The sequence below is a fragment of the Franzmannia qiaohouensis genome (genome assembly GCF_031451695.1).
Classification (GTDB): domain Bacteria; phylum Pseudomonadota; class Gammaproteobacteria; order Pseudomonadales; family Halomonadaceae; genus Franzmannia; species Franzmannia qiaohouensis.
In genome coordinates, this window is the sequence record NZ_JARWAM010000008.1 from 1 (window position 1) to 223,907 (window position 223,907).

A 223,907-nucleotide genomic window follows, 5' to 3' on the forward strand; every position below is an offset into this window, starting at 1 on the left:
TGGCCATCTTGACGTTGGTGAGGTCGACGTCGGAGTGATCCGGCTTGACGCGGATCTTGACGTTGTAGTCGATGACGCGTTTGACCGCGACGAGGATCTTCATGGGCGGCTCTCCCGGTTCGTGACACTGGCAAGGCCAGGGTGATGGCCTGGCCCAAATGGCCCAAATGGCCCAAATGGCCCAAATGGCCCAAATGGCCCAAATGGCCCAGCCATATATTTTGCTAAGCGAAATATAATTTCATTATACAGGCTAAACGGTAAAAAACCCAACCCGCCAGGTCAAGCCCCTCGGCGGTTACCAGGGGGCCAACACGAACCAGGCGGACAGCAGCGGGATCGACGCGAGCAGGAAGCGGGCATTCCAACGGTAACCGATACGCGTTGACGCCACCCCGGTGAAACGCGACAGGATCAGCATCGACGCGGTCATCGGCGACGACATCAGCGCCAGCGCCCAGCCCACCATCAAGGACGCGCCAATCAGCGCCGGCGACAACCCCTCAATCGCCAGTGAGGGTAGCAGGCCGACCAGCAGCGTCACGGTGACGATCGGGTTGACCCCTACCTGGGCCAGGAGCACGACCATCAGCATCGCCAGCACGGCATTGGCAGAGCCCAGAGGCTCCAGCAGCGCGATCAGCGGCGTCATGCTCTGGACATCCACCAGCGCCACACAAAGGTGCCCCAGGTAGCCGGCAGCCCCCAGCACCACGATCTCGTTGCCGCTGGGTGCCAGCAGCCAGGGCAGCTGCCGATGCAGGCTGGCCGCGGCGGCCGGGATCCCCGCGGCGCCCAGGCGGCGGCGCTGCCACGCCAGCCAGGCCATGGCGCCCAGCGGTGCGCCCAGCAGCGCGGCGATGGGCAAGCGCACGTCCAGGGCCCAGGCGAGGGTGAAGACCAGCGAGACGATCGCCATCAGCAACAGCGAGAACTGCCAAAGCGGCAGCAGCGAAGGCGACGACGACTCTCGCTTGGCGCGGTCGGGATGCGGGCCGGTCAGATGATCCACCCCCCAGCCGACGAAGAAGATGACCAGCGCCGCACCGAGCACGAAGGGGGCCAGGTCGAGCCAGCGCAGCTCGGGCAGGCTCGACAGTACCACCGCCACGCCGATGCCCATGGGCGATATCAAGGGCGCCAACGAGAAGCCGCGCAGCAGCGCCAGCATCATGCGTCGCTGGCGCGCATTCTGCACCCAGGTGCGCCCCTGGGCTGCCTCGAGGGTATTGCTCTTCTCGATCATGCCGGCGAACAGATTGAGTACGCCGATATTGAGGATAATGCCGAACAGCGCCGAGCCGGCGGAGAGGATCGGATAGCGGCGCCCCGGGGGCTGCAGCAGCATCGCCGCACCGCAGCGGCGTACCAGCCGCGAACGGTAGGCCGGCAGCCGCAGCAGACTGAGGGCCACCAGGAAGGTGGCAAAGAACGCGAAGCGCCCCGCCGCCTCGAACAGCAGGCGCCCGGGTGCGGCGGCCAACCACAGCGCCAGCAGCGTCAACAGGGCAGCGACCAGCAGCAGGCCCCGCGCCATGCGTGAAAGCAGCCCTCCCACGCTCAGCAGGTAGATCCCCAGGGCAACAATACCCACGCCCTGCAGCACCAGATGGCCCGTGATCAGATGGCCGAGGGTCGCAAGGGTGACCAGCGCCAGCAGTGAGGAGCGCTGCCGGGCCCATCTCACTCCGGCAAACCCTGCCCATCGACCAGGTCGCGCAGGCGACCCTTGAGAATCTTGCCGCTGGCCGTGGCGGGCAGCGACTCCATCATCACCAGCGTCGAGGGCCGCTTGTAGGGCGACAGTCGTTCGGCGATGAAGGCCCTGAGCGTGGCTTCATCCACGCAAGCCCCCGGCTCGCACTGAATGAAGGCGACGACCTCCTCGTTACCCGCCACCTGTCGCCCCACGACCGCCGAGAGGGTCACATCGGGGTGCTCGTTGATCACCGCCTCGACGTCGGGTGGGTAGATATTGAAACCGGAGCGAATGATCAGCTCCTTGCTGCGTCCGACGATATACAGCTGGCCGTGGTCATCGACACGGGCGATATCGCCGGTATTGAGCCAGCCATCGTCGCTGAGGCAGGCACGGGTCGCCTCGGGTTGCCGGAAGTAGCCTTTCATCACATTGGGGCCACGCACCCAGAGCTCGCCGATGCCGTCATCCCCCGGCGTCTGGTTGCCGCCGGCCTCGAGCGGCGCCAGCCGGTACTCCAGCAGGGGTAGCACCGCGCCCACGGTATTGCTGTCGAAGCGATCGTCGATGCGCGTCTGGCTGATGGTCGGACTGGCCTCGGTGAGGCCGTAGCCGTTGTGCAGCGGCAGGCCGAAAATGGCCTCGACACGCTGCTTGGTATCGCTGTCCAGCGGTGATCCACCGGCGGACATATAGCCAAGCGCCGGCGCGACCAGCGAGGCTCCCTGGCGACGCAGGTATTCCAGGGTCCGCGAGTACATCGCCGGCACGCCCTGGAGCACCGTGATCCGCTCCTTGTCCAGGGCCTCGAGCATGGCCGGCGCGTCGAAGCGCGGCACGCTATACAGGCAGGCACCGTTATACAGCGAGCCCATGCACACCGAGGACAAGCCAAACACGTGCGACATCGGCAGCACCCCATAGACCCGCTGCCCTTGGGTGAGGTGGCGCATGCCGCCGGAGATCGAGGCGATATAGAGAATGCCGCGATGGGTCAGCATCACGCCCTTGGGCGTGCCGGTGGTGCCCGAGGTGTAGATCATCGCCGCCACCTGGTCGGCACCGCTGGGTTCGACACGCTCAGGCGCGGTGTCACGCAGCTCACCGATATGCAGGGCGCCCAGGCGGGGATGCTGATATGGCGCGGCCTTGTGGCGCTGTGCATGCTGCGATGCGTCCAGCGAAGCTTCACTGGTATAGAACACCCGACGCGGGTCGCAGTTGTCGTGGATCTGGTCGATTTCCTGCGCCGACAGCCGCGAATTGACGATCGCCACCCAGGCGTCGAGTTCACTGGCGGCCAATAGCATGACCACCAGCGCGCGGCTGTTTTCGCTGACCAGCATGAGGCGGTCGCCGGGCCGAATGCCCAGCGTACTCATCCACTCGGCGGCCGCGCGGATCTCGTGCCCCAGCTCGGCGTAGCTCCAGCGCACGTCACCATCCACCAGCGCCGGCTGTGTGCCAAGACGCTCGGCGTTGGCCAGCACGCGATGGCTGAGCCGATCGGGCAATTCGGCCATCAGTTCGCTGGCCAGACGACCGAAGATCCGCTCGTCCGGCGCGCGATGAATCACTGACAGGGCCATCAGGACACCTCCCGCACCATGTCCCGGGCTATCACCAGCTGCTGAATCTGGGTGGTGCCTTCATAGATCCTGAACAGGCGCACGTCACGATAGAAGCGCTCGACGGCATATTCGGCCATGTAGCCAGCACCGCCGTGGACCTGGACCGCACGATCCGCGACACGCCCCACCATCTCGGCGCAGAACAGCTTGCAGCACGAGGCCAGCGTCGAGACCTTCTCTCCGGCGTCCTTGCGCTGCGCGGCGTCGAGCACCATGGTGCGGCCGGCGTAGGCTTCGGTCTTGCTGTCGGCCAGCATCGCCTGGATCAGCTGGTGATCGGCTAGCCGAACGCCGAACTGTTTGCGGTCGATGGCATAGTTCAGTGACTCCTCTACCAGGCGCTCCGCTACGCCGACACACACCGCGGAGATATGCAGCCGGCCACGGTCGAGCACCTTCATGGCGGTCTTGAATCCCTGCCCCTCCTTGCCGCCGATGATGTTCTCGGCCGGCACCCGGCAGTCCTCGAAGATGATATCGCAGGTATGGGCGCCCTTCTGGCCCATCTTGTCGTCCGACGGGCCGCGCTTGAGCCCCGGGGTATCACCCTCGACGATAAACGCCGAGATACCGCCGGCGCCTTTGTTGCTGGGGTCGGTGCGGGCCATGACGGTAAACAGGTCGGCCTCGGGGCCGTTGGTGATGTAGCGCTTGGTGCCGTTGAGCACGTAGTGGTCGCCATCGCGAACCGCCGTGGTTCTGAGGCTGGCCGCATCCGAACCCGAGTCGGGCTCGGTCAGGCAGAAGGAGCTCAACAGTTCGCCGGTCGCCAGGCGCGGCACATACTGCGCCTTCTGCTCGGGGGTCCCGTCGATGAGGATACCCTGGGCGCCGATGCCGTTGTTGGTGCCAAACACCGAGCGAAAGGCAGGCGAGGTCTTGCCGATCTCGATGGCCACCAGCGCCTCCTCCTCCATGGTCAGCCCCAGGCCGCCGTACTCCTCGGGAATCGACAGGCCGAACAGCCCCATCTCCTTCATCTCCTGCAGCAGTTCCGGCGGCACCGCATCCTCTTCCGCCAGGCGGACTTCGTTGGGGATAAGGCGCTCGCGCACGAAGCGGGAGATGGTATCGACAAGCTGATTGAGCAGTTCGGGATCGCGAATCATGGCGTGACCTCGGCGGTTGGCGGCGAGTTGTTGGCAGCGGTGAGCGTCACTGCAGGTTTTGCATAGCAGAACGGTTGCCCGCATTGTTGTCAGGCACTGTCACATAGCCTAGGATGACCGTCAATAAACGAAATGATGTTTTGCTATGCAGAACTACTCACGCCATGACGAGGAATCCGCCCATGTCGACAGCTCCCTCATCGTCTTCCGTCAGCGCCCCCCCCTTCCGCGTCCTGGGCATCGTGGGGACCGGTGCCATGGGCCGCGGCATCGCACAGATCGCCGCCCAGGCCGGACTGACCGTCCATCTACACGACCAGCGTGAAGGCGCCGTCGCCGAGGCCCGCGACTTCATCGGCGGCATGTGGAACCGCGCCGTGCACAAGCAGCGCCTGAGCGACGCCGAGGCCGAGCGCTACGCCGCGCGGCTCAAGGAAGCCACGACCCTCTCCGCGCTGGCGGAGTGTGACATCGTCATTGAAGCCATTGTCGAGACCCTGGACGCCAAGCAGTCGCTGTTTTGCGAGCTTGAGTCGCTGCTGAGCGAGGAGACCATACTCGCCACCAACACCTCGTCGCTGTCCGTCACCGCCATCGCCTCGGCCTGCCAACGCCCCGAGCGAGTCATCGGCTTTCACTTCTTCAATCCGGTCCCGCTGATGAAGATCGCCGAAGTGATTCCCGGGCTGAGGACCGATCCCGACGTGGTCGCCCGCGTCGAGGCACTCGGCCAGTCGATGGGCCACTTCACCGCCCGCACCACCGACACCCCCGGCTTCCTGGTCAACCATGCCGGTCGCGCCTACGGCACGGAAGCGCTGAAGGTCCTCGGCGAGTGCGTTACCGACCCTGTCACCATCGACCGCATCCTGGTCGATCAGGGTGGCTTCCGCATGGGGCCGTTCAGCCTGCTCGACCTGACCGGGCTCGACGTGTCGCATGCGGTGATGGAGTCGATCTACCACCAGTACTACGAGGAGCCGCGCTTCCGCCCTTCGCCGCTGACGCGTCAGCGGCTCACCGCCGGCCTGCTGGGCCGCAAGAGCGGCGCAGGCTTCTACCGCTATATCGATGGCAAGCCCGAGGTGGCGGACGAACCGCCGCTACCCCGCGTGGCGCCCTGCCCGGTCTGGATAGGGCCCGACCAGCCGGAGGCTCGCCAAGCCTTGGTCGATCTCGTCCAGGCCGCCGGCTGGCCGCTGGAGAGCGGCGATACGCCGTCGTTGGAAGCGCTCTGCCTGGTCGCGCCGCTGGGCGAGGATGCCACCGCCACCGTCCTGCGGCTCGGCCTACCCGCTGAACGCTGCGTCGCCGTGGACCTGCTGGCCGGCCTCGAGGGGCGGCGCAGCCTGATGACGACCCCGGCGACCCTCCCCGAGGTGCGCGCTGCCGCCATGGCGCTGCTGGGTGACGACGGCACCCCGGTGAGTGCGCTCGAGGATAGCAACGGCTTCGTGCTGCAGAGGGTGGTGGCCTGCATCGTCAACGTGGGCAGCGACATCGCCCAGCAGGGCGTAGCCACCCCCGACACTATCGACCGCGCCGTCGAGCTGGGGCTCGGCTACCCGCGTGGGCCGCTGGCCATGGGTGACCACTACGGCAGCCGGCTGATACTCACGATCCTCGACAACCTGCTCGCTGCCACCGGCGATCCTCGCTACCGCGCCAGCCCCTGGCTGCGTCGCCGCGCCACCCTCGGCCTTGCGCTTACCACCCCCTGAGCCCTATACGGAGACCACTCCCATGCAAGACGCCTACATCTATGACGGCCTGCGCACCCCCTTTGGCCGCCACGGCGGTGGCTTGGCCAACGTGCGCCCCGACGACATGCTGGGCCAGGTGCTCAAGTCCCTGGTGACACGCAACGGCTTTGGCCTCGAGGCCTATGAAGAGGTGCTGGCGGGCTGCACCAACCAGGCCGGCGAGGACTCGCGCAACGTGGCCCGCCATGCCGGACTGGTCGCCGGCCTGCCGGTGGAGGTCGCGGCCCAGACGGTCAACCGCCTGTGTGGCAGCGGCCTGGCCGCCGTGATAGACGCCGCGCGTGCCACGCGCCTCGGCGAGGGCGAGCTGTTCCTGGCCGGCGGCGTGGAGTCCATGTCGCGCGCCCCTTACGTGCTCGGCAAGGCGCAGACGGCGTTCGCCCGCAACCAGCCGATGTATGACACCGTGATTGGTGCACGCTTCCCCAACCCTTGGATCGCCCAGCAATTCGGCAGCCACAGCATGCCCGAGACCGCCGATAACGTGGCCCACGACCTGGCGATCAGCCGCGAGGCCGGCGACGCCTTCGCCGCGCGGTCCCAGGCCCGCTACGCCACGGCGCTCGAGCGCGGCTTCTACGACGACGAGCTGCTCGCCGTCGAGGTGCCCCAGGGCCGCAAGCAGCCTCCGCTGACGGTCGACAGGGACGAGCATCCGCGCCCGGGGACCGATGCCGGTAAACTCGGCAAACTGGGTGCGCTATTCGACGGTGGCGTGGTTACCGCCGGCAACGCCTCGGGGCTGAACGACGGCGCCGCCGCCCTGATCGTGGGCAGCCGGGCCGCCGGTGAGCGCGCGGGCGTCGCCCCGCGGGCAAGAATCGTCGCCAGCGCCCTGGCCGGAGTGCCACCCCGCGTCATGGGCCTGGGGCCGGTACCGGCCAGCCGCAAGGCGCTGGAGCGCGCCGGCCTCAGCCTGGCGCAGATGGACGTGATCGAGATCAATGAGGCGTTTGCCGTCCAGGTACTGGGCTGTGCCAAGCAGCTCGAGCTCGATCCCGACGACAGTCGACTCAACGCCAACGGTGGCGCCATCGCCATCGGCCATCCGCTCGGCGCATCAGGGGCGCGCCTGGCGCTGACCGCCCTGCGCCAACTGGAAGCCAGCGGTGGACGCTACGCGCTAGTGACGATGTGCATCGGCGTCGGCCAGGGCATCGCCTGCGTGCTCGAGCGGCTCGATTGAGGCCCACTGCCCCGCAGCGGCGGACGTCGCTGCGGGGGTATGCGATACTTTGCTGACGCTAGAATTCGGCACAGGGAACCCGCAATGCATAACCCCGCCAATTGGCAAGATGAACCGTCAGCGCCGACCAAGGACCGCAATTTCGTCACCGCCCTGGCTCGCGGCCTAGAACTGCTGCGCGCCTTTGGCACCGGCGAGGAGTATCTAGGCAACGCCGAACTCTCGAGCCGCACCGGCATTCCGCGTCCCACCGTCTCGCGGCTGACCTATACGCTCACCCAGCTCGGTTACCTGAAACACAATACCCGACTCGAGAAGTATCGACTGGGCCCCGGCATTCTTGCCCTGGGCTACCGCTTTCTCGCCAATCAGGGCATTCGAGACATCGCCCGGCCGCATATGCAGCAGCTGGCCGATACCACGGATTGCGCCATCGCGCTGGGCAGCGCGGACCGCCATGCCATGACCTACCTCGAGGTCTGCCAGGGCAAGGGCCCGCTGGTCATGCGGCTCGAGGCAGGGTCGCGGATTCCCATCGCCACCACCGCCATTGGGCGCGCCTGGCTATGCGGACTGCCCCAGCAGCAGCGCGACAGCTTCGTGGAAGAGCTTCGCCAGCAATCCCCCGATCAGTGGTCAGCGCTCTCCAAGAGTCTCGACAAGAGTCTCGACGAGTACCAGCGCTATGGCTTCTGCCTGTCGGAGGGCGAGTGGGAGCGCGACGTCAGCGCCGTGGCGATTCCCCTGGTGCTGGAAGACGGCGCCGAGATCATGGCGCTCAACTGCGGCGGGGCCTCGCTACGTCTGAACCACGATGTCCTGGTCGACAACCTGGGCCCGCGGCTACGCGACGTCGCCGATCGGATCCTGGCCGAGCTTCGCCATCACCCGATGCGTTGAACCCGTCAACCCATACGGCATAGCGGATTGGGGATACTCATTGCCTGCCAAGCTACCAGGCAGGATAGCCAAGGAATCCGGCATGTCAGATTCGCCTCAAGACCCACTCGTGACCAGCCTTGCCGCCTGCGCGCAGGGCGACGGTCAGGCGCTGGAGCGTGTCTATCGCTTGGCCAGCCCGCATCTGTACGCCCAGCTGCTGCGTATTGTAAGAAACGAGAGTGCCGCCCAGGATTGCTTGCAGCAGGTCTTCATTCGCGTCTGGCAGTCTGCCGGGCAGTACGATGCCAGTCGCGCCAAGCCAATGACCTGGCTGAGCACCCTGACCCGCAACATAGGCATCGACTGGCTGCGCCGCCAGCGCCCACAGGAGGCCGACGGCCAGGCCCTGATCGACGAACTGGCCGGGCTGGATGACCCGGCCGCTGACGGCCAGCGCGATCAGGAGAGCAGCCAGCTGCATGAGTGCCTCGAGATACTGCCCGCCAAGCAGCGCCAGGTACTTGAACTGGCTTTCTTCCACGGCTTGACCCACAGCGAGCTGGCTGGCGCCATCACCCAGCCGCTGGGCACGGTCAAGAGTTGGGTACGCCGCGGCCTGGAGAGATTGAAATCATGTCTGACGACTGGGATCTGAGCGACCCCGACGAGCGCCATCTGGCCGCCGGCGAGTATGTGCTGGGCACGCTCGACGCCCAGCAGAAGGCGCGCTTCGAAGCGCTGCTGGCGGTCAGCCACGACCTGCAGAACGACGTGGCGCGCTGGCGCGAGCACCTGCAGCTGTTCAACGACCAGCTCGACCCGCGCCTGCCGCCCGCCGAGGTGTGGCGGCGCATCGCCAGCGCTACCGGTATTGCGCCACGCCCCTGGTGGCAGTCGCTGGGCATATGGCGCACCGCCAGCGGGACCTTTGCCGCGGCAGCACTGGCACTGGGGCTGCTGTGGAGCCAGAGCGATATCACACCGCTGCCCGACGATGGCCAGGCCGTCTACGTGGTACTCGACGAGCAGCGCACGCCGGGCTGGATCATCAGCGCGACGGATAGCGGTGAGCTCTACGTCCAGGCCGTGCAGCCCACCCAGGTTGGCGCCCAGCAGACCGGCGAGCTGTGGCTGATCGCCGACGAGACGCCGATCTCGCTGGGCCTGCTGCCCAGCGAAGGGCGTCATACCCTGGCGCCCAGCGAGGAACTGCGCGAGCTGCTGATGACCGCCGATCTTGCGGTCAGCGTCGAACCGGAGGGCGGTGCCCCCGAGGGCCAACCGACCGGACCGATCATTGACTCCGGTCGCATGACCCCGGTACGCGGCGGCACCTTCACCTTCTAGGCATCGGTGCTGGGCGCCAGCTCGAGGCGTGTCCGTCAGGCCTCGACCTGGGCACGCACCTTGTCGACGATATGGGCGCCGATCGGCAGCGCCGAGGTGGCCGCCGGCGACGGCGCATTGCAGACGTTGACCGTGCGCCGGGTGTTGACGAACAGGAAGTCGTCGATCAGCTTGCCCTCGCGGGACACCGCCTGGGCGCGCACTCCCGAGGGATAGGGCCCCAGGTCGTCGAGGGTCAGGCTCGGGCAGTACTTGCGCACCTCCTCGAGATAACCCTTGCGAAACAGCGAATTCTTCATCTCCACCAGCCCCGGCCGCAGGTTCTTGCCCAGCGCCTTGAGAATGCCGGGGTTGGAGAACATCCTGGCCATGTCGAGCAGCGACACGTCGGACTTGCGATAGCCCTCGCGCTTGAGTGCCAGCACCGCGTTGGGGCCGACCGTGACGCTGCCATCGATCATGCGCGTCAGGTGCACGCCGAGAAACGGCATCGAGGGATCGGGAATCGGGTAGATCAGGTGCTTGACGATGCGGTTGCGGGTGGCCGGCAGTTGGTAGTACTCGCCGCGGAACGGGCAGATGGTGAACCCCGGATTCTTGCCCAGCATGCGCACCAGGCGGTCGGCCATCAGTCCCGAGCAGGACACCAGGTAGCGGCTGACGAAGTCGCCCTGGCGGGTCTTCAGTACCACCTCGTGGGGGCGCTCCTCGATGCCGGTGACCTCGGTGGCGAACTGCAGCTCACCGCCCTGGCGCTCGAACTCGGCGGCCATGGCCCGCGCCACCTCGGCGTAGTCGACGATGCCGCTGGACGGTACCAGGATCGCCCCCTCGCCGACGATATTGGGCTCCCGCTCATGCAACTCATCGGCACTCAGCCAGTGTCGCTCCAGGCCGTTGGCCTCGGTGCGCTCCCACAGCGCCTGCATGCGCTCGAGCTCCAGCGCGTTGGTAGCGACCAGCAGCTTGCCGCAGGTGTCGTAGGCGATTGCGTGCTCATCGCAGAACGCCTTGGTGGCGCGGTTACCGGCCAGGCAGAAGCGCGCCTTGAGACTGCCCGGCGTGTAGTAGACCCCGGCATGGATCACGCCGCTGTTGTGCCCGCTCTGGTGACGCGCCGGCCCCTCCTCCTTGTCGAGCAGCAGCATGCGACGCCCCGGATAGACGCGGTTGAGCTGCATGGCCGTGGAGAGCCCGAGAATCCCGCCGCCGATGATGATGAAATCGTACACGCGCGCCTCACGCTAGGCTGAATGTTGACGTTATTGGATAATATCAGCTTCCAGGCGAATATTTCGCCAGTTCAGCGCGGTTTGAGTATCATCCTGGGCAGTATCGTCACTCAGCCAAGGATCGCCATGCCCTCGACCACGGACAGCCAACCGCGCCAGAACCTCGCCATCAGCGCCTACCAAAGCCTCAAGCGCGATATCACCCGCGGCCAGTTCCGACCCGGTGAAAAGCTGCTGATGAGCACCCTCAAGGAGCGCTACGGCCTTGGGGTGGGCCCGCTGCGCGAAGCGCTCTCGCAGCTTGTGGCGGAGCGTCTGGTGGTCGCCATCAGCCAGCGCGGCTACCGGGTCGCGCCGATGTCACTGGCTGAACTCCACGACCTCTACGACGCTCGCTCGCAGCTCGAGGCCATGCTGCTGCGCCTGGCCATCGAGCGCGGCGACGATGCCTGGGAGGCGGATATCCTGGCCAAGGCCCATACCCTGTCGCGGGTCATGGAGGTCAACGGCCCGGACGAGGTGCTCGACGTCTGGGACAGCCGCCACAAGGCGTTTCACACCGCCATGGTGGCCGGCTGCAACTCCCCGCATTTGCTGCAGGTGCGCGACAGCCTGTTCGACCAGGTCGAGCGCTATCGCCACCTGTGGCTGCGCGAGACGGTGTTCTCGGAAAGCGCGCTGGAGGCCAAGCGCCAGGAGCACGCCGCCCTGGTCGAGGTGGTACTGGCCCGCGATGCCGAGCGCGCCAGCGCGATGATGTGCGAGCACCTGATGACGCCGGTGCCGATCATCACCGACACCATGCGTCGCCAGGGCTTGCTATAACAGCTAACTAGCCAGCTTGAGGCCTATTAGTCCAGCCAAAATCAGCACCAGGCTGAATAGCCGCCAAGGGTTGGCGCTGTCGCCGTAGATCACGATGCCCAGCAGCACCGTGCCTATCGCACCGATTCCTACCCAGATGGCATAGGCGGTGCCCACCGGCAGGCTCTTCATGGCCAATGAGAGAAGATAGAAGCTCGCCGCCATAGTGACCACGGTAAACACGCTGGCCAGTGGCCGGGTGAAGCCGTGGGAGGCCTTGAGCCCCAGCGCCCAGGCGACTTCCAGCAGCCCTGCCGCCAGCAGGTAGATCCAGGCAATATGCATGAACGATGACTCACGTCGGGCGGGGCCGTCCCCGAAACGGCAGGCACGCGCCGAGTCGTCCCGGGCGTGGTAATGCAGTTAGCGAGCCATTCTAGCCACTCGGCAGGATGGGTCAACGCTTCTGAACCAGCGCGCCTAGCGAGGGACGCCGGGGGCAGGTCGAAGAGGAGGTTTCGATGCCATGGATGGCATCGGTAGCGCCCAGGGATGGTTTACAGCGCCTCCTCGTAGGCCTGCCGACGGATCAGTCCCGAGCGGAACCGCTACCTGTCATGGCTCTCGGCACGCGGATTGACCGGGTAGTAGCGCTCGGGCAGGCGTTCGATATGAGTAAAGAAGCGGGTGTCCTTGTAGGGCATCTTCATATAGCCCGATACCCCGAGCCCCTCGATCTGATCGATCGCCGCGAGCATCGTTGCCAGCAGCTCGGCGAAGGTGCGCTCCTGAGTGGGATCGAGCAACCGATAGTAGCTGTGTATCTTGAGGTGGGTGGGCAGCGCCTCGAAGATGATCATGCCGGTATGGCGAATGCCGTTGAGCGCCTCCAGCGCATTGATGATGGTCGCCGGTAGCACCAGCAGCTCCTCAGGGTCCGGGCCATCCTCGAAGTAGGAGTGCACGCGACTCTCGTCCTCGATCTCGGGTACTGCGCTGACCTCATAGGGCAGCGCCATGCCCGGCACGGCACGAAACGGCTCGGCGGGTTCGGCGCGGTCGATATGCAGGGTATCGCGGGCGTTGAACAGGCAGCTCTTGAAAATACCCTGGCGGTAGATGGCCCGGGCCAGCTGGACCATGGCGTTGACCGCGCTGACGAAGGCGTCACGCCGCGACGGGTCGTGGAGATTCAGCGAGGTGTCGATATAGACCCCGTCGCGCTCCCAGCGCACCGCCAGGCCGCCGACAACCGGATAGTGCCCCAGCCGGCTGACCGCCGCCAGGAAGGCCTTCTCGGTGTCGCCCATGCCCTGCATGAACTGCTTGTAGTAGCGATCGAGCTGCACATCGTTGACCTCGGCAGGCGACGCCAGTGCTCCCTCCTCACGCAGAAACGCGCGCCGCGAGCTGTAGACCACGGTATCGATGTCGCGGTCGGCGCGCCGGCTCCACACCGGCACCAAGGGCACCGGCGGCGCGCCTGGCAGGTCGATCAACACGTGGCGCGCCAGGCGCGGCATTTCGCGCAGGAAGTAGTCGCCGGCGCGGCGGCGCAGCGCCGGGTCGTCATCGAGCAGTGCCTCGAGCACCCGGGCGAACTCCCGCGGCAGCCCCAGCGAGGTCGGCGGCATGGCGCGCCAGGCAAAGCGGCACGACTGCCCCGCGGCCAGCGCATACAGCGTGGCCGCCGCGCCCTGCTCATCGAAACGCGGCGACGACAGGGCCCCGTTGAGCTGTTCCTCACCGATGAAATAGACATCGCCCAGCCGCGCATTGGTGTGCTGCAGGTCATCCGCCATCAGCGAGGCGATGCCGCTGGCCAGATGCTGGTGCTGGGCATCGAGCTGAGCGAATACCGACGAGCCCCAGTCGATCAGCGCAACGCGCTCGCTGGCGGCATCGAACACCAGGTTCGAGGGCTTGATATCGCCGTGCACCACCACCCGCGACCCGCTGCGCAAGGCGCGCAGCATATCTGCCAGCTGCGCGGCAATATGCACCACCAGGCGCGGGCTCAGCGGCCCCTCACGCAGCGACACCTCCTCCAGGTTGAGCCCCGGGGCGCGCTCCATGACCAGGATCGACTGCTGGCGCACGCGTTGGAAGGCTACCAGCCGCGGCACCTGGGGATGCGCGACCTGCTCCAGCATGAAGGCCTCCTCTTCGAGGCGCGCCTTGAGGTGTGCCGGCAGCGTGATGCGGTTGAACTTGAACACCAGCCAGGCGCTATCTAGCGCCTGCGGCCGGCCGGCGAAGACGAAGCCGTAGGCGCCTTTGCCGATCAACTCGATGTCGCGATATCCGAGCTGCTCGAGCTGCGAGCGACACATCGCCACCCACTCCTTGAGTTTGCGCGCATCGTCATGGCTGAGCAGATAGATCGACTGCTCTTCGGGAATGTAGAACTGCTGCAGCGGCGCCTGGCTCATCGAGTACGGCCTCAGCCGAGATGCAGCAGCATCGATTCCGGCGCTTCCAGATAGCCCTTCCACGCCTGGCAGAAGCGTGCCATGTCACCGCCGTCGAGTACCCGGTGGTCGCCGGCCCAGGTAACCGTCATGATCGCCCGCGACACCACCGCGCCGTCCGCAGCGAAGCGCGGCAGGTGCTGCACTCGCCCGATGGCGCCGATCGCTACCTGAGGCGCGCTGATGATCGGTGTCGCATAGGTCCCCCCCAGCGCCCCGATGTTGGATAGCGTGATGGTCGCCCCCTTGAGATCGTCGCCGCCCACTCGGCCATCGCGGGCAGCCTGGGTCAAGCGCGCGATCTCGCCGGCCAACGCCATCAGGCTACTGCGCTCGACGTGACGCACCACCGGCACGATCAGGCCCGCGGGACTGTCCACCGCCATGCCGATATGGCAGTGCTGATGAAAGTGCACCTCGTCGCTCTCCGGCCGATAGCCGGCGTTGACGCGAGGATGCTCGCCCAGCGCCAACGCCAGGGACTTCATGAACAGCGCCATCAGCGTCAGCCGCTGGCCTTGGGCATCCGCCGCGGCCTTGAGCCGCTGGTGCAACGCCAGCAGCGCGCTGACATCGATCTCCTCGCCATAGTGGAAGTGCGGAATCGACACCGCCTCGCGCATATGCCGCGCCATGGCCGCACGCAATCCGCTCTGTTGCTCGGCGCGAGCCGCCGTCTCGCTGCTTGCAGCGGGCCGGGACGGCGCAGCTGGCGGCTGAATCGCCTGCAGGTCCTCCTTCAGGACCCGGCCATCCTTGCCGGAGCCCGTCACCTCGCTCAGCGCCACGCCCAGCTCTCGAGCCAGACGCCGCACCGCAGGGCTCGCCGGGGTCCGCTTCGCGGCCGCCGGCAATGGCTCACTCGCCCCAGCACTGGCCGATTCGGGCGACGGCGAGTTCGCCTCCTCGTCAGCCAACGCGCTGGTGCCTTCCGCTTCAGCCTCGGCCACAGGCTCGGCTTCCGCCTGGCCGGCAGGTCGATAGCTGAACAGGGCCGAATGTACCCTGGCGCTCTCGCCCTCGGCGTAGTGCAGCGCGGTGACCCGGCCGCTCTCCGGCGCAGTGATCTCGACCAGCGCCTTGTCGGTCATCACCTCGACCACCGGCTGATCCTCGCGAATCTCATCGCCCTCACCCACCAGCCACTTGACCACTTCACACTCGACGATGCCCTCACCGATATCGGGCAGCTTGAATTCGCTCATCACTCGACTCCCATCCCTAGAAATTGACGCTGGCGCGGATCGCCTCTAGCACCTTGAGGGCATCGGGCAGGTACTCCTTTTCCAGGGTCAGCGGAAACGGCGTATCCAGCCCGGTGACCCGGGCGATGGGCGACTCCAGATACAGGAAGCAGCGCTGCTGAATGGCCGCAGCGATCTCGGCGGCGAAGCCGCCGGTGAGCGGCGCCTCATGGCTGATCACCAGGCGCCCGGTCTTGAACACCGAGTCGGCCACGCAGTCGCGATCCCAGGGCAGGATGCTGCGCAGGTCGATCACCTCGCAGGAGATGCCGTCGCGCTCGGCGAGCTCGGCGGCCTCCTCGATGATCGGCATCTGCGCTCCCCACGCCACCAGGGTGATGTCGGCCCCCTCCTTGACCACCTCGGCCTCGCCCAGCGGCAGCTGGTAGTCGCCCTCGGGCACCTCGCCGCTGGAGGCCCGGTAGAGTCGCTTGGGCTCGAAGAACAGCACCGGGTTGGGGTCGCGGATCGACGCCAGCAGCAGCCCCTTGGCCTGGTGCGGGTTGCGCGGCACGACCACCTTGAGGCCGGGGGTGTGGGCGAAGTAGGCCTCCGGCGACTGCGAATGGTAGTGGCCGCCGGAGATGCCGCCGCCGTAAGGGGTACGAATGGTCAGGCCGCCGACGTTGAACAGATTCCCCGACCGGTAGCGGAACTTGGCACTCTCGTTGACGATCTGGTCGAAGGCGGGATAGATGTAGTCGGCGAACTGGATCTCGGCCACCGCCCTGTGGCCCTGGGCCGCCAGGCCGTTGGCGAAGCCGACGATGCCCTGCTCGACCAGCGGCGTATTGAAACAGCGCGCCTTGCCGTATTTCTCCTGCAGATGGCTGGTGGCGCGGAACACTCCGCCGAAGCTGCCCACGTCCTCGCCGAAGCAGATCACCCGCGAGTCTCTGTCCATGGCCACATCCAGCGCCTGATTGATCGCCTGAAGCATATTCATGTGCGCCATGTTACTGCCCTCCCGTCGCTGGCTCAGCGACGCCGTCGAGCCCGGCCGCGCCGCGCGGATACTCTTCGGGATAGCGGCGCACATGCGCCTCCAGCGCTGCCAGTTGCTCGACCAGGGCCGCTGGCACTTCGTCGTAGACGTCGCTGACCAGGCTGGCCAGCGGCGGTGGTGGCTGGCGCTCGGCGCGCTTCATGGCGGCCAGTACCTCGTCACGCAGCTGCTCCTCGAGCCGGCGCTCCTCGTCGTCGTCCCACCAGCCCTGGCGCTCGAGCCAGTGGCGCATACGCGCCAGCGGGTCCTTCTCACGCCACGCCGCCTCCTCCTTCTGGCTGCGATAGCCGGAGGGATCGTCCGACGATGAGTGCGCCGCCAGGCGGTAGGTCATGGCTTCGATCAGCACCGGCTTGTTGTCTTCGACGGCGAGCCGCCGCGCCTCCAGCGTGGCCTGGTAGACCGCCAGCAGGTCGTTGCCGTCGACGCGTATCACGTGCATGCGGTAGCCAAAGGCTCGCGGGGCAATGCCGTCGGCGGCGAACTGCTCGCAGGTCGGGGTGGAGATGGCGTAGCCGTTGTTGCGACACAGAAAGATCACCGGCACCTGATGCACCGACGCCATATTGAGGGCGGCATGGAAATCCCCCTCGGAGGCAGCCCCTTCGCCGAAGAAGGTGATGGTACAGCGCCCTTCACCATCCAGCTTCTGGCCATAGGCGTAGCCCACTGCCTGGGGAATCTGGGTCGCCAGCGGCGAGGAGATGGTCATGTAGTGGTGCTCGGCGGAGCCGTAGTGGATCGGCATCTGGCGGCCCTTGCCGTAGTCCAGGGCATTGCCGAACAGCTGGTTCATGAACTCGTCGATGGAGAAACCGCGATAGGCCAGCGCGCCCTGCTCGCGGTACTGGGCCATGATCATGTCGTCATCCTGCAGCGCCGCCGTGGCACCGACCACGGTGGCCTCCTCCCCGGTGCACTGCAGGTAGAAACTCAGCCGCCCCTGGCGCTGGGCGGCCAGCATGCGTTCGTCGAGCACCCGCGTGAAACGCATCGCATGGTAGATGCGCAACGCCTTGTCGTGGCTCAGTTCCGGCGCCGCAGCGCCGTCATGCAGCGTGCCGTCCTGGCGCAGCAGCGCAAAGGTCGGAATCTGCCATTCGTCGCCGGTCATGAAGTGCGGGACGTGCGCGGTAGAAGTGTCGCGATTCATGATCCTCTCCCTGGGGTAATGGTCGGAGGAGACGCGTCGCCTTGTGGGCGCGGCCGTTGGGCGGTGCGATCTATGCCCCTGATCTCAAGGTAGCTGCTCGGCGCCATCTCACCCATGTATGGACCAACGCTACCACCAGTTTACGTTAACGTCACCTTGCGCTGCCGCGAAATCACTTCACGCCGTTCTCACTCGCGGCTCAGCGCGCCTGCAGCCGCTCGAACAGGCTATCCACGCACAGTGCCAGCAGTGCGATAAGGAGCGCGCCTTGCAGGATGAACGCCGTGTTGCCGTTGACGATGCCGGCGATGATCGGGTCGCCCAGGGTCCGCGCGCCGATGGTCGAGCCGATCGCTGCGGTGGCGATATTGATGGTCACCGAGGTGCGAATGCCGGCCAGAATCACCGGTCGCGCCAGCGGCAGTTCCACCTGCCACAGGATCTGGCGCCCCGACATGCCCATGCCGCGCGCCGACTCCATCACCCCCGGGGCAATGCCTTGAATCCCGACCAGGGTATTGCGCACGATCGGCAGCAGACCGTAGAGGATCAGAGCAACGATGGTCGGCTGGCTGCCGAAGCCGAGTACCGGCACCGCCAGCGCCAGCACCGCCACCGGCGGAAAGGTCTGGCCGATCGAGGCCAGCTGGCTGACCAGGGGCAGGAAATCACGCCCCCATTGGCGGGTAACCAGGATCGCCGCGCCCATGCCCACTACGATGGCGCACAGCGAGGCCACTCCGACCAGCAGCAGGTGGTTGGCGACCAGGCTGGCGAAGCTGTCACGCTGGTAGATCACCGCACGCGTGTCCGGAGCGATCAGCCGAAACAGCGCCTCCAGCTGCGGCATCAGCAGCATCAGGGTCACCAGCAGCAGCGCCCAGGCCAGCGGCACCCTCAAGCGATGCACCACGCTCATGGGCTGGCGTCCCGCTGGATCACAGCATCCTGCAGCGAGAGGCTGCCGATCACCTGGCCGTCAGGGTCGCTGACCAGCAGGCTGTCGACGCCGTGCCACAGCATCAGCGACAGCGCCTGGCGCAGGCTGTCGTCGGCGGCAACGCTCAGCGTCTCCCCCGCCTGGGCGCCTCGCTGGGCGTCGCTGAACGGGCGCATGCGCTCCGCCACCCGGGTCAGCGCGGCGTGCTTGAGGCCACGATCGCGCCCGCCCAGCAGCGATTCGACGAAGGCGTTGGCCGGCGCCCGCAGCAGTTCGGCGGCGCTGCCCTGCTGGACGATGCGGCCGGCGTCCATGACCACGATACGGTCAGCCAGCTTGAGCGCCTCGTCCATGTCGTGGGTGACGAAGACGATGGTCTTGTGCAGCCGCGCCTGCAGCCGCAGAAGCTCGTCCTGCAGGCTTTCGCGGGTGATCGGGTCGAGCGCCCCGAACGGCTCGTCCATCAGCAGCACCTCAGGATCCGCGGCCAGGGCTCGCGCCACGCCGACCCGCTGCGCCTGGCCGCCGGAGAGCTGGTGAGGGTACTTGCCGGCGAACTCGCCCTCGTCGAGGCCAAGCAGCGCCAGCAGTTCGCTGACGCGCGCGGCGATGCGCGACGTTGGCCAGCGCAGCAGGCGTGGTACCAGGCCGATATTGCGCGCCACCGTCCAGTGGGGAAACAGCCCGGTACTCTGGATGGCGTAGCCGATCCGCCGCCGCAGACGCTGCTCGTCGAAGTCGCGGATCTGCTGGCCGTCGATGCGAATCTGCCCGGCAGTATGTTCGATCAGGCGGTTGATCATGCGCAGGGTGGTCGACTTGCCGCAGCCGGACGTTCCCACCAGCACGCACAGTTCGCCGCGGGGAATGGCAAGCGAGATGGCGTCCACCGCCGTGGCATCGCCAAAGCGCTTGGTGACTGCATCGAGCTCGATCATGGTCGGCGCACTGGTATCTCGTTCAGCCATGGGCGTCTCCCCTTCCCTGAGCGCGGCGCAGCTGCTCGGCCAGGGCGCTGAACGCGCCATCCACCAGCAGTGCGATAAGAATGATCGGCAAGGCCCCCAGCAGCACCAGGTCCATCGCCGCCTGCCCCAGCCCCTGGAAGATGAAGGTGCCCAGCCCGCCGGCGCCGATCAGCGCCGCCACGGCAGCAAGGCCGATGGCCTGCACCGCGGTGATGCGAATCCCCTCCAGCATCACCGGCAGCGCCAGCGGCAACCTCACCTGCCAGAACACCTGCGCGGGGCTCATGCCCATGCCGCGGGCGGCATCGGTGACGTCGGCGGCCACCTCATCGAGGGCCACGAAGGCGTTGCGGGTCATCGGCAGCAGGCTGTAGGCGACCAGGGCGATAAACGCCGGCGCCCAGCCGATGCCGCGGATCCCCAGGTCACCCAGCCAGGTAAAACGCGCGGCGAGATAGGCCAGCGGCGCCAGCAGCAGCCCGAACAGCGCCAGGCTGGGAATCGTCTGCAGTACGCTGAGCACACTGAAGGTCCCTCGGCGCAGCCCCGCCCAGCGCCGCATGGCCAGCGCCAGCGCGGCCGCCAGCAGCAGGCTGATGCCGACCACCGCCGCCACCAGCAGCAGGTGATAGCGCAGCGCGGCATGAAAGGCGGCACTGCGGCCGTGGTACTCACGCATCAGCGCCAGGCTGTCGAGCCCGCCGCTGGCCAAGGCGGCGAACAGCGACAAGGCCAGCACCAGCGTCAGCCCCCAGCGCGGCAGCGGCGCCAGCGTCAGGCGGTTGAGCAGCTCCAGCAGCGCCAGCAGCAGCACGAAAAGTAGCGCCCACAGGCCAGCACCGAGGCCGATCCTGGCCGACGCCATGTCGGGGTCGATCTGCTCGGCCGCAACCGCCACCAGGCCCCACGGCAGCAGCGCCAGGCACAGGCCAACCAGCGCCAGGGCCGTCGCCAATGCACGCCGCGTGGGCCGCCACCCCAGCCAGGCCAGGGCGGCTAGCAGGATCAGCACGCCAGCCAGCGCCAGCGGCCCTCCCAGGGCCCATAGCGTCAGGCCCTCTCCGGGCATGATGCGGTTGGGCTGGACGCTGACCAGCGGCAGGCCGAGCATGACCGCCGCAGCCAGTGCAGTGAGCACCAGCAGCACCGGATTGGGCGCCGCGGCGGGCGGCGCCCCGGTAACATCACTCACGTCGCTCAGATCCCGTCGAGAAACTCGCTGGCGACCTGTCGCGGGTCGGCGCCTTCGACCGCCACGTCGCCGTTGAGGCGCTGCAGGGTCTCCAGGTCCAGGGCCTCGAAGACCGGCGTCAGCAGCGACTCGATCTCCGGATACGCCTCGAGCACGTCCTCGCGGATCAGCGGCGCCGGCTGGTAGACCGGCTGCACCGCCAGGGTATCCTCGAGCACCTTGATATCCAGTGCATTGAGCCCGCCGTCGGTGCCGTAGGCCATGGCGGCATTGACGCCGTTGGTCTGTAGCGCGGCAGCACGCAGGGTGGCGGCGGTGTTGCCCCCCGACAGCACCACCAGTTGGTCGGAGCTCAGCTCGAAGCCGTAGGCGTCCTGAAACGCAGGCAGCGCCGCCTCGGACTCAACGAACTCGGCGCTGGCGGCAAAGATGAACTCGCCGCCATCGGCCAGGTAGTCGGCCAGGTCTTCGAGGGTCTCGAGGCCGTGCTCGCGGGCCACATCGCCGCGCACGCTCATCGCCCAGGTATTGTTGGCGTTGGCGGGCGTCAGCCACACCAGGCCGTTGCGCTCGAGGTCCAGCGCGGCGACTTCGGCATGTGCCGCCTCGGCATCGCGCCACAGGTCGCTGTCGGCCATGTCGAAGAAGAAGGCACCGTTGCCGGTGTATTCCGGGTAGATATCGATCTCGCCGGCGATGATCGCCTCGCGCACGATGCTGGTGCCACCCAGCTGGGTACGATCCTCGACGTCGATACCGGCCCGCTCCAGACTGAGCAGGATCAACTGACCGAGCACGGCGCCTTCGGTATCGATCTTCGACGACACCACCACGGGATCGTCGGCCTGGGCGCTACTCAGGCTCAGCAAGCCGCCGGCCAGCACGGCACTCATCCACGTCAACGTCCTGTTCATCGCAACCGCTCCGGTGTCAAATGGGTGTGGGATCAGTATCAAGGAAGCCAGTCGCATGTGCCAGACGGACGATCAACGCCTCATCGCACGCTACCGCCACCCGCTGGTTCGCGACCTGGCCTGGCTGATCACCGCCCCTGACCTGCTGGCGATGGCGTGGCCGGGGCGACCCACTGGCGAAGAGCTGGGCCTCATCGGCACTGCCCTCACCGAGTACCTCGACGCCCAGCAGCACGACCCGCTGCTGCTGGAAGGGCGCGTCGCCGACAGCGCCAACGGTCGCCTCGGCCACTACCACGAGCGGCTCTGGCAGCATCTGCTCGACAGCGCACCGGGCACGCGACTGATTGCCCATAACTGCCGCATCGAGCGCGACAAGCGCACCCTGGGCGAGCTCGACCTGATCTACCAGCGTCGCTGCGACGGGCGCCTGGTACATCTCGAGGTGGCGATCAAGTTCTACCTGGGCCTGGTGGAGGGCCCCGGCGGCGCCGACAGCCAGTCGCGCTGGATCGGCCCCGGCTGCGTCGACAGCCTGGCGGTCAAGCGACAGCATCTGCACGACCACCAGCTGCCGCTGCTCGATCGGGTCAGCGATACCGACACCCTCGGCCAACTGCTTGGCTCAGCGGCGCTGGTCGAGGACGCCCTGCTCAACGGCATCGAACAGCGCCTGGCGATTCCCGGTGCGCTGTTCTACCCGCTGGCATCTCTTCCGGCAGGCGATGGCTGCGCCCTGGTCGCCCCCCGCGAGGCCACCGCCGACCACCTGCGCGGGCACTGGCTGCATGAATCTCAGTGGGCCGAGTTGCGCCACGGGCTCGACGCCGACACCAGCGGCGCCTGGCTCAGCAAGCCGCACTGGCTGGCCCCGCCGAGCGCATCGCAGCTGCTGCCGCTGGCCGAGCTGGATGCCCATATCCGCGCGCACTTCGCGGCGCGCCCAGCGCCGCTGCCGGTGATGCTGCACGGCGCCACTGGTTGGCAGCGGCTGTTTATCGTCAGCGACGACTGGCCGCGGCGTATCCCGCTGCCGCCTTGAACTCGTCATACAGGCGCATCAGTAGCCGACGTAGTGTCCCACCACCAGCGCCAGCCAGCACATCGCGTAGATCAACAGCAGCACCGGCGTGATCACGCGCAGCCACTGGGCATAGGAGACCTTGCCCAGTGCCAGCATCGCCAGGGTGCCGCCGGAGGTTGGCACGATAAGGTTGGTCAGGCCGTCACCGACCTGAAAGGAGGTAATCATCAGCTGGCGGCTCATACCGATCAGGTCGGCGAGCGGAATCAGGATCGGCATGGTCACCAGCGCCTGGCCCGAGCCCCCCGGCACGAACAGGTTGATCACGCCCTGGATGACGCTCGAGACCACCGCTGCCAGGGCGATCGGCATGCCGCTGACCAGTGTACTCAGCGAATTTACGATGGTGTCGATGACCTGGGCATCGTCGAGGATAACCTGGATCGATGCGGCCAGGCCGATCACCAGCGCCCCCGGCGTCACCGCCGAAGCGCCTTCCATCAGCTGCCTGACCAGGCCATTGGCGCTCAGGCCGTTAATGAACCCGATGATGATCGCCAGAATCAGGAAGATGGCGGCGATTTCGTTGATGTACCAGTCACGGGTGAACACGCCGATCAGCATCGCCACCAGACCGCCGACGAAGATCGCCAGTGTCAGCCAGTTGCGGCCCGTGAGGCGATAGTCGCTGAGCCGCTTGTCGAGTTCCGCAGGCTGCTCGTCGACGAACTCGACGCGAGTCACGTAGCGGCAGATGAACAGTGCCAGGGTCGCCAGACACAGCAGCACCATGGCGGTTCGCAGCCACCAGCCTGAAAAGGTGGGCAGCTCACCGATCCCCTGGGCCACCCCAACGGTATAGGGATTGATCGGCGACAGCGCGAAGCCCACGCCGATCCCGCCGACCGCCATGGTCACGCCCACCAGGCGGCTACAGCCGATGGCGCTGGCGATCAGCACGCCGATCGGGACCAGGGCGATATTGTTCTCGAAGCCCACTGCGACACCGAAGAAGCCGTAGATAAAGGTGCCTGCCACAATAATCAGGTTCTTGTTCTCGGGCTTCTCCTCGACGCCGGCCCGGTGCACCGCGACGCCGATGGCATTCTCCAGTGCCCCGGTGCGCTGCAGTACGTGGAAGAGACCACCGGCAATGAACACGATGAACAGGAACTGCGAGGCCTGGATCAGCCCTTCGGGAATCGCCACGAAGATATCGAAGACGTGCAGCGCCGCCACGTCCGGTAGATACTCGAAGGACCCCGGCACCACCGTGGTCTGGCCGTCGACGGTCTCGCGCTCGAACTCCCCGGCGGGCACCACGAAGGTCATCAGGTAGGCCGCCACCAGGATCATGAAGATCAGCACCATGGGGTCCGGGATGCGCTGGTACCAGGCGGGTTGGCTAGCGTCAGCGGCGCTGTCGTGACGAGGGCTTGGCTGATTCATGCGGGGGCTCCCTGATCGCCGGGCGATCGGTGGTTGTCCTCGGCCAGGGCGGTCACCAAGCGCGCCAGCACCTCCACCGCTACGCCGAGGTCATTGGGCTCGATGGCTTCGTCGGGATGGTGGCTGATGCCCCGCTCGCAGCGCAGGAACAGCATGCCGATGTCGCACAGCGCCTGCATCGCCAGGCCGTCGTGGCCGGCGCCGCTAAACAGGGTGCGCGGCGTCACGCCACTCGCCGCGACCGCGGCCTCGAGTCGACTCACCAGCGCCGGGGCACACTGCACCGCGGCCTGCTCATAGATCAGCCGCTGCTCGAGGCGCAAGTCGAGCTCGGCGAGCGCCGCATCGATACGCGTCAGCAGCGTCTCGCGGGCGGCCAGCCGCGTGGCATCGTCGGGGGAGCGCAGCTCGATGGTGAGATCGGTACGCTGCGGGATCACGTTGACGCCGTTGGGCGAATTGTCGATCTTGCCGACTACGCCAACCAGCGCATCGGTCGCCTTGCACAGCTCATCGACCAGGCCGATCACCCGGGCGGCCCCTACCAGCGCGTCCTGGCGCAGATGCATCGGCACCGTGCCGGCGTGGCCGGCCAGGCCATGGATGCTGAGCTTATGGCGCTCGATGCCGGTGATCGCGCTGACCACACCAATCGGCAGGCCCTCGGCCTCGAGCTGCGGGCCCTGCTCGATATGCACCTCGACGAACCCCAGCACCTCGCCAGGCGCATAGCGGTCGTCGGCGATGCGCTCGGGATCGCAGCCAAAGTCGATCAGCGCCTGGCGCAGGGTCACGCCCTGGTCGTCCTGGGCGTCGAGCATGGACGGTTCAAAGGTCCCGGCGAGCACCTTGGAGCCGAGCAGTGTCGAGCTGAAGCGGGTGCCCTCCTCGTCGCTGAAGGCCACCACGTCGAGGTGGAACGGCAGCGCAACGGCGTGATGCTCCAGGTAGTGGACCAGCGCCAGGGGCAGCAGCACGCCCATGATGCCGTCGTACTTGCCGCCGTGGGGCACGGTGTCCTGGTGGGAGCCGAGGAGCAGCGTGCGTGCCTCGGGGTTGGCACTGGCATAGCGGCCGATCAGGTTGGCGCCATTGTCGCTGCGCAGCGTCATCCCGGCATCACGCATCCAGCCACCCAGCATGTCCAGTGCCTGGCGATGCTCGCGAGTCGCACACAGCCGGGTCACGCCATTGCGGTTCGGGTCATCGGTCTCGCTGACCCGGGCGATCTGCTCCAGCCACTGCCAGGCCAGCGCGCCGGCCTGCTCGTAAGTGAGCGTCATGATGTCGTCCTGGTTGATGCTGACGACACGCCGCCAGCCTATTTATCATGATAAATAGGCTAGTGAATAGATCCAGAGACTGTCAAACCGCGCCCTGAGACGACAACCCCCGACAGACTATATGAGCGATATATTGCACAGAAAAGGCGATACAGCCTTGAGGTGAGCAATATACTGCTCACCTATGTAAAACAAGACGCCCGATCCACCTTGCGGTGAGCCGGGCGTCAGATGGCGATCACGCCAGCATCGAGATACGGCAGACCATTGCGCTCAATCGTCGGCGCTGGCCAGTACCCAGGTGGTGCCCTCACGGGAATCCTTGAGTTCGATCCCCAGGTCTGCCAGCTCATCACGAATGCGATCGGCGGTGGCGAAGTCCTTGGACTGCTTGGCGGCGGCACGCGCTGCGATGCGCGCCTCGATATCGTCGGCGGGCAGCGGCAAGGCGGTATCGCCGCCCTGCAGAAAGCGCGCCGGATCCTGCTGCAGCAGGCCGAGCACGCCGGCCAGCCGCTTGAGCCCCACCGCCAAGCCGGGGGCCGCCGCTGGGGTCTCCTTGCGCGCGCGGTTCAGTTCACGCACCAGGTCGAACAGCGCGGCCAGCGCCACCGGGGTATTGAAGTCGTCATCCATCGCGGCGTTGAAGGCGCGCTGCGCCTCGACCAGCACCTCGCTGTCGGCCTCGTTGACGCCCTCCAGATCCAAGCCATCGAGGGCGGTATAGAACCGCTCCAGCGACTTGCGCGCCTCGGCCAGCGAGTCGGGCGCGTAGTTGATCGGGCTGCGGTAGTGGCTAGCCACCAGCAGGTAGCGCACCACTTCCGGGTCGTGGTGCTCGAGCACCTCGCGAATGGTGAAGAAGTTGCCGAGCGACTTGGACATCTTCTCCTGGTCCACGCGCACCGCCCCGGCATGCATCCAGGTGTTGACGTAGGGCTTGCCGGTGGCCGCCTCCGACTGGGCGATCTCGTTCTCATGGTGGGGGAAGGTCAGATCCGGCCCGCCGCCGTGAATGTCGAAGGTCTCGCCCAGGCAGCAGGTCGACATCGCCGAGCACTCGATGTGCCAGCCGGGACGCCCCTCGCCCCACGGCGACGGCCAGCTCGCCTCGCCCGGCTTGGCCGCCTTCCACAGCACGAAGTCGAGGGGGTCCTCCTTGTGCGCCTCGACCTCGACCCGCGCGCCGGAGCGCATCTCGTCCAGGTCGCGGTTGTTGAGCTTGCCGTAGCCCTCGAACTTGCGCACCCGGTAGTAGACGTCGCCGTTGTCCGCCGCGTAGGCGTAGCCCTTGTCGATCAGCGTCTCGATCATGGCGACGATCTCGTCGATATGGCCGGTGGCGCGGGGCTCGGCGTCCGGACGCAGCACGAAGAGCCGCGCCTCGTCCTCATGCATGGCCGCAATCATGCGCTCGGTGAGCGCGCCGATGCTCTCGCCGTTCTCGTCGGCACGCTTGAGGATCTTGTCGTCGATATCGGTGATGTTGCGCACATAGGTCACCTCAAGTCCACGGTCACGCAGGTAGCGGGTGATCACATCGAAGGCCACCATCACCCGGGCATGCCCCAGGTGGCAGTAGTCGTAGACGGTCATGCCGCATACGTACATGCGCACTCGGCCCGGCTCGATGGGGGTAAAGCGTTCCTTGCGCCGCGTCAGCGTGTTGTAAATCTGCATATCAGCCCTTCTTGTGACCTGGCTCTTGCTTCTGGGCCTCTTGCTTCTGAACCTTGGCCCACGTGTCCTTCAAGCCTACCGTGCGGTTGAATACCCGCTTGCCGTCGGCACAGGCATGACGATCAGCGCAGAAGTAGCCGACCCGCTCGAACTGGAAACGGCTCTCCGGCGCGACCTCGGCAAGGCTCGGCTCGCCGATCGCCTGACACACCTGCAGTGACTCGGGGTTGAGGTGCTCGAGGAAGTCGGCGTCCTTGTCCTTGTCCGGCTGCTCGACCTGGAACAGGTTGTCATAGAGGCGCACCTCCATGGGTACGCCGTGTTCGGCGCTGACCCAGTGGATCACGCCCTTGACCTTGCGCCCCTCGGGGTTCTTGCCCAGGGTGTCGACGTCCACCGAGCAGTGCAGCGCCTCGATCTCGCCGGCGGCGTCCTTGACCACGTCGTCGCAGCGAATCACATAGCTGTTGCGCAGGCGCACTTCCTTGCCCGGCGCCAGGCGGAAGAACTTCTTGGGCGGCTCCTCCATGAAGTCGTCGTGGTCGATATACAGCTCACGGGTCAGCGGGATCTTGCGCACGCCGAGATCGTCGCGGGCTGGATGACCGGGCACGTCATAGACCTCTTCGAAATCCTCCGCCACGTTGGTCAACACCACCTTGAGCGGCTTGAGCACGCACATGGCGCGCGGGGCATTGTCCTCGAGGTCAGAGCGGATCGCATGGGTCAGCATGGCGATATCCACCAGGCCGCCATCGGCGCGGGTCACGCCGATCATCTCGCAGAACTTGCGGATCGAGCCGGGGGTATAGCCGCGCCGGCGCATGCCGGAGATGGTTGGCATGCGCGGGTCGTCCCAGCCGTCGACGATGTTCTCATCCACCAGCAGCTTGAGCTTGCGCTTGGAGGTCAGAGTGTAGTTGAGATTGAGCCGTGCGAACTCGATCTGGCGCGGCACACAGGGCACCGGCAGGTTGGCCAGGAACCACTCGTAGAGCGGACGATGGTCCTCGAATTCCAGGGTGCAGATCGAGTGGGTCACACCCTCCAGCGCATCCGATTGACCGTGGGTAAAGTCATAGGAGGGGTAGATCTTCCACTTGTCGCCGGTCTGGTGGTGGTGGGCATGGCGAATGCGATAGAGGATCGGGTCGCGCAGATTGATATTGGGCGCGGCCATGTCGATCTTGGCGCGCAGTACCTTGGCCCCTTCATCGAATTCGCCGGCGCGCATGCGCTCCAGCAGGTCGAGGTTCTCATCGGCGGAACGCTCGCGATACGGGCTCGGCTTGCCGGGCTCGGTGAGCGTGCCGCGGTACTCGCGGATCTCATCCGGCGAGAGATCGTCGACATACGCCTTGCCCTCGCGGATCAGATGCTGTGCCCAGGCGTAGAGTTGGTCGAAGTAGTCCGAGGCGAAGCGCACCTCACCCGCCCACTGAAAGCCCAGCCACTCGACGTCGGCCTTGATGGCGTCGATGTAGGCCTGCTCTTCCTTGGCCGGGTTGGTGTCGTCGAAGCGCAGATGACAGTCACCACCGAAATGCTCGGCGAGCCCGAAATTCAGACAGATCGACTTGGCGTGCCCGATATGCAGGAAACCGTTGGGCTCCGGAGGAAAGCGGGTGACGATCTTGTCGCCACGACCGCCCTCGATCTCGTCGCGAATCTGGTTGCGAATGAAATTCGGCGCGCTGGTAGTATCGGTGGTCATGGTGTGAGAGCAAACCTCTGGTTGGCGCGATGGCGACCGCCTCGGTCGAAGGAGGGTAACGACCCAGCCCTTGCGACTTCGCGTGTCGATACAAAACGGCTATTATAGCGTGACGCAGCCGCGCTACGCCAAGGCGCACCCTTACAGACCCTCAGGAAGCTCACATGATCGTTCTGCAGACCAATTTCGGTGACATCGTTGTCCGCCTCGAGCACGACAAGGCTCCCAAGACTGCCGCCAATTTCGAACAGTACGTCACCGACGGCCACTACGACGGGACCCTGTTCCATCGGGTCATCGACGGCTTCATGGTTCAGGGCGGCGGCTTCGACACCGACTTCAACCAGAAGCCGACCCGTGACCCGATCGAGAATGAAGCCGATAACGGCCTCAAGAACCTCACCGGCACCCTGGCCATGGCACGCACCCAGGATCCCCACTCCGCCTCGGCACAGTTCTTCATCAACGTTGCCGACAACGACTTCCTCAACCACAGCGGCAAGTCGATCCAGGGCTGGGGCTACTGCGTGTTCGGCGAAGTCGTCGAGGGCATGGAGGTGGTCGAGCGCATCAAGGAGGTGCCGACCACCCGCCGCGGCATGCACGCCGATGTGCCTGCCGAGGACGTGGTCATTCAACGCGCCTACCTCAAGGACGCCTGATCCCGAAGCCAGACTAGAACGCCCGCCGACCCGCGGGCGTTTTATTTCGCCTGACGCCTGTGGAGCCATGCCATGACCACTCTGTTGATCGCCGATCTGCACCTGCATCCCGACGCCCCCGAGGTTACCGAGGGCTTTCTCGCCTACCTGGCAAAGCGCGCCAGCCAGGCCGATGCCCTGTACATTCTCGGCGACCTGTTCGACGCCTGGATCGGCGACGATATCCTCGACACACCGGATCACGACCCGCTGGCCGCCCAGGTCGTCGAGGCACTCAAGGCGCTGAGTGATGGCGGCACCCGACTCTACCTGATGCATGGCAATCGCGACTTCCTGCTCGGCACACGCTTCGCCGACGCCTGCGGCGCCACCCTGCTGCCCGATCCCTACCGTGTCGAGCTCGGCGGCAAGCCGGTGCTGCTGATGCACGGCGACAGCCTGTGTACCCGTGACGAGGCCTACATGGCCTTTCGCGCTCAGGCCCGCGACCCGCAGTGGCAAGCCCAGGTGCTGGCGATGCCGCTGGAGGCGCGGCTCGAACTGGCCAAGAGCCTGCGCCAGCAGTCCGGCGAGGCCAACTCCAACAAGGCCGAGGACATCATGGACGTGACGCCCGAAGAGGTCGACAAGGCACTGCTCGAGCACGACGTCGCGACCCTGATCCACGGCCACACCCACCGCCCCGGCGTGCACGTACTGGAGGTCGACGGCCAGCCCGCGCGGCGCCTGGTACTCGGCGACTGGCAGCCGCAGCGCGGCTGGGAAGTGTGCATCGAGGCGCAGCGCCCACCACATCTGCTCGAGTTTCCACTGTCCGGCGGCTGAGCACATCACTCGGTCAGCGGCTCGACCACCCGGCAAGCCGCCAGCTGCGCGCCAAGCCGCTCAGCGGCCGGCAGGCTGCCGGCCTCACCGATCACCTCCAGCCGTGAATCGCGCCGCCAGGCGCTGTAAGTAAGCTCCGTACAGCCGTCACCGCGATTGAACAGCCGCCAGCCAACCTCGGTATGCCACACCCCCTTGATGCGCAGGCGTCGATCTAGCCCGTCCATCAGCTGCGTCAGGGCATCCAGCGAGAACTGGTCCGCCGGGTGCCAGCGCCAGCCCAAGCTGGCGTGCCCCAGCGCCTCGCCAGCCTCGAAGCACGGCTGCCCGGGCGCCGGCTCGCGGTAGCTGAACTCATCCAGTATCAGCGCCGCCGGCCGCTGACGATGGTCTTCGCCGGGCGCCCTCTCGGGGCTGCTGGTCGTCGGCGCCGTAAGCAGCAGCGACGGCGACAAGCGCCCGTGGGGGGCCTCGTTCACCCAGCGCTTGGGCGGCCACATCGCATCCACGTAGCGCTGGGCTTCGCGGCGCTGGGCCGGGGTACTCAGGTCGACCATGGTCAACGCCACCGCGTCGGCCATCAGCAGCTGATCGCGGAAGGTATCGTGCTCGAGGGCGCGCCGGTCATCCAGGCGACGCGGGTCGAGCAGCGCAATGATCTCATGTACCTCCAGCACCCCGGCGAAGGCCTCGCTGCGCAGCATATCCAGCAGCCCGGCGGGATGTCCCAGCCCCGAAGGCTCGATGATCAGACGATCGGGGCGCTCGCGACGGATCAGATTGACCAGTGCAGCCTGCAGCACGAAGGCCAGCTGGCAGCACAGGCAGCCCCCCGGCAGGCCCTTGACCACGACATCGTCGCGCGACTCGAACATCGCCTGGTCGATACCTACCTGCCCGAACTCGTTGATCACCACGGCCCAGCGCTCATCGGCGGGTTTATGCGCTACCAGATGGCGAATCAGGCTACTCTTGCCGCTGCCCAGGAAGCCAGTCACCACGTGCACCGGTATCGGCTGCTTGTTGTCATCGCTGTGCTGCATGGCCACCTCGAGTCGCAGGCTGTAAATCGTTACTTTATAACATATTTCGGGCAAAAAAAACGCGTGGCCGAAGCCACGCGTTTGCCTATCTGCAGAATGGCATAGGGAAGCGCTGAACACATCGCCGAGCGAGATGAAGCGCAAGGCGCACGGAGCGCAGGAACCGGAGCCTATGGGGTATAGGTGAGGATTCCGAGCACCACGCAACGCAGCGATTCGCTCGCGCAGGCATTTGTTTAGTGTTTCCCTAGAGGCGCTCGATCTCCGCGGTACTACGCAGGTACTCCAGCAGCCCCTGGATCGCCGCCTGCGCGCGTAGGCGCTCGGCCATCTGGGTGACGAAACCGTCGACCTCGGCATCCACCTCACCGCTGGCAACCTCATCAAGGGCAATGATTGCCACCTGGTCGCCGTCGAGCACATGGCCGTAGCGGGCCTCTCCGTCGGGCTGCGGCAAACGGAAGGCGGCTTGGATGACTGCCCGTGGAGCGGCGCCAGACTGGCGACCAGCGGCCTCCACCGCCTGCCAGTCGAGGTCGAGCTCATCGCCGTCACGTAGCGCGGCGATCTGCTCCTCTGCAAGCTCGCGCAGCGCTTCACGGCGCAGATTGGCACTCACCGAGGCCTCGACCCGCTCGCGCACCTCATCGAGCTCAAGCAGCGTGGCGTCACGGTGCTCGGCAACGCGCAGCACCATACGGCGGTCGTCGTCGAGCTCGATCACCTCGCTGTTGAAGCCTTCCACCAGCACGTCATCGCTAAAGGCGGCATCCATGACGCCAGGCTCGGACAACACGCCCTCTGCACCATCACGCGACACCCAGTCGGTGGTATGCAGCTCGAGACCGATATCATCCGCCACACTCTGCAGATCATCAGCGGCAAAGCTGTCATCGATCAACTGCTGGACGCGACGATTGAAGTCATCGGTTACCTCGGACAGCGCCGCATCGCGCTGCAGATCATCGCGCATCGCCTCGAAGCTGGGCATGTCGAGCTCGGTGACCCGAATCAGGTGCAGGCCGTTGCCGCTTTCGACAATATCCGAGGTCTCGCCCTCGCCAAGACTGAAGGCCGCCTCCTCGAAGGCGTCATCGAAGAAGCCCCGGCTGACCGTGCCCAGGTCGCCGCCGGCCTCGCTGGTGGAGGTATCGTCGGAGTACTCCTCGGCAAGCTCGGCGAATTCATCCCCCGCGTCCAGACGCGCCTGGACCTCTTCGAGACGCGCCTCGGCCTCGTCACGGCTGCGTTCGCCGTTGAAGGTCACCATGATATGCGACACGCGCCGCTCGGCGTCACGGCCGCGCTCGGCGTAGGCGTCGCGCAGTTGCTGCTCGTCGAGGTCGTACTCCGCGGCCATCTCTTCACGATCGATGATCACATACTCGATGCGCACCTGCTCGGGGCGCTGGTAGCTGTCGGCGTTCTCGGCGTAGTAGGCCTCGAGCTGCTCCTCGCTGGCCTGCGGCGGCGTCTCGAGATCGGCCTCGCCGAGCAGGTGGTAGCGGAAAGTGCGGGTCTGGCGTTGCAGCTCACCCAGCCGCTCACGCTCACTGTCCAGGGTAAAGTCGCTGAAGGCGAGGCCCTGCTGCAGCTGCTGACGCTGCATGTCGGCCTTCAGCTCTTCGCGAAAGCTGGTCGGCGAATAACCGGCGCTGGCCAGGCGATTGCGGAACAGGTCGGCGTCGAAGCGGCCATTCTGATCCTGAAACTCCGGCAGCGTAACGATCAACCGGTCGAGCTGGCCTTCCGAGAGATACAGCCCCCCATCCTCGGCGTAGCTATCGAGCAGCGCATCGGTGATCAGCTCATCCAGCACCTGGTTGCGCAGCGCCCGCTCCTGCTCCGGCGGCACCTGGCCGCTGCGGATGGCGCGCTGCACGTTCATCTCCACCTGCTGGCGGGTAATGGTCTGGCCGTTGACCTCGGCCACATCGTCGGGGCTACCGGTGAACAGCGTCACCAGCGAGTCGACCCCGAACAGGGCCATGGTCACCACGACGGCACCGATGATGATCTTGGCGCCCCAACTCTTGGAGCGGTCCCGAATACTTTGCAGCATGCTAGCCTCAGCTGAAGAGTGGCACGAAATCCCTGGAGATCGAGTAGCCGCATATTATACCTGCCCGCCGCATGCGGCGACTATCGTCGTCTCACGGTGCGGCGAATAGCGCCCAGTAAAAAGGCGCACCGCTTTCGCGATGCGCCTGGCGGCATTACGGCACGTCGGCGGGGCGTTGGCCCTGCTTAGTTGACCGAATCCTTCAGCGCCTTACCTGCCTTGAAGCTCGGCACCTTGGCGGCACTGATTTCGATCGGCTTGCCGGTCTGGGGATTACGGCCAGTGCGCGCAGCGCGCTCCTTGACGGTAAAGGTCCCGAAACCCACAAGAGAAACGGAATCGCCCTTCTTGAGACTGTCAGTCACGCTATCGACCATAGCGTCAAGCGCACGGCTAGCAGCCGCCTTGGGAATATCTGCAGATGCAGCGATGGCTTCGATCAGCTCGGACTTGTTCACACTTCACCCCTTGACTATTTCGGAAATTGACTTCTAATCGGCGCTATCTTTTATCGGCTTACACGATCACGTCAAAGCGTGATTTATAGCAATGCACGCAAAGATCTGTCAAGCAACTCTTGGCGCCAGCCCCCATCATGACTGGCTTCTGCTTCAGCCATGATGGAAAAAATACCACTAATGCGTACTGATCATTGAGTGCGACGCGCCTTTGTCATCCTGGCGCGGCTCGTCGCTCTTGGCGTCCGGCTTTGCCACTAACGCCTCGTCCAGTACTTCATCAATCCAACGCACTGGCATGATATCCAAGGCGTTCTTGATGTTGTCCGGAACCTCTTTGAGGTCGCGACGGTTCTCTTCAGGTATAAGCACTTTCTTTATACCACCCCGACGGGCAGCCAGCAATTTCTCCTTGAGCCCGCCAATCGGCATGACTTCGCCGCGCAGATTGACCTCGCCGGTCATCGCCAGGTCACAGCGCACCGGTCGTTCAGTGTAGGCCGAGACCATCGCCGTGACCATTGCAATCCCCGCACTCGGACCATCCTTGGGCGTGGCGCCCTCGGGTACGTGGATATGCAGGTCTTCCTTCTCGAAGCGCTCCGGGTCGATGCCCAGCGCCACGGCCCGCGCACGCACCACGGTCTGAGCAGCGCTCACCGACTCCTTCATCACATCGCCCAGCGAGCCGGTCTTGTTGATACGCCCCTTGCCGGGAGTCACTACCGACTCGATGTTGAGCAGCTCGCCACCAACCGAGGTCCAGGCCAGGCCAGTCACGCGACCGACCTGGTTCTCGAGGTCGGCCAGGCCGTAGCTGTAGCGCCGCACGCCGGCATGCTGCTCGACATCCACCGCCGACAGTACCCGTGGTGCCTGGGCTCCCTCCTTGGACTCCGCTTCGAGCCGCTCGCGCAGCACCTTGCGGCACACCTTGGCGATCTGGCGCTCCAGCTCACGCACACCGGCCTCACGCGTGTAGTAGCGGATCAGCTCGAGCAGCGCGTCATCGGCGAGCTCCAGCTCACCCTCCTTGAAGCCGTTCGCCTTGAGCTGCTTGGGCACCAGGTAGCGCCTGGCGATGGCCAGTTTCTCGTCTTCGGTATAGCCCGGCAGCCGGATGATCTCCATGCGGTCGAGCAGTGGCCCGGGAATGTTCATCGAGTTGGCGGTACAGATGAACATGGTCTCGGAGAGGTCGTAGTCGAGCTCCAGGTAGTGGTCGCTGAACTTGTCGTTCTGCTCCGGGTCGAGCACTTCGAGCAGCGCCGAGGCCGGATCGCCGCGATGATCCATGCCGATCTTGTCGACCTCGTCGAGCAGGAACAGCGGATTCTTGACACCCGCCTTGCTCATGCGCTGGACCATCTTGCCCGGCAGCGAGCCGATATAGGTGCGACGGTGGCCGCGAATCTCGGACTCATCGCGCACCCCGCCCAGTGCCAGGCGCACGTACTTACGGTTGGTGGCCCGCGCGATCGACTGCCCCAGCGAGGTCTTGCCGACCCCGGGGGGGCCAACCAGGCACAGCACCGGCCCCTTGAGCTTCTTGACGCGCTTCTGCACGGCGAGATATTCGAGGATCCGCTCCTTGACCTCTTCGAGGCCGTAGTGGTCCTCGTCGAGTACCGCCGCGGCGCGCGCCAGGTCGTGCTTGACCCGGGTACGCTTCTTCCACGGCACCGAGATCAGCCAGTCGAGGTAGGAGCGCACCACGGTCGCCTCGGCGGACGTCGGCGACATCATCTTGAGCTTGCCCAGCTCCTGATTGGCCTTGTCGGCAGCCTCCTTGGGCATGCCGGATTCTTCGATCGCCGTCTCGTACTTCTCGGCCTCGTTAGGCACGTTCTCGAGCTCGCCCATCTCCTTCTGGATGGCCTTCATCTGCTCGTTGAGATAGTACTCGCGCTGCGACTTCTCCATCTGATCCTTGACCCGCGAGCGAATCCGCTTCTCGACCTGCAGCAAGTCGATCTCCGATTCGATCAGCGCCATCAGATGCTCGATACGGTCGCGTACCCGGTCCATCTCAAGCAGCTGCTGCTTGTCGTCGATCTTCAGCGACAGATGCGCGCAGACGGTGTCGACCAGCCGGCTCGGATCCTCGATGCCGGACAGCGAGCTGAGCACCTCGTTGGGCACCTTCTTGGAGAGTTTGACGTACTGCTCGAACTGGTTGAGCAGCACCCGTACCAGCGACTCCTGCTCGCGCTCGGTCAGCGGCACGCTCTCGCGCAGGGTCACGCTGGCCTGGGTATAGCCGGCCTCGGCCACGCTGATAGCGCCGACATCGGCGCGCGAGGCGCCCTCGATCAGCACCTTGACGGTGCCGTCGGGCAGCTTGAGCAGCTGCATGATCTCGGCCACGGTGCCGACCGCAAACAGGTCCTGGGTATCGGGATCATCCTGGCCGGCCTCGCGCTGAGCGACCAGCAGCACGCGCTTGTCGGCCTCCATGGCGGCCTCGAGGGCCTGGATGGATTTCTCGCGCCCCACGAACAGGGGAATCACCATCTGCGGATAGACGACCACATCGCGCAGGGGAAGAAGGGGCAGACTCAGGGTCTGTTCGGCGTTCTGCTGCATCGCAGACGTTCCTCAAAATCGGGTGGTTGGTCTGGTGATGGGGGCACCGCCGGCAGTTTACAAGCGAACGGGGCCATGACTGGCATGGCCCCGTGCACGGTTCAGCGGCGGACTCAACCGTCCTTGCCAGCCACCTTGCTCTCGTCTTGCTGAGAGTAGATCAGCAGTGGCTCGCTATCGCCGGCAATCACCGACTCATCGATCACCACCTTGGTGACGCCCTCCAGCGAGGGAATCTCGTACATGGTATCGAGCAGCACCGACTCGAGAATCGAGCGCAGCCCGCGGGCGCCGGTCTTGCGGGCCATGGCCTTGCCGGCCACGGCGCGCAGGGCGTCCTCGCGGAAGTCCAGCTCCACCCCCTCCATGTCGAACAGCTTGGCGTACTGCTTGACCAGCGAGTTCTTGGGTTCGGTGAGGATCTGGATCAGCGCATCCTCGCTGAGCTCGGTGAGGGTGGCAATCACCGGCAGGCGACCCACGAACTCGGGGATCAAGCCAAACTTGACCAGGTCCTCCGGCTCGACGCCGAGCAGCAGATCGCCAACGCCCTTGCTCTCATCCTTGCTCTTGACGGTGGCATTGAAGCCGATGCCGCCCTTCTCGGCGCGGTCACGAATGACCTTGTCGAGACCGGCGAAGGCGCCGCCAACGATAAACAGGATGTCGCCGGTGTCGACCTGCAGAAACTCCTGCTGCGGATGCTTGCGGCCCCCCTGAGGCGGCACCGAGGCGGTAGTGCCCTCGATCAGCTTGAGCAGCGCCTGCTGCACGCCCTCGCCCGATACGTCACGGGTGATCGAGGGGTTGTCCGACTTGCGCGAGATCTTGTCGATCTCGTCGATGTAGACGATGCCCTTCTGGGCCTTCTCGACATCGTAGTCGCACTTCTGCAGCAGTTTCTGAATGATGTTCTCGACATCCTCGCCGACATACCCCGCCTCGGTCAGCGTGGTGGCATCGGCGATGGTGAAGGGCACATTGAGCAGTCGCGCCAGGGTCTCGGCGAGCAGCGTCTTGCCGCTGCCGGTCGGGCCGATCAGCAGGATGTTCGATTTGCCCAGTTCCACATCGTCGGACTTCACATCGGCCCGCAGCCGCTTGTAGTGATTGTATACCGCCACCGACAGCACCATCTTGGCGCGGTCCTGACCAATCACATAGTCGTCGAGGGTGTGACGAATCTCGCGCGGAGCCGGCAGACGATCTTCGTCGCCCTCTGCGTCGGCCTCGAGGACTTCCTCGCGAATGATGTCGTTACACAGATCGACGCATTCATCGCAGATATAGACGGACGGGCCTGCAATCAGCTTACGGACTTCGTTCTGGTTCTTGCCGCAGAACGAGCAGTAAAGCAGCTTGCCGCTGTCGTCCTTGCCTTTGCCGTCGGCCATTCGCGTACCTCATTACGGACGGCGGCCGGTAAGCCGCCGGAGTTGCCTATCGTGAAATCTCAGTAGCAAATCACGCTATCAGGATGCCGGGCGCTTATCCAGCATGGCATCGATCAGACCATACTCTGTCGCCTGAGCGCCGGTCATGAAGTTATCACGATCGGTGTCCCTGGCAATGGTCTCGATGTCCTGACCGGTATGATCGGCGAGAATCTGGTTGAGCCGGTGGCGGATACTGAGGATCTCCTTGGTGTGGATCTCGATATCCGAGGCCTGGCCCTGGTAACCGCCCAGCGGCTGGTGAATCATCATCCGCGAGTTGGGCAGGCAGAAGCGCTTGCCGGCAGCACCGCCGGCCAGCAGCAGCGCACCCATGCTCGCCGCCTGGCCGATGCATACCGTGGAGATGTCGGGCTTGACGAACTGCATGGTGTCGTAGATCGACATCCCGGCGGTCACCGAGCCACCTGGCGAATTGATGTAGAGCTGAATGTCCTTGTCCGGGTTCTCGGATTCGAGGAACAGCAGCTGCGCTACCACCAGGTTGGCCATGTAGTCTTCCACCGGGCCCACCAGGAAGATCACACGCTCCTTGAGCAGGCGCGAGTAGATGTCGTAGGCCCGCTCGCCGCGTGCACTCTGCTCGACCACCATCGGCACCAGGCCACCGGCGTTTTGAATATCGAACTCGTTGCCCATCTGTGTGATGTCCTTTATCTGCTGTGGTAAGCATCCGGACTGGCCCGGATATCGTCTACCTTACATCATGACGCCAGACCCGGCGGATGCCGGGCCTGTCAACGCTTGGCGGGGGCTCAGCCCTTGGCTTCAGCGTCTTCGTCGTCTTCGCCATCATCAGCGGCCTCGGCCTGCTGCTGAGCAGCCTGCAGCGCCTGCTCGTAGGACATCTCGACATCCTTGACGGTGGCTTGTTCGAGCAGCGAGTCGACCGCCTTCTCTTCGAGGATCGCCGACTTGAGCTGCGTCTTGAGCTGGTCGTTGCCGAGGTAGTACTCGACCACCTGTTGCGGCTCCTGATACTGCTGAGCCAGTTCCTCGACCTTGGCCTTGATCTCGTCGTCGCTCGCTTCGAGCTCGCCGGACTTGATCACCTCGGCCAGCAGCAGGCCAACCTGAACGCGGCTCTTGGCCTGCTCGGCGAATAGCTCGTTGGGCAGCTGGGAGACGTCGAAGTCCTCGCCCAGGCCAAACTGCTGCGCGGCCTGGCGCTTGAGCGCGTCGGTTTCCTGCTGCACCAGCGCCTGCGGCACCGGAATGTCGTTGGCGTTCTTGAGCGCCTCGAGCACTTGCTGCTTGACGCGGTTATCCACCGCTTGCTTGGCCTCGCGGGTCATGTTCTTGTGCACTTCGGCACGGAACTTCTCGACATCCCCCTCCTCGACGCCGAACTGCCGGATGAACTCCTCGTTGACCTCGGCAAGCTGCTGGGCGCTGACCTTATGCACCTTGACCTTGAAGGTCGCCTCCTGACCGGCCAGATTCTCGGCCTGGTAGTCCTCGGGGAAGGTGACCTTGAGCTCGAGCTCGTCGCCCGCCTTGGCCCCCACCAGCTGCTCCTCGAAACCGGGGATGAAGCTGTTGGAGCCCAGCACCAGGTCGTGGTTCTCGGCGCTACCGCCCTCGAAGGGCTCGTCGCCCAGGAAGCCCTGGAAGTCGATGGTGACCTGATCGCCATCTTCGGCGGCGCGCTCGACGCTCTCCCAGGACGCATTCTGCTTGCGCAGGGTCTCGATCATCTGATCGATATCGGCGTCCTTGACCTCGACCACCGGGCGCTCGACCTCGGTACCCTCGATGCCGTTGAGCGCCACCTCGGGATAGATTTCCAGCGTCGCGACGAACTCGAGATCCTTGCCTGACTCGTTGACGGTCGGCTCGATCTGCGGGTAGCCAGCGGGATTGAGGCTCTCCTGGGTGATCGCCTGGACGTAACGCTCACGCATCACCTCACCGACCACCTCATTGCGCACCTGCCCGCCGAAGCGCTTACGCACCACGGCCATCGGCACCTTGCCCTGGCGGAAGCCGTTCAAGCGAACGTTCTTGGCGGTGTCCTTGAGGCGGGCCGCAACGGCCTGATCGACCTCTTCTGCCGGCACCTGAACCTTTACACGGCGTTCGATCTGGGAGGTCGTTTCGACGGAAACTTGCATGAATAGTCCTCTACCGACTGGGCGTTCTGATGAATGCGTTGTCTGTTGAATGCGTGAATGGCTGTTTTGCGCAGCGAGAGCAAAGGGGGTAATTCTATGAACCCCACCAGCCGCTGGCAAGCGCGTCATGTCTCGACAATGGGGGCGATGCGGCTATTTGCAAGGCGTGCAGCCTAACGAAGCCGGTTTTATCACGACGCACACGCCGAAAACCGCCGACGACAACCGACGCAGCGCGATAAGATACGGGAAGAAAGAGAATACCGTGCGGGAGGTAATGGGGTGGATGATGGGGATCGAACCCACGACCACCGGAGCCACAATCCGGGGCTCTACCACTGAGCTACATCCACCACTACCTGATACTGACTTGCTGATGCCTGACAACCAACGACGATCATGCTGACGAATGGGGTGGATGATGGGGATCGAACCCACGACCACCGGAGCCACAATCCGGGGCTCTACCACTGAGCTACATCCACCACTGCGTCACCAACAACCGACCAAGGCTACTCATCGAACCCGCCATGACAGCGCCTCGTTGGCGCGCCCAGCAGGACTCGAACCTGCAACCTACGGCTTAGAAGGCCGTTGCTCTATCCGATTGAGCTATAGGCGCATTCTACGACCTTCAGGCTCGTACCGACAACCCCAGGACAATATTTATTCAATATAATCATAGGGTTGAAATGGTCGGGGTGGAGGGATTCGAACCCCCGACATCCTGCTCCCAAAGCAGGCGCGCTACCAGACTGCGCTACACCCCGGCGACATCTCGCTCGGCTTACCGGCGCCTTTGAGGCCCCGACAATGCGAGGCGTATTCTACTTATGTTTCGCCTCTGGTCAAGCCCTTAGCGCCATCACTGCCGCGCATGGGCGCTTTGACTCCGGCCCGGGTCATGCGAAAATCGCCGCCCACAACGTTTTCAGCCCGCGTCCAGCCGCGGGCGACCACCATGTCCCAGGGGATTTCTCGATGACCGCCCAGTTGATCGATGGTAAGGCGATTGCCGCTCACGTACGCCAACAGGTAGCCCGCCGGGTGGCGGCGCGCCGTGAGGCTGGCGCACGCACGCCCGGGCTTGCCGTGATCCTGGTCGGTGACGATCCCGCCTCCCACGTCTATGTCCGCAACAAGCATCGCGCCTGCGCAGAGGCCGGCGTTCACTCGGTCCAGCACCAGCTGCCTGCCGCCACCACCCAGAGCGACCTCGAGGCGATGATCGACGCACTCAACGCCGACCCCAGCGTCGACGGCATCCTGCTGCAGCTGCCGCTGCCTGAACATCTCGACGCTGGACCGATTCTCGAGCGCATCCTGCCGCACAAGGACGTCGACGGCTTTCACCCCTATAACCTCGGACGTCTGGCCCAGCGTCAGCCGCTGATGCGGCCCTGCACCCCCAAGGGCATCATGACCCTGCTGCAAGAGAGCGGCCTGAAGGTCCGCGGCCTGAATGCCACCGTGGTCGGCGCTTCCAACATCGTCGGCCGGCCGATGGCGCTGGAGCTGATGCTGGCCGGCTGCACCACCACCGTCTGCCACCGCTTCACCCGCGACCTCGAGGAGCACGTTCGCCGCGCCGAACTGCTGGTGGTGGCCGTCGGCAAGCCGGGGCTGGTCAAGGGCGAGTGGGTGCGCGATGACGCCATCGTCATCGACGTTGGCATCAACCGCGAGGACGACGGTCGCCTGATCGGCGACGTCGAGTTTACCCCGGCCGCCGAGCGCGCCAGCCACATCACTCCGGTGCCCGGCGGCGTCGGGCCGATGACCGTCGCCTCGCTGCTCGAGAACACGCTCTACGCCGCCGACATGCACGACGCCATGCAAGGCTGAGCCGAGTCAGGTAGAATGCGCGCCTTCTCAAGGCAATACGCCCCCATTTCCAGCATCACGAGGTCGTCATGAGCGAACAGCAGATGAACGTGGAAAGCTTCAATCTCGACCACACCAAGGTCAAGGCCCCTTACGTGCGCCTGGCCGGGATCAAGGTCGGCGACAACGGCGACCAGATTCACAAGTACGACATGCGCATCTGCCAGCCCAACCAGGCGCACATGGAGATGCCCGCCCTGCACTCCCTCGAACACCTGATGGCCGAACTGTCGCGCAACCATAGCGACAAGGTCGTCGACATCAGTCCGATGGGCTGCCAGACCGGCTTCTACGTCGCACTGATCAACCACGACGACTACGACGACGTGCTCGAGCTGCTGCGCAAGACCCTCGAAGACATCCTGGTCGCCACAGAGGTGCCGGCCTGCAACGAGATGCAGTGCGGCTGGGCAGCCAGCCACAGCCTCGAAGGCGCCCAGCAGATCGCCCGCGAATTCCTCGCCAAGCGTAACGAGTGGACGGATGTGTTCGCATGAAGCGTATCGGCATCATCGGCGCCATGGCCCAGGAGGTCGCCTATCTGGCGAGCCTGCTCGAAGATAGCAAGACCCGTCAGCACGTTGGCTGCACCTTCTACACCGGCCGCATGCACGGCGTCGAGGTGGTGATCCTGCAGTCCGGTATCGGCAAGGTGAACGCCGCCATCGGCACCACTCTACTGCTCGACACCTACCAGCCCGAGGCGATCATCAACACCGGCTCCGCCGGTGGTTTCGGCGAAGGGCTCGAGATCGGCGACGTGGTGGTCTCAAGCGAAGTGCGCCACCATGACGTCGACGCCGTGGTGTTCGGCTATGAGCACGGCCAGGTACCGCAGATGCCCGCCGCCTACCTGCCCGACCAGCGACTGGTCACGGTGGCACGCCAGAGCGTCGAGTCGCTCGGCGAGGTGCGCGTGGTCGAAGGCCTGATCGCCACTGGCGATGTATTCATGGCCTGCCCGGAGCTGGTCACCAAGACCCGCTCGCGGTTTCCCACCATGCTCGCCGCCGAGATGGAAGCCGCCGCCATCGCCCAAACCTGCCATCTCTACGGCTGCCCGTTCGTGGTCATCCGCGCGCTCTCCGATATCGCCGGCGGCGCTGACAACCACGTCAGCTTCGAGCAGTTCCTGGAAACCGCCGCCGACCACTCGGCACGGATGGTCACAGCCATGGTCGCGAGACTCGCCACGCCCAGCCGCACGCCTGCCTGACGCCCGCGAAAGCGAACCACCGATCAGCCGCTAAAGAACCTCCTCGCCCTGCCGATACTATCAATGACAAATAGTAGTCGGCAGGGTAAGAGGCCCCACCATGAGCGACCTGATCAACGATATTAGCCCCGCGACTCGCGGCCTGACCGCCCAGCAGCGCCTCGACAGCATGCTCGTACAGCTCGGTCACAGCCCGCTCCCCACCCCCGAGAGCCAGGCAGAGCGCGGTGCGGCTGCGCTGCCGCCAGCGGGGGATCTCATTGAGCCGGTGCTGCGTATCAACGAAGTGATGCGCCCCTACGGCGTCGAGTTCCACCTCAATGAGTTCGACTCGCGCACCGTGGCGCGGATCGTCGACCGCGACAGCGGCGACGTGATTCGCCAAATTCCCAGCGAAGAAGTGCTGCGCATCGCCGAATCTCTGAGCGAACTGCAGGGTCGTCTGATCAACCTCGAGGTCTAGCAGCCTATCGGGCCATCAGGAACTACGGCACCGCGAGACGGGTCGCATCAATGCATCCACAAAGCCTTTACGAGCGTATAGGCTTGTACAAGATGACCGACCCTCCAGCTCACGGATCGCCGCCATGCTGCCCTTTCGTCGCCTGATTGCCCTACTCTGCCTGCCGCTGCTGGTGACTGGCTGCAGCCGTCATCTTAACGCCCCCGGCCAGCCGCCCACGGCCCTCGACAGCGCCAGCCAGCAGGTCACCCTTCTTGAAGGGCTCACCTACACCCCCGACGCCTGGCCCCAGGCGTTGCAGGCAGATGTCTACCTGCCCGCCGATGACGGCGCGACGCTGCGCCCCGCGGCGCTGGTGGTCCACGGCGGCGGCTGGCAGCGCCGAGATCGCAGCGACATGGCCGGCATCGCCGGGCAGCTGGCCGAGGCCGGTTTCGTGGCGGTCAATATCGAGCATCGCTTTGCGCCGGCGCATCGCTTCCCTGCCCAGCTCCACGACCTGCAGATTGCCATGCGCTGGCTGCACGACCAGGCACCGGACTGGCGCGTCGATACCCAGCGCCTGGTCGGCGTGGGGTTCTCTTCCGGCGCCCACCTGGTAGGGCTCCTCGCCCTCAGCGCCGACCGGGCCGAACTGGCCACGCCCTACGGCGGCGAGCACACCCGGCTGCAGGCGGTACTCGCCGGCGGCATGCCCACCGATCTGTTCAAGTTCGACGATGGCCGGCTGGTGGTGCAGTTCCTCGGCGGCACCCGCGCCGAGGTCCCCGAGCAGTATCGACTGGCCTCACCGGCACGTCAGCTCGGCGACAGCGCCCCGGCGTTCTTCCTGTTCCACGGCACTCAGGACCGCCTGGTGCCGGTCGACCACGCCGCAGACTTTCACCAGGCACTGCTCGAACGCGGCATCCACAGCGAGCTCTACCTGCAGCGGCTGCGCGGCCACCTGACAAGCTTCGTCACCCGCGGCAGCGCCATCGAGGCGGGCATCGACTTCCTCAGCCGCCGGGTCGGCGACTGATCACACCGCCAACCTCGGGTATCATGGCAGCCCGAATCCTTAGAGCCGCAACAGGAACCACGCCATGGCGCAGCCCCCTCGCCCGCTTCTCGTCGTCTACACCGGCGGCACCCTTGGCATGCTGCCCAGCGCCGCGGGCCTGGCCCCCGGGAGTGACATCGGCCGCCGCCTCGACGCCGCCCTGGCCAGCCTGCCGCCGGCACGTCGCGCCGATTTACCGCCCTTCGAGCTGGTCGAGACGCCCCAGCCCATCGACTCCAGCGCCGCCACCCCTGCCACCTGGCAGGCGCTGGCCGAACTGATCGCCGCGCAGCACGGCCGGCAGCGCTATGCGGGTATCGTGGTGCTGCACGGCACCGACACCCTGGCCTGGAGCGCCGCCAGCCTCGCCTACCAGCTTCAGGGCATCGATATACCAGTGGTCGTCAGCGGCGCCATGCTGCCGCTCGAAGCCGAGGGCTCCGACGCCCTGGGCAATTTCGAGGCGGCACTGCGCTTCGCCGCCGAGCAGGGACTCAAGGAGGTCGCGGTGTGCTTTGCCGGCAAGCTGCTGCGCGCCACTCGTACGCGCAAGTGGCACACCCAGGCAGCCGATGCCTTCAGCAGCCCCAACTATCCGCTGCTCGGCGAACTGGTCGACCACCGCCCGGTGCTCTACCCCAGCCGCGGCCTGGCAGAGCAGCAGCGCGGCGCGCCACGCTTCGAGCTGCCCGACTATATTGGTAAGCATGCCAGCAACAGCGTAGTGCGCATCGCGCTGTGGCCCGGCATCGCCGCCTGGCAGGTTGCTGCCTGGCTCGAGCCCAGCGCGGTGCAGGGCGCCCTGCTCGAAGTCTGGGGTGGCGGCAACGCCCCGCAAGACCCTGAGCTGCTTGGCGTACTGGCCCGCGCCAGCGGCGAAGGCAAGCTGCTGGTCGCCCTCAGCCAGTGCCCCCACGGCGGCATCGAGATCGGCCACTACGCCGCCGGCCAGGGCCTTGCCGATGCCGGGGTGCTCTCCGCCGACGCCATGACGCCGGAAGCTGCCTTCACCAAGCTGGTCCACCTGCTGGCCCAGCCGCTCGACGACACCGAGCGCAGGCGACGCTTTCTCACTTCGCTGGCCGGCGAACGTTGAGCGGCAAAGGCCGCTGCGACCCGCTATGGTGTAGGGACATATCGTCCATCAGGGAGACTGCCATGGAACCACCGGTTCACCATTTCAGCGAGCTTTTCGAACAGCTCGGCTTGCCCGCTGACGCCGCCTCCATCGAAGCCTTTATCGAACAACATTCACCGCTGCCGGACGCCCTGCCACTGCCCGACGCTCCCTTCTGGAGCCGCGCCCAGGCCGACTTCCTTCACGAGGCGCTGGAGGACGACGCCGACTGGGCCGAGGTGGTCGACCACCTCGACGCCTCGCTGCGCAAGACCTGAAATCCCCGCACCAGCAACGACGATGCCCGGCCATTTGGCCGGGCATCGTGATGTTATGCCTGGGGAATATGTGAGGATTCCTACCGGGCTGGCGCACCAGCAGCGTGCAACGCAGCGATTCGCTGGTGCGGTCTTTTATTCAGTGTTTACCTAGACCTGCATATTCATCACGTCCTTATAGGCCGTCACCAGGCGATTCCTCACCTGCACGCCCATCTGAAAAGCCACGCTGGCCTTCTGCATATCGACCATCACGTCGTTGAGCGCCACGTCCGGGTCGCCGGACTGGAAAGCGGTGGCTTTGGCGCTGGCGGTCTGCTGCAGCCGGTTGATGCGCTGGATCGAGGCCTGCAGCTCGCTGGCGAAGCCGCCTTGGCCGACCGCCGTGGAGAGGTGCTGGCCCTTGTGCTGGGCGCCGGCGGCCTGGGTCGCCAACGACTGCATCTGCGCCACGGCCGACTGAATCGCGGGTGTACTCATGCGTCTCGACTCACTGGTTGGAGAGCGTGGGGCAAGCCTAGCAAGGCAGGCGCCACCACCAAAGCGGCAATTGGCGAGCAAAACTCCGGCTTTTCTACCCTTTAGCCTTTACCCACCTCCGCATAATGGCGTTCATCAACACGACCGCCTGCCGACACTGGGCGGCGAATCGGACAGCTTGTGGAGCCGGATGGCGCAATGACTTTCGACACCGACGCAGGGCAACGCAGCAGAACTTCAGGAGACACGCTGTGAGCGAGGCCCAGACCAACGCTGGCGCACAGCCGGCCGGCAACCAGCGCAGCGCCGAGGGCGCCGCAACCACAGGGGTGCGCGGCCTGACGACCGCCAAGCTTGCCGAGCAACTGCGAGCCAACCCGCTGGTGCCGCTAATGATCGCCGCGGCGGTGGTGATCGCGATCATCATCGCCCTGCTGCTGTGGGCCAAGAGCCCCGACTACCGCGTGCTTTACAGCAATCTCAGCGAGGCAGACGGCGGCCGCATCATCAACGAACTCGACACCCGCGGCGTCAACTACCGCATGAGCGAAGGCGGCCAGGCGCTACTAGTGCCCAGCGACCAGGTCCACACCCTGCGCCTGCAGCTCGCCGAACAGGGCCTGCCCCAGGGCGGCAACGTCGGTTTCGAGCTGATGGACAACCAGGCCTTCGGGGTCAGCCAGTTCGCCGAGCAGGTCAACTTCCAGCGTGGCATGGAGGGCGAGCTGTCGCGCTCCATCGAATCACTCGGCCCGGTCAACCGGGCGCGCATTCATCTGGCCATGGCCAAGCCGTCGGTCTTCGTCCGCGAGCGCGAGCCGGCCAAGGCCTCGGTGGTGCTCACCCTGCATGGCGGCCGTAGCCTCAGCGAGGGCCAGGTCGATGCCATCGTACACATGGTTTCGAGCAGCGTACCCGAACTCTCCGCCGACGACGTTACCGTGGTCGACCAGGCCGGGCGCCTGCTCTCCCAGCGTGGCGGCACCAGCCGCGACCTCGACGGCACCCAGCTTTCCTATATCGACGAAGTCGAACGCTCCTACCAGCGCCGCATCGAGAACATCCTGTCACCGATCCTGGGCAGCCAGAATGTCCGCGCCCAGGTCGCCGCCCAGATCGACTTCTCCACCCGCGAGGAGACCTCCGAGCGCTATGGACCCAACCAGGCGCCCAACGAAGCCGCGGTACGCAGCTCGCAGTTGAGCACCTCCTACCGCGGCGGCGATGAGCTGGCGATGGGCATTCCCGGCGCCCTCACCAACACCCCGCCGGGCGTCGCCCCCTCGCCGATCAACCAGCCCCTCGATGACGAGGGCAATCCCATCGAGCCGGACGAGCTGGCCGAGGGCGCTGCACCCAGCGACCTGCGCCACGACAACGTGATCAACTACGAAGTCGACCGCAACGTCGAGCATATTCAGCATCGTCGCGGCCAGATCGAGCGCCTCTCGGTGGCAGTGGTGGTCAACTATCGCGAAGAGACCGATGCCGACGGCGACACCCAGCGCGTCGCCTTGAGCGATGCCGAGATCGCCCAGCTCAACCGCCTGGTACGCCAGGCCATGGGCTTCTCCGAAGCACGCGGCGACGCTGTCGAAGTGGTCAACAGCCCCTTCACCCTCGACCAGGAAGAGCTCGACCAGCGCGCCTGGTGGGAATCGCCGGAACTTCAGGCCATGGCCATCAGCGCCGGTCGCTACCTGCTGATCGCCTTCATCGCCCTGCTGCTCTACCTGCTGCTGCTACGTCCGCTGATCAAGCGCTACACCGAGCAGCCGCTGCCTGCGGCCGCCATTCCCGAGCCGGGCTTCCGCGCCACCGTCGGCAACGACGACGAGGACGGCGAGCAAAGCGAGCAAAGCGAGCAGCTCGAGGACGACAGCTACTCACCGCCGCCGCGCAAGAAGCGCAAGTCGTCGGCCTATGAGCAACAGCTCAAGGATGTCCGCGAGATGGCTCAGGAAGACCCGCGCCTGATCGGCATGATCGTGCGCAGCTGGATCCACAAAGACGAGGGCAACAGCTGATGAGCAAGACCGCCCAGATCACCATGAGTGGCGCTCGGCGCAGCGCCATCCTGCTGCTCGCCCTCGACGAGGATAGCGCCGCCGAGGTGTTCAAGTACCTGGCGCCGCGCGAGGTCCAGGAGATCAGCCAGGAGATGGCGACCCTCGACCAGGTCTCCCACGAGGAGATGCGTCAGGTCCTCAACGACTTTCATGACGAGGCCGAGCAGTTCACCGCCATCAACCTGCACTCCAGCGACCATATCCGCTCGGTGCTGACCAAGGCGCTGGGCAGCGAACGCGCTTCGAGCCTGATCGAAGATATCCTCGAGTCCACCAGCACCAGCTCCGGCATCGACTCGCTCAACCTGATGGAAGGTTCGCTGGTCGCCGAAATGATCCGCGACGAACACCCGCAGATCATTGCGACCATCCTGGTGCACCTGGAGCGCCATCAGGCCGCCGATATCCTCGAGCACTTCGACGATAAGCTGCGCAACGACGTGGTGCTGCGTATCGCCACCTTCAGCGGCGTCCAGCCGGCGGCGCTGCAGGAGCTCACCGAAGTGCTCGGCGGCATGCTCGACGGCCAGAATCTCAAGCGCAGCAAGATGGGTGGTGTAAGAACCGCCGCCGAGATTCTCAACCTGATGAATTCCAGTCAGGAAGAGGTGGTCATCGAGACCGTGCGCGCCCACAGCGAAGATCTGGCCCAGAAGATCATCGACGAGATGTTCCTGTTCGAGAACCTGCTCGACCTGGACAATCGCGCCATCCAGCTGGTGCTCAAGGAGATCGATACCAACTCCCTGGTGATCGCGCTCAAGGGCGCCCCGGACGCGCTGATGGAAAAGTTCATGCGCAACATGTCGCAGCGCGCCGCCCAGCTGATGCAGGAGGACATGGAAGCTCGTGGGCCGATCCGCGTCTCCCAGGTCGAGACCGAGCAGAAGAACATCCTGCAAGTGGTGCGGCGCCTGGCAGACGCTGGCGAAATCGTACTGAGCGGTGGAGACGACACCTATGTCTGACGCCTGGCGCGATCTCGACGATCGCCAGGATGACGACTGGCGGCGCTGGCAGATGGATGAGCTGGGTCAGCCACAGCGCGCCCAGCAGGAGCGTGAGCGTAAGCGCCGCGAGGCGATCCGCCAGCAGGCCTTCCAGCGCAATGCCGAGATCGAAGCGCTGCGCGAGAAGGTTCGCGAGGAAGCGCGCCAGGAAGGCTATGCCGCCGGCCAGGCCGAGGGCTACCAGGCCGGCTACGACCAGGGACTCGCCGAAGGCCGCGAAACCGGCGAGCAAGAGCTCAAGCGCCAGGCCCAGAAGACCCTGGCGCCACTCGCCCCACTGGCCCAGCACTTCAGCGAGGCGCTGGCCCGCCTCGACCAGGACATCGCCGACGACCTCGTCGAGCTGGCGCTGACCACCGGCCGCCAGCTGGCCGGCGAGGCCCTCGACGCCCGTCCAGAACAGATCCTCGATATCGTTCGCGAGCTGCTCCACGCCGACCCGGCGCTCAGCGGTCGCCCGCGGCTATGGCTGCACCCCGCCGACCTGAGCCTGGTCAAGGCCCACCTCGGCAACGAATTCGATGCCGCCAACTGGCAGCTGCAGCCCGACGACACCATCAGCCGCGGCGGCTGCCGGGTGACCAGCCCCAGCGGCGAGTTGGATGCGACCTGGGAGCGGCGCTGGGCCACCATCACCGCCATGGTGCGCCAGCGCAAGCCGGGCGACACCCGCGCCAATGGCGACCGCGACAGCGATGCGGCACTCCGCGAAGAGGGCTCCGACAATGGTTGACGCCGTCGCCGATAACCGCCACCAACACCACTGGCAGCAGACGCTGTCGCGAGTCAGCTCGCGTATCGAAACGGTGCCCCACTACCGCAGCAGCGGTCGCATCGTGCGCGCCACCGGCATGGTGCTCGAGGCAGTGGGCCTCAAGGTGGCGCTGGGCAGCGCCTGCAGGATCGAACTCAGCGGCCACGGCGAGACGCAGTACGCCGAGGCCGAGGTGGTGGGCTTCTCCGGCGAGAAACTGTTCCTCATGCCACTCGCCGAGATCAGCGGGCTCTCCCCCGGCGCCCGGGTACTGCCTCTCACCGACGGCGATGGCGGCAGCGCGCGGCGCTTCCCGATCGGCGACTCGCTGCTGGGGCGGGTGGTCGACGGCAACGGCCGCCCGCTTGACGACCAGGGCCCGCTCGACGATGCGCCTTTCGCACCGCTGGCCACGCCACCGCTCAACCCGCTGTCGCGGGCGCCCATCGAAGCGCAGATCGACGTCGGCATTCGCGCCATCAACGCCCTGCTCAGCGTCGGCCGCGGCCAGCGCATGGGCCTGTTTGCCGGCTCCGGCGTCGGTAAGTCGGTGCTGCTGGGCATGATGGCCCGCTACACCCAGGCCGACGTCATCGTCGTCGGTCTGATCGGCGAGCGCGGCCGCGAGGTGCAGGACTTCATCGACAACATCCTCGGCGAAGAGGGCCGCCGCCGCGCCGTGGTGGTCGCCGCCCCCGCCGACACCTCGCCGCTGCAGCGCCTGCAGGGCGCCTCCTACGCCACCCGCCTGGCGGAAGGCTTCCGCGACGCTGGCCGCAACGTACTGCTGATCATGGACTCGCTGACCCGCTACGCCATGGCCCAGCGCGAGATCGCCCTGGCCATCGGCGAACCGCCGGCCACCAAGGGCTACCCGCCGTCGGTATTTGCCAAGCTGCCGGGGCTCGTTGAGCGTGCCGGCAACGCTCGGCGCGGTGGCGGCTCAATCACGGCGTTCTATACCGTGCTCACCGAGGGTGACGACCAGCAGGACCCCATCGCCGACTCGGCGCGGGCGATCCTCGACGGCCATATCGTGCTGTCGCGCACCCTGGCAGAGTCCGGCCACTATCCGGCCATCGACATCGAGGCCTCGATCAGCCGCGCCATGACCGCCATCGTCACCGACGACCAGCAGCGCCAGGCGCAGCAGTTCAAGCAGCTCTTCTCGCGCTTCCAGCGCAATCGCGACCTGATCAGCGTCGGCGCCTACAGCGCCGGCCACGACCCGCAGCTCGACCATGCGGTGCAGATCTACCCGCACCTGGAGCAGTTCCTGCAGCAGCGGATCGATGAGCAGGCCACCGCCGACCAGTCCCGTCAGTCGCTGTCAGCACTCATTGGAGGGGGTAAATGACGCACCAGCAACCGCTCGACACCCTGCTCGACCTGGCCCGCGAGGCCCGCGACAACGCCGGTACGGCGCTGGCCAACGAGCGCCGCACCCAGCAGCACACCGTGGCCCAGCTCGACGCCCTGGGCCGCTACCGGCTGGAGTACGCACAGCGCCTGCAGGACGCCATGCATGCCGGCATCGACCCGGCCACCATGCACAACTATCAGCAGTTCCTGGCCTCGCTTGACGCCGCCATCGTGCGCGCCAGGCAGGCCCTGGGCGATCAAGAGCAGCGCGTGGCTTCGAGTCAGCAGCACTGGCAGCAGGAGCAGCGCAAGCTCTCCTCCTACGACACCCTGGCCAGCCGTCGCGCCGACCAGGTCCGCCAGCAGGCCCAGCGCCATGAACAGCGCGTTAACGATGAACTGAGCACCAATGCCCTGCTGCGCCGCCGGCGCGAGCAGGACGACAGTCACTGACACAACCCCGGCCGCGTCAACCGCGCGGCCGCTTCGCCGGCGAACATCGGCTGGCCCGTACAAGGAGGCACCATGGACATCTCTGCGCTTCTGACCGCCACAGCCGGCACCGGCAAGGCCGCCAACGCCCAGCCCGCAGGCAAGCTCCCCGCCGACGGCGCTTTCGCCAAGCAGCTCAGCCAGGCCGCCAACGCTGCCGGCCTCAGCCAGCTGCTGGAGGCGAGTCATGCCAAGCCTCAGGCCAACGGCGGTGGAGAACTCCCCATCGATCTGGCGGCACTGGCCGAGCGGCTGGTCGAGGATATTGCCAATGACATGGCCGACGACGAGAGCCAGGCCGCAGCGCTGACATTGATCGAGGGCGTGCTCGACGAGGTCAGCGGCGAGGCAATCAGCGAGGCGGCAACAGTCGAATCACCACTGGCCGCCCTCGAGGCGCTGCTCAGCGGCAACGCCCAGGCCAATCGCCCGCTGGCAGGTGCCGTGAACCTGGACGCTGGCGAAGAGTCGGCGCTGCTGGCCGAGGTACGCCAGCGCATGGCACTGATCGACGCCGCCGGCCGACCGCTGGCCGAGCCCGGCCAGGGCAACCCGCCAAGCAGCCAACGACCGGGCGCCGAACTCGCCACTCTGCAGGCGCGCCCCCTCGGCACGGTCGAGGGCGACACGCGCCAATCGCGCGGTGCAAGCAACCCCCTGCTACTCGACCCCGCCGCCGCTCGGGAGGTCCAGCCCGCTGGACGCGAGGCGCTCGCCGAGATCACTCAGCAGGCACTGCGCAGTGCGGCTCAGGCCGCCCCCACGGTGGGCCCCAGCACCACTGCCAGCCCTCAGCCAGCCGTCGGCCTGCCCCAGCCCGGTAGCGAAGCCCCGCTGTTCGCCGCCCTTAATGGCCGCAGCGAGGCACCCAGCGGCGCAAGCGGCGAGGCCAACGGCATCCCAGCACCGCCGGTCGCCAGCGCCCAGGGCACCACCGCCAGCCCGCAACCGCTCGGTCAGCCGCCGGCCAGCGCCGCGCTGAGCGCTCCTGTGGCCAGCCAGCAGTGGCAACAGCAGCTCGGCCAGCAGCTGGTCAACCTAAGCCAGCGCGGCGACCAGCGCGTCGAGCTGCGTCTCAACCCCGCCGAATTGGGACCGCTCTCGGTGAGCCTCAAGCTCGGCGAGAACGGTGCCCAGGCACAGTTCCTCTCGGCCCACGCCCAGGTTCGCGTGGCCCTCGAACAAGCCATCCCGCAGCTGCGCGAGGCCCTCGAGGAGCAGGGTATTTCACTGAGTGAGGCAACGGTCGGCGAGCACGCTGGCGGCGAGATGGCCTTCGCCAACGGCGGCGGTAGTGGCCAGCAAGGCGGTAGCGCATCGGGCGGCGAAGATAATCTGCTGGATGACACCACCGAGGCGCTGCCGGGCAGGCCGCTGGAGCTCGACGGCCGCGTCGATCTTTACGCTTGAGCACGCCGTGCGGCAGTGCGTTGAGTCGTCACCCTCAATGTCTCGCCCGCGGGGCCGATAACGATGTAGCAGGTCAAGGCCTTGCGGATCTGGTAAAGCGCCAAGATACGCCGTTTAGGCCGGCCTTTTCGAACCATGGCGATGGCACGGCTATCGCCATACTGCTTTCTAGAATGCACCCCTCGGGGTCGCCCATCTATCGGTGGCAAAGACAATGGCAAAGAATCGCAGTGCGGGCAGCCGCAAACCTTGGTGGATCATCGGCTTACTGATCATCCTGTTCTCGATGGGCAGCTCGGCGGCCGTGTACTACATGATGGACAGCCGCAGCGGAGAAGGCGGCGCAAGCGCCCAGACCGTAGTCGAAGAGACCCGCGCCCCGGCGCCGATCTTCGTCGACATCAACCCGTTCACGGTCAACCTGCAGAGCCGTCACTACGACCAGCAGCTGCTCTACATCGGGCTGTCGCTACGGGTCGGCAACGAGACCACCCGCGAGCTGATCGAGGAGCACATGCCGCAGGTGCGCAGCCGGCTGCTGATGCTGCTCTCCAGCCAGCAGGCCGAAGATTTGGTCAGCCCCGAGGGCAAGCAGCAGCTCTCGGCCGACATCCTGGCCCTGTTCGACCAGCCGCTGACCAACCCACAGCCGTCACTGATGGTCAACGACGTGCTGTACACCGAATTCATCGTCCAGTGACCGCGACGCTGAACCCTTGAGTCTTCATCGAGAAGTGCAATAGCGCCATGTCCCAAGACGATCTGCTCTCTCAGGAAGAGATCGACGCCCTGCTCAAGGGCGTCAGCGGCGAAGAAGAGGCTGCTCCTAGCGATAGCAAGGGTAGCGACGCGCGTATTCGCCCCTATGACCCGGCCACCCAGCATCGGGTCATACGCGAGCGTCTGCACGCTCTGGACATCATTAACGAGCGGTTCGCGCGGCACTTCCGCATGAGCCTGTTCAACCTGCTGCGGCGCAGTGCCGACATCACCGTCGACACCGTCCGCTACCAAAGCTACAGCGATTTCTCGCGCAATGTGCCGGTGCCCACCAACCTCAATCTGGTGGCACTCAAGCCGCTGCGCGGCTCGGCGCTGGTGGTATTCCCCCCCAGCCTGGTGTTCATGGTGGTCGACAACCTGTTCGGCGGTGACGGGCGTTTTCTCACCAAGTCGGAAGGCCGCGAATTCACCCACACCGAACAGCGCATCATACGCCGCCTGCTCAAGCTCGCCCTGGACGCCTACCAGGAAGCCTGGCGCTCGGTGTACCCGCTGGAGGTGGAGTTCCTGCGTTCCGAGATGCAGGTCAAGTTCGCCAACATCACCAACTCGCCCAACGAGATCGTGGTCAACAGCACCTTCCACCTGGAAGTCGGCAACCTGAACAGCGATTTCCAGATCTGCATGCCCTACTCGATGATCGAGCCGCTGCGCGAGCAGCTCAGCGGCCCGCTCACCGACAGCCACCCCGAAGAGGAGCGGCAGTGGGGCCAGCGCATGGCCGGCGAGATCAAGCGCTCCCACGTCGAACTCATCGCCGACTTCGTCGAGATCCCCAGCAGCATCGGCCGGGTGATGTCGCTCGAAGTTGGCGACGTGCTGCCCATCGAACTCCCGGAGATCGTCACCGCCAGCGTCGACGGCGTGCCGGTGATGCGCTGCGAATACGGTAGCCAACACGGTCAGCGTGCACTGCGCGTTCACAGCCTGATCGAGCATGCTTCGTCATCCAAGTCGGCCAAGGAAACTTTCGTCAAAGGGTCAACGCCGCAAGCCAAGGAATCCGATAATGACTGATCCCAACAAGCCTGATCCCAACAAGCCCGATCAGAGCGCCACAGACGACGATTGGGCCAGCGCCATGGCCGAACAGGGCGATGCGGCGCCCGCCGAGGACGACCCCTGGGCCGAAGCGCTGGCCGAGCAGGCCGAAAGCGAAGCCGAGGAACCCGCCGCAGCCCCGGCCAGCCAGCCGGAAGCCGCCGGTTCCAAGGTCTTCAAGCCCCTCGACAAGGGCCAAGGCAGCGGTGCCGCCCGCGACCTGGAAATGGTCATGGACATCCCGGTCAAGCTCAGCGTCGAGCTCGGCCGCACCCGCATCACCATCAAGCAGCTGCTCGAGCTCGCCCAGGGCTCGGTGATCGAGCTCGAAGGCCTGGCCGGCGAGCCGATGGATATCCTGATCAACGGCTACCTCATCGCCCAGGGCGAAGTGGTGGTAGTGGATGACAAATACGGCATCCGCGTCACCGAGATCATTACCCCCTCCGAGCGCGTGCAGAAACTCAACCGATGAGCGAGCGTGTTTCGACACCCGAGCCCGCCCCGCAGGTCGACACCAGCGGCCTGGCGGCGCTCGAGGGTAGCGTAGGTAGCAGCGACGCCCTGCTTGGCATGGCCGCGCTGGGCAAGACCGCGGCGGCCCTGGCACTGGTGGTAGCGATCATCTTCCTGTGCAGCTATCTGGTCAAGCGCCTGCATCCGCAAGGGCGCGTGCACGGCCAGCACCTCAAGGTGGTCGGCAGCACTGCCGTGGGCAACCGCGAGCGAGTGGTCATCGTCGACGTCGAAGGCACCTGGCTGGTGCTCGGCGTGGGTGGCGGTCAGGTCAGCAAGCTCCACGAATGCGCCGCGCCGGTCGACACTGCACCACCCTCACCGGTGCACCCGGAAGGCGGCAGTTTCGCCACGCGCTTCGCCAGCGCCTTGAAGCAGAACGCCGGCCAGGCCCTGGGCCGCGGCAAGGGCAGCCGGCCGTGACCTCGCTGCAACGCCTTGCACTTGTCTTGCTCATCGCCCTGCTGGCGTGGTGGCTGCCGAGCAGCGCCTTCGCCCAGGCCACCCTCCCCGGTATCACCAGCCAGCCCACCGAGGACGGCGGCCAGCAGTGGTCGATGCATCTGCAGACCCTGCTGCTGCTCAGCTCGATGGCCTTCCTGCCGGCGCTACTGCTGATGATGACCGGCTTCACCCGAATCATCATCGTGCTCAGCCTGCTGCGCACCGCCATGGGCACCCAGTCGGCGCCGCCCAACCAGGTGCTGCTCGGCCTGGCGCTGTTCCTGACCTTCTTCGTGATGTCGCCGGTGTTCGCCCAGGTCTATGAAGATGCCTGGCTGCCGCTCTCCGTCGACGACATGAACTTCGACGAGTTCCTGCTGGTGGCCAGCCAGCCGTTTCGCGAGTTCATGCTGGCCCAGACCCGCGAACCGGACCTGGCACTGTTCGTACGCCTGGCCGACGTCGGCGAAATGCAGGGGCCGGAAGATTTGCCGATGCGCGTGCTGATGCCGGCCTTCGTTACCAGCGAGCTCAAGACCGCCTTCCAGATCGGCTTCACCATCTTTATCCCGTTTCTGATCATCGACCTGGTAGTGGCCAGCGTGCTGATGTCGCTGGGCATGATGATGGTGCCGCCGGCAACCATCTCGCTGCCGTTCAAGCTGATGCTGTTCGTGCTCGTCGACGGCTGGCAGCTGATCATCGGCTCGCTGGCCCAGAGCTTCTATCTATGACCATCGCCACCATCAGCGGGGCGCCCCAGCGCCGCGCAAGGAGTAAACCATGACACCCGAGGTCGTCATGAGCATGGCCTATCAGGGCATGCGGATTACGCTGTTCCTAGCCGCCCCCCTGCTCATTACCGCACTGCTCACGGGCCTTACCGTCAGCCTCTTCCAGGCCGCCACCCAGATCAACGAGATGACGCTGTCGTTCATCCCCAAGATCCTCGGCGTATTCACGGTACTGGTGTTCGCCGGTCCCTGGCTGCTCAAATTGATCACCGACTTCACCCGCGAGCTGTTCACCAACATCCCGCTGATGTTGAGCTGACGACGCCCACCCATGGTCGAGGTCACCTTTGCCCAGCTGCAGACCTGGCTGATGCTGTTTCTGTGGCCCTTCGTGCGCATCACCGCGTTCATGATGGCCGCACCGCTGATGGGCCACTCATCGGTACCCAATCAGGCCAAGATCGGCCTGGCGGTGCTGCTCACGGTAGTCATTGGCCCCAGCCTGCCGGAACTGCCCGATGCACCGCTCATCTCCTGGGCGAGCCTTGGCATCATGGTCGAGCAGATGCTTATCGGCGTCGCCATCGGGCTGACCATGCAAGTGATGTTTGCGGTAGTGCAGGCGGCCGGCGAGTTCATCGGCCTGCAGATGGGCCTGGCCTTCGCCACCTTCTTCGATGCCGGCAGCGGCACCAACACCATGATCCTGTCGCGGGTGCTATACATGATCACCCTGCTGATGTTCCTGGCCTTCAACGGCCACCTGATCGTGATCGAGATCATCGCCTCGACCTTCGTCACCCTGCCGATCGGCATCGGCAGCTTCAACGCCGGCGCCTTCGAGATGCTGGTGCGCTTCGGCGGCACCATCTTCGTCTCAGGCATGCTGTTGGCACTGCCGCTGGTCGGCTCGCTGCTGATCATCAACCTCTCGCTGGGCATCCTCAACCGCTCGGCGCCGCAGCTCACGGTATTCAATATCGGCTTCCCCACCTCGCTGACCGTGGGCATCTTCCTGCTGATGGTGCTGATGACCGACTTCGCCCGCTTCCTGCAGCGGCTTTTCAGTGACAGCCTGGTGTTTCTGCAGCACCTACTCGAGGCGATGGCGCCGCTGAGCTGATATCCGGCTGCAACCTCCAGGCTTAGGCGAGTGCCGCCAGAGCCTTCTCCAACGACGCCTGCTGGCGCTGCTCGTAGAGCGCGATCTCGTCGATGGCCTTGGCCCCCAGCGCCTCCTCGAACTGCGCCTGGTTGGAGTGACTGGCGTATTCATCGCGCACGCCGTCGCCGAGGTTGGACTGGAATATCCCCGCCGCGCTGACCGGCAGGAAGTCTTCGTAGGTCATCGGCGCGGCAGTCAGTGCGTCCTGGGCGATCAACGCTTCCACGTCGTGTTCATCGCCCGCCGTCGCGCCGGGCACGGCACGGTAGTGGAAGAACGCCAGCCCCTCGCGGCGCAGCGCGGCGGGGTCGTCGGGGAAGTCGGCAAACACCTCGCTGAGCTGCACCTGGTGGCTCTGGTTGTCGGTGGCAGTGCCGCCCTCCCGCGAGGCCGTCAGCAGCCGGTCGTAGAGCGCGCGCCCCTTGCGCGTCAGCGCCACGCCGCGCTGCTCGATCTCGCCGAAGCGCGCGGTGTGGTGGCCCTGCTCGTTGCCGGCAAAACGGATCGGCTCCTCCAGCGCCTTGAAGCTGGTCTGGCGCAGCAGGATCGGGCAGGCGCGGCGCGGTGGGCCTTCGATGATCGCCTTGGGGTCGATGCCGGCCGCAGGCATGCGCCGCTGCACTTCGTCGATATCCAGGGTCCGCGGCGTGAGATGGTTGATATGCGGGCCGCGAAAACACACCACGTCGGCGATCAGGCGGTGCTCGTCGCTCAGCGCGCGGTAGGTGGCCAGGTCGACGGTGGCCTCGCGGTGCCAGCGGAAGGTCTCCAGCGCCTCGGCCACGAAGCGCTCGGCCTGCTCGGCATCGAGCCCACCCTGGCGCTCGGCGGTGGCGACCAGCTCCCGCGCGCCGGGGGTGAAGATATCGCGGGCGGCAAGGATCTCGGCGGCGCGCTGGCGCAGCTCGGCGTCCTCGATCAGCTCCAGGCGCAGCAGCGAGGTAAACACGCGGAACGGGTTGCGCTTGAGCGCGGCGTCGTCCACCGGACGAAACGCCGTGGAGTGCACCGGCACCCCGGCCTCGGAGAGGTCGTAGTAGCCCACCGGGTGCATGCCCATCACCGCAAACACTCGGCGCAGCATGGCCAGTTCCGCCGGCGTGCCGACGCGAATCGCACCGTGGCGCTCCACGTCGAGCCGCACCAGCTCGTCGCCGTCGCGCAGTTCGGCGTGCAGCGCGGGGTTTGCCGCCAGCGTCTCGCGGTTGACCGCCTCGACCAGCGCCAGCAGCGTGCCGTACTGCGGCACCTCATGGCGGTACATCTCCGACATCGCCTTGGCAAAGTTGCCGCGAATCTCGTCCGTGGCTATCCAGTTGCTCATCTGGGCCTCCTGTGGCCGACATTACTCAGCATAGCGCTATCAGAACAAGACAAGGCTCGAGGCACAAACGAATAAAACGACGTCATGCATTCCATTTGTTCATGGATAAAAGATAATGTACCGACGTTTTATGCTCCCAATCGTTGATAAAAGAATGCCAGTAAGGAATATCTCAGCATCATGACGCGTCAGCTCCCCTCCACCACCGCCATGCAGTGCTTCGAGGCCGCCGCGCGGCACAAGAGCTTTACTCGTGCCGCCGAGGCGCTGAGCCTGACCCAGAGTGCGGTGAGCAAGCAGGTCGCGCAACTGGAGGCCCACCTGCAGCACAAGCTGTTCCGCCGCGTGCGGCGCAGCCTGGTGCTGACTCCGGAGGGTGCGATCTACCTGAGCGACGTGCGCAAGGTGCTGGCGCAGATCGAGATGTCGACCCGCGCCATCATGACCTATAGCGGCAATAGCGAGGTGCTCAAGGTGGCGACCCTGCCGAGCTTTGGCACGCGCTGGCTGGCCGACCGGCTACCGGGGTTCCTGGCCGCCAACCCGCGCATCAGCCTGGAGTTCCACGATCGCGTCGAGGACTTCGACCTAGAGCAGCAGAATATCGACGTGGCGTTTTTCTACGGCCACGGCAGCTGGCCCGACCTGGAGTGCCACAAGCTTGCCAACGAGGAGATGGTAGCCGTCGCCGCCCCGGTACTGTTGGCCACTCACACGCCGGCCTCGGCCAGCGACCTCGCCGAGCTGCCGCTGCTGCACCTCTCGACCCGCCCCGACGCCTGGCACCAGTGGTTCGCCGAGCAGCATATCGGCACCGACCGCAGCTACCATGGCAGCCGTTTCGAGACCTTCCCGATGCTGGTGCGCACGGCCATGGCCGGCGGTGGCGTGGCCCTGGTGCCACGCTTCACGGTCGACGAGGAGCTCGACAGCGGGCGCCTCGCGGTTGCCGCCCCCCACCGCCTGCGCAGCGCCAGCGCCTACTACCTGGTCTATCCTGAACACCTCGGCGAACTGGCCAAGGTGCGACGCTTCGTCGAGCATATCCTCAGCACCCTGCCGACATAAAAAAACCGCTGCCGAGGCAGCGGTGAAGAGAGCAGCACACACCACTCAGAGACGATCGAACAGCGACATCCCCTGGATGTCGACGAAGGCCTTCTGCGCAGCCTGCAGGCCGACCTGGCGCAGGCTGTATTCGGAGATCGCCTCGGCGTAGTCGAGGTCGATCAGATCGGAGAGGGTCTGCTCATAGTTGAGCATGCGATTACCGCCCACCGAGTCGACCACGTCGATCTCGTTGAGGCGAGCGCCCACCGAGGCGCGCACGGTGAGAACATTGTCGAGACTGTTGTCGAGCTCGCGCATCGAGGTGTTGAGGGTATTGCGCAGCGCGGCTTTCTGCTGGGGCGTCTCGGCGGGCTGCTCGAGCACCGCCAGGGCATTCTCGAAGGTCCTGAACAGATTGGGCTCCATCTGAGTGGCGCGACCCAGAGTAAAGCCATCGCCGTCGGCCGCTGTGCCGTTCAGGGTCAGGCTCAGGCCGCCAAAGCGGATCTGCTCGCCAGCGACGTAGTCAACGTCCTGATAGTCCTCGGCGGGATCGAGTGCCACCCACTGCTGCGTGGCGGTATCAAAGGTTTCCACCGTGTAGGTGGCATCCTCGCCATCCCCGCTGAATTCGATGCGGTACTGCTGCCCATAACCGGGATCTGATGAGTCAACCACTGTGGGGCCAGTGACGATCAAACTACCCTGATTGTCGCCCATCTCGGTAATGTACTTGGCGCCGCTGGGCACGCTGGCAAAAATCTTGTTGCCGTTGTCGGTGACGGGCAACAGCCGCGAGGAGTCGATGCGCTGTTCGCGGACGTTGTTGTCGCCGACATAGCTTACCGAGCCATCCGCCTCACGCACGTAGGGCGGGCTGCTGTCCTGGTAACCGCCGAACAGGTAGCGGCCGTTGCCGTCGGTGGCATTGGCCTGGCCGATCACGGTCTCGTAGATGCCGCGCAGCTCGCTGGCGATAGACTGGCGATCGACGTCGCTGAGGGTATCGCTGGAGGCCTGGATCATCAGCGTCTTGGCGCTGGCGATGGCATCGCTGACGCTGTTGAGGATGCTCTCCTCCTGGGACAGCGAGTTGCGCGCGCTGACCCGGGCATCCATGTGCTGCTGAGTAACCGCCTTGGACTGGGCAACCCCTACCGCCCGCGAGGCGGCCTGGGGGTCATCCGAAGGGTTGACCACCCGCCGCCCGGAGGCGATCTGCTGGCCAACCTTCATGAAATCATTCTGCTGGCGGTTCATGCTCGAGACGCTCTGCTCGAACATGGTCACGGTGCTGACGCGCATTGCGGTTAACTCCTAAACGAATCAGGCACGCAGGCCTAGAATGGTATCCAGCAGCGACGAGCCAATGTCGATGACCCGCGCATTGGCCTGATAGTACTGCTGATAGCGGATCAGGTTGGCGGCCTCTTCATCCAGGTTGACCCCGGACTCGGACTGCTGCACGGCGCGCAGCTGATCGGTCAAGCCCTGCTGGGCGTCGAGATTGACCTGCACGATATTGGTGCGATTGCCCACGTCGCTGACCATGGAGCCGTAGGCCTGGCTGACGCTAGAAGTACCGCCCACCAATGAGACGTCCTGCAGCCCCTGCATGGCCAGCGCATTGCGGTTATTACCGGTGCCGGGAGGCGCAGCGCTCAGCGTCAGGCTGGTTTCCTGTCCTGCGGCAGGAAGTTCGCTGACCGTAAAGCTGACGCCATCAACGGTCAGCGTATCGCCGGCAACGATCGGGTCACCATCATTCATTACCTCACCGTTGCGCAGAACCTCGACACCTGTCCCATCATTAAATGAGAGCACACCATTCTCATCCAGGGTCAGTTCGAAGCCATCGCCATCGATATTCTGCAGTGCCCCGGGGGCTGCGCTCAGCCGACCAATGGCCATATCGCCATCCGTCTCGACAAAGCTCGCCGCAGCGATCTTGTCGAGGTCGCTGATCTGTGTCTCCATGCTGGCGCCGGCGCGGCGCACCGGCTGCACCTCGAAGCGGTCGCCATTCTCGAAGCCGGCGCCGTCGAAGCCGATCACCACGCCACCGAAGCTAAGCTCGTTGGTTCCTGGATCAAAGGCATGGTCGACCACTCGCCCATTGTCCTTGCGTACCACTTCGAAGGCCGGCGCGCCGCCATCCGTGACCCGCACGGTGTAGTCGGTGGCGCGCAGGTCGTCGAGATCACCAAAGCGCGCCTCTGCGATCTCGACAGCGCTGTTGTTGCGCTCGTTACGGTATGCCTGAGGCTGGCCGATACTGAAGAGATCCTCGCCCTGCTCACCGTTGAGGTCCTGGCCCAGGCGATGCTGTTCGTTGAAACCCGCCGCCAGCGATACCGCCAGCTGACCGATCTGGTTCTGGGTCTTGTCGAGGGTCTCGGCACGGAAGGTCATCAGCCCGCCGAGTGTGCCGCCGGTCACCGCACCCTCGTTGAGCTGGGAGACGCTGCCGTTGCCGTCGCGGTAGCCGAGCACCATGCGCTGCGGGTCATTGGCCGACTCGATGGCCTCGAGATCGAACTGGTTGGTGCCCGACACCAGCGGTTGCCCATTGGGCAGCGAGATGTTGTAGGTCTTGCCGTCCTGGATATTGACACGCACATTCATGCGCTTGCTGAGATCGGCAATCGCCTCGTCGCGCTGATTGAGCAGGCTGTTGGGTGCCTGGCCAGTACGCGCGCGAGCCAGGGCGATCTCCTTGTTCAAGCCGGCGATCTGGTCGGTAAGGTTGTTGATCTGGGTGACTTCGTCCCGTATCTGGCCATTGACGCCGCGCTGCATGTCGTCCAGATAACGATCAAAGGAGCGGAACTGGGCGCTCAGGGTATCGGCCGCGCCCAGCACGCCCTGACGGGCGGCGGGGTCGGACGGCGATCCGGCCAGGTCTTCCATGGCCGAGAAGAAGTTCTGCATCAGCGGCGCCAGGCCGGCGTCGCGGTCGGCGAGCAGGTTGTCGATCTGGCTGATCTGACCCTGATAGGCCTTGAGCGCGCTGGACGAGCTGGTCGACGCATTGAGCTGGTCGGCAACGTACTGGTTGAACTGCCGCTGGATGTCGTTGACCTTGACACCGCCCGCCCCGCCGCCTTCACCTAGCAGCGTCAGCTCGCGGTTATAGCCCGGCGTGTAGACGTTGCTGATGTTGTTGCTGGTGGTGTTCAAGGCGTTCTGAGCGGCGTTAAGCCCGCTCAAGCCGATGGAAAAAATGCTCATGATTCCGTTCCCTTAAGCCAATGCTTGTTATATCGGCAGTGCCATGCACATCTTTAATCAAAACCAGCTGTTGCCCGGCGCAAAAATACTGCCGCTGGCAGGCGCCTCGCGACTGGCCAATGTCGGGCCGGCAGTATCGATCGGCCCCAGGGTATTCATGATCGAGACCAGCTTGTCGGCATAGGCCGGGTCAGTAGCGTAGCCACCCTGCTGCAGCGCACGGGCGGCCTGCTGGGCATTGGGTGCCTCGACCACACCGGCGTAGCGCGGGTTGTTGCCGATCAACCCGGCGTAGTCGGTAAAGGCCTCCTCGAAGGAGTCATACACACGGAAGGTGTCGGTGATCCGCGTGCGACGGCCGTCGATGTATTCGTGGGTGGTGATGTCGGTGGTTTCACCCTGCCAGCGGCTGCCGGCCTTGATGCCAAACAGGTTGTGGCTGTTGCCGCCGCGAGCATCGGGAATCTCGTGGCGCCCCCAGCCGGTCTCCAGCGCCGCCTGGGCGAGAATCAGCTCGGCCGGCACGCCGGTGGCCCGGCTGGCTGCCTGGGCCGGTGCGGCCAGCTCGTCGACGAAGGCGCGCACATGATCGGGCTGGCTGCCGCGCGACTCGCTGCGCTCGGCGCGGGCCGGGGCTTGGGCGGGCTCAGCGGCGTCGCGCTGTGTACCACGCTGCAGGTCGAGGGCATCAAGGAAGCTACTCGGAAGCACCGCGCCATCGGCATTGTCAGCGCTTTCAGCAGGCTCTCTGCTGGACATGTTGCCAGCGTTGAGGCCATCGCTGAGCACCCGTGGCGTGCCGCGGGGAATACCGGCAATCAGCGAGTCTATCTCGCTATCGGCTTGCTCCCGCCCGGGCACCATGCCGCGCCCTTCGAGCTGGTTGACCAGCTGCTCGGCCAGACCGATGCCGCGGCCGGAGAGGTGCTGGGCCCACTGCTGGTCAAGTAGCGACTCGTAGAACTCGGTCTGCTGGCTGTGCAGCAGGTCCGAGCGCGGCGTAGCCTCACGCATGCTCTTCATCATCATCTGCACGAACAGCGCTTCGAACTGCTTGGCCGCCTCGTCGAGGCCGGCGTTGGGGTCGCGGCTGGCGGTATGGCGCAGGCGCTGGATGCCCTGCATGTCGAGGGCGAACTGGCCGCCGAGATCATTGCTCATCAGATGATCTCCAGCTCTGCGCGCAGCGACCCGGCGGCCTTGAGCGCCTCGAGGATCGCCATCAGGTCGTTGGGCGTGGCACCCAGGGCGTTGAGCGCGTTGACCACATCGGTGAGATCGGCGCCCTCGACCATCATCAGGGCGCCCTCCTGCTGTTCGATGGCGATGTCGGTATCCGGCACCACCACCGTTTCACCCTCGCCGAACGGCGCCGGCTGGCTGACCTGGAACTGCGTGTCGATGATGATCGACAGGTTGCCATGGGCCACCGCGGCGCGGCGCAGGGTCACCGCGCTGTTAAGCACCACCGAGCCGGTGCGCGAGTTGAGTACCACCTTGGCCGGAGCCTCGTTGGGGGTGACCCGCAAGTTCTCGACCCGTGCCATGAAGTTGACCCGGTCGTTGGGGTCGTTGGGGCCCTGCAGACGGATGGTACGACCGTCCTGGGCCGCCGCCACCGGCCAGCCGAAGTCGTTGTTGATGGCCTGGACCACCTGGCGTGCGGTGCCGAAATCAGACTCCTTGAGTTGCAGGTCGAGCACGCCACCGTTGGCGCCGAGCTGCAGCGGCACTTCGCGCTCGACCATGGCACCACCGCTGATGCGGCCGCCGGCCTGCTGGTTGATCTGCACGCTGCCGCCGCCGGCCTCGGCGCCGGCGCCACTGACCAGCAGGTTGCCCTGGGCGATGGCGTAGGTGTCGCCGTCGGCGCCCTTGAGCGGTGTCATCAGCAGGGTACCGCCGCGCAGGCTGCGCGCGTTGCCCACCGAAGAGACATTGATATCGAGGCGCTGGCCTGGCCGCGAGAACGGCGGCAGGTCGGCGGTGACCATTACCGCGGCGACGTTGCGCAGCTGCATGTTGGTGCCCGGCGGCACGGTAATGCCCAGCTGCGAGAGCATGTTGGTCAGGCTCTGGCCGGTGAACGGCGCCTGCATGGTCTGGTCGCCGGTGCCGTCGAGCCCCACCACCAGGCCGTAGCCGACCAGGGCGTTGTCGCGCACGCCGGCAAAGTCGGCCAGCTCGCGCAGGCGCTCGGCCTGCACCGGGCTTGCTGCCATGCCCAGCACCAGGGCCAGCATCAGAGCTTGCAGAATGCGGCTGCCACGCAGGAACGTCTTCATCGGCTCACGGCTCCGCTAGAAAGGTGAAACATTGAGGAAGAAACGCTGCAGCCAACCCATATGCTGCGCCTCGTTGATATAGCCATCGCCGACATACTCGATCCGCGCATCGGCAACCTGGGTCGAGGGCACGGTGTTCTGACCGGTGATGGTGCGCGGATTGACGACACCCGAGAAGCGAATGAACTCGACGCCCTGGTTGATGGCGATCTGCTTCTCACCGCGCACCCTCAGGTTGCCGTTGTGCATCACTTCGAGCACCGACACGGTGATGGTGCCGGTAAAGGAGTTGTTGGCCTCGGAACCGCCACCACCGGTAAAGTCGCTGTTGCCAGAGACATCGAAACCGTAGTCGGCCAGCTGCTCGAGCACGTCGGGCAGCTCGAGGAACGACAGCCCCGCCGAGCCGCTGCGCCCGGCATTGCTCTGGGCATTCTTGCTGGCACTGACTTCCTCATCGAGGACGATGGTCAGGATGTCGCCGATCATGCGCGGACGACGATCCTCGAACAGCGGATGATTGCCGCGGCTCGGCTGGTAGATCGAGCCGTTGGGCTCGGGTGGCGGCCGGTCGGCAATGTTGACCTGCTCCTGCTCGCCGACCACCGACGGACGCGGCATCTGCGCGCAACCGGTGACAACGACGGCCAGTAGCAGCGCGCCGAGCAGCCGCCAACGGCCGCCTGAGGAAGTGTGCCTGTTCATGCTGTGCTCCGCGTCATGCTTACATCTGGCTCAGGCGGGCCAGCATTTCATCGCTGGTCTGTACCGCCTTGCTGTTGATCTCATAGGCACGCTGGGTCTGGATCATGCTGACCATCTCCTCCACCACGTTGACGTTGGAGGTTTCAACATAGCCCTGCAGCAACCGCCCGGCACCGTTCATGCCCGGCATGGTCTCGTTCATCGGACCAGAGGCCGTGGTCTCGAGGTAGAGATTGCCGCCGATGCTCTCGAGGCCGGTCGGGTTGACGAAGGTCGCCAGGCTTAACTGGCCGACTTCCAGGCTCTGGGTGCTGCCCGGCTGGGTGACCGAGACGATGCCATCCTCGCCGACGGTGACCGACAGCGCATTCTCGGGCAGGATGATAGCCGGCTCCACCGGGTAGCCGTTGGCGGTGACCATCTGGCCGTTCTGGTCGAGCTGGAAGCTGCCGTCGCGGGTGTAGGCGGTGCCGCCGTCAGGCATCAATACCTGGAAGAAGCCCTTGCCGTTGATGGCCAGATCGCGGGAGTTCTCGGTCTGCTCCAGGCCACCCTGGTTGTGCAGGCGCTCAGTGGCCACCGGACGCACCCCGGAGCCGACCTGCATGCCTGACGGCAGCGCGTTCTGGATGTCATTTTGAGCGCCGGGCTGGCGCAGGTTCTGATACAGCAGGTCCTCGAACACTGCCCGCGAGCGCTTGAAGCCGTTGGTGCCGACGTTGGCCAGGTTGTTGGATATGACATCCATCTGCACCTGCTGCGCTTCGAGGCCAGTCTTGGCGGTCCACAGCGATTTGATCATGGGAACATTCCTTGGGTTGTAACCCGGTGAAAAGCCTTAGCCTTGAATGGACAGCAGGTTATTGGCGCGCTGGGCGTTCTCGTCGGCGCTGTCGATCACCTTCATCTGCATGTCGTAGCGACGCTGGGTGTCGATCATCGCCACCATCGACTCGATGGCGCTGACGTTGCTGCCTTCGAGCGCCCCGGAGACCACGCGCACGTCCTCGTTGGCGGCGAGGATCGGCACTTCGCCGTCATCACCCGGCGGCAACCGGAACAGGCCGTCGTCGCCGCGCACCAGGGTCTGCTCTTCCGGGTCGACCAGCTTGAGCTGGCCCACCGGCACCAGCGCATTGGGATCCTCTCCAGGGCCGATGGCGCTGATGGTACCGTCGGCGCCGAGCGACAGCTGCGCCTCCAAGGGCACGATGATCGGACCGTCGGCGCCCATCACCGGGCGCCCGACGCTGGTCAGCATGCCGTTGCCGTCGACCTGCAGGTCGCCGCGGCGGGTATAGGCCTCGCCGCCGTCGTCGGTCTGCACTGCCAGCCAACCGTTACCCTCCACCGCCACGTCGAGCTCGCGCCCGGTGGTGCTCACCGGGCCGTGAGAAAAATCCGAGCCCGGGGTGGTGGCGGCCACCGAGGCGCGCGTGGCCAGCAGGCCATCGCCCTCCACCGGCACCGCGCGCATGGCGTGGAGCTGGGCCCGGAAACCCGCAGTGGCGGCGTTGGACAGGTTGTGATTGACCACCGCCTGCTGGTCGAGGCTCTGCTTGGCGCCGCTCATGGCGGTATAAAGGATGCGATCCATGTTTCACTCTCCCCGAGGCGTCATCAACGCAGGTTGATGGCGGTCTGCAGGATCTCGTCCTGGGTCTTGATGGTCTGGGAGTTGGCCTGGTAGGCGCGCTGGGAGACGATCATGTCAACCAGCTGCTTGGCCATATCGACGTTGGACAGCTCCACAACCCCTGACTCGATGGAACCGAAGATGCCGGTCCCCGGCGCACCCACCAGCTCTTGGCCGGAGGCGTTGGTGGACGTCCAGCTGTTGTCGCCGTTGGGCTGCAGGCCTTCCGGATTGCGGAAGTACGCCAGGGCAATCTGGCCGGCGGGCCGCGACTGCTCGTTGGCGTAGTTCATCATGATGGTGCCGTTGTTCTCGAAGGTAATGCCGACGAGAGCACCGGAAGTGTAGCCATCCTGGGTCAGGGCGCTGGTGGTAGAGTCGTTGCCGAACTGGGTGGAACCGGCCAGGTTGAGTTCGAAGATCAGCGGCTCGGGGTCGTTGCCCAGCGGGGAGTCTGGACCAAAATTGATATTCTGCTGCGGAGCTGAGGCTAAGGTGCCGTTGTTGTTGAAGGCGACCTCGAAGTCATTTGCATCATCATAATAGCCATCCATCACTACTTTGCCGGTCCAGGTATTATTTACCGGAGTGCCGACTGGAAACTCATCTACTTTTTCATAATAAACCGTCACATTACGCGGATTGCCCAGCGAGTCGTAGACGGTAAAGTTATTCGAGTAGTGGTACTCGATATCATCGGTGCCGCCACCGGGTAAGTTAACCTGCGTGGTGCTCAAGCCCTCACCGGAAGTCTCCCGCGAATCCAGGTTGAAGGTGGTACGCACGTTCTCGGTGGCATTGGCCGGCATCTCGTCGGCAGGCACGTTGAGCACCTGCGGCTGACCGCCGACTTGTACATCACCAGCAGCGTTGAGGCCATAGCCCATCAGCTGCGCACCCTGGGCGTTGACCAGGGTGCCGTCGGGCGTCAGGCTCAGCTGGCCGTTGCGCGAGTAGACGATCTCACCGCCCTGCTCATAGCGCAGGAAGCCTTGGCCGCTGATGGCCAGGTCGAGGTTGCGGTTGGTTGACTCGAGGTTACCTTCGTTGAAGTTCTGCACTGTGGCCGAAACCCGCGTGCCCAACCCCACCGAGCCGGCGAACACATCGGCGAACTGGGTGCTGGCGCCCTTGTAACCAACCGTCTGCGAGTTGGCGATATTGTTGCCCAGGGTGCCGAGGCTCGATGATGCCGCGTTCAACCCGCTCAAGGCCTGTGAAAAGCTCATGATCTTTCTCCCTGTGTCACCGTGGTGGTGGCTATTTTTTTACGCTGCATGTCGTGAATGGGGCGCTCAGAGGCGCAGAATCTGACGAATGTCTTCAAGACTGGCCTGTTCGCTGATGCCGCCCAGGTCGAGGCGCGGCGAGCCGTTCTTGTCGGTGGATATGCCACTTACCACGGCATAGTTGAGCGCCTTGGCATCGACGCGGTCCTCACCGGCGGTGGCCTCGAAGGAGATACGGTAGGCGCCCTGAGGTGCCATCTCGCCGCTGTCGAGCTTGCCGTCCCACTCGAACGACTCGACGCCCGACGACACCGCACCGATGTCGAAGCTGCGCACCACCTGCCCGCCGCCGTCGCGGATCGTGGCCTTGACGTTGTCTGCCGACTTGCCGAGCTCGATGCCAAACGGCGTGGCGCCGTCCTTGCCAACCAGGATGCGGTCGCCGGGCACCAGCACGCCCTGGCCGATCAGCCCGGCGGCCTGCAGGGTATGGCCGGCATCGATCTGGCCGGTAATACCCTTGAGGGTAGTGTTGAGCTCCTCGATGCCGCTGACGGTGTTGATCTGCGCCAGCTGCGAGGTCATCTCGGCGTTTTCCATCGGGTTGAGCGGGTCCTGGTTCTGCAGCTGGGTGATCAGCAGGGTCATGAAGTTTTCGCGCAGGTCGTCGGACTGACGCATGCTGCCGGTGCCGGAGGTGCCATTCATGCTGTTGATGACGCTGCTATCGATGATGTTTGACACGATCAGCCCTCCCCGATGGTCAAGGTCTTGAGCATCATCTGCTTGCTGGTGTTCATCACCTCGACGTTGGCCTGGTAGGAGCGCGACGCCGAGATCATGTTGACCATCTCGTGGACCGGCTCGACGTTGGGCATCTGCACATAGCCCTGCTCGTCGGCCAGCGGGTGCTCGGGACGGTACTCCATGCGCAGCGGGCTCTGGTCCTCGACCACTTCGCTGACGCGTACGCCGCCCACGCCGTGGCGGCCCTGGGCCTGGGTCTCGAACATGACCTGCTTGGCGCGGTAGGCCTCGCCGTTGGGGCCGGCAACGCTATCGGCATTGGCCAGGTTGCTGGCGGTGGCGTTCATGCGCTGCGACTGGGCGCTCATCGCCGAACCGGATATATCGAAGACGGAAAACATCGACATGGACTGCTCCTGTTACTCGGGCTGCATGGCCGACTTGAGGCCCTGAATGCGACTGTTGATCATGGTCAGTGCCGCCTGGTAGCGCACCGCGTTATCGGCGAACTGGGTGCGCTCACGGTCCATGTCCACGGTGTTACCATCCAGGCTCGGCTGGTCCGGTACCCGGTAGAGCAGCTCCTGGGTGGCCGGCGCGCTGGCCTGGGCGGGAATGTGCCGGGCCGACGTGGTGGCCAGGGACAGGCCCTGGCCACCGGACCGTCCGCTCTCCATCACCTTGGAAAGCTCGCGGGAAAAATCCATGTCGCGCGCCTTGTAGTTGGGCGTGTCGGCGTTGGCGATATTGGCCGCCAGCACTTCGTGGCGCTCGGCGCGCAGATTGAGGGCTTCCTGATGGAAATTCAGGGCACCCGAGAGTTTGTCGATCATCCGCTGAGCCTCCCTTCTCGATGGCCGTTAGCGGCCCTTGGGGTATTGGGTCAGCGTGGAGAATAGATGAGCCGGTGTCAGGACAAAGGCACAAACAGGGGCCGCTTTACGCGTCATTTTCGGCATTGCGTTTCTGCCAAGCGGCCTAGAATCGTGATCCTCGGTCAACCTCGCCTGCGCGTTGCAGAGGACGTCACCATGCCGCTAGTTCATCTTGTTCGTACTGTTATTGTGCCGCGCCTGGGTCAGGTCTCGCTGCTCGCCGCGCTGTGCCTGGGCCTGCCGACAGTGGCCAGCGCAGACGCCTCGAGTCAGCTGCTGGTAGAGCGCGTGCACGGCTTTCTATACGAACGCAGCCAGTCGCTGGGCAGCGAGGTGCATATCGAAGTGCATCCGCCCTCGGCGCACCTGCCGGCATGCGAGTCGCCGCAACCGTTTATTCCTAATGAACGCGCTCCGTCCCAGGGCCGGATCTCGGTGGGGGTGCGCTGCGGCGATCAGGGCCAGCAGATCCGCTACATGCAGGCCTCGGTGGCGGTAATCGGTGACTATGTGGTGCTGCGCCAGGACATACCCGCCGGCAGCGTGATCACCAGCGACATGCTGGAACTCAGAGAAGCGGAACTGGGTAGCCTGCCGCGCGGCGTGCTCACCGACCTCGATCAGGTCATCGGTCAGGAAAGCGCCCGGGCACTGCGCGCCGGCAGCGCCATTACCTCGCAGCAGCTGCGCGAGGTCACGCTGGTGGAACGCGGCGCCTCGGTACGCATCGAAGCGGTAGGCAACGGTTTTGCGATCAGCCGCGAAGGCCAGGCCCTGGACAGCGGCGGCATGGGTCGAGAGATTCGCGTACGGCTAGCCAATCGCGAGATACTCAACGCCGAAGTCAGCGGCCGCAATCGGCTCAGCGTCGATTTTTAACCTCGGCAGCGATTGTCAAAAATAGTATTCAAGTTCGCTCTCTCCCCGCCGATACTAGGGGAAAGGACTGAACGAGAGAGGCTTCCCGTGAAAATCGATAGCTCCCATCCCCTGGCGCGCCCACAGCAAAGCGAGCCAGGCAATACCAGCAAGACGGCAGCGACCGGCAATGCGCCGGCCAAGCCCGGCAGCCCGGCAGCGGTCACGCACTTGAGCGATACCGGCGCCAGCAGCGGCCAGGATATCGACATGGCCCGCGTCGAGGAGATTCGCCAGGCGATCAGCGACGGCAAGCTCGACATCCGCGCCGAGCGCATCGCCGACGGCCTGATCGACAGCGTACGCGACATGCTCGGCCAAGACAGCGGTTCACCGCGCTCATGAGCCTGGCCGCCCACCTGACCCGCCAGCAGCAGCGCCTCGAGGCGCTGGTGTCGCTGCTCGAGCAAGAGCGTGAAGCGCTCTGCGCCGGACGCGTGGATGGCCAGCAGCTCAACAAGCTAGCGGCCGGCAAGCAGGCCCTGTTCGATGAGCTCGACAGACTTGAGAGCCAACGCCGCAGCGCCCAGCACAAGCTCGGCTACGCCGAAGGGCTGCCCGGCGCCGAGGCCGCGGCCCGCGATGCCGACTGTCTGGACGGTTGGCTCGCGATGCGTGACAGCGCCGAGCGTGCCCGCCACCTGAACACACAGAACGGCGAGCTGATCAGTACGCGCCTCAGCCACAACCAACGCACGCTCAACTTCCTGCACGAGGCCGCTGGCAAAGCGCTCTATGGGCCGGACGGTCAGGCCAAGCGCAAGGGGTTGGCAGGAATCGCCTCACAAGCCTGACGCCAGCCTTGACCTCAACGCAGCGCCTGATTAATAGTCGGTTACATCGACATAACATTCGTCAGGCTGGCACGCTGCCTTCGTGGTATTCGCTGCTCCTGGCCTTGTAGCTAGAGACCAGGATGGAGACCGGCATGCCCCCCTTCGCAGAGCAAGACAGCGCGACTCACAGCGCTGCCCCGGCCGCAGGCCACTCTCCGGACGATACGCTCCTGGTACTCCCCGACGCACTGGCCAAGGTACTGGGTGACAATCGCGCCCTGCCCTCACTGCCGGCGTCGGTGATGCAGATCGTCGCGCTGGCCGATTCGCCGGATGCCAACCTTCAGGAATTCACCGCCGCCATCGAGCGCGATCCGGCCCTGACCCTGCGCATACTGGGGCTGGCCAATAGCGTCTTCCACGCCTACGACGCCCCCGCCGAGACCTGCCAGGAAGCCATCACCAGGCTGGGAATCGATGCCACGCTGTCGGTAGCGCTGGGCTTCGGGCTCGCCAGTCAGCAGCAGTTCCGCTCTCGCGGCCTCGACCTGACCTATTTCTGGCAGCGCGCGCTGATCAGCGCGCTGACAAGCTACACACTCGCCAGGCACCTGGCACTGCCCTCGCCGGGGCGCGCCTTCACCCTTGGCCTGCTGCAGGATATCGGCATGCTGGCCCTCGACGCCTGCCTGAGAAGAGGCTATTCCGCGCTGCTGTCGAGCGCCGATGACCACGTGGCGTTAAGTACTGCCGAGCACAAGGCGTGGGGCTGCGATCATGCGCTGGTCGGCGCCTGGCTGGCCCAGCGCTGGGGCCTGCCCAAGCAGCTGGTCAGCGGCATTGCTGACAGCCATCTACCGCTGGATCAGGTAATGATCGGCCAGCGCTGCGTCAACGCCGCAGGGCCGCTGTCCGAGGCGTGGCTCGCTAGCTCCGACGCGGCTGACAATCGTGCATCAACGGAAGAGATGCCGCTAACCGATATGCTGCGGGGCTTGGTGCCGGCGCTGGGTATCGATGAAGACGCCCTGATAGAGCTACTCTGCGGCCTGCAGGAGACGCTGCCCCCCACCGCAGAACTGATGCATATCAGTTGCCCACCGGAATTCGACGCCACCCGCACCCTGCTCGAGGCCAAGCAGCAGCTGCATGCCCACCATCTCAAGCTCAGCCAGCAGCTGCTCGACCAGCGCCTGGAGATCGAACGCCTGCGGCTGCGCCAGGCCGATCTCACCCAGCGAGTAAGCCATGATCCGCTGACCGGCCTGTTCAATCGCGCCCATCTCGAGGCGCTACTCGAGCAGTATTTTCGCGAAGCACTCGACCAGGGGCACGAACTCAGCCTGGTGTTCATCGACCTCGACTACTTCAAGCAGCTCAACGACCAGCATGGCCACCGCCTCGGTGACGAGGTGCTAAAGGGTTTCGCCAGCCTGTTGCGGGAGCTGCTGAGTCACGACGTGCTTGGGGGACGTTACGGCGGGGAGGAGTTCGTGCTGTTCATGCCCGGCACCGGGACCGAGGCCGCCATGCGCCTGGCCGAGACGCTGCAGCATCGGATGGCGTCACGCACCCTGGCGGTGACCTTCGATCACCAGCACATCCGCGTCAGCGCCTCGATGGGCGTGGTGAGCCTGGCCGACAGCGAGTTCGTCAACGCCGAGGACTTGATCCAGGCCGCCGACCAGGCGATGTATGTCGCCAAGCGCGCCGGCCGTGGCCGCATCGCCCGCTACTGCGACGGCGTAGAGGAAGAACCAATGCAGGACAGCGTCTAGGCGCTCAGCCCTGACGCTCTTCTCCGCGGCGACGCTCCACCGCCCGCCTCACTCCAGCCCCCAGCAACAGCAGCAGCGCCAGTGCCAGCAGCGGCAGTATTACGCCTATGCTCAACGCATCGCCGGTTTCGACCGCTTCCAGGGCGCCGTGAATGGCGCTGGCATACACCGCCCACTTGATGCCCAAACCGATTACCGCGGCAATCACGAAGGTGCGCAGCGGCAGGTGCAGCAGGCCGGCGGCATAGTTGATCACCGAGTGGGGAAATCCAGGCAGCACGCGAAAGGCGCACTGGGTCAAGGCGTCGCTGCGTCGGCTCATGACATACATGATGCGCCGCGTCAGGCCCTTGGGGGTGTAACGCTGACGAAAGGTCGCGGCCAGCCAGTAAGCACCGAGCGCACCACCAACGCTGCCAACGATCAGCATCGGGGTGGCCACCCAGGGCGGATGGAACGGGGCAATCAGCCACAGGCCGATGCTGCCTGGCAGGCCCACTGCCAGGGTCACCGCCATCACCGCCATCACCGCCAGCATGGTCAAGGGGTGGTGCGAGGCCTCATCGGCCCACTGGCGAAAAGCGCTCAAGTCCGGTGACTGCCACACCCACAGCAGTACCGCCATCAGGACCGAAGCGCCGATCGCCACCAGTCGCCAGTGGCCGCGCGCTTCGCGCACCTCGTCGTTCATGTCGCTTTGCATCGAGCCTTCCCAGCCTCTGCAGCCAATTCAAAAGGCTCCAATGGTGCCACGAAACGCCGCCGACATCATGCCTGAAATACCCGGCCCCGCTTGGGACTGATCCGTCGACAGGCCGGCGTCCCTCGCTAAGTGCCACGCTCATTGCTCTGAACCCTACCCCATCGGCGGGGGCGTATCGTCATCCTGCTGGGCAAGCATCGATGAAGCCGGGTTACCCGGTTGAATTCGCTGATCGATGTAGTGCAACACGCCGAGTTGCACGACCAGGATCGACACACACAGCATCAAGCTTTTCCACATGACGGCAGGTTCCAGGTACCGGAGCAGGCGCTCCAACAGCGCTAATATAAGCCCTGCCGAGTAACTGCAACAGCGCTTTTTGCACAGCGCTGCTGCGGTCTATAGACGCGCCTCGACGCGCTCCAGGATCTGCCGGCTGACCCTGTTGACCAGCGGCTTGGCGGCACGATTGACGGCGCGCTCCAGCAGCCGGTTGTTGATGCGATAGTCGATGGTCAGCGACACCTCGGTGCCCTCACCGACCTCGCGCAACCGGTAGCAGCCCTGATTGCGCACGCCGTCCAGCGACTCCCAGGCCAGCCGCTCGGGCGCCTGGCGCTCGGTGATCTCGACGTCGAAGGTCCAGTCCATGCCCACCGCGTGCACATGCCAGCGATAGCGCTGCCCGCCCAGCGGCTCGATGGCCTCAATCAGATCGGAGTAGTCGGCGAAGTCCTCCACCCGCTCGAGCAGGGCGAAGACCCGCTCCGGAGTAGCCGGCAGAATGGCGCTGTGCTCGATGGTGGCCATGACGATCCTTGCAGTAGTGACGACGCTGCCCCGAGAGTACCGGGCCGGCCGGCGTATAGCCAGGCCCCAGCGGCGCGGCTACAATGGCGCCGCTACCGGACCGGACCCCGGACAAATTCTCCGACAAGGGCTGCCCCATGACAACCGATACTCGACCCGCCGTGGTGATCTACTCCGGCGGTATGGATTCCTACACCGTGCTTCACCGCGCCGTGCGCGAAGGCCATCGCGTACACGCGCTCTCCTTCGACTACGGCCAGCGCCACGCCCGCGAGCTGGACGTGGCACGCAGCGTCTGTGAGCAGCTCGCCGTGGCCCATCAGGTGGTCGACATTCGCGCCATCCACGGCCTGATCGACAACTCGGCGCTGACCGATGCCAGTCGTGCGATGCCCGACGGCGACTACGCCGCCGACAACCTGGCCGCCACCGTGGTGCCCAACCGCAACATGGTCCTGCTTTCGCTGGCCATCGCCCAGGCGGTCAATATCGGCGCGCCACGGGTCTACTATGGCGCCCACGGCGGCGACCACGTGCTCTACCCCGACTGCCGCCCCGAGTTCGTCGAGCGCATGAACGCAGTGGCGGCGATCGCCAACTTCGATGCCGTCGAGATCGTCGCGCCCTACCTGCGCCGCGGCAAGGACGAAATCCTTGCCGATGGCCTGGCCATGGGCCTCGACTACGCCGAGACCTGGACCTGCTATCGCGGCGAGGCGCTGGCCTGCGGCACCTGTGGTAGCTGCCGCGAGCGCCTGGCGGCCTTCGCCGCCAACGGCGTTGACGATCCTATTGCCTATGCGCCGCAGCACGACAGCGGGGTGGTGCGCTGATGTATCACGTCAAGGAGGCCTTCTACACCCTTCAGGGCGAAGGGGCTCGTGCCGGGCGAGCCAGCGTATTCTGCCGCTTCAGCGGCTGTAACCTGTGGAGCGGCCGCGAGGCGGATCGAGCCAGCAGCGTATGCACCTTCTGCGATACCGACTTTGTCGGGGTCGATGGCGAGGGTGGCGGTCGCTTCGCCAGCGCCGCGGAACTGGCCGCGCACTTGCAGGCGATGTGGCCGCTGGCCAGTGAAGGGGCTACGCCCTATGTGGTATTTACCGGCGGCGAGCCGCTGCTGCAGCTCGACGCCGCGTTGATCGACGCCCTGCATGCGATTGGTTTCGAGATCGCCGTGGAGACCAACGGCACCCTGGCGCCCCCCGCCGGCATTGACTGGCTGTGCGTAAGCCCCAAGGGCAACAGTCGGCTAGCGGTCACCGCCGGCAACGAGCTCAAGCTGGTCTACCCACAAGCGGAAGCACCGCCGGAGCGCTTCGCCGATCTCGATTTCGCTCACTTCTACCTGCAGCCGATGGACCTGGCGCCGCGCGGTGGCCAAGGCACGACACTGGCGGCGACCCTGGCCTACTGCCTGGCTACACCGCGCTGGCAGCTATCGCTGCAGACCCACAAGATTGCGGGGTTCGCATGACGCTATTCGTGAATCGCCTGACCCAGCTCGACGTTTCGCTGTGGTGCCCGAGCCGCGGATTGATCGGTGCCAGCTGGCATGTCGATGCTGAGCTCGACGGCGCGCTGGGCGAGGACGGCATGCTGTTTGACTTCGGCGAGGTCAAGCCGTGGATCAAGTCGCGACTGGATGCCGGGGCCGACCACACGCTACTGGTGCCGAGCCGCGCGCCGGGCATCAGCGTTGAGGAGTGCCGCGAGGGGCTCTCGATACGCACCCAGCTACCCTACCCCATGGAAGTGCGCGGCCCGCGCCAGGCCTTTACGCTATTGCCCTGGCAGGCCATCGGCGCCGAGCGGCTCGGCGAGCACCTGGCCAAGGAGCTGATGCGACGCCCGCCACCGCGCGTCGAGGCGATCCGCCTGGGGCTGCGTGACGAGGCCATCGATGGCGCCAGCTACACCTACAGCCACGGCCTCAAGCGGCATGCCGGCAACTGCCAGCGGATCGCCCATGGCCACCGCTCGCGCCTAGAGGTGTGGCGCCAGGGCCAACGCGACACCGGACTGGAAGTTCGCTGGGCGAAGTGGCTGGCGGATCGCTACCTGGTCGACGCCGAGGATGTCATCGACGACGGCAACGCCGATACGCTGCGCTGCCGCTACCAGGCGCCCCAGGGCAGGTTCGCCATGAGCCTGCCTCGCGCACGCTGCGCCGTGCTGCCATGCACCACCACCGTCGAGCAGATTGCCGCGTGGCTCGCCGCGAAAATCGCCCGAGAGTGCGGCGAACGCATCCGCGTCAAGGCCTTCGAAGGGATCGACAAGGGCGCCATCGCCGAGGCGGGGCCGTGAGCGAGGCGGGCTGCCGTCCAGGCTGCGGCGCCTGCTGCATCGCGCCCTCGATCAGCTCGCCGATTCCCGGCATGCCCCACGGCAAGCCGGCGGGAGAGCGCTGCGTGCAGCTCGACGCGGACAACCTGTGCCGACTGTTCGGCGATCCACGCCGCCCGGCGATATGCCGAGCCTTCGACTTCGACGCCGAGCTGTGCGGCGAGCGCCGCAGCGAGGCGCTGGTGCGCATCGCTGCATTGGAGCTCAGCACCACCGACGCCTGACCCGCCGCCTAGTTGTCCATGCTGACCGCAACACGCTGATCGAGCAGGTTGCGCCAGCGTACCAGTACCGGCGCATCGCTGTGCGAGACCTCGCTGAGCAGCCGCCGCAAGTCATCTCGCGCCTTGCCGTCGGACGGGTCGATCAGCGTCAGCCACAGCTCCAGTGCGTGCAGCTGCTGGTGCAGGTTCTCGTGGTCGCGGGCCTGGGCCAGCGCCTGCTCGGCCAGCGCCCGCACCGCCTCGCGCGGGTGGCCGAGGTGGTGACGCACCCGCGCCAGCTGCGTGGCAATCTCCGGCAGGTAGAGCGAACCACGCTCCTGGGCCACCAGCAGGCACTGGTCGAGGTAATCCTCGGCGCGAGCGTACTCGCCCAACGCCATGCAGGCGTCGACGTACCACAGCACCGGCCGGGTATAGCGCTCGCGCCCGGTCACCTCGTCGAACTCCTCCATCCCCGTCTGCAGCATCACCAGGCCTTCGGCGTCGCCGGCCAGCGCCCGCTGCCAGCCGATCAGGCTCTGCGACGACACCTGCCACAGATGCAGGTCCGGGGTACCGGTCAGCTCGAAGGCACGCTGAGCGCGCATGCCGGCCAGGTGCACATGTCCCAGCTGGCGATACACCGCCGCCGAAAACAGCAGCGCCATGGCCAGCGAACCGGGGTGCTTGAAGCGTTCGGCGAGGCGGATGGCGGCTTCGGCCTGCTGCTCGGCGCGGCGGTAGTCGCCGCGCAGGCACAGCGCCCAGCCCTGATAGCAGGACGCCGCGACCTGGGGATGATCGGAGAACGGCAGCCACTCGATCATCATCGGCTGGTTGAGCGGGTCGATCTCCTCGAGGTGGTCGTAGGCCTGGCGAATGCGTCCGGCCCAGTATTCGCAGGTCGCCTGGGCGTAGTCGGCGAGGCGCTGGTAACGCACGTCCTCGAGGCGTGCGGCCAGGTCAGAAAGGTTGGACGCCAGTGAAAAGGCGTCGGCATGCGCGTGGCGCTGGCTGCAGCCTACCCACAGCCCCCACTTGACCAGGAAGCGCTGCTCGAGATCGGCCTCCTCGGGGTCTTCATCACTGCTCTCGCTGGCCATCAGCTCACGGGCGCGCACGAAGCTTTCATGGGCAGTCGGCGAACCGTGGCCTTCGAGGGCGAAGGCGGCCTGGCCACGCACGGTCAGCAGGCTGATCTCGCGTTCGCCCTGGTCGTCGACGTGGCGCAGGCTGGCAAGCCCGAAGTCAGCCATCTTCAGCGCGGTACGGTTGGCACTGACCTTGAGCGCCTCGCGAGCAGCCAGCTCGAAGTAGCGCGCGCCGCGAGCGTAGTGGCCGCTGCGGCGCAGATGGGTGGCGAAATCGCCGGGGTGGCGACTGATCCACATCGGGAAGCGCTCCTCGATGAGATTGACCACCTGCAAGTGAATCCGCATGCGCAGGTCGCGGGGACAGGAGAGGTAGGCCGCTTCCTGCAACAGCTGGTGGCTGAACTGGTAGTCGAATTCGCTACCACCATCGCAGGCCTCGATAACCTCGAGGCGACACATCTGCTCCAGCGCCTGCTTGAGCCGCGCCGGCTCCCAGCCGCTGCACTCGACCAGGAAGTCGAGGCGGAACTGACGCCCCAGCACCGCCGCCACATGGGCGATCTCGCGATCCACATCGAGCTGGTCGATGCGGCTGGCAAGCAGGCCAAGCAGCCCCCGCGGCAGCTCGTCGAGCTGCACGCTGCGCCCCTCGCGGCGGTCCATGTCGAGGCGCCGGCAGATCTCCTGAAGATAGAGCGGCACGCCGTCGCAGCGCTCGATGAGCTGATTGCGCAGCCGCGGGCTGAGGTGCAGCCGATAGCGCCGCGCCAGCTGCGACAGCAGCCGCGACGACTGCAGCGCATCGAGGCGACCGAGGGCGATCTGCTGGTCCCAGTGCAGCTTGGCCGGCAGCGGCTCGCGGCCATGATGGCTGGCCACCATCAGCAGTGGGCAGTTGATCGGCAAGCGTGCCTGCAGCCCGGAGAGCACCTTGAACGAGGGCTCGTCCAGCCACTGCAGGTCGTCGATCATCATCACCAGCGCCCGCTCCTGGGTGAGCAGCTCGATCAGCCGTCGCATCAGGCTGACCACCAGCTCCACGGCTTCACCGCTCTGCGCCAGCGCCGATACCTCTTCGGGCTCGCGAACGCCGAGCGCCTCTTCGAGAAGCTGACGCTTGGCATCGTCCAGATTGAGCCCCGGCAGCTGGTCGAGCAGCGTGCCGAACGCCTGAGTGTCGACGTTGTCGCCCAGGTGCCAGTGCAGCAGCTGGCGCGCCACACCGTAGGGCACCTGCACCGAGAGTCGCGTGGTCGGCTGCCAGCACACCGCCGCATCGCGGCTCTGCTCGACCTGGCGAAAGCCGACCAGCAGCGCCGACTTGCCCATCCCCGAGGCGCCGCGTACCAGCACGCTCTGGCGCAGGCCGATCCCCGCCCGGGCCAGGGCGTCGCGCAGCTTGCGCAGTGCCGACTCGCGGCCGATCAGGCTGGGCGGCAGCGCTTCGCGGCCGCCTTCGTTGGTGCCCAGCACCAGGGCGCGCAGGCGAATCTTGCCGTCGCTGGCCAGCAGTCGCGACGACAGCCGCGGCTGCAAGTCCAGCGCCGGCGGCATGTGCTGGCTCGACTCCTGGGAGATCACCAGTTCGCTGCCTTCGGCGGCGCTCATCAGCTCCAGCGACACCTGGGTCACCTGGCCAAGCGGGTCGACCAGATGGCGCTCGGGCAGATACACCACGCGGCCGCTATTGAGACCAGCGGCCAACTCGAAGCTGGGAATCGCCGCGTCGCCGCTCCAGTGGCGCGCGCTCTCCTCGGGCAGCGCACGCCGGCAGTGTTCGTAGAGCGCCACCAGCTCGGCAAGCTGATGGGCCGGGCCGTGGGTGCCAAAGCAGGCCAGGCCGAGGCCGCCGGTGGCGCCGGGTAGCCAGAAGCCTCCCAGGTGGTGGCACTGCTGCTCGAGCCAGCGCATCAGCTCGATCTGCAGCGCCAGGCAGGCACGGGTCTCGGCGCGGTCCTGCCATTCACCCTTGAGGCGCAGGCGGATGGCCATCACCGATAGCTGGCGCTGCTCGATCTCCTCGTCGCGCAGCGGCGAGCTGTCAGCGGCCAGCGCCCGCGAGAAGGCGCCCTGGGGCGAGAGGCGCTGCATCTCGCCCTTGCCATCTGACCAGTGGCGGGCGAGCTGCAGAAAGGCCGGCTCGGGCTGCTGGCCGGAGAGTGCCAGCAGCTGCAGGTAGGCGTTGTACTGCTCATGGGCGGCAGCCGACTGGCCCTGCTCGGCGAGCTGGCGTACCAGTCGCTCGTGGAAGGGGCCGTAGCCGGAGAAGCGGCTGACCAGCGCCCGCAGCAGGTGCTCGGGCACTTCGTCGTGGGACTCGAGCACGGTCTCGGCGTAGGCGATGACACGCTGGCGCCACTCGTTGCGCACGCGCAGCAGCCAGCGCTGGAAATCGGCGCAGGCCGACAGCTGCAGCTCCTCGACCAGGTCGCCGCGGTAGATGTCGAGGATCGACTCGAGGGCGACGATATCGGCCGGGGCGTCGAGCATCTCCTGCAGCTCGTGGAGATCGAACGCCCACTCGTCGGGTAGCTTGAAGGCGATGGTCTGACGCGACACCACCAGCACACGCTCGGCCTGGTCACCCAGCGACTGGCGCAGGCAGTGCAGCGCATGGCGCAGGTTGGTACGCCCCGACGACAGCCCCTGGTCGGGCCACAGCATTTCGGCCAGGGTCGAACGGTTGACCGGCTGGCGATGCAGCAGCAGATAGACCAGCAGGGCCTTGACCTTGTCATAGCTGAACTGGGAAAGGCTGTCCTCGCCGAGCATCAGGGAGAAATGACCGAATAGCGCTAACTGCTCGTTGACAGGTGATTCCCGCATCATGATGGTTCCTGCGTTATTATCTGCTCAGTATCCCGTGCGTCTGTCCGCGCGGCTCATGCGGCGCACGGCAGGCCGCTGTGGAAGCGAAACTCGCTGTCCTTGCGCTCGATCAAGTCGGCTTCACACTCGGCGAAGAAGACGATACGCGCCTCGACCTGGGCATCGCCCCCCTCCTCGGCATAGCGGCGCGCCAGCATCAGATAGTCCTCGAAGTGGCGCCCTTCCGACTTAACCAGACTGCGATAGAACTTGGCAAGTTCAGCGTCGAGGTGCGGAATCAGCCGCGCGAAGCGCTCGCAGCTCCGCGCTTCGATATAGGCCCCGATGATCAGTATATCGACCAGTCGTGCCGGATCTTCAGCGCGCACGTGGCGGCGCAGGCCTTCTGCGTAGCGCGAGGCGCTGAGATGACGATAGGTCACGCCGCGGGTCTCCATGACCTTGATCACCTGTTCGAAGTGCAGCAGCTCCTCGCGGGCCAGCTGTGACATCTTGGTCAGCAGCAGCGGCCGGTCGACGTAGCGATACATCAGGCTCATCGCCGTAGAGGCGGCCTTCTTCTCGCACTGGGCGTGGTCGATCAGCAGCAGGTCCTGATGCTCGAGCGCAGCGGCTATCCAGGCGTCGGGGGTTGGGCAGCGCAGGAAGCTGGTCAGCGACTCGGGCAGCAGCGCCTCGGGTGCGTCTTGCATGGTTGGATTCTCTTGCATGGTGTTGGCCGTTGCTCGGCTGTGGCTGTAGACAATCGACGCCAGGCTATTCTAGGGCTCGGCGTCGCTGCGTGCCTGGGCGGCGGCATTCAGCGCCTGGTTGAGCGCCGCGTAGAGCTCGGCCGGCCCCAGCATTTCGGCGCCGTGGCGCGGCGCTAGGCCGTAACGTGTCATGTCGTTGATGCGCTGGCGCCCGACCCGCAGTAGCTCGATGGCCCGCGACAGCGCCGGCTGCTCGGGGCGAAAGCGAATCCGGTAGCGCACCAGCTGCGCCTCGAGCAGCGCGGCATCGGTGACTTCCAGGTAGCGCTCGGCGACCGCCACGCGCAGCGCGTCGAGCGACTCTATACGCGCCTCTCGCTCGTCACCGGCGTAGCCCAGCCAGTCCCGGATTTCACGATCATGGCGCTGGCAACCGCGGCAGGTGGTATCGCCCACCGTGGTCGAACACAGGCCCACGCAGGGCGACACGATCCGACGACTCATGAGCCTCTCCCGCTGGATCCGTCAGGCAAATTCATGGCGTTGATGGTACCGCGTCGAGCCGCCCGGAGCACCCTCGATCTGGTTGTCGCACGCCCCTCGTACGTCGCGGCGACCAAAGTTGAAGGCCCACCACGCCGCGCTTCCTTAACATTGTCGACAGTTTCACGTATGATCCGCAGCACCCATTCACATGGTTACCGCGAGAACCAGGGCGGCATGCGGACGGCGCCGGGGCTACCGCGCCCGGCACCGGACGACGTCCTGGCATAGACACTTGATGAGGGCCCTATCGTGCTTGAAGCTTATCGCCAACATGTCGAGGAACGTGCCGCCGAGGGCATTCCGCCGAAACCCCTTAACGCCGAGCAGGTCGCAGCGCTGATCGAGCTGCTCAAGACGCCGCCGGCGGGCGAGGAAGAGTTCCTGCTCGAATTGATCACCGACCGCGTGCCGCCGGGTGTCGATGAGGCCGCCTACGTCAAGGCCGCCTTCCTCAGCGCCATCACCAAGGGCGAAGCCAGCTCGCCGCTGATCGACAAGATCCACGCGGTCAAGCTGCTCGGCACCATGCAGGGTGGCTACAACATCGCCACTCTGGTGGAACTGCTCGACAACGACGAGCTGGCCCGCGAATCCGGCGAGCAGCTCAAGCACACCCTGCTGATGTTCGACGCCTTCCACGACGTTGCCGAACGCGCCAAGAACGGCAACGCCGTGGCCAAGGACGTGCTGCAGTCGTGGGCCGACGCCGAATGGTTCCTGGCCAAGCCCAAGCTCGATGAAAAGGTCACCCTGACGGTATTCAAGGTCCCGGGCGAAACCAATACCGACGACCTCTCGCCGGCACAGGACGCCTGGTCGCGTCCCGATATCCCGCTGCATGCCAACGCCATGCTCAAGAACCCGCGCGACGGCATCGAGCCGGAAGTACCCGGCAGCAAGGGGCCGCTGGCCCAGATCGAAGAGGTCAAGGCCAAGGGCTACCCGGTCGCCTACGTCGGTGACGTGGTGGGCACCGGCTCCTCGCGCAAGTCGGCCACCAACTCGGTGCTGTGGTTCTTCGGTAACGACATTCCCTACGTGCCCAACAAGCGCACCGCCGGCTACTGCTTCGGCGGCAAGATCGCGCCGATCTTCTTCAACACCATGGAAGACGCCGGCGCCCTGCCCATCGAGTTCGACGTCACCAAGCTCGAGATGGGCGACGTCATCGACGTCTACCCCTACCAGGGCAAGGTCTGCAAGCACGGCAGCGACGAGGTGCTCTCGACCTTCGGGCTCAAGACCCGCGTGATTCTCGACGAAGTGCGTGCCGGCGGCCGCATTCCGCTGATCATCGGCCGCGGCCTGACCGAGAAGGCGCGCAACGAACTGGGCCTGGCGCCCTCCGACGTGTTCAAGACACCGGAGCAGCCGGTCGACACCGGCCGCGGCTTCACCCTGGCCCAGAAGATGGTCGGCAAGGCCTGCGGCATGGACGGCGTGCGTCCCGGCATGTACTGCGAGCCGAAGATGACCACCGTCGGCTCCCAGGACACCACCGGCCCAATGACCCGCGACGAGCTCAAGGACCTGGCCTGCCTGGGCTTCCAGGCCGACCTGGTGATGCAGTCGTTCTGTCACACCAGCGCCTACCCCAAGCCGGTCGACGTCGAGACCCAGCACACCCTGCCCGACTTCATCATGAACCGCGGTGGCGTCTCGCTGCGCCCCGGCGACGGCATCATTCACAGCTGGCTGAACCGCATGCTGCTGCCCGACACCGTGGGCACCGGCGGCGACTCGCACACGCGCTTCCCGATGGGCATCTCGTTCCCGGCCGGCTCCGGCCTGGTGGCCTTCGCCGCCGCCACCGGCGTCATGCCGCTGGACATGCCGGAGTCGATCCTGGTGCGCTTCAAGGGCAAGCGCCAGCCCGGCGTCACCTTGCGTGACCTGGTGCATGCCATCCCCTACTACGGGATCAAGCATGGCCTGCTGACTGTCGAGAAGTCCGGCAAGAAGAACGCCTTCTCGGGCCGCGTGCTGGAGATCGAAGGCCTCGACGACCTCACCGTCGAGCAGGCCTTCGAACTCTCCGATGCCTCCGCCGAGCGCTCCGCCGCCGGCTGTACCATCACCCTGGGTGAGGAGAGCGTCGCCGAGTACCTGAAGTCCAATATCACCCTGCTGAAATGGATGATCGACAGCGGCTACGGTGACGAGCGCACCATCCGCCGCCGCATCGATGCCATGCAAGAGTGGCTGGCCAACCCCAGCCTGATGCGTGCCGACGCCGACGCCGAATACGCCGAAGTGATCGAGATCGACCTCGAAGAGATCAAGGAACCGATCCTCTGCGCGCCCAATGACCCCGACGACGCCCGCCTGCTCTCCGAGGTGGCCGGCGAGACCATCGACGAGGTCTTCATCGGCTCGTGCATGACCAACATCGGCCACTTCCGCGCCGCCGGCAAGCTGCTCGAGCAGCAGCCGGCCGGCAGCCTCAAGACCAAGCTGTGGCTGGCACCGCCGACCAAGATGGACCAGCACCAGCTCACCGAAGAGGGCTACTACGGCATCTACGGACGCGCCGGTGCACGCATGGAAATGCCGGGCTGCTCGCTGTGCATGGGCAACCAGGCGCGGGTGGCTGCCAAGTCCACCGTGGTGTCTACCTCGACGCGTAACTTCCCCAACCGCCTGGGCGACGGCGCCAACGTCTATCTCGCCTCTGCCGAGCTGGCCGCAGTGGCAGCGGTTGAAGGACGCCTGCCGAGCGTGGAAGAATACCAGCGTTACATGGGACAGTTCGACGCGATGGCATCAGAGATCTATCGTTACATGAACTTCCATGAAATCGAGCAGTACCAAAAGGCTGCCTCGAATGTGATTCCGGTCGCCCAGGAAGCCTGATCGACCGCATCACGCCTATCGTCGCCGATGCTCGCAACATCGATGGCAACGCTGCCTGGCAGCGACGGCCATAGCCGATGACCGAAACGCCCCGCTTCTGCGGGGCGTTTTTTATTGCAACAATCGCTGCCTGCCCTTATAGCTAAGGTTTGCACGAAAAGTCGGCGAGCGAAGGTCAAGCAAGGTATGAGCCATATCATCACGCCGGACATCTGCGACGCTCACCCTGACGTCCAGGTGCTCGAGCCGGTCTTTCTCAACCTGGGCGGCCGCGAGGCATTCTGCGGCCCGCTGAGGACCCTCGCCTGCTTCGAAGACAATGCCCTGCTGATGCAGATGCTCGCCGAGCCCGGCGACGGCGCCGTGCTGATGGTCGATGGCGGCGGTTCACAGCGCTGCGCACTGCTCGGCGACCGCCTCGCCGAGCTGGCGCTGGAAAACGGCTGGGTCGGCGTGGTGATCTACGGCTGCGTGCGCGACGTCGACGTGCTGGCCGAGATGGAGTTCGGGGTCCAGGCGCTGGGCGTGCATCCGCGGCGCGGCTCCGCCAACGGCAGCGGACAGCGCGACCAGCCCATGCATGTGGCGGGCGCCCACCTCGCTCCTGGCCAGTGGCTGTACGCCGACAACAACGGTATCGTGATTGCCGAGACTCGCCTGCCGTTGGAGTAATGGACTGCCATGCTGTCACTGTCACAATTACACGGTGACGTGCTGCGCTCACTGCGTGAGCATTTTCGCCCTCTACTCGCCTACCACCTGTTTTTTACCGTCCTCGCTTCGGCGGTGCTGCTGCCTTCGGTGGCCTGGACCCTGACGTCGCTGCTCGGCCAGTTCGGCCGCCCGGTGATCAGCAATGCCGAGCTGTTCGATATCCTGATCTCGCCGGGAGGCGTGCTATGGCTTCTTGCCGCCATCGGCCTGACCTTCCTGGTGCTCTACCTCCAGCAGGCCGGGATGATCCTGGTCGCGGTACGCCCCCGCGACAACCACTACCGACTGGCCTGGGAAGCGTTCTGGGGCAGCCTGCGCCGTCTACCGGCGCTGGCCGGGCTGGTGGTGGTACAGGTCGGCGCGCAACTGCTGCTGCTGCTGCCACCGGTGCTGGCGATTGGCTGGCTCTACGGCGCCTTCCTCGGCGGCCTCGACCCCTACTACGTCCAGCGCGTACGGCCACCGGCACTGTGGCAGTTCCTGGCGGTCAGCCTGCCGCTGGCGCTGGTCTGGGCAAGCATTGCCGCAACGCTCTACTTCCGCTGGATCCTGGCCCTGCCGCTGGTGGTTCTCGAAACCCTCAGCCCGCTGCGCGCCCTGAAGCGCAGCCATCGCCTGACGCGTGGCCGACGCCGGCCAATTGCCGTCGCGGTGATCCTGCTGCTGGTGGTGATCGTGGCCCTGCCGTTCTTGATCTCGGCGCTGTTCGATCGTGTCTTCACGCCGATGCTGTGGTGGCTGCCCGAGCGCAACGCGGTACTGATACCTGCGATGCTCGCCTATCTCAGCGGCTATGTGCTACTGACGCTGGCGGTAACCTTCATCGGCATCGCCGCCAACAGCCTGCTGTCGGCATGTCTCTATCTGCGCCTGGCACACCGTGAACCGCGCCCGCCTCGGCCCACCGCCGACTCCCATCCCGGCCGCTGGGCCTGGGCCGTAGAGCTGGGGGTAATCGCTTTCGCCATCAGCCAGGCGTGGCTGATCGTCAACAGTTTCGAGCTGCGCGACGAGGTGCTGGTCACTGCACACCGCGGCAGCTCCATGGCCGCCCCAGAGAACACCCTGGCCGCCATCGACCAGGCGATCCTCGATGGCGCCGACTTCATCGAGATCGACGTGCGCCTCACCGGCGACAACCAGGTAGTGCTCTATCACGATCGCACCCTGCAGCGTCTCACCGGCGATTCGCGCCAGCTGCGCGACCTGAGCCTGGAGGAGTTACAGCAGTTCGACGTGGGCAGCTGGTTCGGCGACGCCTATGTCGGCGAGCGAATCCCATCGCTGGATGATGCCCTGGCTCGCACCCGCACCCAGAGCCCGCTGATGATCGATCTCAAGCCCGACCCGGGCCGCGAACTGGATCTGGTCGAGGCGGTACTCGAGAGCCTGGCGCGCGAGAATCTGGCGCGCCAGGAGTGCCGTGATTTGGCGCAGCAACCGCCTCAAGGGTGCGGTAGCGAGGACGTCCATGACGACGTTCTGATCGCCACCATGTCGCCGTCGCTGGTGCGCGAGATCAAGGCTCGCCAACCGCAGCTTCGTGCGACCCTGCTAGCCCAGTTCGTGCTGCCGGGCACCCTCGATCGCACCAGCTTCGATGCCCTGGGGTTGCGCCACAATCGGGTCAGCGATGCCGAGATCCGCGCCGCAAGCTACTTCGGCTACGAGCTGCACACCTGGACGGTCAACGACCGCGCACGCATGTCGCAGCTGATCGACATGGGCGTCGACAATATCATCACCGACCGCCCCGACCTGCTTGCCGAGTTGCTCGAAGACCGTCGCGAGCTCAGCGACGGCGCGCTGCTGCTGGTCAAGCTGAGGAACTGGCTAAGGGGCTGATAGCGCCCAGCGCCGAGCGCCGCGCTGAATGGCTCGGGCTCGGCGCTGCTGGCCAGGTGCTTACTCCCCCATCACCACGCCTTCGCGGCGCGGGTCGGCGCCGCCGTAGAAGCCGCCCTCGACGACCTGTAGCGCCTGCAGGCCGCTGACCAGCTCCCGCTCGCTGGCGTCATGGCCGCGCTGGTTGAGCGCCTCGAGCACCTCGGCGGGAAAGCCCCCCTCTTCGAGGAATACCGGCCCGCCAAGGGTAATGGCGTGAGGCAGGTCGAGCGCTTGCTGGGCGTCCAGCCCCCAGTCGAGCATCGCCACCAGCGCCTTGGCGGTGTAGTGGATGATCGCCGCACCGCCGGGGGAGCCCAGACTTGCCACCAGCGCATCGCTGTCGCGATCGAACACCAGCGTCGGGCTCATGCTCGAACGCGGCCGCTTGTGCGCCTCGACGCGGTTGGCAATCGGGTTGCCGTCAGCGTCTTCCGGCGTGAACGAAAAATCGGTCAACTCATTGTTGAGCAGGTAGCCACCGGGCAGGCCAGTGCCGCCGTCGGCCATGATCCGTGCACCGAAGGCCGACTCGATGGTGGTGGTCATGGCCAGTGCGTTGCCGTGCTCGTCGATGATGCTGATATGGCTGGTACCGTACTCGGGCTGCTCGGGCTGCACCGCCCAGGCGGTGGCGAGCTCGCCAGGCTCGCCCGGCTCGGCGCCGTCGCTACCCAGGCTCTCTTCACCCAGCAGTGCGGCCCGCCCGGCGAGATACTGAGGGTCGAGCATGCTGTTCCAGTCGTAGCCGGGCGCCTCGACGAAATCGGGGTCGGCGATATACTTGCCGCGGTCGGCGAAGGCCAGCCGCGAGGCCTCGAGAAACTGATGCAACCAGTCTACACTCGGCCGGTCATCCTCGAGCGGCGCCTCAATCTCGGGTAGGTGTTCAAGCACGCCGAGAATCTGCATGATGGTCAGATGCCCAGAGGACGGCGGCGGAAAACCGCATACGCGATAGGCCTGCCAGTCGTTGCACAGCGGCGTGCGGGTCTCGGCAGAGTAGCTGGCCAGGTCTTCAAGACTCAGGGTGCCGGGCCGCTCGGCGTGATCCTGAACGCGAGACACCAGGTCCTCGGCGATAGGCCCGGTGTGCAGCGCCTTGCTGCCGTTTTCGGCGAGCGCACGGAAGATCGTGCCTAGCGCCGGGTTCTTCAGCTCATGCCCCTCGGCCAGCGGTTCGCCATCGGGATAGTAGAACGCCCCCGCCAGCGGATCGTCGCGCAGACGCTCCTCGCCGGCCAGGCTGGCGTGCAGCCGTGGGCTGACCGCGAAGCCCTGCTCGGCCAGCGCAATCGCCGGCTCGAACAGCGCCGCCCAGGGCAGTTCACCGTGGCGCTCGTGGGCCAGTTCGAGCATGCGCACGGTCCCCGGCGCACCTACCGAGAGGCCGCTGGCCGCGGCGTCCATGAAGTCGAGCGGCTCACCCTCCTCGTCGAGGAACAGCTCGCCGTCGACGTCGCCAGGTGCCGTTTCACGGCCGTCGTAGGCCTGCACCTCCTCGCCGTCGTAGTGCATCAGGAAGGCTCCACCACCGATACCGCTGGACTGCGGCTCGACCAAGGTCAGTACCATCTGCACCGCAATCGCCGCGTCGACCGCGCTGCCACCGGCCTTGAGCACCTGGTAGCCGGCATCGGTGGCCAGCGGGTTGGCAGCGGCCACGGCGAAGCGCTGGGTCGCCCAGCCGGGCTTCTCCTCGCTGCCGGAACTGACTTCCGGGGCGATCGCCGGGATATCGTAGTCGAAGGCCACCTCGGCCTGGGCTGCGAGGGGCACGCAGAGGGTCACGGCTACCGCCCACGGCAGCAGGCGGCGGCGGGAGGGAACGGTGGGAGTAGGCATGGGACGGGCTCCTTGTCGCAGGCGTTAGGGGGAGACTGACAGCATAGACGAAAAGCGCCCGCTCGACGGGGTCGAGCGGGCGTTAGTAGGGCCATCGCCGTAAGCAGCACCGCTCGGGACTGATCCGGTGGTAGGCCTACGAGGGGGCGCTGTAAACCCGTCCCTGGGCGCTACCTTGCGCCATCCATGGCGCAAACCCCCTCTTCGACCTACCACCAGCGTCCCTCGCTAATAGACACTGCCATAGCTCGGGGTGTTTTCTCGGTTAGCCGAGCGTTTCGCCGGCGAGCATAAACCAGGTTTCGAGCACCGCATCAGGGTTCAGCGAGACCGAGTCGATGCCCTGCTCCATCAGCCACTTGGCGAGATCGGGATGATCCGATGGCCCTTGACCGCAGATGCCAACGTACTTGCCCTGGGCCTTGCAGGCCTGAATCGCCATCGCCAGGAGCTTCTTGACCGCCGGGTTACGCTCGTCGAACAAGTGCGCCACGATCCCCGAGTCGCGATCCAGGCCCAGGGTCAGCTGGGTGAGGTCGTTGGAGCCGATGGAGAAGCCATCGAAGTGGGCGAGGAACTCGTCGGCCAGCAGCGCGTTGGCCGGCAGCTCGCACATCATGATCACCTTGAGGCCGTTGTCGCCGCGGGCCAGGCCGTTGGCGGCGAGCAGGTCGACCACCGCCTTGCCTTCGTCCGGCGTGCGCACGAAGGGCACCATGATCTCGATGTTGTCGAGGCCCATCTCTTCGCGCACCCGCTTGAGCGCCTTGCATTCGAGCTCGAAGCACGGCCGGAAGGCCTCGGAAATGTAGCGCGACGCGCCGCGGAAGCCGAGCATCGGGTTCTCTTCACCGGGCTCGTAGAGCTTGCCGCCGATCAGGTTCTCGTACTCGTTGGACTTGAAGTCCGAGAGCCGCACGATGACCCGTTGCGGATAGAAGGCCGCGGCCAGGGTCGAGATGCCCTCGACCAGCTTGTCGACATAGAAGCTCACCGGGTCGCTGTAACCGGCGGTGCGCAGGTCGATGCTCTGCTGCAGGTCGAGGGGCAGGCGGTCGTAGTCGAGCAGCGCCTTGGGATGCACGCCGATCATGCGGTTGATGATGAACTCCAGGCGCGCCAGGCCGACGCCGGCGTTGGGCAGGCCGGCGAAGCTGAAGGCGCGGTCGGGATTGCCGACGTTCATCATGATCTTGAACGGAATCTCGGGCATGGCATCGACGCTCGAGACCTTGCGGTCGAAGGCCAGTAGCCCCTCGTAGACGTTGCCGGTATCGCCCTCGGCACATGACACCGTGACCTCGCGGCCGTCGCTGAGCACCGCGGTGGCGTCGCCGCAGCCGACCACTGCCGGAATGCCCAGCTCACGGGCAATGATCGCCGCGTGGCAGGTACGCCCGCCGCGGTTGGTGACGATCGCCGAAGCGCGCTTCATGATCGGCTCCCAGTCGGGATCGGTCATGTCGGTGACCAGCACGTCGCCGTCCTTGACCTTGTCCATCTCGTCCGGGGTCAGGATCACCTTGACCGCGCCCTGGCCGATGCGCTGGCCGATGGCCCGGCCGCTGACCAGGGTGCGCCCCTTCTCCTTGAGCTGGAAGCGCTCGAGCTTGCCGCCCTCCTGCTGCGAGACCACGGTTTCGGGGCGCGCCTGAACGATGTAGAGCTTGCCGTCGTCGCCGTCCAGCGCCCACTCGATGTCCATCGGCCGCTGGTAGTGTTGCTCGATGATCACCGCCTGGCGCGCCAGGTCCATGACCTGGGCGTCATTGATGCAGAAACGGCCGCGCTCGGTGAGCGGTACCTCGACGGTCTCCACCGACTTGCCGGCGCTGGTATCGGCGGTATAGATCATCTTGATCAGCTTGGAGCCGAGGTTACGGCGCAGCACTGCCGGCCGGCCGGCGGCCAGGGTCGGCTTGTGGACGTAGAACTCATCCGGATTGACCGCGCCCTGCACCACGGTTTCGCCGAGCCCCCAGGAGGCAGTGACGAACACCGCGTCGCGGAAGCCCGACTCGGTATCGAGGGTGAACATCACCCCGCTGGCACCGGTCTCGGAGCGCACCATCTTCTGCACCCCGGCAGAGAGTGCCACGTTCTCGTGGGCATAGCCGCGGTGGACCCGGTAGGAGATGGCACGATCATTGAACAGCGAGGCAAACACCTCGTGGACGGCGCGCTTGATGTTGTCGAAGCCTTCGATATTGAGGAAGGTCTCCTGCTGGCCGGCGAAGGAGGCATCTGGCAGGTCTTCGGCGGTGGCCGAGCTGCGCACCGCGGCCTTGAGGCTGGGGTGCTTGGCTTCCATCTGCTGGTAGGCGTCGCGCAGCGCCGCCTCGAAGGCCGGCGGCAGCGGTGTGTCGATCACCCACTGGCGGATCTCGGCGCCGACCCGCGCCAGCTCGCCAACGTCGTCGACGTCGAGGCGCGCCAGGGCCTGGTTGATGCGCTCGTTGAGCCCTTCGTGGGCAAGGAATTCGCGATAGGCGTGGGCCGTGGTGGCGAAGCCGCCGGGTACGCTGACGCCGGCCCCGGCCAGGTTGGAGATCATCTCGCCAAGCGAGGCGTTCTTGCCACCAACGCGTTCGACGTCGTGCATGCCCAACTGGTCGAACCACACAATGTACTCTTCCACGAGACCCCCTAGTTCAGGTGCGGAATACCGCTTGTGGCGGTATCGGCGCAAAGCGCGGCGAGGCCGCTAGCGAAGTGTGGCTCACCCTACCAAGCCAGGGCTGTATTCGCCATTGGTCTAACAGCGAAGTCACTGGAGGATTTTTACAACACGCGGGGTTTTGTGTAGTAATCGCTCCACCGCGACCAGACGAGACCACCATGACCCGCACCGCCTTCTTCATTTCCGACGGCACCGGCATCACCGCCGAAAGCCTTGGCCGCAGCCTGCTGGCTCAGTTCGAGAGCGTCGATATCCGCATGCTCACCAAGCCCTATATCGACAGCGTCGACAAGGCCGAGGCGCTGGTCGAGGTGATCAACGCCACCGCCGTGCGCGACGGCGCCCAGCCGATCATCATCGACACCATCGTCGACGCCGACATCCGCGACGTGATCAGCCAGGCCAGCGGCTTCAAGGTCGATATCTTTTCGACCTTCCTCGAGCCGCTGGAGAAAGAGCTGGCCACGCGCTCTACCTATAGCGTCGGCAGTACCCACTCGATCGGCCGCGATGATGCCTACATGAACCGCATCGATTCGGTGCACTTTGCCCTGGACAACGACGACGGCGCGCGCACCCATCAGTACGACAAGGCCGATGTCATACTGGTCGGGGTGTCGCGTTGCGGCAAGACGCCGACCTCGCTCTACCTGGCACTGCAGTTCGGCATCCGGGCCGCCAACTACCCGCTCACCGACGACGACCTCGACGAGGATGGCAGTCTCAAGCTGCCGGCGGCGCTGGCGCCCTTCCGCCACAAGCTGTTCGGCCTGACCATCGACGCCCGTCGGCTGGCGGCGATCCGCAGCGAACGGCGACCCAACAGCCGCTACTGTTCGATGGATCAGTGCATGCAGGAGGTGCAGCAGGCCGAGGGGCTGTTCCGCCAAATGCATGTGCCCTTCATCGACACCACACGCTTTTCCATCGAGGAGATCTCGACGCGCATGATCGCCGAGACCGGCCTCAACCGGCGCCTGTCGCCGCGCTAGCGCCCAGTGCCGGGCGACACATTGCTGGGCGCGGTGCGCTACGCAATGATGCCCTGCTCGCGCAGCAGGTTGATCTGCTCGGCGTTGAGCCCCATCCCGGCGAGCACGCTGTCGCTGTCATCGCCGAGCCCCGGCGGCGCGCGGCGGCTGGTCTGGCCGTCGCCATCGAAGCGCAGCGGATTGCCGACCTGGGGCACGGCGTTGCCGTCTCGCTCGAGGGTGGTGACCATGCCACGATGCAGCACCTGGGGGTCGTGCAGGGCTTCGGAAATGGTGTTGATGGGACCGGCGGGAATGCCGTGCGCCTCGAAGTCGGCGAGCCAGGCGTCCCGCGGCCGGGCCTTCAGGCAGGCCTCGATCAGCGCCACCAGGGTGTCGCGGCTGGCGACCCGCGCGCCGTTGGTGGCGTAGGCCGGGTCGCTGGCCCACTCGGGGTGGCCGAGCAGCGTGGCGAAGCGCGCAAACTGGCTGTCATTGCCCACCGTCAGTACCAGGTGGCCGTCGGCGCAGGCGAAGGCCTGGTAGGGCACGATATTGGGATGGGCATTGCCGTGTCGCTGTGGGTCGCGCCCCGACACCAGGGTGTTGAGGGCCTGGTTGGCAAGGGTCGCCAGCTGCACGTCGAGTAGCGCCACGTCGATATGTCGGCCGACACCGCTGCGCCCGCGCTCGTGGAGTGCCGCAAGCACGCCCACCGCGGCGTAGAGCCCGGTCATCACATCGGTAATCGCCACGCCGGTCTTCATCGGCATGCCCTCGGCGTCGCCGGTGACGCTCATCAAGCCGCCCATGGCCTGGATCATGAAGTCGTAGCCGGCGCGGTGGGCATAGGGGCCGTCCTGGCCGAAGCCGGTGATCGAGCAGCCGATCAGCCCCGGGTTGAGTTCATGGAGGCTGGCGTAGTCGAGGCCATACTTCTTGAGGCCGCCGACCTTGAAATTCTCCAGCAGGATATCGGCACGCGAGGCCAGCTCGCGCACCAGCGCCTGGCCCTCGGGGCGGGTGATATCCACCGCCAGCGACTGCTTGCCGCGGTTGGCGCACAGGAAATACGCCGCCTCCAGCGGGTCGCCGGCGGCGTCTTCCAGCCACGGCGGCCCCCAGCCGCGGGTGTCGTCACCGCTGCCGGGGCGTTCGATCTTGATCACCTGGGCGCCCAGATCGGCCAGCAGCTGGCCGGCCCAGGGGCCGGCCAGCACGCGTGACATATCGAGCACCACGATACCGTCGAGCGGTCCGCTCATCTTGTCTCCTTGATCACTCGGGAAAGGGCTATCGGAGATAGGCAGCACCGCTCGAACGGATCCGGCGACAGGCCTGCAAGGAGGCGCTGTAAACCCATCCCTGGGCGCTACCTTGCGCCCTACTGCGCTCTCGCATCCTGCTCCGCTTGTAGGACCGGTGCTGGCCATCCATGGCCAGCCCGTTCGGAGGAATCCTCCTCACCCATGGCGCAAACCTCCTTTTCGACCTGTCCCCTGCGTCCTTCGCTTAGATGCCGCTATTACCCTGACGGGTCCGGTCGATCAGTTGCTAAAGGCCTGAATACCGGTTTGGGCCCGTCCCAGGATCAGCGCATGAATATCGTGGGTGCCCTCATAGGTGTTGACCGCCTCGAGGTTCATCACATGGCGAATCACGTGGTACTCGTCGGCGATGCCGTTGCCGCCGTGCATGTCCCGCGCCACCCGCGCGATATCCAGCGCCTTGCCGCAGTTGTTGCGCTTGATCAGCGAGATCGCCTCGGGCACCAGCTGGCCGTCGTCGATCATGCGGCCGACGCGCAGCGCGGCCTGCAGGCCCAGGGCGATCTCGGTCTGCATGTCGGCGAGCTTCTTCTGGATCAGCTGGTTGGCGGCCAGCGGGCGGCCGAACTGCTTGCGGTCGAGGGTGTACTGGCGCGCCGCGTGCCAGCACGCCTCGGCGGCGCCCATGGTGCCCCAGGCGATACCATAACGGGCGCGATTGAGGCACGAGAACGGCCCCTTGAGGCCCTTGACGCCGGGCAGGATCTGCTCGTCGGAGACCTCCACGTCCTGCATGGCGATCTGGCCGGTGACCGAGGCGCGCAGGCTGAACTTGCCCTCGATCTTGGGTGCCGAGAGCCCCGCCATACCCTTCTCGAGGATAAAGCCGCGCAGGTCGCCTTCATCGTCCTTGGCCCACACCACGAAGACATCGGCAATCGGCGAGTTGGTGATCCAGCTCTTGGTGCCGTTGAGCTTGTAGCCGCCGTCGATCTTGGTGGCCCGGGTGCTCATGCCGTTGGGGTCGGAGCCGTGGTCGGGCTCGGTGAGGCCGAAGCAGCCGACCCACTCACCGCTGGCCAGCTTGGGCAGGTACTTGTCGCGCTGGACGTCGCTGCCGAAGGCGTGGATGGGGTACATCACCAGGCTCGACTGCACGCTCATGGCGCTACGGTAGCCGGAGTCGACGCGCTCCACTTCGCGGGCAATCAGGCCGTAGCTGACGTAGTTGAGCCCGGCACCGCCGTAGCCCTCCATGGTCGCGCCGAGCAGGCCCAGCTCGCCCATCTCGTTCATGATCTCGCGGTCGAAGCGCTCGTGGCGATTGGCCTCCAGCACCCGCGGCAGCAGCTTGTCCTGGCAGTAGTCATGGGCGGTCTGGTAGACCATGCGCTCGTCTTCGCTGAGCTGGTCGACGAGGCGGAACGGGTCGTCCCAAGTGATCGGGGTAATCTGGCTCATGGTCGGCTCCGGGGTAGCGGTGCAATAATTTCTACATTTTCATAGAATGTAGAATAAAAGCGCCGAGAACGCTACCCCTAATCCGCCCGCTAGCCCTTCTCGCCGAGCGTGGCCAGGGGGTGGTCGTCGCACTGCCAGGCACTGTGCAGCATCGCCGCGACCTCCGCCGCAGGCACGCTCGGCACATCGGCGTGGGACCATTGCGGCTGCTTGTCCTTGTCGATCAGCAGCGCGCGCACGCCCTCGGCCAGGTCGCCCTCCAGGCAGCAGCGCAGCGACAGGCTCAGCTCGTCGCGCAGCGCCTCGGCGAGGCTGGCGCGGCGATGGCGTTCGAGCATGCCCCAGGCGAGTTGCGCGGTCAGCGGGCAGCCGTCGCCGAGGCGGCGACGATTGGCGGCCAGCCAGTCGTCCTGCTGGCGGTCTGCAAGGATCGCCGCGCAGGCCTGGGCGGCATCGGCAGCGCTGGTAAGCCGCTGGATATGGTCGCGCCACGGCCACAGCTGGGCGGGCGGTGCCTGGTCGCGGTCGGCCACCGCTGCGAGGACCGCATGGATGGCGCGGTCATTCAGGGTCGTGACATTGCCGTAGTCGGCGCGGCACAGCGCATCGATCAAGGCCTCGCGACACTCGGCAGGCACCAGCTGGTCGGCCAGGCCGAGGTCGAGGGCGTCGCGGGCGTTGAGCTGCGCCCCGGTAAGCGCCAGGTAGGCACCGATGCCCGGCGGCATGCGGTTGAGAAACCAGCTCGCGCCCACGTCCGGGTAGAGGCCGATACTGATTTCGGGCATCGCCAGCCGTGAGCGCTCGGTGACCAGGCGGTGCCGGGCACCTGCCAGCAGCCCCATGCCACCACCCATGACGATGCCGTCGCCCCACGCCAGCAGCGGCTTGGGATAGGTGTGCAGGCGGTAGTCGAGGGCGTATTCGGCTCGGAAGTAGCGCACCACGTAGTCGCGCGCCGCGTGTGCGTCGCCCTGCAGTGCGCGATACAGCGCGACGATATCGCCGCCGGCGCAGAACGCCCTGTCACCGGCGCCCTCCAGCCATACCGCCACCACGCTGTCGTCTTGCTGCCAGGTCGTCAACTGGGCGTCGAGGGCCTCGATCATGTCCAGCGTCAGGGCATTGAGCGAGCGTTCGGCGTCGAGTGTTGCCACACCGATGCGGTGGCCGTCACGGGTCGGCCAGTGGGTGACACGCAGGGGGGATGGGGTGTTGGACATCGGGCCTCCAGGCAGGATAGCGGATGCCCACAGCATGATCGGCGATTTACGTTAACGTCAACTCACGTTATCCTGAAAACCATGACACCCGACAGCGCCCCCCGCACCTACTCGATCAGCGAGCTCTCGCGCATGTTCGAGGTCACCCCGCGCACCATCCGCTTCTATGAGCAGGAGGGGTTGCTCGAGCCTGAGCGCCGCGGCCAGACGCGCATCTACCACGACAAGGACCGGGTACGCCTCAAGCTGACCCTGCGCGGCAAGCGGCTGGGCTTTTCGCTGGGCGAGATTCGCGAGGTAATCGAGCTCTACGACGCCCTGCCCGACGGCAACGCTCGCCAGCTGCGGCGGCTGCTCGAGCTGCTCGCCGAGAAACGCACCAACCTGCAGCGCCAGGAGGAGGACATCCGCCTGATGCGCAAGGAGCTGGACGACGTCGAGGGGCGCTGCCGCGAGGCGCTGCTGGCGCTACCCGAAAACGCCGAGGGCTGACCCAACGGGCCAGCCCTCGGCGGTTATCGGCGGGGCCACTGGCACCCCTTGCTCAAAGAGTTGCTCATAGACCTTTGGGCGCGAAGATCCCCGGCGCATTGCGCCAGTAGCCCTTGTAGTCCATGCCGAAGCCGAACACGTAGCGGTCGACCACCTCGAGACTGCAGTAGTCGGCGGTCAGCTCAGGCACCGCCTTGCGGTCGTGACGCTTGTCGACCAGCACCGCGGTGGAGATACTCGCCGCACCGGCTTCTTCGCAGTAGCGCAGGATCGCCGCCAGGGTCGCGCCCTCGTCGAGGATATCGTCGACGATCACCACGTGGCGCCCGGCCATGGGAATCTCCGGCGAAACACGCCAGAACAGCTCGCCTCCACGCAGGCCGCCGCGATAGCGGGTGGCATGCAGGTAATCCACCTCGAGGGGGAACCCCAGCCGCGTCAGCAAGTGGCCGGTGGTGATCAGGCCGCCGTTCATCACGCAGTAGAACACCGGCAGCTTGTCGCCCAGGTCGGCGCTGATCTCGTCGGCCATGCGATCGAGGGCGCGCTCGACATCGGCCTGGGAGATCAGGCAGTCGGCGTTGTCCATCACCTCGCGCATGGTGGTGAGTGACTCATGATACAGGGGGTCGAGGTTAGGCATCGTTGTCCTGGGTCGCATTGCTTGAGGGAGAAGCGGCTTCATCGCCGCGCAGCTTGCCCTGCCCGCGGGGCTGATCGGCGCCGGGCTCGGGCGGGCGAGGGGCGGCCGCACTGCCGTCGTCGGCATCATGCTCGCTGGCCTCCAGGGCAATCGCCTGGTTGAGGGTCAGCTCGCGCACCGGCAGCGCCAGCGCGGCATCGTGCTGGTCGAGTATATCGGCGATGCGCAGCAGCACATCCTGCTGGATGTCCTGATGCTCCGCCCAATCGGTGGTCGCAGTATAGACGTGCAGCATCACGTCGAGGGTATGCTCCCCTACCCCGGTAAAATTGACCAGCATCGGCTGGTCATGATCGATATGCTCATGAGTGTCGAGCATCTCGCGAATCGATGCCACCACGTCACGCACCTGGGTCATGTCCTGATAGCGAAGCCCCAGCGTCTGGAAGATCCGCCGGTTGTGCATGCGCGAGGGGTTTTCGACGGTGATGGTGCTAAACGCCGCATTGGGCACGAACAGCAGCCGCGAGTCGAAGGTGCGAATGCGCGTCAGGCGCCAGCCAATGTCCTCGACCACGCCCTCGATCTCGCGGTCCGGCGAACGAATCCAGTCACCGACCTTGAACGGGTCGTCGAGGTGCACCGCCAGGCCGCTGAAGAAGTTGGCCAGCAGGTCACGGGCGGCAAAGCCGACCATGATCCCGCCCAGGCCGCCGAAGGCGAGGATCCCGGACAGCTGCACCCCCAGCTGCTGTAGCGCCAGCAGGCAGACCAGCACCAGCACGATCGCGCCGACCACCTTGCTGATCGCCGAGGCGCTGCTGGCATCGATGGGCTTGGCGGGATGCCCCGGGGGAGGAAACAGCAGCCGCTGTTCGACCTGCTTGACCATGCGCAGCCCGGCCCAGGCCAACATCACCAGCGTGAACAGGCTGCGCCCAGTAAGCGTCTGGCCGTCGGCCCAGCCCGGCTCGAAACGGGCCACCAGAAAGGCCAGCACCGAAAGTAGCGCGAACCCCCAGATCCATACGCGCAGCGGGCGGCGAATGGCCACCACCACGGCGTCGTCCCAGCGGCTGCGGGTGCGCTGCAGCAGCGGCCCCAGGCGCCAGATGACCAGCCAGGCGGTGAGATCCACCAGCAGCGCCACTGCGATGATCAGCAGTGGTGCCAGCAGCCACTGGGGCAGGCCGAGGTGTGCCTTGACCAGGTCTTCAAGGGGGGCCAGCAGCTCGAGCATGTCAGGCGTCGTCGCTGGCGTCGCTCAGGGCCTCGAGCCGCGCATGTACCCGGCGCCAGCGCGACAGTGCCGGCAACGCCTCGAGGTTGGGCCTAGCGCGCCGATAGCGCAGCTTGGCAGGCCGTTTGTTGGCGCGCCCGGCGCAGGCGTCGAGCGCCTCGAGCGCCGCGTCGCGGTCGTTGCACACCAGCACCATGTCGCAGCCCGCGTCCAGGGCCGCCAGCGCCGCCTGGCCAGGGCTACCGGCGACTCGCGCCGCGGCCATCAGCAGGTCGTCGGAGAAGATCGCGCCCTTGAAACCCAGCTCTTCGCGCAACAGGCCAAGCCAGCTGCGCGAGAACCCCGCTGGCTTGTCGTCGAAGGCGCTATAGATGACGTGGGAGGGCATGATCCCATCGAGACGTGAAGCCAGCTCGGCGAAGGGCCGCATGTCATGCTCACGCAGCACCGAGAGCGGCCGGGGGTCCACCGGCAGCTCGTGGTGCGAGTCTGCCACCACGCCGCCGTGGCCGGGAAAGTGCTTGCCGATGGCGACCATCCCGGCATCGTGCAGGCCGCTGATGAAGGCACCGCCGAGCAGGCTGACGACCTGGGGATCGGAAGAGAAACTGCGATCACCGATCAAGATCGAGTCGCCGTCGACGTCGAGCACCGGGGCGAATGAGACGTCGAAGCCGCAGGCAGCCATCTCCATGCCCAGCAGCCAGCCGGCATCCTGACACTGCTGCAGTACGGCCTGGGGATCGTCGTCGTAGCCGGCCGCCAGCTGCGCCATCGACGGCAGGCGGGTGACGCCCTGGCGCAGACGCTGCACACGGCCGCCCTCCTGATCGATGGCCAGCAGCAGGTCGGGGCGCACTCGGCGAATCGCCGCGCACAGCGCTTGAACCTGGACGGCGTCCTCGACATTGCGGGAGAACAGGATCACGCCGCCAACCTCGGGACGCTTGAGCATGTCACCTTCTTCTCGGCTGAGCCGGGGCCCTTCCAGGTCCAGCATCACCGGGCCGATAGGTTGCGTCATGTTCATCTTCCTTGGCAGAGAAGGAGCCGATTCTAGACCAAGCGCCAGGCCGACAACAGGGGATGACCCGACGCCCTTCGCTCAGCACCAGACAAGAGCGGCCGGGGCCGATCAGTCGTGAAGCCACACCGGGGTGCCGGCCGGGGCGAAATCGAACACCTCGAGCAGCGCCGTATCGCGCAGCCGCAGGCAGCCGTGGGAGGCCGGGGTGCCCATCGGCTGATCCGGCGGCGTGCCATGCAGGTAAATATAGCGGCGCTGGGAGTCGACCTGGCCGCCGCGGTTATACCCCGGCTCGAGTCCGCATAGCCACAGGATACGAGTCAGGATCCAGTCGCGTGCAGGATACTCGGCGGCCAGTGTCGCGTCGAACACCTCGCCGGTCGGGCGACGACCGCGAAACACCGCGCCCGGCGGCTGGCCGTCGCCGATCGCCGCGCGCACATAGTGCCAACCGAGCGGCGTCTGACCGCTACCGTCACGCTGGCCGATGCCTGCCGCACCGCTGGAGACCGGATAGTCGGCGACCCGCTGGCGGCCCTGCCAGCACCACAGCCGCTGGGTCGAGAGATCGACCTCCAGCCAGTGGCCTGTCTCCGGGGGCAGCTGCTCGAGGCGCGGGGTAGTCACCATCAGACCGCCGCCGGCAGGCTATCCGGCGCTGCGTCGGGCAGCGGCGCATTCATCGCCGCCACCACCACCGGGCGCAGGCGGCGGATCAGTTCGCGTACGCTGACGTGGTCGCCGTAGTCCTTCTCGGCGATGTCGCGCAGCGCATCCAGTCCCGAGAGGGTGAAGATCACCGTGCCGAGCACGAAGTGCAGCCGCCAGAAGCGCTCGGCTTCGGGCAACTCAGGGGTGGCCTTGCGCACCAGCTCGGAGAAGCGGCTGAACACGCTGCCGTAGTGATCCTGAATATAGCGCCGCAGGTGCCCCTGGGCCTGGCTGTAGGCCAGCCCCAGCAAGCGCATGAAGACCTTAAGGCTGTTACGCTCGGCGGGGACATCGAGCACCGTTTTTGCCATGCTCTCCAGCAGCACTTCTAGCGGTATGACGCGGCCGGCGTACTCCGCCTCGAGCTCATCCAGGGCAGCGTGGAAACGCTCGGTGAAGGGGTCCAGATAGCGCGCAAACACGGCCTGGATCAACGCCTTCTTGGAGCCGAAGTGGTAGTTGACCGCGGCCAGGTTGACCTTGGCCTTGCTGGTAATGTTGCGCAGCGAGGTCTCCGCGAAGCCTCGCTCGGCAAACAGTACCTCTGCGGTGTCGAGTATGCGCGTCACGGTATCGGGTTGTGCCATGTCCCCCCCTGCCGAGTTGGTAAACAGTTGTTTTAAACGTAATTATATTCTACGCAATATGACACTTGGTCACAAACATGGCGTTTTAAACGCTACAACGCTTTTACTGGATACTCAGCCATACTGTATACTTAACCAAACACCGCCACCCACTTGCGGAGGTCACATGACCCGCCCTCTCACCCCACGCCAGCAGAACGTCTACGACTTCATCGTCAAGACCATGTCCGAGCTGGGCTATCCGCCAACCCGCGCCGAGATCGCCAGGGCCCTGGGCTTTCGCTCGCCCAATGCCGCCGAGGAGCATCTGCGCGCACTGAGCAAGAAGGGCGTGATTCGCATGGTTGCCGGCACCTCGCGGGGCATCCGCCTCCCCGCCCAGGAGCAGGACCCTGCGATCGATGCCAGCGCTCAGCCCGGCCTGCCGATCATCGGCGAGGTGGCCGCCGGCAGCCCGATTCTGGCCGCCGCCCACATCGATCGCCACTGTCCGCTGCCGCCGGAGTACTTCACGCCCCGCGCCGACTATCTGCTGCGGGTGCGCGGCCTGTCGATGAAGGACATCGGGATCCTCGAGGGCGACCTGCTCGCCGTGCACCGCACAGAGCGCATTCGCGACGGCCAGATCGTGGTCGCCCGGCTGGAGGACGAAGTCACCGTCAAGCGCTTCAAGCGCCAGGGGCACCAGGTGTGGCTGACCGCCGAGAACGAGGACTTCGCCCCCATCGAGGTCGACCTGCGCCATCAGGAGCTCGAGATCGAAGGCATCGGCGTTGGCGTGATTCGCGGCGGCAACGGCCAGGCGCTGGGCTAAGCCTCAGCCACGTAATGCGCAAGATCCTGCACGCCGACTGCGACTGCTTCTATGCCGCGGTGGAGATGCGCGACCGGCCCGCACTGCGCGAGGTGCCGCTGGCGGTGGGCGGTAGTGCCGAGCGCCGCGGGGTGGTGGCAACCTGCAACTACCCGGCGCGCGCCTTCGGCGTGCGCAGCGCCATGCCCACCGCCAAGGCGCTGCGGCTGTGCCCGGAGCTGGTGGTCCTGCCTCCCGATTTCGAACGCTACCGCGCCGTCTCGCAGCAGATCCAGGCGCTGTTTGCCGAGCTCACCCCGCTGATCGAGCCGCTGTCGCTGGACGAGGCCTACCTCGATGTCAGCGAGGTCGAACGCTTCCGCGGCAGCGCCACCTGGATGGCCAGCTGGCTCAAGGAACAGACCCTGGCTCGCACCGGTATCACCCTGTCGGTGGGCGTGGCGCCGAGCAAGTTCCTGGCCAAGATCGCCAGCGACTGGGACAAGCCCGACGGCCTCACGGTGATCACCCCCGACGCCGTCGAGGATTTCCTGCGTCCGCTGCCGGTAAGCAAGCTGCACGGCGTAGGGCCGGCCACCGCGGCCAAGCTCGAAGGGCTGGGCATTCACACCTGCGACGACCTGCGCCAGCGTTCGCTGGCCACCCTCCTCGAGCGCTTCGGCAAGTTCGGCCGCCACCTCTACCAGCTGGCCCGGGGCATCGATGAGCGCGAGGTTAAGATCAGCCGCGAGCGCAAGTCGGTCAGCGTCGAGACCACCTTCGACCGCGACCTTCCCGACCTCTCCGCCTGTCGCCAGGCGCTGATGCCGCTGTTCGACAAGCTGCAGCAGCGCCTGGCACGCCACGATCACCCGCCCAGCGACAAGCGCTTCGTCAAGGTACGCTTCGACGACTTCAGCCTGACCACCATGGAGGGCATGGGTAACGCCGGTGACCCGCAGGGCTTCCAGCACCTGCTCGAGCAGGCCTGGCAGCGCGGCGCGCGCCCGGTGAGGCTGCTCGGCGTTGGGGTGCGTCTGGTCCCCGAAGACGCCCAGCGCCAGCTGACGCTATTCGACGAAACGTGATCGCCCGTGGCCGCTACTTGGTATCGATATAGCGCCGGGAGTTAAAGGTCGCCACCCACTCGGGATGATAGACCACCAGCACGCTGAGCAGCATGCCGCTGATAAAGGCCTCGGAGGGCATCAGCAGCGGCAGGAAGCGCGCATACTCCGAAGCCAGGAACCACGCCTCGGGGTCGCTTGTGCCGAGGCCGACGATGGCTACCGTGGTCAGCCCGCTGGCCAGGGTGGCAAGCGCCGTGCCGAAGAAACCGCAGACGAACACGAAGACCGGCAGGTTATCGGCCAGCCAGCGATCCACCAGCCGCCAGGCGATGACCATCACCAGCGCCGGCACCACCCCGCTGACCAGCACATTGACCCCCAGCAGCGGCCAGGCCACCCGCCCCAGCAACACCATGCCGAGATTGACCGCCAGGCAGATCAGCAGCGCCAGCGGCGCCTTGAAGATCAGCGTCAGCAGCGCGGTGAATACCAGGTGCAGGGTTAGCCAGTCCACCGCCTGAGCGCGCAGCTGCCACATCAGCAGTACCGCCACCAGCGCCGCCAGCCAGCGGTGCTGCAGGGCGACGTCGGCAAGCAGCGCCCGCCACGGCCGCTGGGCCAGGGCCAGGCACAGCACCGCGCCACTGATCAGCCAGCCGAGCCCCAGCATCCAGGGCATCAGCACTACCTCGGCGAAGGTCATGGCGCACTCCGTGTTCGATCAGGCGAAGACGACCGTCTTGTTGCCATGGATCAGCACCCGGTCTTCGAGGTGCCAGCGCAGCCCGCGGGCCAGCACCGCCTTCTCCACGTCGCGGCCGAAGCGCACCAGGTCATCGGCGGTATGGCAGTGGCTGACACGATGAATGTCCTGTTCGATGATCGGCCCGGCATCGAGCTCTTCGGTAACGTAGTGGCAGGTGGCGCCGATAAGCTTGACGCCGCGCTGGTAGGCCTGGTGGTAAGGCTTGGCACCGGCGAAGGACGGCAGGAAGCTGTGATGGATATTGATCACCCGCCCGGCATAGCGCTGGCACAGTGCCGGCGGCAGAATCTGCATGTAGCGCGCCAGCACCACACTGTCGGCGTCGGCTTGCTCCACCAGTCGCTCCACCTCGGCGAACGCCTGCGGCTTGGTGTCAGGGGTGACCGGCACCCGGTGGTAGGGAATGCCGTGCCATTCGACCAGCGCTCGCAGGTCATCGTGGTTGGAGATCACGCAGGGGATCTCGCAGTCGAGCTCACCGGCCGTCCAGCGATACAGCAGATCGACCAGGCAATGGCTCTCCCGCGACACCATCAGCACCACTCTGGGGCGCCTGGTGGTATCGGTGAGCGCCCAGTCCATCGCAAACTCCGTGGCGATCGGCGTAAACGCCTCGCGCAGCTGCTCGGCGCTCAACCCCACCGAATCGGCGAGGATTTCGTAACGCATGAAGAAGCGGCCGGTAGCCAGGTCGGAGTGCTGGCTGGCTTCGGTGATCGAGCCGCCCTGGCGTGCAATGAAGCCTGACACGCGGGCGACGATCCCGACCTGATCGGGACAGGACACGACCAGACGATAGTAATCGGACATCGGGTAACCATCAGTAGAAAAGAGAAGACGCCATGGAGCCGCCAGGCTCGGCGTTAGTGTAACGAATTCAACGGCATCGGAACACGCGCGTTGTGGGGCCGGCGAGCCTTCCCGTATGATGAAAGCACGCTTTCTCAAGGCCGCAGTCACTCATGCCGCAACCCCGCGTTACCGTTCGCCGCCGTCAGCATCCGCCGCTCAAGCTGCTGCCCCTGGGTGGCTGCGGCGAGATCGGCATGAACCTTACGCTTTACGGCTATCAGGATCACTGGCTGGCGGTGGACTGCGGGATGATGATTCGCCAGGACCTGCCGGACACGCCGCTGCAGGTACCCAACCTGACCACCCTGGCGAGCCTGGAGATCGCCCCCCAGGCGCTGGTCATCACCCACGGCCATGAGGACCATATCGGCGCGGCGGCGTGGCTGTGGCCGCGCTGGGGCTGTCCGATCTACGCCACGCCGCTGGCCGCTGGACTGCTGCGCGCCAAGTTCCACGAACGCGGCCTGGCGAGTGATGCGATAGCGGTGATCGAACCCGGCGAGGCGCTGGACAACGGTCCTTTCAGCCTGCGCTACCTGCCGCTGACCCACTCGATTCCGGAGAGCTGCGCGCTGCTGATCATGACCCCGCACCACAAGATCCTGCACAGCGGCGACTGGAAGCTCGACCCCGAGCCGCTGATCGGATCACCGATGGATCCGGCGCTGTTCCAGTCGCTGGCGCCGGTCGACCTGGTGATCGGCGACTCCACCAATGCCACCCTGCCCGGCCATTCGCGCAGCGAGGGCGACGTCGCCCGGGCACTCGAGCGTACCCTGGCCGACTGCCCCGGACGGGTGATCGTCAGCTGCTTCGCCAGCAACCTGGCGCGGGTGCTGGCGGTGGGTCGTGCGGCAGCTCGCACCGGCCGCCGGGTATGCCTGATGGGACGCTCCATGGAACGCATGGTCGGCGTGGCGCGCGGGCTCGGCTATCTGGATGACCTGCCACCGCTGGTGCCGGTGCGTGATCTCGGCTACCTGCCCCCCGAGGAGGTGCTGGTGATCGCCACCGGCAGCCAGGGCGAGCCGCGCGCTGCGCTGTCGCGACTGGCGCAGAATCGTCATCCCCATTTCGAGCTGGTGGCCGGCGACAGCGTGATCTTCTCGGCCAAGGCGATTCCTGGCAACGAGCGCTTGATCGAGCGCCTGCAGCTCGCCCTGCGTCAGCTCGGCGTCACCCTCTTCGATGAGCATAAGCATCCCGAGCTCCACGCCTCGGGCCATCCGGCCCAGGACGAACTGGCGATCTTCTATGATTGGATCAAGCCACGCCACCTGCTGCCGGTGCACGGCGAGCGGCACCATCAGCAGGCCCACGTAGCGCTCGCCGAGCGGCTCGGCATCGCCGCTCCGCTGATTCCGGTCAACGGCGACCTGATGCGCTTCGACGGCCAGGGCCTGCACCTCGAGAGCCGTCACCCGCAGCCGCCCTGCATCGTCAGCCAGAATGCCGTGACCCCGGCGCCGGGCCTCAACGGCAGCGATGCGTCGCGCCGCGGCAGCCTGTTTCTGGCCATCACCGTGACCCCCGACGGCGACGGCTGGACCCGAATCGGCCGGATGGTGGTCGATGACAGTGCCGCCTCGCATCTCGACGCCGATGATCTGGGGGATTGGCTCGACCATCAGTTGCAGGAGCTCGACGCCGACGACCTTGCCGAACTGCGCCGCCGGCTACAGCCACGGATGATCGACTACCTGGGTGAGCGCATGCGCCATCTGCCGACCGTGCATCTGCAACTGCTGGCCGGCGAACGCTACGAGCACTAGCTCGCCGCCCCCGCCAACCGGGATGCCCCACCCACACATGACAAGGCGAGCCCGGAGGCTCGCCTTGTCATGTGTCGAATTGCCGTTGGCTCGACTTGTCACTCTTTCTTGGCGTTCTTCGGCGGGCGCCCACGACGACGCTTCGGCTGCTCGCCGACCAGATCGTCGAGAGAAAGCCCGGCGTCGTTGATGGCCTCACGAATCTCGGCCAGCTTGCGCTCCTTCATGGCTTCCTCTTGCTGGCGCTGCTTGTCCTCGTCCTGCTTCTGCTCGATCACTTCACCGATAACTTCGGCGAGTTTGTGCAATTGCTCCATGCTCAGCTGACGCGCTGCGGCACGAGCAACGTTCTTATTGCGAGCGATACGCTCCAGAGATTCGGAAGACATCGGCCTCCTCCTTAGTAAAAGTCAGGGAACACATACACGCGATACCTGGCTAAAAAGTATAAGCCGATATTACGTCTTGGCAAGAAAAGAGAGCAGAAAAAACCCGCCACTCTTGAGCAGTAGGGCGGGCATTGGCGGCCGACAAGTATCGCCAGGGTCGCAGAATTGTCTGCTAGCCACCGGTCATATTCATAAAGCGAACTACCTGAACATCACCGTCGGTGGTGAAGTGGTGGCGCTCGGGCTTGAGCGGCATGGCGTCGATAATCGCCGCCTTGAGAGCATCCATATCCCCGGGATGACGGCGCAGTACCGCGCGCAGATCTACCGAGTGCTCATTGCCCAGACACAGCAGCAGGCGCCCTTCTACCGTGACGCGGACACGATTGCATGTCGAACAGAAGTTATGGCTGTGGGGAGAGATGAAGCCGATCCGCGAGTCGCTGTCAGCCATGCGGAAGTAGCGCGACGGCCCAAGGGTGCTCTCGGTAGTAGGCAGCAGCGGATAGCGCGCCTCGATCAGTTCCTGCACTTCGTCACTGGAGCAGAAGGTTTCCGCGCGGGAATGATCCGAGACGTCGCCAAGCGGCATCTCCTCGATAAAGCTGATGTCGAGGGCTTCACGGCGCGCGAACTCGACCAGGTCGACCACTTCATCGTCGTTGCGCCCCTTGAGCACCACGGCATTGAGCTTGATACGCTCGAAGCCTACGTCGCGGGCCGCGCGAATGCCGTCGATCACCTTGTGCAGATCGCCGGTGCGGGTAAGCTGCCGAAATTTTTCGGCATCCAGCGAATCGAGGCTGATATTGAGGCGCTTGAGGCCGCCATCGCGCAGCGCCTGGGCGTGCTTGACCAGGCCCGCACCGTTGGTGGTCATGGCAAAGTCATCGAGCCCCAGGCTGCCAATCTCGTCGACCAGCTGCTCGATACCGCGCCGCACCAGCGGCTCGCCGCCAGTCAACCGGACTTTCTCTACGCCGAGCTCGACGAAGGCCCGCGCCACCATCGACAGTTCTTCCAGGGTCAATACCTGGGCGCGTGGCAGGAAGGTCATCTCCTCGCTCATGCAGTAGACGCAGCGGAAATCGCAGCGGTCTGTCACCGAAATACGCACGTAGCGCACGCGGCGATTGAAGTCATCGATCAACGTCGTCATACAGTCTCCCAACGGCGTGCAGCATGTTTGTCGGTGCTTCGTTCGGCCACCCAGTAGTCGCCGTGACAGGTGTGTTCTTTCTTCCAGAACGGCGCCCGCGTCTTGAGGTAGTCCATGATGAAATCACAGGCCTCGAACGCTGCGCGCCGGTGTGCACTGGCCACCGCCACCAGCACGATAGCGTCCCCCGGTAACAGCTTGCCGACCCGGTGAATCAAGCGCACGCCGTCAAGCGGCCAGCGCTGCTCGGCCTCGGCAACGATCTGCTCCAACGCCGCTTCCGTCATGCCCGGATAGTGCTCGAGGCTCAGCGCCTCGACATCGGGTTTCTCATTGAAGTCGCGCACCAGGCCAGTGAAACAGACCACCGCGCCGATATCGCTACGCCCCTCGCAAAGCGCAAGCTGCTCGGCACCGGGATCGAACGATGCCTGCTGGATTCGAATCATTATCAACCTCCCGTGACGGGGGGAAAGAACGCCACCTCGTCACCTTCGGTCAGCGGCGTATCATCGCCACCCATGACTTGATTGACAGCGCACAGGATGCGCCCCTCTTCGAGTAGTGAGAAGTTGGCATCGCGAGCCTTGAGAGCCTGCTTGAGGGCGGCAACGTCAGGACGTGCCAGCGAGGCAACGGGAATTTCCAGCTCGCTGACACCCAGCCGCTCGCGCAGTTCAGCCAGGCACTTGACCCGCACGCTGCGCGAATCGGCATGCGGCCCGAGACTCACTTCGCCACTGTAGCAGTCATCGGTAACGATCTGGGGGCCGGCGCTGGGCGGCGTCTCACTGCGGCGATAGTCGCCGGACTTGCCGCCGGTCTTGGTCAGCAGACGGATCTCACCGATCAGCATATCCTTGTCTACCGCCTTGCACATGTCATACAGCGTCAAGCAGGCCACCGAGACTGCCGTCAGTGCCTCCATTTCCACCCCGGTGCGGCCGTTCAGGCGGCAGGTCGCAGTGACCTCGACGCAGCTGCGCTGCTCGTCGAGGCGAAAGTCGACGCTGACCTTGGACAGCGCCAGCTGGTGACACAGCGGGATCAGTTCATGGGTGCGCTTGGCCGCCTGTATGCCGGCGATGCGTGCGGTAGCCAGTACGTCGCCCTTGGGCAGGCCGCCCTCGGCCAGCAGCGCGAGCGTCGCTGGGCGCATGCTGATGCTGCCACCCGCCAGCGCCTCACGGCGGCTCTCCTGCTTGTCGGCGACATCCACCATATGGGCCTCGCCGCGGGCGTTGAGATGGGTCAGGCTCATAACGTTGCATGCCTCATATCAGACTGTCGAAGGGTTGCAGGGTCACGGTCTCGCCGCCGGCCACCCCTGCACGCGATGCATCGATCTCGATCAAGCAGTTGGCCGCGCTCATCGAGGACAGAATACCCGAGCCCTGGGCGCCGGTGCTGCGTACCCACAGCTGGCCATCGGCGTCGCAGCGGTAGACCCCGCGCAGGAAGTCGACGCGCTCCAGGCGACTCTTCAGCGGCGCCTCGCTGCGCGCCGTCAGCCGCGGTGGCTGCCAGTCCGGCTCGCCCTGCATGCGCCGTAGCACCGGCTGAACGAACTCGAGAAAGGTCACCATCACCGCCACCGGGTTGCCCGGCAGGCCAAAGAAGGGAATCTGGCGCGCCCCCAGTCGGCCGCAGGCCAGCGGTCGCCCCGGACGAATGGCGATACGCCAGAAACCGAGCTCGCCGAGCTCATTGAGCGCCGCCTTGATCCAGTCGGCCTGGCCCACCGAGACACCGCCGCTGGTAATCAGCATGTCGTGGTCGCGGGCGGCGGCGCCCAGCGCGCCGACCACCTCGTCGCGGCGGTCGGCAAGAATCCCCAGGTCACAGACCTCGGCGCCGAGCCGCGTCAACATGCCGTGCAGCGTATAGCGATTGGCATCATAGATGCCTGCCGCCGGCAGCGGCTGGCCGGGCGCAGTAACTTCATCGCCGGTGGAGAAGATCGCCACCCGCGGCCGCCGATATACCCGGGCCTCGGCCAGCCCCAGCGAGGCCAGCAGACCGAGATGCTGGGGCTGCAGCCGAGTACCGGCCTCCAGCACCCGCTGACCGCAGGCAATGTCCTCACCGGCCTGGCGCACGTTCTGGCCGCGCTGAACGCGCTCGGTGCGGCTGATCTCTACCGCCTGATCACCCACGGCCTCGAGCTGTTCGCTCATGATCACCGTATCCGCACCCGCAGGCAGCGGCGCGCCGGTGGTGATGCGCAGCGCCGTGCCCGCCGCCAGCGGCTGCCCCCAGCGCTGCCCGGCCAGCACTTCGCCGACCACCGGCCAGCGCCGCACCGGGCGCTCGGGCCAGGCTAGCGCGATGCCATCCATCGCTGCATTGGTGTTCTGGGGCACGTCGATAGGCGACACAGGCGACTCGGCCAGCACCCGGCCCAGCAGTGCCTCGAGTGGCAGCCGTTCGCTGTCGAGGGAGGTGGCGAACAGTGCGTCAAGGGCGGTGCGCGCCTCGGCGACGCTGAGCATGCGCTCGCCGAGCTCGAAACACGACAGCGTCATGTCGACACCTCCCGCGGCTGCGCCTGCTGCGGCCAATGCCGCTGCCAGGCAGCGACCCAGTCGCCCAGCCGCTGGTGATCGTCCAGGTCGAGCGCTTCGACGCCGGCCGGCAGGTCCAGCGCATCGGGACTGGCGACCGCCCGTACCCAGGGATCGTCGGGCGCCAGCAGCGGCTTGCCCAGCGCGGCGCGGTGAAGCTCGAGCTTGGGCAGCGGCCAGGCCTTGAAGCCTTCGACCAGTACCAGGTCGGGGGCCAGTGGCGCCAGTTGCGCAAGCAGCTGCGCCAGGTCCGGCTCGGCGGCGTCGGGGGTATTGAACATCAGCGCGGTGCGCGCCCGCGAAGCGATCAGCATCGGTGCCGCACCCGCTTCGCGCAGGCGGTAGCTGTCCTTGCCGGGCTGGTCGATATCGAAGGCGTGATGCGCATGCTTGACCACCGCCACCTTGATCCCGCGGGCCTGCAGCCGTGGCAGCAGAGCCTCGAGCAGGGTGGTCTTGCCGGTACCGCTCCAGGCGGCGATACCCAGCAGTGGTAGCTGCGCGTCGAAGGTCAGCGTCATCGCGGTTCCGTTGGCATGCCATTGCCCAGGCGCTGCTCGAGGGCCTGGCGCTGTTCGGGATTGTTGAGGTTGGCGAAGGCATCGGGGCAGTCGCTGAAGTCGACGTAGCACTCGGCGTGACGGGTGTACCAGCGGTCGATCTTGCGCTCGCCGGCGGCGAGTGCCGTAGCCAGGTCGTCAGCCAGTTCGCGGCGCATCAGTGCCACCACCGGATGGGCACGCTCGCCGTCGTGGGCCACGGCGATGTCGTGCTCGCCGATGCCTTGCCACAGCCGCGGCACCAGATCCATGGGCAGCGCCGGCGTGTCGCAGGGTACGACCACCACCCACGCCTGGCGGGCGGCCAGCAGGCCGCTCCAGATGCCCATCAGCGGCCCTTGGTAGCCCGCTTCGCGGTCGCTCACCACACGGCATCCCAGCGCCTGGTACTCCTCGAGGTGGCGGTTGGCGTTGATCACCACCTCCTCGACGTAGGGCGCCAGGCGCTCGCGCACGTGGACGACCAATGGCCGCCCCAGGAAGGTGCTGAGGCCCTTGTCGCAGCCACCCATGCGCCGGCCCTGGCCGCCGGCAAGAATCACGCCGCTAAGCGGCAGCCGCTGGTTCATGTCACGCCCCTCGTCATTTATCCCACGATCCTGACCAGATTTGACCGATCGGTCAAATCCGATGAGCGGCGTAGGTCTTTAGCTCAAGATTACCCCAAGGGTACCGCCACTGCGACCGTAGCGACACCCATACAGGGCTAAAGTCATAGCCGGATCATCGGCTTATCTTTGCCCGGGCGACGCGCTATCATGCCGTCAAGGATCTTCAACAAGGACAGCGCATGAGTGGTTTCGACGTCGGTGCACGACTCAAGCAGCTGCGGCTGAGGGCCACGCTCTCGCAGCGTGAACTGGCCAAGCGTGCCGGTGTGACCAACAGCACCATTTCGTTGATCGAGCAGAACAGCGTCAGTCCGTCGGTCAGCTCGCTGAAGAAGATACTCGATGCCATGCCGGTCTCTATCAGCGAGTTCTTCGCCGGCGAACAGGCCAGCCACGAACGCGTCTTCTATCGCGCCAGCGAACTCACCGAGATCGGCGACGGCCAGCTGTCGTGGCGACTGGTCGGCGCACGGCGCCCCAACCGCAGCATGTCGATCATCCACGAGCGCTATCCGCCCGGCGCCGATACCGGCGCCGATATGCTCGAGCATGAGGGAGAGGAAGGCGGCGTGGTGGTGGCCGGCACCATCGAGCTCACCGTTGACGGGGAGGCGCGCCTGCTGACCGCCGGCGACGCCTACTACTTCGATTCGCGGCTGCCCCACCGCTTTCGCAACGTCAGCGACGGCGAGTGCGTGATCGTCAGCGCCAACAACCCGCCGTCATTCTCCGACGGCAGCGGCGAACGCCACCACCATTGAGCGATTACTCGCCCTCGCGGGGCGGCGGCAGGATCAGGTTGAGGGCGATCCCCACCACCGCCGCCAGGCTCACGCCCTGCAGGGTGAACTGGCCACCGCCGAACTGCATCCCGCCGATGCCGAACACCAGGATCAGCGACACCACCACCAGGTTGCGCGGCGCGGTCAGCGAGTGACCGGCGCGCACCAGGGTGTTCATGCCGACCACCGCGATGGAACCGAACAGCAGCACCATGATGCCCCCCATCACCGGCCCGGGTATGGTCTGCAGCACGGCGCCGAGCTTGGCGACGAAGGCCAGCAGGATGGCGAAGCAGGCGGCAACGATCATGTAGCGCGGATTGAAGGCGCGGGTCAGGGTCACCGCCCCGGTCACTTCGGAGTAGGTGGTATTGGGCGGGCCACCAAACAGCGCCGCGGTTGAGGTGGCCAGGCCATCGCCAAGCAGGGTACGGTGCAGACCGGGCTTCTCCAGGTAGTTCTTGCGCGTCACCGAGCCGATCGCCACCATGTCGCCGATGTGCTCCACCGCCGGCGCGATGGCCACCGGGATCATGAACAGGATCGCCGCCCAGTGAAAGCTCGGCGCGGTGAAGCTCGGCAGCGCCAGCCAGCTGGCCTCGCGCACCGGCGAAAAGTCGACCACGCCCATCGCCAGCGCCAGCAGGTAGCCGCATACCACCCCGCCCATGATCGGAATCAGACGCAGCAGGCCGCGACCGAACACCGCCAGCACCAGGGTCACCAGCAGGCTGATCATCGACAGTGTGATGGCCTGGCCGTAGCCGATATGCTCGCTGGTCTCGCCGCTGGCCATGTCCACCGCCACCGGTGCCAGCGCCAGGCCGATCACCATGATCACCGGCCCCACCACCACCGCCGGCAGCACGCGATGCAGCCAGTCCGTGCCCTTGACGCGCACCACCTGCGAGATGGCAACGTAGACTAGGCCCGCCGCCATCAGGCCGCCGAGGGTCTCGGAGACGCCGAAGCTGGCTACCGAGCCCTGGATGGGTGCGATAAAGGCAAACGACGAGGCCAGGAATACCGGCACGCTCTGGCGCGTCACGGCGTGGAACACCAGCGTCCCGGCACCGGCAGTGAACAGCGCCACGCTGGGATCGAGGCCGGTCAGCAGCGGTACCAGCACCAGTGCGCCAAACGCCACGAACAGCATCTGGGCGCCGGTCAACAGCGTCTTGGGCAGGCTTGGCGATGGCTCCGCTGCGGCCGTCGTCGAGTCGGTCATGGGTCGTTTCCTCTGCGTCATCAGATTGTTGTGATCAAAAAAACGCCCCTTTGAAAGGGGCGAAATATGGATAGTGGTGGTTATCGGGTGCCGAAGATCTTGTCCCCTGCATCGCCCAGTCCCGGGACGATATAGCCGTTCTCGTCGAGGCGCTCGTCGATGGCCGCGGTGTAGATCTCGACCTCGGGATAGGCCTCCTGCACGCGGCGAATGCCCTCCGGTGCGGCAACCAGCACGATCACCTTCATCAGCGGGCAGCCGCGCGCCTTGAGCATGTCGAGGGTAGCGACCATGGAACCACCGGTGGCCAGCATCGGGTCGATGACGATTGCCAGGCGCTCGTCGAGGTCGTTGGTGAACTTCTCGAAATAGGGCACCGGTTCGAGGGTTTCCTCGTTGCGGTAGAGCCCCACCACGCTGATCCGCGCGCTGGGAATCAGGTCGGTGACGCCATCCAGCATGCCGAGCCCGGCGCGCAGGATCGGCACGATGGTGACCTTCTTGCCCTTGAGCAGCTGCACCGGGATCTTGTCGCCGCTCCAGCCGTCGATCTCCTGGGTCTGCAGCTCGAGGTCCTGGGTCGCCTCGTAGGTCAGCAGCTTGGCCAGTTCGCCGGCCAGTTCACGGAAGCTCTTGGTGCTGATCCCCGCTTCGCGCATCAGGCCGAGCTTGTGCTGTACCAGAGGATGGTCGATGGCGTGAACGCTCATGGCGGAAAGCTCCCTCGTCAGGCTGACGTCTGTTGGATGGACAAATTGCGCGCAATTCTAGCTTGATCGGGCGTTCAGGTTAAGGCCCAGCGGCCTCGGCGACGGCGGGTAGCTGCCAGTCGATGGGCTCACGGCCGTGGGCGGCCAGAAACGCGTTTGCCTGCGAGAAATGCCGCTGGCCAAAGAAACCGCGATGCGCCGACAGCGGCGAAGGATGCGGCGAATGCAGCACCAGGTGGCGCCTGCGATCGACGAAGGCGGCCTTCTTCTGGGCATAACTGCCCCACAGCAGGAAGGCGACGTGGTCGCACTGCTCGTTGACCGCGGCGATGGCGCGGTCGGTAAAGGTTTCCCAGCCGCGACCGCGATGCGAGCCAGCATTGCCCTGCTCCACCGTGAGCACGCTGTTGAGCATCAGTACGCCCTGCCGTGCCCAGTATTCGAGGAAGCCGTGACTGACCGGCGTGGTGCCGAGGTCCTGGGCCAGCTCCTTGTAGATGTTCTGCAGCGAGGGCGGCGTTGGCACCCCGGGGCGCACCGAAAAGCACAGGCCATGGGCTTGATCGGGGCCGTGATAGGGGTCCTGCCCCAGCACCACCACCTTGACCTGCTCGAGCGGGGTCAGCTGAAAGGCACGGAACCAGTGCGCCGAGTGCGGGTAGATGATCTTGCGCGCCGCCTTCTCGGCGGCCAAAAACTCACGCAAGGCTTGCATATAAGGGGCCTGCAGCTCATCCCCCAGCTGCGCCTGCCAGCTCTCGGGAAGCGGTGATTCCGGCATCGTGACTCTCCTGGATGCGGGCACTCAGGGCGTCTGGCCGCGCACCTGATCGACCAGCGGCTCGACGTAGGCAATCCCCATGTCCCAAGGAAACTGGATCCAGCAATCCTGGGCCACCTCGGTGAGGCACTGGTCGACCAGCGGGCGCCCCTCGGGCTTGGCATAGATGGTGACGAAGTGTGCCTTGGGCAGCATCTCGCGCACGGCCCGGGCGGTCTTGCCGGTGTCGACCAGGTCGTCGACCAGCAGCCAGCCGTCACCGTCGTGCTCGACGCCCTTCATGACGTCCAAGCCACCCTGGTCCATGTGGTCGTAGCTCTTGATGCATACGGTGTCGATTAGCCGTACGTTGAGCTCGCGGGCGATCAGCGCGGCGGGAATCAGCCCGCCGCGGGTAATGGCGATGATGCCCTTGAAGTCACGCTCGACGAGTTGATGACACAGCGCCCGCACATCGCGGTGAAGCTGGTCCCAGGAAACGGTGAAGTGCTGCTGATAGCGATTGGCGCTCATGATCGATATACCGGTAAACCACAGGGGGAGGACCTGGTTACTCGTCCTCGGTGAAGGAACAGACCGCGAAGACGCTATAGCCGGCGTCGCGAATCTTCTGCGACCCACCGAGTTCCGGCAGGTCGATGATGGTGGCGGTTTCCACCACCTGGCCGCCGCTGCGTGTGATCAGCTTGGAGGCGGCCAGCATGGTGCCACCGGTGGCGACCAGGTCATCCATGACCAGGATACGGTCGCCCTGCTGAAAGGCGTCGGAGTGCAGTTCGACCTCCGACTTGCCGTACTCCAGGGTATAGGTCTCGCTGATGGTACGGAACGGCAGCTTGCCCTTCTTGCGTACCGGCACGAAGCTGCAGCCCAGCTCGTAGGCCAGCGGCGCGCCGATGATGAAGCCACGCGCGTCGATGGCGGCGATCGCATCCAGATCCATTTCCTGATAGCGATGCACGAAGCTGTCGATCAGCTTGCGGAAGGCCGCACTGTTCTGCAGCAGCGGCGTGATATCGCGGAAGTTGACCCCCGGGTGCGGCCAGTCGGGGACGGTACGAATCACGGATTTGATGTAGTCGCCGTATATGCTCATCGGGGGTCGGGTCCCATCGGGTCAGTCGAGGAAAAGGAATTTGAGGACGAACAGCAGTGCCAGGATGATCACCGCCGGGTTGAGGTCGCGGAAGCGGCCGGACAGCGCCTTGATCGCCACGTAGCTGACGAAGCCCAGGGCGATGCCCTCGGCGATCGAGAAGGTCAGCGGCATGGCCAGGGCAGCGATCAGCACCGGGGCGGCTTCGGTCACGTCGTCCCAGTCGGCATGGGCCAGACTGCCGGCCATCAGCACCGCCACGTAGAGCAGCGCGCCGGCGGTGGCATAGGCCGGAATCGAGCCAGCCAGCGGGGCGAAGAACAGGCTGATCAGGAACAGTCCGGCAACCACCACCGCGGTTAGGCCGGTACGCCCGCCCGAGGCAATGCCGGCCGTGGATTCAATGTAGCTGGTGGTGGTCGAGGTGCCCATCACTGCACCGGCCATGGAGGCACCGCTGTCGGCCATCATGGCACGCCCGATGCGTGGCAGCTTGCCGTCCTTGTCGAGCAGCTTGCCGCGGTGCGCCACCCCGATCAGGGTGCCGGAGGTGTCGAACAGGTCGACGAACAGGAAGGCGAAGATCACGCTGAGCATGGCCACGTCCAGCGCACCGGCAAAGTCCAGCGCCATGAAGGTCGGGGCGATCGACGGCGGCGCCGAGACCAGGCCGCCATACTCGCTGTGGCCGAACAGGATGGCCACCACGGTGACGCCAAGGATACCGATCATCACCGCACCGGTGACCTTGAGATGGGCCAGCGCGGTGATCGCGAAGAAGCCGACCAGGGCATAGATCGCCGACGGCTGGGAGAGGTCGCCCAGCGCCACGTAGGTGGCCGGATTGGAGACCACGATGCCGGCGTTCTTGAGCGCGATCATGGCCAGGAACAGGCCGATGCCGGCAGCAATGCCGAGGCGCAGCGAGAGCGGTATGGCGTTGATGATCCACTCGCGAATCTTGAACACGCTGAGCAGGAAGAAGATGAAGCCGGAGAAGAACACCGCCCCCAGTGCCGCCTCCCAGGTGTAGCCCATGCCCAGCACTACGCCATAGGTAAAGAAGGCGTTGAGGCCCATGCCCGGTGCCTGGGCGATCGGATAGTTGGCCCACAGCCCCATGATCAGACAGCCCACCGCCGCCGCCAGGCAGGTGGCGACGAACACCGCACCGTAATCCATGCCGGCCTCGGAGAGGATGCTGGGGTTGACGAAGATGATATAGGCCATGGTCAGGAAGGTGGTGATCCCGGCAATGACCTCGGTCTTGATGGAGGTATTGTGTTCTGACAGCTTGAAGTGGTTGTCGAGCAGTCGTTTCATGGGTCAGTCCTGCGCGGGGACGCTCAGCGCCCGGGGTGCGAGAAAAGCCGCACATGGTACCCAAAGGCGCCGGCGGATGCGAGGCGCGTATCGAGGGCATGGCGACCTGCGTTGATTGTTGTGATGGCCGGCATCTCTCGCCGCCACCTCCTATCTATAAGCAAGCGCTGCGCCATTGGCTACTGGTGCCACCAACGAAAACTTGACGGAGCGGTCAAAGCAAGCGTTTTAGTGCCCCTCGCGGCTTGCCAGCACCCGCTCGACGGTCTCGACGATGGCCTGGGTCTGCGGATCGATCTCGATATTGACGCGGTCGCCGGGGCGACGCTCGGCGAGAACCGTACGCGCCAGTGTCTCGGGTATCAGGTTGACGCAGAAGCGCACCCGGCCCGGCCCACAGGGCGCCACGCCGCCAATGGTCAAGCTGATGCCGTCGACCCCGATATAGCCCTTGTCGAAGATGAAGCGACCGTACTCTGCGTCGAGCTCGAACCACAGCCGGCGATTGTTGGGCGCTTCGTCCAGCTCGACCAACTCGGCCATGGTGATGACATGGCCGGACATGGCGTGCCCACCGATTTCATCACCGAAACGCGCCGCTCGCTCGATATTGACGCTATCACCCACCTCGAGCGCACCAAGATTGGTCAGCCTGAGGGTTTCGCGCATCAGATCGAAGCTGACCTCCTCGCCATCGATGGCGGTGACTGTCAGGCACACGCCGTTGTGCGCCACCGAGGCACCCAGCGCAAGGCCTTCACGCAGCGCTGCGTCGAGCGCCAGCACGTGGGTGCGAAACTCGGTTTTCTCGATGACCCGGGTGACCGCCGCCGTGCCCTGTACGATGCCTGTGAACATGCTCTCTCCCGCCCCTGGTCGACCCTCGTCCGGCAGTTGCGCCAGACGCTGGAAAACCATCGAGTGTAATGAATCGGCGTGCCGGACGTCCACGCCGCCTGCGACCGGACTGCGATAGTCAAAACCTCTTCATAATGGAAAAAATCAGAAATATTTCCCACACCATTAGCCAGCCACCCTCATCTTGAACTAAGGTCGTTGACATTATCCGAGTGCGACGCCTAGAATTTGCGCCACATATTCAGGCGCCGATTTGACCCCAGATTGCGGGCGCCCTCCTTCCCCCGGGAAGCGAGAAGTGCAGCTAAAAGGGTGTGTCCAGCGTTGATGGCCACCCGCCAGGGTGGCCTTTTTTTCGCCCGCCTGCTGCCCCGCCCGCCAGCGCCGCAACGCGACAGGACCATGATCACACTCTCCAACGTCTCCAAGACCTACGGCCAGGGCGACAGCGCCGTCGAGGCACTCAAGCCGCTCGACCTGCATGTCCCCGAAGGCACTATTTACGGCGTCATCGGCCTCTCAGGGGCCGGCAAGTCGACGCTGATTCGCTGCGTCAACCTGCTCGAGCGGCCCACCAGCGGCAGCGTCAGCGTCGACGGCCAGGAGCTCACCACGCTCAGCGGCGCCATGCTCAACCAGGCCCGCCACCGCATTGGCATGATCTTCCAGCACTTCAACCTGCTCGACTCGCGCACGGTCTTTGCCAATGTCGCCCTGCCCCTGGAGCTGATGGGCGTGCCGCGCCGCGAGATTCGCCAGCGGGTCGCCCCGCTGCTCGAGCTGGTCGGCCTCAGCGACAAGACCGACCAGTATCCGGCGCAGCTCTCCGGCGGCCAGAAGCAGCGCGTGGCGATTGCTCGCGCCCTGGCCAGCAAGCCCAAGGTGCTGCTGTGCGACGAGGCCACCTCGGCCCTCGATCCCCAGACCACCGGCTCGATCCTCGCCCTGTTGCAGGAGATCAATCGCAGCCTGGGCCTGACCATCCTGCTCATCACCCACGAGATGGAAGTGGTCAAGCGGATCTGCCACCGGGTCGGCCTGATCTCGGCCGGCCTGCTGGTCGAAGAAGCCGAAGTAGGCGACTTCTTCACCGCACCGCGTACCCAGCTGGGGCGAGAGTTCATCAACGAATTTCTCAAGCTCGAACCGCCGCGGGCGCTGGTCGAACGCCTCGACGCCGCCTCGGGCGACAACTCGCATCCGGTGGTACGCCTGGCCTTCTCCGGCGACGCCGTGTCGACGCCGCTGATCTCGCGGCTGGCCCGCGATTGCCAGATCGACGTCAGCATCCTGCAGGCCAAGGTCGAGTCGATCCAGGGCCGCACCCTGGGGCTGATGATCGCCGAGCTGATCGGGCCGGCGGACAAGACCCGCGAGGCCATCGACTACCTCGAAACCCATGATCTGCACGTGGAGGTGCTCGGCCATGTCCAGCGCAATGCTTGACCTGATCCTCAAGGCGACCCTCGATACTCTGTATATGGTCGGTGTCTCGAGCCTGATCTCGGCGCTGCTGGGGGTACCGCTCGGGGTGCTGCTATACGTCACCCGCCCCCGGCAGATCCTCGCCCAGCCTCTGCTCAACCGGGTACTGGGGGTGGTCACCAATATCGGCCGCTCGGTGCCCTTCATCATTCTGATGGTGGCGATCATTCCCTTCACGCGGATGATTGCCGGCACGTCGATCGGCACCAATGCCGCCGTGGTACCGCTGACCATCGCCGCGATTCCGTTCGTGGCGCGGCTGGTAGAGGGGGCTCTCAACGAGATCTCGCCAGGCCTGATCGAGGCCGCCCAGTCGATGGGCGCAACACCGCTGCAGATCATCACCAAGGTACTGCTGCCCGAGGCGCTGGGCGGCATCATTACCGGCCTGACCATCACCGTGGTGACCCTGGTCAGCTATTCGGCGATGGCCGGTGCCGTCGGCGGCGGCGGCCTCGGCGACCTCGGCATCCGCTACGGCTACAACCGCTTCGATCCCATGGTCATGTTGATCACCGTGGCGATCCTGGTGGTCATGGTGCAGGGCTTCCAGAGCCTCGGCGACCACCTGGTACGCCGCACCGACCACAAGTAATCCATCTTCACTCGGCGCCGCACCTGGAATAGCGGCGCCTTCCACCGCCTCGCTTCGAGGCATCAAGGAGATACAGCGCTCATGAAAGACACCCTCTCCCGCCAGTTCACCCCGTCGCGCCTGCTCGGCGGCTTGATGCTCGCCGGCAGCCTGGCGCTGGCCGGCTGCGGCAACGGCGACGACACCGCCGAGACTCGCTCGATCAGCGTCGGCACCGTGGCCGGCCCGGAAACCGAGGTCATGGAAGTTGCGGTACGCATCGCCAAGGAGGAGTACGACCTCGACGTCGAGATCGTCGAATTCACCGACTATGTCTCGCCCAACGCGGCGCTGGCCGACGGCAGCCTCGACGCCAACGCTTACCAGCACGAGCCCTACCTGCAGAGCATGGTCGAAGACCGCGGCTACGAGCTGGTCGCCGCCGGACGCAGCTTCGTCTACCCGATCGGCGCCTACTCCGAACGCCACGCCAGTATCGACGAGCTGCCCAATGGCGCCATCATCGCACTGCCCAACGACCCGTCCAATGAAGGCCGCGCGCTGATCCTGATGCACAACGAGGGCCTGATTGAACTCGATGACCCCGAGAACCTCGAAGCCACGCCGGTCAACGTGATCGAGAACCCGCGCGACTTCCAGTTCCGCGAGATCGAGGCCGCCCAGCTGCCGCGAGTACTGCCCGACGTCGACATGGCCTTCATCAACAACACCTTCGCCCAGCCCGCCGGCCTCAGCCTCGACGACGCCCTGGTTCGCGAAGGCCCCGACTCGCCCTACGTCAACCTGATCGTGGTGCGCGCCGGCGATGAAGAGCGCGAGGAAATTCGCCAGCTGGTCAGCGCCTACCAGCGCGACGAAGTGGCCGCCAAGGCCGAAGAGCTATTCGACGGCGGCGCGGTTCCCGGCTGGGAGTAAGCCCGTCGCATAGCGCAACTCAGCAGCGGCCGGCCTTGTGCCGGCCGTTTGCCGTGAGGAGACACCATGCCCACCGACTATGACCTACTGGCACGCCAGCTCGAGGCACTGCTCGACGGCCGCGACTGGCTGACCAACAGCGCCCAGACCTGCGCCTTCATCATGCATGGCGTGCCCGACCTCAACTGGGCAGGCTTCTACCTGCAGCGCCAGCCGCAGCTGTTGACGCTCGGCCCCTTCCAGGGCCAGCCGGCCTGCAACCCGATTCCCTTCGCCAAGGGCGTATGCGGCGCCGCGGCGCGTAGCCGCCAGACCCAGCGCATCGCCGACGTACACGCCGTGGCCGACCATATCGCCTGCGATGCGGCCTCGCGCTCTGAACTGGTGGTGCCCATCCTTGCCGAAACGCAGCTGTGGGGCGTGCTCGACCTCGACAGCCCGCTGCCGGCACGCTTCAGCGCCGCCGACCAGGCCGGGATCGAGCAGCTGGTCGCGACCTTCGTCGCGCGCAGCGACCTCGCCGCCGCGAGCTAGCGGCCGGACGCAAAACGGCCCCGCAGCGAATGCGCTACGGGGCCGTCTCGGGATTCTGGTAGGACCAAGCGGATTTGAACCGCTGACCTCCACGATGTCAACGTGGCGCTCTAACCAACTGAGCTATGGTCCTATTTCGTGACTAGCGTTGCGTACTGCCAATGATGCAGCTGGATTGGTAGGACCAAGCGGATTTGAACCGCTGACCTCCACGATGTCAACGTGGCGCTCTAACCAACTGAGCTATGGTCCTGCCGCTTCCCAGCATATGGCTTGCCTGGCAACGGATGCGTATTTTACGCATCCGCCCCGCGAATGCAATAGTGGCGTAAAAATTCTTGGCGATCAGCCGCTTGGCGATATACCGCATCAGGATTTGACGCGCGCCACGGCGTCCTGCCAGCCCTGATAGAGGCGCTCACGCTCGTCGCCGGGCATGCTCGGCTCGAAGGTGCGTTCGCAGCGCCACAGCTCGGCGATCTCGTCCAGGTCGCGGTACCAGCCGATCTGAAGGCCGGCCAGATATGCAGCGCCCAGTGCCGTGGTCTCGAGCACCGTGGGGCGATCCACCGGCACCCCGAGCATGTCCGCCAGAAACTGCATCAGCCAGTTGTTGCGCACCATGCCGCCATCGACCCGCAGCGTGCCGGTATTGGCGGCCATGTCGTCATTCATGCACACCTGCAGATCACGGGTCTGGTAGCAGACTGCCTGGAGGCCGGCGGCAACGATCTCGGCGATACCGGTATCCCGGGTCAGACCGAAGATCGCCCCGCGCGCCTGGGGATCCCAGTGCGGCGCGCCAAGGCCGGTGAAGGCCGGGACCAGGTAGACGTGGTGCCCCTCGCGCGTCTTCTTGGCCAGCGCCTCGGTTTCGGCCGCATCCTGGAACAGCTTGAGCCCGTCACGCAGCCACTGCACCGTCGCCCCGGCCACGAAGATGCTGCCCTCCATGGCGTAGGTCGGCTTGCCGTTCAGACGGTAGCCCACGGTGGTCAGCAGCCGGTTACGCGAGGTCTCGGCACTATCGCCGGTATTGAGGATCATGAAGCAGCCAGTGCCATAGGTGCTCTTGCCCATTCCCGGCTCGAAGCAGGCCTGGCCGAACAGCGCCGCCTGCTGGTCACCGGCAACACCGGCAATCGGCAGCGCCGCGCCCAGAAACGCCTCCTCGGTGTGGCCGAAGTCGTCGCTGGAATCCTTGACCTCCGGCAGCAGCGAGGCGGGTATGTCGAACAGCGCCAGCAGCTCGTCATCCCAGCACTGCTGATGAATATTGAACAGCGCGGTGCGCGAGGCGTTGGTGGCATCGGTGGCGTGCACCTTGCCGCCGGTGAGACGCCAGATCAGGAAGGTATCGACGGTACCGAAAGCCAGCTCGCCGCGCTCGGCGCGCTCGCGAGCCCCCTCGACGTGCTCCAGCAGCCAGGCCAGCTTGGTGGCAGAAAAATAGGGATCGATCAGCAGCCCGGTGCGCGACTGCACCAGCGACGTGTGTCCGTCATCGCGCAGCCGCTGGCACAGGTCGGCGGTGCGCCGATCCTGCCATACGATCGCTCGATGCAGCACCTCGCCGGTGTTGCGATCCCACAGCAGCGTGGTCTCGCGCTGGTTGGTGATGCCGATCCCCGCCACCTCGTCGGCGCCAATCGCGGCCTGCTCTAGCACCTGGCGGCAGGTCTGCTCGACGCTGCGCCAGATGTCCTCGGCCTCGTGTTCGATCCAGCCATCCTCGGGAAAATGCTGGGTGAACTCCTGCTGGGCAACCTCGACCACGTTGGCCTGCCGGTCGAACAGAATCGCCCGCGAACTGGTAGTTCCCTGGTCGATGGCAAGCAGGTAGGCGGGCATGGCGAGGTCCTCGATGGTTGATTGATATTTTCGTTTTCGCAGCACTAATGTTCGTTTCCGACGATTCGAGACTAAACTACTCCCGAGAACGGCTCAAATCTTTGCCGGTGACTTTCACTTGCACCTTAGTCGAACACAGGCGCCTGGCATGCATCGCCCGACGCGCATGTATGATGTTTCAGATCGGCGAAATCACGTAGACTGGCGACAACATCAAGGAGGTCGCATGAATCAGCGGGAACGTCAGGATGCCATCGTGGCACTGGTAAAGCGCCAGGGATATGCCGCCATCGAGCAGCTCACCAGCCATTTCGATGTCACGCCCCAGACCGTTCGTCGCGACCTCAATGCCCTGGCGGCGGAAGGCCTGATCCGCCGCGTGCACGGCGGCGCCGGCCTCGAGTCGAGCACCGTCAACACCTCCTATAGCACGCGCAAGACCCTCAACCTGGATGCCAAGCGCCGTATTGCCCAGCTGCTGGCCTCCAAGATTCCCGACAACGCCTCGCTGTTCATCAACATCGGCACCAGTAACGAAGTCATCGCCGATGCCCTCGAGCATCACAAGGGGCTCGAAGTGATCACCAACAACCTCAACGTGGCCGCCGCCCTGCAGCACAAGGAAGACTTCAACGTGATCGTCGCCGGCGGCCAGGTGCGCGCCCGCGACGGAGGCATCATCGGCGAGGCAACCATCGACTTCATCAATCAGTTCAAGGTCGATTTCGGCATCATCGGCATCAGCGGTATCGACGAAGATGGCTCGCTGCTCGAGTTCGACTACCAGGAGGTGCGCGTCGCCCAGGCGATCATCCGCAACTCACGGCAGGTCTTCCTGGCCGCCGACCACTCCAAGTTCCACCGCAACCCGGTAGTACGCCAGGGCAACATTTCCCAGCTCGATGCCCTGTTCACCGATCGTCGACCCTCCGAGACCATCTGCCGGCTGCTGGAGAATCATGACGTTACCCTGCATATCGCCTGACACCCAGGGCGAGCGCAGCACCTCCCTACGCACGGAACGCCGGCGGCAAGCCAAAGAGGAGGCTTGTCGGCGGATCAGTTCGAGCAGTGCCGTCTATCTACCTTGGCCTGATGCCATGTTCGCTTGTGAACCTCACTCGGGTATGCCGCCGCGGGTCAGCGCCGCCGGGTCGAGCAGGCGCTCGAGCTCCTCACGCGACAGCTCGGTCTGCTCCTCGGCCACATCGAGAATCGGCCGCCCGGCCTGATAGGCCTGCTTGGCGATCGCCGCCGCCGCGTCATAGCCGATCACCGAGTTGAGCGCGGTGACCAGAATCGGATTGCGCGCCAGGGGTTCACGCAGATGCTCCTCGCGTACCTTGAAGGTGGCGATGGCACGGTCGGCGAGCAGGTGACTGATATTGCTCAGCAGCGCGATACCGGTAAGCAGGTTGTTGGCGATCAGCGGCAGCATCACATTGAGCTGGAAGTTGCCGCTCTGGCCGGCCACCGTGACCGCGCTATCCAGCCCGATCACCTGGGCGGCAACCTGGGCCGCTGACTCGGGAATCACCGGATTGACCTTGCCCGGCATGATCGAGCTGCCCGGCTGCAGCGCCTCGAGCTCGATCTCGCCGAGGCCGGCCAGCGGCCCCGAATTCATCCAGCGCAGGTCATTGGCGATCTTCATCACCACGCAAGCGTAGCCGCGCAAGTGGCCGGAAAGTTCGACCGCGGCATCCTGGGAGGCCAGGCTGGCAAACAGGCTGTCATTGGGCGATAGCGCCAACCCGGTCTGCTCGGCGAGCGTGCGTGCCATGCGTTCGGAAAACTCAGGGTGGGCATTGATGCCGGTACCCACCGCGGTACCACCCTGGGCCAGCCGACCGAGACGCTGCTGACCGCTTGCCAGGCGCTCGCTGGCTTGCGCTACCTGGCTCGCCCAGGCGCCGAGCTCCTGGCTCATGCGCACCGGCATGGCGTCCATCAAATGGGTGCGGCCGGTCTTGACCACCCCGTCGAGCTCGGCCGCCCGCGCCTCGATCGTCTGGCGCAGGTGGTCGAGGGCCGGCAGCAGCTGCTGCTCGACCCCGATGGCGGCGGACAGATGCAGCGCGGTGGGTATCACGTCGTTGCTCGACTGGCCCATGTTGACGTGGTCGTTGGGCCCCACCGGCAGATCCTGGCGCGATGCCAGGTGGGCGATCACCTCGTTGACGTTCATGTTGGTCGAGGTGCCGGAGCCGGTCTGGAAGACATCTACAGGAAACTGCTCGTCGTGGCGGCCGTCGAGGATCTCCCGCGCGGCGGCGGCGATGGCCTCGGCACGCGCGCGGTCGAGCAGGCCAAGCTCGGCGTTGACCCGCGCCGCCGCCAGCTTGACGTGGGCCACGCCGTGAATGAAGGCCATCGGCAGGCGCTGCCCGCTGACCGGGAAGTTGTTCACCGCGCGCTGGGTCTGGGCGCCGTAGAGGGCACTCTCCGGCACCTCCAGCTCGCCCATGCTGTCGCGCTCGCGTCGTGTCTTGGTCATGCTCGCCTCCCTGTCGATGCGTGCCTCTAGGACACCTCCCTCTACCATGGTAGCGACCCGTCATGCTTTCAAGTGACGGTGGCGCCGGGGATGACAGCGACATAGACTCAAGCCCAGCGATGCAGACACGGACGTAGGAGACAGGCAATGCCCAAGAGTCTGATGAAATACCTGATCATCGTCGCCGCCGGTCTGGCCGTCAGCGGCTGCCAGCTGATCGACACCACGCCCGGGCCGCCTCCGGAACGCATCGAAGTCACCGACGTCGGCACCGAGGCCGAGCGTGACCCTGATGAAGCCCCGCCGCCGGGCCGCGTGGCCCGCGAAGTGGCCTTCCCCGAGGCCGAATACGCGGCGCTGGAGAAGCACGGCAACGGCTCTATCAGCGGCCGACTGACCCTCAACACCGCGTCGGGCACGGTGGTCGGTCGCAACAGTCGTGTTTCGGTGGCGCCGGTCACCACCTACTCTGCCGAAGCCGCCGAGAAGGCGCTGGCCGGACAGGCCGTGGCGCCCGCCGACCCCCGCGCCCAGGCCTATACCCGCCAGGCCAGCACCGACGACGACGGACGCTTCACCGTCAACGGCCTGCCGGCCGGCGACTACTACGTCTCGGGCAGCGTCACGCCGTCCGACGGCAGGCCGCGTATCATCATCAATCAGGTCAGGCTCAACAGCGGCCAGCGCGTCAACGTCAATCTGAGCCGCTGAGCGCCTCGCCCCCGTCATAGGGTAGCTCGACGCTGATCGCAATCGCCGAGTACCAGGCGGCCAGATCGGCGATATCTTCATCGCTCAAGGCAGCGGCGATGATGCTCATCTGGGGGTGCTGACGCGTCCCACTGCGGTAGGCACGCAGTTGAGCTGCCAGATAGAGGGCACTGTCGCCGGCCAGATGCGGCGCATCCGGCAGCCGACTGAGGCCGTCCAGACCATGACAGGCGGCGCACTGCTGCGCCTTGGTGCGCCCCGCTTCGGGGCTGGCCGCCAGTGCCGGCAGCGTCAGCAGCATCAGCAGCAGCGCTGCCGGCCAACCGCGGGTGGTTGAGCAAGCGATAGCAGGAGGAGTCAGACACATCATTAGCGCTCCCGATAGTTCGTCCAGCAATGGCCCCGTGCACGGGGCCATTGCATCAGCGATACACCTCAGGTCTCGCTCTCAGGGGCCGCTGGGGAGTCATAGGAGATCCGGTAGATAGCACCGGCGGTATCGTCGGAGACAAGCAGCGATCCGTCAGCCAGTTGGGCAACATCGGCGATCCGCCCGTAGTACTCGCCGCTACGCTCGTCCAGCCAGCCCTCTGCAAAGGGGATGGTGGCACCACTCGGCCCGCTGCCATCCTCGGCGAAGGGAGTGAACATCACTCTCGCACCCACCGGCGTAGAACGGTTCCAGCTGCCCCGTTGAGCGCTGAACAAGCCGCCGCGATACGCTTCGGGAAACATCTCGCCACGGTAGAAGGTCAACCCCAGGTCCGCCGCATGGGCGACCGTTTCCACCACCGGGAATGTCAGGCCTTCCGGGGGCTCTTCGTCGCGATAGTCGACGGTGCGGGTGTCACCGCCGCCGTACCACGGCATGCCGAAGTGCATGCCGGGCTTGGGCGCATGGTTGATCTCACCGGGCGGGATATCGTCACCCATGCCGTCGACCTGATTGTCGGTGAACCACAGCTCCTCAGTGTCGGGATGGAAGGTGATGCCAACCGAGTTGCGCACTCCTTTGGCGAACACCTCGCGGCGGCTGCCGTCTCGCTCCATGCGCACGATTCCACCGATGCCGATCTCCTCATAGAGCTCACGCTTTTCGGCAGGCTGAACGTTGTAGGGCTGGCCCAGCGAGACGTAGAGCTTGTTGTCAGCGCCCAGCGCACAGACCCGCGCACCGTGATTGAAGCTCTCCTCCTCGACAGGGATCAACTCACCGCTGGGTACCACGATATCTACCGCCACATCGGGCCCCTCGAAGAAGAACTCAGCAGCCGGAAATACCAGAACGCGATTGTGTTCGGCCACGTAGAGGAAGCCGTCCGAGGTGAAACAGGGCCCCGGCTGGGTGAAGGAGATCGCCGGTGCGAAGCGCTTGACCTCGTCGGCGACGCGGTTCTTGGTGCGATCAGTGACCGACCACATGTCGGTCTTGCGGGTGCCGACGAAGACCACCCCGCTGGAGGGCCCGACGGCCATATGGCGTGCATCGGGCACCACTGCATAGAGCTCGATCCGGAATCCCGGCGGCAGGCGGATACGTTCAAGATTGCGGCGGATGGCATCGGCCACCTCGCCGTCCTGGGGCACCGTCTGCATGGCCAGCGACTGGCCGGTGGTCTGCATGCCACGCATGCGTTCGAGGGCCTCGTCGCTGGTGGGCTGAGCCCACGCAGTGGCGGCCCCCAACAACAGTGCCGAGGTGACTGAGACTGCAAGAACTTTCATGAGGTGATACCTCTGAAGTGGCGACCGCATATCCGGGCGGTCAGTTGTGGTTCTTATGGTTACCGGTAGTACTTGCTGGGGTCACTCCGAAATACTGCTGTCGCGCACCTCCTGGTGGCATTGCCACGGCAGCCCACATTGAATGTAGACCGATTCGGACAACACGGCGTGTAAGAAATAGTCGAGGGGCTACCAGCCAAGCGCCTGCTTGACGAAGGGAATGGTCAGCTTGCGCTGGGCAGAGAGCGAGGCTCGATCCAGGGTGTCCAGGGCGTCGCACATCTCGCCGAGACGCCGCGGGCCACGATGCAGCATGTAGCGCGCCACTTCATCGGGCAGCTGCATGCCACGCACGCTGGCTCGCAGCTTGAGCGCCGCCAGGCGCTGCTCATCATCGAGCGGGTGGACGTGGAAGGTGGTACCCCAGCTCAGCCGCGAGGCCAGGTCGGGCAGTGCCACATCGAGCTGGCGCGGCGCCGCCGAGGCGGCGATCACCAGGCATTTGCCGGCATCGCGCAGTCGATTGAAGGCGTGGAACAGCGCCTCCTCCCAGCGCCGCCGCCCGAGCACCTTGTCAAGGTCATCGATGGCCACCAGGTCGAGACGCTCGGAGTCCTCGAGCATGTGCGGCGGAAAATGCCCCAACTCAGCGAGTGGCAGGTAGAGGGCGCGCTTGTCGTGATCCGTGGCGGCATGGCAGGCCGCCTGCAGCAGGTGGCTGCGACCTACCCCACTCGCCCCCCACAGGAACAGGAACGGCTCACCGTGGGGCTGCCACTGGGCACGCAGCGTCTGCACCAGGCTGGCATTGCCAGCCGGCAGGAAATTGGCGAAGGTCGCATCGTCGCGCAATCCTACACCCAGCGGCAGCTGGGCAGGCCCAGGGCTCATGGGGGCTCCTCATCACTGTCGCCGTTCCGCGCGGCATCATATAAGGTACTGTTTTTGTAGCGTTCCTTGGCTTCTCGCAATAGTACCATGATGACTGCTGCAGCGGGCAGTGCCAGCAGCACGCCGGTGAAGCCGAACAGATTGCCGCCGGCCAGCACGGCAAAGATCACCGCCACCGGATGCAGGCCGATCTTGTCGCCGAGCAGCTTGGGCTGCAGCACCGTGCTCTCCACCGCCTGACCGGTGCTGAACACCACCACCACGCCGAGCAGCGCCAGCCAGCTGCCGAACTGGAAGAACGCCACCACCAGCGCCACGCTGATGCCGACGATAAAGCCCAGAAACGGCACGATACTCGCCAGGCCGGCCATCAGTCCGATCAGCAGCCCGAAGCGCACGCCCATCACCGTCAGGCCCAGCGCATAGATCGCCCCCAGGCACAGCATCACCAGCAGCTGACCGCGCAGGAAGGCCGACAGCACCTCGTCGCAGCGATTCGCCAGCCGCGTCACATCCGGCTCCCACTGGCGCGGCAGCAGGCTGCGGATATTGTGCAGCAGCCGTTCCCAGTCGAGCAGCAGATAGAAGGCCACCACCGGCACCAGCGACAGGTAGGTGATCCAGGTCAGGAAGGCGCGCCCGGAGCGTCCCACACGGCCCAGAATCTCGGCGGCAGGGCCGGCGGCTTCCTGCCAGTGCTCGGCCAGGGTTTCCTGGACATTGTCTAGCTCACCGCGCAGGTCGTAGCCGGTCCAGGCCTGTACCTGAGGCGCCAGTGCCGTCTCGAACCACGCGAATATATTCGGCACCACCTCGCCAAACTGACGCGCCTGCTGCACAGTGAGGGGGATCAGGATCAGCAGGCTGATACCAAGCACCAGAATCAACACCAGAAACACCCCGGTCACCGCCATCGGCCGGGAAAGGCCAAGACGCTGCAGTCGATTGGCCAGTGGATCCCCTAGGTAGGCGATGATCATCCCGGCGATGAACGGCATCAACATCGACTCTAGCTGCATCAACAGCCACACCAGGCCGGCCGCAACGGCCAGCAACCACCACTCTCTGCGCATCCTCTACTCCCTGGTGCTGATTCGCCACTCCTGTGGGCGCTACCACATGCATTTGCCACGCACCGGCGGTGCGGGCGCCGTCAGGTGATGCTACAATTCACGCCGCGTTTTCACTCCATCTTTCTCGCCGTATTTCGACAGGATTGGTCATGACCCGCAGCTCGTCCGACTCCTCTCAGCCGTCCCAGCCGTCCCTCAGCTACAAGGACGCCGGTGTGGACATAGACGCCGGCAATGCGCTAGTAGAGCGCATCAAGGGCGTTGCCAAGCGTACCACTCGTCCCGAGGTAATGGGCGGCTTAGGCGGTTTCGGTGCTCTCTGCCAACTGCCCAGCGGCTACCGCGAGCCGGTACTGGTATCCGGCACCGACGGTGTCGGCACCAAGCTGCGCCTGGCCATGGACCTCGACAAGCACGACACCATTGGCATCGACCTGGTGGCGATGTGCGTCAACGACCTGGTGGTGGCCGGCGCCGAGCCACTGCTGTTCCTCGACTACTATGCCACGGGCAAGCTGGATGTCGACATCGCCGCCGACGTGGTGACCGGCATCGGCGAAGGCTGCTTCCAGGCCGGTTGCGCGCTGGTCGGCGGCGAAACCGCCGAAATGCCAGGCATGTACGAGGGCAGCGACTACGACCTGGCTGGCTTCTGCGTCGGAGTGGTCGAGAAGTCCGAGATCCTCGACGGCAGTAAGGTCGCCGCCGGCGATGTGTTGCTAGGCCTGGCTTCCTCCGGCCCACACTCCAACGGCTACTCGCTGATCCGCAAGATTCTTGACGTTGCGGCGGTCCCGCTGGACACCGAGCTCGACGGCCAGTCGCTGCGCGAGTCACTGCTCGCCCCGACCCGCATCTACGTCAAGCCGCTGCTATCGCTGATCAAGGAGAGCGGCGTGGCGGTGCATGCGCTGTCGCACATTACCGGCGGCGGCCTGCTCGAAAACATCCCGCGAGTGCTCCCCGACAACCTTACCGCCCACGTCGACGTGACCCGCTGGAGGCGCCCGGCAGTGTTCGACTGGCTGCAGCAGCAGGGCAACGTCGACGAGCACGAGATGCATCGCGTGCTCAACTGCGGCATCGGCATGGTGGTGGTGGTTTCCGCCGAGCAGGCGGAAGCGGCACAGGCCCACCTCGAGGCCCAGGGCGAGCGCGTCTATCGCCTCGGCGAGATCAGCGCCCGGCAAGCTGATGAGGCCCAGGTCCAACTGGAGAATCTTTCGCTATGAGCCGTAGCGTCGACGCTCCCTCCCCGGCCAGCGACACCCTCAACGACTTCACCGCCGAGGCCAGCCAGGCGCGCCGCGTGGTAGTGCTAATCTCCGGCAACGGCAGCAACCTCCAGGCGCTGATCGACGCCCAGGCCTACGATGAGCTGGGCGGCGAGATCGTCGCGGTGATCTCCAACCAGGCCGACGCCTACGGCCTCAAGCGCGCCCGCGACGCCGGCATCGATGCTGTGGCCTTGCCGCATCGCGAGTACGACAGCCGCGAGGCCTTCGACGGCGCCCTGATCAAGGTCATCGAACGCCACGAGCCCGACTTGATCGTGCTGGCCGGCTTCATGCGCATCCTGACCCCGCTGTTCGTTCAGCGCTTCTACGGCCGCCTGCTGAATATCCACCCCTCGCTGCTGCCCGCCTATCAAGGGCTCGACACCCACGCCCGGGCGCTGGACGACGGCGTCACCGAGCATGGCTGCAGTGTGCACTTCGTCACCGAAGAGCTCGACGGTGGGCCGGTGGTGGTGCAGGCCGCGGTAACAGTGGATGCCGGTGATGACGCCGCCTCGCTCAAGGACAAGGTGCACGCCCGTGAGCACCTGATCTATCCCATCGCAGTGAAGTGGTTCCTGGAGGGGCGTCTACAGCTCGGCCAGCAGGGCCCTATCCTCGACGGCATGCCGCTACCGCCCCAGGGGCTGCGCCTGTCACATGCCGATGCGGCGGAAGAGCTGGACGAGGAGTAGCATTCACGTCCTGGGGAGCGTCACGCCGCGCTGCCCCATGTACTTGCCGCCACGATCCTTGTAAGACACATCGCAGACCTCGTCGGACTCCAGGAACAGCATCTGCGCCACCCCTTCGTTGGCGTAGATCTTGGCCGGCAGATTGGTGGTATTGGAGAACTCCAGGGTCACGTGACCTTCCCACTCCGGCTCCAGCGGCGTGACATTGACGATGATTCCACAGCGCGCATAGGTCGACTTGCCCAGGCAGATCGTCAGCACGCTGCGCGGAATGCGGAAATACTCCACCGTGCGCGCCAGGGCGAAGGAGTTGGGCGGAATCACGCAGACATCACCCTTGATGTCGACGAAGCTCTTCTCGTCGAAGGCCTTGGGATCGACCACCGCCGAGTGGATATTGGTGAACACCTTGAAGTCGTCGGCACAGCGCACGTCGTAGCCGTAGCTCGAGGTCCCGTAGGAGATCACCCGACGCTCGTCCACGTAGCGCACCTGGTCGGGCTCAAAGGGCTCGATCATGCCTTCCCGCTCGGCCATGCGGCGGATCCACTTGTCGGATTTGATACTCATCGGGGCGTCCTTGGTGGGGCGAAGCGTGCCGCGCCGTAACGCGGCCAGAAAGAAATCGGGCCGTTATGATAACGGCCCGTTCAACGAATACAAAGCTGGCAATGCCGGCGTTCAGTCGCCGAAGCTGATGCTAGGCCCCTGGGGCTGCTGGCCAGTGACGCCTTCGACCACAGCATGCGCCATGTTACGGAAGGTCGTTGCTGCCTCGCTGTCGGGGTCACTGATCACCGTCGGCCGCCCGCTGTCGGACTGTTCGCGAATCGACAGCGTCAGCGGCAGCTGGCCAAGCAGGCGGGTCTCGTACTGAGCCGCAATGCGCTCGCCGCCGCCAGCGCCGAAGATCGGCTCGCTGTGTCCGCACTCGGAACAGACGTGCAGGCTCATGTTCTCGACCACGCCGAGCACCGGGACATTGACCTTGCGGAACATCTCGATGCCCTTGCGCGCGTCGAGCAGGGCGATGTCCTGCGGCGTGGTAACGATCACTGCCCCCGACACCGGCACCTTCTGCGCCAGGGTCAGCTGGATGTCGCCGGTACCCGGCGGCATATCGATGAACAGATAGTCGAGGTCGTTCCAGGCGGTCTGGTTGAGCATCTGCTGGAAGGCACCGGCCACCATTGGACCACGCCATACCATCGGCTCGTTGATATCGACCATGAAAGCCATCGACATCGCCTGAATGCCGTGGGCCTCGAGCGGCTGGAACTGGTTCTCGCCGGCCTGCTGGGGCCTCACGCCCTCGCCGATGCCCAGCATCTGCGCCTGGCTGGGCCCGTAGATGTCGGCGTCGAGCAGGCCCACCCGATAGCCTTCGGCGGCCATCGCCAGGGCCAGATTAACGGTCACGGTGGACTTGCCCACGCCCCCCTTGCCCGAGGCCACGGCAACGATATGCTTTACCCCTTCGATCACGGCTTGCTCCTGCTGGTCGATCATGGCGACCGGTCGGCACCGGTCGGTGTGACGGCGAGTATAACCCGGCAGCGGGCGCTATAACCAAGCGCCATGCTCAACTTTAGCCTGACTCACCAAAAAAAGCGGCGAGCTGGATGCTCGCCGCCGGGTCATGACTCTGCGCCGCAGGCGTCAGATCAGTTCACTCGTCATCTTCCTGCTGCGCCGCTGCTGCTTCAAGGCTGGCCTCGAGCTCACTGAGCTCGTCACGCCAGCTGGCCAGCTGGGCTTCAAGACGCTCGAGCTGCTCAGTACGGGCAGCGGTCTGCTCGGAAAGCTCGTCGAGGCGCGCCTCGGCTTCTTCGACCTGTGCCTCAGCTGCCTCGTACTCGTTGAGAACAGCTTCGAGGCCCTCTTCGACGTGGTCGAAGCTACGCTGGGAGGCCGCGATCTGGGCATCCAGCTCTTCGAGAGTCGCCTCGCGCTCCTCAGCCTGGCCTTCCAGCGCCTCGATCTCTTCCTGCAGCGCCTCGATACGTGCTTGGCGCGACTCGAACTGGCTAGCCAGTTCGGCTTGGCGCCCTTCGGCCTCGGTGATCTGCTCCTCCAGACCCTCGAATGCTTCGCGAGCATTATCACGCGCTTCACGCGCTTCGGCTGCCTGAGACTCCAGCGATTCAAGCTCGGCCTGCTTCTGGGCGATCTGCTCATCCAGCGACTGCGCCTGCTGCTCGAGCTCCTCGACCTCATCGCGACTCGCCTCGAGCTGCTCCTCTTGCTCCTGTCGGCGTGCGTCGAGTTCCTCTTCCTGCTCCTGGCGACGAGCGTCGAGCTCCTCTTCCATTTCCGCCTGGCGTTGCTCGTAGGCGGCCTCCTGCTCGGCCAGCTGCGACTCGCTGGCGGCCAGTTCGTTCTCGACCTCGGCAAGACGCTCGCGGGCCGACTCAGCATCGGCTTCGAGCGCGGACAGCTCTTGCTGCGCCTCTTCTACGCTGCCCTGGGCCTCGGCGAAGGTGTCGACTTCACTGCGCAATGCATCGTTCTCGCCCTCGAGCACCGCCACGCGCTCCTCGAGGCTATCGCGCTCCTCGCGCGCAGAGCTCGCGCCGGAGCTGGCAATCAGCGCGTAAACCAGCGCGATCACCGCCACGCCGGCGAGGATGCGTACCCGGTTGTCTCGTGAGAGTTCACTCATCGACTGTTGTGCCATCTTGTGGTTTCCCCTTGGTAACTGCGTATGGACGCCGCCACTGCCTACACGACGCTAGGGTAAGGCTCACCATTCAGCATACACACTCACGGCGATCAGGAAAGTGAGCCAACTGATTGTTACCGATTGTTGAGCCTCAGCATAAAATCCTCGCCGTCAATCTTCCACGATGCGCCAACGCGATAGCCAGGCCGAGCCTTGCACCTGCATACCCAGCTCCTCGAGCCACTCAACGACCTTGAGGTTGGACTGATGCGCGGCCCAGTAGTCGCGCGAGTAGGGCACGAAGTAGAGCCCGAAGGTCTCGCTGTAGACAGGTGACTCGGGCGCAGCGGCATGATAGCCATCGAGCCGTCGACGCAGCGCCTCGACGCGCGCGGCTTCGGCGTTCAAGGCATACACCTGCTGGCGGCCTTCAGGCGTAACCCGCGCGGGGAGCGGCGGCGCCTCGAGCGCCGCGTGCTCCTTGCGACCAAGCCCGCCTGCGGTCGGCCATAGCAGCGCCGACAATCCAGCCCTGGCGCCACGCCGACCCTCCACGTACCAGCGCCACTCACCGAATGAGTAGCGCGTAAGGCCATTCTCGTGGGGAATCACCAGGCTGGCGTGACGACCGTGGTCGACCAGATAAACCGGCTGCGGAGTATCGATCTGTGCTTCGGGCATGACCCGGGCGGCGCAACCGCCGAGTAGCGTGGCGGTCAGCGCCAACCCCGCCGCCAGTAGCAGCCGACAGCGGGACGCACCGTACATGGCCATGCCCTGGGCGCGGCTCAGCGCAGGCCGAGCAGAGACAGCACGAACATGACCACGACGATCAAACCGATGATATAGATGATGCTTCGCATGGCAGCACTCCTTGCAGTGGGGTAAGTAATGGACAACGCGGCGTCATCCTGACGGCACGCCATTGCCCAGATCAGCCAGCGTTCGTTTCGCCGACGATTCCAGCCTAGCAGCCCTCAGCCGCCTTGCACACCTGCCGCAACATGCCACCCCTGACGCAACGGGCCGGGAACCAACCGCATCGGATGCGGCTCGAAGCCAGGCCAACCTACAAGGAGATTGCCCTATGCCTGTCTCGCCCCCGGGAGGGATACGCGCCCTTATCAGCACGCTGGCAGGTCTTGCCCTGAGCGGGCTGATGGCCGCCAGCGCAGCTGCCAGCGGCCCCTCCGAGCAGGCCCTGGCAGCCATGCAGGCGGCCACCGAGCGGCTCGACAGGGTGCATGCACTGGTGGTGGCCCATGACGGCGAGATCGTCCTCGATCATCATCAGGGCGGACCCGGCACTGCTGCGCCCGCCAACGTCAAGTCGCTGTCGAAGACGGTGCTGGCAGCCCTCACCGGCGCAGCCATTGAGGCGGGGGTACTCGAGGATGTCGACCAGTCGCTGGTCGGGCTGCTCGGCGATCGCGTACCCGCCGGCGCCGACCCGCGCGTCAACGACATCACGATCGGGCACCTGATGGCCCTGCAGGCGGGGCTAGAACGGACCTCGGGTAGCAACTACGGCAGCTGGGTCGCCAGCCCCGACTGGGTGGCAGACGCTCTGGGGCGGCCATTCGTCGATGAGCCCGGTGGGCGCATGCTCTACTCGACTGGCTCCAGCCATCTGCTCTCGGCGGCGCTGACCCGCGCCAGCGGCGAATCGACCCTGGCACTCGCCCAGCGACTGCTCGGCGAGCCGCTGTCGATCAACATTCCGGCCTGGGCGCGCGACCCCCAGGGCATCTACTTCGGCGGCAACGATATGCTGCTATCGCCGCGGGCGCTGATCCAGATTGGTGAACTCTATCGCCACGACGGCCAGCTCAACGGCCAGCGCATTCTGCCCGAGGGCTGGGTCGAAGACTCCTGGGCCGCCCGCGGCAGCTCACCCTGGACCAACGACGGCTACGGCTACGGCTGGTTCATCACTACCCTGGCCGACGAGCCGGCCTATTACGGCCGCGGTTTCGGCGGCCAGGCGCTGTACGTGATTCCCGCACGCGAGCTGACGATCGCAATCACCTCGAACCCCAATCCGCCCTCCCCCGGCGGCCAGTTCCAGGGCCGTCTCAACGCCCTGGTCGAGACGCTGCTCGAGACCGACTAGCGCTCATTCACTGCCCCACTGCCCGCTGCGCTTCATCGCACCCCACTGGTGCTTGCGGCGGGCAAACCACTGCCACAGTCCGCGGCAGCGCCACAGGGTATTGAGCTGGCGATAGCCGAAGTTCTCGACGATGGCGACCAGGAACAGCCGCAGCATGTCGCGGCGCCGCTGGTAGACACGAAACGACAGTGTCTCCAGCAGCAGGCCATTGACCGACAGTAGGATGCCCATGCCAATCGCCACCAGCAGGAACACCGTCAGCGCCAGCGGCGCAATGATGCCCAGGCTGAAGCCGACGATCATGAACACATAGCCGCCCACCTCGACCAGCGGCCCCAGCCACTCGAACAGCGTCATGAACGGCCAGGCCAGGTGCCCCGGCGCCCCGCCCCTAGGGCTGGTGGCCAGCCGCGCATGGCGGCTCAGGCTCTCGGCCAGGCCGCGCTGCCAGCGGCTTCGCTGGCGGCCCAGGGTGCCCAGGTCCTCCGGCGCCTCGGTCCAGCAGATCGGGTCGGGCAAGTAGTGGATGCGGTACGCCAGCCGCCGCTCGCGATGATAGCGGTGCAGGCGCACCACCAGCTCCATGTCCTCGCCCACCGTCGAGGTGCTGTAGCCGCCGACCGCCATCACCCGCTCGCGGTCGAACAGCCCGAAGGCGCCGGAGATGATCAGCACCGCGTTCATTGGCGACCAGCCCAAACGCCCGAACAGGAAGGCGCGCAGATACTCGACGATCTGGAAGCGCGCCAGCAGGCTGCGGGGAATCCCCGCCTCCAGCAGGAAACCACCGCGTACCCGTGAGCCGTTGGCGATGCGCACGGTGCCTCCTGCCGCCACCGTCCGCTCGTCCTCGAGGAACGGCTGCACCACTCGCAGCAGGCTGTCGCGCTGCAGGATGGAGTCAGCGTCCACCGCACAGAACAGGCCGTGGCGGGCGGCATTGATGCCGGCATTGAGGGCGTCGGCCTTGCCACCGTTGGCCTTGTCGAGCACCTTGAGGTTGGCGTAGCGCCGCGAGCGGTAGACGCCCAACACCTCCTGGTGGGGTACCGTGCGGCGCAGCGGCTCGGGGTAGGCTTCAAGTTCGAATGCCTCGATCAGCACCTCCAGGGTCTCGTCCTTGGAGCCATCGTTGATCACCACCACCTCGAACTCCGGGTACTGCAGCTGCAGCAGCGACAGCACCGAGATGCGAATCGTCGCCGCCTCGTTATAGGCCGGCACCAGCACCGAGACCGCTGGTTCGACGCCCAGATAGGGGGCATCCTCGCCGAGCTCGGCGCGTTGCCGCATATAGCGTCTCAGGCTGACCATCGACAGCAGGTTAAGCGCCAGGTAACCGCCGTTGAGCAGCAAGAAATAGCCAATGAAGAAGACCTGGCTCCACCAGATCCAGTCGATGGCTGCCAGCGTTGCCAACACGTTCATTCGTGCCCTCCCTCGGCCATGGCGCGGCGCAGAGCATCCTGGCCGTAGCGGTCGGCAAGTGTTTCGAGCAGCGTCGTCAGCGTCGCGACATCCACGCCGGGCAGCGCCACCAGCGCATCCGCCGCCGCCTGGCGCACCCACCAGTTGGGATCGGCGAGCAGCGGGGTAAACAGCGCCACATCATCGGCGCCGGCCTGGCGGCGCAGGGCCGCCAGCGCCGCCAGCCGCAGCGCTGGAGACTCACTGTCGAGATACGCCATCAGCAGCTCGCGGTCGCGCGGATCGCGCAGCTCACCCAGGCTACGCAGCGCCGCGTCGCGCGCCTCGTCATCCAACGCCTGCACATCCGCAGGCAGCTCGGCCAGGAAGCGTCGCGCCCAGGGCGCGGCCTGGCCTGGCTCGGCCCATGCCAGTAGCCCAACGGCGCGCCCGATACTGCCCTGGGAGGCGCTCAGCTGAGCCAGCAGCGGCTCGCTGACCGCCTGGCGACCGGCCTGCTGACACAGCGCCTCGAGACGCGGCAGTGCCCAATCGCGGCGCTCCTCCACCCGCGGAATGATGCGCTGCATGGCGTGCGCCGGATCCATCGCCACCAGCGCCTGGGCGGCGGCAAGGGAGACAGCCGCGTTGCGCGAGTCGAGCAGCGGCAAGACCGCCGGCCACTGCTCCGCATCGCCCAGGTAGCGCAGGCAGCTCAGCGCCACCAGGCGGCGATGCGCGGCGCGGCTGTCGAGCAACCCGAGTACCGGGCCAAGCATGCCGAGACGCCCGAGCAGTTCATTGAGCCGCTCCCGCGCGGTGCCGCGCAGCTGGCGCTGCATGCGGCTCCACAGCAGCAGGAACCACAGCCGTTCGCGGCGGCCATGCGGCGCAGCCGGCAAGCTGTCGGTATCGGGCACCATGCTCCAGGCGGCCAGATGCGGCCGCCAGGCGGCAATGAAAGCTTGGCGACGAGCCTCGCGCCGCGTGGCAAGCTCGGCAAGCACCAGCACCTGCGCCATCACCGCCAGGGTCAGCAGCGCCAGGGCCATGGCGATGTACAGCGCCAGGCGCAGCGCCGGATCCTCTGGCAGGCTGGTGAGCTGCGCCAGCACGACGCCTAGCTCAAAAGGCACGCCGCACGCCCAGCTGGATGCCGTGCCGGTCGTAGAGATCCCCCTGACTGAGGGTGCCCAGCTCCCACGACAGGGCCCAGTCGGCATCCAGCCAGTGGCGTCCGCGCACGGCGAAGGCGGTCACGTCGCTGGTGACCACCTGTCCCCCAGGCAAGCCCTCCTCTTCACGGCCGGTACTGGCGCGCAGGCCGATCAGGCTGCGCTCACGGTAGTAGTGATCAAGGGCCACGGCATGCCCTACCGGGTTGCCGGCCCCCTGGACATCACTGACGTTGAGGGTATAGGCGGCGCGCCAGTTGCCCCAGTAGCGCTCGGCGCCGAGTGCCAGACGATCCACCCGCGAGGCGTCGTACTGGGTGCGGCGCAGGCTGGCGCTGCCGACGTAGCCCTGCGGCAGGCGTCGCTGCAGGCGCAGGTCGGCATACCACTCGGGCAGGAAGTCCGCGCCGAAGGTTCTTCCCATCTCGGGCTGCAGCACCCAGTCGTCGCCCAGCGGCACGGCCGCCCCCAATTCGAGCCCCTCGTCCCAGCTGCCGAAGCGCCGCTCGCGCAGCGCCGCGCCGTACCAGGTGGGTTCACCGCGGCGGCTCGACTGCAGATCGAGTCGCTGGGCCTGCCAGTCGGCAAAGCCACTGTCCAGGCTGTCATAGCGATAGGATATCTCGCCTTCCAGGCGCCGCTCCTCGGCCACCGCCTCGCTGCCCATCACTGCTACCAGCGCCAATATCCCCAGGCGCAGTCTTGCCCCACGCATCAACGTCTCCTCATGAAGCGACGCAACCGCGCCAGCAGTTCGTCGGGTTGAAAGGGTTTGGTCACGTAATCGTCGGCGCCCAGCTCCAGCGCCCGGACGATATCGGCCTCGCGCGCCTTGGCAGTCAGCATCAGTACCGGTACCGACTGCCAGGCCGGCTCGGCTCGCAAGCGTTCGAGAATCTCCAGCCCGTCATGGTAGGGCAGCATGATATCCAGCAGCACCAGATCGGGAACGTGGCTAATGTCCGCGGGTTGAGCAATACGCTCCAGCGCCTGGCGACCGTCGGCGGCATGCTCGACGGCGTAGCCGTTACGCTCGAGCAGAAAGCGGATCAAAAAGGCGATGTCATCCTCATCTTCGACCATCAGAATGCTGGGCGCACTGGCGCTACCGACTGCTTCGTTCATGGAGCCTCCTTGGCAACGGTGACTGACGATGGATCAGGGCGCGGCAGGCGTATCTGGAAACAGCTGCCCTCGCCCGGCGTCGAGGTAAAGTCGATCTCGCCGCGCATCTCTGCAACCAGCGCCTGGGTGATCGCCAGGCCCAGCCCGGTACCGCCGGTACGACGCCGATCCGAGGCATCGGCCTGGGCAAAGCGCTCGAAGACCCGCGGCTGGAACGTCAGCGGAATCCCCGAGCCTTGATCGCTCACCGCCACCTCAAGCCAGCTCGACCCGCGCCGGGTCTGACTGACGACCACCCGCGAGCCCGGCGGCGAGTGCTTGCAGGCATTCGAGATCAGATTGGCCATGACCTGAGCAAAGCGGTGGCGGTCGACCTCGACCAGGGCATCAACGGGGTTCCCTTCGGCCACCAGGGTGACGTCGAAACTCGCCGCCAGCGGCGTGTTGTCGCGCAGCGCCGCCTCGACCAGCGTCGCCAGCGGCAGCGCTTCCCAGTGAAACGACAGGCGACCGGACTCGAGCTTTTCGATGTCGAGGATATCGTTGATCAGTCGCACCAGCCGCTCGCTGTTGTGATCGGCGATCTCCAGCAGCGGCGTCGCTGCCTCGGGCATGTCGCCCGCCATGCCGCTGCTGAGCATGCTTACGGCGCCGCGAATGGCCGTCAAGGGGGTGCGCAACTCATGACTGACGGTGGCAATGAACTCGGCCTTCATCTGCTCCATCTGGCGCCGCTCGGTGATATCCACCGCCACTGCCAACAGGTAGCGACTGCCGTCGGACAGCGTCAGCGGGCGCTTGAGCAGCTGCAGCCAGCGGGTATGGCCTTCGGCGTCCCGCACCTCTAGGGCCATGGCACGCTGCTCCGGCTTGCCGGCCAGCAGCTCGCTGTCACCGGCCATCAGCGGCAGCAGGCACTGGCCGTGGCGCAGCTCGGCGGCGCTGCGTCCTTCGAGCTGGCCAGGGCTGACGCCCACGAAGGCAGCGAATGCCTGGTTGCACATGCGAAAGCGGCCGCTGACGTCACGGGCAAAGATCAGGTTCTCGTCGGCATCGACGATGCTGCGCAGGAAGGTCTGCTGGTCACGCAGCCGCCGCCGGCTGCGCAGGCGATCGGTCACATCCCGGCACACCGCCAGGTACTCGCCGTCGCGGGTCGGCAGCATGCGCACTTCGAACTCCTCACCGCTGGCGGCATGCCACATGAAGCTATGCAGCAGCTCATCATCATGATCGCCAAGCCGCCCGAGCAACGCCTCGGCAAACGGCGTGTCCACCGGCGACGATGTCGAATCCTGCTGGCGCAAGCGGCTCACCCCTTGCCCCGGCACGATCCGATAGAGTTCATCGGGCACCGCCTCGAGCAGTGCCGCCATACGCGCCTCGCGCTGCAGCGCCTCGAGCGCCAGCTGACGGCGCAGCCGCAGGTTGCGACTGACCGACATGAACGCCGCCAGCAGCAGGCCGCCGGCCAATAGCGCACCGAACAGACCCAACCAGCGCGCCCGCTCGGCCTGATCGGCAGCGCGTTGGGTATCCGCGGCCAGGCGGCTGCGCTCATCGCGCTCCAGGGCACCCAGACTCAGGCGCAGACGATCCATGGTCTGGCGTCCACCCGCCGCCAGCAGACGCAGCGAGGCGGCTTCCAGCCCGTCGCTCTCGCGCACCGTGATATTGGCTTGACTGATGTCGAGGCGCCGGGCGATCAGCTCATCGAGCTCGGACAGGACCTGCTGGTCGGCAACGCTGCGTCGCTCCAGCAGCAGCTGCAGCGCTGCGCGCTCATCGGCGATCCGCTCGCGGGCCTCGCGGTAGGGTTGCAGATAGGCCGGCTGGCCGGTGATCACGAACCCACGCTCACCGGTCTCGACATCCTGCAGCGTCAGCAGCATGTCCTGGATGACGGTGATCAACTCGAGGCTGTGATTGACCTCGGCATTGGCACCGAGCAGCGCCTGCTGCACGCGCATGCCCTGCCAGCCGAGCCCCAGGAGGAGAGTGAAGGCGAGAAGAAACGCAAGGGTGTGGCGCCAGGTTCCGGGAATTTTTCCTGCGTCGTGCAATCGTCAAGCTCCCTGCAGATGGATGGCGAGCGCGGTGGGGAGTACCCTGAAACCAAGGCATGGCCGCAGGTTACGATAACTACGTGGCGACGGATAGCCAAGGAGCCTCATCCATAAGGAGACATCGATGCAAACCATGCGCCGCTGGCATGCCCTGCTACTGGTCCGTCTGGCCCGCTTCTCCTGGCGCGTATTGGTCGCCTTCATACGCAATCGCGGCGTCCTGCTGGCTGGCGGCGTTGGCTACAACGTACTGCTTTCGGTGGTGCCGCTGCTGGCGCTGCTGGCGGTGCTGCTGGCAAGCGTGGTCGACGAGCAGCACCTGCTCGGGGTGATGGCAGTGCAGACCCAGCATCTGGCCCCGGCGCATGCCGATATCCTGCTCGAGGCGGTGCGCGCCCTGGTCGACTCGCGGGATGCCATCGGCACGCTGGGGCTGCTGGTACTGCTGCTCTTCAGCTCGTTCGCCTTTCGCATGCTGGAAGACGCCATGGCGATCATCTTCCACCAGCCCGACAACCCCAGCCGACGCAGCGCCTGGGTGTCGGCGCTGCTGCCCTACGCCTTCATGCTAGTGCTCGCCAGCGGTATCCTCGGGCTGACCCTGCTGGTGTCGATGGCCAGCGCCATCAACGACCTGTGGCTGGCAATCCTCGGCCGCGAGCTGCCGCTGGCGGGATTCTCGCAGGCAGCGCTGAATCTGTTCAGCTTCGCCGGCGTGTTTGCGCTGTTCAGCGCCGTCTACAAGGTGCTACCCGTGGTACGCATCGCGCTACGGCGGGCGCTGGTGGGCGGTTTCGTCGCCGCGCTGCTGTGGGAGGGGGTCAGGCTGCTGCTGGTGATCTACTTCGCCCAGATCTCGTTCGTCAACGTGATCTACGGCTCGCTGGCCACGCTGATCGTGGTGCTGCTGAGCCTCGAGGTCGGCGCCATCATCCTGCTGCTGGGCGGCCAGGTCATCGCCGAGCTCGAGCACAGCGACCGGGTCGGCGTGGCCTGGCACGTCGACCCGCGCCATGCGGTGATCACCACCGTGGAGTAGCCGGCGCGTCAGTGCCGCGAGGCGCGCAGGCGCCGGACCAGCGCCATCAAGCTCTTGCCGCTGACCATGCCCAGCACGTAGACCACCACCAGCAGCAGGGCCAGCGGCAGCGACAGGCTCCAGGCCAGGAAATTGACCTCGACCACGCGGATGTTCTGCACGAACAGCACCATCACGATCAGCGTGATCAGGATCTTGAGTATCAGATATACCTTGTCCATGGCAGGCTTCCTTGTCAGGGATTTGGACGTCACGCCCGGTCAGCTCAGTCCGGCAACGATGGCTATCAGCGTAGCAATACTGACCGCGAAGGCGAGCAGCGCCATCAGGCCGTCCTTGGCCATCAGCGCCAGGCCGAAGCCGCTCAGCGCAAGGCCGGCGCCGTTGGCCGAAAATGGCACGAGCTCCATGGGTGGCATCATCAACGCCACCCCGATACAGCAGATCGCTATCGCCAACACCGCGTGGTCGCCGACCAGTGCAGCCCAGCGCTGGCGCAGCAGCGTGTCGAGCACTCTTGCCGGTGGCATCAGCCAGGCGCACGCCTTGTGCAGCGAGGCAAGCGCTATACTGCGCTCGAGCAGCCAGCGTGGCAGCCAGATGGCCTGCCGCTGCAGTAGCAGCTGTACGGCCACCAGCAGCACCAGGCCGGCCATCACGGTCGGCACGCCGGGAATGCCGCCAATGACCGGCACCATGGTGACGATACCGGCCAGCAGCAGCAGCGGCCCGAAGGCCCTTCGCCCCAGCTCGTCGAGCACATCATCGAGACTTGCCCGGCCGTCACGGCTATCGATGCGCTGCAGGCGCTCGAGCAGCTCGCCCAGTGTGCGTGGCGCTGAGGCAGCGTCGCTCATGCCGAGTCCTTGCCTGCGCCACGCGCCTCCTGCACCGCCAGCTTGGCGAGAATAAAATCGCTGTGCCCGACGTGGAGCAGTTCGGCCAGGCGCCGGATGCGGTGCTCCTCGAGCGGGTCGATGCTGCCGTCGGCCCAGGCCAACTGCCACATCAGCTTCACCAGTTCACAGCGCTGGGCGTAGCCGTAGTGCTGCTTGATCAGACTGACGAACTGGTAGTGGTCGACGGCCTCCTCGACTTCGTGCCGGGCAAGCGCCATCAGCTCGTCGACCGCCGCATCGCTGAGGTGATAGCGCTCGACCAGCATGCGACGCAGGGTGGCGAGTTCCGCCTCACTGGTGGCATAGTCGGCGCGCATCACCTCGCACAGCAGCGCCGCAGTGGCCAGTTCCAGGGTAAGGGCCCGGTCCTCCCTGGCCTCAGGCTCGGCCAGGGTGCGCTGGAAGAATTGCTGAATCGAATCAAGCATGCAAAAACGACTCCATCAGTGGCCCTTGCCGACCGGCCGCGCCTCGTCGCGGGCGGTGATCTTGTCGATCACCACCTCGGGGTGGTGACGACGCACCATCTCCTTGACGGTCTCTTCGCGTTCGCTGGGGACATCGGCGATCATCAGCAGCGAGCCGCGGTTGAGCTCACGCTTGTATTTGCTGACCTTCACGTCCTTGACCGAGACACCGATCATGGTGCTGGTCCAGAGCCCGAACAGGCCGCCAAAGACCGCCATCGCCGGCACGATCACCACCAGGCTAGGCCCCAGCACATAGTGCACCACGACGCCCAGCACCGCCCCCAGGCCGGCGCCAACAGGCACGCCGCGCTTGGGCGCGTTCATTACGTCGGTGGTCTCGCGCACGGTAGCCACCGGTACCCCCTCACGTTCCAGCGGCTTCCAGTTACGTCCCACCACGTGGAGCTCGTCCTGGGTAAGACCCATCTGGTTCAGCTCATCGGCGATGTCTGACGTGGTGTCGGCATTGGGTGCCAGAAAATACAGGCGTTGCATGATGATACTCCCCATCCATGTGAACGATTGCCGAGAAGGTCCCCTCTCGGCATACAGCGTTATCTGTCTCTAACTAGCGACAAGTATAGTCGAGATCAGGTTCCCTTCTGTCGTTGCTTGAGCTGATCGCGCAGCTGACTGGGCAAGGTCTTGATGATCAGACGCTCACGCGCTTCGTCATATTCGACGCTCGAGCCCAGCAGGTGCGAGTCGAAGCTGATCGAGACCCCCGCAGCGCGCCCGGTGAAGCGCCGAAACTGATTGAGGGTGCGCTTGTCGGGGGGGATTTCCGCAGCCAGCCCGTAGTCGGCGTGGCGGATATGCTCGTAGAACGCCTTGGGCTGCTGCTCGTCGACCAGCGCCGACAGCTCATCAAGGGTGATCGGCTCGCCGCGGCTGAGCTGCTCACTGGCATAATCGACCAGGGCATCGGTCTTCTCGCGACTGGCCGCCTCATCGAAGTCGCCCTGCTCGACGTAGTCGCTGAACGCCTTGAGCAGGGTGCGGGTTTCGCTGGGCGCATCGATGCTCTCTTCGACGCCAAGCAGCTCGACCAGACTCTCGGCGAGCTTCTTGCCGCCGCGGTCCTTGAGAAAGGAGACGTACTGCGCGCCGGGTGAATCGCTGCGCCACTGGCTGACGTTGATGCGCGCCGCCAGCGTCAGCTGGCCGAGGTTGAGCTGGGCGGCCGCTACCGCGCGATGGTCGGCATCGATGCCGATACCCTGGCGCTGCTGGACCAGCGCCAGGCTGATGCTGTCCGCCTCACCACGGCGGCTGTGGTCGAACACCAGATAGCCGCCCACCGAGAGGCGATCCTCGAGCAGGCCGGCCAGCCGCTCGGCAATTGCTCGGGTGATATCGGCAAAGTCACGCTCAGCGTCGAGATAGGCGGTCAGCCAGCCGGCCAGCGGGCTCGCCGACTCGCCCTCGGCGAAGGCTCCCCAGCCCTTGGGCTTGGGGTTGTAGGCATCGCTGATGGCAGCCACCAGCTCGGCCATCACCGCGCTCTCGGGATGGACCTCGGGGGCCGCGCTGACCACCAGGCGATCACTGTCGCTGCCGGGTTCGAGGCGATGGACGATGCTTTGCAATACGGGCATAGGTCACATTCTGACAGGAAGAAGAAAGTGCAACACGGCACGGCGAGTCACGGCCTGAGGCGGTAGCCGGTGCGGAACATCCAGGCGATGACCGCCAGGCACAGCGCCAGGAACACCAGAATCATCGCCACACTGGCCATCAGGCTGACGTCGCTGATGCCGTAGAAGCTCCAGCGGAAGCCGCTGACCAGATAGACCACCGGATTGAACAGGGTCAGGGTCTGCCACACCGGCGGCAGCATGTCGATGGAATAGAAACTACCGCCGAGGAAGGTCAGCGGCGTGATCACCAGCAGCGGCACCAGCTGCAGCTTGTCGAAGCCGTCGGCCCAGATGCCGATGATGAACCCCAGCAGGCTGAAGGTCACCGCGGTGAGCACCAGGAAGGTCAGCATCCACAGCGGATGGGCGATCTCCAGCGGCACGAACAGCCCGGCCGTGGCCAGGATGATCAGCCCCAGCACGATCGACTTGGTGGCCGCGGCTCCGACATAGCCGATGACGATCTCGATATGCGAGATCGGCGCCGACAGCAGCTCGTAGATGCTGCCCGAGAATTTGGGAAAGAAGATCCCGAACGAGGCATTGGAGACGCTCTGGGTCAGCAGCATCAGCATGATCAGCCCGGGCACGATGAAGGCGCCGTAGCTGACCCCGTCGATCTCGCTGATGCGCGAGCCGATGGCGGCACCGAACACCACGAAGTAGAGTGAGGTGGAGATCACCGGCGATACGATGCTCTGCAGCAGGGTGCGACGCGTACGTGCCATCTCCGCAGCGTAGATGGCACGCACCGGATACAGATTCATGGGCGCTCCTTGACCAGGTCGACGAAGATATCCTCCAGCGAACTCTGGCGGGTGTGCAGGTCCTTGAAGGCAATGCCGGCGGCGTCGAGATCACCCAGCAAGGCGGTGATGCCGCTGCCCTCCTCGGCACCGTCATAGCTGTAGATCAACTCGCTGCCATCAGCCGCCAGCTGCAGGTCGTAGCCGGTCAGGCTCGCCGGCACGGCGTCCAGCGGCGCCTGCAGGTGCAGGGTAAGCTGCTTGCTGCCGAGCTTGCGCATCAGCGCCGCCTTCTCCTCCACCAGCACGATGCGGCCACCGTTGATCACGCCGATGCGGTCGGCCATCTCCTCGGCTTCCTCGATGTAGTGGGTGGTCAGGATGATCGTCACGCCGCTGTCGCGCAGCTGGCGCACCACCTCCCACATCTCGCGGCGCAGCTCGACGTCGACGCCGGCGGTGGGCTCGTCGAGGAACAGGATACGTGGCTCATGGGACAGCGCCTTGGCGATCAGCACCCGGCGTTTCATGCCGCCCGACAGGGTGATCAAGCGGTTGTCGCGCTTGTCCCACAGCGTCAGCGACTTGAGCACCCGCTCGATGTGGGCCGGATTGGGCGGCTTGCCGAACAGTCCACGGCTGAAGCTGACCGTGTTCCACACCGTTTCGAAGGCCTCGTTGGTGAGCTCCTGGGGGACCAGCCCGATCCGCGACCGCGCCTGGCGGTAGTCGCGCACGCTGTCGAAGCCGTCGACCCGCACCTCACCGGCGCTGGGATTGACCAGGCCGCAGACCACGCTGATCAGGGTCGTCTTGCCGGCGCCATTGGGGCCCAGCAGGGCAAAGATCTCACCGCGACGAATGCTCAGGTCGACTGCCTTGAGGGCGTGAAAGCCGCCGGCATAGGTCTTCTCGAGGCCGCTGATGCGAATGATCGGCTCGGCGGCGCCCAGCGCATCGGGCAGCGCCGCCTGGCTCAGATCATTCAAGCTCGATGGAGCCATCGAAGGTGACCGTGAGATCGAGGCCCTCGACGTTGAGCGTCATGGTCGCCGGCAGCGACTCGCTGCCGCTGATACGCCCCTCGGCGCGGGCCTTGTCGACGGCCTGCTCGATTTCGCGCTGCGAACTCACGCCCACGGTCTTGAGAAACTTGCGCAGGCTCAGATTGAAGGCTTCTTCATTCATGGCGGTCTCCTTGGCGAAAGCGAATACCCATTAACGTCAAGCCGACGCGATTAAACGTCGCTCGGGACTGATCCGTGGGCAGGCCTGACGTCGGCCTGCCCCCGGCGTCCCTCGCTAAGCACCGCGGCGCTCAACTCGGCGTTTACCGCCGGTAAACAACAGCGTTAGCTGCGCTCGGTGACTTCCAGCAGATGATAGCCGAACTGGGTCTTGACCGGCCCCTGGACCTGATTCAGCTCGGCGCTGAACACCACCTTGTCGAACTCGGGCACCATCTGTCCCGGGCCGAAGCTGCCCAGATCTCCGCCCTGGCGCCCCGAGGGGCAGGACGAATGGGCCTTGGCGACCTCGGCAAAGTCCTTGCCGGCTTCGATTTCCTGCTTGAGGGCGAGACACTTATCTTCACTGTCGACCAGAATGTGACGTGCGCTGGCGCGGGCCATGGATACTTCTCCTGAACATCAGTCTAGGGTTGGGACTGGCAAGCTTAGCACGCCGCTGGCCTCGATGGCCGCCCCCACCTCGGACAGCAGCCGCTCGTGAGGAACGACATCCACAGGCCCGCGGGTGCAGGCCACCACCGCTACCTGGCGCTGGCTGCCGCGCTGGGCAATGCCGGCATCGCAGGTGCGGCGATGCTGGGTGCCGGTCTTGTGGGCGAAGAGCACATCGTCGCCGAATCCGGCCTTGAGCCGCGCTTCGCCGGAGCGAGTACGCCGCATGACCGCCAGCAGCGACTCGCGGCTGGTGGCGCTCAACCCGGCCTGCTCGGGAGTACCGCGGGCCAGGGTCGCCAGCAGGTCGCCGAACGCCACCAAGGTGCCGCCATTCAGCGCGCTATCCTGATAGGCATCGAACGCGGCATCGTAGCCCACCACGGCCAGCTCGCCTGGCGCCACGCCGAGGCGCTCGGCAAAGGCGGCCACGCGGGTGTCGAGATCGTCGTTATGGCGCAGCGCGATATAGTCCATGCCACCCAGTTCGCGGGCGCCGGGATGCAGTTCGCCGAACAGTGCGCGGCGCACCTCGAGCAGGCTAGTGATCTCGCCCAGCTGGTCGGGGTCACCGCCGGCCGCGGCGACCATCTCCCGGGCACGGCGATTGCTCGCGGCAAGGCCGACCCGACGGATCAGCATGTCGCTGGCGGTGTTGTCGCTGACGGTGAGCATCTCATCGAGCAGAAAGCGCAGCGTCAGCCGGCTACCCGGTTCCTGCCAGTTGGTCTGGCCGGCGCCGTCGACATAGTCGCTGCGGGTCAGGGTCATGTGCTCCTCGAGGCCCAATGCCCCCTCGTCGCGGCGCGCAAAGAGCTCCACCGCCACCGGCACCTTGATCAGCGATGCCAGGTACCAGTGCTGCTCACCCCGCCACGACAGCGCCTCGCCGCTGTGCAGGTCCTGGACATAGACGCCGAGTTGGCCAGGGAAGTCACCTTCCAGCTCGGCCAGGCGCGCCTCCAGCGGCGCCTGCCAGGCACTGCGCTTGTCGACCTGGTAGTACCAGTCAGCGTGCATGCCTGCAGCGTGGAGAGCGCTGCTGGCCAGCAGCAGCACCAGGCAGCAGATCGCGCGATGTATCATTTGTTGGCTCCTATCCAGCGCGTCAGGGCGATCCAGCCGGCGGCCCCCAGCACCAGCGCCACGCCAATACCCAGTACCTGGGGATAGCTGTAGACCTGCCAGCTGTCGAGCAGGAAGCGCAGCACCAGGAAGATCGCCACGATATGGAAGATGAACGCCTTGAGCGCGTCCGAGCCGACCAGGGTGATCGGTAGCAGCACTCGCGACAAGCGCTCTCCGCCGGCCAGCGCCGCCGCCAGAATCACCAGCGCCCCACCCACGCTGAACAGCATGAAGGCCAGCCCCGGGGGATGCTTGCCAACGTTGCGCGCCACCGCCATCAGCGCAGCGTGAACCTCGCCACCGATGGCTGCGAGCACAAAGAACGCCGCCAGCATGGCGCTCCCCAGGCCCAGCAGGGTAATCACCAGCCGCCGCCGCCAGGCGGGGGTGAAATAGCAGCGTAGCAGCGCCTCGCCGATCAGCAGGCCGGCCATGATCAGCGGCGCCCGCGACAGCTGTCCCCAGGCGTAATGATCCTCATGGTCGACCAGCAGCGCCTTGAGGATGTCATTGCCGCCGAAGTCCACTCCCTGCAGCCAGGCGGCCAGCGCAGTGACCAGCACCATCGCCGCCAGGCGACTCCACAGCGGGGCACGCGCCCACAGCGGCAGGGCCAGCGGCACCCATATCAGGGCGATGGCATAGAAGCCGAGGATCTCGACCCAGATCGCGAAGTTGTTCCATAGCAGGGTGGCGAGAATATCTTCCGGGGCATATAGCGGCAGCATCTCGACGACGGTCAGCGCCTTGTACCAGAACAGTACCTCCAGGCCGCGCAGCCACAGCTTGAGGCGTCGCCGCGTCCAGCCGGCGCCGCGCGCATGGGGCAGAAAAGCCACGGCGAGCGCGATGCCGAACACCAGGATAAACAGCGACGACGAGAACTTGGTAAGCAAGTGCACCGGCACCATGCCCCACTCCGGCACCAGGCGCAGGCCCAGCAGCCCACTTACCGCATGGCTGACGATCATCAGCGCGATTGCCACCCCACGGGCCAGGTCGATGGCCGCGATACGCCCCTCGGCGCGCGGTAGGTGCGGCGCATCCCGCAGATGGCGCCACGACTCGGCCGTGGTGTGGTTCATAGCACTCGTCCCTGTGTCGACCATGAGAAAGAATAAATAAAGCCATCCACTTTCCTGCAGTGCAGGCTAAGCTACAAAGTAAGGCGAAGCTTATGCCGAAAACAACTCGTCGGGGCACCTTGGCGCTGGGGGTGGCACATGAGCGCAACCGTCTCGTCTGACGCAGGACATCCGCAAGCGGCTGAGGATGAGCTCGTGCCGCTGCCAGTGCCGGCCAAACGCCGCCACTGGTTACGCAATACCCTGCTGATCGCGCTGGCGCTGGTCTCGGTCAGCCTGGCCACGCTGCTGGTCGCCGAAGCGCGCACCTCGCATTTCCAGGCCCAGGAGCTGTCGCGCTACGCCGGCACCCTCACCTATACCCTGTCGCCGGGCCCCAGCGAGCGCATCGTCTTTCCCCAGTACGGCCCCTTCGATATCCGCCTGGGCTACACCCGCCTGCCGCAGTTCGAGGCGCGGCTGCGTGCCAGCGACTTCGTGGTCGAGCGCCAGGCGCGCTTTTCACCCGCGCTGCTCGAGTACACCCAGCGCGGTTTCTTCCCCCCCTACCCCGAAAAGACCCGCGCCGGCCTGACCCTGGAGGAGTGTCGCGGCGAAACCCTGTATGCATTTCGTCACCCGCAGCGCCACTACCCGCATTTTGATGCCGTCCCGCCGCTGGTGCTGCAGGTGTTGCTGTTCATCGAGAATCGCGAACTGCTCGACGCCCGCTCGCCCTACGCCAACCCGGCCGTGGACTGGCCACGCTTCGCCAAGGCGGCCATGTCGCAGGTGGGGCGCGCCCTGGATGTCTCGGGCCAGTCGTCCGGCGGCAGCACCCTGGCGACCCAGGTCGAGAAGTATCGCCACTCTCCCCAGGGCCTGACCGGCTCGGCCCGCGAGAAGCTGCGCCAGATGATTTCCGCCAGCGTCCGCGGTTACCGCCAGGGGCCGCAGACCCTCGCCGCCCGCCAGGACGTGGCGCTGGACTACCTCAACAGCGTGCCGCTGTCGGCGGCGCCTGGCTACGGCGAGGTCCACGGTATCGGCGACGGCCTCTGGGTATGGTTCGACGCCGACTTCGACGCCCTCAACCAGCTGCTGGTGCCCAGCTTCAACGGCCCGACCAACCTGCAGCAGCAGGGCCTTGCGCTGCGCCAGGTAGTGGCGCTGATGATCGCCCAGCGGCGCCCTTCCTGGTATCTGACCACCGGGCGCCAGAGCCTCGAACGGCTCACCGACAGCTACTTGCGCATCCTCGCCGAGGCCGAGGTGGTCGATCCCCTGCTGCGCGACGCGGCGCTGGCCCAGCGGCTCAGCTTCCGCGACTTCGCCCGCGACCCACTGCGCCTGCAGGTCCCGCAGGACAAGGGCCTGCAGGTCGCCCGCAGTCGCCTCGGCAGCCTGCTCGGCACCTCCTTCTACGACCTCGACCGCCTCGACCTGGCGGCCCGCACCACCCTCCACGGCGACCTGCAGCGCCAGGTCAGCGACTACCTCTATCGCCTTGCCGATCCTGACTTCGCCGGCGAGATCGGGCTGTTCGGCGAGCGCCTGCTGACGCCGGAGATGACCGCCGAGGTCAACTACAGCTTTACGCTCTTCGAGCGCGGCGAAGACGGCTATCGGGTGCGCATCCAGACCGACAACACCGGCCAGCCCTTCGACATCAACGAAGGCAGCAAGCTGGAGCTGGGCTCCACCGCCAAGCTGCGCGTGCTCGCCACCTACCTGGAAGTGATCGCCGAGCTGCATCAGCGCCACGCCGGCAAGAGCGGCGACGCACTGCGCGCTATCGAGCTGGACCGCCAGGATGCGCTGAGCCGCTGGGTCATCGACCAGCTGATCGCCAGCCCCGACCTCGACCTGCGCACCCTGCTGGACGACGCCATGCAGCGTCGCTATTCGGCCAGCCCCCATGAGGCCTTCTTCACCGGCGGCGGGCGGCACACCTTCAGCAACTTCCGGCGCGAGGACAACGGCCGCAACCCGACCCTCAGCGAGTCGATGCGCGAATCCCTCAACCTGCCCTTCGTGCGCCTGCTGCGCGACCTGGTGCGCTACAGCATTCACCAGAACGAGCGTCGCAGCCAGCTGCTCGAGGACGATCAGGACCCGCGCCGACAGGACTACCTGCAGCGCTTCGCCGACCGCGAAGGCCGGGTCTTCCTGCAGCGCTTCTGGAACAAGTATCGCGGCAAGGAGAGCGACGCGCGGCTGGCACTGTTCCTCGACGGCCTGCGCACCACTCCGCCACGCCTGGCGGCGGTGCATCGCTACCTGTTCCCGGAGGCCGACGAGGCCAGCTTTGCCGCCTTCATCCGCGAGCGGTTGCCCGACGAAGCGCTTAGCGAGCAGCGCATCGCCTCCCTCTACCGCAGCTATGCGCCGGGCAACCATGACCTCTCCGATCAGGGCTATATCGCCCGGGTGCATCCGCTGGAGCTGTGGCTGCTCGGCTATCTGCTCGACCACCCCGAGGCGACGTTCGGCGAGGCGGCCCACGCCAGCCGCAGCGAGCGCCAGGAGGTCTACGGCTGGCTGTTCAAGACCCGCCACCGCAACGCCCGCGACGTGCGCATCCGCACCATGCTCGAAGTCGAGGCATTTCTCGATATCCACCAGCGCTGGGCGCGGCTCGGCTATCCGTTCGACCACCTCGTGCCATCGCTGGCCACCGCCGTGGGCAGCTCCGGCGACCGGCCGGCGGCACTGGCCGAGCTGATGGGGATCATTCTCAACGACGGCGTGCGCATGCCGACGCTGCGCATCGACGACCTGCACTTTGCCGCCAACACGCCCTACGAGACGCGCCTGGTGCCTGCCGGCACCCGCGGCCAGCGGGTCATGGAACCGGAAGTGGCCGCGGTGTTGCGTGAAAGCCTCGCCGAGGTGGTCGAGGGCGGCACCGCACGCCGCCTGCAGGGCAGCTTCAGCCTCGACGAGGAAATGCCGCTGGTGATGGGCGGCAAGACCGGTACCGGCAACAACCGCTTCGAGACCGTGGGGCGTGGCGGACAGGTGCTCAGCTCCCAGGCGCGCAACCGCACCGCCACCTTCGTGTTCTACCTGGGCGACGACCACTTCGGCACCCTGACCGCCTTCGTCCCGGGCAGCGATGCCGACAACTTCCGCTTCACCTCGGCACTACCGGTGCAGGTACTCAAGGGCATGCAGGAGATCCTGCGCCCGCTGCTGGCCGGTGAAGGGGACGGCTGCCTGCCGGGCAGCAGCCAGGAACTGCTGGTGGCCGAGCAGCGACGAGTGCCGCCCGCGGCGAGCGAGTAGCCTCTGGCGCTACTCGCCCAGCGTCTCGAGGCGCGTCACCGTCAAGCGGCGGCCGCCGCGCTCACCGAGGCGAAAGGTGCCGCTCACGCGTACCTGCTCTCCGAGGTGCTCGGCGACGGCATCATGGGGAAACAGCTCGACGCGATTGAGGTCCTGATCCTCGACCCAGTAGTGCAGCGGATCCTCGAAGCGCCGCACCACGCCTTGCGTCACCACGCGCTCACCGTCATAGGCACTGCCCTCACCGGCCAGCACGTAGAGCGGTACTTCCCGACTGCCCTCGCCGCCACAGCCGCTAACGGCGAGTGTCATCCCTAGCGCCAAGGCCAGCGCCATGAACGATCGCCGGGCCCCACCACTGATACTCGCCATCACACAGCTGCCGGCCGCTGCGGGACACGACTGCTCAGCACCCGGCGACCCAGCGGCGTCTCGAGCTCGGCCTCGAGCCAGGCATCCTCGCTGTCAGCGAGCGGCTCGACCCGGGCCAGCTCGGCGGCACCCAGACGCTGCAGGCAGGCTGCCAGCCAGTCGGCGCGCGGGTGATACAGCGTCAAGCGCGTCAAGCGACAGCCCAGATCCTGCATGCGCTCGGCGGGATGGGTATCGCAGTGCCACTGCAGCACCGCCGGCAGCAGGCCGCCGGCGGCCAGGCTTCCATCGGCGGCAACGGTGATATCCCAGTTCAGCGCGCCGCGGCTCATCGGCTCGATGCGCCCTAGCGGCACCTCGCCCAGCGCCAGCGCCTCGAGCTGGGGCGTGTTCACCGCCCAGGTCAACAGGCGCGGCGACGCCGCCAGGCTCGCGCGCACATGGGGGTCATCGAGGCCGAACCAGCGCGGCCGCGAGGGTGGCGCGGCGTCAGGGTCGATGGCGATCACCTCGACGAAACTGTTCGCCGAGAGCCGCATCAGGTGGTTGTGCGTGCCCATGCGCGGATGCTCGCCGCCCTTGGGCAGCCGTACGCCAAGCTGGCGCTCGAGGTAGTCGACGCCAGCGCTCACGTTTGCGGCGGCTACCACCAGGTGGTCGAATCGCGTCGTGGACATAGGCGTTGCTCCGGTAAGGGTCGAGGAAATCACAGCATACTAAACGCAGCGACCCCGGTGTGACGATCACACCGGGGTCGCTGATATCGGGCCCAGCCGAGGGAATCAGCGGCAGGGCACCACCTTGCGCAGGGTATCCTTGGCCCACAGCGCCTGGCCGTCCGGGGTCTTGCCGTGGTCGTTCCAGCGTTCGGCGATCTCGAGACAGTAGGAGCCGGCGTTTTCGATACGCTGGTCCGGATTGGCCGGACGCTCGCCGCCAATCCGCAGGACATCGGGATTGTCGGTGGTATAGCGTGGCGCAATGGTATTGCTGGCACAGCCGGTGGCGAAAGCGGCCACCAGAAGAATGGGTAAACAGCGGCGCAGAGGCATGTTCACGAACCCTCGAAGAGCGTTGATAGGCCCGGCACGAATTGCCGGTAGCGCTAGATATCACCGCTTTCAGACCTGCGTCAACACTTTTCGAACAGCGTTTGACATCCTCACCATGACAGCTCACCGCGACTGTGCGAGGCTGGCTGTTCGATCCCCTTCGCCACGAGGCTGCGCGCATGATCGATTTCTGGACCTGGACCACCCCCAACGGCCGCAAGGTCTCGATTCTGCTCGAGGAACTGGGGCTCGATTACCGCACCCACGCGGTCGACCTCACCCAGGGCGAGCAGCACACCCCGGCGTTCCTCGCGGTCAGCCCCAACAACAAGATTCCCGCCCTGCGCGATGACGACACCGGCGTCACCCTCATGGAGTCGGGTGCCATCATGTACTACCTGGCCGAGCGCCATGGGCGCTTTCTGCCCGCCAACGGCGAACCGCGCTACCGGGTCATGGAGTGGCTGATGTGGCAGATGGGCGGCCTGGGGCCGATCCTCGGCCAGACGCACCACTTCCTGCACTTCAACCCTGGCAAGGCGGCCTACGCCGAGACGCGTTTCTTCGACGAGACCCAGCGCCTTTACCGGGTGCTGGATACGCGCCTCGATGAGCGCAGCTACCTGGCTGGCGAGTACTCCATCGCCGACATGGCGGTGTGGCCGTGGGTGTCGCGCTTCGAGTGGCAGCGCATCGATCTCGACGCCTACCCTGCGGTCAAACGCTGGTATCTGGAGATCGCCGCTCGGCCGGCGGTGCAGCGCGGCTACCACAGCCCGCACAAGGTCAACGAGATTCCACTGCCCTGACTCGCGCGTTGCAGCCGCTGTAGCGAGGAGCGCTGGCGGTAGGTCGAAGAGGAGGTTCTACGCCATGGATGGCGTAGGTAGCGCCCAGGGACGGGTTTACAGCGCCTCCTCGTAGGCCTACCGCCGGATCAGCTCCGAGCGGGGCTGCTATCTGCAGTGGTCTCAGGCCCTTGGCGAGCCAACTGGCGATGCGTGGCAGCGGATTGCTACCATGACGCGTTCGTGTCTCCTCGAAGTGAAGCGCATGCGCTATCGAATCAAGCTGTTTGGCGAAATCACCATCAAGTCCCGCGCGGTGCGCAAGGAGATGGTGCGCTGCCTGCGCACCAATATCCGCAATAGCCTGCGCCACCTCGACCCGCGGGTGCGAGTCGCCGACCACTGGGACGCGCTGGAGGTTCGCCCCTCGGCGCATCTTGATGACGCGGCACATGCCGCCATCGAGGCCAGCCTGACGCGTATCTCCGGCATCCAGCAAATCCAGGTGGTGGAGGCGTATCCCTTTATCGATTTCGCCACCACGGCCGAGCGGCTGGTAGCGCTATGGCGCGAGACCCTGCCCGGCCGGCGCTTTCGGGTCAGCGTCAAGCGCCGCGGCCGGCACGACTTCGGCTCGGAAGATCTCGAGCGCTACCTGGGCAGCGCCCTGCTCGAGGCCGTGCCCAGCGCGCGGGTCGATCTGCACCATGCCGAGTTCGACGTGGGCCTGGAGCTCAAGGATCAGCGCCTGCTGCTGGTCAGCCGGCGCCTGGCGGGCCTCGGTGGCTACCCGCTGGGCACCCAGGGGCAGGCGCTGGCGCTGATCTCGGGCGGCTTCGATTCACCGGTGGCCGCCTGGCGGCTTTTGCGCCGTGGGCTCAAGACCCACTTCCTGTTCTTCAATCTCGGCGGGCCGGTCCACGAGCAAGGCGTACGCGAGGTCACCCACCACCTTTGGCAGCAGTACAGCGCCTCGCACCGGGTCAACTTCATCAGCGTGCCCTTCGACGGCGTGGTCGACGAGATCCAGCGCCGGGTGCCGGCCGGCCTGGCCGGAGTGGTGCTCAAGCGCATGATGCTGCGCGCCGCCAACCGGGTCGCCGCCCGGGCGCGGATCCCCGCGCTGGTCACCGGCGACGCCCTGGCCCAGGTCTCGAGCCAGAGCCTCGCCAACCTGGGGCTGATCGATGCGGTCAGCGAGCGACCGATCCTGCGCCCGCTGATCGCCAGCGACAAGCAGGCGATCATTGCCGACGCTCGGCGCATCGGCACCGCCGCCCACGCCGAGCGGCTACCCGAGTACTGCGGCGTGATCTCCCAGCGCCCTCACGTGCGTCCCGGTGCGGCGCAGCTCGAGGCCGCCGAGGCGGGCTTCGATCAGGCGGTGCTCGACGCCGCCATCGCCGCGGCACAGATGACGCGCAGCGACCGCCTGCTGGAGAGCGCCCCTGTACTGGGAGAGATCGACGAGATCGCCACGCCCCAGGCACTGGCCGAGGCCGGCGACGCCACCGTGATCGATATTCGCCACCCCGAGGAGCGTGACGTCGCGCCGCTACGCCTGCCCCGCGGCGAGCCGCTGGCAATCCCCTTCTTCGAACTGGCCCGGCGCGCCCCGGCGCTGCCACGTCGACGCTACCTGCTCTACTGCGATCAGGGCGTGATGAGCCGCATGCAGGCGCTGCATCTCGCCGACCGCGGCCTCGACCACTTTGGCGTCTACCGGGGCGAGGCGTGAGCCAGCCCGCGCCGCACCAAGAGTACGTGTCCGAGCCCAGTGTGCTCGAGCGCTGGGCCGGCGACTATCTGGCGCAGCGCAACTCGCACCACCAGATACCGCCGCGGCCGCGCAGCAGCGCCGAGCGCCGCGACCTGGTCCGCGCCTGCCGGCGCACGGTACTCTACGCCGCCCTGGCCGGCATCCTCTCCGGGGCGCTGATCGGCGGCATGGAGTGGTACATGCGCGAGGTCATCGCCGGCGGCATGCAGGACATGACGCTCAAAGAGCAACTGCCCTACTGGGCGGGTTTCTTCGCCGTCGCCGGCGTGGTCAGCGCCATCGAGATCCTGTTCCTGTACTGGAACGCCCTGCGCGGCGTGCTTAAGATCAGCGATATTGCCCAGGTACCGCTCCGGCACGGCTCGCATGCGCTGCTGATCAAGCGGGGCCTGGCGCGGGTGGCGCTGGAATTCCCCAGCCCCCGCGACCACGTCTACGGCATCGACCCCTACGCCAGATGAAACGCTGGAAGCTCACCGCCCGCGCCCTGCTGTATCGCATGAAGGTCGGCGTCACCAGCTTCGTGCTGCGCATCCTGATGCGGCGGATCTTCGGGCGCATGGCACTGCGCGGGCTGCTGCCGCTGATCACCGGGCCGCTATATGCGCTGTGGAACGCACTGATCAGCTACTGGATCATGCGCCAGGCCCGCGAGAACGCGCTGGGCCCCTTCGCCATCGACAACCTGATCGCACGGCTCGAAGGGCCGGCCAAGGACCTGAGCGATAGCGCCCGGGAGGCGATGCTGCACGGCGTCGGCGAAATGATCATGCGCCACCAGGACGCCCACGCCAATCACGTCTACCTGCTGTCGCGGCTGCTCGAGGTCTTCGACCACGAGACCCAGGCGCTGGACGTCGACTGGCCGCGCCAGGCACGCGCACTGGCGGGGCTCAGCGAGTGCGAACGGTGCTGGCTAGTGGAGACCCTGAGCCTGGCCGCGGTACTGGTCGGCCCGCTGCGCGGGCGGCGCCAGGCCTTTCTGGAAGAGGTCTTCGACGCCTGCGGGGTAGCGTTCGACAGCCGCGCCCTGGGCCGCCTGCGCCGCGCGCTGATGAACGGCGAGACGCCGCCATCGGCGATGTCCGGCGGCGCCTAGAAGAGCCCCAGTTGGCGGTCGATCAAGGCGCTGAAATCATCGTCGACGAACGGCAGGATGGCATCCGCCACCGGCTGCAGCTGGCGCGTCAGGTAGTGCTGGTAGTCGATGGCCGAGCGGCGCAGCTCCAGTGGCTCGGGGCCGGTGACGGTGATCACGTAGCGAATCCAGCCGCCGTGCTGGTACTGCCGCGGCCGTCCCAGGCGCTGGTTGAGCTCATCGGCCAGGCGCGCGGCGCGCACGTGGGGCGGCACGTTGCGCTGGTAGTCGCCTAGCTTGCGGCGCAGCCGCTTGCGATAGACCAGCTGCTCGTCGTACTCGCCAGCCAGGGTGCGGGCCACGTAGTCGCGCACGAAATCGCGGTAGGGTTCGCCCAGAAATATCCGCCGGTAGAGTTCCTGCTGGAAGGTCTTGGCCAGCAGCGTCCAGTCGGCGCGCACCGTCTCGAGCCCCTTGAACACCAGCTGCGACTGCCCCTCGGCATTCTCCACCAGCCCCGCGTAGCGCTTCTTGCTGCCCTCTTCGGCGCCGCGAATGGTGGGCATCAGAAAGCGCCGATAGTGGGTCTCGAACTGCAGTTCCAGGGCGCTCTCCAGGTCATAGGTAGCGCGTAGATGGTCACGCCACCAGGCGTTGACCTTGGCCGCCAGGCGGCGGCCGATGGCCTCCGCCGCATCCCCCGGGTGGGCGCCCTGAAGCCAGACGAAGGTGGAGTCGGTATCGCCGTAGATGACCGTATGGCCTTCGGCCTCGATCAGCTCGCGAGTACGCTGCATGATCTGGTGACCGCGCAGGGTGATCGACGAAGCCAGCCGCGGGTCGAAGAAGCGGCAGCCCCGCGAGCCGAGCACGCCGTAGAAGGCATTCATGATGATCTTCAGCGCCTGGGCCAGCGGTGCGTTGCCGTCACGCTTGGCGGCCTCGCGGCCCCGCCATACCCCCGCCACGATCTCGGGCAGCGCGTGGCGGCTGCGCGAGAAGTGCGCGCCGCGAAAGCCGGGCACCGTCAAGCCGTGGCCTGGGTCGTGCTGCTCCTCGGCGAGCCCCGTCACCAGGCCCACCGGGTCGATCAGGAAGGTGCGGATGATCGACGGGTAGAGGCTCTTGAAGTCGAGCACCAGCACCGAGTCGTAGAGCCCCGGGCGAGAGTCCATGACGAAGCCGCCGGGGCTGTTGTCGCCCTCGACGTCGCCGAGGTTTGGCGCCACGAAACCCAGGCGGTGCATGCGCGGCAGGTAGAGGTGCGAGAACGCCGCCACCGAGCCGCCCATACGGTCAACGGGCAGGCCGGTGACCGCGGCACGCTCGAGCAGGAAGTCGATCAGCTCGGTCTTGGCGAAGATCCGCGTGACCAGCTCGCAGTCCTTGAGGTTGTAGCGCGCCAGCGCCGGCTTGTCCTCGGCGAACATGCGGTTGATGTCGTCCATGCGCTGGTAGGGGTTGTCGATCGCCTTGCCCTCACCTAGCAGCGTCTGGGCGACGCTCTCCAGGCTGAACGAGGAGAACTGCCAGGTCGCCTGGCGCAGCGCCTCGATACCGTCGATGATCAGCCGCCCCGGCGCCGCGGCAAAATAGTGGTTGGCCTGGCTGCCGTGGGCGCGCCAGCTCATCGCCTCACCGCCGCGGCCGAGCCGCAGCGGGACGCCGAGCTGCTCGGCGTGGCGCTGCAGCACGCGCAGATCGAACTGCACCAGGTTCCAGCCGATGATCGCGTCCGGATCGTGCCTGGCGACCCAGTCGTTGAGCCGCTCCAGCAGCTCGGCGCGGGTGGCGCAGTAGCTCAGGTCGATGTCGTCTGCCGGCGCACCCGGCTCGGCGCTGGCCTGCTCGTCGAGCATAAAGACCTGGCGCTGGCCGCAGCCCTGCACGGCAATCGAGTAGAGCGCGCCGCGCTCGCTGGTCTCGATGTCCAGCGAGCAGAGTCGCAGTTGAGGGCGATAGCAGGCATCCGGCTTGAGGTCGGCATCGACCACCCGGCCGCCGTCGTGCGGTGATGCGTCAAACCTCACCGCAGCGGTGATAAAGCGCTCCATCAGGTAGCGTTCGGGGGGCCTGATATCGGCCTCGAGCAGCGCGACCCCGGCATCAGCCAGGCGTTTTTCGAGCTGCATCAGTTGGCGCTGGTGACGGCAGTAGAGCCCCAGCACCGGGCGCTGTTGAAAATCGCACAGCGCCAGTTCGCGCAGCTCCACGCCGCGCTCCTGCGTCAGCAGCGGCGCCACTCGCTGGCGCTCGGTGGCGGCCACGAAAGCCACCAACGGGCGTGGCGGCAGCACCACGCAGTGTGGCCCAGCGTCGGTGGCCAGCCAGAATGACACCTCGCAGCCGGCCGGAGTGTCCCGCCAGTGCCGGGTAAGGAGAAAACCCTGCTGTGCCACGCCGTGCCTCGCTGCTACCTGCCAGACTCGAATGGTACGTGCTGCCGGCGTCGATGTCGTTGGCCATGCGCGGCACACGGATGCAGCGGGCGACGAAGATGGCTACAATCGGGGGTCTGATTTTCTGGGGAACGTCATCGCCACTATGTCCAACTCGCCTCGTCACCACGCGCGCAAGATTCTCGTTACCAGCGCCCTGCCCTACGCCAACGGTGCGATCCACCTCGGCCACCTGCTGGAGTACATCCAGACCGATATCTGGGTGCGCTTCCAGAAGAGCCGTGGCAACGCGTGCCACTACGTGTGCGCCGACGACGCCCATGGCACCGCCATCATGCTGCGGGCCGAGCAGGAGGGCATCACCTCCGAAGCGCTGATCGAGCGGGTGTCCCGCGAGCACCAGGCGGATTTCGCGCGTTTCGGCGTGGCCTTCGACAACTACCACTCGACCCACTCCGACGAGAACCGCTACTTCAGCGAGCTGATCTATACCCGCCTGCGCGACGCCGGGCATATCGCCACCCGCGACATCGAGCAGATGTACGATCCGGTCAAGGGGCTGTTTCTCGCCGACCGCTTCATCAAGGGTACCTGCCCCAAGTGCAAGGCCGAGGACCAGTACGGCGACAACTGCGAAGCGTGCGGCGCCACCTATACACCGGCCGAGCTGATCGACCCGGTCTCGGCGATCTCCGGCGCCACGCCGGAGGTACGCAGCTCGACCCACTACTTCTTCAAGCTGCCCGACTTCGCCGACTTCCTCAAGCGCTGGACCCGCGGCGACCACGTCCAGACCCAGATCAGCAACAAGCTGCAGGAGTGGTTCGAGTCGGGGCTCAACGAGTGGGATATCTCCCGCGATGCGCCCTACTTCGGCTTCGAGATCCCCGATGCCCCGGGCAAGTACTTCTACGTCTGGCTCGACGCGCCGATCGGCTACCTGGCCAGCTTCAAGCACCTCTGCGACCGCGAGGGCATCGACTTCGACGCCTACTGGAAGCGCGACAGCGAGGCCGAGGTCTACCACTTCATCGGCAAGGACATCGTCTATTTCCACGCGCTGTTCTGGCCGGCGATGCTCGAGGGGGCCGACTTCCGCACCCCGACCGCGGTCAACTGCCACGGGTTCGTCACCGTCAACGGCGCCAAGATGTCCAAGTCACGGGGCACCTTCATCAAGGCCGCGACCTATGCCGAGCATCTCAACCCCGAGTACCTGCGCTACTACTTCGCCGCCAAGCTGACCTCGGGGGTCGACGACCTCGACCTCAACCTTGAAGACTTCGCCCAGCGCGTCAACTCGGACCTGGTCGGCAAGGTGGTCAACATCGCCAGCCGCTGCGCCGGCTTCGTCAACAAACTGGGCGACGGCAAGCTGTCGGCTCACTGCGCCGAGCCGGAGCTGGTGGCCCGCTTCATCGCCGCCGGCGATGACATCGCCGCCGATTTCGAGGCGCGTGAATTCGGCCGCGCCATGCGCCGGGTGATGGAGCTTGCCGACGAAGCCAACACCTATATCGCCGACAAGGCGCCGTGGGTGCTGGCCAAGGAGGCGGGGCGTGAGCAGGAGGTCCTCGATATCTGCTCGGTGGGCATCAACCTGTTCCGCCAGCTGATGGTCTACCTGGCGCCGGTGGTGCCGGCCATGGCCGAGGGTGCCCGCGAGTTCCTCAAGCTCGACGGCCTCGACTGGCACAGCCGCCACGCGGTACTGCTGGATCACGAGGTGGCCAAGTTCAAGCCGCTGATGACCCGCGTCGAGCGCGACAAGATCGATGCCATGATCGAGGCATCCAAGGAGGACCTGGTGGAAGAGCAGAAACTCAAGGACACGCCCAAGGGGCCGCTGAGCGACGACCCTATCGCCGCGGAAATCGGCTTCGACGACTTCATGAAGGTCGATCTGCGCATCGCCCGCATCGCCAAGGCCGACTATGTCGAGGGCGCCGACAAGCTGCTCCAGCTGACCCTCGACCTGGGCGGCGAGACCCGCACGGTGTTCTCCGGCATTCGCTCCGCCTATGCGCCGGAAGCGCTGGAAGGCCGCTTGACCGTGATGGTCGCCAACCTGGCGCCGCGCAAGATGCGCTTCGGCGTCTCCGAAGGCATGGTGCTGGCCGCCGGTAATGACGACGGCATCCATCTGCTGTCGCCGGATTCCGGCGCCGAACCGGGCCAGCGCGTGGTGTAGGCACGTTCTCCTGTATCATACCGGGCGCCGGGGACATCCCAGGCGCCCGTTTTTTTGCCGCTGAACTAAAGAATCGTTAGTCCCCGCCGATACGCTTTGTAAGATATGTCTTACAAGACGGCACGGCCGTGTGCCCAGGAAACGTTGATGCCTCACCCCCTCACGTCATTACGCCTTCGATTCCTGCTCGCCCTGGGCGGCGTACTGCTGATAACGATGGTCGGGCTATGGCTGATCGGCCGGCTGCTGGTGCTTCCCGCCCTGCTCGAGGAGGAGCGCGAGGTCGCCTCGCGGGAGCTAGATCGACTGGAGCGTAGCCTCACTCACAATCAGCAGCTGCTGATGGCCCAGGTTCGCGACTGGGCGCACTGGGACGATACCTACGCCTTCGTCCAGGGCCAGCAGCCGCACTACGCACAGGTCAACTTCAGCCGCAGCATGTTCGAGGACATGGACTATCAGCTGATGGTGTTCTTCGACCCCGACGGCAACGTCCACTGGCTAGCCGGCATCGATCCCGCCAGCGACGCCTATCATGCCTGTGGCCAGGCTCGCGGCGACTGCTCCTGGGCGGCAGCGCTCATCACCAGCCTTCAGCAGCGCCTGGACGACGCCGAGGAAGGCGGCAGCGAACATCTGTTTGCCAAGCCCTGGCCATCACTGATCGGCATCAGTCCGGTGCTACGCACCGATGAAAGCGGCCCGCCGCGAGGCTGGCTAGCCAAGGTGCGGCTGCTCGATGCGGCCTGGAAGGCAGCGATACATGACCAGACCGGCCTACCCATCGACGTCGAGCCGACCTTGGACGCTGGGCCCGGCGACACCCACACCCTAGTGCAGCAGGATGGCACTTCGCTGATGAACGTCAGTCGGCGTTTGCCCACCTCGCAGACCGGTCTTGCCCTGAACCTGACGACCCACATGCCACGCGATGCGATTCGCACCAGCCTGCGCACCTTCCGCTATGCGCTAGGTTCCGCCGCGGCGCTGATGCTGCTGGTCATCGCCCTGGTGCTGCTGTTGCTGGAGCGCATGATCCTGGGGCCGCTGCGCGACTTCACACGCTTCACCCACAGCCTGCATGATCCCGCGGTGACCCACTCCACCCCGTTGGCGCTGCTGGCCCGAAACGACGAGATCGGCACCCTGGCGCGGGAGTTTCAGGGACTGCTCGAGGAGCAGCGTGCTCGCACCTCATCGCTATTGGAGCAGGCCAGTCACGACCATCTCACCGGGCTGGCCAATCGGCGGCTGTTCGATGCACGACTCGACGAAGCGCTGATTGCCGCCGAACTCAGCGGCGGCAGCGTCGCGGTGATGATGGTCGATATCGACTACTTCAAGCCCTATAACGATCACTACGGGCACCAGGCCGGCGATACCTGCCTGGTGCAGGTTGCCGACTGCATGCGGCGCCTCGCTGATCGTATAGAACCAGGCCTGCGGCCGCTGGTAGCACGCACCGGGGGAGAGGAGTTCAGCCTACTGCTCGAAGGCGGCGACCACGCCACCGCGATAGGCGTCGCCGAGTCGCTGCGCGCTGCAGTAGTGGCGCTGGACATCCCCCACGTCGCCTCCCCGGTCGGCAGCCCCCTGACCGTGAGCATCGGCGTCGCCAGCGTCCAGTCGCCGCCGTTCGATCCGCATGCGCTGATGCGCGAGGCCGACCTCGCGCTATATGCGGCCAAGGCCGCCGGCCGCAACCATGTGTTGGACGCCGCGGAAGAGCCGTGAGCGGCGCTCGAAGCCAAGCGCTGCGGGGGCTATAATGGGCGGCTCATATAGCCAAGCCGCCAGCCGATGATGATATTTGCCCCATGCAGCGCCTGATCGACGCCATCGACGCCGAACTTCCCCAGACCCAGTGCGGCAAGTGCGGCCAACCGGGCTGCCGCCCCTACGCCGAGGCGATCGCCAACGGAGAGGCAATCAATCGCTGCCCGCCGGGGGGAGAGCGTACCGTGGCGCGGCTGGCGGCACTCACCGGGCGCCCCGTCATGGCACTCGAGCAGCCGGCCCAGTCGCCGCTGACCGCCTACATTCGTGAGGACGAGTGCATCGGCTGCACCAAGTGCATCCAGGCCTGCCCGGTGGACGCCATCCTCGGCGCCGCCAAGCAGATGCATACCGTGATCGTCGACCAGTGCACCGGCTGCGAGCTGTGTGTCGCCCCCTGCCCGGTCGACTGCATCGACCTGCTCCCCCATCCGCAGTGGCAGGCTGCCAGCAGCGAATCACAGCAGCAGCGCTATCTGGACTATCGCGCCGATCAGGGCCGCAAGCGCTTCGACGCGCGCCAGCGGCGCCTGGCGGCCCAGGCCGAGGCCAAGCGGGAGCGCCGTGCCGCGCGGCTGACCAGGGCAGCGCCGGCAAGCGCTGCGCCGGCGCTGTCTGCCAGCGCACTGCGTGCCAACCGTGTACGCCTGGCGGCCGCCCTCAAGCGCCTCACCCGCCAGCAGCAGAACAGCGACGACGATGCGCAACGTGAGGCCCTGACGGCACGCATCGCCGAGCACCAGGCGCAGCTCGACGACCTCGACCGCCAGCTCGGTCAGGCTCAGGCGCCCTCGACGCCGCGCACACCGGGCCTGCAGCAGAAACGCATGGCCGTCAATGCGGCCGAGCAGTCGCTGCGCAAGGCCCGCCAGCAGCTGGCCCACGCCGAGCGCCAGCATGATGCAGCCGCCCAAGCCAGCGCCCATGCGCAGATCGACCGCGCTAGCGCCATGCTCGAGCAGGCCCGCGCCGCCCTCGCCTCTCAGTCACCGTCACACGGCCAACCGTCATGAATGCCCACAAACGCCATGCGATATTCACCCGGCTCCGCGAGCATATGCCCGAGCCGACCACCGAGCTGAACTGGACCACGCCCTTCGAACTTCTTGCGGCAGTGCTGCTCTCGGCCCAGGCCACCGACGTCGGCGTCAACAAGGCCACCGCTCGACTCTTTCCTGTGGCCAATACGCCCCAGGCGATCATCGACCTCGGCATCGACGGCCTCAAGCAGCACATCAAGACCATCGGCCTCTACAACACCAAGGCCGAGAACCTGATGAAGACCTGCCATATCCTGGTCGACCAGCATGCCGGCGAGGTGCCGCAGACCCGTGCCGCCCTCGAAGCACTGCCCGGGGTGGGCCGCAAGACCGCCAACGTGATCCTCAACACCGCCTTCGGCCAGCCCACCATCGCCGTCGACACCCACATCTTCCGGGTCTCCAACCGCACCCGCATCGCCCCGGGCAAGGACGTGGTCGAGGTCGAGAAGAAACTGATGCGCCACGTGCCCAGGGAGTTTCGCCAGGATGCCCACCACTGGCTGATCCTCCACGGCCGCTATACTTGCGTAGCGCGCAAGCCGCGCTGCGGCAGCTGCGTGATCGAGGACCTGTGCGAGTTCAAGGACAAGGTCGACCTCTAACAAATACCAGCGAGCCGCCCATGCAGATATACGACCGCCCCCTGGCACAGCGCATCGAGTGGCTGCTGACCCTGTCCCGCGACCACGCCGAGAGCTTCGGCAGCCCGTCGGCCTGGCTGGCCCGGGAGCGCTATCTCGCCGCGCATCCCACCCGCATCGTGGCGATGAAGTGCATGGACGGGCGGATTCACCTGCCGCATGCCACGCGCACGCCGCTGGGCATCATCCGTCCATTTCGCAATCTCGGCGGCATCTTCCACCTCGGCTGGCCCTACCTGGGCGAGATGCTCGCCGAGAGCGTCAGCGAAGCCGCCCGCGCTGGCCACGGCGTGCTGATGCTGATCACCTACCACTTCTCCCGCGGTGAGCGGTCACGCGGCTGTGCCGGGTTCGACTGCGACAGTCAGGCGGCACTGGCCCACGCCTACCAGATCCGCGCCCAGGCCGAGCAGTTGTTCGGCGCTGACCATCGCCACGTCTACCCGCTGGTGTGCGGCTTCGAAACCGACAGCGATGCGCTGATCATCCACGGCGACGACGGCAGCGTGCTCGACATCAGCACGCTGGATGCCGATCAGGCCGATGGCCTGGCGCAGCGCGTCACCGCGCTCTGCCCCGATATGCCGGCGGCCACGCTGCGCGACCTGCTACCGCTGCTGGAGGGCAACCTGGCGCACGTCGAGTCGTTGCGCGGGGTATCCCGCGCCCTGGATATCGAGCATCGCGAGTGGGTGATCTGTGTCGGCCGCGGCTTCGACTTCCTGCACGTGCCCAATACCGCGCTGATCGTCGGCCCCTACAGCCCCAATCTCTCGGAGCCGATCGGCACCGCGGCGAGCATCATCGATGCCAATATGCGCGCCGGGCGCATTCCCGATGACGGCTTCATGCTGCTGGCCTCGACGCCCTACCAGGACATCGGCGTCGATCGCGCCCGCGCCGAGCTCAAGTCGCGCTTCCTGTCGGAATTCGCCAGCCAGGTGATCAGCGGTGAGCATCCGGCGCTCGCCGAGCGCATGGTACGCCACACCGCCGTGGTCCACTGGCCGACACGGCGCCTCGATCTGCTTGACACGTAAGGCTAGAAACCCAGCGATTCGAGCCGGTCGGCCAGGTCATCGAGGATCTCGATACCCTGCACGTCGGTGGGCAACCACGGCAGGTGTGGCCGCGGCAGATGGCTGAACGCCTGGTCGATACTGGCCAGATAGACCGCCTCCTGCTCGCGCCGCGCACGCAGGAAGTCGCCGCCGGCGTCCGCCGGAATCACCCGATTGACCAGGGTGCCGGCCACCGGGACCTTGGCCGCCTCCAGCGCCTCGACGGCGCGCGCGGTCTCGAGGATCGGCAGCCGCTCGGGGGTCATCACGAACAGGAAATTGCTCTCATCGGGATTCTCGATGCGCCGCCGCGCCTGGTGGAACAGCCGGCGCCGATCGAGCAGGGTCTGCGCCACGTCGCGGGTGCGCTCATCGAGATCGTTGAAGGCGTCTTCCTGGGGGTCATCGAAGGGCGTGGCGACATCGCTGCCACGCTTGGGGGTCAGGTGCTTGAGCACACGACCCAGCTCCTCGGACTTGCGATTGTGCGCCAGCAGGCCATCTGTCCACGCCGCCATCGCCTCGGGCAGCGTCAACAGCCGCAGGGTGTGGCCGGTGGGCGCGGTATCGAAGATGATCAGGTCGTAGGGCAGCTGGTCGTCGGTCATCAGCCGTGCCAGGCGCTCGAGCAGCGCCGCCTCCTGGGTGCCCGGCGACTGCCGGGTCAGGCGCATCTGACGCTCGAGCTCCTTCATCATCTCCGGCGCGGCGTAGCGGCGCATCTGCTCGGTGACCCGCGCCAGATGAGCCTCGACCTCGATATCCGGGTCGATCTCCATGGCGTCGAGGTTGGGCAGCAGGCGCCGTGGCGTATCGCTCAGCTCGCGGTCGAAGACATCACCGAGGCTGTGCGCCGGGTCGGTCGAGACCACCAGCACGCGCCGCTCACGACGCGCGGCGAGCACCGCCAGCGAGGCGGCCACGGTGGTCTTGCCCACCCCGCCCTTGCCGCCTACCCATAGCAGACGTTTCTGCAATAAAGCTTTCATCATGCACTTATCCCAATGTCGCGGAGCTATCGCCAAGGCCGGCGGCGAGGGGCGCCGGGGACAAGCCGAAGAGGGGGTTCTGGACCAGGGATGGTCCAGGTAGCCCCCAGGGAGGGGTTCATGGCGCCCCCTCGTAGGCTTGTCGACGGATCAGCCCTGAGCACTACCACCCAAGCGATGCTGATGGATACGCTTGTGTGTCTCAGCAGTCGGCGCTAGCAGCATCTGAAATGATCCAGCGGCGAGCGCTCCATCCCCATGCGTGTGTGCCAATCATGGAAACGCTCGAGCAGCAGCGGCTGGAGTTCAAGGGTGTAGTAGGCGGCCGGGTTGGGCACGCCCATCATCTCCGAGAACACCAGCAGCATGAACAGGTCATCCTCGTCGCGGCGGGCTCGGGCAATCGCCCCGCGATAGCGCGAGGAGTAGACCTCCTCGGCGAAGAAACGGGCCTGGCTAAGCCAGGCCCGAAATCTTTCGCGACGAGGATCATGACCGCTGTCATGATCGTCGTGCATAGGTCGCTCCTTGGGTGGTATCAATCACCCTGTTCGGCCATTTCCGCGCGGGTGCGCTTGAGCGCCGCCGCACACTCCATGGCCACCATGATCGCGGCAATCAGTACCACGATATCCAGGATCAACAGGAAGTAGTTACCTTCGTTGAAGAAGGTACGCAGCTGGATGAGCAGCGCGGCAATGGTCATCACTAGCAGGAAGCACAGCGGCGCCAGGGTGTACCACATGGGACGACGCAGGCGCACCAGCATCACCGTGATCACCAGCAGGGTCAGGCCCGCCAGCAGCTGGTTGGTGGTGCCGAACAGCGGCCAGATGATCAAGCCGCCGGTGCCGTCGGCGCCGCCGGCACCGAAGGCCAGCACCAGACAGCTGCCCACTGCCAGCAGGGTGGCCGGGGCCGACTTCTTCATCCACTGCTGGTTATAGATTTCACCCCACTCCTGGAAGATATAGCGCTGCAGGCGCAGGCCGGTATCCATGGTGGTGCCGGCAAACAGCGCCGCCATCACCGTCAGCAGGGTCGCGGCGGTGGCTTCGGGCAGGCCCAGGCCGTTGTGGATCATGAAGGCACCCCCCTCGACGAAGGCATTCACGCCACCGGCGCCAAAGGCGGTGTACATGGCCTGCCAGTCGGCCAGGCTCGCAAAGCCGGCCGTCGCGGCGAGGATCGCAGCCAGCGCCAGCATGCCTTCGCCCACCGCACCGAAGTAGCCCACGAAGCGCGCGTCGGTTTCCTTGTTGAGCTGCTTGGAGGTGGTTCCCGACGACACCAGTCCGTGGAAGCCCGAGATCGCACCGCAGGCGATGGTCACGAACAGCAGCGGCAGCATCGATGGCGTTCCCGCCGGCACATCGCTGTTGACCATCGGCGCGACGATGCTCGGATTGAGCAGCAGGATGGCGCCGTAGAGGATGATCAGGCCGATGAACAGCTGCAGGCCATTGATGTAGTCGCGCGGCTGCAGCAGCACCCACACCGGCAGCAGCGAGGCAACGGCGGCATAGCCGAACAGGATCAGGATCCACACCGCGTTACCGGAGAAGCCGGCCACTTCGGCAGGCATCTGGATCGGCACCGACGGCCCGATGCCGATCAGCGCATAGAGCGCGATGACGCCGATCACCGAGACCACCGGCAGGCTGAGCACGCGACGATAGATCAGCTGGCCGATGATCAGGGCGACAAAGATGGCCCCCCACACCGGCACCACGGCGCTGGAGAAGTTCATCATCAGGCCGGCGATGACCACCGCAAAGACCGCGTTGACCATCAGCAACACCAGGAAGATGACGATCATGAAGATGCTGCGCGCGCGACTACCGACCACATCGCCGGTAAGCGCCCCCACCGACTTGGCCTTGTTGCGCACGCTGGCCCAGATCGCGCCGAAGTCGTGTATCCCGGCAAAGAAGATGGTGCCAAACACCACCCACAGGAAGGCCGGCAGCCAACCCCAGATCACCGCGATGGCCGGCCCCACGATGGGCGCGGCACCGGCTACCGAGGTGAAGTGGTGGCCCCACAGCACGAAGCGGTTGGTGGGCACGAAGTCGACACCATCCTCATATTCATGGGCAGGCGTCTTGAAGTCGGGATCGAGGCGGTAGATCTTCTCGGCAATGAACTTGGAGTACACGAAGTACCCCCCGGCCATCCCGGCAAGACCTAGCACCAGCAGAACGATTGCACTCATGCGAGAGGCTCCTTGCACTGGGAAAACCGCATGCGGCGGTTTTCCGTCGTCTGGTTTTTATCGGGCAGTTGCTCGTCGCGCCAATGATGGCGTCTGACTATCGATAAATCCATCACGGGCAAGGCGTTTCTGGGCAAATTACATCGAAGGTCGAAAGGCAACTGCCAGGTGGCGGCGATACGCTGCCCTTATAGACATCGCCAACGGCGATGGCCCGCTCTCATCGCGAAGAGGCCTCCTCATGGATGCATTCTGGACTCTCCTGGCCATGTCCGCGGCCTTCGGTGCCTTCACCGGCTCGCTGTTTCGCCTCAGCCGCCGCCCAGGCTACCAGCGGCCCTTCCTGTTTCCGCTGGTGGGGCTGCTGGCGGGCATCACCGCCTTCTTCATCTACCGCATCCTGCTGGCGGTAACCGGAGCGCCGGTGTGGCTGGTGCCACTGCTGGTGGTCTTACAGGTGTGGCTATGGCTGGGGCCACTGGCACCGCGCTTCACCCAGGCCAACGGCAACAGCAAGTAAGCTCGCCGCGGATACCTCATGCGGATATCCGCGGCGATTCACCACCACTAACTGATCACACTTCTGGAAGTGAAAGCCCCTCTTCGAGCTGCCTTGCCGCCTTGATCTCGCAGCCTTCTATCCAGGTAACTCGACACTCGGCAACCAATCCGTATAGCCTAGGCTTTGTCTGAAAAGTCGGCGAGCGAAGGACAGACAAGGCAAAAATCGACGAAAAGACGGAGTTTACGCGGTGTAAATGAGTACTTTGAGCCGATTTTTAACGCTGTATGGCCGAGCACAGCCAGTTTTCAGACATAGCCTAAGGTTCGACTTCAGCTGCCCATATACACAGAACGCCTCATCCAACTGACTGCCCCTTTAGGCAAAGATGGTGCCTTCGATAGCGCTGATCTTCACCTCCATCGCTGACGGAAAGATGCCATGCATATTCAGACACTGGGGGCCAGCGGCGGAATCGAAAGCCGGGAAGGCACCACCGCTTTCCTGCTTGCACCCAACCTGCTGCTGGATGCTGGCACCGGCGTCCAGCAACTCACTCCGGCTCAGATGGCATGTATCGACAGCGTGCTGCTCACCCATGCCCACCTCGATCATATTGCAAGCCTGCCCCTGCTCATCGACACCCAATACGAAAGAATGGTCGAGCAGGCGTCGGCCCTGACGGTCTATGCACTGCCCGAGGTGATCGAGACACTCAGGCGGCATATCTTCAATGGCGCCATCTGGCCGGACTTCAGCACCTTGCCCTCCCCTGATAACGCCGTATTGCGCTTCTCTCCCCTAAGCCCGTGGCACGCCCTCACGCTCCCCACTGCTGAGGGGGAGTCGTTGACCATCACTCCCTTTCCCGTCTCCCACAGCGTGCCCGCATGCGGCTACCTGGTGAGTGATGACACGATGAGATTCGCTTTCAGCGGCGACACCGGCCTCGATGTCAGCGTGGCAGCATCGCTCAATCGATTAGGCACACTCGACTGCCTTGTCATCGAGTGCGCCTTTGCCAACCACCTTGATGGCCTGGCAGAAACCGCCTGTCACTTGACGCCACAGCGCCTAGCCGCGCTGCTTGCCAGCCTCGATTCACCTCCCAGGACGCTCTGGGTCACTCACCTGAAGCCCAGCCTTCGCGAGCAGATTGTCACCGAACTGCAGCATTCGCTACCCGATACATTGACCTGGAGCCTTCCATCATGAGGCGAATTTTCACCACCTCGCCGGCCCGGCTCGCCTCCCGGGTGAGTGTTCTCTTCGTGCTGCTCTGTTCATCCGCCTGGGCCTATCACGCCGATCTCGATGCCGCCCGCCAGACCCTCGAACAAGGCGAACACCAGGCTGCCTACCAGCAGCTTCAAGCGCTTGAGCTCGAGCACGGCGGCGAGCCTGAATTCGATTACTGGCTGGGCGTAGCCGCTCTGCGTGCCGGGTCGCCAAGCCACGCCCTGATCGCGCTGGAGCGCGTCATTCTCCGGCAACCAAGTCACGCAGGTGCCCGCATGGAGCGTGTGGCGGCGCTATTGCAACTCGACCAGCGTGCCGCCGCGGAACGCGAGATCGAGCGCCTGCAGGCGCTCTCGCCGCCCGCTGAAGCACGGGCAGCGATCGAGCGCTTTCTAGCCGCGATCGAGCAGCGCCATCACGCCGAGAACAGCCCGCAGCACCAAGGGCGGTTTGGCATCGACATCGGCCATGACAGTAATCCGCAGCGCTTTCCCAGTGAGGTTGCGATTGATCCACTGCAACCGGACTTGCGCAGCGCCATAGACGCGTTTAACGAGATGGGGCTGGTACCCGATGAAGACCTGTCTCGGTTCGATGAGCAGGTATTCAGCCCCGATTCCAGCACCTACCAGCGGCTACAGGGCAGCTACCAGGGGACCTTCCCAGTGGACGGGCAGTCGCGCTGGCTACTCAATGCCGTGGGCCAGGCGCAGCGCTATACCCGGGAGGCGGCACAGGATTACGATCTGACCCTGGTGCAGGCCCAGCTAGGCTACCAGCGCGACCTGGCGCAGCAGCGCGTCTTCACACTGCAGGGCTCTGCGCTGCAGGGCTGGAGTGGGCGCGGCCAGGACCGCCTGCTGACTCGCTGGGGCAGCCGCGCGGAACTCAGCCAACCGATTGGGCTCGACAGCGAGCTGACTTGGCAGCTTGGCGCCCAGCACAACCGCTATAGTGAAGCGAGAAACGACCACGACACCGGCCTGCTTGGCATTCAACTCACCAGCCGCCACTCGGCATGGCGCACACGTCTGGTGGCCCAGGTCGAGCAGGAGTGGGCCAACGACGAGCGCGAGGGGGGCGACGTGACCCAGCTTCGCCTGGGCGGCGGCGTGGACTACCCCATCGGCGAGCGACAGCTGTTGCGCGCCGACCTGAACCATCGCCTGCGCACCTATCAAGACGACGGCTTCGCACGCTTCAACGATTTTTCCGCTACGCAGCGCCGCGACCGTATCTGGCAGGCGCGTCTCACCTGGCTTTACCAGTTCAGCCGGGACTGGCTGGTAGAGGCCAGTGCCGATGTCGAGCGCCGTCGATCGTCGGTCGACTTCTTCGATACAAGCCGCCGCCAGACACAAGTCGGCATTCGCTACCTTTTCTGACGGAACCGGTCATGAGCCTCTTTGCCAAGCCCCCCCTGTCACACTGCCTATCGCTGGGTATCGGTAGTTTCGCGCTGCTGCCCATGCTCGCCTACGCAGACACGCCTGCCGGGCAAGTCATGTTCGTTCACGGCAGCGCCACCATCGAACGCAATGGCGAGCGCATTGCCGCTGAACGCGGCGCGGACTTCTTTGCCGGTGACACCTTCCACACCGCGGGTGCCAGCACGCTACAGCTGCGCTACAGCGATGGCGGCACCAAGGCCATTCGCCCAGACAGCAGCTACACCCTCGAGCGCTATGAGCTCGATGACGATAGCCCGGAAGACTCGGCCCAGGGGGGCGAGCTTGTGCGCGGCGGCCTGCGTGCCATCACCGGCGCCATTGGCCGAGACGCACCTGACAATGTCACTAACAGCACCCCGGTTGCCACCATGGGCATCCGCGGGACCAGCTTCCAGATGCTGCATGTTCCCGAGCAAGGAATACCCTCCCTGCCCGACGTCGAAGCCGGCAGTTACCTCTATGTGGAAAGCGGCCTGCTGGTCATGTCCACCGCCGCTGGCGAAACCCTGGTGCGCCCCGGCCAGGTCTATTTCTCCCCTGCGCTGGATGAACCGCCGCGCCTGGTACCGGGTGGCATCGCTATCTTCGAGCAACTCGAGGAGAGCATGCCCCAGGGCAGCACGTTTTTCGACGAACTAGCGCTGACGCCTGAGGATATGGCGGAGCTGCAGGCTACCTTGAGTGAATCCGAGACCAGTGAGCAGCTGATCGAGACAGAGCGAGATGCCGAGGATTTCGTAGCGTCCGCTCCGGAGCCAGGGCCCACCCCCGGGCCGGCACCAGAGCCCGAGCCCGAACCAGAGCCGTGGTTAGACTTTGAGCCCGTTGTCTTTGAAAACACGCTGACCACCGTGGTCGGCACTGACTATATAGGCGCACTATATGAGTCCAACACGCCGCCTTTCGCGCAGGGTTCCAGGGAAATTGAAACGGGTGAGGTGGTGTGGGGCTACTGGGAGAGTGGGCAGGAAGTGACCTTGGACGGCACTACCGATGTGCTGCCGGAATCGGTCGTGTTTATCGCCGCCTCACCGGATTTAACCATAAACGAAGCGTATCCCTTCGAGATTGATGAATTCGCTTCCGTGACATTTCGATGGGTGGATGGCACCGGGCTGGTACCCAACGAGGGTGGCGTTATCATCCCTATTCTCAGCGATAGCGCTATTCAGCTGTCCAGCATGGGCATCGACATTGAGATTCTCCTGGATGACTTCGGCATGCTGGTCGGCGGTGGAGAGTCCTTCAATCTCACTGCTATCCCGCTTGAGCATGTGAGCTGTGAGGCTGGCGACTGCTTCGACGGCGGGAGTTTCACAGGCCGCTATATCGGCGAAGACGCCGCCGCCATCATGAGCCTGATTGAAGCCTTTGGCGATATCGGCAGCTACAGCGGTACCGGCGTGTTCGAAGAAATCGGACCTCAACCTGAATGACTCAGGCCATGTTACTTCTCCGTGTGCGTCCAGACCCCATCCCAGCCGGACGGGGGTGGCGCTGCCTTGAACAGCGCGATGCGCTCCAGGTACATCTGGGTGGGAGCGTCTTGCGGGTCGGATAGCGCCTGGAAGGCGCGCCCGGCGGCAGCAAAATCCGCCGCGTGATAGAGATCCAGCGCCTGCTCGTACGCGGCGTGCCACTCGCGCCGTGATTCGCCAAGCGCTTCTTGGCGGCCGAGCGGCTCGAGAATCCACAGCGGCGCGCTGCGACCTTTCACCCGCACCTTATCCAAGCGTCGGAAACACCAGCGGGGCAACTGCGCGGCGGTATTCTCGCTGACGATCACGCTCACGCCATAGGCCTTGGTCAACCCCTCCAGGCGCGAGCCAAGGTTGACGTTATCGCCCATCACCGTATACGCCATGCGAAAGCTGGAGCCCATGTTGCCCACGCTCATGGGGCCGGTATTGAGCCCTACCCCCATTGCCAGTGCGGGTTTGCCCTCGGCAATGAAGTCGCGGTTGACGGCGTCGAGTGCGTCGAGCATGGCAAAGGCGCCCTCGAGCGCGTGTTCGGCATGTTGCGCGTCGTGCAGCGGTGCACCCCAGAACGCCATGATGGCATCGCCCATGTACTTGTCGATGGTACCGCGGTGCTGATGGATCGCCCCGGTCAGCGGCGTCAACAGCCGGTTCATGACCTCGGTAAGCTCTGCAGGCGCAATGGCCTCAGAAAAGGCGGTAAAGCCGCGTACATCCGAGAACAGCACGGTGAGCTCACGCTCCTCCCCTTCCAGCCCGAAGCTTTCGCCGCTATCGACCATGTCCTCCACCAGCTGTGGCGGAATGTACTGCCCGAAGCGCTCGGCCACCCAGCGCTTCTGCCGGGTTTCGCGCAGGAAGTTCATCGCCAGGTGCCACATCATCTGGGCCACCAGCAGCACCAGCAAGCCGGCGATTGGCAACGCAAGTCCCTGGTACCACGCCCACAGGTTACCGCCTAGCGCCGTCGCCAGCAGTACACCACTGATCGCGACCAGCAGTAGCGCATTGAGATGCGGATAGAGCAGCACCATCAGCATGCCCAGGGCCGCCAGGCTCACGAGCTCGAACCCGAGTACCCACGGCGGCTGGGCGTGGATGCTCTGGTGCAGCATGCCGGCCAGCAGGCTGAGGTTGATCTCGGGCCCGGGGTAGACGCCCCCCACCGGCGTGGAGCGCAAATCCATCAATCCTGGGGCGGAGGCCCCCAGTATCAGCGTCTTTCCCGCCAGCGCCCCCGGCTCCAGGCGCCCCTCCAGCACATCGACTGCCGGGATATAGTCAAAATGCCCTTGCGCCCCGTACCAGGGCACCAGGGCGGCGCCACGACCATCCACCGGGATCTCGAACCCGCCGACGTCAAGGGCTTCCAGCTGCGTCACCCCAGCGCCCTCCCCCAGCACCGCTGTGATCGGCGGCTCGCCCAGCAGCGTAAGCAGCATCGCCAGCGGCAGGTTGGGGTAAAGCTCCCCCTCCCAGCGTTGCAGCATGGGCACGCGACGAAATACGCCGTCGGCGTCCACACGCGGGTTATCGAAAAACCCCGCATTCATCGCGCTGTGCTGCAGGATCGGCAGGTTGGCGGTGTAGCGCTCGGGCGCAGGAAACGGTAGCGGGTCGGACGCTTCGACGAGCGCCGGGCGAGGCAACTGCCCGACAGAGGGCGGATCGCCGGGTTGGCGCGACGCCTGGAAATAGTAACCAAGTACAACGGGGTGGGCCGCCAGGGCGTTCGACAACTGCTCGTCGCCATCGACAGGCGGTGGCAGTTCACCGAGCGCCGGGTAATCGCGGGAGAGCTCCTCCCAGTGCCGTTGCCATAGCGAGGTTTCAGGTTCGGCAAAGACCACATCGATGCCAAGCAACCCTGCCTCGTACTCGGTGAACAGCGTGTCTACCAGATCCGCAAGCGTAGCCCGCGGCCATGGCCATTGCCCCACTTCGTAAAGGCTGCGTTCGTCAATATCGATAATGGCCAGGGAGGCGTCCGCCTGTTCCGACAAGGTGCTGCGCACCTTCATGTCGTAAGCCTGCCACTCCAGGCGCTCCAACAACGGGAAGGGCAACAGGCCCGTTTTCTCGACAAGCAACAGCATCACGATCAGCAGACCGCCAGCGTACTGCAACCAGTGCCAATAGCGCTTGTGGGTACGGATGGGAGTCTTTGATGCCATGCCCGAACATTCCTCAAGGTTTTTCTTACGCTACTGGTTGGGCCGCAGCGTGCGCGACCACCAGTGCCAGGGCATGTAGAAAGCGCTTATTACGGCCGGCAACCTTGCTGATGTTATTTCGCCATCACACATATGCAGCTACGCAGGGAGTTCAGCTCGCTCAGCTGCTAGCAATCACCTGCTGGCGTAGCTCATGGGGCATGGAGAACGTGACGGTTTCTTCGCAGCCTGCTAGCTCTTCCGGTGCGGCGGCGCCGAGGGATTTGAGTCGTTCAATCACGCCTTTCACCAGCACCTCGGGCGCGCTGGCACCGGCAGTGACACCCACGCGCTGCACGTTATCCAGCCAGCTGGCATCGATCTGCTCGGCGCTGTCGATCAAGTACGCCGGCTTGCCCATGCTCTCGGAGAGCTCACGCAGGCGATTGGAGTTGGAACTATTGGCACTGCCGACCACTAGCACCAGATCGCTCTCGGCGGCCAACTCACGCACCGCATCCTGGCGATTCTGGGTGGCATAGCAAATATCATCCGTTCGCGGGCCACTGATCTCGGGGAATTTGCTCCGCAAGACGTCAATCACCTTGGCGGTGTCATCCATCGATAGCGTAGTCTGGGTCACGAATGCCAGTTGTGCAGGATGATTGACCTCCAGATTGGCGGCGTCGTGTTCATCCTCGACGAGATAGATGCTGCCACCGTGGGAGGTGTCGTAGCGCCCCATGGTGCCTTCCACTTCGGGGTGTCCTGCGTGACCGATCAGCACACACTCCTGGCCGCGCTTGGCATAGCGCAGCACTTCCATGTGAACCTTGGTCACCAGTGGGCAGGTGGCGTCGAAGACTTTCAACCCGCGCTTCTCGGCATCTTGTTGCACTGCACGCGACACGCCATGGGCAGAAAAAATCACAATGACGTCATCCGGCACTTCATCCAGCTCTTCGACGAACACCGCGCCACGCTCGCGTAGCGATTCAACCACGAAACGGTTATGGACGACTTCATGACGCACGTAAATCGGCGGGCCAAATACATCCAAAGCGCGATTGACAATATCGATAGCCCGGTTGACCCCGGCACAAAATCCGCGCGGATTGGCCAGCATGATCTGCACGGGAGATTCGCCGGTCGTTTCTGGAAGCGCCTTGGAAGCTGTTTCAGAAGCCATGCTCACGCCTTGATGCCACTGCATCGCTAGAAATGGAGAGTGCCTTTACACTACACGACGCCTTTGATGGCGTCAGCGCTAGCCTGGCATCGAAGCTTCGACCTCGAGGCTCTGAGTACGTCCTGCCAGTGGGGGTTAATGCCCATCCCGCTCTAATCACCGCCTGGGAAAGCCTGTCGATGGCCGATGAGCCCGCCTGCGCTTATGCTCGGCATCTTGCAATAAAGCTATAGATGCAGGGCCATATAGACGAAAAAGGAATATAAGTGGTGGCCATCCCTGTGATGAAAAAGCCGGCCTAACGCGAACGGGGTCGTTGCAGGGCGCTGACCGGGCCGGTACGCTTTCAATCCAACGGCCTTGCTTCCGTGAATTACTGGTTAACGCCTGTAGATGCGGCCAATCGAACAGAATAGCCCGGCTGCATGTAGGTAAAAAAATCTGCCTTGTGTATCGCTGAGAGCCTTTTTTCACGTCAATCCCGAGAGATCGGAGGCATTCAACATGATCTGGCTTGAGCGGGAAATATACCTGCTCCCGACATCGGAGATGACGCTGCTATGAGGCATGCCTCGCTCGCCCTACAGAACCGGCTGCTGCCCGGCGTTTCACGGACCTTTGCGCTGACCATTCCGCAGTTGCCGGTTTCGCTGCGCCCGGCGATCACCAATGCCTATTTACTGTGCCGTATTGCCGACACGGTGGAAGATAGCACCGCCATGGCGCCCGACGAAAAAGACGCTCATTACCAGCGCCTGCTGGATGGGCTGAGCGATCCCGCCGCCGCCCGGCAGTTCTCCGAGGCGCTGCTCGCTACCGGACTGGTACAAGCCCCCCTGGAACGGGAGCTCATCGACCAGACACCCGGCGTACTGCTTGCCTTCGGCGAATTGCCGGTCGATCAGCAGCAGGCCTTGCGCGATTGCTTAACCACCATGTGCCACGGCATGGCGAACTTTGAACGCCTCAAGAACCCGTATGGGCTCGAAGACAGTGACAGCCTGCGCGATTACTGCTACGTGGCTGCTGGCTGCGTCGGCGAAATGCTGACTCGGCTGTTCGCCGAGATCAATCCGACAATCCACGCCCAGCGCGATGAACTTCGGCGCCTGTCGCTGGCATTCGGCCAGGGACTGCAGTTGACCAACATTCTGAAAGACGTCTGGGATGATCGCCAGCGCAGTATCTGCTGGCTCCCGCGCGACGTCTTCGCGGCGCGTGGCGTTGACCTGATGCGCACACATGATTGGCAGAATCATCCCGGCTATCGCGACGGGATCCGTTTTCTGGTCGCCATAGCGCATCATCATCTGCGCCAGGCGCAAGAGTATACGCTGCGTATTCCGGCCTCTGAGGTCGGCATTCGCCGCTTCTGCAGCTGGTCGATCGGCATGGCGCTCTCGACGCTGCGCAACATTGCCGACAATCCAGGCTTCACTGCCAGCGAGCAGGTCAAGATCTCGCGGCGACGCCTGCGCATGATCGTGGCCACGAATAATCTCACGGTCGTCAACGATACGCTGCTGCGAGGGGTCTTTCGGCTGAGCCGCTACCGTCTGCCCAGCGTTCAGGAACAAGAAGTCGGCCGCCTGCAGGCGGGCCATGACGGAAATGCATGAAGATGCGCCCGGCGCTTTTCTGATTCTGGCGCAGCACCACCAGCATGCGGCATATCGCCGGACAAGCACCCAATAACAGGAATCCGCTTGATGACTGATTCGAAGTCCACCGAGTCCACGCCGCCACCCAGCCTGCCTGGCTTACCCTTGCTCGGCAACACGATCGAATTGCTGACCAAAGACGCCAATCGGTTTTTCAGTGAGGCCTACGAGAAGCTCGGCCCGGTGTTTCAGGTCAACTACCTGTTTCGCAATTACACCATCATGGCCGGCCCGGAATCGCTGAACCACCTGCTGGAATTCCGCGAACAGGGCATGAGCCGGGAGGCGTTTTTTGGTCCGGTGGACAAACAGATAGGGGGTGTCGTGCTGCTGACGCAGCCCGTCGGCACCTACCAGAATCTGCGCAATCAGGCGCGCCTGGCGTTTTCCCGCCAGTTGGCCGCAGAGTTTATTCCCGACCTCGTCGGCTGCGTGGACGAGGGCCTGGATCGCCACCCACCGGGCAGCACCGTGTCGGTGATGGATCTGTGCACGCGCATAAGCTTCGATCAATACAGCCGGTTACTGTGTGGTGAGAGCCTGGACGCCTACTTCGACACCGCCAACCGCTACGCGGTGTGGGTAATGAACATAGGCGTCAAGAAGGTGCCGGAGTTCAGCGTCCACTTGCCGGCCTACAAAAAGCTGCGGCGCGACGTCATGAAGATGGCGGATGAGGTACTCACGCGTTACGAGAATCGCCCGGCAGACCATGGCATGCCGTATACGATCCTGGATGCCCTGGTCAGCGCCACAGACGATGACGGCAACCCGCTGCCGCGCAAGGATCTGGTGGCAACGCTGCAGTACGGCATTATCGGTACCGTGGTGTATATGAATCGCACGGTCGCCTTCCTTCTGCACGACCTGCTATCGAACCCCGAACACTACGAGCGCGTGCGCGAAGAGGTCGACGGCGCCTATGCCAACGGGCTGCCCGACAGCCTCGACCTGCGCGGCATGAGTACGCTGAATGCGGCGCTCAAGGAGTCGATGCGACTACATCCGGTGTCGCTTGGTATGCCATTCATGGTCGATGAACCCTTCGAGTTCAACGGCCACACGGTTCCCAAGGGGCAATTCTGCGTCTATAGCGGGGTCCCTAACCACTTCAGTGCCGACTTTTATCCGCAGCCTCACCGCTTCGATCCAGACCGCTGCCGCGCGCCACGCAATGAACACAAACAGCGCCGTGCATACGCGCCTTACGGATATGGCAAGCGCGTCTGCCCAGCAGGGGGGCTGGTAGAGACCTGTACCTTGGTTTCGATCAGCCGGATCATTCACCGACGCACCTTCGAGCGCGTACCGGCCAATGATCCGCTGCGCACCGTCCTCGCTCCGCTGCCGGCACCGGATCGCAAGTTCCGTATCCGTTTCATTGACGAGCGCAGCGAGCATGCGGCGGGAAAGACGGACCACACGCAACTCGCCGTCAACGCACTCGATGAGCTGTTCGAAAGTGGCCGCCTGGCAAAACCCGCCATGCGCGAGCGGCTGGACCATGTGACCGCCCGCCGCCATGAGCCCGGCGAGTACATCCTGCGCAAGGGCGAACGGGCCGAGACATTCCATGTTCTGATTGAAGGCAGCGTCGAGGTGACGTCGGGGTCGGATGAACATCTGGCCAGCCTCGAGCCCGGCAGCTACTTTGGCGAAATCGGCCTGCTCGGGGAGGGTCGCAGAACCGCCAACTGCCTGTCGACTACCCGCACGCTGGTGCTGGAGATGACCCGCGAAGACTTCCTGGCCATCGTGCTCAAGGATGATCTGGTGCCCGGCGAAATCGCCGCGGCGCTGCGCCAGCGCTACCTGACCACCCGTGTGCACAAAGCCCTGCCTGCGCTCACCTCAGAGCGGCTGAGAACGCTGGCTGGAACCGGCTCGCTGAAACGCTTCGAGGCCGACGACACCATCATTCGCCAGGGCGATGATGCCGACTGGTTTTACATCCTGCTCACCGGGACGGTTGCCGTGCTGATCGAGGATGCGAACGGCACGCAGCAGGTAGCGACACTCGAGGCAGGCGACCATTTTGGCGAAATCGGCATTCTCGAAGCCAGAGCGCGAACGGCAACGGTACGGGTAACGGCGGACGGCCCGGTAGAGACCCTGGCCATCCCGCGCGACGCCCTGCTGGAACTGGTGGAGCAGGACCCTCAGGCGCGCAGGGATATTGCATCGATCATTCTGGACCGAATCCGCTCAGGGACGCCGTAACAACCCGACGGCCCGGCCACCAGGCCGGGCCGCCCCGCGCACCAGACCCGACAGCCACCCTGCCGCCTCCTGCCAAGGTCGTCTTTCGCCAGGCGTCGTCGCCGCACTAGACTGCAGGCAACAGACACGCCATTGCAGAAGGGAGAGCCGCCATGGCCAAGGTACTGGTGGTCGACGATGAACCCAACATCGTCCTGTCACTGGAATTTCTGATGCAGCAGGCGGGCTTCGACGTGGTCACCGCCGAAGATGGCGAAAGCGCCCTGCAAAGCGTTGTCGACGGCGCCCCCGATCTGATTCTGCTGGATATCAGCCTGCCCGGCATCAGCGGCTTCGATGTGCTCGAGCAGCTACGCGCCGACCCCGCCCACGCCAAGCTGCCGATCATCATGCTGACCGCCCACGGGCGTGAAGTAGAGCGCGAGAAGGGCCTGGCGCTGGGCGCCGACGACTACATCACCAAGCCGTTCTCCACCCAGGCACTGGTCGACAAGGTACAGGGCCTGCTCGGCGAGACGCGCTGATGGCGCCGCGCCCTGCCCGCGGCCACCTGCCCCGTCGCCAGCGCCTGGTGGGTATCTGGCTACTGGTCAGCGGGTTGGCCTTCTTCAGCGGCGCCCTGCTGGCGCTGTGGCTGGATGCCGAGCTGGCTCCCAGCGGGGTACAGCGCGTGGCGCTGTGGATCGGTAGCCTGGGCGGCGGCGTACTGATCCTGCTGCTGGGGCTCGTGCTAGAGCGGCGCCTGTTCACTCCGCTGCGCCACCTGCAGGTGCAGATGGCACGCCTGGCGGCCAATCCCGATGCCCGCGACGACTACCCTCCCGAAGGCTGGCTCAAGGGGCTGGGGCCCGACCTGGCGAGGCTGCGCGACGGCTGGCGCCAGGACCGCCAGTTGCTGGCCACCGCCCACACCGACGGTGCGCGCAGTGCGGCACGCATTCGCCTCGAACTGGAGTCGCTGCTGCAGGTGCTGGAGACACCGCTGCTGCTGTGCGATCAGCACCGCCGCCTGCTGCTGTTCAATCACGCCGCCGAGACGCTGTTCGACGGCCACCCCGGGCTGGGCCTGGGCAAGCGCCTCGAGGGGTTGATCGGCGTGGCCAGCCTGCAGGACGCCCTGGCACGGTTGCCCGACGACGGCGCGCCCCGCGAGCTGCTGGTGCCCAGCGACGAGCGCTGGCTGCGCTGCCTGCTCAAGCGCGTACCCCAGAGCCAGGGCGAGACCCTGATCACGCTGACCGACACCACCGTCAGCCTCACCGATGAAAGTCACACCCGTGCCGCCCTCGGTGAGCTGCTACCGGCGCTGCGCCGTCACGGCGCGGGGCTGGCCAGCGCCGCCGAGACCCTGACTCGACTGGATGCTCAGCACGCCGAGGCCGGCGATCTACGTACCCGCATCAGCGCCGTCATCGACGAAGAGAGTCGTGCGCTGACCGCCGAGATAGAACGCCTGGGCCAGCGCATCGACGACCTGCAGCAGCAGGGCGAGCGGCTGGTGCCGCTGTGGTCCAACGACCTATGGCAGTCGCTCAACGAGCGCCTCGATCATCTGCCCGAACTGCCGCGGGTCACGCCGATCGGTATGCCAGCCTGGTTCAAGGGTGACGCCCCGGCGCTGCTGGCGCTGCTCGAGGCGCTGCTCGAACGGCTCCACAAGACCAGCGGCGGCCATGCCCTGGAAGGCGAACTCTGCCTGGGCAATCGTCGCGTCTATCTCGATCTGATCTGGCGCGGTGCGCCGCTGCCCCAGCGCACCCTGGCCGAGTGGCACGACCAGCGCCTGGAGAGCCTGCCACTGGCGCCGAGCATCGGCGAGTTGCTCCAGCAGCACGGCAGCGACGCCTGGAGCCTGGCCGACGCCGACGGTGAGCACGCCCGACTGCGCCTGCCGCTGCCTGCGGTAGAGCGGGTTGGCGCCCCCGCCGCCCACAAGGCGCCGCGCCCGGAGTTCCACGACTTCGGCATCGCCGACCTGCCGCCGCCGGATGCCGAACTGGCGGCCTGCTCGCTGCGCGCGCTGGAGATCGTCGCCTTCGATACCGAGACCACCGGGCTCGAGCTGCGTCGTGGCGATACGGTGATCAGCCTCGGCGCCTGCCGGGTGGTCAACGCCCGCCTGCTCGCCGACGACACCTTCGATGCGCGCGTCGACCCCGGCCGCCCGATTCCGCCGGCCAGCACCGTGATCCATGGCCTGCGCGATGCCGACGTAGCCGGCGCCCCGCCGCTGCATGTGGTGCTGCCACGCTTTCGCCGCTATGTCGGCGAAGCGGTACTGCTGGCCCACAACGCCGCCTTCGACCTGCTGGCGATCCAGCCCCCCGGCGCCGGCGTCGACTTCCAGCTGCCGGTGCTCGACACCCTGCTGCTGTCGCGGGCACTCGACCCAAGCCTCGACGGCCACGACCTCGACAGCCTGGCCAGCCGCTTCGACCTCAGCGTGCCTGAGGGCGCCCGGCATACCGCGCTGGGCGATGCCCGCCTCACCGCCGAGCTATGGCTGGCACTGCTGCCACGCCTGGAGGCGCGCGGCGTGATCACCCTGCAGGAAGCGCTGACCCTGCAGGCCGGTGCCTTCGATCGCGAGGACGCCAGCGCATGAAGACGCCACGCCTCGGTGAACGGCTGGTCGCCCTGATCGGCGTCGCGCTGGTGCTGTTCAGCCCGCCGCTGATCCTGGTCGCCGACCGCCCCGCCGCCAACGGCCTGTCGTGGCTGCCGCTCTACCTGTTCATTGCCTGGGCGCTGGTCATCGCGCTGTCCGCCTGGCTGCTCGAGCATCGCCACGAACCAGGCGGGCGCAGCGACGACGCCACACAGCAGCGCCAATCCGATGCACCGTCCGCTGAGCCGCCGCGAGGGTCGCAATGAGGGCCGAGCCACTGGTATTGACGGTGGCCTTCGGCTACCTGGCGCTGCTGTTCGTGATCGCCGCCTGGGGCGATCGCCGCGCCGAGCAGGGCCGCTCGCTGATCGGCTCGCCGACCATCTATGCGCTGTCGATCGCCGTCTACTGTACCGCCTGGACCTTCTACGGCAGCGTCGGCCGCGCCGCCGAGCACGGCCCCAGCTTCCTGCTGATCTACCTGGGCCCCACGCTGGCGATGCTCGCCGCGCCGTTCCTGATCCGCAAGATGGTGCGCATCGCCCGCGCCCAGCGCATCACCTCCATTGCCGACTTCATCAGTGCCCGCTACGGCAAGAGCGGCAGCCTCGGCGCACTGGTCACGCTGATCGCGCTGATCGGCATCACCCCCTATATCGCGCTGCAGCTCAAAGCCATCACCCTGAGCCACGCCGTGCTGGTCAACTACCCGGCCCCCCCCGAGCTGCGCCTGGCCGAAGAGAGCTTCTGGATCGACAAGTCGTTCTGGGTGGCACTGGTGCTGGCGGTGTTCATCATCCTCTTTGGCACCCGCCACCTCGACGCCAGCGAGCGCCACGAGGGCATGGTCGCGGCAATTGCCTTCGAGTCGCTGGTCAAGCTGGTGGCCTTCCTGGCGGTGGGTATCTTCACGGTCTTCGTGCTATTCCACGGCCCCGCCGACCTGTTCGCGCGTACCGCCGAACACCCGGCGCTGGTCGATGCACTGAGCCTCGACGCCGTGCCCGGCGGCGCCTTGGGCTGGGTCGGCACCCTGGTGCTGGCGTTCCTGGCGTTCCTGACCCTGCCCCGTCAGTTCCAGGTGCTGGTGGTGGAAAACGTCGACGAGCGCCACCTAAAACGCGCCAGCTGGCTATTCCCGCTCTACCTGCTGGCCATCAACCTGTTCGTGATCCCCATCGCCATGGCGGGCATGCTGCTCGGCAACGGCGCCAGCGACCCCGACAGCTTCGTGCTCACCCTGCCGCTCTCGGCGGGCCTCGAGGGGTTGCCGCTGCTGGTCTTCATCGGCGGGCTGTCGGCGGCCACCGGCATGGTCATCGTCGAGACCATCGCCCTGTCGACCATGGTCAGCAACCACCTGGTGATGCCGCTGCTGCTGCGCTCCTCGCGCCTGCACCTCGGCTCGCAGGTCGAGCTCACCGGCTGGCTGCTGGGCATTCGCCGGGTCGCCATCGTGCTGATCCTGCTGCTCGGCTACCTCTACCACGCGCTGGTCGGTGACTCCTATAGCCTGGTCACCATCGGCCTGGTGTCGTTCGCCGCCGCCTGCCAGTTCGCGCCGGCGCTGCTGCTCGGCCTCTACTGGCGCGGCGCGACCCGCCTCGGCGCCACCTTCGGCCTGATCGCCGGCTTCCTGGTGTGGGTCTATACCCTGCTGCTGCCCGGCTTCGCCCAGTCCGGCTGGCTCGCCCCCGGTTTCGTCGAGGCCGGTCCGCTGGGCATCGCCTGGCTGCGTCCCTATGCCCTGTTCGGCCTCGAGAATGCCGATATCTACAGCCACTCGCTGCTGTGGAGCCTGCTGGCCAACGTCGGCGTGCTGGTAGGGGTATCGCTGTTCACGCGTCAAAGCCGTCTCGAGCAGACCCAGGCAGCACTCTTTACCGAGGCCCTCAACTCCGGACTCAGCTACGCCAGCCTGTGGCAGGGCCAGACCACCCGCGGCGAGCTGGAAGCGCTGCTGGCGCGCTACCTGGGGGCGGCGGCCGCGGCACGGGTGTTCGCCGGCCAGCAGGATGACGACCAGCAAGCGGTACCCTCCGAGGTAATCGCCAGCGCCGAGCAGGCCCTGACCGGGGCGCTGGGCAGTGCCTCGGCGCGGGTGCTGATCAACTCGGTGGTGCGCGGCGAGGCGCTCGATCTGGAAGCCGTGCTGAGCATCCTCGACACCACCTCCCAGACCCTTGAATACAACCGACGCCTGGAGCAGAAGTCCGCCGAGCTGGCGCGCATCGGCGAGGAGCTGCGCGCCGCCAACGAGCGGCTGCGCGAGCTCGACCGCCTCAAGGACGAGTTCGTCGCCATGGTCAGCCACGAGCTGCGCACCCCCTTGACCTCGATTCGCGCCTTCGCCGAAATCCTTCGCGACGGCCAGGCGCTGCCAGACGACAAGCGTGCTCACTTCCTCGATGTGATGGTACTCGAGAGCCAGCGACTGTCGCGGCTGATCGAAGAGATCCTCGACCTGGCACGCCTCGAGAGCGGGCGTTTAACCCTCAATCCCCAGCCGCTGGATCTCGCCGCCCTGGCACGCCAGAGCGTGGCCGCAGTGCAGCGCGTGCAGGAGGAGCGGGGCGTCACGCTTAGCGTCGACATCGAGGCCGATGAGGCCTGGGTGATCGGCGACCCGGACCGTCTCGAACAGGTGATCATCAACCTGCTCGACAACGCCAGCAAGTTTGCCGACGAACACGCCGCGCGGGTGCGCCTGCGCCTGTGGCGCCACAAGCAGCACTGGTGCCTGGCGGTGGAAGACAACGGCCCGGGGATCAGCGCCGATGAGCGCGAGCGGGTGTTCGAGAAATTCCATCAGATCAAGCAGCAGCACGACAGCGGCAAGGCCCGCGGGCGCCCCCGCGGCAGCGGCCTGGGCCTGCCCATCAGCCGCGGCATCGTCGCCCACCTCGGCGGTCGCCTGTGGGTCGAGGACGCCCCCACCCTCGGCGGTGCCTGCCTGATAATGGACCTCCCCGAGGCACGCCCAGAAGAGCGCCAGCAGCCCCTCGACAGCTAAGCTATTTCCTGCCCACGGTTAAAGAAGACGCTGGAAACGTCGATATAACGTTCGGCGTGCTAACTCGAGGTCAACGGAATGTCCAAAGCAACCAAACCAACAACGAGTGCAAACTCTCTGCTACTGGCCTCACAGCCGATCTTTGATATCCATGATGATATTTACGGCGTGGAACTGCTCTATCGCAGCGACTCCGGACTAGGAGCACTTGACGTCGGCGATGAGGTCGCCACGGCCGAAGTCGTCTACCACCTCAATACCGCCATCATGCAGCGAGTCAGTTTTTCCAAGGTACCCACCTTCATCAACGTCTCTGCTGCACTCTTGCTGTCACCGCACTTCCTGCCCGTATCTCCCGACCAGGTGGTGATCGAGCTCGTCGAGCGCGTCACGCCTGACCAGGCGTTGATCGACGCGGTTCGACGCCTGCATGCGCAGGGCTACCGTTTCGCCCTCGACGATTTCAACTTTACCCCCGAGTGGACTCCGCTACTTGCGCTGTCATCCTACCTCAAGGTCGACATTTCCTCGCTCGAGGCGTCGCAAGTGGCACAGCACAAACAACGGCTGTCGCACCTGGACCTTACGTGGATCGCCGAACGCGTGGAGACCCGCGAGGAACGCGATACCTACCGGCAAATGGGCTTCGACCTCTTCCAAGGCTACTATTACGCGCGGCCGGTTCCGGTCTATGGCAAGAAACTGCCCGCCGCCACCCTGTACGCCACGCAGCTGCTCCAGGCCCTCTGCCAACACGAGCCAAGCATCGATGCCGTCATCGCGCTGATACAGGCCGACCCCGAGCTGGCCATCAAGTTGACTCGCATCGCCAACAGCGCCTACTTCAACCAGCACGCCCCGATCAGCTCGCTACGCGATGTCGTGGCCAGAATCGGCTTCCAGCAGCTCTCCAGCTGGGCGGCCCTGTTTGGCCTGCTGAGCAACGCCAGTTCAGCGCATGCCGAACTGGCGCTGACCCGTGCCAAAGGCTGCGAGCTGTTGGCCAAGCAGGAGGGCTTGAACGGCCATCACGCTTACTTCATCGGCCTGCTCTCCTCCGCCGAGCTGCTGCTTGGCATTCCCGGTGAAGAGTTCTTGACCAGCCTTGGACTCGATTCATCCACCATGTCAGCCACGCTCCGCCGCGAAGGCGCCTACGGCGAGGTGCTGCAGCGCATCGAAGTCACCGAGAAGTGCTTCGCCATGCGGCAGTGGTTGTCGGGGAACGAAGATCCGCGACTCTTCGACCTCTACCAGCAGGCACATCAAGATGCACTCGAGCTGTTGACGACGTTATCTACAGCGCAGTGAGGCGGCGTCACCTATTGTTGCCCATGCTCTTCGCCGTCTTGATCAAACGCCGAACCTGCTGCAGATCGTGACGCAGCAGCAGGCGCTGGGCGTCGTCGAGCCGCGCCGTATCGATCCAGCCATCGGCGGCACGGCCGGCGGCCAGGCTGGTCAACTGGGCATCCAGCACCAGCGCCTGCAGACGCCCCAGGGCATCGCCCAGGGTGGACGCACGTAGCGCGTCCAGCGCGCCTGCCATCACCAGCTCGCTGAGCCGGCCACGGGTGTCAGGCGCCCGACACCCCTGGCGCAGTGCCAGCAGGCGCACGCTGCCGGTCAGCGGCAGCAGCCCCTGGCGCTTGAGGTTGATGGCGCGCTCGTGGGGCGCGCCGTCATCGTCACCGGCCAGACGCCCGAGGCGGTCTAGCGCCACCGGGGTTTCATCCAGCAGGCTGGCCATCTCGTCGAGGAACAGCGCCGCCCGCGGCACCAGTGCCACCACCAGGTCGCGCAGCGACTCGGCCAGCGCCGGATCACCGTAGACGGCATGAAAATCGAGCAGAATATTGGCCTGCTGAACGCGTTTGACTCGGCGCTCGGCAGTCCAGATCTCCAACTGACGCCCCCACTCGCCCAGTCGCTTGCGCCACATCGGCCAGCGCGCCATGACGTGGCCGTTGCACAGCGGGATACCGGCCTCATCCAGCGCGTCGGTCATGCGCTCGCCGAGCGCCTGGAAGTAGCCGTCGATCTCGGTATGTGCGCTGTCGGGGTAGTCCTCGACGATCATCGCGTTGTCCTGGTCGGGCCCCAGCAGGCTCTCGTGGCGGGCACCGGAGCCCAGCGTCAGCACGCAGAAACGCGCGGGCGGCTCGCCCCAACCGGAGACACGCATGGCACTCAGGCCTTGTTCGACGGCCTGTCGGTAGAGCCAGTCGTTATGGTCGCTGAGCAACTGGGCGATGCGCCAGGCCGGCAGGTCGAGACGCCTCAGTGCCTCGACCAGCTGCGGCTGCCACGCCTTGGCCTCGGCAAGGCGTGGCGTCGGTCCCAGTGCGGCCACGGCATCGGCCAGCGGGGCCAGCAGCGGTGGCCAATCGCGGGGATCGGGGGGCGCGTCGCCGGCGAACAGCGCACGCCAGGGCGAGGCACGATGCAGCAGGCGCATGGCAGGCTCCTTGGTGGTGCCCCCAGTGTAGCGCCCCACCCCACCGCGGCGCGTTAAGCCAAAGGGCGCATAGGCACACCACAACCGCACGCGGCGCCCCGAAGGGCGCCGCGCGACAGTGCAGTAACAGCCAGGACGACTACCTGTCGAAGATGGCGTCCCCAAGGTCGTCGATGAAGCGCTGCGCCTTGCTGATCATCAGCGACTCGCAGGCCTCACGGCCGGAGACCACGTCGGAGCGCTCGAAGCGGTGCTCGAGGGTCTCGCCCTCGGCAACCGGCTTGCGGATCCAGCCGCTGACGCGGTACTGGCCGTCGCGATCCTGGGGATCGGGAACGATCAGGTAGCCCTTGTACTCTACCGGCTCGGCCTCGGCGGCGGGCTTGTCGCCAGCGCCGCCGAGCAGGCCGGAAAACAGTTTCTTGAGCATCTGTGCCTCCTCGCTGGCCTGGCGATCAGTCCTGCTTGCGGCCCTTGCCGGCAGCGATGCGCAGACGCAGGGCGTTGAGCTTGATGAAGCCTTCGGCGTCTTTCTGGTCGTAGGCCCCGGCATCATCCTCGAAGGTGGCGATGGACTCGTCGAACAGCGACTGCTCGGACTTGCGGCCGACCACGGTGGCGCTGCCCTTGTAGAGCTTCATGCGCACCACGCCGCTGACGCTCTTCTGGGTCTCGTCGATGGCCGCCTGCAGCATGCGACGCTCGGGGCTCCACCAGTAGCCGTTGTAGATCACCTCGGCGTACTTGGGCATCAGCTCGTCCTTGAGGTGGGCCTCCTCGCGGTCGAGGGTCAGCGACTCGATGGCGCGGTGGGCGCGCAGCATGATGGTGCCGCCGGGGGTCTCGTAGCAGCCGCGCGACTTCATGCCCACGTAGCGGTTCTCGACGATGTCGAGACGGCCGATGCCGTTGTCGCCGCCCAGCTTGTTGAGCTTCTCGAGCACCTCGTGGGGCTTCATCGCCTGGCCATCGATGGCCACGATGTCGCCCTTTTCATAGGTCAGCTCGACGTAGGTGGGCTGCTCCGGTGCCGCCTCGGGAGATACGCTCCAGCGCCACATGTCCTCCTCGGCCTCGGCCCAGGGATCCTCCAGGTTGCCGCCCTCGTAGGAGATGTGCAGCAGGTTGGCATCCATGGAGTAGGGAGATTTCTTCTTCTTGGTGGAGAAATCCACCGGAATCTGGTGCTGCTCGCAGTAGGCCATCAGCTTCTCGCGGGAGTTGAGGTCCCACTCGCGCCACGGTGCGATCACCTTGACGCCGGGCTTGAGCGCATAGGCACCGAGTTCGAAGCGCACCTGATCGTTGCCCTTGCCGGTGGCGCCATGAGAGATGGCGTCAGCGCCAGTCTGGTTGGCGATCTCGATCAGGCGGCGGGCGATCAGCGGCCGTGCGATGGAGGTGCCGAGCAGGTACTCGCCCTCGTAGATGGTGTTGGCACGGAACATCGGATAGACGTAGTCGCGCACGAACTCCTCGCGCAGGTCCTCGATGTAGATCTCCTTGACGCCCAGCGCTTGAGCCTTGGCGCGGGCCGGCTCGACTTCCTCGCCCTGACCGATGTCGGCCGTGAAGGTCACGACTTCGCAGTCGTAGGTTTCCTGCAACCACTTGACGATGACGGATGTATCCAGGCCGCCGGAGTAGGCGAGGACGACCTTCTTGACATCGGACATTCTGGGCTCCTTTAAGTGAACGTCGAAACCGCACGATTATAGCGCCGATGGGCGCCCACGAATACCGCCGTGCCGCGGCAAAGGCCTGGCAAAACTGTTAAACTCTCGCGCATTCAGAAGCGGGTGACCGCCAGGGAATTCGTTAAACGGGTAGGGAGAGGTACATGAGCGAGACAATCGCCTGCGATCTGATGGCTAAGCGTTTTCGCAGTTTCCTGCCGGTCGTCGTGGATCTTGAAACGGGCGGCTTCAATGCCCAAGGCGATGCGATCCTCGAAATCGCCGCGGTGACGCTGGCCATGAACGCGGATGGCGTTCTCGCCCCCGATGCCACCTACGCCTTTCACATCAGCCCCTTCCAGGGCGCCAACGTCGAACAGTCGGCGCTGGACTTCACCGGCATCAAGCTCGACGACCCGCTGCGCCAGAAAGTCGCCTTGAGCGAGGCGGAAGCCCTGGGCGAGATATTCCGTCCGATACGCAAGGCGATAAAGGCCAATGGCTGCACCCGTGCGGTGCTGGTTGGCCACAATGCCGCCTTCGACCACAGCTTCCTCAACGCCGCGGTGGCGCGCTGCGGCATCAAGCGCAACCCCTTCCATCCGTTCTCGAGCTTCGACACCGCCTCGCTGGCGGGCCTGGTCTACGGGCAGACGGTGCTGGCCCGCGCCTGCCGTGCCGCCGGAATCGAATTCGACAACTCCTCGGCCCACTCGGCGCGCTACGACACCGAACGCACCGCCGAGCTGTTCTGCGCCATGGTCAATCGCTACAAGGACCTCGGCGGCTGGCATCTCGCCCAGCGCGAACAGGGAATGGAGGAGGACTAGCGCCGCAGGGTGTTGTCTCCCACTGTCCAGATCCCAAACAAAAGCCCCACGGGAATTGATTCCCGTGGGGCCATGCTGCGTACGTCCTAGACCGTCATGCTAGACCGTCGTATCCACTACCCAGCCGCTGGGTGCCGGGCGCTTGCAGCTGTTGTTACGCGTCGTCCTGCTGCTTGGCGGCAGCCTCCTTGACCAGCGGCTCGAGCTCGCCGTTCTGGTACATCTCGACCACGATGTCGCAGCCACCGACCAGCTCGCCGTTGACCCACAGCTGCGGAAAGGTCGGCCAGTTGGCAATCTTGGGCAGCTCGGCGCGGATATCGGGGTTGTCGAGCACATTGACGAAGGCGAAGCGCTCGCCACAGGCCATCAGCGCTTGCACGGTCTGGGCCGAGAAGCCGCACTGCGGCAGCTGCGGGGTGCCCTTCATGTAGATGAGAATCGGGTTTTCACTGATCTGCTGCTGGATGTTCTCTGCGGTGGTGCTCATGGGCACTCCTGTTCGGTTCGATTGACTTGGCGTTGTCTCCATTCTACTGATCAGCGCGCATCGAAAACACCCCTGCCATTGCCCACATCGGCGGGCACATTGCGCTGCAGCGGGGGGATGGCTAGGATGACTGTTTTTTCTCGCGGAGCGACATCATGGCGACTCGCCATTTCCTGACCCTGCTGGACCTCTCGAGCGACGAACTCAGCTACCTGATTCGGCGCGCGATTAGCATCAAGAACGGCCTCAAGACACAGGGTCCAACCTATACGCCGTTCTCGAACCGCACCCTGGCGATGATCTTCGAGAAGTCCTCGACGCGCACCCGCGTCTCCTTCGAGACCGCCATGGCTCAGTTCGGCGGCCATGCGCTGTTTCTCTCCTCCCGGGACACCCAGCTGGGTCGCGGCGAGCCGATCGAGGATACCGCCCGCGTGCTCTCGGAGATGGTCGATGCGGTGATGATCCGCACCTTCTCCCACCAGGGGCTGGAAGCCTTCGCCGCCGCCAGCAGCGTCCCGGTGATCAACGCCCTCACCGACGACTACCACCCCTGCCAGCTGCTCGCCGACGTGATGACATGGACCGAGCTGCGCGGCCACATCCGCGGCAAGACCGCGGTATGGATCGGCGACGGCAATAATATGTGCCACTCCTGGATCAATGCCGCCCGCCAGTTCGACTTCCAGCTGCGGGTGTGCTGCCCCGAGGGCTACGAACCGCGCCAGGACATCCTGGCCGCCGCTGGCGAGCGAGTCAGCATCCTTCACGATCCGCAGCAGGCGGTCGAGGACGCCGACCTGGTCACCACCGATGTCTGGGCCTCGATGGGCCAGGAGGAAGAGCAGGCCAAGCGCGCGGCCGACTTCAGCGGTTTTCAGGTCACCGAAGCGATGCTCGATCGCGCCGCCAAGGACGTGCTGTTCCTGCACTGCCTGCCGGCTCACCGCGGCGAAGAGATCAGCACCACACTGCTGGACGACCCTCGCGCGGTGGTCTGGCAGGAAGCCGGTAACCGCCTGCACGCCCAGAAGGCGCTGCTCGAGTTCCTGCTGCTGGGCCGGATCGAGTCTTGAACGCAGCCCCTGCTGCCGGCAGGGGCTGCTCGCGCGGCAACAGCCGCGGACGGCGGCGGCGTATTCACGGACACACGAAAAAGCCGCCTGTCGCGATGCGACAGGCGGCTGATTCCTGTATCTTTTTGGTGGAGCCTAGCGGGATCGAACCGCTGACCTCAACACTGCCAGTGTTGCGCTCTCCCAGCTGAGCTAAGGCCCCACGAATGGCAATAACGATTTTGCCATTGGGTCTTGCAAGATCGTCTCTCACAAGACGAAGCGTATGATATACAAAGGGTTTGGTGGCGTCAAGCAGTGCCCGAAGGCGGCCTGCCATCGCGGGTTACGATAGCACCATCGCCGTTAACGATAACGCTATGGATTGGCGTACTAATTAAAGCTAAGCTTGCAGCGTCGGGCAATCCGCCCGCACGCCGCCGCCCTTTTTGCACAGATACGGGAGCTGACTTGATCAAGGTCCTTGTTGCAGACGACCACCATCTGGTGCGTACCAGCATAGCCCGGTTACTCGACGGCGAAGACGGCATTGCCGTGGTTGGCGAAGCCATCGATGGCGAAGAAGCCATCAGCATGGCCCGTCAGCTTCGCCCCGATATCGTCCTGATGGATATCCGCATGCCGGGGATCGGCGGCCTGGAGGCCACCCGCAAGATCGCCAAGGGCATGGCCGACATCCGCGTCTTGGTGTTGACCGCCTTCCTCGAGGAAACCTTTGCCCAGCGCCTGCTCGATGCCGGCGCCAGCGGCTTCATCAGCAAGGGGGCCGAGCTCGACGACATGGTGCTGGCGATCCGCAATGTCTTCGACGGGCAGCGCTACATCAGCCCCGAGATCGCCCAGCGGCTGGTACTCACCAAGATGGAGTCCAGCGACAACCCCTTCGACAACCTCTCCCATCGCGAGCTGCAGGTGGCGATGATGATCGTCAACTGCCAGAAGGTCAGCGAGATCTCCGACCGGCTCTACCTGAGCCCCAAGACGGTCAACACCTATCGCTACCGGATCTTCGAGAAGCTTGGCGTGCATTCCGACGTCGAGCTGACCCACCTCGGCCTGCGTCACGGGCTGGTCGACGGCTATCGCAGCAGCGAGCAGGCCTGAGCGCGCAGCGCCAATCTGATATGCTGGCCGCAGTTCCGGCCAGTGATACACCATGAGTTTCGATTCCAAGCACTTCCTCGCCTCGGTCAGCGCCGCCCCCGGCGTCTATCGCATGCTCGACGCTCAGGGCGATACGCTCTATATCGGCAAGGCAAAACGCCTCAAGGCGCGCCTGGCCAGCTATTTCCGCGGCACCCTGAATGCCAAGACCCAGGCGCTGGTAGGCCGCATCGCCGATATACAGGTCACCGTTACGCGCACCGAGACCGAGGCGCTGCTGCTCGAGCAGACCCTGATCAAGGAGCTGCGTCCGCCGTATAACATCCTGCTGCGCGACGACAAGTCCTACCCCTTCGTGTTCGTCAGCGACCGCCACCCCTATCCGGCGCTGGAGTACAAGCGCGCCCGGGCGCGGCGCGACGACGGCCGCTACCTGGGCCCCTACCCCAGCAGCGGCGCGGTGCGCGAGAGCCTGTCGTTGATGCAGAAGATCTTTCGTATCCGCAACTGCGAAGACAGCGTCTTCGCCCACCGCACGCGGCCCTGCCTGCAGTACCAGATCCAGCGCTGCAGCGCGCCCTGCGTCGACTACATCAGTGAGCAAGACTACCGCCGCGACCTCGAGCACGCCGTCATGTGCCTGGAGGGCAAGAGCGAGCAGGTCACCGACGAGCTGACCGCCGCCATGGAGCGTGCCAGTCAGGCACTGGCCTTCGAGGAGGCGGCACGCCTGCGCGACCAGGTCCAGCACCTGCGCCAGCTGCAGGCCCGCCAGTTCGTCGACACCGAGGGCGGCGATGCCGATATCATCGCTCTCGCAGAGCGCCCTGGCGCGCTCTGCGTGTCGGTGATCAGCGTGCGTCAGGGCCGCATGCTCGGTGCGAGCCACTATGCCCCCAGCAACGGCCTCGACCTGGGCGTCGAAGCCCTGCTGGGCGAATTCGTCAGCCAGCTTTACCTGGGCCAGAGCCGTGAGGCACCCAGCGAGGTGATCACCACTCACCCACTCCCCGACCGCGACCTGCTGCAGGATGCGCTTACCGCCCACGCCGGCAAGCGCGTGCGCCTGGCTCATCAGGTGCGCGGTCATCGCGCCCAGTGGCTGCAGCTGGCGCAGACCAATGCCGAGCAGCAGCTGGCCAGCCAGCTCGCCAACCAGCAGCAGCTGGCCAAGCGTTTCGCGGCGCTGCGCGACGCCCTCGACATGCCCGACACCCCACAGCGGCTGGAGTGCTTCGACATCAGCCATAGCCACGGCGAGGCCACGGTGGCCTCCTGCGTGGTGTTCGACCACCAGGGCCCGGTCAAGTCGGACTATCGGCGCTTCAATATCGAGGGCGTGGCCGCCGGGGATGACTATGCCGCCATGCGCCAGGCGCTGACGCGACGCTTCAAGCGGCTGCAGGACGGTGAAGGCAAGCGTCCCGATGTGCTGGTGGTGGATGGCGGCAAGGGCCAGCTGAACATGGCCCGCGAGGTATTCACCGAGCTCGGCATCGCCGACATTCGCCTGCTCGGCGTCGCCAAGGGCACCACCCGCAAGGCCGGCCTCGAGACGCTGTTCATCGAAACCGTGGAGCGCAGCCTGGCGCTGGACGGCGCCTCGCCGGCGCTGCACCTGATCCAGCACATCCGCGACGAGTCGCATCGCTTCGCCATCACCGGCCATCGCACGCGACGCGACAAGGCGCGGCGCACCTCGACGCTGCAGGATATTCCCGGCGTCGGTCCCAAGCGTCGCCGCGAGCTACTACGCTACTTCGGCGGCCTGCAGGGCGTGCGCAAGGCCAGTCGCCAGGATCTCTCAAAGGTGCCCGGCATCAGCGCCAGCCTGGCCGAGGCGATTCATCAGGCGCTACATGGCTGAGGCGCATGGATGAATCATGCCAAGACCGCTAAGATAGGGCTTTCCGTCCACCCCCCCAGGACCCGCGACGCACAGATGAATATCCCTAATATCCTGACACTAGCGCGCATCGCCTTCATTCCGCTGCTGGTGGTGGTGTTCTACCTGCCGTTCAGCTGGAGCATGCCGCTGGCCGCCGGGCTATTTGCCATAGCGGCAATCACCGACTGGCTCGACGGCTATCTGGCGCGACGCTGGGACCAGAGCACGCCGTTCGGCGCCTTCCTCGACCCGGTGGCAGACAAGCTGATGGTGGCGGTGGCGCTGGCGCTGCTGATCGAGCGCTATGACGTGGTATGGCTGACCCTACCGGCACTGGTGATCATCGGTCGCGAGATCGTGATCTCGGCGCTGCGCGAGTGGATGGCCGAGATGGGCAAGCGGGGCACTGTGGCGGTATCGTGGATCGGCAAGCTCAAGACCACCCTGCAGATGGTATCGATCTTCCTGCTGCTGGGCTTCTCTCCCGGCTCGCTGATCGCCAACCTGGGCGTCGTCACCCTGTTCGTCGCCGCCACGCTGACGTTGTGGTCGATGATTCAGTACCTGCGCGCCGCCTGGCCGCACCTGAGCCGCGCCATGTGAAGCGCCCCCAACCGCCTTGCCAACGGCAATAAACGATTGACAAGCAGCAGGTTATGCGTAGAATACGCACTCGAGTCAGGCGGGAATAGCTCAGTGGTAGAGCACAACCTTGCCAAGGTTGGGGTCGCGAGTTCGAATCTCGTTTCCCGCTCCATGATTCGACATGGGACAAGCTAGAAGCGAGCAGTGTCGCGAGCCGGTGCGCCGGTCCGATCGCATCTCGCTTCCTGCTCCATGATTCGTCGGGAATGAGTGTTGGCTGTTCCTGACAATAGAGGCTGGATGGCAGAGTGGTTATGCAGCGGACTGCAACTCCGTGTACGCCGGTTCGATTCCGACTCCAGCCTCCATTTTCTCCCGTACGATACTCTTCGCTTGCAAGATCCCCCGCTCGAACTCCTGCCCGGATGGCGAAATTGGTAGACGCAAGAGACTTAAAATCTCTCGGTGGCAACACCGTGCCGGTTCGAGCCCGGCTCCGGGCACCATTGCCTAGCCAACCCCTGCTTTGCGTTACTCGCCCAACGCCTTATGCTGCAGCGACACCCATGAGTGCCACTGCCTGATGCCCGGCACGCGCCTGACGAGGAAGCCCCATGCCTGACGTACTGATCATCGGCGGCGGCGTGGCCGGCCTGACGCTGGCACTCAGCGTGGTACAGCAGCGTCGGGTCACCCTGCTGCGCCCGCGCAATGACCACCAAGGCGCCAGTCAGTGGGCCCAGGGCGGCATCGCTGCGGTACTTTCGCCCCAGGACGATATCGAGGCCCATGTCAGCGACACCCTGACCGCCGGCGATGGCCTGTGCGATAGCGCAGCGGTGCGTTTCACCGTCACCCATGGCCCAGCCGCCATCGACTGGCTGCTTGGCCTGGGCATGCCGTTCACGCCAGACACCAGCCCCGATGCACTCTACCCCTACCACCTGACACGCGAAGGCGGCCACGGGGCGCGCCGCGTGATCCACGCCGATGACGCCACCGGCCGCGCGCTGATCGACACCCTACTGGCCCAAGCCAGGCGCCACCCGGCGATCACCCTGCGTGACGACCTTACCGCCGTACGCCTGGCCAGCGACAGCCGAGGCCGCTGCCGTGGCGCCCACTGCCTGAGCGCCGACGGTGAGCCGCTGACGCTGCTGGCTCAGGACACGGTGCTCGCCAGCGGCGGTGCCAGCGGGCTCTATCAGCACACCACCAGCCCGCAGCCGGCCTGCGGCGAGGGCATGCTGATGGCCGCCGAGCTGGGCGCCGAATTGATGAACCTGGAGTTCCAGCAGTTTCATCCCACCTGCCTCTACGACCCGGCGGGGGCCCCCTTCCTGATCAGCGAGGCGCTGCGCGGCGAGGGTGGCATCTTGAAGAATCTTGCCGGTGAGCGCTTCATGGCGGCGCTCGACCCGCGCGGCGAGCTGGCACCGCGGGACATCGTCGCCCGCGCCATCGACGCCGAGATGCAGCGCCAAGCGGGGCAGCACGTCTGGCTCGACATCAGTCACCTGGCGGCCGAGGATATTCGCCGCCAGTTTCCCACCATTCACGCCCACTGCCTGTCGCGTGGCATCGACATCACCCAGGCGCCGATCCCGGTGGTACCGGCCGCCCACTACAGCTGCGGCGGCATCGCCACCGACCTGCATGGTGCCAGCTGCGTGCCACACCTGTATGCCATCGGCGAGAGCGCCTGCACCGGCCTGCACGGAGCCAACCGCATGGCCAGCAACTCGCTGCTCGAGTGCCTGGTGTTCGCCCGTGCCGCCGCCGCACGCCTGCTCGATGACCCCGCGACAGCCCAAGGCGCAGTGAGTGCGCAAGACGTGGACACCCAGCGCTGGCAAGACCAGGCAACCGCCGCGAGCAGCCCCGAGTGGGTCGCCACGCGCTTCGCCACCCTGCGCCAGATCATGAGCCATCAGGTTGGCATCGTGCGCAGCGACAGCGGTCTCACCAGTGCCGCCGAGGCGCTGGGCGAACTCGAGCGTTCAGTGCGACACGATGCCGATCGGCAGCCCGTCAGCGTGGCCTTGGCGCGCCTCCAGCACGCCCTGAAGCTCGCCCGCCTGAGCGTGATGGCGGCACGCCAGCGTCGCGAATCCCGCGGCCTGCACTTCAACCGTGACTGTCCCGCGCCGGCCCCGCAAGCGCTCGCCTCGCGACTGCGGCTCAGCGATCTCTCCAGCGACTAGCCGAGCCGCCAGCCTGCTCGGAGACCAGGCAGCGCCGCAGCTCACGGCGTGCCTCGCGCGAGGCGCTGTCGGGCCACAGCCACCCCGGGCGGCCGTCGAGGCGCAGCCCGATCAGCCACGGCCCGATATAGACCAGCTCGAGGGTTACCGGTCGCCAGCCACTGTCATGGTCTGCCACCTGCCAGCCGCCCTCGCCGCTGGCATAGCGCAGCGACCAGGGGCGTTGACCTCGCCACCACTGAACGATCACTGCCGCCAGACACAGCAGCGCCGTGGCGGCTAGCCACGGCGCTGCGACCCATGCCAGTAATCCGCCCACCGCCAATGCCAGGCCGGCCTGGACGGCCAGCGCCAACCTAGAGGGTACGGTACTGATCGTTACCGGTGGTTTCGGCATAGTCGACGATCATCTGCACGATGCGTCGCCGCGACGGCTCGGCGGGCCATTCACGGCGCATCAGCCACATGAATAGATCCTGATCCTCCTCGGTGATCAGCGCCTGGTAGGCGGCCTGGTCGGCGGCATCGAGATCGCCATAGCGATGTTCAAGGAACGGGATCAACAGCAGATCGAGCTCCCACATGCCGCGCCGGGAATGCCAATACAGGCGCTTGCGGGTGATGTCGTCGGCGGACGCTTGTTCGCTCAAGGGAAACCTCGAAACACTCGATGAATGGGCATGCAGTATACCTGAGCCACCGCAGTGGCACACGACAGCCCCCGGCCATGTCGCGTGAGATAGCGGATAGTCGCAGTCTAGTGCGTTGTTTTATCACGGTTTGCGCAGTATGCTGAAGACAAACAACAAAGCCGGATATGGCGCAGACCGCATTGGAGACGAGCAATGACCAAGTCCGAACTCATCGAGCAGATAGCAATGCGGCAGCCCGAGCTGTCGATAAAGGAAGTCGAAGCAGCGGTGCGACTGATCCTCGACGACATCACCGACGCGCTGGCCGATGGTGGGCGCGTGGAGATTCGTGGCTTCGGAAGCTTCTCGCTGCACTACCGCGAGCCGCGCGTCGGGCGCAATCCTAAGACCGGCGATCCGGTCGAACTGGATGGCAAGTTCGTGCCACACTTCAAGCCCGGCAAGGAACTTCGTGAGCAGGTCAATGCCAGCCGTGCCCTCGGTTACTGACGCCCCGCTCCGGCTTTACTGAACGACTTAAGGAATCCATCACCATGCGTTGGCTCAAAGGCGTGATCCTGGCAATAATCCTGCTGGCCGTGCTGCTGGTCGGTATCCTGTTTGCCGTCAACAACCAGCAGCCCATGCCGCTCAACCTGATCTGGATCGAGCTGCCGGCGGTATCGCTCTCGGTTTGGCTACTCGGCGCCCTGACATGCGGGGTACTGCTCGGCATGCTGGCGATGAGCGGCGTCTACCTGCGCCTGCGCACCCTGCTGACCCGCGCCCAGCGCCACAATCAGCAGCAGCGCAAGGAACTCGACCGCCTGCGCGTCCAGGAGCTCAAGGAACTGCCCTAAATGCTCGACCCGATGCTGCTGGCACTCGTGTTGGCAGCGGTCGCCATCGGCTGGTGGCTGGGCCGCCGACAACGCACTCCCGACGACTCTGCCCAGCAGCCGTCGCTGACCCGCGACTATTTCGTGGGCCTCAATTACCTCCTCAACGAGCAGCCCGATCGCGCCATCGAGACCTTCGTCGCCGCCCTGGAGGTCAACAGCGACACCATCGAAACTCATATCGCCCTGGGCAACCTGTTCCGCTCCCGCGGCGAAGCCGACCGCGCCGTCAAGATCCACCAGAACCTGCTGGCACGGCCCACGCTGACCGCCCACCAGGGCGACAGCGTGCAGCTCGAACTGGCCCGCGACTTCTTCCACCTGGGGCTGCTCGACCGCGCCGAGAAACTGCTGCAGGGCCTGATCCACGAGGCCCACCTCGAGGACACCCGGCGCCACGCCAAGCGCCTGCTGGCCGACCTGCTGGAGCGTGAGAAGGAGTGGCAGGCGGCACTCGAGGTAGCGCAGCCGTTGATTCGCGAGGATGACGACTTGCGCCGCGCCGCCGCCCACTGGCAGTGCGAGCTCGCTCAGCAGGAACTCGACTCGGCGAGCCCGTCACGCGCCCGCAAACGGCTGAAACAGGCGCTGAAGACCGACCCACGCTGCGTGCGCGCCACCTGGATGCTGGCACGCATGGAGCACGACACCGGCCACTACAAGGCCGAGATCAAGCTGCTCAGGCGCATCCCCGAGCAGGATCCCGACTTTACCGCCCTGGTTCTACCCCCGCTGCGCGACGCTTACCTGCGCCGCGAGGATCCCGATGGCCTCGAACAGACGCTGCAGGCGCTGGTCGAGGCGACTCGCTCGACCAGCGCCATTATCATGCTCGCTGAGTGCCTGCAGCAGCGCGAAGGCGACCATGCCGCTGCAGACTTCGTCAGCCAGCAGCTCAGCCAGGCGCCCAACCTGCGCGGCATCGACTACCTGGTTGACCTCTATCGCCACCAGCCCGGGCTCGCCGAAAGCCAACCGATGACGCTGCTCAAGCAGCATACCCAGTCGCTGCTAGACGCCAGCCCCCACTACCGCTGCCAGCGCTGCGGCTTCGATGGCCGCCAGCTGCACTGGCAGTGCCCCAGCTGTCGCAGCTGGGGCACCACCCGGCCGATCACCGGCCTGCGCGGCGAATAGTCGCCGTCAGCTTCCCGCCAGCTCCGCCTCGATGGCCGCCAGGGCCTGCATCGGCTCCTCGGCCTGGGTCACCGGCCGCCCCACCACCAGATGCGTACTGCCGGCCGTCATCGCCGCCGCTGGCGTCATCACCCGGCGCTGATCGCCGGCCGCCGCGCTGGCTGGGCGAATGCCCGGGGTCACCTTGAGGAAGTCGTCACCGCACAGCGTCCGCAACCGCTCAGCCTCCTGGGCCGAACACACCACCCCGTGCAGGCCGCTGTCGCGGGTCAGCTGCGCCAGCCGCTCGACGTGCTCGGCGGGGCTGGCGGTAATCCCCACCTCGGCAAGATCCGCGGCGGCCATGCTGGTCAGCACCGTCACCGCGATCAGTCGCGTGTCGAGACCGCCCGCCTCGAGCCGCTCACGGGCCGCCTCCATCATCCGCCGTCCGCCACCGGCGTGAACATTGACCATCCACACCCCCTGCTGGGCAGCGGCTTCCACGGCGCCGGCCACGGTATTGGGAATGTCGTGGAACTTGAGATCCAGGAATACCTCGAAACCGCGGCCGTGCAGCGCGTCGAGCACCTCGGGACCGCTGCGGGTGAACAGCTCCTTGCCTACCTTGACCCGGCAGCGCTGAGGGTCGAGGCGATCGGCCATGCACAGGGCGGCGTCGAGAGAGGCGTAGTCGAGGGCAATGATCAAGGGAGAGGAAATCGACATGCGCGAGGAGGGCTCCGTCCAGGCTGTGAGGAATATGCCTCAGTATATCAGCCCAGTGGCGTCCGCTGCCGGTAAGCCATGGCTTTCATGACTTGCTATATAAGTCTTACATAAAATGGAGAAATGTCTCACACCCCAGCACCGCCTCCCCTGTCTATGGTTAAAGAGCACGCAGGGCCTCCCCAGCAGCTTAGCCCGGCGGTGTCGACCCACTCGATAACTCTACTAAGGAGAACGGTATGCAAGGACTCTTCAAGGCGTTTGTCATCAGCCTGCTGCTGACGTTTGCGCTGCCCGCCCTGGCCCAGGAAATGGCCCCCATCGACGTCAATACTGCCGACGCGGAGCTGCTAGCAGAGCTGCCCGGCATCGGTGAAACCCGCGCCCAGGCGATCATCGACGAGCGTGAGGCCAACGGGCCCTTCGAAAGCGCCGACGACATGACCCGGGTGAGCGGCATCGGCGCCGCCACGGTAGACGGCTTCCGCGACCAGGTAAGCTTCTAATCGGCCCTTAGCGATAAGTAGACGAGATGTGTGTCCGGCCTTGGAGCTCAACTCCTCCCCCTCGCTGAGCTCACCGGGCGACCCTTGATGGGTCGCCCGGCTTCTTGAGCACAGACCCAGGCTCAGATCCGTAGACCACCGTCGCACTCGATCACCCGCCCGGTGAAATAGGCGTTATCGAAAATGAATGCCACGCTCTCGGCGATATCTGCCGGCTGGCCGAGGCTGCCCAGCGGAATGCCCTTGGTGATCTTCTCCAGCACCTCGGGGCGGATGGCGGAGGTCATCTCGGTCTCGATGAAGCCCGGCGCCACCGCACCAACGCGAATACCGTAGCGTGCCAGCTCCTTGGCCCAGGTCACGGTCAGCGAAGCCACCCCGGCCTTGGCCGCCGAGTAGTTGCTCTGGCCCATGTTGCCGGCACGGGAAATGCTCGAGATGTTGACGATCACCCCGCCCTGGCCGGCGTCTACCATCTGGCTGGCCGCTTCGCGTCCGCACAGGAACACCCCGGTCAGATTGACGTCGATGACCTGACGCCACTGCTCGAGGGACATGGTGCTCTCCACCTTGCCGTCCCGCGCCTTGACCAGCAAACCATCGCGGGTGATCCCGGCATTGTTGACCAGCCCGGTGACCGGCCCTAGCTGCGCGGCAATATCGTCGAATGCCTGACGCACCGAGGTCTCGTCAGCCACGTCGACCACGAAACCGGTTGCCTGTACGCCCTGGTCGAGCAGCGAATTGGCCGCGTTGTCGAGCGCCTCGCGCTCGAGGTCGAGCAGCGCGATCCGAGCGCCCTTGCGCCCGAGTACCGCAGCCATGGCCAGGCCGAGCCCGCGCGCGCCGCCGGTAATCGCCACCACCGAATCGTTCCACTGCATAATGGATATCTCCTTGTGGGGCCAGTGTGCCTGGCCCTCTCGCTAGATGCTCGCCACCGCTGGACATCTGCAATGCGGGGCGGCCGATGCTATTGTGCATCGCAACATAAATCACCCTAGCACGAGACGCTGCCTTCGCCCAGCCAACCATTGGTGAAGAGTCGCGCATGTGCCGCCACACTTGGTTATCGGCCATTCTCGCGCGCGACTTGAAAATACCTTCGCCACCTCCATATCAAGGCCAAACTACACCAGGAGTCACCATGCCCTTCCTGTTGCTCTTTACCCTCTTCGCCCTGCTCGATTTCGTCATCCTATTCTCGGTGGGCAGCCAGATCGGCCTGCTCACCACCCTGCTGCTGGTGCTGGCCACCGGCGTCATCGGTCTGCATCTGGTACGCCGACAGGGGGTTGCCACCCTGCAGCGCGCCCAGCAACGCTTCGCCCAGGGCGAACTGCCCTCCAGCGAACTGATTACCGGCGCCGCCTTGATCTTCGGCGGCGCCCTGCTGATGGCGCCCGGCTTCGTTTCCGACGCACTGGGCTTCATGTGCCTGATCCCTGGCACCCGTCAGCTGCTCGGCCGCGCCTTTGGCCGGGTAGGCGTCAAGGCGCGCGGCTTCAGTTTCCACCAGCAGCCAGGGCCGAGCCCGGATGACTGGCATCAGGCCAGCGGCCAGCGCCAGACCGACGACGGGCAAGCGCATGGCCGCGGTCATCGAGACACTGCCGAGGGCCCCATCGAGGGCGATTTCATCAGCCGCGACGACTCACGCCGCTGAGTGGCTGAAAAACGTAAAAAATTTTGCTTGGCGGCCTTGAAAGGCTTTCTCCAGCCCCCACTGTTGGGCTAGAAGACGAGCTTCGGTGCCGAGGTCTCCTCGGCACCAATGACAATGAAGGCAACCGCCTTCCCGGAAGCCCGCTTCCGGAGCTGTTATGGACCGTCGTGAACCATCACGACACAGCAAACCATCAGGAGAACGTGAGCAATGAACATCCGTCCCTTGCACGATCGCGTCGTCGTCCGTCGCGTCGAAGAAGAACAGAAAACCGCTGGCGGCATCGTGCTCCCGGGCAATGCCCAGGAAAAGCCGACTCGTGGCGAAATCCTCGCCGTCGGTAACGGCCGGATTCTCGACAACGGCGAAGTGCGTCCGCTGGACGTCAAGGTTGGCGACACGGTGATCTTCAAGGATGGCTTTGGCGTCGAGAAGCAGAAGATCGACGGCGAAGAAGTCCTGATCATGAGCGAGTCCGACATTCTCGCCGTGGTCGAAGGCTAAGCCTCTACCCGTTACTGTACTGCGTTAGTTTCACGAACTCAGATTAGGAAGCACTAAAAATGTCAGCGAAACAGATCAAATTCTCCGATGATGCCCGCAAGCGTATGGCGCGGGGCGTCGATGTCCTGGCCAACGCCGTCAAGGCCACCCTGGGCCCGAAAGGCCGCAATGTGGTGATCGAGAAGTCCTTTGGCGCCCCGACCGTCACCAAGGACGGCGTGTCCGTGGCCAAGGAGATCGAGCTCAAGGACAAGTTCGAGAATATGGGCGCCCAGATGGTCAAGGAAGTCGCTTCCAAGACCTCTGACGTGGCCGGCGACGGTACCACCACCGCCACCGTGCTCGCGCAGTCCATCGTCAACGAGGGCATGAAGGGCGTTACCGCCGGCATGAACCCGATGGATCTCAAGCGCGGCATCGACCAGGCAGTGATTGCCGCGGTCAAGGAGATCGAGTCCCTGGCCGTACCGTGCACCGACGCCAAGGCCATCGCCCAGGTCGGCACCATCTCCGCCAACGGCGACTCGCGCATCGGCGAAATCATTGCCGATGCCATGGAGAAGGTCGGCAAGGAAGGCGTGATCACCGTCGATGAAGGTCGTGGCTTCGAAGACGAGCTGGAAGTCGTCGAGGGCATGCAGTTCGACCGCGGCTACCTGTCGCCCTACTTCGTGACCAACCAGGACACCATGGCGGTGGAACTGGAAGACCCGTACCTGCTGCTGGTCGACAAGAAGATCTCCAATATCCGCGAACTGCTGCCGGTGCTGGAAGCCGTTGCCAAGGCTGGCAAGCCGCTGGCGATCATCGCCGAAGACATCGAAGGCGAAGCGCTGGCCACCCTGGTGGTCAACACCATGCGCGGCATCGTCAAGGTCGCCGCAGCCAAGGCACCGGGCTTCGGTGATCGTCGCAAGGCCATGCTGCAGGACATCGCGATCCTGACCAACGGCACCGTGATCTCCGAGGAAGTGGGTCTGACCCTCGAGCAGGCTACCCTGGATCACCTGGGCAGCGCCAAGCGCATCACCATGTCCAAGGAAAACACCACCATCATCGATGGTGCCGGTAACGAAGGCGACATCGAAGCGCGTGTCGGCCAGATCCGCACCCAGATCGAAGACACCTCCTCCGACTACGATCGCGAGAAGCTCCAGGAGCGTGTCGCCAAGCTGGCCGGCGGTGTTGCCGTGATCCGCGTCGGTGCCGCTACCGAAATCGAGATGAAGGAGAAGAAGGCCCGCGTCGAAGACGCCCTGCACTCTACCCGTGCCGCGGTCGAGGAAGGCGTGGTACCTGGCGGCGGTACTGCCCTGGTACGCGTGCTGACCAAGATCAAGGACCTCAAGGGCGACAACGAGGACCAGACCCACGGCATCGCCATCGCACTGCGTGCCATGGAAGCCCCGCTGCGTCAGATCGTGACCAATGCCGGCCAGGAAGCCTCCGTGATCCTCAACAAGGTCAAGGACGGCGAAGGCAACTACGGCTACAACGCCCAGACCGGCGAGTACGGCGACCTGTTCGAGATGGGTGTGCTGGACCCGGCCAAGGTAACCCGCTCTGCGCTGCAGTCAGCCGGTTCCGTGGCAGGCCTGATGATCACCACCGAAGCCATGATCGCCGATGACCCGGACGAGAAAGAGGCCGGTGGCGCCCCCGACATGGGCGGTATGGGTGGCATGGGCGGCATGATGTAAGCAAGCCCCCTGCCCCAGGCACTGCCTGAGACAGACCCCGCCGGTGACAGCCGGCGGGGTTTTATTTTGTGGGAAGTAGGAAGACCAAGCCGTGTAGAATGACGTCTTTCAGGCACGAAGTGCCGGTCTTTAATCTTCCTTCTTACGTCTTGTCTTCCATGCTCTCCAATATTCGCATCGTCCTCGTCCAGACCTTTCATCCCGGCAATATCGGCCAGGCCGCCCGCGCCATGAAGACCATGGGGCTCACTGATCTGGTGCTGGTGCGGCCGCGCTGCTATCCCGACGTCGAAGCATCGCGCCTGGCGGCCGGCGCCGAGGACGTGCTAGACGGCGCCCGGGTGGTCGATGAACTGAGCGACGCCGTGGCTGACTGCGTGCAAGTGGTCGGCGCCAGTGCACGACTGCGCAGCCTGCCGCTGCCCCACTTTGATGAGCCCGACGCCATGGCCGAGACGGTCGTCGAGCATGCCCGTCAGTCACCGGTGGCACTGGTGTTCGGCCGCGAACGCTCAGGGCTGACCAACGACGAGATCCGCCAGTGCAGCCATCAGGTGAGCATTCCGGCCAATCCCGACTATGGCATCCTCAACCTTTCCCAGGCGGTGCAGGTGCTGGCCTACGAAGTGCACCGCGCCTGGCGTCGGCAGCCGGCCAGCGACTACCGCTACCAGCGCCCGGCTCAGGCCGAGCCGCCAACCCGGGAGCAGTTGGGGCATTTCCAGGCGCATCTCTCGCGGATCATGGCCAGTAGCGGCTTTCTCACCCAGCCCCACGCCACCACCGAGCAGCAGCTGCAGACGCTGTTCGCCCGTGCCCAGCCTTCGCGCCGTGAGCTCTCGCTGCTGCGCGGGCTACTCAGCGCGCTGGAGCAGCATATTGCCACTGATTTGCCCGATGACAAGGAAAGGTCACGCAATCGTGACTAGACTGTCATCTATCCAGCCTATAACGGTTGGGCGGGCGCAAAGGATACTGCTCTACCTCGTCAAGGATGCGACGGCGCAGGGAGCGCCAACAGGAAATGGCCACGGCCATGGCACCCGGACGGTGCTCAGGGAGGAAGGAATACGCCATGAAGCGTCGGGCTTCATGGCGTTTTCTTTTGTCCGCTAGGCGCGCTCGGCGATAGGTGTCAGCCAGGTGCCGTAGCCCTCGAGCTCGCCCCGCGTGAGACGCCGGTAGAGCTGCTGCAGCCGCGCCGTGACACTCCCCGGGTCGATCTCGTCGAGCGCCAGGCCGGCATCGGCACCGCGTGCCCCGATACGCCGCCCGTCGAGCTCGCGCAGCGGCAGGATCTCCGCAGCAGTGCCAGTGAGAAACGCCTCCTCGGCGGTATACAGCTCATCGCGGGTGATACGCCGCTCGCGCACCTCGAGGCCCAGTTCGCGGCGCGCCAGCTCTATCACGCTGTCGCGAGTAATGCCCTGCAGGCAAGAGGTGATCTCCGGGGTATGCAGCACGTCATCGCGCAGCAGGAACACATTGGCCGCCGAGGCTTCGGCGACGTAGCCCTCAGGGTCGAGCATGATGGTTTCATCGAATCCCGCCTTGACCGCGGTATTCAGCGCCAGGATCGAGTTGACGTAGTGGCCGTTGGTTTTGGCGCGACACAGGCTGATATTGACGTGATGACGCGCCCAGGAGGAGGTCAAGGCACGCAGCCCGACCCGCGCGGCACGCGGATCGAGGTAGTCACCCAGGTCCCAGGCAGCGATCATCACATGGGTGGTCAGCCCCTTGGCGCGCAGCCCCATGCCCTCGGCACCAAAGAACACCGTCGGCTTGAGGTAGGCATTGGCCAGCTGGTTGCGCTGCACGCACTCGCGCTGCGCCTCGATCAGCGCGGCGGCGTCCCAGGCCAGCGGCATGTCCAGCGCATGGGCACTATCCAGCAGCCGCCGGGTATGCTCGGCGACCCGGAACAGGTGCGTGCCGCGCTGGCCGGCGTAGGCGCGGATACCCTCGAAGCAGCCCATGCCGTAATGCAGGGTGTGACTCAGCAGGTGGGTGGTGGCCTCGCGCCAGGGCAGCCACTCGCCGTCCTGCCAGATCCATCCATCGCGGTCGTAAAGGGGCGTCATGGTCGCGTCCTTGCCAAATGAGAGAGCCTTTAGCCGAAGCGTCCCGGGCGAAACGCCTCGAGGGCCAGCGCCGGCTTGTCACCGTCGATCAGTTGGGCGATCAACTGGGCGCTGGCCGCGGAGAGGGTCCAGCCGAAGGTGCCATGTCCGGTATTGAGGAACAGGTTGTTACGCTTGCCTTCTCCGATCACCGGTGGCCCGTCCGGCGTCATCGGCCGAAACCCGGCCCATGACTCAGCGCGCTCGACATCGGCAGCCCCGTCGAAGCGCGACGCCACGGCGTGAAGCAGCGTCTCCAGCCGCTGCTCCGGGATCTGACGATCATGCTCGGCGAGCTCGACGAAACCGGTCACCCGCAGGCGCTCGCCGAGACGCGTGAATACCACCTTGTAGCGGTCGTCTATCACCGTCGAGCGCGGCGCCCGCGCGGCATCGCGCAGCGGCATGGTCAACGAGTAGCCCTTGACCGGGTAGATCGGCAGGCGGGCGCCGAACATTTCACCCAGCCGCTGCGACGCGGTGCCGGCGCACAGCACGAAGGCATCGGCTGCGAGGGGCTCAAGCGCCTCACCGTCGCGAGTGGCAAGCGTCAGCGCACGCAGATGGCCACCGCCGTCGCGTTCGGCGCCGGTCACCTGGGTCTCGAACAGGAAATCCACCCCACGTGCCGCGCAGACCGCGGCCAACGCCTGGGTAAAGCGGTGGCAATCGCCGGTGCCGTCGCCGGGCAGCCAGATGCCACCCACCAGCGGCTGGCTACCCGCCAGGGCCGGCTCGCGCTCGGCGACCTCGGCGGCGGTCATCAGCTGATGCGCGATGCCCAGCTCACCGAGCAGCCCGGCATTGACCTGCAGCGCCTTGAGCGACTCGACGTCGCTGGCAAGATCGACAAGACCGCCCTGACCGGCATCGAAGTCGAGCGTCGCATCCTCCTCCAGCGCCTCGAAACACTGGCGGCTATAGGCTCCAAGGCGCAGCATGGCACGCTTGTTGGCCTCGAACAGGCCGGGCTGCTGGGCAAAGCGCCAGGTGGCTGCCAGAAAGCGCAGGGCGTGCGGTGACGGCGGCAGTTTCAGCTTGAGCGGGCCGTCGCGCTTGACCAGCCACGGCAGCGCCTTCTTGAGCATGGCCGGCGAGGCCCAGGGGTAGACATAGCCGTAGCTGCGCTGGCCGGCATTGGCGCGGCTGGTCTCGAGCCCCGCCGCAGCGAGGCACTCCACCACCGTGACCCGGTGGCCGCGCTGCTGCAGAGCATGCGCCGTGGTCACGCCCACCACGCCGGCTCCGATCACCACAATATGCACGTCATCTCTCCCCAACGCCGGTCATTGTCATTAGTATCCAGCTGCTGCGCGCCGCCAGCAGGCTAATGGCCTAGTCGGTTCGTGGCATCGCCGCAGCTGCCACAGCCGCTTGGCACAGATCAGGCACGCCCCTCGAGCTGCTCCCAGACCTCGATGGCCGCCGCCAGGTCCTCGAGCGATGCGCCCACCGACTTGAACAGGGTGATCGCCTCGCTCGAGGAGCGTCCCGGCTTCTCGTTGCGCAGCAGCTCGGCCAGCTCGGCCCGCACGGCATCGAAGGTGAAGGCGCCCTCGTCGATGGCCTGCAGGATGTCTCCCGCTTCTCCTTGGGCGCCGGCGTAGGTATCCACGAACACCTCACTGCGCGCGAAGCACTCGGCGTCGGTCTCGCGCATGCTGGGGCGAAAGGCGCCGATCAGATCGAGATGGGTGCCCGGCGCGAGCCAGGCGCCGCGGATCAGCGGCGCGCTGGACAGGGTAACGCAGCTGACGATATCCGCCTCACGGGTAGCCGCCTCGAGGTCCTCCACCGCCGCGCAGTCGAAGCGCCCGGCGTAGTCGGCGGCCAGCCGCTCGGCCTTGTCCAGGTGGCGGCCCCAGATGCGCACGCGCTTGATGGGACGTACCGCGGCGTGGGCCTCGATCACCATCGGCGCCAGCTTGCCGGTCCCCACCACCAGCAGCGTCTCGGCGTCATCGCGGGCCAGCTCACGGGCGGCCAGCGCCGAGGCAGCGGCGGTGCGCCGCCGGGTCAGTTCGCTGCCATCGAGGCACACCAGCGGCCGACCGTGGGCGCCCTCGCTGAGCAGATAGACCCCGGCAATCGCCGGCAGGCCGTGATCGGCATTCTGGGGAAAGACGTTGACCATCTTGACCCCGATATAGCCGGCCGCTTCCCAGGCCGGCATCAGCAGCAGGGTGGCCTCGCCGTCGGGCCGCTGCATGGCGTGATGGTGGCGCGGCGGCGACTCCACGCCGTCGCGAAAGGTGCGCGCCAGGCGTTCCACCAACGCGTCCCACGGCAGCGACGCGGCCACCTCCTCAGCCGAGATGACGCGCATATCAGGCCCCCGGAATCGCCGCGGTGACCATGATCTCGACCTTCCACTCGGGCTTGGCCAGCTTGGCCTCGACGGCCGCGCGCACCGGTGGGCGACCGGGTACCACCCAGGCGTCCCAAGCGGCATTCATCTGGTCGAATTCGGCCATGCTGGTGACCCAGATCTGGGCGCTGAGCAGATGTTCCTTGGAGCTGCCGGCGCCGGCCAGCAGGCGCTCGATCTTGGCCAGCACCTGCTCGGTCTGGCCGCGCATGTCGGCGCTGGCGTCGTCGGGCACCTGGCCGGCCAGGTAGACGGTGCCATTATGCAAGGTGGCCTGGCTCATGCGGGTGTTGCTGTCGTGATACTGGATGCTCATATGTAGCTCCGTGTGCAATAGATGGTCAGGTCTGGCAGTAGCCGCGCATGAACGCCGCCAGGTTGGCCCCCAGATAGTCCGTCGGGTAGCCGCCCTCCTGGACGATCACCGTCGGCCACTCGATGGCGGCGAGGCGCTGCCCCACGAGAGTAAAATCCTCGCTCTCGAGCACCAGGCCGGCCAGCGGGTCGGCCTTGTGGGCATCGAGCCCCAGTGCCACCACCAGCGCGGTGGGACGAAACGCCTGCATGGCCTCGATGAGACGCTCCAGCGCGGCCATGAAGGTCGCGCCGTCGCTGCCCAGCGGCAGCGGTATATTGAGGTTGGCGCCAGCACCCTCACCTTCGCCGGTCTCATCGGCGCCGCCCCAGAAGAACGGGTAGAAATCCGTGGTATCGGCGTGCAGCGAGCCGGTCCAGACGTCGCCCCGCGCGTAGAAAATATCCTGGGTGCCATTGCCATGATGCAGGTCGACGTCGAGAATCGCCACCCGCTCATGCTGCTCGCGCAGCACCGTGGCAGCCAGCGCCGAGTTGTTGAGGAAGCAGAAGCCCCCCGCCCGCTCGGGACCGGCGTGATGGCCCGGTGGCCGGCACAGCGCATAGGCGTAGCGCTTGCCCGCCATCACCGCCTCGGCGGCGGCCTCGGCGCTGGCGGCACTGGCCAGGATGCCGGCGAAGCTGTCGGCGGTCATCGGGCAGGCCATGTCGTGCATATGCCAGCCCACCTGGCCCACCGGATGCCGCGGGTAGTGGTGACCGCCGCCGCAGGGGTGCACGTTGGGTGCGACGATCTCAGCGGCGTCCGGCAGCGCCTGCCAGCGGGCGTAAATGGTCTCGAGAAAGTCGAGATAGCGCGGCGTATGAATACGCAGCAGCCGCTCGCGCAGCCGCTCACCGTCGCTGGCAGCGGGCGCGACCAGTGACAGGCCGCACTCAGCCAGGCCAGCGGACAGCAGTTCGGCGCGCACCGGCCCTTCCGGCGAGGCCACCTGGCGGCCGCGGAGCAGAAAACTCGGCGGGGCGTGGCGCTCCTGGTCAGGGTGATAATAGAGCTGCATGGACGTCCCTCGTCAGTACCCCAGTCGCGCCGGTAGCCAGGTCACCTGCTGGGAAATAGTATCAGGCTTAGGATGGCAGCATTTGGCACCGCTCTGCTAGCAGTGGGCGCCCTTCAATGTCGTCAGGGATCACGATGCCTCGTCCACCAGATGATCGACCAGGTGGCGGGCAATCACCGGCAGGGTGTCGTAGCGCCGTACGCCGATCACCAGCTCACGCCGCGCCCAGGGGTCGGCCAGGGGGATGCTGCATAGTTCGAGATCGCGCAGGTCGCGGTAGATGGTGCGCTGGGGCAGCACGCCAACCCCCATGCCGTGGTGAATCATCCGGCAGATGGCGTCGAAGCTGCGCACCTGGATGCGCATGCGCAGGCTGCGGCCGGCGCGATTCGCCTGCTCGTGGAGCAGTGACTGCAGCGAAGTGTCCTGCTGCAGGCCAATGAAGTCGTAGGCGGTGGCCTCCTGGAAATCGAGCGTCTCGCGTCCGGCCAGGGGATGGTCGCGCGGGGTCATCAGCACCAGCCGATCGCTGCGGTAGGGCATCACCTGCAGCTCCGGCGCCGCCACGTGGCCGGCAAAGATGCCGACATCGGTCAGGCCGTCGCGCACGGCCGCGATCACCTCGGTGCTGATCCGCTCCTGCAGGTCGATCTTGACTTCCGGGTAGCGTCGCGAGAAGGCGCTCAGATCCTGAGGCAGGAAGGCGATGATCGCCGAGGTGTTGGAGTGGATGCGCACATGGCCCTTGATGCCCTCGCCATACTCGCTGAGCTCGGCCTGCAGCCGCTCGATGTTCTCGAGAATGCGCCGCGCATGGTGCAGGAAGGCCTGGCCCGCGGGGGTCAGCTCGACCCCGCGCGAGCGGCGATAGAGCAGCGTGGTGCCGACCAGCGACTCCAGGTCGCGGACGCGCTTGCTGACCGCCGCCAGCGCCAGGTGCTCGCGTTCGGCCGCCACGGTCAGTCGCCCTTCGTCGGCGATGGTAACGAAGAGCTTGAGGGTGACGAAATCGAAGCGACGCATGGCGACTCTCGAGGAGAGGAGTAGAGGTCCATCCTAGCGAAGTGTTCGCGATTGACGAAGCCCGAGTTATCCATCGCCTAATTGATTCGCACCGACGCCAGGCGCCATGCTATGTCACATACTGCCTAGGAGTGCTGCCATGACGACTGCGGAGACTCGCCAGCTCCCCCTTGAGAACCTCAAGGTGCTGGAACTGGGCCAGCTCATTGCCGGGCCCTTCGCCACCAAGCTGCTGGGTGAATTCGGTGCCGACGTGATCAAGGTCGAGCCGCCAGGCACCGGCGACCCCCTTCGCAAATGGCGAATCATCGAAGATGGCACCTCGCTGTGGTGGCACGTACAGAGCCGCACCAAGCGCTCGCTGTCTCTCGACCTGCGCACCCCCCAGGGGCAGGACCTGGTCCGTCGGCTGGTCGGCGAGGCCGATGTGCTGGTCGAGAATTTCCGCCCCGGTACGCTGGAAGGCTGGGGGCTCGGCTATGAGGCACTCGCCGAACTCAACCCGCGACTGATCATGGTACGCATCTCCGGCTACGGCCAGACCGGGCCTTACCGCGACAAGCCCGGCTTCGGGGTGATCGGCGAAGCAATGGGCGGCCTGCGCTACCTCACCGGCCACCCCGGCGAACCCTCGGTGCGAGTCGGGGTGAGCATCGGCGACTCCCTCTCCGCCCTCTACGCGGTGATCGGCACCCTGCTCGCACTGCAGGAGCGAAGCCGCAGCGGGCTCGGCCAGGAGATCGACGTGGCCCTCTACGAGTCGGTATTCGCCATGATGGAGAGCCTGCTGCCCGAATACGACGCCACCGGCCAGGTCCGCGAGCCCAGCGGCAGCGCCCTGCCCGGCATCACGCCGTCGAATGCCTACCGCACCCGCGACGGCGACTTCGTGCTGATTGCCGGCAACGGCGACAGCATCTTCAAGCGCCTGATGAAGGTGATCGAGCGCGACGACCTGGCCGAGGACCCGGCGCTGGCGCACAACGACGGGCGCAGCCGCCGCGCCGCCGAGATCGATGCCGCCATCGAGGCCTGGAGCAAGACCCTCGGCCGCGACGAGATCCTCGCCGCCCTGGATGCCGCGCGGGTGCCGGCGGGCTTTCCCTACACCGCGGCCGACATTGCCAGCGACCCGCACTACCTGGCGCGTGAGATGATCCAGACCATCACCCGCCCCAGCGGCGACCCGTTGAAGGTCCCCGGCGTACTGCCGCGTCTCAGCGCCACCCCGGGCCGGCTCGGCAACGGCGGCCCGGCCCTGGGCCAGCATACCGAGGAGGTGCTCGACGAGCTGGGCATCGATGACGAGACTCGCGCCAAGCTGCGCAGCGCCGGCATCATCTAACCCCAAGGAGCGCCCATGCCTTCACTACAGATCAACGAGGTGGCACCCCGCGACGGCCTGCAGATCGAAGCCGAGTTCGTGCCCACCGCGGACAAGATAGGCCTGATCGATGCCCTCTCCGCCACCGGCCTGGCGCGCATCGAGGCGACCAGCTTCGTCTCGCCCAAGGCCATTCCCCAACTGCGCGATGCCGCCGAGGTGGTGACCACCATCCAGCGCCGTCCGGGCGTTGGCATTACCGTGCTGGTGCCCAACGTCAAGGGCGCCGAGCGGGCACTGGCCTGCCACGTCGACGAGGTCAATCTGGTGATGTCGGCGAGCGAATCCCACGGCCTGGCCAACCTGCGCATGACGCCGACGCAGTCCCTCGAGCAGTTCGCGGCCATTGTCGAAACCGTCCGCGCCCAGCCTCAGGGGCGCGAGGTCTTCATCAACGCCTCGCTCTCCACCACCTTCGGCTGCCCCTTCGAGGGTGAGGTGCCCGAGGCGCGTGTACTCGATCTGGTCGAGCGACAGCTGGCCCTGGGCGTGCAGGGCGTGAGCCTATGCGACACCACCGGCATGGCCAACCCGGCCCAGGTCAGGCGGCTGTGCGAGGCCGTGCTCGCGCGCTTCCCGGAGACGCCCTTCACGCTGCATTTCCACAATACCCGCGGCATGGGCCTGGCCAATGCGCTGGCCGCCTGGCAGGCGGGCATCACCCGCTTCGACGCCTCGCTCGGCGGGCTCGGCGGCTGCCCCTACGCACCCGGCGCGACCGGCAACGTCTGCAGCGAGGACCTGGTGCATATGTTCGAGGCCATGGGCGTGTCCACCGGAGTCGACCTGGACGCCCTGCTGAAAGTCTCTGCCAGCCTGCCCGGGCTGATCGGCCACGACACCCCGGGGCAGGTAGCCAAGGCCGGCAAGGCCGACCGCCGCTATCCCATGCCGGCCCGCTGAGCGCGGCGGCCCGGGACTAGTCGCCCAGCTGCTGCCAGCGGCAGATGAACAGCGCGTAGGCCTTGAGGGTATGGCGGATCGACTCGATGTCGACCCGCTCATCGATGCCGTGGATGCGTTCCGCCACCGGCCCATAGCAGCTACCGGGTACGCCGCCCGCCACATGGAAGGCGCACAGGTCGGTGATACAGGTGGAGAGATAGCGCTCGGGCTCACCGCCACTCAGGGCCCGGTGGCACTCGCCGAGCAGTTCGATCCCCGGCGCCTCGAGGTCGACCAGGTGACCCGGCGAGCGAAAGCCGTGAAATTCGACGTGGGGGGCGTTGCCGGGCAGCGCCAGGTCGTGGTGCGCGCGGGCCACGCAGGCCTCGAAGCGCCGCATGATCTGCTCCGGCGCCACTCCCGGAGCAAAACCGATACGCCCCTCGATTTCCGCGTGGGCGGGCACGCTGGAGGCCCAGTTACCGCCATCGAAGCGGCCGATGTTGAGATTGAACGGGTGCTCGAAGGCGTCGTAGGGTGGCTCGCGCTCGGCGTTGAGTTCATCCTCGAACGTCCTGAGCGCCGGGATCAGCCGCTGCATGGTCTCGATGGCATCGCTGCCGGCGGTGGCATCGAGTACGTGGGCCGGCACGCCGTCGACGCGAATCCGGAAGCGCAGCACGCCGGTCTGACCGGTGTAGAGGCACGGCCCGAAGGGCTCCGGGATCAGCACGCAATCGCCGCCGTAGCCGGCAGTGACACAGGCCAGCGCACCGTTGCCGCTGCACTCCTCCTCGATCACAGTCTGCAGCGTCAACGGCGTCTCGATCGCCACCCCGGCGCGGCGCACCGCGGCGACCGCCATGATCATCGCCGCCACCCCCGCCTTCATGTCGCCGGCGCCACGCCCATACAGCCAGCCATCCTGGCGCCACGGCTCCCAGGGCGGACGCGTCCAGGTATCGATGGGCTCCGCCGGCACCACGTCGAGATGGCCATTGAACACCAGATGTCGCCCCGGGGCATCGCGGTTGAGTGCCGAGACCAGGCAGTAGCGCCCGGCGCCGGACCACGCCACCGGCGCATACTGGGGGTGCTGCAGTAGGCTCGGGGCATCCATCGCCACCCGCTCCACTGGCAGCTCGAGCCGCTCGAGTGCCGCTTCCATCGCCGTCAGCACGCCCTGCTCCTGGCCCAGCACGCTATATTCACGCACCAGGGTTTCGGTCAGAGCCAGGGTTTCCTCGAAGCAGGCATCGCACGCTGCCAATACCCGCTGCTCCTGATCGCTCAGCATCACCCCTCCTCGCCTGTTGCATCAGACACGGCCACCGGGCGCCCGGCGTCGGGGCCGGCGCCAAGCCCTTGAATCACATAGTCGCGTGCCACCCCGATATGGTAGTCCACCTCCTCCCGGCAGCGCCTCGCTTCGCCGCTGGCCAGGGCCTCGATCAGCGGCCAGTGGTTGGCGGCGATGCGCTCGGGCTCGGCGTGGGTGCGCTCGATCAGCGCCATGCACAGCCGCAGCTCGTGGGACAGGTCATCGAAGGCCTTGAGCAGGCGGCGATTGCCGGCCATCTCGAATACCAGCCGATGAAAGCGCAGGTCGGCCTCGATCTTGCTGCCATCGTCGCTGCCCTTGGCCAGCGCACACATCGTCTCGACCTGCCGCGACAGAGTGGCGTGGGCGGCCTCGTCGAAGCGTGACGCCAGCAGCTCGAAAGCGTGGCGTTCGTAGCACAGCCGCAGGTCGAAGACATCGGCCAGGTCGTCGCCGATGAGCTCGCGTACGTAGAAGCCCTTACGCGGTCGCGATATCAGCAGGCCGCGGCTCTCCAGCAGCCGCGCCGCCTCGCGCACCGGCGCGCGACTCACGCCCAGCTCGCGGGACAGCTGCACCTCCGACAGTCGCATCCCCGGCGCGTAGTGGCGCGCGATGATCGCCTCGGTGAGGTAATCGGCCACCTGCTCGACGAGGTTGGTCTGCTGCAGCCGCGGCGCAACAGGCGGGGGGTTGGCATGCATTGAAATCGCTCTGCTCCAGAATTCTGAGACGCTAATGTGTTTACAGTATGGCCAATCAATACGCCATGTCGACCACCGACTGTCGACAGTTTGGGTGGGCGTTGCTATGTTCAAAGACGATCCGATGATTTGCCATCGACGCATCAAGTCCAACACA

General features: G+C 65.6%; 210 protein-coding genes, 10 tRNA genes and 3 pseudogenes. 96 read left to right on the forward strand and 127 right to left on the reverse strand.

Going from position 1 to position 223,907, the window contains the following annotated elements; all coding sequences use genetic code 11:
• From QC821_RS12005 to QC821_RS12020, 4 genes and pseudogenes are all read right to left on the reverse strand, one after another.
• A pseudogene (locus QC821_RS12005) lies at positions 1-103 on the reverse strand (electron transfer flavoprotein subunit beta/FixA family protein); the annotation flags it as partial.
• Between the two features lie 195 nt (positions 104-298).
• On the reverse strand, positions 299-1,687 hold the full coding sequence (locus tag QC821_RS12010) for a hypothetical protein (RefSeq protein WP_309721589.1): 1,389 nt from the start codon (positions 1,685-1,687) through the stop codon (positions 299-301).
• Entirely contained in the window at positions 1,684-3,288 is a 1,605-nt protein-coding gene (locus QC821_RS12015) for a class I adenylate-forming enzyme family protein (RefSeq protein ID WP_309721592.1), read from the reverse strand. The genes QC821_RS12010 and QC821_RS12015 overlap by 4 nt, the downstream gene beginning before the upstream one ends.
• Complete coding sequence (locus tag QC821_RS12020) at positions 3,288-4,439, reverse strand: acyl-CoA dehydrogenase family protein (protein WP_309721595.1); 1,152 nt, start codon at positions 4,437-4,439, stop codon at positions 3,288-3,290. Before QC821_RS12020 ends, QC821_RS12015 begins: the two co-directional genes overlap by 1 nt.
• A 182-nt stretch (positions 4,440-4,621) precedes the next feature.
• On the opposite strand from QC821_RS12020, the gene QC821_RS12025 reads away from it, so the two are divergent.
• The 5 genes from QC821_RS12025 (at position 4,622) to QC821_RS12045 (ending at position 9,617) form a co-directional block, all read left to right on the forward strand.
• Positions 4,622-6,160 carry a 3-hydroxyacyl-CoA dehydrogenase gene (locus QC821_RS12025; RefSeq protein ID WP_309721598.1) on the forward strand — a complete coding sequence of 513 codons (1,539 nt, stop codon included), beginning with the start codon at positions 4,622-4,624 and terminating at the stop codon, positions 6,158-6,160.
• Between the two features lie 22 nt (positions 6,161-6,182).
• Positions 6,183-7,388, forward strand: a complete 1,206-nt coding sequence (locus QC821_RS12030; protein ID WP_309721600.1) for a 3-oxoadipyl-CoA thiolase — start codon at positions 6,183-6,185, stop codon at positions 7,386-7,388.
• A gap of 84 nt (positions 7,389-7,472) precedes the next feature.
• Complete coding sequence (locus QC821_RS12035; RefSeq protein ID WP_309721603.1) at positions 7,473-8,288, forward strand: IclR family transcriptional regulator; 816 nt, start codon at positions 7,473-7,475, stop codon at positions 8,286-8,288.
• A gap of 82 nt (positions 8,289-8,370) precedes the next feature.
• Entirely contained in the window at positions 8,371-8,925 is a 555-nt protein-coding gene (locus QC821_RS12040) for a sigma-70 family RNA polymerase sigma factor (RefSeq protein ID WP_309721606.1), read from the forward strand.
• Positions 8,904-9,617: an anti-sigma factor gene (locus QC821_RS12045; protein ID WP_076748071.1), complete on the forward strand. Its 714-nt coding sequence runs from the start codon at positions 8,904-8,906 to the stop codon at positions 9,615-9,617. The genes QC821_RS12040 and QC821_RS12045 overlap by 22 nt, the downstream gene beginning before the upstream one ends.
• Before the next feature lie 35 nt (positions 9,618-9,652).
• On the opposite strand, the gene lhgO is transcribed toward QC821_RS12045, so the two are convergent.
• Entirely contained in the window at positions 9,653-10,849 is a 1,197-nt protein-coding gene (gene lhgO, locus QC821_RS12050; RefSeq protein WP_309721610.1) for an L-2-hydroxyglutarate oxidase, read from the reverse strand.
• Positions 10,850-10,975: 126 nt separating this feature from the next.
• On the opposite strand from lhgO, the gene csiR reads away from it, so the two are divergent.
• Positions 10,976-11,674: a DNA-binding transcriptional regulator CsiR gene (gene csiR, locus QC821_RS12055; protein WP_309721615.1), complete on the forward strand. Its 699-nt coding sequence runs from the start codon at positions 10,976-10,978 to the stop codon at positions 11,672-11,674.
• Positions 11,675-11,677: 3 nt separating this feature from the next.
• Here csiR and sugE read toward each other — a convergent pair whose 3' ends face one another.
• From sugE to osmF, 9 genes are all read right to left on the reverse strand, one after another.
• On the reverse strand, positions 11,678-11,998 hold the full coding sequence (gene sugE / locus QC821_RS12060; protein ID WP_076748074.1) for a quaternary ammonium compound efflux SMR transporter SugE: 321 nt from the start codon (positions 11,996-11,998) through the stop codon (positions 11,678-11,680).
• Positions 11,999-12,261: 263 nt separating this feature from the next.
• The gene (locus tag QC821_RS12065; protein ID WP_309721622.1) at positions 12,262-14,085 is read right to left on the reverse strand and encodes a protein kinase domain-containing protein; all 1,824 of its coding nucleotides are present in this window, start codon (positions 14,083-14,085) and stop codon (positions 12,262-12,264) included.
• 11 nt (positions 14,086-14,096) lie between these two features.
• On the reverse strand, positions 14,097-15,329 hold the full coding sequence (locus tag QC821_RS12070) for a 2-oxo acid dehydrogenase subunit E2 (RefSeq protein ID WP_309721625.1): 1,233 nt from the start codon (positions 15,327-15,329) through the stop codon (positions 14,097-14,099).
• 16 nt (positions 15,330-15,345) lie between these two features.
• Positions 15,346-16,323, reverse strand: coding sequence for an alpha-ketoacid dehydrogenase subunit beta (locus QC821_RS12075; protein WP_309721628.1), 978 nt, complete (start codon positions 16,321-16,323; stop codon positions 15,346-15,348).
• A gap of 1 nt (position 16,324) precedes the next feature.
• A complete protein-coding gene (locus QC821_RS12080; RefSeq protein WP_309721630.1) occupies positions 16,325-17,527 on the reverse strand; it encodes a thiamine pyrophosphate-dependent dehydrogenase E1 component subunit alpha in 1,203 nt (400 codons plus the stop codon).
• Positions 17,528-17,726: 199 nt separating this feature from the next.
• Positions 17,727-18,446 carry an ABC transporter permease gene (locus QC821_RS12085; protein ID WP_309721632.1) on the reverse strand — a complete coding sequence of 240 codons (720 nt, stop codon included), beginning with the start codon at positions 18,444-18,446 and terminating at the stop codon, positions 17,727-17,729.
• Positions 18,443-19,405, reverse strand: a complete 963-nt coding sequence (locus tag QC821_RS12090; protein WP_309722216.1) for an ABC transporter ATP-binding protein — start codon at positions 19,403-19,405, stop codon at positions 18,443-18,445. Before QC821_RS12090 ends, QC821_RS12085 begins: the two co-directional genes overlap by 4 nt.
• Positions 19,406-19,427: 22 nt before the next feature.
• The gene (locus QC821_RS12095; protein WP_309721635.1) at positions 19,428-20,627 is read right to left on the reverse strand and encodes an ABC transporter permease; all 1,200 of its coding nucleotides are present in this window, start codon (positions 20,625-20,627) and stop codon (positions 19,428-19,430) included.
• 5 nt (positions 20,628-20,632) lie between these two features.
• Positions 20,633-21,541 (reverse strand): glycine betaine ABC transporter substrate-binding protein OsmF, encoded by a 909-nt coding sequence (gene osmF, locus QC821_RS12100; RefSeq protein ID WP_309721637.1) that lies wholly within the window; start codon positions 21,539-21,541, stop codon positions 20,633-20,635.
• Positions 21,542-21,596: 55 nt separating this feature from the next.
• Between osmF and QC821_RS12105 the strand changes: the two genes are divergently transcribed.
• Positions 21,597-22,583: a DUF1853 family protein gene (locus QC821_RS12105; RefSeq protein ID WP_309721641.1), complete on the forward strand. Its 987-nt coding sequence runs from the start codon at positions 21,597-21,599 to the stop codon at positions 22,581-22,583.
• 18 nt (positions 22,584-22,601) lie between these two features.
• Here the strand turns inward: QC821_RS12105 and QC821_RS12110 are convergent, their stop codons facing one another.
• From QC821_RS12110 to QC821_RS12125, 4 genes are all read right to left on the reverse strand, one after another.
• The gene (locus tag QC821_RS12110) at positions 22,602-24,014 is read right to left on the reverse strand and encodes a YfcC family protein (protein ID WP_309721644.1); all 1,413 of its coding nucleotides are present in this window, start codon (positions 24,012-24,014) and stop codon (positions 22,602-22,604) included.
• Positions 24,011-25,297: an allantoate amidohydrolase gene (locus QC821_RS12115; RefSeq protein WP_309721649.1), complete on the reverse strand. Its 1,287-nt coding sequence runs from the start codon at positions 25,295-25,297 to the stop codon at positions 24,011-24,013. The genes QC821_RS12110 and QC821_RS12115 overlap by 4 nt, the downstream gene beginning before the upstream one ends.
• A gap of 273 nt (positions 25,298-25,570) precedes the next feature.
• Positions 25,571-26,977: a cysteine--tRNA ligase gene (gene cysS, locus QC821_RS12120; RefSeq protein ID WP_309721652.1), complete on the reverse strand. Its 1,407-nt coding sequence runs from the start codon at positions 26,975-26,977 to the stop codon at positions 25,571-25,573.
• A 1-nt stretch (position 26,978) separates the two neighbouring features.
• Positions 26,979-28,691 (reverse strand): glutamine--tRNA ligase/YqeY domain fusion protein, encoded by a 1,713-nt coding sequence (locus tag QC821_RS12125; protein WP_309721655.1) that lies wholly within the window; start codon positions 28,689-28,691, stop codon positions 26,979-26,981.
• 164 nt (positions 28,692-28,855) lie between these two features.
• On the opposite strand from QC821_RS12125, the gene QC821_RS12130 reads away from it, so the two are divergent.
• Together QC821_RS12130 and QC821_RS12135 are read left to right on the forward strand one after the other, a co-directional pair.
• Entirely contained in the window at positions 28,856-29,353 is a 498-nt protein-coding gene (locus QC821_RS12130) for a peptidylprolyl isomerase (protein ID WP_309721657.1), read from the forward strand.
• 72 nt (positions 29,354-29,425) lie between these two features.
• Positions 29,426-30,178, forward strand: coding sequence for a UDP-2,3-diacylglucosamine diphosphatase (locus QC821_RS12135; protein ID WP_309721660.1), 753 nt, complete (start codon positions 29,426-29,428; stop codon positions 30,176-30,178).
• Positions 30,179-30,183: 5 nt separating this feature from the next.
• Here QC821_RS12135 and QC821_RS12140 read toward each other — a convergent pair whose 3' ends face one another.
• The 11 genes from QC821_RS12140 to QC821_RS12190 all read right to left on the reverse strand — a co-directional run bounded on the left by QC821_RS12140 (position 30,184) and on the right by QC821_RS12190 (position 40,665).
• Complete coding sequence (locus tag QC821_RS12140) at positions 30,184-31,221, reverse strand: CobW family GTP-binding protein (RefSeq protein WP_309721663.1); 1,038 nt, start codon at positions 31,219-31,221, stop codon at positions 30,184-30,186.
• 247 nt (positions 31,222-31,468) lie between these two features.
• Positions 31,469-33,283: a SurA N-terminal domain-containing protein gene (locus QC821_RS12145; RefSeq protein WP_309721666.1), complete on the reverse strand. Its 1,815-nt coding sequence runs from the start codon at positions 33,281-33,283 to the stop codon at positions 31,469-31,471.
• Positions 33,284-33,468: 185 nt separating this feature from the next.
• Positions 33,469-33,741, reverse strand: a complete 273-nt coding sequence (gene hupB, locus QC821_RS12150; RefSeq protein ID WP_095619088.1) for a nucleoid-associated protein HU-beta — start codon at positions 33,739-33,741, stop codon at positions 33,469-33,471.
• A gap of 177 nt (positions 33,742-33,918) precedes the next feature.
• Positions 33,919-36,327 (reverse strand): endopeptidase La, encoded by a 2,409-nt coding sequence (gene lon, locus QC821_RS12155; RefSeq protein ID WP_309721673.1) that lies wholly within the window; start codon positions 36,325-36,327, stop codon positions 33,919-33,921.
• Positions 36,328-36,440: 113 nt separating this feature from the next.
• Positions 36,441-37,721, reverse strand: coding sequence for an ATP-dependent Clp protease ATP-binding subunit ClpX (gene clpX, locus QC821_RS12160; protein WP_163503154.1), 1,281 nt, complete (start codon positions 37,719-37,721; stop codon positions 36,441-36,443).
• A 78-nt stretch (positions 37,722-37,799) separates the two neighbouring features.
• Positions 37,800-38,420 (reverse strand): ATP-dependent Clp endopeptidase proteolytic subunit ClpP, encoded by a 621-nt coding sequence (clpP, locus tag QC821_RS12165; RefSeq protein ID WP_309721676.1) that lies wholly within the window; start codon positions 38,418-38,420, stop codon positions 37,800-37,802.
• A 116-nt stretch (positions 38,421-38,536) separates the two neighbouring features.
• Positions 38,537-39,895, reverse strand: coding sequence for a trigger factor (tig, locus tag QC821_RS12170; RefSeq protein ID WP_309721679.1), 1,359 nt, complete (start codon positions 39,893-39,895; stop codon positions 38,537-38,539).
• 278 nt (positions 39,896-40,173) lie between these two features.
• Positions 40,174-40,248 (reverse strand) — tRNA-His (locus QC821_RS12175).
• Between the two features lie 57 nt (positions 40,249-40,305).
• Positions 40,306-40,380, reverse strand: a tRNA-His gene (locus QC821_RS12180).
• Between the two features lie 60 nt (positions 40,381-40,440).
• A tRNA-Arg gene (locus tag QC821_RS12185) sits at positions 40,441-40,517 on the reverse strand.
• Between the two features lie 71 nt (positions 40,518-40,588).
• Positions 40,589-40,665 (reverse strand) — tRNA-Pro (locus QC821_RS12190).
• 211 nt (positions 40,666-40,876) lie between these two features.
• Here QC821_RS12190 and folD point away from each other — a divergent pair.
• The 7 genes from folD to QC821_RS12225 all read left to right on the forward strand — a co-directional run bounded on the left by folD (position 40,877) and on the right by QC821_RS12225 (position 45,895).
• Positions 40,877-41,740, forward strand: coding sequence for a bifunctional methylenetetrahydrofolate dehydrogenase/methenyltetrahydrofolate cyclohydrolase FolD (gene folD, locus QC821_RS12195; protein WP_309721682.1), 864 nt, complete (start codon positions 40,877-40,879; stop codon positions 41,738-41,740).
• Positions 41,741-41,808: 68 nt separating this feature from the next.
• Positions 41,809-42,276 carry an S-ribosylhomocysteine lyase gene (locus tag QC821_RS12200; RefSeq protein WP_309721685.1) on the forward strand — a complete coding sequence of 156 codons (468 nt, stop codon included), beginning with the start codon at positions 41,809-41,811 and terminating at the stop codon, positions 42,274-42,276.
• Positions 42,273-42,995 (forward strand): 5'-methylthioadenosine/S-adenosylhomocysteine nucleosidase, encoded by a 723-nt coding sequence (gene mtnN / locus QC821_RS12205; RefSeq protein ID WP_309721687.1) that lies wholly within the window; start codon positions 42,273-42,275, stop codon positions 42,993-42,995. Before QC821_RS12200 ends, mtnN begins: the two co-directional genes overlap by 4 nt.
• Before the next feature lie 100 nt (positions 42,996-43,095).
• Positions 43,096-43,458: a flagellar protein FlaG gene (locus tag QC821_RS12210; RefSeq protein WP_309721690.1), complete on the forward strand. Its 363-nt coding sequence runs from the start codon at positions 43,096-43,098 to the stop codon at positions 43,456-43,458.
• Between the two features lie 124 nt (positions 43,459-43,582).
• Positions 43,583-44,479, forward strand: coding sequence for an alpha/beta hydrolase (locus QC821_RS12215; protein ID WP_309721692.1), 897 nt, complete (start codon positions 43,583-43,585; stop codon positions 44,477-44,479).
• Between the two features lie 64 nt (positions 44,480-44,543).
• Positions 44,544-45,596, forward strand: coding sequence for an asparaginase (locus QC821_RS12220; RefSeq protein WP_309721695.1), 1,053 nt, complete (start codon positions 44,544-44,546; stop codon positions 45,594-45,596).
• A 62-nt stretch (positions 45,597-45,658) separates the two neighbouring features.
• Positions 45,659-45,895 (forward strand): DUF2789 domain-containing protein, encoded by a 237-nt coding sequence (locus tag QC821_RS12225; protein ID WP_309721697.1) that lies wholly within the window; start codon positions 45,659-45,661, stop codon positions 45,893-45,895.
• A 150-nt stretch (positions 45,896-46,045) separates the two neighbouring features.
• Here the strand turns inward: QC821_RS12225 and fliE are convergent, their stop codons facing one another.
• On the reverse strand, positions 46,046-46,375 hold the full coding sequence (fliE, locus tag QC821_RS12230) for a flagellar hook-basal body complex protein FliE (RefSeq protein ID WP_309721700.1): 330 nt from the start codon (positions 46,373-46,375) through the stop codon (positions 46,046-46,048).
• Between the two features lie 251 nt (positions 46,376-46,626).
• Between fliE and fliF the strand changes: the two genes are divergently transcribed.
• The 13 genes from fliF to fliR all read left to right on the forward strand — a co-directional run bounded on the left by fliF (position 46,627) and on the right by fliR (position 58,113).
• Positions 46,627-48,402 carry a flagellar basal-body MS-ring/collar protein FliF gene (fliF, locus tag QC821_RS12235; RefSeq protein WP_422720111.1) on the forward strand — a complete coding sequence of 592 codons (1,776 nt, stop codon included), beginning with the start codon at positions 46,627-46,629 and terminating at the stop codon, positions 48,400-48,402.
• Positions 48,402-49,412, forward strand: a complete 1,011-nt coding sequence (gene fliG / locus QC821_RS12240) for a flagellar motor switch protein FliG (RefSeq protein ID WP_309721703.1) — start codon at positions 48,402-48,404, stop codon at positions 49,410-49,412. The genes fliF and fliG overlap by 1 nt, the downstream gene beginning before the upstream one ends.
• Positions 49,405-50,187 carry a flagellar assembly protein FliH gene (fliH, locus tag QC821_RS12245; RefSeq protein ID WP_309721706.1) on the forward strand — a complete coding sequence of 261 codons (783 nt, stop codon included), beginning with the start codon at positions 49,405-49,407 and terminating at the stop codon, positions 50,185-50,187. The genes fliG and fliH overlap by 8 nt, the downstream gene beginning before the upstream one ends.
• Positions 50,180-51,565: a flagellar protein export ATPase FliI gene (fliI, locus tag QC821_RS12250; protein WP_309721707.1), complete on the forward strand. Its 1,386-nt coding sequence runs from the start codon at positions 50,180-50,182 to the stop codon at positions 51,563-51,565. The genes fliH and fliI overlap by 8 nt, the downstream gene beginning before the upstream one ends.
• The gene (fliJ, locus tag QC821_RS12255; RefSeq protein WP_309721709.1) at positions 51,562-52,023 is read left to right on the forward strand and encodes a flagellar export protein FliJ; all 462 of its coding nucleotides are present in this window, start codon (positions 51,562-51,564) and stop codon (positions 52,021-52,023) included. The genes fliI and fliJ overlap by 4 nt, the downstream gene beginning before the upstream one ends.
• 72 nt (positions 52,024-52,095) lie before the next feature.
• Positions 52,096-53,472, forward strand: a complete 1,377-nt coding sequence (locus QC821_RS12260; RefSeq protein WP_309721712.1) for a flagellar hook-length control protein FliK — start codon at positions 52,096-52,098, stop codon at positions 53,470-53,472.
• A gap of 214 nt (positions 53,473-53,686) precedes the next feature.
• Entirely contained in the window at positions 53,687-54,172 is a 486-nt protein-coding gene (gene fliL / locus QC821_RS12265) for a flagellar basal body-associated protein FliL (protein ID WP_309721717.1), read from the forward strand.
• Positions 54,173-54,219: 47 nt separating this feature from the next.
• A complete protein-coding gene (gene fliM / locus QC821_RS12270; protein WP_309721720.1) occupies positions 54,220-55,272 on the forward strand; it encodes a flagellar motor switch protein FliM in 1,053 nt (350 codons plus the stop codon).
• Entirely contained in the window at positions 55,265-55,771 is a 507-nt protein-coding gene (gene fliN / locus QC821_RS12275) for a flagellar motor switch protein FliN (protein WP_309721723.1), read from the forward strand. The genes fliM and fliN overlap by 8 nt, the downstream gene beginning before the upstream one ends.
• Entirely contained in the window at positions 55,768-56,235 is a 468-nt protein-coding gene (gene fliO / locus QC821_RS12280; RefSeq protein WP_309721727.1) for a flagellar biosynthetic protein FliO, read from the forward strand. Before fliN ends, fliO begins: the two co-directional genes overlap by 4 nt.
• Complete coding sequence (gene fliP / locus QC821_RS12285; RefSeq protein WP_422720112.1) at positions 56,232-56,990, forward strand: flagellar type III secretion system pore protein FliP; 759 nt, start codon at positions 56,232-56,234, stop codon at positions 56,988-56,990. Before fliO ends, fliP begins: the two co-directional genes overlap by 4 nt.
• A gap of 49 nt (positions 56,991-57,039) precedes the next feature.
• Positions 57,040-57,309, forward strand: a complete 270-nt coding sequence (fliQ, locus tag QC821_RS12290; RefSeq protein ID WP_095619068.1) for a flagellar biosynthesis protein FliQ — start codon at positions 57,040-57,042, stop codon at positions 57,307-57,309.
• Between the two features lie 12 nt (positions 57,310-57,321).
• A complete protein-coding gene (gene fliR, locus QC821_RS12295; protein WP_309721732.1) occupies positions 57,322-58,113 on the forward strand; it encodes a flagellar biosynthetic protein FliR in 792 nt (263 codons plus the stop codon).
• Positions 58,114-58,135: 22 nt separating this feature from the next.
• On the opposite strand, the gene hglS is transcribed toward fliR, so the two are convergent.
• Entirely contained in the window at positions 58,136-59,479 is a 1,344-nt protein-coding gene (gene hglS, locus QC821_RS12300) for a 2-oxoadipate dioxygenase/decarboxylase HglS (RefSeq protein ID WP_309721734.1), read from the reverse strand.
• 177 nt (positions 59,480-59,656) lie between these two features.
• On the opposite strand from hglS, the gene QC821_RS12305 reads away from it, so the two are divergent.
• Entirely contained in the window at positions 59,657-60,547 is an 891-nt protein-coding gene (locus QC821_RS12305; RefSeq protein ID WP_309722225.1) for a LysR substrate-binding domain-containing protein, read from the forward strand.
• A 45-nt stretch (positions 60,548-60,592) separates the two neighbouring features.
• Here QC821_RS12305 and flgL read toward each other — a convergent pair whose 3' ends face one another.
• The 11 genes from flgL to flgB form a co-directional block, all read right to left on the reverse strand.
• Positions 60,593-61,834, reverse strand: coding sequence for a flagellar hook-associated protein FlgL (gene flgL, locus QC821_RS12310; RefSeq protein WP_309721737.1), 1,242 nt, complete (start codon positions 61,832-61,834; stop codon positions 60,593-60,595).
• Between the two features lie 21 nt (positions 61,835-61,855).
• Positions 61,856-63,760 (reverse strand): flagellar hook-associated protein FlgK, encoded by a 1,905-nt coding sequence (flgK, locus tag QC821_RS12315; RefSeq protein ID WP_309721740.1) that lies wholly within the window; start codon positions 63,758-63,760, stop codon positions 61,856-61,858.
• A 57-nt stretch (positions 63,761-63,817) separates the two neighbouring features.
• Positions 63,818-64,921 (reverse strand): flagellar assembly peptidoglycan hydrolase FlgJ, encoded by a 1,104-nt coding sequence (gene flgJ, locus QC821_RS12320; RefSeq protein ID WP_422720113.1) that lies wholly within the window; start codon positions 64,919-64,921, stop codon positions 63,818-63,820.
• The gene (locus QC821_RS12325) at positions 64,921-66,003 is read right to left on the reverse strand and encodes a flagellar basal body P-ring protein FlgI (RefSeq protein ID WP_309722230.1); all 1,083 of its coding nucleotides are present in this window, start codon (positions 66,001-66,003) and stop codon (positions 64,921-64,923) included. The genes flgJ and QC821_RS12325 overlap by 1 nt, the downstream gene beginning before the upstream one ends.
• Positions 66,004-66,060: 57 nt before the next feature.
• A complete protein-coding gene (locus tag QC821_RS12330) occupies positions 66,061-66,750 on the reverse strand; it encodes a flagellar basal body L-ring protein FlgH (RefSeq protein WP_309721743.1) in 690 nt (229 codons plus the stop codon).
• Between the two features lie 19 nt (positions 66,751-66,769).
• Positions 66,770-67,552 carry a flagellar basal-body rod protein FlgG gene (flgG, locus tag QC821_RS12335; RefSeq protein ID WP_309721745.1) on the reverse strand — a complete coding sequence of 261 codons (783 nt, stop codon included), beginning with the start codon at positions 67,550-67,552 and terminating at the stop codon, positions 66,770-66,772.
• 36 nt (positions 67,553-67,588) lie between these two features.
• Positions 67,589-68,347: a flagellar basal body rod protein FlgF gene (locus QC821_RS12340; RefSeq protein ID WP_309721748.1), complete on the reverse strand. Its 759-nt coding sequence runs from the start codon at positions 68,345-68,347 to the stop codon at positions 67,589-67,591.
• Positions 68,348-68,370: 23 nt separating this feature from the next.
• Entirely contained in the window at positions 68,371-69,615 is a 1,245-nt protein-coding gene (flgE, locus tag QC821_RS12345; protein WP_309721751.1) for a flagellar hook protein FlgE, read from the reverse strand.
• A 66-nt stretch (positions 69,616-69,681) separates the two neighbouring features.
• Positions 69,682-70,359 carry a flagellar hook assembly protein FlgD gene (gene flgD / locus QC821_RS12350; protein ID WP_309721753.1) on the reverse strand — a complete coding sequence of 226 codons (678 nt, stop codon included), beginning with the start codon at positions 70,357-70,359 and terminating at the stop codon, positions 69,682-69,684.
• Positions 70,360-70,361: 2 nt separating this feature from the next.
• Positions 70,362-70,769 carry a flagellar basal body rod protein FlgC gene (flgC, locus tag QC821_RS12355; RefSeq protein ID WP_309721756.1) on the reverse strand — a complete coding sequence of 136 codons (408 nt, stop codon included), beginning with the start codon at positions 70,767-70,769 and terminating at the stop codon, positions 70,362-70,364.
• A 12-nt stretch (positions 70,770-70,781) separates the two neighbouring features.
• The gene (gene flgB, locus QC821_RS12360; protein WP_309721759.1) at positions 70,782-71,195 is read right to left on the reverse strand and encodes a flagellar basal body rod protein FlgB; all 414 of its coding nucleotides are present in this window, start codon (positions 71,193-71,195) and stop codon (positions 70,782-70,784) included.
• A gap of 198 nt (positions 71,196-71,393) precedes the next feature.
• On the opposite strand from flgB, the gene flgA reads away from it, so the two are divergent.
• From flgA to QC821_RS12380, 4 genes are all read left to right on the forward strand, one after another.
• Positions 71,394-72,116, forward strand: a complete 723-nt coding sequence (gene flgA / locus QC821_RS12365) for a flagellar basal body P-ring formation chaperone FlgA (protein ID WP_309721762.1) — start codon at positions 71,394-71,396, stop codon at positions 72,114-72,116.
• 87 nt (positions 72,117-72,203) lie between these two features.
• On the forward strand, positions 72,204-72,500 hold the full coding sequence (flgM, locus tag QC821_RS12370; RefSeq protein ID WP_309721764.1) for a flagellar biosynthesis anti-sigma factor FlgM: 297 nt from the start codon (positions 72,204-72,206) through the stop codon (positions 72,498-72,500).
• On the forward strand, positions 72,497-72,949 hold the full coding sequence (locus QC821_RS12375) for a flagella synthesis protein FlgN (RefSeq protein ID WP_309721767.1): 453 nt from the start codon (positions 72,497-72,499) through the stop codon (positions 72,947-72,949). The genes flgM and QC821_RS12375 overlap by 4 nt, the downstream gene beginning before the upstream one ends.
• A 134-nt stretch (positions 72,950-73,083) precedes the next feature.
• The gene (locus tag QC821_RS12380; protein WP_309721771.1) at positions 73,084-74,709 is read left to right on the forward strand and encodes a sensor domain-containing diguanylate cyclase; all 1,626 of its coding nucleotides are present in this window, start codon (positions 73,084-73,086) and stop codon (positions 74,707-74,709) included.
• A gap of 4 nt (positions 74,710-74,713) precedes the next feature.
• On the opposite strand, the gene QC821_RS12385 is transcribed toward QC821_RS12380, so the two are convergent.
• A complete protein-coding gene (locus QC821_RS12385) occupies positions 74,714-75,412 on the reverse strand; it encodes a TVP38/TMEM64 family protein (RefSeq protein ID WP_309721774.1) in 699 nt (232 codons plus the stop codon).
• Between the two features lie 399 nt (positions 75,413-75,811).
• Positions 75,812-76,222, reverse strand: a complete 411-nt coding sequence (locus QC821_RS12390) for an SRPBCC family protein (protein ID WP_095619045.1) — start codon at positions 76,220-76,222, stop codon at positions 75,812-75,814.
• Positions 76,223-76,359: 137 nt separating this feature from the next.
• On the opposite strand from QC821_RS12390, the gene queC reads away from it, so the two are divergent.
• From queC to QC821_RS12410, 4 genes are read left to right on the forward strand one after another with little or no spacing between them, the layout of a single operon-like run.
• On the forward strand, positions 76,360-77,055 hold the full coding sequence (gene queC / locus QC821_RS12395; protein WP_309721781.1) for a 7-cyano-7-deazaguanine synthase QueC: 696 nt from the start codon (positions 76,360-76,362) through the stop codon (positions 77,053-77,055).
• Positions 77,055-77,699, forward strand: coding sequence for a 7-carboxy-7-deazaguanine synthase (queE, locus tag QC821_RS12400; protein WP_309721784.1), 645 nt, complete (start codon positions 77,055-77,057; stop codon positions 77,697-77,699). The genes queC and queE overlap by 1 nt, the downstream gene beginning before the upstream one ends.
• Positions 77,696-78,532: a 6-carboxytetrahydropterin synthase gene (locus QC821_RS12405; RefSeq protein ID WP_309721787.1), complete on the forward strand. Its 837-nt coding sequence runs from the start codon at positions 77,696-77,698 to the stop codon at positions 78,530-78,532. Before queE ends, QC821_RS12405 begins: the two co-directional genes overlap by 4 nt.
• Positions 78,529-78,795 carry a YkgJ family cysteine cluster protein gene (locus QC821_RS12410; protein ID WP_309721791.1) on the forward strand — a complete coding sequence of 89 codons (267 nt, stop codon included), beginning with the start codon at positions 78,529-78,531 and terminating at the stop codon, positions 78,793-78,795. Before QC821_RS12405 ends, QC821_RS12410 begins: the two co-directional genes overlap by 4 nt.
• Before the next feature lie 8 nt (positions 78,796-78,803).
• Here QC821_RS12410 and QC821_RS12415 read toward each other — a convergent pair whose 3' ends face one another.
• From QC821_RS12415 to QC821_RS12425, 3 genes are all read right to left on the reverse strand, one after another.
• A complete protein-coding gene (locus QC821_RS12415) occupies positions 78,804-82,697 on the reverse strand; it encodes an ATP-binding protein (protein WP_422720114.1) in 3,894 nt (1,297 codons plus the stop codon).
• 53 nt (positions 82,698-82,750) lie between these two features.
• The gene (locus tag QC821_RS12420; RefSeq protein ID WP_309721796.1) at positions 82,751-83,389 is read right to left on the reverse strand and encodes a MiaE family protein; all 639 of its coding nucleotides are present in this window, start codon (positions 83,387-83,389) and stop codon (positions 82,751-82,753) included.
• 69 nt (positions 83,390-83,458) lie between these two features.
• Positions 83,459-83,893: a DUF1289 domain-containing protein gene (locus QC821_RS12425; RefSeq protein WP_309721798.1), complete on the reverse strand. Its 435-nt coding sequence runs from the start codon at positions 83,891-83,893 to the stop codon at positions 83,459-83,461.
• A gap of 291 nt (positions 83,894-84,184) precedes the next feature.
• Here QC821_RS12425 and acnB point away from each other — a divergent pair, with 291 nt between their 5' ends.
• The 3 genes from acnB to QC821_RS12440 all read left to right on the forward strand — a co-directional run bounded on the left by acnB (position 84,185) and on the right by QC821_RS12440 (position 89,347).
• Positions 84,185-86,788, forward strand: a complete 2,604-nt coding sequence (gene acnB / locus QC821_RS12430; protein WP_309721802.1) for a bifunctional aconitate hydratase 2/2-methylisocitrate dehydratase — start codon at positions 84,185-84,187, stop codon at positions 86,786-86,788.
• A 186-nt stretch (positions 86,789-86,974) separates the two neighbouring features.
• A complete protein-coding gene (rraA, locus tag QC821_RS12435; RefSeq protein WP_309721803.1) occupies positions 86,975-87,460 on the forward strand; it encodes a ribonuclease E activity regulator RraA in 486 nt (161 codons plus the stop codon).
• Between the two features lie 9 nt (positions 87,461-87,469).
• Entirely contained in the window at positions 87,470-89,347 is a 1,878-nt protein-coding gene (locus QC821_RS12440; protein WP_309721806.1) for a glycerophosphodiester phosphodiesterase family protein, read from the forward strand.
• Positions 89,348-89,407: 60 nt separating this feature from the next.
• On the opposite strand, the gene ggt is transcribed toward QC821_RS12440, so the two are convergent.
• Complete coding sequence (gene ggt / locus QC821_RS12445; protein WP_309721809.1) at positions 89,408-91,231, reverse strand: gamma-glutamyltransferase; 1,824 nt, start codon at positions 91,229-91,231, stop codon at positions 89,408-89,410.
• A gap of 265 nt (positions 91,232-91,496) precedes the next feature.
• Complete coding sequence (ppsA, locus tag QC821_RS12450; protein WP_309721812.1) at positions 91,497-93,869, reverse strand: phosphoenolpyruvate synthase; 2,373 nt, start codon at positions 93,867-93,869, stop codon at positions 91,497-91,499.
• A gap of 200 nt (positions 93,870-94,069) precedes the next feature.
• Here ppsA and ppsR point away from each other — a divergent pair, with 200 nt between their 5' ends.
• Complete coding sequence (gene ppsR, locus QC821_RS12455) at positions 94,070-94,903, forward strand: posphoenolpyruvate synthetase regulatory kinase/phosphorylase PpsR (protein ID WP_309721815.1); 834 nt, start codon at positions 94,070-94,072, stop codon at positions 94,901-94,903.
• Positions 94,904-94,941: 38 nt separating this feature from the next.
• On the opposite strand, the gene QC821_RS12460 is transcribed toward ppsR, so the two are convergent.
• The 3 genes from QC821_RS12460 to QC821_RS12470 form a co-directional block, all read right to left on the reverse strand.
• Positions 94,942-96,147, reverse strand: a complete 1,206-nt coding sequence (locus QC821_RS12460) for a CaiB/BaiF CoA transferase family protein (RefSeq protein ID WP_309721818.1) — start codon at positions 96,145-96,147, stop codon at positions 94,942-94,944.
• A 282-nt stretch (positions 96,148-96,429) separates the two neighbouring features.
• On the reverse strand, positions 96,430-97,611 hold the full coding sequence (locus tag QC821_RS12465) for an acyl-CoA dehydrogenase (RefSeq protein WP_309721821.1): 1,182 nt from the start codon (positions 97,609-97,611) through the stop codon (positions 96,430-96,432).
• An 89-nt stretch (positions 97,612-97,700) separates the two neighbouring features.
• Positions 97,701-98,834 carry an enoyl-CoA hydratase/isomerase family protein gene (locus QC821_RS12470; protein WP_309721824.1) on the reverse strand — a complete coding sequence of 378 codons (1,134 nt, stop codon included), beginning with the start codon at positions 98,832-98,834 and terminating at the stop codon, positions 97,701-97,703.
• A gap of 81 nt (positions 98,835-98,915) precedes the next feature.
• On the opposite strand from QC821_RS12470, the gene QC821_RS12475 reads away from it, so the two are divergent.
• Positions 98,916-99,326, forward strand: a complete 411-nt coding sequence (locus QC821_RS12475; RefSeq protein ID WP_309721826.1) for a MerR family transcriptional regulator — start codon at positions 98,916-98,918, stop codon at positions 99,324-99,326.
• 64 nt (positions 99,327-99,390) lie between these two features.
• Here QC821_RS12475 and QC821_RS12480 read toward each other — a convergent pair whose 3' ends face one another.
• The 5 genes from QC821_RS12480 to QC821_RS12500 form a co-directional block, all read right to left on the reverse strand.
• Positions 99,391-99,969 (reverse strand): hypoxanthine-guanine phosphoribosyltransferase, encoded by a 579-nt coding sequence (locus QC821_RS12480; protein WP_095619028.1) that lies wholly within the window; start codon positions 99,967-99,969, stop codon positions 99,391-99,393.
• The gene (locus QC821_RS12485; protein ID WP_309721829.1) at positions 99,962-101,209 is read right to left on the reverse strand and encodes a mechanosensitive ion channel family protein; all 1,248 of its coding nucleotides are present in this window, start codon (positions 101,207-101,209) and stop codon (positions 99,962-99,964) included. The genes QC821_RS12480 and QC821_RS12485 overlap by 8 nt, the downstream gene beginning before the upstream one ends.
• Before the next feature lies 1 nt (position 101,210).
• Positions 101,211-102,233, reverse strand: coding sequence for a beta-N-acetylhexosaminidase (gene nagZ / locus QC821_RS12490; protein WP_309721832.1), 1,023 nt, complete (start codon positions 102,231-102,233; stop codon positions 101,211-101,213).
• A 111-nt stretch (positions 102,234-102,344) separates the two neighbouring features.
• Positions 102,345-102,866, reverse strand: coding sequence for a L,D-transpeptidase family protein (locus tag QC821_RS12495; RefSeq protein ID WP_309721835.1), 522 nt, complete (start codon positions 102,864-102,866; stop codon positions 102,345-102,347).
• Positions 102,866-103,534: a TetR/AcrR family transcriptional regulator gene (locus tag QC821_RS12500; RefSeq protein ID WP_309721838.1), complete on the reverse strand. Its 669-nt coding sequence runs from the start codon at positions 103,532-103,534 to the stop codon at positions 102,866-102,868. The genes QC821_RS12495 and QC821_RS12500 overlap by 1 nt, the downstream gene beginning before the upstream one ends.
• A 166-nt stretch (positions 103,535-103,700) precedes the next feature.
• Between QC821_RS12500 and lexA the strand changes: the two genes are divergently transcribed.
• Both lexA and dinB read left to right on the forward strand, forming a co-directional pair.
• Complete coding sequence (lexA, locus tag QC821_RS12505; protein WP_309721841.1) at positions 103,701-104,348, forward strand: transcriptional repressor LexA; 648 nt, start codon at positions 103,701-103,703, stop codon at positions 104,346-104,348.
• 14 nt (positions 104,349-104,362) lie between these two features.
• Positions 104,363-105,415, forward strand: a complete 1,053-nt coding sequence (gene dinB, locus QC821_RS12510) for a DNA polymerase IV (protein ID WP_309721844.1) — start codon at positions 104,363-104,365, stop codon at positions 105,413-105,415.
• Positions 105,416-105,428: 13 nt separating this feature from the next.
• Here dinB and QC821_RS12515 read toward each other — a convergent pair whose 3' ends face one another.
• Both QC821_RS12515 and purU read right to left on the reverse strand, forming a co-directional pair.
• A complete protein-coding gene (locus QC821_RS12515; RefSeq protein WP_309721846.1) occupies positions 105,429-106,100 on the reverse strand; it encodes an energy-coupling factor ABC transporter permease in 672 nt (223 codons plus the stop codon).
• Between the two features lie 18 nt (positions 106,101-106,118).
• Positions 106,119-106,973 carry a formyltetrahydrofolate deformylase gene (gene purU / locus QC821_RS12520; protein ID WP_309721848.1) on the reverse strand — a complete coding sequence of 285 codons (855 nt, stop codon included), beginning with the start codon at positions 106,971-106,973 and terminating at the stop codon, positions 106,119-106,121.
• Positions 106,974-107,209: 236 nt separating this feature from the next.
• Between purU and QC821_RS12525 the strand changes: the two genes are divergently transcribed.
• Positions 107,210-108,787: a ribonuclease J gene (locus QC821_RS12525; protein WP_309722233.1), complete on the forward strand. Its 1,578-nt coding sequence runs from the start codon at positions 107,210-107,212 to the stop codon at positions 108,785-108,787.
• 98 nt (positions 108,788-108,885) lie between these two features.
• Here the strand turns inward: QC821_RS12525 and QC821_RS12530 are convergent, their stop codons facing one another.
• From QC821_RS12530 to mobA, 7 genes are all read right to left on the reverse strand, one after another.
• The gene (locus tag QC821_RS12530; protein WP_095619022.1) at positions 108,886-109,176 is read right to left on the reverse strand and encodes an H-NS family histone-like protein; all 291 of its coding nucleotides are present in this window, start codon (positions 109,174-109,176) and stop codon (positions 108,886-108,888) included.
• A 172-nt stretch (positions 109,177-109,348) separates the two neighbouring features.
• Positions 109,349-110,335, reverse strand: a complete 987-nt coding sequence (gene moaA / locus QC821_RS12535; RefSeq protein ID WP_309721851.1) for a GTP 3',8-cyclase MoaA — start codon at positions 110,333-110,335, stop codon at positions 109,349-109,351.
• Entirely contained in the window at positions 110,332-110,784 is a 453-nt protein-coding gene (gene moaE / locus QC821_RS12540; RefSeq protein WP_095619020.1) for a molybdopterin synthase catalytic subunit MoaE, read from the reverse strand. Before moaE ends, moaA begins: the two co-directional genes overlap by 4 nt.
• A gap of 2 nt (positions 110,785-110,786) precedes the next feature.
• Positions 110,787-111,596: a cyclic pyranopterin monophosphate synthase MoaC gene (gene moaC / locus QC821_RS12545; RefSeq protein ID WP_309721855.1), complete on the reverse strand. Its 810-nt coding sequence runs from the start codon at positions 111,594-111,596 to the stop codon at positions 110,787-110,789.
• A gap of 13 nt (positions 111,597-111,609) precedes the next feature.
• The gene (gene moeA, locus QC821_RS12550; RefSeq protein ID WP_309721858.1) at positions 111,610-112,860 is read right to left on the reverse strand and encodes a molybdopterin molybdotransferase MoeA; all 1,251 of its coding nucleotides are present in this window, start codon (positions 112,858-112,860) and stop codon (positions 111,610-111,612) included.
• Positions 112,857-113,420 (reverse strand): molybdopterin-guanine dinucleotide biosynthesis protein B, encoded by a 564-nt coding sequence (gene mobB / locus QC821_RS12555; protein ID WP_309721861.1) that lies wholly within the window; start codon positions 113,418-113,420, stop codon positions 112,857-112,859. The genes moeA and mobB overlap by 4 nt, the downstream gene beginning before the upstream one ends.
• Positions 113,417-114,028 carry a molybdenum cofactor guanylyltransferase MobA gene (mobA, locus tag QC821_RS12560; protein ID WP_309721864.1) on the reverse strand — a complete coding sequence of 204 codons (612 nt, stop codon included), beginning with the start codon at positions 114,026-114,028 and terminating at the stop codon, positions 113,417-113,419. Before mobA ends, mobB begins: the two co-directional genes overlap by 4 nt.
• 221 nt (positions 114,029-114,249) lie before the next feature.
• On the opposite strand from mobA, the gene QC821_RS12565 reads away from it, so the two are divergent.
• The gene (locus QC821_RS12565; RefSeq protein ID WP_309721867.1) at positions 114,250-114,831 is read left to right on the forward strand and encodes a cupin domain-containing protein; all 582 of its coding nucleotides are present in this window, start codon (positions 114,250-114,252) and stop codon (positions 114,829-114,831) included.
• Positions 114,832-114,835: 4 nt separating this feature from the next.
• Here QC821_RS12565 and QC821_RS12570 read toward each other — a convergent pair whose 3' ends face one another.
• The 7 genes from QC821_RS12570 to QC821_RS12600 form a co-directional block, all read right to left on the reverse strand.
• Positions 114,836-116,080 (reverse strand): uracil-xanthine permease family protein, encoded by a 1,245-nt coding sequence (locus QC821_RS12570; RefSeq protein ID WP_309721871.1) that lies wholly within the window; start codon positions 116,078-116,080, stop codon positions 114,836-114,838.
• A gap of 80 nt (positions 116,081-116,160) precedes the next feature.
• Complete coding sequence (gene upp / locus QC821_RS12575; RefSeq protein WP_309721875.1) at positions 116,161-116,790, reverse strand: uracil phosphoribosyltransferase; 630 nt, start codon at positions 116,788-116,790, stop codon at positions 116,161-116,163.
• A gap of 79 nt (positions 116,791-116,869) precedes the next feature.
• Positions 116,870-117,571 (reverse strand): uracil-DNA glycosylase, encoded by a 702-nt coding sequence (gene ung / locus QC821_RS12580; protein ID WP_309721878.1) that lies wholly within the window; start codon positions 117,569-117,571, stop codon positions 116,870-116,872.
• Between the two features lie 24 nt (positions 117,572-117,595).
• Positions 117,596-118,084 (reverse strand): xanthine phosphoribosyltransferase, encoded by a 489-nt coding sequence (gpt, locus tag QC821_RS12585; protein WP_095619012.1) that lies wholly within the window; start codon positions 118,082-118,084, stop codon positions 117,596-117,598.
• 37 nt (positions 118,085-118,121) lie between these two features.
• Positions 118,122-118,667 carry an adenine phosphoribosyltransferase gene (locus tag QC821_RS12590; protein ID WP_309721880.1) on the reverse strand — a complete coding sequence of 182 codons (546 nt, stop codon included), beginning with the start codon at positions 118,665-118,667 and terminating at the stop codon, positions 118,122-118,124.
• A 21-nt stretch (positions 118,668-118,688) separates the two neighbouring features.
• Positions 118,689-119,990: an NCS2 family permease gene (locus QC821_RS12595; RefSeq protein WP_309721884.1), complete on the reverse strand. Its 1,302-nt coding sequence runs from the start codon at positions 119,988-119,990 to the stop codon at positions 118,689-118,691.
• A 228-nt stretch (positions 119,991-120,218) separates the two neighbouring features.
• Positions 120,219-120,848: a riboflavin synthase subunit alpha gene (locus tag QC821_RS12600; RefSeq protein WP_309721887.1), complete on the reverse strand. Its 630-nt coding sequence runs from the start codon at positions 120,846-120,848 to the stop codon at positions 120,219-120,221.
• 402 nt (positions 120,849-121,250) lie between these two features.
• Between QC821_RS12600 and QC821_RS12605 the strand changes: the two genes are divergently transcribed.
• The 4 genes from QC821_RS12605 to QC821_RS12620 all read left to right on the forward strand — a co-directional run bounded on the left by QC821_RS12605 (position 121,251) and on the right by QC821_RS12620 (position 124,377).
• Positions 121,251-122,294, forward strand: a complete 1,044-nt coding sequence (locus QC821_RS12605; RefSeq protein ID WP_309721890.1) for a methionine ABC transporter ATP-binding protein — start codon at positions 121,251-121,253, stop codon at positions 122,292-122,294.
• Positions 122,275-122,928 (forward strand): methionine ABC transporter permease, encoded by a 654-nt coding sequence (locus QC821_RS12610; protein ID WP_309721893.1) that lies wholly within the window; start codon positions 122,275-122,277, stop codon positions 122,926-122,928. The genes QC821_RS12605 and QC821_RS12610 overlap by 20 nt, the downstream gene beginning before the upstream one ends.
• 81 nt (positions 122,929-123,009) lie before the next feature.
• Positions 123,010-123,843 carry a MetQ/NlpA family ABC transporter substrate-binding protein gene (locus QC821_RS12615; RefSeq protein WP_422720115.1) on the forward strand — a complete coding sequence of 278 codons (834 nt, stop codon included), beginning with the start codon at positions 123,010-123,012 and terminating at the stop codon, positions 123,841-123,843.
• Positions 123,844-123,909: 66 nt separating this feature from the next.
• Positions 123,910-124,377 carry a GAF domain-containing protein gene (locus tag QC821_RS12620; protein WP_309721896.1) on the forward strand — a complete coding sequence of 156 codons (468 nt, stop codon included), beginning with the start codon at positions 123,910-123,912 and terminating at the stop codon, positions 124,375-124,377.
• Positions 124,378-124,433: 56 nt separating this feature from the next.
• On the opposite strand, the gene QC821_RS12625 is transcribed toward QC821_RS12620, so the two are convergent.
• From QC821_RS12625 to glpK, 3 genes are all read right to left on the reverse strand, one after another.
• A tRNA-Val gene (locus tag QC821_RS12625) sits at positions 124,434-124,510 on the reverse strand.
• A gap of 43 nt (positions 124,511-124,553) precedes the next feature.
• Positions 124,554-124,630 (reverse strand) — tRNA-Val (locus tag QC821_RS12630).
• 116 nt (positions 124,631-124,746) lie between these two features.
• The gene (glpK, locus tag QC821_RS12635; RefSeq protein WP_309721899.1) at positions 124,747-126,228 is read right to left on the reverse strand and encodes a glycerol kinase GlpK; all 1,482 of its coding nucleotides are present in this window, start codon (positions 126,226-126,228) and stop codon (positions 124,747-124,749) included.
• A gap of 226 nt (positions 126,229-126,454) precedes the next feature.
• Here glpK and QC821_RS12640 point away from each other — a divergent pair, with 226 nt between their 5' ends.
• Positions 126,455-127,213: a DeoR/GlpR family transcriptional regulator gene (locus QC821_RS12640; protein ID WP_163503079.1), complete on the forward strand. Its 759-nt coding sequence runs from the start codon at positions 126,455-126,457 to the stop codon at positions 127,211-127,213.
• A 132-nt stretch (positions 127,214-127,345) separates the two neighbouring features.
• Here QC821_RS12640 and QC821_RS12645 read toward each other — a convergent pair whose 3' ends face one another.
• On the reverse strand, positions 127,346-128,725 hold the full coding sequence (locus QC821_RS12645) for a class II fumarate hydratase (RefSeq protein ID WP_309721905.1): 1,380 nt from the start codon (positions 128,723-128,725) through the stop codon (positions 127,346-127,348).
• Between the two features lie 147 nt (positions 128,726-128,872).
• Here QC821_RS12645 and QC821_RS12650 point away from each other — a divergent pair, with 147 nt between their 5' ends.
• On the forward strand, positions 128,873-129,436 hold the full coding sequence (locus QC821_RS12650) for a collagen binding domain-containing protein (protein WP_309721907.1): 564 nt from the start codon (positions 128,873-128,875) through the stop codon (positions 129,434-129,436).
• Here the strand turns inward: QC821_RS12650 and QC821_RS12655 are convergent.
• From QC821_RS12655 to QC821_RS12670, 4 genes are all read right to left on the reverse strand, one after another.
• Entirely contained in the window at positions 129,420-129,803 is a 384-nt protein-coding gene (locus QC821_RS12655; protein ID WP_309721910.1) for a c-type cytochrome, read from the reverse strand. The genes QC821_RS12650 and QC821_RS12655 overlap by 17 nt on opposite strands.
• 68 nt (positions 129,804-129,871) lie before the next feature.
• Positions 129,872-131,161, reverse strand: a complete 1,290-nt coding sequence (locus QC821_RS12660) for a PQQ-dependent sugar dehydrogenase (protein ID WP_309721913.1) — start codon at positions 131,159-131,161, stop codon at positions 129,872-129,874.
• A 189-nt stretch (positions 131,162-131,350) separates the two neighbouring features.
• Positions 131,351-132,052 (reverse strand): DnaA regulatory inactivator Hda, encoded by a 702-nt coding sequence (gene hda, locus QC821_RS12665; RefSeq protein ID WP_095619000.1) that lies wholly within the window; start codon positions 132,050-132,052, stop codon positions 131,351-131,353.
• A complete protein-coding gene (locus tag QC821_RS12670) occupies positions 132,049-133,125 on the reverse strand; it encodes an AI-2E family transporter (RefSeq protein ID WP_309721918.1) in 1,077 nt (358 codons plus the stop codon). The genes hda and QC821_RS12670 overlap by 4 nt, the downstream gene beginning before the upstream one ends.
• 149 nt (positions 133,126-133,274) lie before the next feature.
• Here QC821_RS12670 and purM point away from each other — a divergent pair, with 149 nt between their 5' ends.
• Positions 133,275-134,357, forward strand: coding sequence for a phosphoribosylformylglycinamidine cyclo-ligase (gene purM / locus QC821_RS12675; RefSeq protein ID WP_309721919.1), 1,083 nt, complete (start codon positions 133,275-133,277; stop codon positions 134,355-134,357).
• The gene (purN, locus tag QC821_RS12680; protein WP_309721922.1) at positions 134,354-135,097 is read left to right on the forward strand and encodes a phosphoribosylglycinamide formyltransferase; all 744 of its coding nucleotides are present in this window, start codon (positions 134,354-134,356) and stop codon (positions 135,095-135,097) included. Before purM ends, purN begins: the two co-directional genes overlap by 4 nt.
• A gap of 3 nt (positions 135,098-135,100) precedes the next feature.
• On the opposite strand, the gene dcd is transcribed toward purN, so the two are convergent.
• From dcd to QC821_RS12700, 4 genes are all read right to left on the reverse strand, one after another.
• Positions 135,101-135,667, reverse strand: a complete 567-nt coding sequence (gene dcd, locus QC821_RS12685) for a dCTP deaminase (RefSeq protein ID WP_309721924.1) — start codon at positions 135,665-135,667, stop codon at positions 135,101-135,103.
• A gap of 111 nt (positions 135,668-135,778) precedes the next feature.
• The gene (apbC, locus tag QC821_RS12690; RefSeq protein ID WP_309722239.1) at positions 135,779-136,579 is read right to left on the reverse strand and encodes an iron-sulfur cluster carrier protein ApbC; all 801 of its coding nucleotides are present in this window, start codon (positions 136,577-136,579) and stop codon (positions 135,779-135,781) included.
• A gap of 187 nt (positions 136,580-136,766) precedes the next feature.
• A complete protein-coding gene (locus QC821_RS12695) occupies positions 136,767-137,774 on the reverse strand; it encodes a coiled-coil domain-containing protein (RefSeq protein ID WP_309721928.1) in 1,008 nt (335 codons plus the stop codon).
• 156 nt (positions 137,775-137,930) lie between these two features.
• Positions 137,931-138,527, reverse strand: a complete 597-nt coding sequence (locus tag QC821_RS12700) for a hypothetical protein (RefSeq protein ID WP_309721931.1) — start codon at positions 138,525-138,527, stop codon at positions 137,931-137,933.
• A gap of 319 nt (positions 138,528-138,846) precedes the next feature.
• On the opposite strand from QC821_RS12700, the gene QC821_RS12705 reads away from it, so the two are divergent.
• Positions 138,847-139,872, forward strand: a complete 1,026-nt coding sequence (locus tag QC821_RS12705) for a serine hydrolase domain-containing protein (RefSeq protein ID WP_309721934.1) — start codon at positions 138,847-138,849, stop codon at positions 139,870-139,872.
• Between the two features lie 3 nt (positions 139,873-139,875).
• Here the strand turns inward: QC821_RS12705 and QC821_RS12710 are convergent, their stop codons facing one another.
• Genes QC821_RS12710 through QC821_RS12730 form a run of 5 tightly spaced genes read right to left on the reverse strand, consistent with a single transcriptional unit; the run spans position 139,876 to position 145,642 of the window.
• Entirely contained in the window at positions 139,876-141,300 is a 1,425-nt protein-coding gene (locus tag QC821_RS12710) for a glycosyltransferase family 2 protein (protein ID WP_309721937.1), read from the reverse strand.
• Positions 141,297-142,415, reverse strand: coding sequence for a HEAT repeat domain-containing protein (locus tag QC821_RS12715; RefSeq protein WP_309721939.1), 1,119 nt, complete (start codon positions 142,413-142,415; stop codon positions 141,297-141,299). Before QC821_RS12715 ends, QC821_RS12710 begins: the two co-directional genes overlap by 4 nt.
• Complete coding sequence (locus QC821_RS12720) at positions 142,405-143,169, reverse strand: YaiO family outer membrane beta-barrel protein (RefSeq protein ID WP_309721942.1); 765 nt, start codon at positions 143,167-143,169, stop codon at positions 142,405-142,407. Before QC821_RS12720 ends, QC821_RS12715 begins: the two co-directional genes overlap by 11 nt.
• Positions 143,169-143,579, reverse strand: coding sequence for a response regulator (locus QC821_RS12725; protein ID WP_309721945.1), 411 nt, complete (start codon positions 143,577-143,579; stop codon positions 143,169-143,171). The genes QC821_RS12720 and QC821_RS12725 overlap by 1 nt, the downstream gene beginning before the upstream one ends.
• On the reverse strand, positions 143,576-145,642 hold the full coding sequence (locus QC821_RS12730) for an ATP-binding protein (RefSeq protein ID WP_309721948.1): 2,067 nt from the start codon (positions 145,640-145,642) through the stop codon (positions 143,576-143,578). The genes QC821_RS12725 and QC821_RS12730 overlap by 4 nt, the downstream gene beginning before the upstream one ends.
• Positions 145,643-145,778: 136 nt before the next feature.
• On the opposite strand from QC821_RS12730, the gene QC821_RS12735 reads away from it, so the two are divergent.
• The gene (locus QC821_RS12735) at positions 145,779-146,684 is read left to right on the forward strand and encodes a YihY/virulence factor BrkB family protein (protein ID WP_309722243.1); all 906 of its coding nucleotides are present in this window, start codon (positions 145,779-145,781) and stop codon (positions 146,682-146,684) included.
• Between the two features lie 8 nt (positions 146,685-146,692).
• Here QC821_RS12735 and QC821_RS12740 read toward each other — a convergent pair whose 3' ends face one another.
• The 11 genes from QC821_RS12740 to QC821_RS12790 form a co-directional block, all read right to left on the reverse strand.
• Entirely contained in the window at positions 146,693-146,905 is a 213-nt protein-coding gene (locus QC821_RS12740) for a lipopolysaccharide assembly protein LapA domain-containing protein (RefSeq protein ID WP_309721952.1), read from the reverse strand.
• 39 nt (positions 146,906-146,944) lie between these two features.
• Positions 146,945-147,541 carry an exopolysaccharide biosynthesis protein gene (locus tag QC821_RS12745; protein WP_309721955.1) on the reverse strand — a complete coding sequence of 199 codons (597 nt, stop codon included), beginning with the start codon at positions 147,539-147,541 and terminating at the stop codon, positions 146,945-146,947.
• The gene (locus QC821_RS12750; RefSeq protein ID WP_309721957.1) at positions 147,538-148,011 is read right to left on the reverse strand and encodes a tellurite resistance TerB family protein; all 474 of its coding nucleotides are present in this window, start codon (positions 148,009-148,011) and stop codon (positions 147,538-147,540) included. The genes QC821_RS12745 and QC821_RS12750 overlap by 4 nt, the downstream gene beginning before the upstream one ends.
• Positions 148,012-148,026: 15 nt before the next feature.
• Entirely contained in the window at positions 148,027-148,548 is a 522-nt protein-coding gene (locus QC821_RS12755; protein WP_309721960.1) for a DUF1269 domain-containing protein, read from the reverse strand.
• Positions 148,549-148,643: 95 nt separating this feature from the next.
• Positions 148,644-149,651, reverse strand: coding sequence for a nucleoid-associated protein (locus QC821_RS12760; protein WP_309721963.1), 1,008 nt, complete (start codon positions 149,649-149,651; stop codon positions 148,644-148,646).
• Between the two features lie 47 nt (positions 149,652-149,698).
• A complete protein-coding gene (locus QC821_RS12765; protein WP_095618986.1) occupies positions 149,699-150,460 on the reverse strand; it encodes an ABC transporter permease in 762 nt (253 codons plus the stop codon).
• The gene (locus tag QC821_RS12770) at positions 150,457-151,419 is read right to left on the reverse strand and encodes an ABC transporter ATP-binding protein (RefSeq protein WP_422720118.1); all 963 of its coding nucleotides are present in this window, start codon (positions 151,417-151,419) and stop codon (positions 150,457-150,459) included. Before QC821_RS12770 ends, QC821_RS12765 begins: the two co-directional genes overlap by 4 nt.
• Before the next feature lies 1 nt (position 151,420).
• The gene (locus QC821_RS12775) at positions 151,421-151,627 is read right to left on the reverse strand and encodes a DUF6494 family protein (protein ID WP_309721974.1); all 207 of its coding nucleotides are present in this window, start codon (positions 151,625-151,627) and stop codon (positions 151,421-151,423) included.
• 164 nt (positions 151,628-151,791) lie between these two features.
• A complete protein-coding gene (locus QC821_RS12780) occupies positions 151,792-152,070 on the reverse strand; it encodes a peptidylprolyl isomerase (RefSeq protein ID WP_309721977.1) in 279 nt (92 codons plus the stop codon).
• An 18-nt stretch (positions 152,071-152,088) separates the two neighbouring features.
• Positions 152,089-153,207 carry a serine hydrolase gene (locus QC821_RS12785; protein WP_309721981.1) on the reverse strand — a complete coding sequence of 373 codons (1,119 nt, stop codon included), beginning with the start codon at positions 153,205-153,207 and terminating at the stop codon, positions 152,089-152,091.
• Positions 153,204-154,334: a heparan-alpha-glucosaminide N-acetyltransferase domain-containing protein gene (locus QC821_RS12790; RefSeq protein WP_309721984.1), complete on the reverse strand. Its 1,131-nt coding sequence runs from the start codon at positions 154,332-154,334 to the stop codon at positions 153,204-153,206. The genes QC821_RS12785 and QC821_RS12790 overlap by 4 nt, the downstream gene beginning before the upstream one ends.
• A 195-nt stretch (positions 154,335-154,529) precedes the next feature.
• On the opposite strand from QC821_RS12790, the gene QC821_RS12795 reads away from it, so the two are divergent.
• Complete coding sequence (locus QC821_RS12795; protein WP_309721987.1) at positions 154,530-157,601, forward strand: transglycosylase domain-containing protein; 3,072 nt, start codon at positions 154,530-154,532, stop codon at positions 157,599-157,601.
• A 9-nt stretch (positions 157,602-157,610) separates the two neighbouring features.
• Here QC821_RS12795 and QC821_RS12800 read toward each other — a convergent pair whose 3' ends face one another.
• The 3 genes from QC821_RS12800 to QC821_RS12810 form a co-directional block, all read right to left on the reverse strand.
• Positions 157,611-157,913 carry a hypothetical protein gene (locus tag QC821_RS12800; protein ID WP_309721990.1) on the reverse strand — a complete coding sequence of 101 codons (303 nt, stop codon included), beginning with the start codon at positions 157,911-157,913 and terminating at the stop codon, positions 157,611-157,613.
• A 59-nt stretch (positions 157,914-157,972) separates the two neighbouring features.
• Complete coding sequence (locus tag QC821_RS12805; protein WP_309721993.1) at positions 157,973-158,650, reverse strand: VOC family protein; 678 nt, start codon at positions 158,648-158,650, stop codon at positions 157,973-157,975.
• 105 nt (positions 158,651-158,755) lie between these two features.
• Entirely contained in the window at positions 158,756-159,025 is a 270-nt protein-coding gene (locus tag QC821_RS12810) for a hypothetical protein (RefSeq protein ID WP_309722245.1), read from the reverse strand.
• A 179-nt stretch (positions 159,026-159,204) separates the two neighbouring features.
• Between QC821_RS12810 and QC821_RS12815 the strand changes: the two genes are divergently transcribed.
• From QC821_RS12815 to QC821_RS21750, 3 genes and pseudogenes are all read left to right on the forward strand, one after another.
• Positions 159,205-159,834 (forward strand): glutathione S-transferase family protein, encoded by a 630-nt coding sequence (locus QC821_RS12815; protein ID WP_309721996.1) that lies wholly within the window; start codon positions 159,205-159,207, stop codon positions 159,832-159,834.
• A gap of 244 nt (positions 159,835-160,078) precedes the next feature.
• A complete protein-coding gene (gene thiI, locus QC821_RS12820) occupies positions 160,079-161,551 on the forward strand; it encodes a tRNA uracil 4-sulfurtransferase ThiI (RefSeq protein ID WP_309721999.1) in 1,473 nt (490 codons plus the stop codon).
• A 41-nt stretch (positions 161,552-161,592) separates the two neighbouring features.
• Positions 161,593-162,692, forward strand: a pseudogene (locus QC821_RS21750) (LBF_2804 family protein).
• On the opposite strand, the gene QC821_RS12835 reads toward QC821_RS21750, so the two are convergent.
• Complete coding sequence (locus tag QC821_RS12835) at positions 162,689-165,070, reverse strand: DNA polymerase II (protein WP_309722009.1); 2,382 nt, start codon at positions 165,068-165,070, stop codon at positions 162,689-162,691. The pseudogene QC821_RS21750 and the gene QC821_RS12835 overlap by 4 nt on opposite strands.
• A 145-nt stretch (positions 165,071-165,215) precedes the next feature.
• Between QC821_RS12835 and metG the strand changes: the two genes are divergently transcribed.
• The 5 genes from metG (at position 165,216) to QC821_RS12860 (ending at position 171,761) form a co-directional block, all read left to right on the forward strand.
• Complete coding sequence (gene metG, locus QC821_RS12840) at positions 165,216-167,261, forward strand: methionine--tRNA ligase (RefSeq protein ID WP_309722013.1); 2,046 nt, start codon at positions 165,216-165,218, stop codon at positions 167,259-167,261.
• A 147-nt stretch (positions 167,262-167,408) separates the two neighbouring features.
• Positions 167,409-168,995: a sensor domain-containing diguanylate cyclase gene (locus QC821_RS12845; protein WP_309722015.1), complete on the forward strand. Its 1,587-nt coding sequence runs from the start codon at positions 167,409-167,411 to the stop codon at positions 168,993-168,995.
• An 83-nt stretch (positions 168,996-169,078) separates the two neighbouring features.
• Positions 169,079-170,050, forward strand: a complete 972-nt coding sequence (locus QC821_RS12850) for an RnfABCDGE type electron transport complex subunit B (RefSeq protein ID WP_309722018.1) — start codon at positions 169,079-169,081, stop codon at positions 170,048-170,050.
• A complete protein-coding gene (gene nth, locus QC821_RS12855; RefSeq protein ID WP_309722021.1) occupies positions 170,047-170,682 on the forward strand; it encodes an endonuclease III in 636 nt (211 codons plus the stop codon). The genes QC821_RS12850 and nth overlap by 4 nt, the downstream gene beginning before the upstream one ends.
• 20 nt (positions 170,683-170,702) lie before the next feature.
• Positions 170,703-171,761 (forward strand): carboxysome shell carbonic anhydrase domain-containg protein, encoded by a 1,059-nt coding sequence (locus tag QC821_RS12860; protein ID WP_309722023.1) that lies wholly within the window; start codon positions 170,703-170,705, stop codon positions 171,759-171,761.
• Positions 171,762-171,763: 2 nt separating this feature from the next.
• On the opposite strand, the gene QC821_RS12865 is transcribed toward QC821_RS12860, so the two are convergent.
• From QC821_RS12865 to QC821_RS12875, 3 genes are all read right to left on the reverse strand, one after another.
• Positions 171,764-172,771 (reverse strand): ArsA family ATPase, encoded by a 1,008-nt coding sequence (locus QC821_RS12865; protein ID WP_309722248.1) that lies wholly within the window; start codon positions 172,769-172,771, stop codon positions 171,764-171,766.
• Positions 172,772-172,986: 215 nt separating this feature from the next.
• Entirely contained in the window at positions 172,987-173,289 is a 303-nt protein-coding gene (locus QC821_RS12870) for a cory-CC-star protein (RefSeq protein WP_309722026.1), read from the reverse strand.
• Positions 173,290-173,309: 20 nt separating this feature from the next.
• Complete coding sequence (locus QC821_RS12875) at positions 173,310-174,986, reverse strand: carbon starvation CstA family protein (protein ID WP_309722029.1); 1,677 nt, start codon at positions 174,984-174,986, stop codon at positions 173,310-173,312.
• A gap of 241 nt (positions 174,987-175,227) precedes the next feature.
• Between QC821_RS12875 and QC821_RS12880 the strand changes: the two genes are divergently transcribed.
• The 4 genes from QC821_RS12880 to QC821_RS12895 all read left to right on the forward strand — a co-directional run bounded on the left by QC821_RS12880 (position 175,228) and on the right by QC821_RS12895 (position 179,614).
• Positions 175,228-175,506 carry a hypothetical protein gene (locus QC821_RS12880; RefSeq protein ID WP_095618967.1) on the forward strand — a complete coding sequence of 93 codons (279 nt, stop codon included), beginning with the start codon at positions 175,228-175,230 and terminating at the stop codon, positions 175,504-175,506.
• Positions 175,507-175,929: 423 nt separating this feature from the next.
• Entirely contained in the window at positions 175,930-176,703 is a 774-nt protein-coding gene (locus tag QC821_RS12885) for a 3',5'-cyclic-nucleotide phosphodiesterase (RefSeq protein ID WP_309722034.1), read from the forward strand.
• Complete coding sequence (locus QC821_RS12890; protein WP_309722036.1) at positions 176,700-178,112, forward strand: hypothetical protein; 1,413 nt, start codon at positions 176,700-176,702, stop codon at positions 178,110-178,112. Before QC821_RS12885 ends, QC821_RS12890 begins: the two co-directional genes overlap by 4 nt.
• Positions 178,113-178,123: 11 nt before the next feature.
• Positions 178,124-179,614: a FecR family protein gene (locus tag QC821_RS12895; RefSeq protein ID WP_309722039.1), complete on the forward strand. Its 1,491-nt coding sequence runs from the start codon at positions 178,124-178,126 to the stop codon at positions 179,612-179,614.
• 11 nt (positions 179,615-179,625) lie between these two features.
• Here the strand turns inward: QC821_RS12895 and QC821_RS12900 are convergent, their stop codons facing one another.
• Together QC821_RS12900 and ispH are read right to left on the reverse strand one after the other, a co-directional pair.
• Entirely contained in the window at positions 179,626-181,833 is a 2,208-nt protein-coding gene (locus QC821_RS12900; RefSeq protein WP_309722041.1) for a CHASE2 domain-containing protein, read from the reverse strand.
• 160 nt (positions 181,834-181,993) lie between these two features.
• Positions 181,994-183,001: a 4-hydroxy-3-methylbut-2-enyl diphosphate reductase gene (ispH, locus tag QC821_RS12905; protein ID WP_309722044.1), complete on the reverse strand. Its 1,008-nt coding sequence runs from the start codon at positions 182,999-183,001 to the stop codon at positions 181,994-181,996.
• A 560-nt stretch (positions 183,002-183,561) separates the two neighbouring features.
• Between ispH and QC821_RS12910 the strand changes: the two genes are divergently transcribed.
• The 7 genes from QC821_RS12910 (at position 183,562) to QC821_RS12940 (ending at position 193,814) form a co-directional block, all read left to right on the forward strand.
• Complete coding sequence (locus QC821_RS12910) at positions 183,562-184,620, forward strand: phytoene/squalene synthase family protein (RefSeq protein WP_309722047.1); 1,059 nt, start codon at positions 183,562-183,564, stop codon at positions 184,618-184,620.
• A 90-nt stretch (positions 184,621-184,710) separates the two neighbouring features.
• Entirely contained in the window at positions 184,711-186,882 is a 2,172-nt protein-coding gene (locus QC821_RS12915) for a cytochrome P450 (protein ID WP_309722050.1), read from the forward strand.
• 152 nt (positions 186,883-187,034) lie between these two features.
• The gene (locus QC821_RS12920) at positions 187,035-187,406 is read left to right on the forward strand and encodes a response regulator transcription factor (RefSeq protein ID WP_309722053.1); all 372 of its coding nucleotides are present in this window, start codon (positions 187,035-187,037) and stop codon (positions 187,404-187,406) included.
• Positions 187,406-189,487, forward strand: a complete 2,082-nt coding sequence (locus tag QC821_RS12925) for an exonuclease domain-containing protein (protein WP_309722056.1) — start codon at positions 187,406-187,408, stop codon at positions 189,485-189,487. Before QC821_RS12920 ends, QC821_RS12925 begins: the two co-directional genes overlap by 1 nt.
• A complete protein-coding gene (locus tag QC821_RS12930; RefSeq protein WP_309722058.1) occupies positions 189,484-189,756 on the forward strand; it encodes an Asp23/Gls24 family envelope stress response protein in 273 nt (90 codons plus the stop codon). Before QC821_RS12925 ends, QC821_RS12930 begins: the two co-directional genes overlap by 4 nt.
• A complete protein-coding gene (locus QC821_RS12935; protein WP_309722061.1) occupies positions 189,753-192,503 on the forward strand; it encodes a sensor histidine kinase in 2,751 nt (916 codons plus the stop codon). Before QC821_RS12930 ends, QC821_RS12935 begins: the two co-directional genes overlap by 4 nt.
• 78 nt (positions 192,504-192,581) lie before the next feature.
• Complete coding sequence (locus QC821_RS12940; protein WP_309722064.1) at positions 192,582-193,814, forward strand: EAL and HDOD domain-containing protein; 1,233 nt, start codon at positions 192,582-192,584, stop codon at positions 193,812-193,814.
• 7 nt (positions 193,815-193,821) lie between these two features.
• On the opposite strand, the gene QC821_RS12945 is transcribed toward QC821_RS12940, so the two are convergent.
• From QC821_RS12945 to QC821_RS12955, 3 genes are all read right to left on the reverse strand, one after another.
• Positions 193,822-194,961 (reverse strand): DUF294 nucleotidyltransferase-like domain-containing protein, encoded by a 1,140-nt coding sequence (locus tag QC821_RS12945; protein WP_309722067.1) that lies wholly within the window; start codon positions 194,959-194,961, stop codon positions 193,822-193,824.
• 139 nt (positions 194,962-195,100) lie between these two features.
• Positions 195,101-195,391 (reverse strand): HlyU family transcriptional regulator, encoded by a 291-nt coding sequence (locus QC821_RS12950; RefSeq protein WP_309722068.1) that lies wholly within the window; start codon positions 195,389-195,391, stop codon positions 195,101-195,103.
• A gap of 25 nt (positions 195,392-195,416) precedes the next feature.
• A complete protein-coding gene (locus QC821_RS12955) occupies positions 195,417-196,637 on the reverse strand; it encodes an argininosuccinate synthase (protein WP_076748254.1) in 1,221 nt (406 codons plus the stop codon).
• 164 nt (positions 196,638-196,801) lie between these two features.
• Here QC821_RS12955 and rnt point away from each other — a divergent pair, with 164 nt between their 5' ends.
• Entirely contained in the window at positions 196,802-197,467 is a 666-nt protein-coding gene (gene rnt, locus QC821_RS12960; RefSeq protein ID WP_309722071.1) for a ribonuclease T, read from the forward strand.
• A 154-nt stretch (positions 197,468-197,621) separates the two neighbouring features.
• On the opposite strand, the gene grxD is transcribed toward rnt, so the two are convergent.
• A complete protein-coding gene (grxD, locus tag QC821_RS12965; RefSeq protein ID WP_309722074.1) occupies positions 197,622-197,957 on the reverse strand; it encodes a Grx4 family monothiol glutaredoxin in 336 nt (111 codons plus the stop codon).
• Positions 197,958-198,112: 155 nt separating this feature from the next.
• Between grxD and argF the strand changes: the two genes are divergently transcribed.
• Positions 198,113-199,033, forward strand: a complete 921-nt coding sequence (argF, locus tag QC821_RS12970) for an ornithine carbamoyltransferase (protein ID WP_309722077.1) — start codon at positions 198,113-198,115, stop codon at positions 199,031-199,033.
• Positions 199,034-199,159: 126 nt separating this feature from the next.
• On the opposite strand, the gene QC821_RS12975 is transcribed toward argF, so the two are convergent.
• Positions 199,160-199,235, reverse strand: a tRNA-Ala gene (locus tag QC821_RS12975).
• 248 nt (positions 199,236-199,483) lie between these two features.
• On the opposite strand from QC821_RS12975, the gene uvrY reads away from it, so the two are divergent.
• From uvrY to nadB, 7 genes are all read left to right on the forward strand, one after another.
• Positions 199,484-200,137, forward strand: coding sequence for a UvrY/SirA/GacA family response regulator transcription factor (gene uvrY / locus QC821_RS12980; RefSeq protein ID WP_309722079.1), 654 nt, complete (start codon positions 199,484-199,486; stop codon positions 200,135-200,137).
• 52 nt (positions 200,138-200,189) lie between these two features.
• On the forward strand, positions 200,190-202,004 hold the full coding sequence (gene uvrC / locus QC821_RS12985) for an excinuclease ABC subunit UvrC (RefSeq protein ID WP_309722082.1): 1,815 nt from the start codon (positions 200,190-200,192) through the stop codon (positions 202,002-202,004).
• Between the two features lie 75 nt (positions 202,005-202,079).
• Positions 202,080-202,628 (forward strand): CDP-diacylglycerol--glycerol-3-phosphate 3-phosphatidyltransferase, encoded by a 549-nt coding sequence (gene pgsA / locus QC821_RS12990; protein ID WP_309722085.1) that lies wholly within the window; start codon positions 202,080-202,082, stop codon positions 202,626-202,628.
• A 79-nt stretch (positions 202,629-202,707) separates the two neighbouring features.
• Positions 202,708-202,782: transfer RNA gene (locus tag QC821_RS12995), tRNA-Gly, on the forward strand.
• Between the two features lie 122 nt (positions 202,783-202,904).
• Positions 202,905-202,978, forward strand: a tRNA-Cys gene (locus tag QC821_RS13000).
• A 51-nt stretch (positions 202,979-203,029) separates the two neighbouring features.
• Positions 203,030-203,116 (forward strand) — tRNA-Leu (locus QC821_RS13005).
• A gap of 108 nt (positions 203,117-203,224) precedes the next feature.
• Positions 203,225-204,814 carry an L-aspartate oxidase gene (nadB, locus tag QC821_RS13010; RefSeq protein WP_309722088.1) on the forward strand — a complete coding sequence of 530 codons (1,590 nt, stop codon included), beginning with the start codon at positions 203,225-203,227 and terminating at the stop codon, positions 204,812-204,814.
• Here the strand turns inward: nadB and QC821_RS13015 are convergent.
• Positions 204,792-205,211 carry a protein YgfX gene (locus QC821_RS13015; protein WP_309722091.1) on the reverse strand — a complete coding sequence of 140 codons (420 nt, stop codon included), beginning with the start codon at positions 205,209-205,211 and terminating at the stop codon, positions 204,792-204,794. The genes nadB and QC821_RS13015 overlap by 23 nt on opposite strands.
• Positions 205,171-205,464, reverse strand: a complete 294-nt coding sequence (locus tag QC821_RS13020) for an FAD assembly factor SdhE (protein ID WP_422720116.1) — start codon at positions 205,462-205,464, stop codon at positions 205,171-205,173. Before QC821_RS13020 ends, QC821_RS13015 begins: the two co-directional genes overlap by 41 nt.
• A gap of 156 nt (positions 205,465-205,620) precedes the next feature.
• Between QC821_RS13020 and QC821_RS13025 the strand changes: the two are divergent.
• The 3 genes and pseudogenes from QC821_RS13025 to lapB form a co-directional block, all read left to right on the forward strand.
• Positions 205,621-205,956 (forward strand): annotated as a pseudogene (locus QC821_RS13025) (integration host factor subunit beta); the annotation flags it as partial.
• A 44-nt stretch (positions 205,957-206,000) separates the two neighbouring features.
• A complete protein-coding gene (locus QC821_RS13030) occupies positions 206,001-206,306 on the forward strand; it encodes a lipopolysaccharide assembly protein LapA domain-containing protein (protein WP_309722093.1) in 306 nt (101 codons plus the stop codon).
• Positions 206,307-207,482, forward strand: coding sequence for a lipopolysaccharide assembly protein LapB (gene lapB / locus QC821_RS13035; protein WP_309722096.1), 1,176 nt, complete (start codon positions 206,307-206,309; stop codon positions 207,480-207,482). It abuts the gene before it with no gap.
• Positions 207,483-207,488: 6 nt separating this feature from the next.
• On the opposite strand, the gene pyrF is transcribed toward lapB, so the two are convergent.
• Positions 207,489-208,190 carry an orotidine-5'-phosphate decarboxylase gene (gene pyrF, locus QC821_RS13040; protein ID WP_309722099.1) on the reverse strand — a complete coding sequence of 234 codons (702 nt, stop codon included), beginning with the start codon at positions 208,188-208,190 and terminating at the stop codon, positions 207,489-207,491.
• A 239-nt stretch (positions 208,191-208,429) separates the two neighbouring features.
• On the opposite strand from pyrF, the gene QC821_RS13045 reads away from it, so the two are divergent.
• The gene (locus QC821_RS13045; RefSeq protein ID WP_309722102.1) at positions 208,430-208,696 is read left to right on the forward strand and encodes a ComEA family DNA-binding protein; all 267 of its coding nucleotides are present in this window, start codon (positions 208,430-208,432) and stop codon (positions 208,694-208,696) included.
• Positions 208,697-208,818: 122 nt separating this feature from the next.
• On the opposite strand, the gene QC821_RS13050 is transcribed toward QC821_RS13045, so the two are convergent.
• Entirely contained in the window at positions 208,819-209,580 is a 762-nt protein-coding gene (locus QC821_RS13050) for an SDR family oxidoreductase (RefSeq protein ID WP_309722103.1), read from the reverse strand.
• A gap of 263 nt (positions 209,581-209,843) precedes the next feature.
• Between QC821_RS13050 and QC821_RS13055 the strand changes: the two genes are divergently transcribed.
• The 4 genes from QC821_RS13055 to QC821_RS13070 all read left to right on the forward strand — a co-directional run bounded on the left by QC821_RS13055 (position 209,844) and on the right by QC821_RS13070 (position 213,495).
• Positions 209,844-210,362, forward strand: coding sequence for an FxsA family protein (locus QC821_RS13055; RefSeq protein ID WP_309722105.1), 519 nt, complete (start codon positions 209,844-209,846; stop codon positions 210,360-210,362).
• A 210-nt stretch (positions 210,363-210,572) separates the two neighbouring features.
• Entirely contained in the window at positions 210,573-210,866 is a 294-nt protein-coding gene (locus QC821_RS13060; RefSeq protein ID WP_089658161.1) for a co-chaperone GroES, read from the forward strand.
• A 59-nt stretch (positions 210,867-210,925) separates the two neighbouring features.
• Entirely contained in the window at positions 210,926-212,566 is a 1,641-nt protein-coding gene (gene groL, locus QC821_RS13065; RefSeq protein WP_095618927.1) for a chaperonin GroEL, read from the forward strand.
• A gap of 158 nt (positions 212,567-212,724) precedes the next feature.
• Complete coding sequence (locus tag QC821_RS13070) at positions 212,725-213,495, forward strand: RNA methyltransferase (protein WP_309722112.1); 771 nt, start codon at positions 212,725-212,727, stop codon at positions 213,493-213,495.
• Positions 213,496-213,678: 183 nt separating this feature from the next.
• On the opposite strand, the gene QC821_RS13075 is transcribed toward QC821_RS13070, so the two are convergent.
• From QC821_RS13075 to QC821_RS13100, 6 genes are all read right to left on the reverse strand, one after another.
• Entirely contained in the window at positions 213,679-214,650 is a 972-nt protein-coding gene (locus QC821_RS13075; RefSeq protein WP_309722115.1) for a branched-chain amino acid transaminase, read from the reverse strand.
• 29 nt (positions 214,651-214,679) lie between these two features.
• The gene (locus QC821_RS13080) at positions 214,680-215,954 is read right to left on the reverse strand and encodes a D-amino acid dehydrogenase (protein WP_309722120.1); all 1,275 of its coding nucleotides are present in this window, start codon (positions 215,952-215,954) and stop codon (positions 214,680-214,682) included.
• A 119-nt stretch (positions 215,955-216,073) separates the two neighbouring features.
• Complete coding sequence (gene lhpI, locus QC821_RS13085; RefSeq protein WP_309722123.1) at positions 216,074-217,015, reverse strand: bifunctional Delta(1)-pyrroline-2-carboxylate/Delta(1)-piperideine-2-carboxylate reductase; 942 nt, start codon at positions 217,013-217,015, stop codon at positions 216,074-216,076.
• Between the two features lies 1 nt (position 217,016).
• On the reverse strand, positions 217,017-217,373 hold the full coding sequence (locus tag QC821_RS13090; protein WP_076748278.1) for a RidA family protein: 357 nt from the start codon (positions 217,371-217,373) through the stop codon (positions 217,017-217,019).
• A 25-nt stretch (positions 217,374-217,398) separates the two neighbouring features.
• Entirely contained in the window at positions 217,399-218,433 is a 1,035-nt protein-coding gene (locus QC821_RS13095; RefSeq protein ID WP_309722128.1) for a histone deacetylase family protein, read from the reverse strand.
• Between the two features lie 129 nt (positions 218,434-218,562).
• Positions 218,563-219,456: a LysR family transcriptional regulator gene (locus QC821_RS13100; RefSeq protein WP_309722131.1), complete on the reverse strand. Its 894-nt coding sequence runs from the start codon at positions 219,454-219,456 to the stop codon at positions 218,563-218,565.
• A gap of 139 nt (positions 219,457-219,595) precedes the next feature.
• Between QC821_RS13100 and QC821_RS13105 the strand changes: the two genes are divergently transcribed.
• Together QC821_RS13105 and QC821_RS13110 are read left to right on the forward strand one after the other, a co-directional pair.
• Entirely contained in the window at positions 219,596-220,801 is a 1,206-nt protein-coding gene (locus tag QC821_RS13105) for a CaiB/BaiF CoA transferase family protein (RefSeq protein ID WP_309722133.1), read from the forward strand.
• 15 nt (positions 220,802-220,816) lie between these two features.
• Positions 220,817-221,743, forward strand: a complete 927-nt coding sequence (locus QC821_RS13110; protein ID WP_309722135.1) for a hydroxymethylglutaryl-CoA lyase — start codon at positions 220,817-220,819, stop codon at positions 221,741-221,743.
• 16 nt (positions 221,744-221,759) lie between these two features.
• Here the strand turns inward: QC821_RS13110 and QC821_RS13115 are convergent, their stop codons facing one another.
• Together QC821_RS13115 and QC821_RS13120 are read right to left on the reverse strand one after the other, a co-directional pair.
• A complete protein-coding gene (locus tag QC821_RS13115) occupies positions 221,760-223,022 on the reverse strand; it encodes an ArgE/DapE family deacylase (protein ID WP_309722137.1) in 1,263 nt (420 codons plus the stop codon).
• Positions 223,022-223,750, reverse strand: a complete 729-nt coding sequence (locus QC821_RS13120; RefSeq protein ID WP_309722138.1) for a GntR family transcriptional regulator — start codon at positions 223,748-223,750, stop codon at positions 223,022-223,024. The genes QC821_RS13115 and QC821_RS13120 overlap by 1 nt, the downstream gene beginning before the upstream one ends.
• Positions 223,751-223,907: the final 157 nt, after the last annotated feature.

Excerpts from the sequence above, each read along its gene's own strand:
- QC821_RS13045 (WP_309722102.1), top strand. The coding sequence starts at position 208,430 with ATGCAAGGACTCTTCAAGGCGTTTGTCATCAGCCTGCTGCTGACGTTT.
- QC821_RS12620 (WP_309721896.1), top strand. The coding sequence starts at position 123,910 with ATGCCCACCGACTATGACCTACTGGCACGCCAGCTCGAGGCACTGCTC.
- QC821_RS12860 (WP_309722023.1), top strand. The coding sequence starts at position 170,703 with ATGCAGATATACGACCGCCCCCTGGCACAGCGCATCGAGTGGCTGCTG.
- sugE (WP_076748074.1), bottom strand. The coding sequence starts at position 11,998 with ATGCATATTGCCTGGATCTACCTGCTGGCGGCAGGGCTGCTGGAAGTC.
- QC821_RS12915 (WP_309722050.1), top strand. The coding sequence starts at position 184,711 with ATGACTGATTCGAAGTCCACCGAGTCCACGCCGCCACCCAGCCTGCCT.
- csiR (WP_309721615.1), top strand. The coding sequence starts at position 10,976 with ATGCCCTCGACCACGGACAGCCAACCGCGCCAGAACCTCGCCATCAGC.
- QC821_RS12375 (WP_309721767.1), top strand. The coding sequence starts at position 72,497 with ATGAGCCTGGCCGCCCACCTGACCCGCCAGCAGCAGCGCCTCGAGGCG.
- QC821_RS12460 (WP_309721818.1), bottom strand. The coding sequence starts at position 96,147 with ATGAGCGGACCGCTCGACGGTATCGTGGTGCTCGATATGTCACGCGTG.
- QC821_RS12710 (WP_309721937.1), bottom strand. The coding sequence starts at position 141,300 with ATGAACGTGTTGGCAACGCTGGCAGCCATCGACTGGATCTGGTGGAGC.
- queE (WP_309721784.1), top strand. The coding sequence starts at position 77,055 with ATGTATCACGTCAAGGAGGCCTTCTACACCCTTCAGGGCGAAGGGGCT.
- QC821_RS12390 (WP_095619045.1), bottom strand. The coding sequence starts at position 76,222 with ATGGCCACCATCGAGCACAGCGCCATTCTGCCGGCTACTCCGGAGCGG.
- purN (WP_309721922.1), top strand. The coding sequence starts at position 134,354 with ATGAGCCGTAGCGTCGACGCTCCCTCCCCGGCCAGCGACACCCTCAAC.
- QC821_RS12330 (WP_309721743.1), bottom strand. The coding sequence starts at position 66,750 with ATGAACAGGCACACTTCCTCAGGCGGCCGTTGGCGGCTGCTCGGCGCG.
- thiI (WP_309721999.1), top strand. The coding sequence starts at position 160,079 with ATGCGCTATCGAATCAAGCTGTTTGGCGAAATCACCATCAAGTCCCGC.
- QC821_RS12210 (WP_309721690.1), top strand. The coding sequence starts at position 43,096 with ATGAGCGACCTGATCAACGATATTAGCCCCGCGACTCGCGGCCTGACC.
- mobB (WP_309721861.1), bottom strand. The coding sequence starts at position 113,420 with ATGACGCTGACCTTCGACGCGCAGCTACCACTGCTGGGTATCGCCGCC.
- QC821_RS12725 (WP_309721945.1), bottom strand. The coding sequence starts at position 143,579 with ATGAACGAAGCAGTCGGTAGCGCCAGTGCGCCCAGCATTCTGATGGTC.
- QC821_RS12080 (WP_309721630.1), bottom strand. The coding sequence starts at position 17,527 with ATGAATCGCGACACTTCTACCGCGCACGTCCCGCACTTCATGACCGGC.
- QC821_RS12130 (WP_309721657.1), top strand. The coding sequence starts at position 28,856 with ATGATCGTTCTGCAGACCAATTTCGGTGACATCGTTGTCCGCCTCGAG.
- lhpI (WP_309722123.1), bottom strand. The coding sequence starts at position 217,015 with ATGCGCGTCATCTCGGCTGAGGAGGTGGCCGCGTCGCTGCCGTGGGAC.
- grxD (WP_309722074.1), bottom strand. The coding sequence starts at position 197,957 with ATGAGCACCACCGCAGAGAACATCCAGCAGCAGATCAGTGAAAACCCG.
- QC821_RS12750 (WP_309721957.1), bottom strand. The coding sequence starts at position 148,011 with ATGCTTGATTCGATTCAGCAATTCTTCCAGCGCACCCTGGCCGAGCCT.
- QC821_RS13090 (WP_076748278.1), bottom strand. The coding sequence starts at position 217,373 with ATGAGCATCCAGTATCACGACAGCAACACCCGCATGAGCCAGGCCACC.
- purM (WP_309721919.1), top strand. The coding sequence starts at position 133,275 with ATGACCCGCAGCTCGTCCGACTCCTCTCAGCCGTCCCAGCCGTCCCTC.
- fliO (WP_309721727.1), top strand. The coding sequence starts at position 55,768 with ATGAGCGAGCGTGTTTCGACACCCGAGCCCGCCCCGCAGGTCGACACC.
- QC821_RS12040 (WP_309721606.1), top strand. The coding sequence starts at position 8,371 with ATGTCAGATTCGCCTCAAGACCCACTCGTGACCAGCCTTGCCGCCTGC.
- QC821_RS13060 (WP_089658161.1), top strand. The coding sequence starts at position 210,573 with ATGAACATCCGTCCCTTGCACGATCGCGTCGTCGTCCGTCGCGTCGAA.
- flgJ (WP_422720113.1), bottom strand. The coding sequence starts at position 64,921 with ATGAGCAATGATCTCGGCGGCCAGTTCGCCCTCGACATGCAGGGCATC.
- QC821_RS12420 (WP_309721796.1), bottom strand. The coding sequence starts at position 83,389 with ATGCAAGACGCACCCGAGGCGCTGCTGCCCGAGTCGCTGACCAGCTTC.
- QC821_RS12470 (WP_309721824.1), bottom strand. The coding sequence starts at position 98,834 with ATGTCCAACACCCCATCCCCCCTGCGTGTCACCCACTGGCCGACCCGT.
- QC821_RS12605 (WP_309721890.1), top strand. The coding sequence starts at position 121,251 with ATGATCACACTCTCCAACGTCTCCAAGACCTACGGCCAGGGCGACAGC.
- QC821_RS12880 (WP_095618967.1), top strand. The coding sequence starts at position 175,228 with ATGGATGCATTCTGGACTCTCCTGGCCATGTCCGCGGCCTTCGGTGCC.
- QC821_RS12065 (WP_309721622.1), bottom strand. The coding sequence starts at position 14,085 with ATGAGCCAGGCGCCGCTGCAGCAGTTCTACATTCCCGAAGAGCAGTCG.
- QC821_RS12465 (WP_309721821.1), bottom strand. The coding sequence starts at position 97,611 with ATGAGCCAGATTACCCCGATCACTTGGGACGACCCGTTCCGCCTCGTC.
- QC821_RS12600 (WP_309721887.1), bottom strand. The coding sequence starts at position 120,848 with ATGTTCACAGGCATCGTACAGGGCACGGCGGCGGTCACCCGGGTCATC.
- QC821_RS12105 (WP_309721641.1), top strand. The coding sequence starts at position 21,597 with ATGTGCCAGACGGACGATCAACGCCTCATCGCACGCTACCGCCACCCG.
- QC821_RS12415 (WP_422720114.1), bottom strand. The coding sequence starts at position 82,697 with ATGATGCGGGAATCACCTGTCAACGAGCAGTTAGCGCTATTCGGTCAT.
- groL (WP_095618927.1), top strand. The coding sequence starts at position 210,926 with ATGTCAGCGAAACAGATCAAATTCTCCGATGATGCCCGCAAGCGTATG.
- QC821_RS12125 (WP_309721655.1), bottom strand. The coding sequence starts at position 28,691 with ATGACCACCGATACTACCAGCGCGCCGAATTTCATTCGCAACCAGATT.
- QC821_RS12955 (WP_076748254.1), bottom strand. The coding sequence starts at position 196,637 with ATGTCCGATGTCAAGAAGGTCGTCCTCGCCTACTCCGGCGGCCTGGAT.
- QC821_RS12595 (WP_309721884.1), bottom strand. The coding sequence starts at position 119,990 with ATGAAACGACTGCTCGACAACCACTTCAAGCTGTCAGAACACAATACC.
- QC821_RS12815 (WP_309721996.1), top strand. The coding sequence starts at position 159,205 with ATGATCGATTTCTGGACCTGGACCACCCCCAACGGCCGCAAGGTCTCG.
- QC821_RS12425 (WP_309721798.1), bottom strand. The coding sequence starts at position 83,893 with ATGAGTCGTCGGATCGTGTCGCCCTGCGTGGGCCTGTGTTCGACCACG.
- QC821_RS12925 (WP_309722056.1), top strand. The coding sequence starts at position 187,406 with ATGGCGCCGCGCCCTGCCCGCGGCCACCTGCCCCGTCGCCAGCGCCTG.
- QC821_RS12760 (WP_309721963.1), bottom strand. The coding sequence starts at position 149,651 with ATGCCCGTATTGCAAAGCATCGTCCATCGCCTCGAACCCGGCAGCGAC.
- QC821_RS12885 (WP_309722034.1), top strand. The coding sequence starts at position 175,930 with ATGCATATTCAGACACTGGGGGCCAGCGGCGGAATCGAAAGCCGGGAA.
- QC821_RS12900 (WP_309722041.1), bottom strand. The coding sequence starts at position 181,833 with ATGGCATCAAAGACTCCCATCCGTACCCACAAGCGCTATTGGCACTGG.
- QC821_RS12810 (WP_309722245.1), bottom strand. The coding sequence starts at position 159,025 with ATGCCTCTGCGCCGCTGTTTACCCATTCTTCTGGTGGCCGCTTTCGCC.
- fliR (WP_309721732.1), top strand. The coding sequence starts at position 57,322 with ATGGTCGAGGTCACCTTTGCCCAGCTGCAGACCTGGCTGATGCTGTTT.
- flgA (WP_309721762.1), top strand. The coding sequence starts at position 71,394 with ATGCCGCTAGTTCATCTTGTTCGTACTGTTATTGTGCCGCGCCTGGGT.
- QC821_RS12845 (WP_309722015.1), top strand. The coding sequence starts at position 167,409 with ATGCCTCACCCCCTCACGTCATTACGCCTTCGATTCCTGCTCGCCCTG.
- flgL (WP_309721737.1), bottom strand. The coding sequence starts at position 61,834 with ATGCGCGTCAGCACCGTGACCATGTTCGAGCAGAGCGTCTCGAGCATG.
- QC821_RS12910 (WP_309722047.1), top strand. The coding sequence starts at position 183,562 with ATGAGGCATGCCTCGCTCGCCCTACAGAACCGGCTGCTGCCCGGCGTT.
- QC821_RS12215 (WP_309721692.1), top strand. The coding sequence starts at position 43,583 with ATGCTGCCCTTTCGTCGCCTGATTGCCCTACTCTGCCTGCCGCTGCTG.
- QC821_RS12325 (WP_309722230.1), bottom strand. The coding sequence starts at position 66,003 with ATGCTGGCCCTGGTGCTGGGCATGGCAGCAAGCCCGGTGCAGGCCGAG.
- QC821_RS12225 (WP_309721697.1), top strand. The coding sequence starts at position 45,659 with ATGGAACCACCGGTTCACCATTTCAGCGAGCTTTTCGAACAGCTCGGC.
- QC821_RS12765 (WP_095618986.1), bottom strand. The coding sequence starts at position 150,460 with ATGAATCTGTATCCGGTGCGTGCCATCTACGCTGCGGAGATGGCACGT.
- fliJ (WP_309721709.1), top strand. The coding sequence starts at position 51,562 with ATGACGCACCAGCAACCGCTCGACACCCTGCTCGACCTGGCCCGCGAG.
- QC821_RS12735 (WP_309722243.1), top strand. The coding sequence starts at position 145,779 with ATGCGCCGCTGGCATGCCCTGCTACTGGTCCGTCTGGCCCGCTTCTCC.
- tig (WP_309721679.1), bottom strand. The coding sequence starts at position 39,895 with ATGCAAGTTTCCGTCGAAACGACCTCCCAGATCGAACGCCGTGTAAAG.
- QC821_RS12785 (WP_309721981.1), bottom strand. The coding sequence starts at position 153,207 with ATGATACATCGCGCGATCTGCTGCCTGGTGCTGCTGCTGGCCAGCAGC.
- QC821_RS12145 (WP_309721666.1), bottom strand. The coding sequence starts at position 33,283 with ATGCTGCAAAGTATTCGGGACCGCTCCAAGAGTTGGGGCGCCAAGATC.
- lon (WP_309721673.1), bottom strand. The coding sequence starts at position 36,327 with ATGCAGCAGAACGCCGAACAGACCCTGAGTCTGCCCCTTCTTCCCCTG.
- QC821_RS12800 (WP_309721990.1), bottom strand. The coding sequence starts at position 157,913 with ATGACACTCGCCGTTAGCGGCTGTGGCGGCGAGGGCAGTCGGGAAGTA.
- QC821_RS12870 (WP_309722026.1), bottom strand. The coding sequence starts at position 173,289 with ATGCACGACGATCATGACAGCGGTCATGATCCTCGTCGCGAAAGATTT.
- flgE (WP_309721751.1), bottom strand. The coding sequence starts at position 69,615 with ATGAGCTTTTCACAGGCCTTGAGCGGGTTGAACGCGGCATCATCGAGC.
- flgC (WP_309721756.1), bottom strand. The coding sequence starts at position 70,769 with ATGTCGATGTTTTCCGTCTTCGATATATCCGGTTCGGCGATGAGCGCC.
- QC821_RS12480 (WP_095619028.1), bottom strand. The coding sequence starts at position 99,969 with ATGCCTAACCTCGACCCCCTGTATCATGAGTCACTCACCACCATGCGC.
- argF (WP_309722077.1), top strand. The coding sequence starts at position 198,113 with ATGGCGACTCGCCATTTCCTGACCCTGCTGGACCTCTCGAGCGACGAA.
- fliI (WP_309721707.1), top strand. The coding sequence starts at position 50,180 with ATGGTTGACGCCGTCGCCGATAACCGCCACCAACACCACTGGCAGCAG.
- QC821_RS12745 (WP_309721955.1), bottom strand. The coding sequence starts at position 147,541 with ATGAGCGACGCTGCCTCAGCGCCACGCACACTGGGCGAGCTGCTCGAG.
- QC821_RS12875 (WP_309722029.1), bottom strand. The coding sequence starts at position 174,986 with ATGAGTGCAATCGTTCTGCTGGTGCTAGGTCTTGCCGGGATGGCCGGG.
- metG (WP_309722013.1), top strand. The coding sequence starts at position 165,216 with ATGTCCAACTCGCCTCGTCACCACGCGCGCAAGATTCTCGTTACCAGC.
- QC821_RS12200 (WP_309721685.1), top strand. The coding sequence starts at position 41,809 with ATGAGCGAACAGCAGATGAACGTGGAAAGCTTCAATCTCGACCACACC.
- clpX (WP_163503154.1), bottom strand. The coding sequence starts at position 37,721 with ATGGCCGACGGCAAAGGCAAGGACGACAGCGGCAAGCTGCTTTACTGC.
- QC821_RS13120 (WP_309722138.1), bottom strand. The coding sequence starts at position 223,750 with ATGCATGCCAACCCCCCGCCTGTTGCGCCGCGGCTGCAGCAGACCAAC.
- pgsA (WP_309722085.1), top strand. The coding sequence starts at position 202,080 with ATGAATATCCCTAATATCCTGACACTAGCGCGCATCGCCTTCATTCCG.
- pyrF (WP_309722099.1), bottom strand. The coding sequence starts at position 208,190 with ATGTCGATTTCCTCTCCCTTGATCATTGCCCTCGACTACGCCTCTCTC.
- QC821_RS12755 (WP_309721960.1), bottom strand. The coding sequence starts at position 148,548 with ATGCAACGCCTGTATTTTCTGGCACCCAATGCCGACACCACGTCAGAC.
- dinB (WP_309721844.1), top strand. The coding sequence starts at position 104,363 with ATGCGCAAGATCCTGCACGCCGACTGCGACTGCTTCTATGCCGCGGTG.
- QC821_RS13115 (WP_309722137.1), bottom strand. The coding sequence starts at position 223,022 with ATGCTGAGCGATCAGGAGCAGCGGGTATTGGCAGCGTGCGATGCCTGC.
- QC821_RS12405 (WP_309721787.1), top strand. The coding sequence starts at position 77,696 with ATGACGCTATTCGTGAATCGCCTGACCCAGCTCGACGTTTCGCTGTGG.
- QC821_RS12700 (WP_309721931.1), bottom strand. The coding sequence starts at position 138,527 with ATGTACGGTGCGTCCCGCTGTCGGCTGCTACTGGCGGCGGGGTTGGCG.
- QC821_RS12485 (WP_309721829.1), bottom strand. The coding sequence starts at position 101,209 with ATGCTCGAGCTGCTGGCCCCCCTTGAAGACCTGGTCAAGGCACACCTC.
- QC821_RS13050 (WP_309722103.1), bottom strand. The coding sequence starts at position 209,580 with ATGCAGTGGAACGATTCGGTGGTGGCGATTACCGGCGGCGCGCGCGGG.
- QC821_RS12895 (WP_309722039.1), top strand. The coding sequence starts at position 178,124 with ATGAGCCTCTTTGCCAAGCCCCCCCTGTCACACTGCCTATCGCTGGGT.
- moaE (WP_095619020.1), bottom strand. The coding sequence starts at position 110,784 with ATGATTCGAATCCAGCAGGCATCGTTCGATCCCGGTGCCGAGCAGCTT.
- QC821_RS12515 (WP_309721846.1), bottom strand. The coding sequence starts at position 106,100 with ATGACCTTCGCCGAGGTAGTGCTGATGCCCTGGATGCTGGGGCTCGGC.
- purU (WP_309721848.1), bottom strand. The coding sequence starts at position 106,973 with ATGTCCGATTACTATCGTCTGGTCGTGTCCTGTCCCGATCAGGTCGGG.
- mtnN (WP_309721687.1), top strand. The coding sequence starts at position 42,273 with ATGAAGCGTATCGGCATCATCGGCGCCATGGCCCAGGAGGTCGCCTAT.
- QC821_RS12950 (WP_309722068.1), bottom strand. The coding sequence starts at position 195,391 with ATGCTCAAGAAACTGTTTTCCGGCCTGCTCGGCGGCGCTGGCGACAAG.
- osmF (WP_309721637.1), bottom strand. The coding sequence starts at position 21,541 with ATGAACAGGACGTTGACGTGGATGAGTGCCGTGCTGGCCGGCGGCTTG.
- ung (WP_309721878.1), bottom strand. The coding sequence starts at position 117,571 with ATGCCGGAATCACCGCTTCCCGAGAGCTGGCAGGCGCAGCTGGGGGAT.
- QC821_RS12340 (WP_309721748.1), bottom strand. The coding sequence starts at position 68,347 with ATGGATCGCATCCTTTATACCGCCATGAGCGGCGCCAAGCAGAGCCTC.
- hglS (WP_309721734.1), bottom strand. The coding sequence starts at position 59,479 with ATGAGCAACTGGATAGCCACGGACGAGATTCGCGGCAACTTTGCCAAG.
- QC821_RS12380 (WP_309721771.1), top strand. The coding sequence starts at position 73,084 with ATGCCCCCCTTCGCAGAGCAAGACAGCGCGACTCACAGCGCTGCCCCG.
- QC821_RS12115 (WP_309721649.1), bottom strand. The coding sequence starts at position 25,297 with ATGACGCTCACTTACGAGCAGGCCGGCGCGCTGGCCTGGCAGTGGCTG.
- QC821_RS12045 (WP_076748071.1), top strand. The coding sequence starts at position 8,904 with ATGTCTGACGACTGGGATCTGAGCGACCCCGACGAGCGCCATCTGGCC.
- QC821_RS12615 (WP_422720115.1), top strand. The coding sequence starts at position 123,010 with ATGAAAGACACCCTCTCCCGCCAGTTCACCCCGTCGCGCCTGCTCGGC.
- QC821_RS12090 (WP_309722216.1), bottom strand. The coding sequence starts at position 19,405 with ATGATCGAGCTCGATGCAGTCACCAAGCGCTTTGGCGATGCCACGGCG.
- QC821_RS12385 (WP_309721774.1), bottom strand. The coding sequence starts at position 75,412 with ATGCAAAGCGACATGAACGACGAGGTGCGCGAAGCGCGCGGCCACTGG.
- QC821_RS12260 (WP_309721712.1), top strand. The coding sequence starts at position 52,096 with ATGGACATCTCTGCGCTTCTGACCGCCACAGCCGGCACCGGCAAGGCC.
- QC821_RS12085 (WP_309721632.1), bottom strand. The coding sequence starts at position 18,446 with ATGAGCGTGGTGCATCGCTTGAGGGTGCCGCTGGCCTGGGCGCTGCTG.
- QC821_RS12790 (WP_309721984.1), bottom strand. The coding sequence starts at position 154,334 with ATGAACCACACCACGGCCGAGTCGTGGCGCCATCTGCGGGATGCGCCG.
- ispH (WP_309722044.1), bottom strand. The coding sequence starts at position 183,001 with ATGGCTTCTGAAACAGCTTCCAAGGCGCTTCCAGAAACGACCGGCGAA.
- QC821_RS12935 (WP_309722061.1), top strand. The coding sequence starts at position 189,753 with ATGAGGGCCGAGCCACTGGTATTGACGGTGGCCTTCGGCTACCTGGCG.
- QC821_RS12940 (WP_309722064.1), top strand. The coding sequence starts at position 192,582 with ATGTCCAAAGCAACCAAACCAACAACGAGTGCAAACTCTCTGCTACTG.
- fliL (WP_309721717.1), top strand. The coding sequence starts at position 53,687 with ATGGCAAAGAATCGCAGTGCGGGCAGCCGCAAACCTTGGTGGATCATC.
- hda (WP_095619000.1), bottom strand. The coding sequence starts at position 132,052 with ATGAGCCCTGGGCCTGCCCAGCTGCCGCTGGGTGTAGGATTGCGCGAC.
- QC821_RS12650 (WP_309721907.1), top strand. The coding sequence starts at position 128,873 with ATGCCCAAGAGTCTGATGAAATACCTGATCATCGTCGCCGCCGGTCTG.
- QC821_RS12945 (WP_309722067.1), bottom strand. The coding sequence starts at position 194,961 with ATGCGCCTGCTGCATCGTGCCTCGCCCTGGCGTGCGCTGTTCGCCGGC.
- moaA (WP_309721851.1), bottom strand. The coding sequence starts at position 110,335 with ATGACGACGTTGATCGATGACTTCAATCGCCGCGTGCGCTACGTGCGT.
- QC821_RS12500 (WP_309721838.1), bottom strand. The coding sequence starts at position 103,534 with ATGGCACAACCCGATACCGTGACGCGCATACTCGACACCGCAGAGGTA.
- QC821_RS13105 (WP_309722133.1), top strand. The coding sequence starts at position 219,596 with ATGACGACTGCGGAGACTCGCCAGCTCCCCCTTGAGAACCTCAAGGTG.
- QC821_RS12740 (WP_309721952.1), bottom strand. The coding sequence starts at position 146,905 with ATGGACAAGGTATATCTGATACTCAAGATCCTGATCACGCTGATCGTG.
- lexA (WP_309721841.1), top strand. The coding sequence starts at position 103,701 with ATGACCCGCCCTCTCACCCCACGCCAGCAGAACGTCTACGACTTCATC.
- dcd (WP_309721924.1), bottom strand. The coding sequence starts at position 135,667 with ATGAGTATCAAATCCGACAAGTGGATCCGCCGCATGGCCGAGCGGGAA.
- QC821_RS13055 (WP_309722105.1), top strand. The coding sequence starts at position 209,844 with ATGCCCTTCCTGTTGCTCTTTACCCTCTTCGCCCTGCTCGATTTCGTC.
- flgG (WP_309721745.1), bottom strand. The coding sequence starts at position 67,552 with ATGATCAAATCGCTGTGGACCGCCAAGACTGGCCTCGAAGCGCAGCAG.
- QC821_RS12220 (WP_309721695.1), top strand. The coding sequence starts at position 44,544 with ATGGCGCAGCCCCCTCGCCCGCTTCTCGTCGTCTACACCGGCGGCACC.
- QC821_RS13100 (WP_309722131.1), bottom strand. The coding sequence starts at position 219,456 with ATGCGTCGCTTCGATTTCGTCACCCTCAAGCTCTTCGTTACCATCGCC.
- moaC (WP_309721855.1), bottom strand. The coding sequence starts at position 111,596 with ATGAGCCTGACCCATCTCAACGCCCGCGGCGAGGCCCATATGGTGGAT.
- QC821_RS13030 (WP_309722093.1), top strand. The coding sequence starts at position 206,001 with ATGCGTTGGCTCAAAGGCGTGATCCTGGCAATAATCCTGCTGGCCGTG.
- fliG (WP_309721703.1), top strand. The coding sequence starts at position 48,402 with ATGAGCAAGACCGCCCAGATCACCATGAGTGGCGCTCGGCGCAGCGCC.
- QC821_RS12780 (WP_309721977.1), bottom strand. The coding sequence starts at position 152,070 with ATGGCCCGCGCCAGCGCACGTCACATTCTGGTCGACAGTGAAGATAAG.
- flgB (WP_309721759.1), bottom strand. The coding sequence starts at position 71,195 with ATGATCGACAAACTCTCGGGTGCCCTGAATTTCCATCAGGAAGCCCTC.
- QC821_RS12075 (WP_309721628.1), bottom strand. The coding sequence starts at position 16,323 with ATGGCGCACATGAATATGCTTCAGGCGATCAATCAGGCGCTGGATGTG.
- QC821_RS12020 (WP_309721595.1), bottom strand. The coding sequence starts at position 4,439 with ATGATTCGCGATCCCGAACTGCTCAATCAGCTTGTCGATACCATCTCC.
- upp (WP_309721875.1), bottom strand. The coding sequence starts at position 116,790 with ATGAGCGTTCACGCCATCGACCATCCTCTGGTACAGCACAAGCTCGGC.
- QC821_RS12865 (WP_309722248.1), bottom strand. The coding sequence starts at position 172,771 with ATGAAAGCTTTATTGCAGAAACGTCTGCTATGGGTAGGCGGCAAGGGC.
- QC821_RS12655 (WP_309721910.1), bottom strand. The coding sequence starts at position 129,803 with ATGTGTCTGACTCCTCCTGCTATCGCTTGCTCAACCACCCGCGGTTGG.
- QC821_RS12475 (WP_309721826.1), top strand. The coding sequence starts at position 98,916 with ATGACACCCGACAGCGCCCCCCGCACCTACTCGATCAGCGAGCTCTCG.
- QC821_RS12720 (WP_309721942.1), bottom strand. The coding sequence starts at position 143,169 with ATGCGTGGGGCAAGACTGCGCCTGGGGATATTGGCGCTGGTAGCAGTG.
- ppsR (WP_309721815.1), top strand. The coding sequence starts at position 94,070 with ATGACCCGCACCGCCTTCTTCATTTCCGACGGCACCGGCATCACCGCC.
- nagZ (WP_309721832.1), bottom strand. The coding sequence starts at position 102,233 with ATGACGCAACCTATCGGCCCGGTGATGCTGGACCTGGAAGGGCCCCGG.
- lapB (WP_309722096.1), top strand. The coding sequence starts at position 206,307 with ATGCTCGACCCGATGCTGCTGGCACTCGTGTTGGCAGCGGTCGCCATC.
- QC821_RS12025 (WP_309721598.1), top strand. The coding sequence starts at position 4,622 with ATGTCGACAGCTCCCTCATCGTCTTCCGTCAGCGCCCCCCCCTTCCGC.
- QC821_RS12035 (WP_309721603.1), top strand. The coding sequence starts at position 7,473 with ATGCATAACCCCGCCAATTGGCAAGATGAACCGTCAGCGCCGACCAAG.
- QC821_RS12525 (WP_309722233.1), top strand. The coding sequence starts at position 107,210 with ATGAACCTTACGCTTTACGGCTATCAGGATCACTGGCTGGCGGTGGAC.
- glpK (WP_309721899.1), bottom strand. The coding sequence starts at position 126,228 with ATGCCCGCCTACCTGCTTGCCATCGACCAGGGAACTACCAGTTCGCGG.
- moeA (WP_309721858.1), bottom strand. The coding sequence starts at position 112,860 with ATGACGCTGTCGTGTTTCGAGCTCGGCGAGCGCATGCTCAGCGTCGCC.
- QC821_RS12890 (WP_309722036.1), top strand. The coding sequence starts at position 176,700 with ATGAGGCGAATTTTCACCACCTCGCCGGCCCGGCTCGCCTCCCGGGTG.
- clpP (WP_309721676.1), bottom strand. The coding sequence starts at position 38,420 with ATGGGCAACGAGTTCGATATTCAAAACGCCGGTGGCCTGGTGCCGATG.
- fliE (WP_309721700.1), bottom strand. The coding sequence starts at position 46,375 with ATGAGTACACCCGCGATTCAGTCGGCCGTGGCGCAGATGCAGTCGTTG.
- QC821_RS12660 (WP_309721913.1), bottom strand. The coding sequence starts at position 131,161 with ATGAAAGTTCTTGCAGTCTCAGTCACCTCGGCACTGTTGTTGGGGGCC.
- QC821_RS12920 (WP_309722053.1), top strand. The coding sequence starts at position 187,035 with ATGGCCAAGGTACTGGTGGTCGACGATGAACCCAACATCGTCCTGTCA.
- QC821_RS12805 (WP_309721993.1), bottom strand. The coding sequence starts at position 158,650 with ATGTCCACGACGCGATTCGACCACCTGGTGGTAGCCGCCGCAAACGTG.
- rnt (WP_309722071.1), top strand. The coding sequence starts at position 196,802 with ATGAGCGAGACAATCGCCTGCGATCTGATGGCTAAGCGTTTTCGCAGT.
- QC821_RS12015 (WP_309721592.1), bottom strand. The coding sequence starts at position 3,288 with ATGGCCCTGTCAGTGATTCATCGCGCGCCGGACGAGCGGATCTTCGGT.
- QC821_RS12135 (WP_309721660.1), top strand. The coding sequence starts at position 29,426 with ATGACCACTCTGTTGATCGCCGATCTGCACCTGCATCCCGACGCCCCC.
- ggt (WP_309721809.1), bottom strand. The coding sequence starts at position 91,231 with ATGCCTACTCCCACCGTTCCCTCCCGCCGCCGCCTGCTGCCGTGGGCG.
- QC821_RS12565 (WP_309721867.1), top strand. The coding sequence starts at position 114,250 with ATGAGTGGTTTCGACGTCGGTGCACGACTCAAGCAGCTGCGGCTGAGG.
- rraA (WP_309721803.1), top strand. The coding sequence starts at position 86,975 with ATGAGCCATATCATCACGCCGGACATCTGCGACGCTCACCCTGACGTC.
- folD (WP_309721682.1), top strand. The coding sequence starts at position 40,877 with ATGACCGCCCAGTTGATCGATGGTAAGGCGATTGCCGCTCACGTACGC.
- QC821_RS13015 (WP_309722091.1), bottom strand. The coding sequence starts at position 205,211 with ATGCCGAAACCACCGGTAACGATCAGTACCGTACCCTCTAGGTTGGCG.
- flgK (WP_309721740.1), bottom strand. The coding sequence starts at position 63,760 with ATGAGCATTTTTTCCATCGGCTTGAGCGGGCTTAACGCCGCTCAGAAC.
- QC821_RS12705 (WP_309721934.1), top strand. The coding sequence starts at position 138,847 with ATGCCTGTCTCGCCCCCGGGAGGGATACGCGCCCTTATCAGCACGCTG.
- QC821_RS12610 (WP_309721893.1), top strand. The coding sequence starts at position 122,275 with ATGTCCAGCGCAATGCTTGACCTGATCCTCAAGGCGACCCTCGATACT.
- QC821_RS12030 (WP_309721600.1), top strand. The coding sequence starts at position 6,183 with ATGCAAGACGCCTACATCTATGACGGCCTGCGCACCCCCTTTGGCCGC.
- fliH (WP_309721706.1), top strand. The coding sequence starts at position 49,405 with ATGTCTGACGCCTGGCGCGATCTCGACGATCGCCAGGATGACGACTGG.
- fliQ (WP_095619068.1), top strand. The coding sequence starts at position 57,040 with ATGACACCCGAGGTCGTCATGAGCATGGCCTATCAGGGCATGCGGATT.
- nadB (WP_309722088.1), top strand. The coding sequence starts at position 203,225 with ATGCCTGACGTACTGATCATCGGCGGCGGCGTGGCCGGCCTGACGCTG.
- QC821_RS13075 (WP_309722115.1), bottom strand. The coding sequence starts at position 214,650 with ATGACGCCCCTTTACGACCGCGATGGATGGATCTGGCAGGACGGCGAG.
- QC821_RS12530 (WP_095619022.1), bottom strand. The coding sequence starts at position 109,176 with ATGTCTTCCGAATCTCTGGAGCGTATCGCTCGCAATAAGAACGTTGCT.
- QC821_RS12440 (WP_309721806.1), top strand. The coding sequence starts at position 87,470 with ATGCTGTCACTGTCACAATTACACGGTGACGTGCTGCGCTCACTGCGT.
- QC821_RS13110 (WP_309722135.1), top strand. The coding sequence starts at position 220,817 with ATGCCTTCACTACAGATCAACGAGGTGGCACCCCGCGACGGCCTGCAG.
- QC821_RS12695 (WP_309721928.1), bottom strand. The coding sequence starts at position 137,774 with ATGGCACAACAGTCGATGAGTGAACTCTCACGAGACAACCGGGTACGC.
- QC821_RS12110 (WP_309721644.1), bottom strand. The coding sequence starts at position 24,014 with ATGAATCAGCCAAGCCCTCGTCACGACAGCGCCGCTGACGCTAGCCAA.
- fliM (WP_309721720.1), top strand. The coding sequence starts at position 54,220 with ATGTCCCAAGACGATCTGCTCTCTCAGGAAGAGATCGACGCCCTGCTC.
- QC821_RS12640 (WP_163503079.1), top strand. The coding sequence starts at position 126,455 with ATGAATCAGCGGGAACGTCAGGATGCCATCGTGGCACTGGTAAAGCGC.
- QC821_RS12670 (WP_309721918.1), bottom strand. The coding sequence starts at position 133,125 with ATGCGCAGAGAGTGGTGGTTGCTGGCCGTTGCGGCCGGCCTGGTGTGG.
- QC821_RS13095 (WP_309722128.1), bottom strand. The coding sequence starts at position 218,433 with ATGCAGCTCTATTATCACCCTGACCAGGAGCGCCACGCCCCGCCGAGT.
- fliN (WP_309721723.1), top strand. The coding sequence starts at position 55,265 with ATGACTGATCCCAACAAGCCTGATCCCAACAAGCCCGATCAGAGCGCC.
- gpt (WP_095619012.1), bottom strand. The coding sequence starts at position 118,084 with ATGAGCGCCAATCGCTATCAGCAGCACTTCACCGTTTCCTGGGACCAG.
- QC821_RS12070 (WP_309721625.1), bottom strand. The coding sequence starts at position 15,329 with ATGAGCGAATTCAAGCTGCCCGATATCGGTGAGGGCATCGTCGAGTGT.
- cysS (WP_309721652.1), bottom strand. The coding sequence starts at position 26,977 with ATGCAGATTTACAACACGCTGACGCGGCGCAAGGAACGCTTTACCCCC.
- QC821_RS12775 (WP_309721974.1), bottom strand. The coding sequence starts at position 151,627 with ATGAATGAAGAAGCCTTCAATCTGAGCCTGCGCAAGTTTCTCAAGACC.
- QC821_RS12850 (WP_309722018.1), top strand. The coding sequence starts at position 169,079 with ATGCAGCGCCTGATCGACGCCATCGACGCCGAACTTCCCCAGACCCAG.
- queC (WP_309721781.1), top strand. The coding sequence starts at position 76,360 with ATGACAACCGATACTCGACCCGCCGTGGTGATCTACTCCGGCGGTATG.
- QC821_RS12645 (WP_309721905.1), bottom strand. The coding sequence starts at position 128,725 with ATGACCAAGACACGACGCGAGCGCGACAGCATGGGCGAGCTGGAGGTG.
- QC821_RS12495 (WP_309721835.1), bottom strand. The coding sequence starts at position 102,866 with ATGGTGACTACCCCGCGCCTCGAGCAGCTGCCCCCGGAGACAGGCCAC.
- uvrC (WP_309722082.1), top strand. The coding sequence starts at position 200,190 with ATGAGTTTCGATTCCAAGCACTTCCTCGCCTCGGTCAGCGCCGCCCCC.
- QC821_RS12590 (WP_309721880.1), bottom strand. The coding sequence starts at position 118,667 with ATGAGCATATACGGCGACTACATCAAATCCGTGATTCGTACCGTCCCC.
- QC821_RS12140 (WP_309721663.1), bottom strand. The coding sequence starts at position 31,221 with ATGCAGCACAGCGATGACAACAAGCAGCCGATACCGGTGCACGTGGTG.
- mobA (WP_309721864.1), bottom strand. The coding sequence starts at position 114,028 with ATGAACCAGCGGCTGCCGCTTAGCGGCGTGATTCTTGCCGGCGGCCAG.
- QC821_RS12570 (WP_309721871.1), bottom strand. The coding sequence starts at position 116,080 with ATGACCGACTCGACGACGGCCGCAGCGGAGCCATCGCCAAGCCTGCCC.
- nth (WP_309722021.1), top strand. The coding sequence starts at position 170,047 with ATGAATGCCCACAAACGCCATGCGATATTCACCCGGCTCCGCGAGCAT.
- QC821_RS13070 (WP_309722112.1), top strand. The coding sequence starts at position 212,725 with ATGCTCTCCAATATTCGCATCGTCCTCGTCCAGACCTTTCATCCCGGC.
- QC821_RS12930 (WP_309722058.1), top strand. The coding sequence starts at position 189,484 with ATGAAGACGCCACGCCTCGGTGAACGGCTGGTCGCCCTGATCGGCGTC.